Annotated in this window: 212 protein-coding genes, 1 tRNA gene and 6 pseudogenes (2 of these 219 cut by a window edge); 110 read left to right on the top strand and 109 right to left on the bottom strand. The window is 61.0% G+C overall.

The annotated features are described in order from the left end of the window. The 12 genes from LOY70_RS11635 to LOY70_RS11580 form a co-directional block, all read right to left on the bottom strand. A protein-coding gene (locus LOY70_RS11635) for an NAD-dependent succinate-semialdehyde dehydrogenase (RefSeq protein ID WP_265036749.1) crosses the window boundary here: on the bottom strand, window positions 1–978 show its 5' portion. The gene continues 480 nt to the left of window position 1, outside the view; only the first 978 of its 1,458 coding nucleotides appear in the window; it begins with the start codon at window positions 976–978; its stop codon lies off the left edge, out of view. Between the two features lie 265 nt (window positions 979–1,243). Continuing rightward, window positions 1,244–2,401, bottom strand: coding sequence for an acetylornithine deacetylase (gene argE / locus LOY70_RS11630; protein ID WP_265036747.1), 1,158 nt, complete (start codon window positions 2,399–2,401; stop codon window positions 1,244–1,246). Beyond that, on the bottom strand, window positions 2,398–3,552 hold the full coding sequence (locus LOY70_RS11625; protein WP_265036745.1) for an NAD(P)/FAD-dependent oxidoreductase: 1,155 nt from the start codon (window positions 3,550–3,552) through the stop codon (window positions 2,398–2,400). The genes argE and LOY70_RS11625 overlap by 4 nt, the downstream gene beginning before the upstream one ends. Continuing rightward, window positions 3,549–4,925, bottom strand: coding sequence for an NAD(P)/FAD-dependent oxidoreductase (locus LOY70_RS11620; RefSeq protein WP_265036744.1), 1,377 nt, complete (start codon window positions 4,923–4,925; stop codon window positions 3,549–3,551). The genes LOY70_RS11625 and LOY70_RS11620 overlap by 4 nt, the downstream gene beginning before the upstream one ends. Next, a complete protein-coding gene (locus LOY70_RS11615) occupies window positions 4,907–5,215 on the bottom strand; it encodes a (2Fe-2S)-binding protein (RefSeq protein ID WP_265036743.1) in 309 nt (102 codons plus the stop codon). Before LOY70_RS11615 ends, LOY70_RS11620 begins: the two co-directional genes overlap by 19 nt. After that, window positions 5,212–7,056, bottom strand: coding sequence for an ABC transporter ATP-binding protein (locus LOY70_RS11610; protein ID WP_265036741.1), 1,845 nt, complete (start codon window positions 7,054–7,056; stop codon window positions 5,212–5,214). The genes LOY70_RS11615 and LOY70_RS11610 overlap by 4 nt, the downstream gene beginning before the upstream one ends. Before the next feature lies 1 nt (window position 7,057). After that, on the bottom strand, window positions 7,058–7,933 hold the full coding sequence (locus LOY70_RS11605) for an ABC transporter permease (RefSeq protein ID WP_265036740.1): 876 nt from the start codon (window positions 7,931–7,933) through the stop codon (window positions 7,058–7,060). Continuing rightward, window positions 7,930–8,886 carry an ABC transporter permease gene (locus LOY70_RS11600; RefSeq protein ID WP_265036738.1) on the bottom strand — a complete coding sequence of 319 codons (957 nt, stop codon included), beginning with the start codon at window positions 8,884–8,886 and terminating at the stop codon, window positions 7,930–7,932. Before LOY70_RS11600 ends, LOY70_RS11605 begins: the two co-directional genes overlap by 4 nt. 45 nt (window positions 8,887–8,931) lie before the next feature. Next, window positions 8,932–10,575, bottom strand: a complete 1,644-nt coding sequence (locus LOY70_RS11595; RefSeq protein ID WP_265036736.1) for an ABC transporter substrate-binding protein — start codon at window positions 10,573–10,575, stop codon at window positions 8,932–8,934. A gap of 86 nt (window positions 10,576–10,661) precedes the next feature. Next, window positions 10,662–11,936, bottom strand: a complete 1,275-nt coding sequence (locus tag LOY70_RS11590; RefSeq protein ID WP_265036734.1) for an NAD(P)/FAD-dependent oxidoreductase — start codon at window positions 11,934–11,936, stop codon at window positions 10,662–10,664. 36 nt (window positions 11,937–11,972) lie between these two features. Then, window positions 11,973–12,641 carry a haloacid dehalogenase type II gene (locus tag LOY70_RS11585; RefSeq protein WP_265036733.1) on the bottom strand — a complete coding sequence of 223 codons (669 nt, stop codon included), beginning with the start codon at window positions 12,639–12,641 and terminating at the stop codon, window positions 11,973–11,975. A gap of 466 nt (window positions 12,642–13,107) precedes the next feature. Continuing rightward, a complete protein-coding gene (locus LOY70_RS11580) occupies window positions 13,108–13,992 on the bottom strand; it encodes a LysR family transcriptional regulator (protein ID WP_265036731.1) in 885 nt (294 codons plus the stop codon). A gap of 95 nt (window positions 13,993–14,087) precedes the next feature. Here LOY70_RS11580 and LOY70_RS11575 point away from each other — a divergent pair, with 95 nt between their 5' ends. The 3 genes from LOY70_RS11575 to LOY70_RS11565 all read left to right on the top strand — a co-directional run bounded on the left by LOY70_RS11575 (window position 14,088) and on the right by LOY70_RS11565 (window position 17,230). Further along, the gene (locus LOY70_RS11575) at window positions 14,088–15,224 is read left to right on the top strand and encodes a DSD1 family PLP-dependent enzyme (RefSeq protein ID WP_265036729.1); all 1,137 of its coding nucleotides are present in this window, start codon (window positions 14,088–14,090) and stop codon (window positions 15,222–15,224) included. After that, window positions 15,214–15,600, top strand: a complete 387-nt coding sequence (locus LOY70_RS11570) for a RidA family protein (protein ID WP_265036727.1) — start codon at window positions 15,214–15,216, stop codon at window positions 15,598–15,600. Before LOY70_RS11575 ends, LOY70_RS11570 begins: the two co-directional genes overlap by 11 nt. 169 nt (window positions 15,601–15,769) lie before the next feature. Further along, on the top strand, window positions 15,770–17,230 hold the full coding sequence (locus tag LOY70_RS11565; RefSeq protein ID WP_265036725.1) for an aldehyde dehydrogenase family protein: 1,461 nt from the start codon (window positions 15,770–15,772) through the stop codon (window positions 17,228–17,230). Here LOY70_RS11565 and LOY70_RS11560 read toward each other — a convergent pair. Together LOY70_RS11560 and LOY70_RS11555 are read right to left on the bottom strand one after the other, a co-directional pair. Further along, a complete protein-coding gene (locus LOY70_RS11560; protein ID WP_265036723.1) occupies window positions 17,205–17,627 on the bottom strand; it encodes a GFA family protein in 423 nt (140 codons plus the stop codon). The genes LOY70_RS11565 and LOY70_RS11560 overlap by 26 nt on opposite strands. Before the next feature lie 33 nt (window positions 17,628–17,660). Next, window positions 17,661–18,584, bottom strand: a complete 924-nt coding sequence (locus LOY70_RS11555) for a LysR family transcriptional regulator (RefSeq protein WP_265036721.1) — start codon at window positions 18,582–18,584, stop codon at window positions 17,661–17,663. A gap of 144 nt (window positions 18,585–18,728) precedes the next feature. On the opposite strand from LOY70_RS11555, the gene LOY70_RS11550 reads away from it, so the two are divergent. Beyond that, complete coding sequence (locus LOY70_RS11550; protein WP_025213045.1) at window positions 18,729–19,130, top strand: RidA family protein; 402 nt, start codon at window positions 18,729–18,731, stop codon at window positions 19,128–19,130. Window positions 19,131–19,324: 194 nt separating this feature from the next. Here the strand turns inward: LOY70_RS11550 and LOY70_RS11545 are convergent, their stop codons facing one another. Beyond that, a complete protein-coding gene (locus LOY70_RS11545; protein ID WP_265036719.1) occupies window positions 19,325–19,804 on the bottom strand; it encodes a VOC family protein in 480 nt (159 codons plus the stop codon). A 68-nt stretch (window positions 19,805–19,872) separates the two neighbouring features. Then, on the bottom strand, window positions 19,873–21,174 hold the full coding sequence (locus LOY70_RS11540) for an Nramp family divalent metal transporter (protein WP_265036718.1): 1,302 nt from the start codon (window positions 21,172–21,174) through the stop codon (window positions 19,873–19,875). A 228-nt stretch (window positions 21,175–21,402) separates the two neighbouring features. Here LOY70_RS11540 and LOY70_RS11535 point away from each other — a divergent pair, with 228 nt between their 5' ends. Then, window positions 21,403–22,356, top strand: a complete 954-nt coding sequence (locus LOY70_RS11535) for an endonuclease/exonuclease/phosphatase family protein (protein WP_265036716.1) — start codon at window positions 21,403–21,405, stop codon at window positions 22,354–22,356. 24 nt (window positions 22,357–22,380) lie between these two features. Here the strand turns inward: LOY70_RS11535 and LOY70_RS11530 are convergent, their stop codons facing one another. Beyond that, window positions 22,381–22,617, bottom strand: coding sequence for a hypothetical protein (locus LOY70_RS11530; RefSeq protein ID WP_265036714.1), 237 nt, complete (start codon window positions 22,615–22,617; stop codon window positions 22,381–22,383). Continuing rightward, complete coding sequence (locus LOY70_RS11525) at window positions 22,607–23,398, bottom strand: VacJ family lipoprotein (protein ID WP_265036712.1); 792 nt, start codon at window positions 23,396–23,398, stop codon at window positions 22,607–22,609. Before LOY70_RS11525 ends, LOY70_RS11530 begins: the two co-directional genes overlap by 11 nt. 243 nt (window positions 23,399–23,641) lie before the next feature. On the opposite strand from LOY70_RS11525, the gene LOY70_RS11520 reads away from it, so the two are divergent. The 4 genes from LOY70_RS11520 to kefC all read left to right on the top strand — a co-directional run bounded on the left by LOY70_RS11520 (window position 23,642) and on the right by kefC (window position 28,147). After that, the gene (locus LOY70_RS11520) at window positions 23,642–24,352 is read left to right on the top strand and encodes a response regulator (protein WP_265036710.1); all 711 of its coding nucleotides are present in this window, start codon (window positions 23,642–23,644) and stop codon (window positions 24,350–24,352) included. After that, complete coding sequence (locus tag LOY70_RS11515) at window positions 24,349–25,695, top strand: sensor histidine kinase (protein WP_265036708.1); 1,347 nt, start codon at window positions 24,349–24,351, stop codon at window positions 25,693–25,695. Before LOY70_RS11520 ends, LOY70_RS11515 begins: the two co-directional genes overlap by 4 nt. Before the next feature lie 102 nt (window positions 25,696–25,797). Continuing rightward, on the top strand, window positions 25,798–26,319 hold the full coding sequence (gene kefF / locus LOY70_RS11510; RefSeq protein WP_265036706.1) for a glutathione-regulated potassium-efflux system oxidoreductase KefF: 522 nt from the start codon (window positions 25,798–25,800) through the stop codon (window positions 26,317–26,319). A gap of 1 nt (window position 26,320) precedes the next feature. Beyond that, complete coding sequence (kefC, locus tag LOY70_RS11505) at window positions 26,321–28,147, top strand: glutathione-regulated potassium-efflux system protein KefC (RefSeq protein WP_265036704.1); 1,827 nt, start codon at window positions 26,321–26,323, stop codon at window positions 28,145–28,147. A 21-nt stretch (window positions 28,148–28,168) separates the two neighbouring features. On the opposite strand, the gene LOY70_RS11500 is transcribed toward kefC, so the two are convergent. Further along, on the bottom strand, window positions 28,169–29,032 hold the full coding sequence (locus LOY70_RS11500; RefSeq protein ID WP_265036702.1) for an aldo/keto reductase family oxidoreductase: 864 nt from the start codon (window positions 29,030–29,032) through the stop codon (window positions 28,169–28,171). Between the two features lie 100 nt (window positions 29,033–29,132). On the opposite strand from LOY70_RS11500, the gene LOY70_RS11495 reads away from it, so the two are divergent. The 5 genes from LOY70_RS11495 to LOY70_RS11475 all read left to right on the top strand — a co-directional run bounded on the left by LOY70_RS11495 (window position 29,133) and on the right by LOY70_RS11475 (window position 34,047). Beyond that, window positions 29,133–30,047, top strand: coding sequence for a LysR family transcriptional regulator (locus tag LOY70_RS11495; protein ID WP_265036700.1), 915 nt, complete (start codon window positions 29,133–29,135; stop codon window positions 30,045–30,047). 237 nt (window positions 30,048–30,284) lie between these two features. Then, on the top strand, window positions 30,285–30,947 hold the full coding sequence (locus tag LOY70_RS11490; RefSeq protein ID WP_265036698.1) for an SOS response-associated peptidase family protein: 663 nt from the start codon (window positions 30,285–30,287) through the stop codon (window positions 30,945–30,947). A gap of 118 nt (window positions 30,948–31,065) precedes the next feature. Further along, window positions 31,066–31,446, top strand: coding sequence for a RidA family protein (locus tag LOY70_RS11485; RefSeq protein ID WP_039592932.1), 381 nt, complete (start codon window positions 31,066–31,068; stop codon window positions 31,444–31,446). A 184-nt stretch (window positions 31,447–31,630) separates the two neighbouring features. After that, on the top strand, window positions 31,631–32,188 hold the full coding sequence (locus tag LOY70_RS11480) for a thioesterase family protein (protein ID WP_265036694.1): 558 nt from the start codon (window positions 31,631–31,633) through the stop codon (window positions 32,186–32,188). A 95-nt stretch (window positions 32,189–32,283) separates the two neighbouring features. Continuing rightward, a complete protein-coding gene (locus LOY70_RS11475; RefSeq protein WP_265036692.1) occupies window positions 32,284–34,047 on the top strand; it encodes an L-lactate permease in 1,764 nt (587 codons plus the stop codon). 49 nt (window positions 34,048–34,096) lie between these two features. Here LOY70_RS11475 and LOY70_RS11470 read toward each other — a convergent pair whose 3' ends face one another. The 4 genes from LOY70_RS11470 to LOY70_RS11455 form a co-directional block, all read right to left on the bottom strand. Beyond that, window positions 34,097–34,432, bottom strand: coding sequence for a hypothetical protein (locus LOY70_RS11470; protein ID WP_025213028.1), 336 nt, complete (start codon window positions 34,430–34,432; stop codon window positions 34,097–34,099). 248 nt (window positions 34,433–34,680) lie between these two features. After that, on the bottom strand, window positions 34,681–35,913 hold the full coding sequence (locus LOY70_RS11465) for a nucleoside permease (protein WP_265036689.1): 1,233 nt from the start codon (window positions 35,911–35,913) through the stop codon (window positions 34,681–34,683). Window positions 35,914–35,991: 78 nt separating this feature from the next. Then, window positions 35,992–37,089 carry a sugar phosphate isomerase/epimerase family protein gene (locus LOY70_RS11460; protein ID WP_413776644.1) on the bottom strand — a complete coding sequence of 366 codons (1,098 nt, stop codon included), beginning with the start codon at window positions 37,087–37,089 and terminating at the stop codon, window positions 35,992–35,994. Then, entirely contained in the window at window positions 37,086–38,252 is a 1,167-nt protein-coding gene (locus LOY70_RS11455; RefSeq protein WP_265036685.1) for a Gfo/Idh/MocA family protein, read from the bottom strand. Before LOY70_RS11455 ends, LOY70_RS11460 begins: the two co-directional genes overlap by 4 nt. 176 nt (window positions 38,253–38,428) lie before the next feature. Between LOY70_RS11455 and LOY70_RS11450 the strand changes: the two genes are divergently transcribed. Then, the gene (locus LOY70_RS11450) at window positions 38,429–39,445 is read left to right on the top strand and encodes a LacI family DNA-binding transcriptional regulator (protein ID WP_265036683.1); all 1,017 of its coding nucleotides are present in this window, start codon (window positions 38,429–38,431) and stop codon (window positions 39,443–39,445) included. Between the two features lie 67 nt (window positions 39,446–39,512). Here LOY70_RS11450 and LOY70_RS11445 read toward each other — a convergent pair whose 3' ends face one another. Together LOY70_RS11445 and LOY70_RS11440 are read right to left on the bottom strand one after the other, a co-directional pair. Continuing rightward, window positions 39,513–40,604 carry an SMP-30/gluconolactonase/LRE family protein gene (locus tag LOY70_RS11445; RefSeq protein ID WP_265036681.1) on the bottom strand — a complete coding sequence of 364 codons (1,092 nt, stop codon included), beginning with the start codon at window positions 40,602–40,604 and terminating at the stop codon, window positions 39,513–39,515. 95 nt (window positions 40,605–40,699) lie between these two features. Beyond that, window positions 40,700–41,830, bottom strand: coding sequence for a sensor histidine kinase (locus LOY70_RS11440; protein ID WP_265036679.1), 1,131 nt, complete (start codon window positions 41,828–41,830; stop codon window positions 40,700–40,702). Between the two features lie 218 nt (window positions 41,831–42,048). On the opposite strand from LOY70_RS11440, the gene LOY70_RS11435 reads away from it, so the two are divergent. Further along, entirely contained in the window at window positions 42,049–43,011 is a 963-nt protein-coding gene (locus LOY70_RS11435; RefSeq protein ID WP_265036678.1) for an EamA family transporter, read from the top strand. A 194-nt stretch (window positions 43,012–43,205) separates the two neighbouring features. Further along, complete coding sequence (locus tag LOY70_RS11430; protein ID WP_265036676.1) at window positions 43,206–44,066, top strand: CAP domain-containing protein; 861 nt, start codon at window positions 43,206–43,208, stop codon at window positions 44,064–44,066. A 192-nt stretch (window positions 44,067–44,258) separates the two neighbouring features. Here the strand turns inward: LOY70_RS11430 and LOY70_RS11425 are convergent, their stop codons facing one another. Together LOY70_RS11425 and ggt are read right to left on the bottom strand one after the other, a co-directional pair. After that, window positions 44,259–44,792 carry a cysteine hydrolase family protein gene (locus LOY70_RS11425; protein WP_265036674.1) on the bottom strand — a complete coding sequence of 178 codons (534 nt, stop codon included), beginning with the start codon at window positions 44,790–44,792 and terminating at the stop codon, window positions 44,259–44,261. 40 nt (window positions 44,793–44,832) lie between these two features. After that, entirely contained in the window at window positions 44,833–46,560 is a 1,728-nt protein-coding gene (ggt, locus tag LOY70_RS11420) for a gamma-glutamyltransferase (protein WP_265036672.1), read from the bottom strand. 159 nt (window positions 46,561–46,719) lie between these two features. Between ggt and LOY70_RS11415 the strand changes: the two genes are divergently transcribed. Beyond that, on the top strand, window positions 46,720–47,148 hold the full coding sequence (locus LOY70_RS11415; RefSeq protein ID WP_265036670.1) for a GNAT family N-acetyltransferase: 429 nt from the start codon (window positions 46,720–46,722) through the stop codon (window positions 47,146–47,148). 129 nt (window positions 47,149–47,277) lie between these two features. Here LOY70_RS11415 and LOY70_RS11410 read toward each other — a convergent pair whose 3' ends face one another. Further along, window positions 47,278–47,628 (bottom strand): hypothetical protein, encoded by a 351-nt coding sequence (locus tag LOY70_RS11410; RefSeq protein WP_265036668.1) that lies wholly within the window; start codon window positions 47,626–47,628, stop codon window positions 47,278–47,280. Window positions 47,629–47,770: 142 nt separating this feature from the next. On the opposite strand from LOY70_RS11410, the gene LOY70_RS11405 reads away from it, so the two are divergent. From LOY70_RS11405 to LOY70_RS11370, 8 genes are all read left to right on the top strand, one after another. After that, the gene (locus LOY70_RS11405; RefSeq protein WP_123414265.1) at window positions 47,771–48,025 is read left to right on the top strand and encodes a hypothetical protein; all 255 of its coding nucleotides are present in this window, start codon (window positions 47,771–47,773) and stop codon (window positions 48,023–48,025) included. A 2-nt stretch (window positions 48,026–48,027) separates the two neighbouring features. Then, window positions 48,028–48,357, top strand: a complete 330-nt coding sequence (locus LOY70_RS11400) for a DUF6388 family protein (RefSeq protein WP_265036666.1) — start codon at window positions 48,028–48,030, stop codon at window positions 48,355–48,357. Between the two features lie 273 nt (window positions 48,358–48,630). Continuing rightward, a complete protein-coding gene (gene tusD, locus LOY70_RS11395) occupies window positions 48,631–49,023 on the top strand; it encodes a sulfurtransferase complex subunit TusD (RefSeq protein WP_265038011.1) in 393 nt (130 codons plus the stop codon). Beyond that, window positions 49,023–49,385, top strand: coding sequence for a sulfurtransferase complex subunit TusC (tusC, locus tag LOY70_RS11390; RefSeq protein ID WP_265036664.1), 363 nt, complete (start codon window positions 49,023–49,025; stop codon window positions 49,383–49,385). The genes tusD and tusC overlap by 1 nt, the downstream gene beginning before the upstream one ends. Then, complete coding sequence (gene tusB, locus LOY70_RS11385) at window positions 49,385–49,678, top strand: sulfurtransferase complex subunit TusB (protein ID WP_265036663.1); 294 nt, start codon at window positions 49,385–49,387, stop codon at window positions 49,676–49,678. Before tusC ends, tusB begins: the two co-directional genes overlap by 1 nt. Then, on the top strand, window positions 49,675–50,010 hold the full coding sequence (locus LOY70_RS11380; RefSeq protein WP_265036661.1) for a TusE/DsrC/DsvC family sulfur relay protein: 336 nt from the start codon (window positions 49,675–49,677) through the stop codon (window positions 50,008–50,010). Before tusB ends, LOY70_RS11380 begins: the two co-directional genes overlap by 4 nt. Beyond that, window positions 50,007–51,008, top strand: a complete 1,002-nt coding sequence (locus LOY70_RS11375) for a glycosyl transferase family protein (protein WP_265036660.1) — start codon at window positions 50,007–50,009, stop codon at window positions 51,006–51,008. The genes LOY70_RS11380 and LOY70_RS11375 overlap by 4 nt, the downstream gene beginning before the upstream one ends. An 88-nt stretch (window positions 51,009–51,096) precedes the next feature. After that, on the top strand, window positions 51,097–52,101 hold the full coding sequence (locus LOY70_RS11370; protein WP_265036658.1) for a glutathione S-transferase family protein: 1,005 nt from the start codon (window positions 51,097–51,099) through the stop codon (window positions 52,099–52,101). A 129-nt stretch (window positions 52,102–52,230) separates the two neighbouring features. Here the strand turns inward: LOY70_RS11370 and cysG are convergent, their stop codons facing one another. From cysG to LOY70_RS11340, 6 genes are all read right to left on the bottom strand, one after another. After that, a complete protein-coding gene (gene cysG / locus LOY70_RS11365) occupies window positions 52,231–53,625 on the bottom strand; it encodes a siroheme synthase CysG (RefSeq protein WP_265036656.1) in 1,395 nt (464 codons plus the stop codon). Beyond that, entirely contained in the window at window positions 53,626–54,906 is a 1,281-nt protein-coding gene (gene serS, locus LOY70_RS11360) for a serine--tRNA ligase (RefSeq protein WP_025213005.1), read from the bottom strand. A gap of 12 nt (window positions 54,907–54,918) precedes the next feature. Beyond that, window positions 54,919–55,296, bottom strand: a complete 378-nt coding sequence (crcB, locus tag LOY70_RS11355; protein ID WP_063320494.1) for a fluoride efflux transporter CrcB — start codon at window positions 55,294–55,296, stop codon at window positions 54,919–54,921. Next, entirely contained in the window at window positions 55,293–56,618 is a 1,326-nt protein-coding gene (locus LOY70_RS11350; protein WP_123341669.1) for a replication-associated recombination protein A, read from the bottom strand. Before LOY70_RS11350 ends, crcB begins: the two co-directional genes overlap by 4 nt. A gap of 169 nt (window positions 56,619–56,787) precedes the next feature. Beyond that, window positions 56,788–57,411, bottom strand: coding sequence for an outer membrane lipoprotein chaperone LolA (gene lolA / locus LOY70_RS11345; RefSeq protein ID WP_265036653.1), 624 nt, complete (start codon window positions 57,409–57,411; stop codon window positions 56,788–56,790). 59 nt (window positions 57,412–57,470) lie between these two features. Then, a complete protein-coding gene (locus tag LOY70_RS11340) occupies window positions 57,471–59,876 on the bottom strand; it encodes a DNA translocase FtsK (protein ID WP_265036651.1) in 2,406 nt (801 codons plus the stop codon). A 434-nt stretch (window positions 59,877–60,310) separates the two neighbouring features. On the opposite strand from LOY70_RS11340, the gene aat reads away from it, so the two are divergent. The 3 genes from aat to infA all read left to right on the top strand — a co-directional run bounded on the left by aat (window position 60,311) and on the right by infA (window position 62,075). Beyond that, a complete protein-coding gene (aat, locus tag LOY70_RS11335) occupies window positions 60,311–60,991 on the top strand; it encodes a leucyl/phenylalanyl-tRNA--protein transferase (protein ID WP_265036649.1) in 681 nt (226 codons plus the stop codon). Window positions 60,992–61,048: 57 nt separating this feature from the next. Then, a complete protein-coding gene (locus LOY70_RS11330; protein WP_265036648.1) occupies window positions 61,049–61,756 on the top strand; it encodes an arginyltransferase in 708 nt (235 codons plus the stop codon). A gap of 100 nt (window positions 61,757–61,856) precedes the next feature. Beyond that, window positions 61,857–62,075 carry a translation initiation factor IF-1 gene (infA, locus tag LOY70_RS11325; protein WP_002553999.1) on the top strand — a complete coding sequence of 73 codons (219 nt, stop codon included), beginning with the start codon at window positions 61,857–61,859 and terminating at the stop codon, window positions 62,073–62,075. A 236-nt stretch (window positions 62,076–62,311) separates the two neighbouring features. On the opposite strand, the gene clpA is transcribed toward infA, so the two are convergent. Continuing rightward, window positions 62,312–64,582, bottom strand: coding sequence for an ATP-dependent Clp protease ATP-binding subunit ClpA (clpA, locus tag LOY70_RS11320; RefSeq protein WP_024616766.1), 2,271 nt, complete (start codon window positions 64,580–64,582; stop codon window positions 62,312–62,314). Between the two features lie 29 nt (window positions 64,583–64,611). Then, window positions 64,612–64,974 carry an ATP-dependent Clp protease adapter ClpS gene (gene clpS / locus LOY70_RS11315; RefSeq protein WP_015094394.1) on the bottom strand — a complete coding sequence of 121 codons (363 nt, stop codon included), beginning with the start codon at window positions 64,972–64,974 and terminating at the stop codon, window positions 64,612–64,614. A 241-nt stretch (window positions 64,975–65,215) separates the two neighbouring features. On the opposite strand from clpS, the gene LOY70_RS11310 reads away from it, so the two are divergent. After that, window positions 65,216–65,470 carry a cold shock domain-containing protein gene (locus tag LOY70_RS11310; RefSeq protein WP_265038009.1) on the top strand — a complete coding sequence of 85 codons (255 nt, stop codon included), beginning with the start codon at window positions 65,216–65,218 and terminating at the stop codon, window positions 65,468–65,470. A gap of 78 nt (window positions 65,471–65,548) precedes the next feature. Here the strand turns inward: LOY70_RS11310 and icd are convergent, their stop codons facing one another. Next, window positions 65,549–66,805 (bottom strand): NADP-dependent isocitrate dehydrogenase, encoded by a 1,257-nt coding sequence (gene icd, locus LOY70_RS11305; protein WP_265036640.1) that lies wholly within the window; start codon window positions 66,803–66,805, stop codon window positions 65,549–65,551. Window positions 66,806–67,286: 481 nt separating this feature from the next. Between icd and LOY70_RS11300 the strand changes: the two are divergent. From LOY70_RS11300 to aceA, 10 genes and pseudogenes are all read left to right on the top strand, one after another. Next, window positions 67,287–69,513, top strand: a pseudogene (locus tag LOY70_RS11300) (NADP-dependent isocitrate dehydrogenase). A gap of 559 nt (window positions 69,514–70,072) precedes the next feature. Next, window positions 70,073–70,951, top strand: coding sequence for a hypothetical protein (locus tag LOY70_RS11295; protein ID WP_265036639.1), 879 nt, complete (start codon window positions 70,073–70,075; stop codon window positions 70,949–70,951). A gap of 199 nt (window positions 70,952–71,150) precedes the next feature. Next, window positions 71,151–71,597, top strand: a complete 447-nt coding sequence (locus LOY70_RS11290) for an NUDIX hydrolase (protein WP_265036637.1) — start codon at window positions 71,151–71,153, stop codon at window positions 71,595–71,597. A 59-nt stretch (window positions 71,598–71,656) separates the two neighbouring features. Beyond that, on the top strand, window positions 71,657–72,781 hold the full coding sequence (gene mnmA / locus LOY70_RS11285; RefSeq protein ID WP_123341678.1) for a tRNA 2-thiouridine(34) synthase MnmA: 1,125 nt from the start codon (window positions 71,657–71,659) through the stop codon (window positions 72,779–72,781). Further along, window positions 72,778–73,401: a high frequency lysogenization protein HflD gene (gene hflD, locus LOY70_RS11280; protein ID WP_123341679.1), complete on the top strand. Its 624-nt coding sequence runs from the start codon at window positions 72,778–72,780 to the stop codon at window positions 73,399–73,401. Before mnmA ends, hflD begins: the two co-directional genes overlap by 4 nt. A gap of 124 nt (window positions 73,402–73,525) precedes the next feature. Further along, window positions 73,526–74,896, top strand: coding sequence for an adenylosuccinate lyase (purB, locus tag LOY70_RS11275; RefSeq protein WP_265036633.1), 1,371 nt, complete (start codon window positions 73,526–73,528; stop codon window positions 74,894–74,896). An 83-nt stretch (window positions 74,897–74,979) separates the two neighbouring features. Next, window positions 74,980–76,146, top strand: coding sequence for a cupin domain-containing protein (locus LOY70_RS11270; RefSeq protein ID WP_123341681.1), 1,167 nt, complete (start codon window positions 74,980–74,982; stop codon window positions 76,144–76,146). After that, the gene (locus tag LOY70_RS11265) at window positions 76,139–76,564 is read left to right on the top strand and encodes a GNAT family N-acetyltransferase (RefSeq protein WP_265036631.1); all 426 of its coding nucleotides are present in this window, start codon (window positions 76,139–76,141) and stop codon (window positions 76,562–76,564) included. The genes LOY70_RS11270 and LOY70_RS11265 overlap by 8 nt, the downstream gene beginning before the upstream one ends. Before the next feature lie 278 nt (window positions 76,565–76,842). Beyond that, the gene (locus LOY70_RS11260; protein ID WP_025212990.1) at window positions 76,843–77,604 is read left to right on the top strand and encodes a secretin N-terminal domain-containing protein; all 762 of its coding nucleotides are present in this window, start codon (window positions 76,843–76,845) and stop codon (window positions 77,602–77,604) included. Window positions 77,605–78,090: 486 nt separating this feature from the next. Continuing rightward, window positions 78,091–79,416, top strand: a complete 1,326-nt coding sequence (gene aceA, locus LOY70_RS11255; protein ID WP_123341683.1) for an isocitrate lyase — start codon at window positions 78,091–78,093, stop codon at window positions 79,414–79,416. Window positions 79,417–79,534: 118 nt separating this feature from the next. Here aceA and LOY70_RS30150 read toward each other — a convergent pair whose 3' ends face one another. Both LOY70_RS30150 and LOY70_RS30145 read right to left on the bottom strand, forming a co-directional pair. Further along, the gene (locus LOY70_RS30150) at window positions 79,535–80,239 is read right to left on the bottom strand and encodes a methyl-accepting chemotaxis protein (RefSeq protein WP_405045648.1); all 705 of its coding nucleotides are present in this window, start codon (window positions 80,237–80,239) and stop codon (window positions 79,535–79,537) included. Window positions 80,240–80,437: 198 nt separating this feature from the next. Then, window positions 80,438–81,322, bottom strand: a pseudogene (locus LOY70_RS30145) (methyl-accepting chemotaxis protein); the annotation flags it as partial. A gap of 973 nt (window positions 81,323–82,295) precedes the next feature. On the opposite strand from LOY70_RS30145, the gene LOY70_RS11245 reads away from it, so the two are divergent. The 14 genes and pseudogenes from LOY70_RS11245 to LOY70_RS11180 form a co-directional block, all read left to right on the top strand. After that, complete coding sequence (locus tag LOY70_RS11245; protein ID WP_003203367.1) at window positions 82,296–82,709, top strand: NADH-quinone oxidoreductase subunit A; 414 nt, start codon at window positions 82,296–82,298, stop codon at window positions 82,707–82,709. Between the two features lie 10 nt (window positions 82,710–82,719). Then, window positions 82,720–83,394 (top strand): NuoB/complex I 20 kDa subunit family protein, encoded by a 675-nt coding sequence (locus LOY70_RS11240; protein WP_025212987.1) that lies wholly within the window; start codon window positions 82,720–82,722, stop codon window positions 83,392–83,394. A 73-nt stretch (window positions 83,395–83,467) separates the two neighbouring features. Continuing rightward, on the top strand, window positions 83,468–85,252 hold the full coding sequence (gene nuoC, locus LOY70_RS11235; protein WP_123341686.1) for an NADH-quinone oxidoreductase subunit C/D: 1,785 nt from the start codon (window positions 83,468–83,470) through the stop codon (window positions 85,250–85,252). Between the two features lie 2 nt (window positions 85,253–85,254). Further along, a complete protein-coding gene (gene nuoE, locus LOY70_RS11230; RefSeq protein WP_092196990.1) occupies window positions 85,255–85,752 on the top strand; it encodes an NADH-quinone oxidoreductase subunit NuoE in 498 nt (165 codons plus the stop codon). Next, window positions 85,749–87,104 carry an NADH-quinone oxidoreductase subunit NuoF gene (gene nuoF, locus LOY70_RS11225; protein WP_060741547.1) on the top strand — a complete coding sequence of 452 codons (1,356 nt, stop codon included), beginning with the start codon at window positions 85,749–85,751 and terminating at the stop codon, window positions 87,102–87,104. Before nuoE ends, nuoF begins: the two co-directional genes overlap by 4 nt. A gap of 137 nt (window positions 87,105–87,241) precedes the next feature. Then, window positions 87,242–89,956, top strand: a complete 2,715-nt coding sequence (gene nuoG, locus LOY70_RS11220; RefSeq protein WP_265036621.1) for an NADH-quinone oxidoreductase subunit NuoG — start codon at window positions 87,242–87,244, stop codon at window positions 89,954–89,956. Continuing rightward, entirely contained in the window at window positions 89,953–90,960 is a 1,008-nt protein-coding gene (gene nuoH, locus LOY70_RS11215) for an NADH-quinone oxidoreductase subunit NuoH (RefSeq protein ID WP_025212983.1), read from the top strand. The genes nuoG and nuoH overlap by 4 nt, the downstream gene beginning before the upstream one ends. 11 nt (window positions 90,961–90,971) lie before the next feature. Next, on the top strand, window positions 90,972–91,520 hold the full coding sequence (gene nuoI, locus LOY70_RS11210) for an NADH-quinone oxidoreductase subunit NuoI (protein ID WP_003180051.1): 549 nt from the start codon (window positions 90,972–90,974) through the stop codon (window positions 91,518–91,520). Window positions 91,521–91,529: 9 nt separating this feature from the next. After that, window positions 91,530–92,030 carry an NADH-quinone oxidoreductase subunit J gene (gene nuoJ, locus LOY70_RS11205; RefSeq protein ID WP_025212982.1) on the top strand — a complete coding sequence of 167 codons (501 nt, stop codon included), beginning with the start codon at window positions 91,530–91,532 and terminating at the stop codon, window positions 92,028–92,030. Between the two features lie 4 nt (window positions 92,031–92,034). Further along, the gene (gene nuoK, locus LOY70_RS11200) at window positions 92,035–92,343 is read left to right on the top strand and encodes an NADH-quinone oxidoreductase subunit NuoK (protein WP_003180046.1); all 309 of its coding nucleotides are present in this window, start codon (window positions 92,035–92,037) and stop codon (window positions 92,341–92,343) included. Beyond that, window positions 92,340–94,193 carry an NADH-quinone oxidoreductase subunit L gene (gene nuoL / locus LOY70_RS11195; protein WP_265036611.1) on the top strand — a complete coding sequence of 618 codons (1,854 nt, stop codon included), beginning with the start codon at window positions 92,340–92,342 and terminating at the stop codon, window positions 94,191–94,193. Before nuoK ends, nuoL begins: the two co-directional genes overlap by 4 nt. A 39-nt stretch (window positions 94,194–94,232) precedes the next feature. Further along, window positions 94,233–95,765 (top strand): NADH-quinone oxidoreductase subunit M, encoded by a 1,533-nt coding sequence (gene nuoM / locus LOY70_RS11190; protein ID WP_265036608.1) that lies wholly within the window; start codon window positions 94,233–94,235, stop codon window positions 95,763–95,765. A gap of 7 nt (window positions 95,766–95,772) precedes the next feature. Next, window positions 95,773–97,236, top strand: a complete 1,464-nt coding sequence (gene nuoN / locus LOY70_RS11185) for an NADH-quinone oxidoreductase subunit NuoN (RefSeq protein WP_025212979.1) — start codon at window positions 95,773–95,775, stop codon at window positions 97,234–97,236. 109 nt (window positions 97,237–97,345) lie between these two features. Continuing rightward, window positions 97,346–97,435: pseudogene (locus LOY70_RS11180) on the top strand (type II toxin-antitoxin system RelE/ParE family toxin); the annotation flags it as partial. 98 nt (window positions 97,436–97,533) lie between these two features. Here the strand turns inward: LOY70_RS11180 and otnI are convergent. Beyond that, complete coding sequence (otnI, locus tag LOY70_RS11175) at window positions 97,534–98,316, bottom strand: 2-oxo-tetronate isomerase (RefSeq protein ID WP_265036606.1); 783 nt, start codon at window positions 98,314–98,316, stop codon at window positions 97,534–97,536. A 160-nt stretch (window positions 98,317–98,476) separates the two neighbouring features. On the opposite strand from otnI, the gene LOY70_RS11170 reads away from it, so the two are divergent. Further along, window positions 98,477–99,586 (top strand): NAD(P)/FAD-dependent oxidoreductase, encoded by a 1,110-nt coding sequence (locus tag LOY70_RS11170; RefSeq protein WP_265036604.1) that lies wholly within the window; start codon window positions 98,477–98,479, stop codon window positions 99,584–99,586. 196 nt (window positions 99,587–99,782) lie between these two features. Continuing rightward, window positions 99,783–100,259 (top strand): hemerythrin domain-containing protein, encoded by a 477-nt coding sequence (locus LOY70_RS11165; protein WP_265036602.1) that lies wholly within the window; start codon window positions 99,783–99,785, stop codon window positions 100,257–100,259. 54 nt (window positions 100,260–100,313) lie between these two features. On the opposite strand, the gene LOY70_RS11160 is transcribed toward LOY70_RS11165, so the two are convergent. The 7 genes from LOY70_RS11160 to LOY70_RS11130 all read right to left on the bottom strand — a co-directional run bounded on the left by LOY70_RS11160 (window position 100,314) and on the right by LOY70_RS11130 (window position 107,183). After that, window positions 100,314–101,192, bottom strand: coding sequence for a LysR family transcriptional regulator (locus LOY70_RS11160; RefSeq protein WP_265036600.1), 879 nt, complete (start codon window positions 101,190–101,192; stop codon window positions 100,314–100,316). Between the two features lie 263 nt (window positions 101,193–101,455). Further along, the gene (gene ycaC, locus LOY70_RS11155; protein ID WP_003203400.1) at window positions 101,456–102,085 is read right to left on the bottom strand and encodes an isochorismate family cysteine hydrolase YcaC; all 630 of its coding nucleotides are present in this window, start codon (window positions 102,083–102,085) and stop codon (window positions 101,456–101,458) included. Between the two features lie 147 nt (window positions 102,086–102,232). Next, window positions 102,233–104,071 (bottom strand): amidohydrolase, encoded by a 1,839-nt coding sequence (locus LOY70_RS11150; protein WP_003203401.1) that lies wholly within the window; start codon window positions 104,069–104,071, stop codon window positions 102,233–102,235. A 118-nt stretch (window positions 104,072–104,189) separates the two neighbouring features. Next, window positions 104,190–104,828, bottom strand: a complete 639-nt coding sequence (locus tag LOY70_RS11145; protein WP_092346140.1) for an antibiotic biosynthesis monooxygenase — start codon at window positions 104,826–104,828, stop codon at window positions 104,190–104,192. Further along, window positions 104,821–105,234, bottom strand: a complete 414-nt coding sequence (locus LOY70_RS11140; protein ID WP_123414289.1) for a DoxX family protein — start codon at window positions 105,232–105,234, stop codon at window positions 104,821–104,823. The genes LOY70_RS11145 and LOY70_RS11140 overlap by 8 nt, the downstream gene beginning before the upstream one ends. Continuing rightward, a complete protein-coding gene (locus LOY70_RS11135) occupies window positions 105,231–106,178 on the bottom strand; it encodes a LysR family transcriptional regulator (protein ID WP_123341698.1) in 948 nt (315 codons plus the stop codon). The genes LOY70_RS11140 and LOY70_RS11135 overlap by 4 nt, the downstream gene beginning before the upstream one ends. Window positions 106,179–106,361: 183 nt before the next feature. Next, window positions 106,362–107,183, bottom strand: coding sequence for an alpha/beta fold hydrolase (locus LOY70_RS11130; RefSeq protein WP_265036595.1), 822 nt, complete (start codon window positions 107,181–107,183; stop codon window positions 106,362–106,364). A gap of 255 nt (window positions 107,184–107,438) precedes the next feature. Between LOY70_RS11130 and LOY70_RS11125 the strand changes: the two genes are divergently transcribed. Then, window positions 107,439–110,243: an ATP-binding protein gene (locus LOY70_RS11125; RefSeq protein ID WP_265036593.1), complete on the top strand. Its 2,805-nt coding sequence runs from the start codon at window positions 107,439–107,441 to the stop codon at window positions 110,241–110,243. Here LOY70_RS11125 and LOY70_RS11120 read toward each other — a convergent pair. Next, window positions 110,190–111,677: an ATP-binding protein gene (locus LOY70_RS11120; RefSeq protein WP_265036591.1), complete on the bottom strand. Its 1,488-nt coding sequence runs from the start codon at window positions 111,675–111,677 to the stop codon at window positions 110,190–110,192. The genes LOY70_RS11125 and LOY70_RS11120 overlap by 54 nt on opposite strands. 182 nt (window positions 111,678–111,859) lie before the next feature. After that, entirely contained in the window at window positions 111,860–112,810 is a 951-nt protein-coding gene (locus LOY70_RS11115; protein ID WP_123341702.1) for a GlxA family transcriptional regulator, read from the bottom strand. A gap of 370 nt (window positions 112,811–113,180) precedes the next feature. Between LOY70_RS11115 and LOY70_RS11110 the strand changes: the two genes are divergently transcribed. Beyond that, window positions 113,181–113,903, top strand: a complete 723-nt coding sequence (locus LOY70_RS11110) for a pirin family protein (protein ID WP_265036588.1) — start codon at window positions 113,181–113,183, stop codon at window positions 113,901–113,903. Window positions 113,904–114,041: 138 nt separating this feature from the next. On the opposite strand, the gene LOY70_RS11105 is transcribed toward LOY70_RS11110, so the two are convergent. After that, window positions 114,042–115,085: a GlxA family transcriptional regulator gene (locus tag LOY70_RS11105; protein ID WP_265036586.1), complete on the bottom strand. Its 1,044-nt coding sequence runs from the start codon at window positions 115,083–115,085 to the stop codon at window positions 114,042–114,044. Window positions 115,086–115,373: 288 nt separating this feature from the next. On the opposite strand from LOY70_RS11105, the pseudogene LOY70_RS30140 reads away from it, so the two are divergent. Both LOY70_RS30140 and LOY70_RS30135 read left to right on the top strand, forming a co-directional pair. Next, window positions 115,374–116,456, top strand: a pseudogene (locus LOY70_RS30140) (cache domain-containing protein); the annotation flags it as partial. Window positions 116,457–116,462: 6 nt separating this feature from the next. Further along, entirely contained in the window at window positions 116,463–117,317 is an 855-nt protein-coding gene (locus tag LOY70_RS30135) for a methyl-accepting chemotaxis protein (protein WP_405045647.1), read from the top strand. Between the two features lie 58 nt (window positions 117,318–117,375). On the opposite strand, the gene LOY70_RS11095 is transcribed toward LOY70_RS30135, so the two are convergent. Both LOY70_RS11095 and LOY70_RS11090 read right to left on the bottom strand, forming a co-directional pair. Then, window positions 117,376–118,242: a DMT family transporter gene (locus tag LOY70_RS11095; protein WP_265036582.1), complete on the bottom strand. Its 867-nt coding sequence runs from the start codon at window positions 118,240–118,242 to the stop codon at window positions 117,376–117,378. A 63-nt stretch (window positions 118,243–118,305) separates the two neighbouring features. After that, window positions 118,306–118,953: a dimethylsulfoniopropionate lyase gene (locus LOY70_RS11090; protein WP_265036580.1), complete on the bottom strand. Its 648-nt coding sequence runs from the start codon at window positions 118,951–118,953 to the stop codon at window positions 118,306–118,308. A 37-nt stretch (window positions 118,954–118,990) separates the two neighbouring features. On the opposite strand from LOY70_RS11090, the pseudogene LOY70_RS11085 reads away from it, so the two are divergent. From LOY70_RS11085 to LOY70_RS11050, 8 genes and pseudogenes are all read left to right on the top strand, one after another. Beyond that, window positions 118,991–119,155, top strand: a pseudogene (locus tag LOY70_RS11085) (helix-turn-helix domain-containing protein); the annotation flags it as partial. Window positions 119,156–119,285: 130 nt separating this feature from the next. After that, a complete protein-coding gene (napE, locus tag LOY70_RS11080) occupies window positions 119,286–119,453 on the top strand; it encodes a periplasmic nitrate reductase, NapE protein (protein WP_265036578.1) in 168 nt (55 codons plus the stop codon). A gap of 36 nt (window positions 119,454–119,489) precedes the next feature. Further along, the gene (locus LOY70_RS11075; RefSeq protein WP_265036577.1) at window positions 119,490–119,750 is read left to right on the top strand and encodes a chaperone NapD; all 261 of its coding nucleotides are present in this window, start codon (window positions 119,490–119,492) and stop codon (window positions 119,748–119,750) included. Beyond that, window positions 119,747–122,251: a nitrate reductase catalytic subunit NapA gene (gene napA / locus LOY70_RS11070; RefSeq protein ID WP_265036575.1), complete on the top strand. Its 2,505-nt coding sequence runs from the start codon at window positions 119,747–119,749 to the stop codon at window positions 122,249–122,251. Before LOY70_RS11075 ends, napA begins: the two co-directional genes overlap by 4 nt. Before the next feature lie 11 nt (window positions 122,252–122,262). Next, the gene (locus LOY70_RS11065) at window positions 122,263–122,748 is read left to right on the top strand and encodes a nitrate reductase cytochrome c-type subunit (protein WP_265036573.1); all 486 of its coding nucleotides are present in this window, start codon (window positions 122,263–122,265) and stop codon (window positions 122,746–122,748) included. A gap of 9 nt (window positions 122,749–122,757) precedes the next feature. Beyond that, window positions 122,758–123,354 (top strand): cytochrome c3 family protein, encoded by a 597-nt coding sequence (locus LOY70_RS11060; RefSeq protein WP_265036571.1) that lies wholly within the window; start codon window positions 122,758–122,760, stop codon window positions 123,352–123,354. Window positions 123,355–123,423: 69 nt separating this feature from the next. Next, the gene (locus LOY70_RS11055; protein ID WP_265036569.1) at window positions 123,424–124,095 is read left to right on the top strand and encodes a class I SAM-dependent methyltransferase; all 672 of its coding nucleotides are present in this window, start codon (window positions 123,424–123,426) and stop codon (window positions 124,093–124,095) included. Window positions 124,096–124,243: 148 nt separating this feature from the next. Further along, window positions 124,244–124,507, top strand: a complete 264-nt coding sequence (locus tag LOY70_RS11050) for a hypothetical protein (protein ID WP_123341722.1) — start codon at window positions 124,244–124,246, stop codon at window positions 124,505–124,507. Between the two features lie 301 nt (window positions 124,508–124,808). Here LOY70_RS11050 and LOY70_RS11045 read toward each other — a convergent pair whose 3' ends face one another. Continuing rightward, window positions 124,809–125,138: a type II toxin-antitoxin system RelE/ParE family toxin gene (locus tag LOY70_RS11045; protein WP_265036567.1), complete on the bottom strand. Its 330-nt coding sequence runs from the start codon at window positions 125,136–125,138 to the stop codon at window positions 124,809–124,811. Between the two features lie 2 nt (window positions 125,139–125,140). Then, the gene (locus tag LOY70_RS11040) at window positions 125,141–125,371 is read right to left on the bottom strand and encodes a type II toxin-antitoxin system ParD family antitoxin (protein ID WP_265036566.1); all 231 of its coding nucleotides are present in this window, start codon (window positions 125,369–125,371) and stop codon (window positions 125,141–125,143) included. 176 nt (window positions 125,372–125,547) lie between these two features. On the opposite strand from LOY70_RS11040, the gene LOY70_RS11035 reads away from it, so the two are divergent. Continuing rightward, window positions 125,548–127,557 (top strand): DKNYY domain-containing protein, encoded by a 2,010-nt coding sequence (locus tag LOY70_RS11035; protein WP_265036564.1) that lies wholly within the window; start codon window positions 125,548–125,550, stop codon window positions 127,555–127,557. A gap of 126 nt (window positions 127,558–127,683) precedes the next feature. On the opposite strand, the gene LOY70_RS11030 is transcribed toward LOY70_RS11035, so the two are convergent. The 7 genes from LOY70_RS11030 to LOY70_RS11000 all read right to left on the bottom strand — a co-directional run bounded on the left by LOY70_RS11030 (window position 127,684) and on the right by LOY70_RS11000 (window position 134,915). After that, window positions 127,684–128,397: an SDR family NAD(P)-dependent oxidoreductase gene (locus LOY70_RS11030; RefSeq protein ID WP_265036562.1), complete on the bottom strand. Its 714-nt coding sequence runs from the start codon at window positions 128,395–128,397 to the stop codon at window positions 127,684–127,686. A gap of 44 nt (window positions 128,398–128,441) precedes the next feature. After that, entirely contained in the window at window positions 128,442–128,585 is a 144-nt protein-coding gene (locus LOY70_RS11025; RefSeq protein ID WP_413776630.1) for a hypothetical protein, read from the bottom strand. After that, complete coding sequence (locus tag LOY70_RS11020) at window positions 128,582–128,797, bottom strand: tautomerase family protein (protein ID WP_265036560.1); 216 nt, start codon at window positions 128,795–128,797, stop codon at window positions 128,582–128,584. The genes LOY70_RS11025 and LOY70_RS11020 overlap by 4 nt, the downstream gene beginning before the upstream one ends. A 204-nt stretch (window positions 128,798–129,001) precedes the next feature. Beyond that, a complete protein-coding gene (locus LOY70_RS11015; RefSeq protein WP_265036558.1) occupies window positions 129,002–130,624 on the bottom strand; it encodes an acyl-CoA synthetase in 1,623 nt (540 codons plus the stop codon). 134 nt (window positions 130,625–130,758) lie between these two features. Beyond that, the gene (gene gcvPB / locus LOY70_RS11010) at window positions 130,759–132,315 is read right to left on the bottom strand and encodes an aminomethyl-transferring glycine dehydrogenase subunit GcvPB (protein WP_265036556.1); all 1,557 of its coding nucleotides are present in this window, start codon (window positions 132,313–132,315) and stop codon (window positions 130,759–130,761) included. Continuing rightward, a complete protein-coding gene (gcvPA, locus tag LOY70_RS11005; RefSeq protein ID WP_265036554.1) occupies window positions 132,312–133,715 on the bottom strand; it encodes an aminomethyl-transferring glycine dehydrogenase subunit GcvPA in 1,404 nt (467 codons plus the stop codon). Before gcvPA ends, gcvPB begins: the two co-directional genes overlap by 4 nt. A gap of 33 nt (window positions 133,716–133,748) precedes the next feature. Continuing rightward, window positions 133,749–134,915, bottom strand: a complete 1,167-nt coding sequence (locus LOY70_RS11000; protein ID WP_265036552.1) for an ATP-NAD kinase family protein — start codon at window positions 134,913–134,915, stop codon at window positions 133,749–133,751. Between the two features lie 160 nt (window positions 134,916–135,075). Between LOY70_RS11000 and LOY70_RS10995 the strand changes: the two genes are divergently transcribed. After that, on the top strand, window positions 135,076–135,678 hold the full coding sequence (locus LOY70_RS10995) for a TetR/AcrR family transcriptional regulator (RefSeq protein ID WP_265036550.1): 603 nt from the start codon (window positions 135,076–135,078) through the stop codon (window positions 135,676–135,678). A gap of 196 nt (window positions 135,679–135,874) precedes the next feature. Next, complete coding sequence (locus LOY70_RS10990; RefSeq protein WP_265036548.1) at window positions 135,875–136,030, top strand: hypothetical protein; 156 nt, start codon at window positions 135,875–135,877, stop codon at window positions 136,028–136,030. Here LOY70_RS10990 and LOY70_RS10985 read toward each other — a convergent pair. Continuing rightward, a protein-coding gene (locus LOY70_RS10985) for an IS3 family transposase (RefSeq protein WP_265035029.1) occupies window positions 136,023–137,185 on the bottom strand; the annotation gives its coding sequence in 2 pieces (ribosomal slippage) (window positions 136,023–136,930 and window positions 136,930–137,185; 1,164 coding nt in all). The genes LOY70_RS10990 and LOY70_RS10985 overlap by 8 nt on opposite strands. A 595-nt stretch (window positions 137,186–137,780) precedes the next feature. On the opposite strand from LOY70_RS10985, the gene LOY70_RS10980 reads away from it, so the two are divergent. From LOY70_RS10980 to LOY70_RS10965, 4 genes are all read left to right on the top strand, one after another. Next, entirely contained in the window at window positions 137,781–138,887 is a 1,107-nt protein-coding gene (locus tag LOY70_RS10980) for a hypothetical protein (protein ID WP_265036546.1), read from the top strand. A 90-nt stretch (window positions 138,888–138,977) separates the two neighbouring features. Then, the gene (locus LOY70_RS10975; RefSeq protein ID WP_265036544.1) at window positions 138,978–140,669 is read left to right on the top strand and encodes an esterase/lipase family protein; all 1,692 of its coding nucleotides are present in this window, start codon (window positions 138,978–138,980) and stop codon (window positions 140,667–140,669) included. 122 nt (window positions 140,670–140,791) lie between these two features. Next, the gene (locus LOY70_RS10970; protein ID WP_265036542.1) at window positions 140,792–141,127 is read left to right on the top strand and encodes a hypothetical protein; all 336 of its coding nucleotides are present in this window, start codon (window positions 140,792–140,794) and stop codon (window positions 141,125–141,127) included. A gap of 45 nt (window positions 141,128–141,172) precedes the next feature. Further along, window positions 141,173–141,709, top strand: coding sequence for a hypothetical protein (locus LOY70_RS10965; RefSeq protein WP_265036541.1), 537 nt, complete (start codon window positions 141,173–141,175; stop codon window positions 141,707–141,709). A gap of 72 nt (window positions 141,710–141,781) precedes the next feature. Here LOY70_RS10965 and LOY70_RS10960 read toward each other — a convergent pair whose 3' ends face one another. Both LOY70_RS10960 and LOY70_RS10955 read right to left on the bottom strand, forming a co-directional pair. Beyond that, window positions 141,782–142,165: a methyl-accepting chemotaxis protein gene (locus tag LOY70_RS10960; protein WP_265036539.1), complete on the bottom strand. Its 384-nt coding sequence runs from the start codon at window positions 142,163–142,165 to the stop codon at window positions 141,782–141,784. A gap of 33 nt (window positions 142,166–142,198) precedes the next feature. Next, window positions 142,199–142,936 carry a substrate binding domain-containing protein gene (locus tag LOY70_RS10955; RefSeq protein ID WP_265036537.1) on the bottom strand — a complete coding sequence of 246 codons (738 nt, stop codon included), beginning with the start codon at window positions 142,934–142,936 and terminating at the stop codon, window positions 142,199–142,201. On the opposite strand from LOY70_RS10955, the gene LOY70_RS10950 reads away from it, so the two are divergent. Then, entirely contained in the window at window positions 142,914–143,144 is a 231-nt protein-coding gene (locus LOY70_RS10950; protein ID WP_265036535.1) for a zinc-binding dehydrogenase, read from the top strand. The genes LOY70_RS10955 and LOY70_RS10950 overlap by 23 nt on opposite strands. A 337-nt stretch (window positions 143,145–143,481) precedes the next feature. Here LOY70_RS10950 and LOY70_RS10945 read toward each other — a convergent pair. From LOY70_RS10945 to thrS, 9 genes are all read right to left on the bottom strand, one after another. Next, window positions 143,482–143,558, bottom strand: a tRNA-Pro gene (locus LOY70_RS10945). A 91-nt stretch (window positions 143,559–143,649) separates the two neighbouring features. Beyond that, the gene (locus tag LOY70_RS10940) at window positions 143,650–144,006 is read right to left on the bottom strand and encodes a MerR family transcriptional regulator (protein WP_003179985.1); all 357 of its coding nucleotides are present in this window, start codon (window positions 144,004–144,006) and stop codon (window positions 143,650–143,652) included. Next, the gene (gene ihfA / locus LOY70_RS10935) at window positions 143,987–144,289 is read right to left on the bottom strand and encodes an integration host factor subunit alpha (protein ID WP_002553164.1); all 303 of its coding nucleotides are present in this window, start codon (window positions 144,287–144,289) and stop codon (window positions 143,987–143,989) included. The genes LOY70_RS10940 and ihfA overlap by 20 nt, the downstream gene beginning before the upstream one ends. A 3-nt stretch (window positions 144,290–144,292) precedes the next feature. Continuing rightward, the gene (pheT, locus tag LOY70_RS10930; protein WP_265036533.1) at window positions 144,293–146,671 is read right to left on the bottom strand and encodes a phenylalanine--tRNA ligase subunit beta; all 2,379 of its coding nucleotides are present in this window, start codon (window positions 146,669–146,671) and stop codon (window positions 144,293–144,295) included. A gap of 35 nt (window positions 146,672–146,706) precedes the next feature. Further along, the gene (pheS, locus tag LOY70_RS10925; RefSeq protein WP_063320398.1) at window positions 146,707–147,723 is read right to left on the bottom strand and encodes a phenylalanine--tRNA ligase subunit alpha; all 1,017 of its coding nucleotides are present in this window, start codon (window positions 147,721–147,723) and stop codon (window positions 146,707–146,709) included. A 109-nt stretch (window positions 147,724–147,832) separates the two neighbouring features. Beyond that, entirely contained in the window at window positions 147,833–148,189 is a 357-nt protein-coding gene (gene rplT, locus LOY70_RS10920) for a 50S ribosomal protein L20 (protein WP_002553161.1), read from the bottom strand. Between the two features lie 30 nt (window positions 148,190–148,219). Further along, window positions 148,220–148,414, bottom strand: coding sequence for a 50S ribosomal protein L35 (gene rpmI, locus LOY70_RS10915; protein WP_002553160.1), 195 nt, complete (start codon window positions 148,412–148,414; stop codon window positions 148,220–148,222). Between the two features lie 60 nt (window positions 148,415–148,474). Then, window positions 148,475–149,026, bottom strand: a complete 552-nt coding sequence (gene infC, locus LOY70_RS10910; RefSeq protein ID WP_169432615.1) for a translation initiation factor IF-3 — start codon at window positions 149,024–149,026, stop codon at window positions 148,475–148,477. Then, on the bottom strand, window positions 149,026–150,948 hold the full coding sequence (gene thrS / locus LOY70_RS10905; RefSeq protein ID WP_003203626.1) for a threonine--tRNA ligase: 1,923 nt from the start codon (window positions 150,946–150,948) through the stop codon (window positions 149,026–149,028). The genes infC and thrS overlap by 1 nt, the downstream gene beginning before the upstream one ends. 374 nt (window positions 150,949–151,322) lie before the next feature. Here thrS and LOY70_RS10900 point away from each other — a divergent pair, with 374 nt between their 5' ends. Both LOY70_RS10900 and LOY70_RS10895 read left to right on the top strand, forming a co-directional pair. Next, window positions 151,323–151,625: a hypothetical protein gene (locus LOY70_RS10900; protein WP_265036204.1), complete on the top strand. Its 303-nt coding sequence runs from the start codon at window positions 151,323–151,325 to the stop codon at window positions 151,623–151,625. A gap of 289 nt (window positions 151,626–151,914) precedes the next feature. Next, window positions 151,915–152,127 carry a cold-shock protein gene (locus LOY70_RS10895; RefSeq protein ID WP_003179963.1) on the top strand — a complete coding sequence of 71 codons (213 nt, stop codon included), beginning with the start codon at window positions 151,915–151,917 and terminating at the stop codon, window positions 152,125–152,127. A gap of 69 nt (window positions 152,128–152,196) precedes the next feature. On the opposite strand, the gene LOY70_RS10890 is transcribed toward LOY70_RS10895, so the two are convergent. Together LOY70_RS10890 and LOY70_RS10885 are read right to left on the bottom strand one after the other, a co-directional pair. Then, on the bottom strand, window positions 152,197–152,514 hold the full coding sequence (locus LOY70_RS10890; RefSeq protein WP_123414338.1) for an I78 family peptidase inhibitor: 318 nt from the start codon (window positions 152,512–152,514) through the stop codon (window positions 152,197–152,199). A gap of 163 nt (window positions 152,515–152,677) precedes the next feature. Beyond that, window positions 152,678–152,983 carry a hypothetical protein gene (locus LOY70_RS10885; protein ID WP_265036201.1) on the bottom strand — a complete coding sequence of 102 codons (306 nt, stop codon included), beginning with the start codon at window positions 152,981–152,983 and terminating at the stop codon, window positions 152,678–152,680. 132 nt (window positions 152,984–153,115) lie between these two features. Between LOY70_RS10885 and LOY70_RS10880 the strand changes: the two genes are divergently transcribed. Next, window positions 153,116–153,313: a hypothetical protein gene (locus LOY70_RS10880; RefSeq protein WP_123341825.1), complete on the top strand. Its 198-nt coding sequence runs from the start codon at window positions 153,116–153,118 to the stop codon at window positions 153,311–153,313. A 45-nt stretch (window positions 153,314–153,358) separates the two neighbouring features. Here the strand turns inward: LOY70_RS10880 and LOY70_RS10875 are convergent, their stop codons facing one another. From LOY70_RS10875 to LOY70_RS10840, 8 genes are all read right to left on the bottom strand, one after another. Beyond that, window positions 153,359–154,387 (bottom strand): nucleoside hydrolase, encoded by a 1,029-nt coding sequence (locus LOY70_RS10875; RefSeq protein ID WP_123341826.1) that lies wholly within the window; start codon window positions 154,385–154,387, stop codon window positions 153,359–153,361. Between the two features lie 29 nt (window positions 154,388–154,416). Beyond that, window positions 154,417–154,821, bottom strand: coding sequence for a D-ribose pyranase (gene rbsD / locus LOY70_RS10870; protein WP_123414340.1), 405 nt, complete (start codon window positions 154,819–154,821; stop codon window positions 154,417–154,419). Then, entirely contained in the window at window positions 154,818–155,732 is a 915-nt protein-coding gene (gene rbsK, locus LOY70_RS10865) for a ribokinase (protein ID WP_265036196.1), read from the bottom strand. Before rbsK ends, rbsD begins: the two co-directional genes overlap by 4 nt. 23 nt (window positions 155,733–155,755) lie before the next feature. Then, entirely contained in the window at window positions 155,756–156,775 is a 1,020-nt protein-coding gene (locus LOY70_RS10860) for a LacI family DNA-binding transcriptional regulator (RefSeq protein WP_265036194.1), read from the bottom strand. A gap of 3 nt (window positions 156,776–156,778) precedes the next feature. Continuing rightward, a complete protein-coding gene (locus LOY70_RS10855) occupies window positions 156,779–157,756 on the bottom strand; it encodes an ABC transporter permease (RefSeq protein WP_025212914.1) in 978 nt (325 codons plus the stop codon). Continuing rightward, window positions 157,753–159,306 (bottom strand): sugar ABC transporter ATP-binding protein, encoded by a 1,554-nt coding sequence (locus LOY70_RS10850; protein WP_265036191.1) that lies wholly within the window; start codon window positions 159,304–159,306, stop codon window positions 157,753–157,755. The genes LOY70_RS10855 and LOY70_RS10850 overlap by 4 nt, the downstream gene beginning before the upstream one ends. Window positions 159,307–159,364: 58 nt before the next feature. After that, the gene (locus LOY70_RS10845; protein ID WP_025212912.1) at window positions 159,365–160,321 is read right to left on the bottom strand and encodes a sugar ABC transporter substrate-binding protein; all 957 of its coding nucleotides are present in this window, start codon (window positions 160,319–160,321) and stop codon (window positions 159,365–159,367) included. 135 nt (window positions 160,322–160,456) lie between these two features. Next, window positions 160,457–160,909 (bottom strand): hypothetical protein, encoded by a 453-nt coding sequence (locus tag LOY70_RS10840; protein ID WP_265036188.1) that lies wholly within the window; start codon window positions 160,907–160,909, stop codon window positions 160,457–160,459. 205 nt (window positions 160,910–161,114) lie between these two features. Between LOY70_RS10840 and LOY70_RS10835 the strand changes: the two genes are divergently transcribed. After that, window positions 161,115–161,414: a DUF1654 domain-containing protein gene (locus LOY70_RS10835; protein WP_053121397.1), complete on the top strand. Its 300-nt coding sequence runs from the start codon at window positions 161,115–161,117 to the stop codon at window positions 161,412–161,414. 5 nt (window positions 161,415–161,419) lie between these two features. Next, on the top strand, window positions 161,420–162,109 hold the full coding sequence (locus tag LOY70_RS10830) for an endonuclease (protein ID WP_123341833.1): 690 nt from the start codon (window positions 161,420–161,422) through the stop codon (window positions 162,107–162,109). Window positions 162,110–162,264: 155 nt separating this feature from the next. Here the strand turns inward: LOY70_RS10830 and LOY70_RS10825 are convergent, their stop codons facing one another. After that, a complete protein-coding gene (locus LOY70_RS10825) occupies window positions 162,265–162,630 on the bottom strand; it encodes an SPOR domain-containing protein (protein ID WP_265036182.1) in 366 nt (121 codons plus the stop codon). A gap of 248 nt (window positions 162,631–162,878) precedes the next feature. Between LOY70_RS10825 and csrA the strand changes: the two genes are divergently transcribed. Beyond that, window positions 162,879–163,073, top strand: coding sequence for a carbon storage regulator CsrA (gene csrA, locus LOY70_RS10820; RefSeq protein ID WP_003179932.1), 195 nt, complete (start codon window positions 162,879–162,881; stop codon window positions 163,071–163,073). 198 nt (window positions 163,074–163,271) lie between these two features. Here csrA and LOY70_RS10815 read toward each other — a convergent pair whose 3' ends face one another. From LOY70_RS10815 to LOY70_RS10805, 3 genes are all read right to left on the bottom strand, one after another. Continuing rightward, window positions 163,272–163,727, bottom strand: coding sequence for a DUF2214 family protein (locus LOY70_RS10815; protein WP_265036180.1), 456 nt, complete (start codon window positions 163,725–163,727; stop codon window positions 163,272–163,274). A 198-nt stretch (window positions 163,728–163,925) separates the two neighbouring features. Next, complete coding sequence (gene cysS, locus LOY70_RS10810; RefSeq protein WP_265036178.1) at window positions 163,926–165,308, bottom strand: cysteine--tRNA ligase; 1,383 nt, start codon at window positions 165,306–165,308, stop codon at window positions 163,926–163,928. Between the two features lie 20 nt (window positions 165,309–165,328). Continuing rightward, window positions 165,329–167,026: a glutamine--tRNA ligase/YqeY domain fusion protein gene (locus LOY70_RS10805; RefSeq protein WP_265036176.1), complete on the bottom strand. Its 1,698-nt coding sequence runs from the start codon at window positions 167,024–167,026 to the stop codon at window positions 165,329–165,331. Between the two features lie 249 nt (window positions 167,027–167,275). Here LOY70_RS10805 and LOY70_RS10800 point away from each other — a divergent pair, with 249 nt between their 5' ends. Together LOY70_RS10800 and LOY70_RS10795 are read left to right on the top strand one after the other, a co-directional pair. Further along, a complete protein-coding gene (locus LOY70_RS10800) occupies window positions 167,276–167,779 on the top strand; it encodes a peptidylprolyl isomerase (RefSeq protein WP_265038006.1) in 504 nt (167 codons plus the stop codon). Beyond that, the gene (locus tag LOY70_RS10795; protein ID WP_265036174.1) at window positions 167,776–168,546 is read left to right on the top strand and encodes a UDP-2,3-diacylglucosamine diphosphatase; all 771 of its coding nucleotides are present in this window, start codon (window positions 167,776–167,778) and stop codon (window positions 168,544–168,546) included. The genes LOY70_RS10800 and LOY70_RS10795 overlap by 4 nt, the downstream gene beginning before the upstream one ends. A gap of 119 nt (window positions 168,547–168,665) precedes the next feature. Here LOY70_RS10795 and LOY70_RS10790 read toward each other — a convergent pair whose 3' ends face one another. From LOY70_RS10790 to LOY70_RS10770, 4 genes are all read right to left on the bottom strand, one after another. Then, on the bottom strand, window positions 168,666–170,195 hold the full coding sequence (locus LOY70_RS10790) for a DHA2 family efflux MFS transporter permease subunit (RefSeq protein ID WP_265036172.1): 1,530 nt from the start codon (window positions 170,193–170,195) through the stop codon (window positions 168,666–168,668). Window positions 170,196–170,368: 173 nt separating this feature from the next. Further along, a complete protein-coding gene (locus LOY70_RS10780; RefSeq protein ID WP_265036170.1) occupies window positions 170,369–171,568 on the bottom strand; it encodes an efflux RND transporter periplasmic adaptor subunit in 1,200 nt (399 codons plus the stop codon). A 15-nt stretch (window positions 171,569–171,583) separates the two neighbouring features. After that, a complete protein-coding gene (locus tag LOY70_RS10775) occupies window positions 171,584–173,053 on the bottom strand; it encodes an efflux transporter outer membrane subunit (protein ID WP_265036168.1) in 1,470 nt (489 codons plus the stop codon). Further along, complete coding sequence (locus tag LOY70_RS10770) at window positions 173,050–173,523, bottom strand: MarR family winged helix-turn-helix transcriptional regulator (protein WP_123341842.1); 474 nt, start codon at window positions 173,521–173,523, stop codon at window positions 173,050–173,052. Before LOY70_RS10770 ends, LOY70_RS10775 begins: the two co-directional genes overlap by 4 nt. Before the next feature lie 91 nt (window positions 173,524–173,614). On the opposite strand from LOY70_RS10770, the pseudogene LOY70_RS30130 reads away from it, so the two are divergent. Further along, a pseudogene (locus LOY70_RS30130) lies at window positions 173,615–173,731 on the top strand (EamA/RhaT family transporter); the annotation flags it as partial. A gap of 16 nt (window positions 173,732–173,747) precedes the next feature. On the opposite strand, the gene LOY70_RS10765 reads toward LOY70_RS30130, so the two are convergent. The 3 genes from LOY70_RS10765 to LOY70_RS10755 all read right to left on the bottom strand — a co-directional run bounded on the left by LOY70_RS10765 (window position 173,748) and on the right by LOY70_RS10755 (window position 179,874). Beyond that, window positions 173,748–177,434 carry a translocation/assembly module TamB domain-containing protein gene (locus tag LOY70_RS10765; protein ID WP_265036166.1) on the bottom strand — a complete coding sequence of 1,229 codons (3,687 nt, stop codon included), beginning with the start codon at window positions 177,432–177,434 and terminating at the stop codon, window positions 173,748–173,750. Beyond that, window positions 177,431–179,158 (bottom strand): autotransporter assembly complex protein TamA, encoded by a 1,728-nt coding sequence (locus LOY70_RS10760; protein ID WP_265036165.1) that lies wholly within the window; start codon window positions 179,156–179,158, stop codon window positions 177,431–177,433. Before LOY70_RS10760 ends, LOY70_RS10765 begins: the two co-directional genes overlap by 4 nt. Window positions 179,159–179,223: 65 nt before the next feature. Beyond that, the gene (locus tag LOY70_RS10755) at window positions 179,224–179,874 is read right to left on the bottom strand and encodes a GNAT family N-acetyltransferase (protein ID WP_265036163.1); all 651 of its coding nucleotides are present in this window, start codon (window positions 179,872–179,874) and stop codon (window positions 179,224–179,226) included. Window positions 179,875–180,051: 177 nt separating this feature from the next. Here LOY70_RS10755 and xthA point away from each other — a divergent pair, with 177 nt between their 5' ends. The 4 genes from xthA (at window position 180,052) to LOY70_RS10735 (ending at window position 184,583) form a co-directional block, all read left to right on the top strand. Further along, window positions 180,052–180,864, top strand: coding sequence for an exodeoxyribonuclease III (xthA, locus tag LOY70_RS10750; RefSeq protein WP_265036161.1), 813 nt, complete (start codon window positions 180,052–180,054; stop codon window positions 180,862–180,864). A gap of 202 nt (window positions 180,865–181,066) precedes the next feature. Continuing rightward, the gene (locus tag LOY70_RS10745; protein ID WP_265036159.1) at window positions 181,067–182,401 is read left to right on the top strand and encodes a phosphate ABC transporter substrate-binding/OmpA family protein; all 1,335 of its coding nucleotides are present in this window, start codon (window positions 181,067–181,069) and stop codon (window positions 182,399–182,401) included. 514 nt (window positions 182,402–182,915) lie between these two features. Further along, window positions 182,916–183,269 (top strand): DUF6124 family protein, encoded by a 354-nt coding sequence (locus LOY70_RS10740; protein WP_265036157.1) that lies wholly within the window; start codon window positions 182,916–182,918, stop codon window positions 183,267–183,269. A gap of 372 nt (window positions 183,270–183,641) precedes the next feature. After that, the gene (locus LOY70_RS10735) at window positions 183,642–184,583 is read left to right on the top strand and encodes a YncE family protein (RefSeq protein WP_265036155.1); all 942 of its coding nucleotides are present in this window, start codon (window positions 183,642–183,644) and stop codon (window positions 184,581–184,583) included. An 18-nt stretch (window positions 184,584–184,601) separates the two neighbouring features. Here LOY70_RS10735 and LOY70_RS10730 read toward each other — a convergent pair whose 3' ends face one another. After that, entirely contained in the window at window positions 184,602–185,840 is a 1,239-nt protein-coding gene (locus LOY70_RS10730) for a M20/M25/M40 family metallo-hydrolase (RefSeq protein ID WP_265036153.1), read from the bottom strand. A 94-nt stretch (window positions 185,841–185,934) separates the two neighbouring features. After that, window positions 185,935–187,020, bottom strand: a complete 1,086-nt coding sequence (locus tag LOY70_RS10725) for a diguanylate cyclase (RefSeq protein WP_265036151.1) — start codon at window positions 187,018–187,020, stop codon at window positions 185,935–185,937. Window positions 187,021–187,200: 180 nt separating this feature from the next. Between LOY70_RS10725 and LOY70_RS10720 the strand changes: the two genes are divergently transcribed. From LOY70_RS10720 to LOY70_RS10705, 4 genes are all read left to right on the top strand, one after another. Then, window positions 187,201–188,652 carry a flavin-containing monooxygenase gene (locus LOY70_RS10720; RefSeq protein WP_265036149.1) on the top strand — a complete coding sequence of 484 codons (1,452 nt, stop codon included), beginning with the start codon at window positions 187,201–187,203 and terminating at the stop codon, window positions 188,650–188,652. Between the two features lie 17 nt (window positions 188,653–188,669). Beyond that, complete coding sequence (locus LOY70_RS10715; protein WP_265036147.1) at window positions 188,670–189,599, top strand: alpha/beta fold hydrolase; 930 nt, start codon at window positions 188,670–188,672, stop codon at window positions 189,597–189,599. A gap of 355 nt (window positions 189,600–189,954) precedes the next feature. Then, the gene (locus LOY70_RS10710) at window positions 189,955–191,331 is read left to right on the top strand and encodes a VOC family protein (protein ID WP_265036146.1); all 1,377 of its coding nucleotides are present in this window, start codon (window positions 189,955–189,957) and stop codon (window positions 191,329–191,331) included. A gap of 299 nt (window positions 191,332–191,630) precedes the next feature. Further along, entirely contained in the window at window positions 191,631–192,149 is a 519-nt protein-coding gene (locus tag LOY70_RS10705; protein WP_123414363.1) for an Hcp family type VI secretion system effector, read from the top strand. Window positions 192,150–192,346: 197 nt separating this feature from the next. Here LOY70_RS10705 and LOY70_RS10700 read toward each other — a convergent pair whose 3' ends face one another. From LOY70_RS10700 to LOY70_RS10675, 6 genes are all read right to left on the bottom strand, one after another. Further along, entirely contained in the window at window positions 192,347–192,547 is a 201-nt protein-coding gene (locus LOY70_RS10700; protein WP_265036143.1) for a hypothetical protein, read from the bottom strand. A gap of 31 nt (window positions 192,548–192,578) precedes the next feature. Further along, a complete protein-coding gene (locus LOY70_RS10695) occupies window positions 192,579–192,821 on the bottom strand; it encodes a hypothetical protein (RefSeq protein ID WP_123341856.1) in 243 nt (80 codons plus the stop codon). A gap of 65 nt (window positions 192,822–192,886) precedes the next feature. Continuing rightward, entirely contained in the window at window positions 192,887–193,957 is a 1,071-nt protein-coding gene (locus LOY70_RS10690) for a lipocalin-like domain-containing protein (protein WP_265036140.1), read from the bottom strand. Further along, on the bottom strand, window positions 193,947–196,418 hold the full coding sequence (locus LOY70_RS10685) for an ABC transporter permease (RefSeq protein WP_265036139.1): 2,472 nt from the start codon (window positions 196,416–196,418) through the stop codon (window positions 193,947–193,949). Before LOY70_RS10685 ends, LOY70_RS10690 begins: the two co-directional genes overlap by 11 nt. Then, window positions 196,415–197,083: an ABC transporter ATP-binding protein gene (locus tag LOY70_RS10680; protein WP_123341859.1), complete on the bottom strand. Its 669-nt coding sequence runs from the start codon at window positions 197,081–197,083 to the stop codon at window positions 196,415–196,417. Before LOY70_RS10680 ends, LOY70_RS10685 begins: the two co-directional genes overlap by 4 nt. 103 nt (window positions 197,084–197,186) lie before the next feature. Continuing rightward, window positions 197,187–198,884, bottom strand: a complete 1,698-nt coding sequence (locus LOY70_RS10675; protein ID WP_265036136.1) for a sulfatase-like hydrolase/transferase — start codon at window positions 198,882–198,884, stop codon at window positions 197,187–197,189. Between the two features lie 379 nt (window positions 198,885–199,263). On the opposite strand from LOY70_RS10675, the gene LOY70_RS10670 reads away from it, so the two are divergent. The 16 genes from LOY70_RS10670 (at window position 199,264) to LOY70_RS10595 (ending at window position 217,691) form a co-directional block, all read left to right on the top strand. Beyond that, on the top strand, window positions 199,264–200,628 hold the full coding sequence (locus LOY70_RS10670) for a UDP-glucose dehydrogenase family protein (protein ID WP_123341861.1): 1,365 nt from the start codon (window positions 199,264–199,266) through the stop codon (window positions 200,626–200,628). Next, complete coding sequence (locus LOY70_RS10665) at window positions 200,625–201,692, top strand: NAD-dependent epimerase (protein ID WP_265036133.1); 1,068 nt, start codon at window positions 200,625–200,627, stop codon at window positions 201,690–201,692. Before LOY70_RS10670 ends, LOY70_RS10665 begins: the two co-directional genes overlap by 4 nt. Continuing rightward, window positions 201,679–202,425, top strand: a complete 747-nt coding sequence (locus tag LOY70_RS10660; protein WP_265036131.1) for a sugar transferase — start codon at window positions 201,679–201,681, stop codon at window positions 202,423–202,425. Before LOY70_RS10665 ends, LOY70_RS10660 begins: the two co-directional genes overlap by 14 nt. After that, window positions 202,426–203,070 carry a CpsD/CapB family tyrosine-protein kinase gene (locus LOY70_RS10655; protein WP_123341864.1) on the top strand — a complete coding sequence of 215 codons (645 nt, stop codon included), beginning with the start codon at window positions 202,426–202,428 and terminating at the stop codon, window positions 203,068–203,070. Between the two features lie 20 nt (window positions 203,071–203,090). Then, window positions 203,091–204,113, top strand: coding sequence for a polysaccharide biosynthesis/export family protein (locus LOY70_RS10650; protein ID WP_265036129.1), 1,023 nt, complete (start codon window positions 203,091–203,093; stop codon window positions 204,111–204,113). A 15-nt stretch (window positions 204,114–204,128) separates the two neighbouring features. After that, on the top strand, window positions 204,129–205,721 hold the full coding sequence (locus LOY70_RS10645) for a GumC family protein (RefSeq protein ID WP_265036127.1): 1,593 nt from the start codon (window positions 204,129–204,131) through the stop codon (window positions 205,719–205,721). After that, window positions 205,718–206,821: a glycosyltransferase family 4 protein gene (locus LOY70_RS10640; protein ID WP_265036126.1), complete on the top strand. Its 1,104-nt coding sequence runs from the start codon at window positions 205,718–205,720 to the stop codon at window positions 206,819–206,821. Before LOY70_RS10645 ends, LOY70_RS10640 begins: the two co-directional genes overlap by 4 nt. After that, window positions 206,818–208,188 carry an O-antigen ligase family protein gene (locus LOY70_RS10635; RefSeq protein ID WP_265036125.1) on the top strand — a complete coding sequence of 457 codons (1,371 nt, stop codon included), beginning with the start codon at window positions 206,818–206,820 and terminating at the stop codon, window positions 208,186–208,188. Before LOY70_RS10640 ends, LOY70_RS10635 begins: the two co-directional genes overlap by 4 nt. Further along, on the top strand, window positions 208,185–209,153 hold the full coding sequence (locus tag LOY70_RS10630; RefSeq protein WP_265036123.1) for a glycosyltransferase: 969 nt from the start codon (window positions 208,185–208,187) through the stop codon (window positions 209,151–209,153). Before LOY70_RS10635 ends, LOY70_RS10630 begins: the two co-directional genes overlap by 4 nt. Further along, complete coding sequence (locus tag LOY70_RS10625; protein ID WP_265036121.1) at window positions 209,146–210,282, top strand: glycosyltransferase family 2 protein; 1,137 nt, start codon at window positions 209,146–209,148, stop codon at window positions 210,280–210,282. Before LOY70_RS10630 ends, LOY70_RS10625 begins: the two co-directional genes overlap by 8 nt. 9 nt (window positions 210,283–210,291) lie before the next feature. Beyond that, entirely contained in the window at window positions 210,292–211,308 is a 1,017-nt protein-coding gene (locus tag LOY70_RS10620) for a polysaccharide deacetylase family protein (protein WP_265036119.1), read from the top strand. Continuing rightward, on the top strand, window positions 211,305–212,609 hold the full coding sequence (locus tag LOY70_RS10615) for an oligosaccharide flippase family protein (protein WP_265036117.1): 1,305 nt from the start codon (window positions 211,305–211,307) through the stop codon (window positions 212,607–212,609). Before LOY70_RS10620 ends, LOY70_RS10615 begins: the two co-directional genes overlap by 4 nt. A 230-nt stretch (window positions 212,610–212,839) precedes the next feature. Then, window positions 212,840–214,789, top strand: a complete 1,950-nt coding sequence (locus tag LOY70_RS10610) for a hypothetical protein (protein WP_265036115.1) — start codon at window positions 212,840–212,842, stop codon at window positions 214,787–214,789. Further along, the gene (locus tag LOY70_RS10605; RefSeq protein WP_265036113.1) at window positions 214,786–215,475 is read left to right on the top strand and encodes an N-acetyltransferase; all 690 of its coding nucleotides are present in this window, start codon (window positions 214,786–214,788) and stop codon (window positions 215,473–215,475) included. The genes LOY70_RS10610 and LOY70_RS10605 overlap by 4 nt, the downstream gene beginning before the upstream one ends. Before the next feature lie 5 nt (window positions 215,476–215,480). Continuing rightward, on the top strand, window positions 215,481–216,614 hold the full coding sequence (locus LOY70_RS10600; protein ID WP_265036111.1) for a GNAT family N-acetyltransferase: 1,134 nt from the start codon (window positions 215,481–215,483) through the stop codon (window positions 216,612–216,614). Between the two features lie 135 nt (window positions 216,615–216,749). Then, window positions 216,750–217,691 (top strand): alpha/beta hydrolase, encoded by a 942-nt coding sequence (locus LOY70_RS10595; protein ID WP_265036109.1) that lies wholly within the window; start codon window positions 216,750–216,752, stop codon window positions 217,689–217,691. Between the two features lie 168 nt (window positions 217,692–217,859). On the opposite strand, the gene LOY70_RS10590 is transcribed toward LOY70_RS10595, so the two are convergent. Genes LOY70_RS10590 through LOY70_RS10565 form a run of 6 tightly spaced genes read right to left on the bottom strand, consistent with a single transcriptional unit; the run spans window position 217,860 to window position 223,811 of the window. Continuing rightward, window positions 217,860–219,602, bottom strand: a complete 1,743-nt coding sequence (locus LOY70_RS10590) for an extracellular solute-binding protein (RefSeq protein WP_265036107.1) — start codon at window positions 219,600–219,602, stop codon at window positions 217,860–217,862. A 48-nt stretch (window positions 219,603–219,650) separates the two neighbouring features. Further along, complete coding sequence (locus LOY70_RS10585; RefSeq protein ID WP_025212861.1) at window positions 219,651–219,923, bottom strand: DUF2160 domain-containing protein; 273 nt, start codon at window positions 219,921–219,923, stop codon at window positions 219,651–219,653. 10 nt (window positions 219,924–219,933) lie between these two features. Continuing rightward, entirely contained in the window at window positions 219,934–220,734 is an 801-nt protein-coding gene (locus tag LOY70_RS10580) for a carbohydrate ABC transporter permease (protein WP_025212860.1), read from the bottom strand. 10 nt (window positions 220,735–220,744) lie between these two features. Next, complete coding sequence (locus tag LOY70_RS10575) at window positions 220,745–221,611, bottom strand: carbohydrate ABC transporter permease (RefSeq protein WP_025212859.1); 867 nt, start codon at window positions 221,609–221,611, stop codon at window positions 220,745–220,747. Beyond that, on the bottom strand, window positions 221,608–222,717 hold the full coding sequence (locus LOY70_RS10570) for an ABC transporter ATP-binding protein (RefSeq protein WP_265036104.1): 1,110 nt from the start codon (window positions 222,715–222,717) through the stop codon (window positions 221,608–221,610). The genes LOY70_RS10575 and LOY70_RS10570 overlap by 4 nt, the downstream gene beginning before the upstream one ends. Continuing rightward, window positions 222,717–223,811, bottom strand: coding sequence for an ABC transporter ATP-binding protein (locus LOY70_RS10565; RefSeq protein WP_123341878.1), 1,095 nt, complete (start codon window positions 223,809–223,811; stop codon window positions 222,717–222,719). The genes LOY70_RS10570 and LOY70_RS10565 overlap by 1 nt, the downstream gene beginning before the upstream one ends. Window positions 223,812–224,208: 397 nt before the next feature. Here LOY70_RS10565 and LOY70_RS10560 point away from each other — a divergent pair, with 397 nt between their 5' ends. Continuing rightward, window positions 224,209–226,056 (top strand): sigma-54-dependent Fis family transcriptional regulator, encoded by a 1,848-nt coding sequence (locus LOY70_RS10560; RefSeq protein ID WP_265036102.1) that lies wholly within the window; start codon window positions 224,209–224,211, stop codon window positions 226,054–226,056. Between the two features lie 98 nt (window positions 226,057–226,154). Here LOY70_RS10560 and LOY70_RS10555 read toward each other — a convergent pair whose 3' ends face one another. After that, window positions 226,155–226,634 carry the 3' portion of an RcnB family protein gene (locus LOY70_RS10555; RefSeq protein ID WP_265036100.1) on the bottom strand. The gene runs 39 nt beyond the window's last position, so the window shows 480 of its 519 coding nt (coding positions 40–519); the start codon falls outside the window, past its right edge; the stop codon is at window positions 226,155–226,157.

Below are 226,634 nucleotides of genomic sequence, written 5' to 3'. Positions count from 1 at the left end.
CTCCAGGCCGTTGCCGACCTTGAGCTTGCCCACCTCCTCCACCAGACGCTCGGCGAAACGCTCGTAGATGCCGTCCTGCACCAGAATGCGATTGGCACAGACGCAGGTCTGGCCGGCGTTGCGAAACTTGCTGAGCATGATGCCGGTGACGGCCTGCTCCAGGTCCGCGTCGTCGAACACAATGAACGGCGCGTTGCCCCCCAGCTCCAGGCTCAAGCGCTTGATGTGTTCGGCGCTCTGGCGCATCAGCAACCGACCGACCGCCGTCGAACCGGTAAAGGAAATCTTGCGCACCGTCGGGTTACTGGTCAGCTCTTCACCGATAGCGGCAGGCAGACCGGTGACGACGTTGAACACCCCGGCCGGAATCCCCACCCGCTCGGCCAGCACTGCCAGCGCCAGGGCCGACAACGGGGTCAGGTCCGAAGGCTTGACGATGACCGGGCAACCCGCCGCCAAGGCCGGTGCGCATTTGCGAGTGATCATCGCATTGGGGAAATTCCACGGCGTGATCGCCGCACAGACGCCCACCGGTTGCTTGAGCGTCAGCAGGCGCCGGTCGCCGCTGGGGGCCGGGATGGTTTCGCCATAGACCCGGCGGGCTTCTTCGGCAAACCATTTGGCAAAGCCGGCCCCATAGCGGATTTCGCCTTTGGCTTCGTTCAGCGGCTTGCCCTGTTCACGGGTCATGATCAGCGCCAGGTCGTCGAGGTTATCGATCATGGCTTGATACCAACGCTCCAGCAGCGCCGCCCGCTCCGCCGCCGGACGCGCACGCCAGGCCGGCCAGGCGCTCTCGGCGGCTTCGATGGCACGGCGGGTTTCCACACCTTGCAGGGCCGGCACCCGGGCGAGGACCTGGCCGGTGGCGGGGTCGATGACGTCAAAGGTGGCCGCGTTGTCGGCACCGATCCACTGACCGTCGACGTAAGCGAGTTCTGCCAACAGGCTGGGGTCTTTCAATTGATTCTTGAGCATGGTCGCGTCCTGTTCCGAGGTGATTCCAGTCTAAGGAGATGCCACGGGGCAGGATGCTGAAAGCGCGGTTTGGGCAGTGTTGGATGCTGAAGTTTTGTGCTGGGACGGCAGGCTCTACCGAGAAGGATTCAGGCTAAACACAGCACCCTGTGGGAGCGAGCTTGCTCGCGATGGCGTCGGCCCATTCAACATGGATACAAGCTGATCCATCGCTATCGCGAGCAAGCTCGCTCCCACAGGGGAACTGTGTTGACAGGACGTCTGGCTACCGTTTCAACGACCCCAACAACCCTTCCAAAAACTGCTCCCCCGCATCCATCTGACTGATTTCGATGAACTCGTCAGGCTTGTGCGCCTGTTCGATGGAGCCCGGGCCGCAGACGACGACCGGTACATCCAGGCGCTGCTTGAACAAGCCGCCTTCGGTGCCGAACGACACTTTGGCGGTGCCCGTGTCCGGGGCGGCGAAGTTTTTCAGAAAGCGCACGGCCTCGACGCTCGGATGGGTATCCAGGCCGGGATAGACGTTCAGGGTTTCGATTTCGATGTCCGCCACGCTGGAGAGCTTCTTGGCTTCGCGCACGATCACCTCGGCCCGCTCGCGCAGTTGCCCGAGGAACTGATCCAGGTCATCGGCCGGCAGGTTGCGCACTTCGAAATCCAGGGTGCACAGGTTGGGCACGATGTTCAGCGCCTTGCCACCGACAATCTGCCCGACATGCACAGTGCTATAGGGCACGTCGTAGTCGGCATCCTGGGCGCCCTGCTCTTGCAGCTGCTGCTGGCTCTGGCGCAACGCCGCGATGAAATCACAGGCCACGTGAATCGCGTTGACCGAGCGCGGCGCCAGCGACGAATGCGCCTCCAGGCCACGGCAGTAAGTGCGGTAGGAGCCCTTGCCCTTGTGGCCGAGTACGAACTGCATGTTGGTCGGCTCGCCGATTACACAGAGGAACGGCCGCACTGGCGCCAGGTGCAGCACGTCGAGCAAACGGCGTACCCCCACGCAACCGATCTCTTCGTCATGGGACAGCGCCAGTTGCAATGGCCGGTTCAAGGCATGGTCGGCAGCCTCGAGCATGGCGCCGATGGCCAACGCGATGAAGCCTTTCATGTCACAACTGCCGCGCCCGTAGACCCGCCCATCCCGCAGCGTTGCCTGGAACGCCGGGACGGTCCAGGCCTGCCCCGCCGCCGGCACCACGTCGGTATGACCGGACAGCAGGATCCCCGGCAACTCACGCGGCCCGGTGCTGGCGAACAGGTTGGCTTTCTTGCCGCTTTCATCCTTGACGATCAGCGATTCGATGCCCTTGCTCAGCAACAACTCGCGCACGTACTCGATCAAGGCCATGTTCGATTCTGAAGAGACCGTTTCAAAGGCCAGCAGGCGTTCGAAAATAGCTAAAACCCGGGGTTTCATGAGGCCTTGCTCCGTTGCTCGGTTGAAGGAGTGAACCGGCGGATGGAGAACGGCTCGATCGAGGTACGGGTGCTGCCGGTGCTGATGAGTTCGGCCATGACGTCGCCGACGCCCGGGCCGAGCTGGAAGCCGTGACCGCAGAAACCGAACGCGTAGTACAAGCCATCGACGTTGCCGCTGGGCCCCATCACCGGCAGGGAGTCGGGTAGATACCCTTCGATGCCGCTCCACACGCGGATGATATTCAGGTTGCCGACGCCCGGCAGCAGCCGGCGCATCTGCTCCAACTGGTTGAGGATGCTGCGTGGCTCGACATGGGCCCGGCGGTTGAGCATGTCCGGCTTGCTGCGATAACCGCCGCCGATGATGATGTTGCCCCGGGGGATCTGGCGGAAGTAGATCACCTCTTCCGGGATCTTGGTGTACACCCCGATCACCGTCGGCAAGGCATAGGGCACCGGTTCGGTGACAGCCATCTGTGGGCCATTGGTGTCCAACGGTACCGGCTCACCGAACTGCGCCGAGAGCTTCTGGCCCCAGGCACCGGCGGTAATCAACAGCTGGGCGGAACTGAACTGGCGGCCATCGGTGGTGGTGATGCGGAACCCGTCACCGATCTTCTGCACCCCGGCCACTTCGGTGCGCTCCTCGATCTGCGCGCCGAGCCGCCGGGCGGCCCTGGCAAACGCCGGGGCCGCCAAGCGTGGATTGGCGTGACCATCGTGAGGGGCATAGGAGCCGCCTTTCACCTCTTTGCCAAGGAATGGAAAACGCGCGTGCAGTTCGCTGCCGCGATAGATCTGCAAGTCCAGCTGCGCCGCTTCCGGTGCTGCGGCGTAGGCCTCCAGCTCAGGGATTTCGTCTTCGCGATAGCACACGCGCATGTGCCCGCTGGCAATGAACTCCAAGTCGTCATCGATCAGTTCGGGCAAGCGCTTCCACAGCGCCCAGGAACGGTTCGCCAGTTCCAGTTGCCCGAGGTAACGTCCCTGGCGCCGCACGTTGCCGAAGTTCACGCCGCTGGCGTACTGACCGATCTGGTCACGCTCCAGCAGGATCACCGACTGCCCGCGCTGACGCAGGAAAAACGCCGTCGCCGAGCCCATCAGGCCGCCGCCGACGATCACTACATCGGCCTTGTGTACCGTCATGGCGCCACCTCCTGCGTGAGCATCGAAAGCGGCTTCACCGGCGCCTGGCCGCGTTGCCGGCCGACTTCCTGGACATTGACACCGGCCGCCGCGGCAATCACCTCGGCCCCGGCCTGGGAACAATAACGGCCCTGGCAGCGGCCCATGCCGACTCGGCTGAAGGCCTTGGCGCGATTGACTTCACAGGCGCCCTTTTCGCTGACGGTACGCCGCAGCTCGCCGGCGCTGATCATTTCGCAGCGGCAGACGATGGCTTCGTCCGGCAAGGCCTTGGCCTGCGCGGCGGGCCAGGGAAAAGCCTGGGCCAGGCCGAGACGAAAGGCATCCATCACCTTGAGCGCCTGGCGCTGCTCGGCGACCTGCGCAGCGTCCACCGGCTGTTGCAGATCACTCAACAACGCCATGGCGACCAGGCGCCCGGCGTGCTCGGCGGCATCGGCGCCACGGATTTTCGCACCGTCCCCGGCAGCATAGACGCCACTGACGCAGGTGCGACCTTCCTCATCGAGGTCCAGCAGCCATTGGCCGGACGCCTCGTCGAAACGCAGGCGACAACCCGCCAGGTCGGCCAGTTGGGTTTCCGGCCGCAAGTGATACCCCAGCGCCACGGCGTCACAATCCACGGTCAACGTCGCTCCACTGGCGCTACGAACCCGCACACCACTGACGCCACTGATCGGGTCACCGAGCACTTGCACAGGCGCGATGCCCAAGTGCACCGGGATTTTCGCCCGGTACAGCTGCGCCAACAATTTCAGGCCAGTGAACAATAAGCCCGGGCGTGCCATGAGTTTGGGCAAGGCCTTGATGCGCTTGCCCAAGGGCGAGGTGTCCAGCACCGCCGCCACGTTGGCGCCGGCCTTGAGGTATTGGCTGGCGACCAGATACAGCAACGGCCCGCTGCCCATGAACACCACGCGGTGGCCGATGGAAACCGCCTGGGCCTTGAGGGCAATCTGCGCGCCGCCGAGGCTGTAGGTACCGCCCAATTGCCAGCCTTCGATCGGCATCAGGCGGTCGGTGGCGCCGGTGCAGAGGATCAGCGCGTCGTAATCCACCGTCGTGTGCCGGCCCTGGCTGACGCAGCACAGCTGGCCTGGCGTGAGGTTCCACACCAAGGTATCGGGGCGGTAGTCGATCTGCGCACGCAAGCGGTCGAAGCTGTCGTGCAGGTCCTTGGCCTTGTCCGCCTCGGTGCCGTACAGCGTGGCGTAGGTGCGGGTGAACCCCTCGGGTTGGCGCCGGTAGATCTGCCCTCCATCGCGACGATTTTCGTCGATCAGGATCGGCTTGAAGCCCGCCGCCACCAAGGTCTGGGCACAACGAACGCCCGCCGGCCCAGCGCCTACAATAACTATCCGCGCAGCGGCCATATGGCCTCCGGTTGCTGAGTGATGATGTCCAACCCTTCACGCACTTCGTTGGAACAGGCACGCAGGCGTTCGCCGCTGCGGGTCCAGACCCAGCAATCCTGGCAAGCGCCCATCAGGCAAAAACCGGCACGGCTGCCCGGATCGAATTCCGACTGGCGCAACGTCGGGCCATTCGTCAGCAAGGCCACCATCAGAGTGTCACCCTGCAGCGCCTCGATAGGCACGCCGTCCACTATCAATTTGACGGTTGGCCGGCCCTGTTCGGCCAACCTCACGAAACGACCGCTCACGCGTAGGCTCCCACGATCATGCTGTTTGAATCCTGCTGGCGCTTGCGCAGCGCATCGCTGTCGTGATGACAGAGCACTTCACTGCCGCCGTCGATGACTCGCCGAGGCGGCGCGGTGCAGTTACACAGGCCATCGACCCGCACCGGGCAACGGTTGAGGAAGGTGCACAGGTCCGGCACATCGGCGCGAGCACCCAACGTCGGCAGGGTGCCACAGGTGGTGGCGCCGCAGCTTTCCAGCCAGCCCTGGCGCAACTCCGGCACCGAATGGATCAACAGGTCGGTGTAGGGATGGAATGGCGGCTGGGCGAACGCTTGCCGTGCACCCGCCTGGATCTTGTGCCCGCTGTACATCACCACGATGTCGTCGCACAGCGCCCGCACCGTGGAGATGTCGTGGCTGATGAACAGGTAGGAAACCCCCAGTTGCTGGCGCAGATCGCGCAGCAGTTCAAGGATCGCCGCGCCGACCACGGTATCCAGGGCCGAGGTGACTTCATCGCACAAAATCAGGTCCGGTTTCGCCGCCAACGCCCGGGCCAGGTTGACCCGCTGTTTTTGCCCGCCGGACAGTTCGCTCGGGCGGCGCTCGGCCAGCTCCCGTGGCAGGCGCACCAGGTCGAGCAATTCGCCGATGCGCTCGCGCAGCGCCGCGCCCTTGAGGCCGAAATACATCTTCAATGGCCGGCTCAAAATGGTGCTGATGCTGTGCATCGGGTTCAGCGCGGTGTCGGCGTTCTGGAACACCATCTGGATGCGCCGGAACTGTTCGTCCGTGCGCTCGGACAGGCTGCCGCCCAGTGGCTGGCCGTCAAACGTCAAGCCGCCGAGGGCCGGGGTCAACAGCCCCGCCACCACCCGCGCCAGGGTCGATTTGCCCGAGCCGGACTCGCCGATCACACCGATGGCCTGGCCCCGGCGCACCGTCAGGTCGATGTCTTCCAGCACCCGGATCGCCGGCATGCCGTGCTGATTCTTGTTACCGTAGCCGGCGGTCAAGCCCTGGATGGTCAGCAGTGGCGTGTCTTCGGCCACACCACAGGGTGGGCGAATGGTGGTGTCCGGCCGCGCCGCCGCCAGCAGGCTGCGGGTGTAGGCGTGAGCCGGGCCTTTGAGCAGCGGCGCGGTGGCGCTCTGTTCGAAGATCTGCCCGCCGTTGAGCACGACGATCTGGTCGGCCATCTGCGCCACGACCGCCAGGTCGTGGGACACATACACCGCCGTCGCGCCGCGTTCGCGTACGACACGCTTGAAGGCGCGCAGCACGTCAATCTGGGTAGTCACGTCCAGAGCCGTGGTCGGCTCATCGAGCACCACCAACAGCGGATCGCTGATCAGCGCCATGGCCGCCATCACCCGCTGCAACTGCCCGCCGGAGACCTGGTGGGGATAACGCCGGCCGATGCGCTCAGGGTCGGGCAGCGCCAGGTCGCGAAACAGTTCGATGGCCTTGGCTTCGAGCACGGCCCGGCTGCCGAGACCATGAATCAGCGCACCTTCCACCACCTGGTCGATGAGTTTTTTCGCCGGGTTGAACGCCGCGGCGGCGCTTTGGGCGATATACGATACCCGGTTGCCGCGCAGGCGTTGCAGCTCGCTTTCCTCCAGCGCGAGCATGTCATGCTCGCCGACCTGCACCACGCCACCGGCCAGGCGACAACCGCGCCGGGCGTAACCAAGCAGTGCCAGGGCGATGGTGGTCTTGCCGGAGCCGGACTCACCGATCAGCGCCAGCACTTCACCTTTCTCCAGGGAGAAACTCACGCCTTTGACGATTTCCACTTCGCTGTGCTCGCCACCGGCGACTACGCGCAGGTTCTCGACTCGGATCAATTCGCTCATATCAATGGCCTCCCGAACGTCGGTTACGCCGCGAAGACAGGCGGTCGATAAACAGATTGACGCCGATGGTCAGGGTGCCGATGGCCAGGGCAGGAATCACGATGGCCGGGGCGCCCTGATTCAGGCCGCCGATGTTTTCGCGCACCAGTGAACCCAGGTCGGCATCCGGCGGTTGCACGCCCAGGCCGAGAAAGCTCATGCCGCTGAGCAGCAGCACGATGAAGCCGAAGCGCAAGCCCAGGTCAGCCAACACTGTGTTGAGCATGTTGGGCAGGATTTCCACGCAAGCGACGTACAGGCGACGCTCGCCACGGGTACGGGCCACTTGCACGTACTCCAGGGCCTCGATGTTCACCGCCATGCTGCGGGCGATACGGAACGCACCCGGCGTGTAACTCAACACCGCCGTGCACACCAGCAACGTCACCGATGAACCGAACGCCGAGACCATGATCAGCGCCAGCATCTTGCTCGGGATCGAGATGAAGGCGTCCATCAGGCGGCTGATCAGCTCATCCAGCCACTTCGGTGACACCACCGACAGCAGTGCGCAACTGGTCCCCAAGCCACTGGCCAGGACTGCCGCCACCAACGCCAGACCCACGGTGAATTGTGCGCCGACCAGGATCCGACTGAGCATGTCACGGCCCAGGTAATCGGTGCCCAGCGGGTAAGCCGCGCTGAAACTGTCGAAGACATTGTCAGAGACCACTTCTCCCACGGGATGTGGCGCCAGCCATGGGCCGAAGATCGCCACCAGCAGCCAGATCAAACACATCGCGGCACCGACCAGGCCCAGCCAGGACGTTGCATGGTCGTCTTTGCCCAACGCCAAAGCGGCCGACGCAGGCGGGGATTTCACAATGAGATTGTTCATTGGTTTCTCAGCCTCGGATTGGAGAGGATCGCGCACAGGTCGGCAATCAGCACGAGTGTCAGGTACGCCGTACAAAACAACATGGTGCAGGCCTGGACCAATGCCATGTCGCGATTCGTCACGGCATCGACCATCAGGCTCGCGATGCCGGGATAGTTGAATATCGTCTCGACGATCACCACTCCGCCGAGCAAGTAGGACAGGCTCAGGGCGATGGCATTGGCGATGGGCCCGATAGCGTTGGGCAGTGCATGGCGCAGCACCACCCGCACCGGGCTCACACCTTTGAGACGGGCCATTTCCACATAGGGGCTGTCGAGTTGATCGATCACCGCCGCCCGGGTCATGCGGGCCATTTGCGCGATGATCACGCAACACAGCGTCATGACCGGCAAGGCGTAGGTGCGCATGAACTGCCACGGTGAAGTGATCTCGCTGGAATAGGACAACGCCGACAGCCAGCCCAGGTTCACGGCGAAAATCAACACCGCCAGGGTGGCGACCAGAAACTCCGGCACTGCCACCATCGTCAGGGTAAAGAAGCTGATAAAGCCGTCGATGCGACCACCGCGCCCCATCGCCGAACCGATGCCCATGATCAATGCCACCGGCACCGACACCAGCGCCGTGGCGGCCGCCAGCATCAGGGTGTTGGGGACTCGGCCGGCCATCAACTCGCTGACCGGCGTGGCATTGGAGATCGACACGCCCATGTCGCCGCTGAGCAGGCTCATCAGCCAGTGCAGATAACGCAACACACCCGGCTGATCCAGACCCATTTTCACGCGCAGGGCCGCCACCTGTTCAGGCGTGGCGAATTGCCCAAGGGCCTGTTGCGCCGCGTCTCCCGGCAAGACCGCCGTGATGGCGAACACCACCATCGACACGATCAACAGGGTTACGATCGCCGCGCCAAGGCGCCGGCCGATCAACCACAGTGTGTTGCTATTCATCACGCTACCCTCGTGTCCTATCACGCCGCCAAGACCCAACGTCCGTCAAGCGTCCAGCCAGACCTGCTCGGAGAACATGTAGCCCATGAAACCGCCCAGCGGGTTGGTGCCGTAGCCTTTGACGCGCTGGTCGACGCCATCGATGTTGCTGATGAACACGGGAACACCGATGCCGCTGTGGTCATGCACCAGGACCTGCATGTCGCCGTACATCTTGCCGCGCTTGACCTCATCGGTTTCACCCCGGGCCTGGATCAGCAGCTGGTCGAACTGCGGATTTTTCCAGCCGGATTCATTCCAGGGCGCGGTCGATTGGAAGAATTGCGAGAAGATCATGTCGGCGTTGGGCCGTGGGTTGATGTTGCCGAAGCTCAGCGGGTGCTTGGCCCAGTGATTGGACCAGTAGCCATCGCTTGGCAGGCGATTGACGTTGAGCTTGAGCCCGGCCTCCTTGGCCGATTGCTGCAACAGCACGGCGACGTCCACCGAGCCAGTGGCGGCCGGCGAGCACATCACCGGCATGCTGATGCTTTCCATCCCCGCTTTCTTTAGCAGGAAGCGCGCCTTTTCCGGATCGTAGGCCCGTTGTGGCAGGTCGGCGTTGTGGAACCGCGCGCCGGGGGCGATCGGGTGGTCGTTGCCGACCCTGGCGAAACCACGGAATATCGCCGACTTGACCTGTTCGCGGTCCAGCAGCAGTTTCATCGCCTCGGTGAACTCAGGGCTTTGGCCGGGCATCTGGTCCTGGCGAATGATCAGGTCGGTGTAGTTACCCGACGGCGAGTCCACGACGCGATGTTTGGCGCTGTCCTTGATGCGCGTGGTCGAGCGCGGGTTGACCTCGTTGATGATCTGCACATCGCCGGAGAGCAGTGCGTTGACCCGTGACGGCTCGTCGGCGATGCCGATGAATTCGATCTCGTCCAGGTACGGCAAACCCGGTTTCCAGTAGTTGGTATTGCGCGCGCCAATCGAACGCACCCCCGGCTTGAACTCCTTGACCTTGAAGGGGCCGGTACCGATGCCCTGGCTGAAGTCGCTGGTGCCTTCAGGAACGATCAGCATGTGGGAGATGGCCAGGATCGATGGCAGCTCGGCATTCGGCCCGCTCAGCGTTATCTGCACTTCATGGGTGCCGTTGGCCTTGACCTCGGCAAACTGCGACGCCAGCGGCAGGACCTTGGAGCCGGTAATCGGGTCCTTGTGGCGCAACAGGGAAAACACTACGTCGGCGGCGGTCAGGCCCTTGCCGTTGTGGAAGACCACCTCTTTGCGCAGGGTAATCACCCAAAGCGTCGCGTCGGTGGTGTCGATGCGCTCGGCCAGTTCCAGCTGCGGCACCATGTGGCTGTCGAAACGCGTCAGGCCGTTGTAGAACATGTAGTGACGCACATAGTCCGTGGACGACGAGCCTTTGGCCGGATCCAGGGTATCGGCGGTGGAACTGGTGATACCAGCGACCCGAATGCGCCCGCCGGGCTTGCCTTTGCCGGGGCTTGCCTGATCGTCGGCAAGCAATTTGCCGGCGGCACCGAACAGGCTGCCAGCGCCCGCCGCGGCCACACCCGCCACCCCCAGCATTTGCAGCGCATGGCGGCGTGACATGCCGCGATTGAGCCCTTCGAAAACACGCAGACTTTCTGTACCGGTGATCAACTGGTCTTTGATGCCGTTTTTATTGTCACTCATGTCAGTTCTACCTTTCGGAAAATGATAGGGCTCGATTACGTGCGATTAACGCATCGCGGTTGAAACACCAAACAACGCCATGTAATTCAGTGTAGGTAGTCCTGCAGCCGGTAATACGCACCGACCAGCGGCAGGAACCAGGGCTTGCCGAAGTGCCCGGGGATGGCCGGCCAGTCGAGTTCGCGCCAAGGGTTGGCCTCGACGTTACCGGCCATGACCTCGGCCATGACTTGCCCCATGTGCACCGACATCTGCACACCGTGGCCGCTGTAACCCATGGAGTGATAAACCCCTCCATGTTGGCCGGCCCGGGGCAGGCGATCGGACGTCATGTCCACCAGGCCGCCCCAGCAGTAGTCGATCTTGACGCTCGCCAACTGCGGGAACATCTGCACCATCGCCGCTTGCAACACCTTGCCGCTCTTGGCGTCGGAGACGCTGTCGGACATGGCAAACCGCGCACGTCCGCCAAACAGCAGGCGGTTGTCCGGGGTCAGGCGAAAGTAGTTACCGATCATGCGGCTGGTGACATAGGAGCGGCGTGCCGGCAGCAAGCTGTCGATCAACGCCTGGGGCAATACCTCGGTGGCGATCACAAAACTGCCCACCGGTACGATTCGCCGCCGATACCAGCCCAAGCCGCCCTGCTGAGAGGTGCCGGTCGCCAACAGGATCTGCGAAGCGTGCAGCGTGCCCTTGCCGGTGTTGACTTGATAGCCGCCCGCGCTGGCCTTCCAGTCCTGCACCGCCACCCCCTGGAAGATCAACGCACCGTGACGCGCGGCCGCCTCGGCCAGGCCGACACCGAAACGTCCGACATGCATCTGCACGCCGTTACGCTGTAGCAGGCCGCCGTGAAACTGCGCCGAATTGACTTCTTCCCGCGTCTCTTCGGCGGACAGCAACTCGACCTCGGCATCGACCTCCCTGCGAATCAATTCACAGGTGCGTGCCAAGCCTTCGTAATGCATCGGCTTGGCCGCCAACTTGAGCTTGCCATTGCGCTTGAGATCGCAGGCAATCTGCTCTTGCTCCACCAGCGTAACCACGCTCTGCACGGCGCTTTCATAAGCCTGGTAATAGGCGCGCGCCTTATCGGCGCCGAGGCTGGCGGTGAGAGCCGCGTAATCCTGGGCAACGCCGGTACTGCAATGCCCACCGTTACGCCCCGACGCCTCGCCAATCACCCTGCCCGCTTCCAGCACCGCGACACTCGCCCCCTTCAAGGCCAGGGCTCGCGCCGCGGCCAGGCCGGTGAAACCGCCACCGACGATGGCGACATCGACCTGCCCGGGCAACCCGCCGAGCTGGGCACCGGTGAAGGCCGGTGCGGTATCGAGCCAATAGGACTCACTGCCCATGTCTAACCCCTTTCACCTTGAAGAGCGCCTGGAAACTCAGAGCCCGACCAGACCGGCCAACCCGCCGATGTCCGGGATCTGGTGGTAGCCGTACACGGCGTTGGCCGGTTGTTCATGCCCCCGGGCGACGAAGGCCTTGTGCTTGATCTTCATGTCGTGGGCCGACATCAGGTCGTAACGAAAGCTGGAGGACACATGCAGGACGTCCTCCGGCCCGCAGCCGAGGTTATCGAGCATGAACTCGAACGCGGCCAGGCGCGGCTTGTAGGCCTGGGCCTGCTGGGCGGTGAAGACTTTATGGAAAGGCGCGCCGAGCTTGTCGACGTTGGACATGATCTGCTCGTCCATCGCATTGGAGAAAATCACCAAGGGGATCTTGTCGGCGATTTTCGACAGGCCCGCCGGCACATCGGCGTGCGGACCCCAGGTAGGAACGGCGTCGTAATAAAGCTGGCCTTCGTTCCGGTACTCGACGCCCCAGCGCTTGCACGTCCGCGCCAGGGAGGTCTTGAGAATCTCATCATAAGGCCGCCAGTCGCCCATCACCTGGTCCAGACGATAAGCGGCGAAATCCTTGACGAACTGGTCCATCTGCCCGGCATCGACACGGTCGGCGAACAGCTCGCGGGTCATGGTGCCCATTTGGAAATTGGTCAACGTGCCGTAGCAGTCGAAGGTGATGTACTTGGGTCGAAGAAAGCTCATGAGTGCGGTCCTGGATTGTTATTGAAAACCTGACGAGGCAAACATTGACGCCGTTCATGAAGCCTCGGTGCAACGCTGCATCACGTTTTCATTACAACACCATGAGACCGTGGATAAATCGTTAAAAATACCGGCCGCTTGGTACAAACCACCGTTTTGCGGGGCTCGCTCAGCAGACTTTGCGGGATGCTCCAGGCGCGGGCGTTGCGCCCGTGTTTCAATGGGTTTGCGGGCAGTTATGGTGCGTAAAACGGGCCTGCGGGGGCTGGTTTGCGGCAGAATCTGCGCCCGGAGTGGGCAGCGCCGGCATCTTTGTTGAATGGGCTGACGCCATCGCGAGCAAGCTCGCTCCCACAGGAGGATGCCGGTGGACTTCAGTCTCTCAGCTCCCCGAAATCCTTGTGGGAGCGAGCTTGCTCGCGATGGCGCTAGCTCTGTAGCAGAGCCAGCGCTGGCTCACCGCTGTTCAAGCCTTCAATTCGGCCTCGAGAAAGCTCACCAAAGCCTGGACCCGCGCGCTGCGCAGTTTGCGCGAGGGCACCAGCAGGTTGATCGGGGCGCTGTCGAATTGCCAATCCGCCAGTACCCGAACCAGGCGACCGTCAGCGATGGCCTTACTGACGTCCCACTGCGAACGCAGCACCAACCCCAGGCCTTGTTCGGCCCAGCGCCGGGCCACGCTGCCATCGTTGCTCAATAAAGCCGGCTTGATCCGCAGGGTCTTGCGCCCCTGCCCATTGCGCAGGTGCCACAGCGTGACGTCTTCATCGTTTTCACGAATACAAATGCAGCGATGCCCGGCGAGTTGCTCGGGCGAAGTCGGTGCGCCGTACAGCTCCAGATAGGCGGGACTCGCGCACAGCCAGCGGTCGTTTTGCGTGAGGGGCCGGGCCACCCACTGGCTGTCCCTGAGATTGCCGATGTGAATCACGGCGTCGCTGTCATGGCGATCGGGCCAGGGGGTTTCCCGTAGATCCAGATGCAGGCAGAGCTGCGGGTGCAACCGGGCAAACCGCGCCAGCAGCGGCGCGATGCGTTGGCGTCCATAACCAAACGGTGCCGCCAGCCTGAGGGTCCCGGCCAGTTGCTCGTCCTGTTGCTTGAACGATTGGGGCAGCGCCTCCAGCTGTTCCAATAGCACCGCACTCTGGCGGGAGAAACGCTCACCATCAGCGGTCAGGCTCAGGCGCCGGGCATCGCGATTGGCCAGGGTCAGGCCCAACAGCGTCTCCAGTTTGCGCAGGCGCATGGACAGCGCCGGTGGCGAGACATTGAGCGCCCTGGCAGCGGCGCTCAACGACTCGGAGCGTGCCAGGGTCACGACCATTCGCAAGTCTTCGAGAGTAATCATTCAGTTCAACTTAATGATTGATGACAGCCCATTGAACCACGGCTTTACGATGACTGCGTAGAGTCGAGTCTGTCTTCCACCACCGAGCCCTGTTCATGCCAGCCTCCATTGCCTCCCTCGACACTCCGGTCGCGCTCATCGATGTGCCTCGCATGCAGCGCAATATCCACCGCATGCAGCAACGCATGGACGCTTTGGGCGTACGTCTGCGTCCCCACATCAAGACCAGCAAATGCCTGCCGGTGGTCCAGGCGCAACTCGCCGCAGGCGCCAGCGGTGTCACGGTGTCCACCTTGAAGGAAGCCGAACATTGTTTCGCCGCCGGCATCCAGGACATTTTTTATGCCGTGGCCATGGCCCCCGGCAAACTGGCCCAAGCCTTGACGCTGCGGCGCAAAGGCTGCCGCTTGAGCCTCTTGACCGACAGCCTGGTGGCGGCCCAGGCGATCGTCGATTTCGGCAGGCAACACGGCGAACGTTTCGATGTCTGGATCGAGATCGATTGCGATGGCCATCGATCCGGTGTGCGCCTCGAAGACGATGCACTCGTCGGCATCGCGCGGCTGCTCAGCGAGGGCGACATACAGCTTTGCGGCGTCATGACCCACGCTGGCTCCAGTTACGAACTCAACGCTCCCCAGGCGCTGCAAGCCTTGGCCGAACAGGAGCGTCATACCTGCGTCAGCGCTGCCCAACGCATCCGCGAGGCCGGGCTGGCCTGCCTGCAGGTCAGCATCGGCTCGACGCCCACCGCGCTGTCGGCGCAGAGCCTGGAAGGCGTCACCGAAGTGCGCGCCGGAGTCTATGTGTTCTTCGACCTGGTGATGCACAACGTCGGCGTCTGCGCGGCCGACGAGTTAGCCCTGAGCGTGCTGACCACCGTCATCGGTCATCAGCCAGATAAAGGCTGGGTCATCACCGACGCCGGCTGGATGGCCATGAGTCGTGACCGAGGCACACAACGGCAACAACGGGACTTCGGCTATGGGCAGGTGTGCAACGAAGACGGTGATTGGATCGAAGGCGCACTGCTCTCCAGCGCCAATCAGGAACACGGCATCATCACCCTCTCAAGTACCGACAGCGTCGATATCGCCACGCGCTTTCCCATTGGCAGCCGCCTGCGCATCCTGCCCAACCACGCCTGCGCCACCGGCGCGCAATTCCCTCATTACAGCGCCTGTGACACGACGGGCGAAGTGCACAGTTGGAGTCGCCTACATGGCTGGTGAGATCGAGTGGGTTCACACCACCCAGGCGGCCGCTCCGGGCGGGCATTACACCCAGGCCGTGTCGCACCAGGGCATCTTGTACGTGTCCGGGCAGTTGCCGGTACGACCCGATGGCAACCACAGTGCCGACCAACCGTTCGAGGCGCAGGCCTGCCTCGCCCTGGAGAACCTGATGGCGATTCTTAGCGCGGCAGGCCGGGGGCCGAACGACCTGTTGAAGGTGACGGTGTATGTCGCCGGTATCGAGCACTGGCCGGCTTTCGACCGGATCTACGCCCGCTATTTGGGCGAGCACCGCCCTGCCCGCGCCGTGGTGCCCGTCCCGGCCTTGCACCACGGCTACTTGATCGAAATCGAAGCGCTGGCCCGGGGCTGACATCACTCATAAGGCAATGAGCTGACCTGTGGCCCTGAAACGGACGCCGCTACCTTTGCGAAGTTAGCCCGGCCGATACAGCAGATTATTCTTTGCCGGGCGCAACAACGGCACATGCCGGCAGGACGGCTTTGTTAGTTTATTGAGAACACTCCTGGGAGCCCGTCGGATGACTATCCACACCTCGAACCACTACAGCGTCGACCCGCAAATGTCCCGGCAGCTTTATATCAATGGCACCTGGTCGTCCCCGGCCCAACCGGCCACGCTGCCAGTGGTCAATCCAGCGACCGAGGAAGTGATCGCCGAGGTCGCCCAAGGCTCTGCCGCAGACGTCGACCGTGCGGTAGCGGCCGCGCGTGCCGCATTTCCCGGCTGGTCCGCGACTCCGGTAGAGGCCCGCGTATCGATCCTTGGCAAGATCCACGAACTGATCCTTGAGCGCCAGGAAGCGCTGGCCCAGGTGCTCTCGCTGGAAATGGGCGCGGCCATCGGTTTTGCCCGGGCCATGCAAGTGCCGTTGGCGGCCGAACATGTGCGAGTGGCCCGTGATGTGCTGGCCACTTACCGTTTCCAGAACGTCGAAAATGGCACCGCCATTCAACGCGAACCCATCGGTGTCTGCGGCCTCATCACGCCGTGGAACTGGCCGCTGTATCAAATCACCGCCAAAGTCGCCCCGGCGATTGCCGCCGGCTGCACGGTGGTGTTGAAACCGAGCGAACTGTCACCGTTGAGCGCACTGCTGTTCGCCCAATTGGTGCATGACGCGGGCCTTCCCGCCGGGGTCTTCAACCTGGTGAACGGCAGCGGTGCCGAGGTTGGCGCGGCCATGGCGGCGCACCCCGATATCGACATGATCTCCATCACCGGCTCGAACCGCGCCGGCGCACTGGTCGCCCAGGCCGCCGCTCCCACGGTGAAGCGCGTCACCCAGGAACTGGGCGGCAAGTCACCGAACGTGTTGTTGCCGGACGCTGACTTCACCAAGGCCGTGCCGCTGGGGGTGATGTCGGCGTTGCGCAATGTCGGCCAATCGTGCAGCGCGCCGACCCGAATGATCGTGCCAAGAAACCGCTTGGCGGAAGTCGAAGCGTTGGCTGCCGCGACCGCCAACGCGATCATCGTCGGCGACCCGCAATCGGAAGCAACGGTCCTCGGCCCCATCGCCAACGAGGCCCAATTCAATCGCGTGCAAACCCTGATCGAAGTGGGCCTGAGGGAAGGCGCCAAACTGGTGTGCGGCGGGCCAGGCCGAGTACCGGGCTTCGACAAAGGCTTCTACACCCGACCGACGGTTTTCTCGCAGGTGGACAGCGCCATGCGCATCGCCCAGGAAGAAATCTTCGGGCCTGTGCTGTGCATCATCCCCTATGACACGGTGGATGAAGCGGTCGCCATTGCCAACGACACGGTCTACGGGCTCGGCGCTCATGTCCAGGGACAAGACCTTGAACGGGTACGCAGCGTTGCCCTGCGTATCCGCTCCGGGCAAGTGCTGTTGAACTACCCGGCGTGGAATCCCATGGCGCCGTTCGGCGGCTACAAGCGCTCCGGAAATGGGCGTGAATACGGTATCCACGGCTTCGAGGAATACCTGGAGATCAAGGCGATTGTCGGGTTTGGTTGATCGCCTGGTCCTCGGATCGATCCTTGCCTTCACGGTCGCGTACGTAATGGTGCGCGAGCGCAAACACCGGTAGCCAGGCTTCGCGGCGCAGGGTCCAGCTTTCGTAGGTGGGCACCAATTGGTCGGGAGCATCGAGCGTGCCCAGGTGCACTTCGATTTCATCGCCGCTGCGGGCAAACACCGACGAGCCGCAGCGAGGGCAGAAATATCGCCCGGCGTAATCCCGTGTCTCGCCCTGGATCGTCACGGAGTCCTGGGGGAACACGGCGGCGGCGAAAAACAGCGCGCCATGGTGCTTGCGGCAATCCAGGCAGTGACAAAGGCCAACCCGATAGGGGCGCCCTGAGGCTTCGATGCGCACGTCGCCGCACAGACAGCCGCCGGTGAATCGGTCCATGGTTTGACTCCTCTGCAATCTGATCCTGGCTCACTACGCCTGGCGATCAATGATAGGCGCATGTTGCGCCATCAGCTCCACCACCCATGCAATGAACACCCGCAACTTGGCGCTGATGTGTCGGTTCGGCGGATAGGCCAGGTAGAGCGGCATCGGGTCGAGGCGCCAACCTTCGAACAGACGCACCAATTCGCCCTGTGCTTCGTGGTGCTGGGACATGTATTCAGGTAGCCAGAGCACACCCAGCCCCGCCAAACCGGCGGCAAGGTAGGCGTTGCCATCGTCGATGGCCAGCGCGTAGCGGCCTTTGATGTACAGGTGCTCGTTGTGATTGTGCATGGCGTAAGGCACGGCTTTGCCGGTGCGGGCCCACAAAAAGCCGACGATGCGCTGCGGCGAATCTTCCAGCTCGCGCGGATGCGCAGGCGTGCCGACCCGTGCCAGGTAACTCGGCGCGGCAAAGACGCCCAGGGCCAGGTCGCCGACATGCCGGGCGATCAGCGACTGATCCGTCAGCTCACCGCCACGCACCACGCAATCGACCTTCTCATCGATGATGTCGACGATACGATCGCTCACGCCCATGTCGATCTGGATGTCCGGGTAGCGCGCATAAAACCCTGGCAATGCCGGTATCAGGATCATCGCGGCCAACGGGCTCGGCACATCCACCCGCAGTCGGCCCCGGGGCAGCGCTTGCGCGCCGGACAGGCTGGTCTCGGCATCGTCCATGTCGGCCAGCAGACGGATCACCCGCTCGTAATAGGCGGCGCCGTCGGCCGTGATATTGACTTTGCGCGTTGTGCGGTTGAGCAGCTTGACCCGCAACCGCGCCTCCAACTGCTGGACCAGTTGGGTCACGGTGGTCTTGCTCATGTGCAGTGTCTCGGCCGCCTTGGTGAAGCTGCCCGTCTCCACCACGCGAGCGAAGGCTTGCATCGCATCGAAACGATCCATGTGTGCCTCGGTTAAATCGATCAGATTGTTTGGCTTTCACAAACAGTGATCGCCAAGGTTGCTCGTTTATCGCCCGGGCACAAGCCCCTAGAGTGAGTTCATCGTTGGTTTCGAATCAATCTTGATCCCTTGATGGAGGCACTTATGACACAGCGTGACGTTGTTTTCCCCGCCGGACGCCAGGCGCTTTATGAGCGCAATCGTTATTCACCCGCTATTCGCTCCAATGGCTTTTTATTCGTGTCGGGGCAAGTGGGCAGCACCGAGGACGGTTCACCGGAACCCGAACTGGAGACTCAGGTTCGGCAAGCGTTCAACAATCTGAAAGCGATACTCGCCGCCGCTGGTTGCAGCTTTGATGATGTGATTGATGTCACTGTATTCATCGTCGACCCCGAATCGACCTTCGAGAGGATCTGGAAAGTGGTGCCTGAATTCTGGGGTGACGCGCCGCATCCAACGCTGACTGGGGTGGGTGTGACCTGGCTGTATGGTTTCCAGTTCGAGATCAAGGTGATTGCCAAGTTGCCTGAAACGGTCGGGTGATCGAATGATTCGAGGGTGTTGAATGTTCCGGCGTCATCGCGAGCAAGCTCGCTCCCACAGGGGACCGGTGCCGAGCACGATATTTCTGTTCACTGAAGATCCAGTGTGGGAGCGAGCTTGCTCGCGAAGGCGGCGGCACATTCAATATCAATGCAAGAGGCTCGCCCCCACAGGAATCGTCGGTGAAGCACCGGCTAACCTTTCACCGCTGCCTCGATCGCTGCGATGTCGATCTTGGTCATTGTCATCATGGCGTCGAAGGCACGCTTGGCGACGGCCTTATCGGAACCGGTGACCGCATCCACCAGGACCCGCGGGGAGATCTGCCACGACAGCCCCCACTTGTCCTTGCACCAGCCGCAGGCACTGGCCTGGCCGCCGTTGTCGATGATCGCGTTCCACAGGCGGTCCGTTTCGGCCTGGTCGTCAGTGGCGACCTGGAACGAGAACGCTTCGCTGTGCTTGAACGCCGAGCCTCCGTTCAATCCGAGGCAAGGGATGCCCATCACCGTGAAATCGACCGTCAGCACATCGCCCTGCTTGCCCGACGGAAAGTCGCCGGGGGCGTGATAAATGGCCAGCACCGCGCTGTCCGGGAATGTCGCCGCATAAAACTGCGCGGCCTCCAATGCAGTGCCGTCGTACCAGAGACAAATCCTGTTCTTGTTGTTCATCCGGGTTCTCCAAGAGAGGGACTGGACGGTGAAGTCTAGCAGTCCCCCCAGTCGGATGAAGAACGCCCTCAGGTGAACAGATCGACACCCAGCTGGAACGCTACCCACAGCGCCAGGCCGGTGGCGAACATCAGGGCGATGTTCTCGAACAGGTTGTTGCGGTACTCCTTGCTGAGCAATTTTTTCTGGTTGGACATGATCAGCAGGCCCAGGGAAATGACCGGCAAGCCAATGATGTTCAGTGCGTTAACGCCAATGGTCAGTGTGACAAAGTCTGGCATTCCCGGCAGTGACCAGATCAACGGCGTCACGAGGATAAAAAGCATGAACCATTTGTGCATCGGGTCGCGGTGGAACTCTTTGCCATAGCGCTCCCGGCGCCCGGGCCGTACGTGCTGGAAGGCGTCGGTGATGAGCATCGGGAACGCCGTGGTCTTGCCGGAAATACTGGCGAACAGCGTGGCGAACACACCGATGAAGAACACGTACCAACCGATCGGGCCGAAGAATATTTCCAGGGCCTTGCCCAGGTCGCCCAAGGTGTTCACTTCAATGCCGTTGGGTCGCAGGATTTCCGCGCCGACGATCCAGATCGCCAGGTTGATGATGATCCCGACGAACACCGCAAACAGCAGGTCGTTGCGCTGGATACGCTTGTGCTCCGGCCCTACCCAACCCTTCTGGCGCATGACATAGGGGTGGACGAAGTTGGCAATGGACCCCGCCACCGCACCGATCACCGAGACCGCCACCAGCAGTGCACCGTGCACGCCTTCATCGGGCGGGATGCTGAAGCCGATGGTGCCTCTGACGATACCGGCGACATCCGGGCCGGACATCACGGCCAGGGCCAGGAATGCCAGCGTCATGATCGCCAGCAACGCCTTCATCACGCCTTCGATCATCGAATAGATATTGCGCCCGACCAGCAGCCAGACCGCCAGCACCACCGCCACCGAGCAGAGCAGCGGGTAGTCGGTCTTCAATAACATGGCCAGGGCTTCGCCGGCGCCCTTGATCATGTAGGCATTCATCAGATGCCCCATGAGCAGCGCATACACCAACAGGAACCAGGCGAAAAACGGGTTGAGCTGGGCATAGCCTTGCAGGATGGTCATGCCCTGGTTATTGCAGAGCTGGAAGCGCGCGATGATGTTGACGATCAGGTAGCGGAGCAGCAGCGACACCGCCAGCACCCACATCATGGCGTAGCCGTAGTTCGCGCCGGCCACGGATGAGGTGATGAGGTCGCCTGCGCCCAGCCAGGAAAGTACCGCGATGATGCCGGGGCCGAGAAGCTTCAGTAGGCGTACGAAGCGGCTTTTTGCGGGAGCCGCAGCCTGGCCTTCGACGGAGGGAATGCTCGTCATGGGTGGAGTCTCCGTTTATTTTTTTTGTGAGAAACGGCCACAGTCGAACATATTACATACGACATCGTACAACCATAATTAACCCGTAATTATGTGAAAATGTTTCAGAGCTTTCTGACCTCGGCGGTCGGCGTTTTATTTTGTGGAACATCCCCCGCCCGAGCGCGAAAAACAACATCGTTACCTTGTTCTATACTGCACCGGCGCAGCATTCAGGGAGCGGACGCCGTGGCCAAATGCAAGATCCTGATCTGGAATACCCAGCACCTGAACAATCAGGCCGGAGGCAAGATGAGCGATGCCTACCAGGAAAAACTGGCGACGCTCAACCTGGTCTTGCAACAGGACACCCCGGACATTGTCGCTCTGTTTGAAGTGGGCAGTACCGGCAATCCCAATGATCGGCTGGTCAATGACCTGAGCCAGCACTACACCCTCAAGGCCTCCCTCGACCAGGATGGCGGCCTGCGCAAAAGCACCACCCTGGGCTCGATGGTCTTCGTACGCACAGGCCGGGACACCGAGTTCAAGGAACGGTACATATGGCCGCTGGGCCCGGAAGCCAGGCGCGCCACCTTGCTGCTGACCGACGATGAGGGCAACACGTTCGCCTTCTGCCATGCCAATGCGTCAAGGAACGCCTGGCCGCAGATCCTCGGAGACATACAAGAACTCGGTTCAATTCACGAAGGCGACTTTCAGCGCCTGGTATTTTTCGGCGGCGACCTCAATACACCTTACAGCTCGGCACCCAAGACCCTCTCCACGCACCGTGGCGCAACCCGGATGAACGCCGTGTTCCCCGAAGGCAGCGGGTTCACGCACATCACCATCCGCTCCACCGAAACCCAGGCCAGGAAGGCGTACAAGAAACTGGACGAGGTGAGCCGCTTCTATACACCCATCGACCAATACGTCTCGAGTCTCCTGGGCGGCGACCTGGGCTACGGGGATTTCGCCATCCCCTCGCAGTTGGACTATGCCTATGTCCATGAACACGTGGAGGCGCGGGGATACTGCGACGCAGCGGTGCAGATCAAAAAATCCTGGGTGCATGATCGCCAGTTGATCCGCAGTGCCGATGAACTCAAGGTGCGGGGACACGATGAGGTGGTGCGCATCTTCCGCGGGCAGGCACTGCGCAGCGATCATTACCCAGTGCTGTACGAGCTGCAGTATTGAGTCGCCACGTTTCGTCGAACCCGACTAGGCACTCTCCTGCTCGCCGTTATTCACCATCCAGCGAATCATGCTCGCCAGCGGCACTCGATAGTGGTGGATGGCGCACTCGCCGACGTGCGCCTGGCTGTACAACTCCAGGTAGCGGCTGAGCAGGACATGGCGGCCATCCTCCGCCAGCCGCAGCTCGAGCTCCCGACAATGCAGCATCCCCCGGTCGAGCACTTTCACTCGCCGATGCAACACCAGCACCTCATGACTCATCAACGGATTCTCCATTCTGGCAGTGGGGGTTGTCCTGAGCCACAGAACCCAACTTCCCTTGGGCGACGAAATCGGCACGTCGCTGTGCCACTGCGTCCCGCAGCGCCGCGTAGTAATCCGGCCGGGTCTGCAATTCATCCGTCAGCGGCAACGCCTGTGCTCGACCATCGACGATGCCACCCACCGTGTTGACGGTGCCTAGCGTGTCCACGGTATCGCTATTGTCGCCAAACGGATCGACCAGGGTGCTCATCAACTTGCCCGTCGCATCCCGCAGGTTGGCGGTACCCAGCAGCGGCAGTTCCACGATCGGCCCTGGGGCGATGTTCCAGACGCCGAATGTCTGGCCGAAATCAGCCTTGTGGCGCTCGATACCGAGCTTGCCCGACACATCGATCAAACCGACGATGCCTGCGGTGGTGTTGATGACGAAACGCCCCAGGGTGTTGACCGAACGCTGGGCGTTGCCTTGCAGCAAGTCGTTGATGAACACCTTGGGCTCACCGAAGTTTCCCACGAAGTTGTGAACGCCCGTCTGCACGACATCTGGAAGCTTGAGATAGCCACGGGCAACGGGAGCCAGCGCATAGTCATCCACGGTACGGTTGAACGCAAAGAGGCCGCGATTGATGGGTTCTGCAGGATCGTGAACGGTGTAGGGGACACTTTCGCAACTGCCCGGCTTGGCAGCAGGTGTGCTGGTGCAGCCGCTGGCGAGTGCCGCCAGTACAACGACCAAGGAGGATCCAACACGTAGCGGCGCGGGTTTGATGATCGGCATACAAGGCTATCTCGGCGAGGAATGGGCGATACCGGTCAATTAGAAAAATGAGGCCGGCCACAAGTCCGGTGTTGGCTGGTTATTCAACTGACCGGCAACGGCGCAATCCTGCCGCTGTTTTTTTGCCTGAAGATTTCCAGAACATTACCCGCCGGCAACTATATTGCCGGATTGAAATATATGACGCAGGCCATGGATTGACCCTAGTATCGCCCTCTGTATTCATCACCCAGCGTACCCACCGTGAGCCATTTATTACTGGTGGACGATGACCTCGAAGTCCTCGCCCTCTTGCGCAAATTCCTCGAACAACACGGCTATAGCGTGGATGTGGCCGCCGACGGCGCTGCCCTGTGGCAAGCGGTGCAGCGGCGAGTGCCAGACCTCATCATCCTCGACGTCATGTTGCCGGGAGACAGCGGGCTGGTGCTCTGCCAGCGGCTGCGGGCCGAGCACACGGTCGGCATCATCATGCTCACGGCCATGGGCGAACTGAGTGACCGCGTCGTCGGCCTGGAGCTGGGGGCGGACGATTACCTGACCAAGCCTTTCGACGCACGAGAACTGTTGGCCCGGGTGCGCGCCGTCCTCAGGCGTACCGGCGAAGCCCGGGGCTCGTTGAACGACGCCTCCCGACCGATCCTGGAGTTCGAGAACTGGCAACTGGACGTCACCCGTCGCGAATTACGCTCACCGGAAAAAGTCATGATTCCTTTGTCCGCGGGCGAGTTCGAACTGTTGCTGGTATTCGCCGAGCACCCACGCCGGGTACTGAGCCGCCAACAGTTGCTGGACCTGGCGCGTGGCGAAACCTTCGATGCGTTCGACCGCAGCATTGATGTCCAGGTCAGCCGATTGCGCCGCAAGTTGGAGACCGATATCACCGGCGCAGCCATGATCCGTACCGTACGCAACAGCGGCTATCTCTTCAGCCCCCACGTGGTGAAACGATGAAGCCGTTGCGCTCGGTCACTCATCGACCACGGGATACCGTGGCGCGCTGGATCGCCCTGACCACCCTGGTCGCCATGCTGACGTTGCTGGCCTTGAACGAGCTGTTCAGCTTGCTGGCCGGGGTCTGGGCGCGCCCTCCCCTGATGGAAACCGGCCTGATCGAAAAAGTCTCCGCCATCGCTCGGATCATTGACGCGGCGGCGCCCGGACAACGGCCCGACATCGTCAGGGCGGCCAGCGATACCGAAATCAACGTGCAGTGGTTGCAGCGCCATGAGGATGCCCGGCTGCCGGTGATCGACGACCCGGAGTTCAGCGAAGGACTGGACTTCCTGCGCCAGCAACTGGGCAGGCCCGATGCCCGGGTGGAAGCCTACAGGCCAAGCGACTGGCCGAACGGTGACCCGGCCGCACGCTACGCCGTGATGATCGGGCTGGCCGACCAGACCTGGCTCATGCTTTCCGCGCCCTCTCGCAGCTGGGGGCTGGACGAATGGGAGCGCAACCTGATCATCATCGGCTTGATCCTGCTATCGACCTTCATCGTCGCGCTGGTGGCCACGCGGCACCTGGCCACGCCCCTGGAACGCTTCGCCGAAGGCGCCCGGCGCTTTGGGGTCGATCACCAGGCGCCCCCCATCCCGGTCGTCGGTCCCTATGAAATACGCCAGGCGATCAGCGCCTTCAACGCCATGCAGGCCCAACTCAAGCACTTTCTGCAGGACCGCACGCAAATGCTCGCCGCCATCTCCCATGACCTGCGCGCGCCACTGACCCGCATGCGCCTGCGCGGGGAATTTATCGAGGATGCCGAACAACAATCCAAACTGTTCAGGGACGTGGATGAAATGCAGTCGATGGTCAATTCGGCCCTGGAGTTTTTCCGCGACGATGCACGGCTGGAACATGCCACCGCGTTCGACCTGGCTGAACTGCTGCACACCCTCGTCGATGACCTGAAGGATGCCGGCACCGAGGTTTCCTTCGAAGGCGTCCATCGCGTCGTTTATGTCGGCCGACCCATTGGGATCAAGCGAGCGTTGATCAACCTGATCGACAACGCGATCAAATATGGCGGCGAACCGACGGTTCAACTCAAGGTCGGTGCCGATCAGGTTGAAATCCGCATCCTGGACCGAGGCCCGGGCATCGCCCCCGAATACCATGAGCAGGTATTCGCGCCATTCTTTCGCCTCGAAGGTTCACGCAACAAGAACACTGGCGGTGTCGGGCTGGGTCTGTCGGCGGCGCGGGCGACGGTGCTGGAGCATGGCGGGACGCTGAGCCTCAGGAATCGGCGTGATGGCGGGCTGGAGGTCAAGGTCTCGCTGCCATTGAATTGACCCACGCGAGGCCCCTTGACGAACAATGTTCTAAACAACGGGCGCCTTCCTCGGTAGGATGTCCGGCCTTTTGGCCTGGACCCAGCCCCTGGAATCGCTCCGATGATCCTGATCGTTTACGCCCACCCCTACCCCGACCAATCGCGGGTCAACCAGCAGATGCTCGAGCGGGTATCCAGCCATCCGGACGTGGTGGTACGTTCCCTCTATGATCTCTACCCGGACTTTGACATCGACGTCGAGGCCGAACAACGCGCCGTCGAACAGGCACAGTTGGTCGTCCTCCAGCACCCGATGTACTGGTACAGCATGCCGCCGCTGCTGAAATTGTGGATCGATAAAGTGTTCACCCACGGCTGGGCCTACGGCCGGGGCACCACGGCCCTCAAGGACAAGAGCCTGCTGTGGGCCGTGACCACGGGTGGCGAGCACGATCATTTCCAGATCGGCGCCCATCCGGGCTTTTCCGTGTTGGCCCAGCCGCTCCACGCGACGGCTATCTATTGCCACATGCGCTGGCTGGAGCCGGTCGTGGTGCACGGCGCGTATGCCGCTGATTCCGCAGCCCAACACGCACAAATCGAATACTACGGCGCCCGACTGGCCTCCTGGAAGGAAGATTGATATGGAGACGCACAGCCTGATTGAAATGCTCATCTACCTGGGCGCGGCGACGTTGATCGTGCCGATTGCCGTCCGGTTGGGGCTGGGCCCGGTATTGGGTTATCTCCTGGCCGGCTGCGTCATCGGTCCGTGGGGGCTGAAGCTCATTACTGACGTGAAGGCCATCCTGGAATTCGCCGAAATTGGCGTCGTGCTGATGCTGTTCATCATCGGCCTTGAACTAGACCCCAAGCGATTGTGGGCGTTGCGCAGGATGGTGTTCGGTGGAGGGGCCTTGCAGATGCTGGCCTGTGGCGCAGCGATCGCGGCTTTCTGCGCGGCCCTGGGCCTGAACTGGACGGCCGCGCTGCTGGTGGGCCTGACCCTGAGCCTTTCCTCCACGGCGATTGCCATGCAGGCAATGAATGAGCGCAACCTGACATCAACCGCCGTCGGGCGCAGCAGCTTTGCTGTCCTGCTGTTCCAGGACATCGCGGCCATTCCCCTGGTCGCCATGATCCCCTTGCTGTCAGCCCACGGCGAAACCCCGTCAGGCACCGCCCTGGTGCTGTCGATTGTCAAAATCGTTGCCGCGATCAGCGTCGTCGTGCTGTTGGGGCGCTACCTAACGAGGCCACTGCTGCGCTTCGCCGCACGCTCAGGCTTGCGCGAGATTTTCAGCGCCGTGGCACTGTTCCTGGTGTTCGGTTTCGGTTTTCTCCTGGAAGAGGCCGGCCTGTCGATGGCCATGGGCGCCTTCCTCGCCGGGGTGTTGCTGGCCAGTTCTGAATACCGGCATGCCTTGGAAAGCGACATTGAACCGTTCAAAGGCCTGCTGCTGGGCCTGTTCTTCATCGGCGTCGGCATGTCGATTGATTTCGGCACCCTGGTCAATGCGCCGTTGAAGGTCATGACCCTGACCCTGGGCTTCATCCTGATCAAGCTGCTGGTGATCAAGTCCGTCAGCCGCTTCCTGAACGTCCCCGCCGGGCAACGTTCCTGGCAGGCGGTATTGCTCGGCCAGGGCAGTGAGTTCGCCTTCGTCGTATTCGGTGCCGCGACGCTGGCCGGCATCCTGACCGACCAATGGGGCAAGAGCCTGACGCTGGCGGTGGCCCTGTCCATGTGCCTGACGCCCTTGCTGATCCTGCTGCTGGATCGACTGGAGTCGGCGACCAAGAAAGACCGCCAGGAATCCGACCTCGTCGAGCAGCAGAACCCGCGGATCATCATCGCCGGATTCGGCCGCTTCGGGCAGATCGCCGGCCGCCTGCTGATGTCCTGCGGCGTCGAGGTGGTGGTACTGGATCACGACCCCGATAACATCGAGACGCTGCGCAAATTCGGCGTGAAAGTGTTCTACGGGGACGCCACGCGCCTCGATTTGCTGCACGCTGCCGGCGCGGCCCAGGCCGTTGTACTGATCAATGCGATTGACGATCAGCAAGACAACTTGACGCTGACCCGGCTGGTCCAGGAACACTTCCCCGCGTTGAAGCTGATCGTGCGGGCGCGGGACATGGGGCACTTGATCGCCCTGCGGCAGATGGGCGTGGAGACCGCCGAGCGGGAAACCTTCGAGAGCGCGTTGTCGTTGGGCCGCCGTGCCCTGGTGCAGATGGGCGTCGGCGCTTACGAGGCGCGCGAGCGCGCGGATCAGTTCCGTCGCCTGAATCTGCAGATGCTGGAGGAAATCGTCGCCCAGCCGGAAGACGACCTCAAGTTCCGCCACGACGCCTACCGGCGCGCCAACGCGCTGCTTACGGAAATGTTCAACGAAGACCGGGCACGTCCTGCGGACAGGTGGCCCGAACACCATCGCAACGAGACGGATGGACAGCACAGCTAAGGGGCGTGTCCTTCGAGCTGTCTAGGCCAACCCTTCCAACTCGGCCAGCATCGGTGCCGGAATCTGCAGCTCACTCGCCGTGAGGTTCTCCCGCAGGTGCGCCACCGACGACGTACCGGGAATCAGCAGGATATTCGGCGCGCGTTGCAGCAGCCAGGCCAGTGCGACGCAGAGCGGCGACGCCTCCAGGCGCGCCGCTACGGCCGAAAGGGTTTCCGATTGCAGCGGTGTAAATCCACCCAGCGGGAAAAACGGTACGTAGGCAATACCCTGTTCGCCCAGGTCGGCAATGAGTTGCTCGTCACCTCGGCGGGTGAGGTTGTAGTGGTTCTGCACGCAGGCCACTTTGGCGATGCCTTGGGCCTGCTTGACCTGCGCAGCCGTGACGTTGCTCAACCCCAGGTGGCGGATCAGGCCCTGGCGCTGCAGTTCCGCCAGCGTCGTGAACGCTTCCTCGATGGAGCCCTCCGTGGGCGACTGCATGTCGCCCCAGGCCCGCAGGTTGACCACGTCCAATACGTCCACGCCCAGGTTACGCAGGTTGTCATGGACTGCCTGGGTCAACTCGGCGGGACTCAGGGCGGGGTTCCAGGACGCGTCGGCACCACGGACAGCACCGACCTTGGTCACGATCACCAGGTCCTGGGCGTAAGGGTGCAGCGCTTCGCGGATCAACTGGTTGGTGACATGGGGCCCGTAGAAGTCTGCGGTATCGATGTGGTTGACCCCTGACGCCAAGGCTTCGCGCAGCACGGCAATGGCCGCTGCCGGGTCTTTGAGAGGGCCGAACACATGAGGCCCCGCCAACTGCATCGCGCCATAGCCCATGCGTTTGACCGTACGGTCGCCCAGTAAGAAGCTGCCTGCCTTATCTGCAATGTTCATCTCGCGCCCCTCGAATCAATGTGAGTGCCCCCACTATAAGGATTGACCACTTCACTGATAATCAGGTGCAATCAGCACAGGCTGTACGGTGGAGAGAACAATGGCGACGGATATCCAAGACTTGCTGGCCTTTGTGGCCGTGGTCAACGCAGGAGGTTTTCGCGAAGGCGCGCGGATAAGTGGTAAATCCGCCTCGAGTCTCAGCGATGCGGTACGCCGGATGGAACGCCGCCTCGGCGTGCGCCTGCTCAACCGCACAACCCGCAGCGTGGTGCCGACCGAGGCCGGTGCCCGGCTGATGGAGCGTATCGTGCCGGCCCTGGGCGAAGTCGAAGCCGCCATGGACGTGGTCAACGATTTTCGCGACCGTCCTTCGGGCACGCTCAGGTTGAACGTACCGGTCAGCGCCGCCCGGCTGGTGTTGCCGTCGATCATTACGCCATTTCTCAAGAGCTATCCTGACATCCGCCTGGAGGTGATTGCCGAGGAAAGCTTCGTCGACATGCTGGCGGCCGGCTGTGACGCCGGCATTCGCTACGATGAGCGCCTTGAGCAGGACATGATCGCCCTCCCCATCGGCCCACGTTTCCAGCGCTTCGCGACCGCCGCCTCACCGGCGTACCTCGACACCAGGGGACGTCCCGAGCATCCACGGGATTTGCTCCAGCACGCCTGCCTGCGGGGCAAGTTCCCCAGCGGCGCCATGCCACTCTGGGAATTCGAGCGCGACGGCGAAACCGTGAGCGTCGACCCGAGCGGCCCGTTGATCGTGCGCATCGGCGGCGCGGTGGACCTGTCGGTGCAGGCCGCGGTGGATGGGCTGGGCATCGTCTACCTGTTCGAAGACTGGCTACGGCCCTACCTGGACAGCGGCGCCCTCGAACCGGTGCTCGAACCCTGGTGGCTGCGCTTTACCGGTCCGTTCCTCTACTACCCCGGCCGCCGCTACCTGCCGTCGCCGCTGCGGGCTTTTGTGGATTTCATCCAGGCACAGCGGGATTCGCTGCCTACATAGCCCTGGGAAAAATGTGGGAGCGAGCTTGCTCGCGATGACTGCCGTGAATCCAACACCCCTGCCCCTGGTCAGCCAGTCCTCCCGCTCGTCTCCTCGTCGGCAGGATTTTCGAACCAAGCCCACCGCCACGGCTCGGAGATACATGACACCGCTGAAAGCCTCGATGGCACGCTGATGCCGTGGCTTGGACGGCGGGCCCCAGCGAGGCTTTGCGCTCCACTGCCAGGAGTTTTTGCCATGTTCGAATGCCTTGTCCAACAGGTATCCTCAAAGGACTCCCTGGCGTTTTTCGCCCGGCGAGACGCCCATGGCGCCAGTGTCGGGTTGTATGTGACGGCAGACCTGAAACCACACGCCCAGCAACACGTGATCAAGCCCAACATGCAGGTCAGCGCCATTCGCCGACGCGGCGGACATCTGGAATGCATCAAGGTCCGCTGGGGCTGGTCGCCTGTCTGGTCCATGGGGACGATGGCGCCGCTGACTCACCTGCCCCTGCACCTGGTGATGCGCTCCAAGGTCTTTGATCGGATCAAACGTGAAGGACGGGTCCTGGTCGCGGTAGACGGTTGGTACGAATCGTCCGAGCAGACGATGGCGCCCCCGGCCCAGCGCTTGCGCTATACGACGACCCGACAGGCGACCCCGATCTTCCTCGCCGCCCTGGCCCAAGCCAGCGAAACCCCCAACGGCTGCGATGGACTGACGCTGGTGACCTATGGCGATATCGCCAGCAAACAGCAACGTCTCCTGGCGTTCACCGGTGAGGAGGCACTCCAGTGGTTGAAGCCCGACCTGGATTGGGAACAGGCGCAACACATCACCGGGTATGCCGCGATGGCTGAATCTCAATTCGCCCATGTGCCCGCCACCCCGCCGAGGGTTCAGGCCGGTCGCTGACCGGTGGCCCGCCACAAGGGCTCAAGGAATTCCCGAAGGCTCGATGATGAACGGTAAACTGGCGCACGGTCACCTTGATTTCGGCGACTCTTCCTCCTTTTTCGAACCAGGGATTTCCATGGCAAACCAAGACATCACGTTTACACCTGACCCGGACACTGACTCCATCTCCTCCGACGTTGCCGGCTTCGGTGGCCTGCTGGTATCGACCCAGATCCCGACCCGCGCTGACGGCAGCCTGGAACTGGGCGATATCACCCTGCAAAGCGAGTGCACGTTGCAGGCGCTCAAGACCGCGCTGGAACGCGCCGGCAGTTCCATGGACCGGGTCTTGCACCTGACCATCTACCTCACCGACATGGCCGATCGCGCGGCTTTCAATGAGGTTTACAAACGCTTCTTCGCCAAGCCCTGGCCGGTTCGTGCGGCGGTGGGCGTGGCGGCGCTGGCGGTCGAGGGGATGCGCGTGGAAGTGACGGCGATGGCGGCGAAGGGCTGAACGGCACAGCACCTTTGTGGATTTGCAAAGTGCTTTTGTGGCGAGGGGATTTATCCCCTCGCCACAAAAAGCATCCCGAACATGCCCCGAATGCGCGATTGCCACCGAAATCGTCATTTACGCACCTAGCCCGACCCACACGGCGAGGCTAAAGTGCGCTGCTTTCCCCTCTCACGGCGTACTTATGAATCTCTGGTTCCGACTGTTGCTGATGCTGTTTCGTCGTCCCTGGCGCAAGCCGGTGGATCCCCTGGGGACCACCGTGGTGCGCATGCGGGTGTGGCCACTGGACCTGGACCTCAACCGCCATGTCACCAACGGGCGTTATTTCACCCTGGCCGACGTGGGTCGCATGGATTACGTGTTGCGCAGCGGTGCCTACAAAGTGGCGCTGCGTAACCGGGCGGTGCCGATCGTGGGGGATGTCTGGGGCAAGTTTCGGCGGGAGTTGAACCTGTTCGAAGCCTTCGAAGTGCACACCCGGCTGCTCGGCTGGGACGACAAATGGACTTTCATGGAACACCGTTTCATGAGCCAGGGGCGCGTGGTCGGGGTCGTGATCATGCGTGGCCTGTTCCGCTCGGCCAAGGGCACGATTGCGCCGGGTGAGTTTATCCGGGCGTTGGGCTTGGCCGAACAATCACCGGCCATGCCCGATTGGCTTACCGACTGGTCGCAAAGCTGCGATGGCTTGAGCCTTGAGCTTCGCCAGGAGGAAGGTGGTCGCGCCGATCCGCGCTAGCCTGCGCACCACTTGCCCTGCCCAATCCCCGCCTATACTTCTCTGCCAATCCCCCCGGGGCCTGCACTTCCAACAATAAAAAGCAGAGGTGGAACATGGTCTGGCAACAAGTCTACGATCCCTTCGGTAATGCGGTGCTCTCGACACTCCTGGCAGCGGTGCCGGTGGTGGTGATGCTGGTGTCTCTGGCGTTCTTTCATGTCAAGGCGCACTTGGCCGCGTTACTGGCCTTGGCCTCGGCCTTGCTCATCGCGATCTTCGCCTTCGGCATGCCCGCCAACATGGCCGGTTCGGCGGCGCTGTATGGCGCGGCCAACGGGCTGCTGCCCATCGGCTGGATTGTGCTCAACATCATTTTCCTGCACCGCCTGACCACCGAGAACGGCTCGTTCAAGGTCCTGCAGGATTCTCTGGCGCGCATCACCGACGACCGGCGTCTGCAATTGCTGCTGATCGCCTTTTGCTTTGGCGCGTTCTTCGAAGGCGCGGCCGGCTTCGGTACGCCGGTGGCGGTGACCGGCGCAATCCTGATCGGGCTGGGCTTTTCACCCCTGGCCGCCTCGGGCCTGGCGCTGATCGCCAACACCGCGCCGGTGGCCTTCGGCGCCCTGGGCACGCCGATCATCACCCTGGCCAAGGTCACCGGGCTGGATGAAATGGAGCTGTCGATGATGGTCGGTCGGCAGTTGCCGTTTTTCTCGGTGATCGTGCCGTTCTGGTTAATCTGGGCCTTCGCCGGGTGGCGCAAGATGCTGGAGATTTGGCCGGCGATCCTGGTGGCCGGCGTCAGCTTCGCCATCCCGCAGTTCCTGGTGTCCAACTACCACGGGCCGATGCTGGTGGATGTGATTGCCGCGCTGATTTCCATGGCCTGCCTCACCGGTTTCCTCAAGGTCTGGAAACCGGCCACGGTGCACACCTCCGCGGCGCTGTCGGGGCGGGTCGACGATTCGAAAATCGATGCCAGCGAGGATGAAAAACCCGTCGCCAGCGCAGCGTTTGCCAGTGACACCCGTCCTGCCGTGCTAAGGGCCTGGATGCCGTGGATCATCCTCACGGTGTTCGTGTTCGCCTGGGGCACCCAGGGGTTCAAGAACCTGTTCGATACCCGCCCGGCGCTGGACCCGCAAACGCAATCGGCCAGGCTTGACCCGCAAGGCAAGCCGATGCGCGAGGCGAACCCGATCTTCTCGCCCCTGGTGACCTTCGGCACCATCCACCAGCAGATCGAAAAAGTCCCGCCCGTGGTGCCCCAGCCTAAAACCGAAGAAGCGGTCTACAAATTCAACTGGTTCACCGCCACGGGCAGCGGCATCTTCCTGGCGGCGATTCTCGGTGGTTTGCTGATGGGCTATTCCATTCCACAACTGGTGCACCACTATCTGCGAACGCTCTGGGTGGTGCGCTATTCGCTGATCACCATCGTGGCGATGCTGGCCCTGGGGTTTCTCACGCGTTACTCGGGGCTGGACGCCACCATGGGCCTGGCCTTCGCCGCCACGGGCATTTTCTATCCGATGTTCGGCACCCTGCTCGGCTGGCTCGGGGTGGCGTTGACGGGCTCGGACACCGCGTCCAACGTGCTATTCGGTGGTTTGCAACGAGTCACGGCGGAGCAGTTAGGGATCAGCCCGGTGCTGATGGCTGCGGCGAACAGTTCGGGTGGGGTCATGGGCAAGATGGTCGATGCCCAGTCGATCGTGGTCGCCTCTACCGCTACCCGCTGGTACGGCCATGAAGGGGAGATTTTGCGCTACGTGTTCTTCCACTCGGTGGTGCTGGCGATTCTGGTGGGCGGGCTGGTGACGTTGCAGGCGTATGTGGCGCCGTTCAGTCATATGGTGGTGGGGGCGCGTTAGCAGATCGATCGTTCCCACCGCGTGGGAACGATCAAACACCAGCGGTGTATTACTGAACGCTTTTCAGCTTGACCACATCACCGGACACCGAGGTGGTGTAGCCGGTCAGGACCCAAGCCCAGAACCAGTTTTCCTGGACTTGGGTGTTGATCATGGCGTCGCCGCCCTTGGCCTTGATCGCCTCGGTCTGAGCACGGACGAAACGGTTGTTCTGGCGGATCGGGATCACGCCGAACAGCAGCAGGCCGGTGGCCTTGGCTTCACTGTGACCGACGACGGTGTATTGGCTGCTGTCGTATTGCTGGGTCTTCATCGGGGTGCCGGTGCAACCCGCCAGGGCCAGGCCGAACAGTGCGCAGGCGACAACTTTACTGATGTGGTTCATTGAATACTCCATGAGAAAACGCCCGGGATCCATCTCTCGGGCGGCGCGTACTCTAACCGATCAGAAACAAATTGACATTACCTCGCTGCCCCTGAAAGCCTCAACGCAGAGCCATTCGTCACCTGTCTCTGCAGCGAAACGGGCCCTTGTCGATAACATGAGCACTGTGCGACAGAAGGCGGGAAAGTGACCTACACCCAACTGGACGTCAGCCATAAATGACGGGCGCCCAGCCCATCGCCCCTGCTTCAGGCCTTTGAAGACGCGGCGACTGCCTGGCGGCCGCTGAAGGTCAACAGGAAGCAGACAAACACCACCAACGCAAAACCGGCCGGGAACAGCCAGATGTTTTTCCAGTCATGGCCGCCGGCCACGGCAAAGTGATCGGTCACCTGCCCCGCCACCCAGAACCCGATCAGCATGCCCAGGCCATAGGTCGCCAGCGTGATCAGTCCCTGGGCCGAGCTGCGCAGATGCTTCGGCGCCTTGGCGTCGGTGTAGATCTGCCCCGAGACAAAAAAGAAGTCGTAGCAGATGCCGTGCAGGGCAATACCGGTGAACAACATGAACACCAGGTCGCCGTTATTGCCGTAGGCGAACAACAGGTAGCGCAACGCCCACGCCAGCATGCCCACCAACAGCGCCAGCTTGATGCCGAAGCGCTGGATGAACAGCGGCAACAGCAGCATGAACAGCACTTCGGAGACTTGCCCGATGGCCATCTTCGCCGTGGGGTTGGTCATGCCGGTCTCGGCCAGGAACGGGTTGGCATTCTGGTAGTAGAACGCCAAGGGAATGCAGATCAGGATCGAGGCGATGAAGAACACCAGGTAGCTACGGTCCTTCAACAAGCCCAAGGCATCCAGCCCCAGCAATTGCTTGATGCCGCTGTCGCTCGCCGGGTCTTTGAGCGGGGCGGTGTTGGGCAGCGTGAAGCTGTAGAGCCCCAGGACCAGCGACGCGATGGCAGCCATCAGGAAGGTATTGCGCAAACCACCGGCCGAGATCGCTTCGCGCGAATCCCAGGCAAACACAAAACTGATCACCACACCCGCAACGATCCAGCCGACGGTGCCCCACACCCGGATGCGGGAAAACTCCAGCGCCGGGTCGCGCATCTGCCGGAACGCCACGGAATTGACCAAGGCCAGGGTCGGCATGTAGACCACCATGTACGCCAGCACATACGGGTAGAACCCGCTGAAATCAGACGCCGAATACAGCTGGTACAGCAACACCGCGCCCAGCAGGTGCAAGACCGCCAGAATGCGCTCGGCATTGAAATAGCGGTCGGCGATCAGGCCGATCACGAATGGCGCGATGATCGCCCCCCACGACTGCGTGGAAAACGCCATGCCGACCTGCCCGCCACTGGCGCCCAAGGTGCTGGAGAGGAAGGTACCGAGGGTGACGAACCAGCCACCCCAGATAAAGAATTGCAGGAACATCATCACGCTCAAGCGTGCATTCATCGTGGTCATGACCGTCACCGTTTTATTTGTTGTTCTTGTGGGGCAGCTGAATATCTAAGGTCTTGCACAGTTTTTGTGTCGGACCGATTACCTCGACAAGCCCAACAACCGGCGATTGGACGCTTCATCAGCCGTCACCCCGGCAAAATCATCGAACGCCTTGCGGGTCTTGTTGATCATGTGCTGCCGGATGAACGCCGCGCCTTCCGCAGCGCCCTGTTGGGAATCCTTCAGGCAGCATTCCCATTCCAACACCGCCCAGCCGCTGAAATCGTATTGAGTCAGTTTGCTAAAGATCGATTTGAAATCGATCTGGCCATCGCCCAGCGAGCGGAACCGGCCGGGACGGTCCACCCAACCCTGGTAACCGCCGTACACCCCGGAACGGGCATCGGGACGGAATTCGGCGTCCTTGACGTGGAACATGCGGATACGCGCGTGGTAACGGTCGATGAAACCCAGGTAGTCCATCTGTTGCAGTAGCAGATGGCTGGGATCGTAAAGAATCGCTGCTCGCGGATGATGATCGACGGCCTCCAGGAAGCGCTCGAACGAAGCGCCGTCGTGCAGGTCTTCGCCGGGGTGGATCTCGTAGCACAGGTCCACGCCCGCCGCATCGAAGGCCTCCAGAATCGGCAACCAGCGCCGAGCCAGTTCGGCGAAACCTTGCTCCACCAGGCCGGCCGGGCGCTGTGGCCACGGGTACAGGTACGGCCACAACAGCGCACCGGAAAACGTCGCGTGCGCCTTGAGGCCCAAGCGCTGGCTGGCGCGGGCGGCGAGTTTCAATTGCTCGATCGCCCACTCGGTCCGCGCCTCGGGCTGGCCACGCAGATGGGCCGGGGCGAAGTCGTCGAACAGCGCGTCGAATGCCGGGTGCACCGCCACCAACTGGCCTTGCAGGTGCGTCGACAACTCGCTGATCTCGACGCCGAATTGCGCGCACGTGGCCTTGAGCTCGTCGCAATAGTCCTGGCTCTCGGCGGCCCGGGCGAGGTCGATGTACTGCGTGCCCGACGTTGGCAATTGCACCGCCTTGTAGCCTTGCGACGCGGCCCACTGGGCGATGTTGGCCAGGGTGTCGAACGGCGCTTCGGCGGACATGAATTGCGCCAGGAAAATACCCGGGCCGCGCAGGCCCGTGGGTGCTTCAAGAGTGGGCGTCATAGGGCTCTCCGGGTTCATAGGGCACAGGCCAGTGCGGTCCATTTGGCCTCGCCGCGATGATTGGCAATGGCCGCCTCGATGAACGCCATGCCGCGCAAACCGACTTCGATGCCCGGTACGCCGGGGGCTTCGTGGCCTTGGACATTGCCGCGAATGGCACGGGCGAAATCGCCATAGAGATTGGCCATGGCCTCCAGATACCCTTCGGGGTGTCCGGCTGGCAGGCGCATGCGCTGGGTCGCGGCCGCGCACAACCAGGGCTGGCCAACGCCGGACCGCAGGATGCTCAGGGGTTGGTCGAGGGCACGATGGATCAGGCTCGCCGGTTCTTCCTGGCGCCACTCCAGCGCGCCCTTGTCGCCATAGACGCGGATCTTCAGCGGGTTCTCTTCGCCGGCGCAGACCTGGCTGGCGATCAACACGCCACTGGCGCCAGCGTTCATTTGGAACAGCATCGATACATCATCGTCCAACCGGCGGCCCTGGATGTGGGTGCCCAACGTCGCGCAAATCCGCTCGACGGATTGGTCCGCAACGAACTCCGCCAGGGAAAACGCGTGGGTACCGATGTCGCCAATACAGCCGCCCAGCCCTGACTGTTGCGGGTCGTCGCGCCAGCCAGCCTGCTTGTTGCCCTGCCCGGCGACGTCCTGGCTGAGCCAGCCTTGAGGGTATTCCACCAGCACTTTGCGCACGGCACCGATCACGCCTGTACGCACCATGTCCCGGGCCTGCCAGACCATGGGATAACCCAGGTAGGTGTGGGCCAGGCCATAGAGTCGGTCGCTGTTTTCGAGTACGTCCTTGAGGGCGAGCAGTTCACGCAGGTTCAGCGCTGCGGGTTTTTCGCTGAACACATGGAAACCGGCCTTCAGTGCCTGGCTGGCGATGGGAGCGTGGAGGTGATTAGGGGTGACGATGACCAGCAGCTCCATGCGCTGGTCCGCTGGCAACGCCGCTTCGGTGTCCAGCATGTGCTGCCAGTCGCTGTAGCAACGGGATGCAGGCAGGCCCAGGGCCGCGCCGGTTTGCCGGTTGTTCTGGGCATCGCGGCTGAACGCGCCGCACACCAGCTCGAAACCGCCATCCAGGCCCGCCGCCTGGCGATGGGCCTGGCCGATGAAAGCGCCTTCTCCACCGCCGACAAAGCCGATTCTTATTTTGGGTGCTACAGGATTCATCGCGATTCTCTATTTGCGGCTGCTGACGATGTAACCGGTTACATCATGACGGAAATCTAGGCTCAGTTTTCCGCCGTGTCAAACCCCACCGGCCATGAATGACCGTTTGTACGGTACGCAACCTGCGGTAAGCTGCCCAACCGTGCCGACGTTCCTGGCGCCGAATCGAGGTGATCTTGTCCAATATCCGTGAAGTGGCCCGGTTGGCCGGTGTGTCGGTGGCCACGGTGTCCAGAACGCTGAAATCCCCCGAGCGGGTGCTTCCCGAAACGCGGGACAAGGTCAATGCGGCCGTGGAACAGGCCGGCTATCGACCGAACCTGATGGCCGTGCAATTTCGCTCCCGCCGCACCGGTAACCTGGTGATCCTGGTGCCGACCATCGCCAATACCTTTTTTGCCCGGGTCATCAGTGGTGCCCAACAGGCGGCCCAGGCGACGGGCTACCGATTGCTGTTGTGCGACACCCAGGGTCGGGCGCAAATCGAGCGGGAGTTCGCCGCCCTGGTCTACGCCCACCAAGCCGACGGGGTGATCCAGTTGCGGGCCAGCGACCCGTTCGAATCGCTCCCCCCGGGCGTCGATTCCCTGCCGCTGGTCAACGCTTGTGAAGTGGTCAAAGGCGCGCCCTACCCGACCATCAGCCTCGATAACCGGGCCGCGGCCCAGGCCATGACCGAACACCTGATTGGCCTTGGCCATCGCCGCATCGGCATCATCAAGGGCCCTCGCAGCAGCCCGCTGACCCTCGACCGTGTCGCCGGTTATCAGCAGGCCTTGGAGCGGGCCGGCATCGTGGTCGACCCGAGCCTGATCTGCCATGGCGACTTCACATTGAAGGCGGGTTATGAGGGTGCCGGGGCCATGCTGGAACAGGCCGACCGCCCCAGCGCGCTGTTCTGTGAAAACGACGAGATGGCCATCGGCGCGCTCAAGCGCATCAAGCAAATGGGCTTGCGAGTGCCCGAGGATATTTCCCTGGTGGGTTTTGACGACATTCCTTTCGCCGCCTACTGCGACCCGCCCCTGACCACCATTTCGCAACCTGCCGAAGCGTTTGGCCAAAAAGCGGTGGAGATGCTGATTGCGCTGATCGAGAAGCAGCCGATTGCCGAACGGCATGTGTTGCTACCGTTTGAGTTGACGGTGCGTGGCAGTACGGCGCCTTTGGCGGGGGTTGTTTCACCACAGTGATTTTGATCGTTCCCACGCTCCTGCGTGGGAACGATCGAACGCAGAGCGTGGGAACGATCGAATCCTGTCAGGCAAACGTCGCCCCCCGGGTATTCACGAACAGCGAATACAACGAGTGGCTGCCGGCCATGAACAGCCGGTTGCCTTCCCGGCCACCAAAGCAAACGTTAGGGCAGCGCTCCGGCAGCGAGATGTGCCCGATGGCCTTGCCTTCGGAGTTGAACACCCGTACGCCATCGAGTTTTTCCAGATCGGCCTTGGGGTCGCCGTTGCCGCCCCAGCCGCACCAGAGGTTGCCGCTCTCATCGCACTTGATCCCATCGATAGCCGCGTAATCCAGGCCTTCGATGTGCTTGCGCCGCTCGCCCAGTGTGCCGTCGTCCTTGACGCTGATCGCCCAGATCAAGCGGTTGGGCTTGGCCCGGCCTTCGACCACGTAGAGGGTTTTCTCGTCAGGGGAAAAGCACAGGCCGTTAGGCCCCGCCAGGTCGTCGATGACCCGGGTAACCTTGCCGGTCTCGCCGTCGACGCGATATACCGCGTGAGGTTGAGAGGGGGTGACTTTGTGTCCTTCGTAGTTGTTGCCGGTCTGGAACGGCGGGTCGGTGAACCAGACTGAACCGTCGCGCTTGCACACAATGTCATTGGGTGAGTTGAAAGGCTTGCCCTCGAAACTGTCCGCCAGCACGGTAATCGTGCCGTTGTGTTCAGTGCGAGTGACGCGCCGCCCTTCGCTGGACGTGGTGGAGCCTTCGCACACCAGCAGCCGCCCCTGGCGATCACGGCACATGCCGTTGGAAAAGTTGGCATTCTCGCGGTACACCGACAGGCCGCCGGTAACTTCGTCCCAGCGCACGATGCGGTTGTTGGGAATATCACTGACCAGCAGATAACGGCCGTCGCCAATCCACACCGGCCCTTCCGCCCAACGCAGGCCGGTGGCGAGCTTCTCCACACTGGCGTTGAAAATGCGCAAGTCCATGAAGCTGGGGTCAAGGATATTGATCAGCGGGTCCGGGTAACGCTGGCTCAAGGGCTCGGCCTGTGCGAGCCCCGGCAGATGGCCAAGGGTGGCGGCAGCCGCCGAGACCACCAGGGATTTTTTCAGGAATACCCGGCGGCCCTGATCAGCGGCGGGTGCAGATTGCGAAGCATCCATCGTGCGTCTCCGTTAATTATTATTGGACGGGACGACAGTTTTACTACGTGATAAGACATCGTACAAGTACGCGCCACTTGCACCTGGACAGACAATCAATCCGCGTGAAGGGGGATCCGAACGGTAAAGGTGGTGCCCGATCGCACCTTCGAATGTACCTCGATGGTGCCCTTGTGGGCCGCTACGATCGCTGAGGCGATGTACAGGCCAAGCCCCAGCCCGGCCGCAGAGCCATATTGCACTTCACCGCTGTGCAACTGCCGGACCATCGGGTTGAAGATGCTGCCGATGGCGTCTTCGGCAATGGGTTTGCCCTGGTTGTTGATCGCAACAACCGCCGTGTCGTCTTCGGCGCTCAATGAAACAGTAATCGGCGTGCCCTCGGTACCATGCTGGACGGCATTGCCGATCAGGTTAGAGAACACCTGCTCCATGCGTGCCTGGTCAAACAGTCCTTCCAGAGGACCGGTGGTTTCAAACAGGATTCTGTTTTCCGGGTGATAGGCCCGCGCCTCCTCCACCATGCCTTCGCAGGCCGCCACCAAGTCACCGTTGAAACGCTGCACTGGAATGCCCGACCCCAGTTGGGTGCGGGTGAAGTCCAGCAGGTCGCCGACAATCTTGGTGGCCCGCTTGACGCTGGTGTAGATCCGCGAAGAGATCTTGGTCGCTTTGGCGGGCAGGTCCCCCGCCCGCAGCAGCACTTCGGAACTCAGCAGGATGGCGCCCAAGGGGCTGCGCAGGTCATGCCCCAGGATCCCGAGGAAGATATTGCGCGCCGCATCGACCGCCGCCGAGTAACTGACCACCGATTCCGCCAAGGCCTGGTCCACGGCTTCGTTGAAGCGGATCAAGTCGTCCATGACCTGCTTGTGATCCAGCTGGGTCTGCGGCATCCAGAGCATCAGCACACTGGTGCGCAGCGCCCGGTACTCCGAGACCATCTGTTCCACCGTAAAACCCGAGGATTGACGAATGATCGCATGGGTTTCTGCAGGGGTTTCGGCATCCGTCGCCGGGGCGTCACCATGGGACTTGGCGATCCGTTCCTTGCGCGTTTGCGAGGTGCGCAGGTCCGCGGCGATGGTTCGCAGCATCTGTTCGGCGTGGTCGCGAAGAGCCACGGAATCCATGCCCTCGGAAGCCGGCGTGATAGTTTTGGCGAAGTCCTCCCACGCCTGGAGAATCGGCTCGATATTATCGAGGATGAAATCGGCCAGGCGCATGGATGGCTCCGCAAAAAGGGCGAGGATGTAAACGACACATTGGTCAGGTTGTTGTACAGCAAAGCGCAGGGCGGCGTACGAGGTCTTGCGAGGAGTCGCTGCGCCGCCGTAACAGGTCATCGGGATTCGAACCTTGTCTCTTACGATTCCATGGGGTACAAATCCATGTTGTACGACAACCTATAACTAAAAAATAATCGCCCCTTCGAGACACTGCCATGACTCGCGCCACCGCTGCACCCGACACCCCCGCTCCGTTACCGCGCCACCTCGCGGTGCTCGTTCTGCTGTGCATGGGCTGTGCCTTTGCCGGCAATCATGTCGCCGCGCGGGCGGCATTCGACGACGGGGCCGGTGTGCTGCTGGCGATCCTGCTGCGCTCGGGTGGAACGCTGCTGGTGTTGGCCGCGATGGTGCTGTGGCAACGCCAAAGCCTGCGCTTGCCGCCCGGTGCGTGGCGGTGGCAGTTGACCCTGGGGCTGTTAATCGGTGCCCAGAGCCTGTGCCTGTATTCCGCCGTGGCGCGGGTGCCGGTGGCGCTGGCCCTGTTGGTGGGCAATGTCTTTCCGATTCTGCTGGCGCTGCTGACCTGGGCACTGGGCGGGCCCCGACCGACCGCGCGCACCGCCGCATTGATGGGGATGATCCTGGTGGGGCTGGTGTTCGTGTTGGAAGTGCCGGCCCGGTTATCGTCTGAGCAGAGCGTCGGCCCGCAATGGCTGTTGGGGGTGGGCCTGGCCTTCTGTGCCGCGTGCGTCTTCGCCTGCGCGCTGTGGATCACCGATCACAAGCTGTCCCAGGTGCGCGGTTCGGTGCGCAGCCTGCTGACGATTTTCATTGTCTTCAGCAGCGTCAACCTCGCCGGCCTGACCGGTGCCCTCCCCGGCGGCTTCGACCTGCCGGCCACCAGCACTGGCTGGTTGGCCCTGGCGACGTTGGTGGTGCTCTACGGCACCGGGTTTATCGTGCTGTTCATTTCCGTGCCCCGCCTGGACATGCCGCGCAACGCCCCGGTGATGAACATCGAACCGCTGGCGACCCTGCTGATCGGCTGGCTGGTGCTGGACCAGATGCTCAATCCGGGCCAGGTGATCGGTGGAGCAATCGTGGTCGCCGGGATTGTGCTGCTGACCTATCGCAAGGTTGAGCGGGTCAAGGTGCCGGTGGCTGAGCCCAATTGAACTGACTGAACCCCATTGTGGCGAGGGGAGCTTGCGCAGGCCCGCAGATAAGTCTCCCCCCGCCTGAAACTTGTTTTCAAACCCACAGTCCTACCCCAGCCGTGAAAACCTCGCCGACCTCAGCGATGCGCTTAACGGCTGATCGGCGCCAAGCCTGGCGCTAAAGCAACTCCTCCTCCTGAGCCGTTCGTCCCATGCGCCACACTGTTCGCTCTTGCCGTCTCGCTTCGCTTTGCCTTGTCACCTTTCTTCCTGTATTCGCCAGCCCGGCCCATGCTCGGGGCGAAGGGCAATTGGTGGGCGCGATCAATGACTATCGCAGCCAACCCCAGCGCTGTGAATGGCGCACAGTGCGCGCCGCCCCGCCCTTGGTGCTGCGCTCGAGCCTGGCCTTGCCGATCGGCTTTCGTGGAGGATTGCGCGATAGCTTGAAGGACTCTGGCTATCAAGCCCAGACCGTACGCAGCATCCGCCTGACGGATGCGCGAGACGCCGACGAAGCCTTCGAGATGCTGGCAGACGAACACTGCTCGGCGCTGTTGGACAACCAGTACACCGATATTGGGGTCAATCGGGTCGGTAATGAATGGCGCGTGGTGCTGGCACAACCCATGGGCGGTGGCCGGGTCAACGATGCGGCCTCCGCAGACAAGCGCTTGCTGGCCGAGGTCAACGCCGCCCGAGCCCGCGCCAGGATGTGTGGCCGCCAGCGCTTTGCCGCTGCCCGGCCCCTGAGTTGGAACGCCGCCCTCGGGACAGCAGCCCAGGGACACAGCCGGGCGATGGCCCGAGGCAATTATTTCGCCCACCAGGACCCCGACGGCCGCTCCGTCGCCGACCGCGCCAAAAGCGCGGGTTTCCGTGGACGCAGGATCGGCGAAAACATCGCCGCCGGACAAGGCTCCCCGAACAAGGCCATGCAAGACTGGCTGGCCAGCCCCGGACACTGCGCCAATCTGATGAACCCGATGTTCACCCAAGTGGGCGCGGCGTACGCCACCGACTCGCGCAGTGATGCGGGGGTTTACTGGACGATGGTGTTTGGCGCGCCTTGAAGTGATGCGAACAGCTAAGCCGAACACAGTTGTGGCGAGGGGATTTATCCCCGCTGGGCTGCGAAGCAGCCCTATGCAGGCGCTTCGATAACCTGACACAGTGCATAGCCAGGTTTGGGGGCTGCTTCGCAGCCCCAACGGGGATAAATCCCCTCGCCACAGGTCCAGGCTCGACCAATCAATCTCTTCAAGTTAGAGGCGAACCGCCCCCGCCGGCACGATATCGATCCGCGACACCGCACTGCTCAAGCGCCCCAGCCGGTTGTTGTGGTTGGCGATGATCTGCTCGGCGGCCATGCTGCCGTTGGCCACCGTGGAGTGAGCGTCGGCAGCCAGGACCACGTCATAGCCCAGGGCATGGGCCTGGCGCACGGTGGCGTTGATGCAATAGTCGGTTTGCAGCCCGCAGATCACCAGGCGGTCGATGCCGCGGGCTTGCAACAGCGAGAGCAGATCGGTCTGGTAGAAGGCGTCCGGCGTGGTTTTGCGCACCCGCAGGTCATCCGCAGCGGTCAGCAGATCGTCGGCCAGTTGCCAGGCGGCAGAGCCATGGGTCAGCGAGCCTTCCAGCTCTTCGTGCTGGACCAGGATCACCGTCAAGCCCAGGGCCCTGACCTTGGTACTGAGGTCGTTGATGGTCCGGATGATGCGCTGGATGTCGAAGCATTCTTCTTCGCCGCTGCACAGTCCGTTCTGGACATCGATGATCAGCAATGCGGTGTTCATGACTTTCCCTCTTCAAGCGGTGTTGAATTCTCGCAGCCAATCAATAACCCAGCGACAATCCGGTGTTGCGACGGGGGTCGTTGGCGCCATAGAAGCGGTTCTTGCCCACGGGCTTGCCGCCCAATGATGGGGCGCCCACCAGGATCGCGGCAATGTGGTTGGGGTCCTGGGGGCCGGCAAACTTGTGACCCCAGCTCTCCAACAACTTCTGGGTATCCGGGCTGGCCGCGAAGGTTTCCAGGTTGGTTTCCTCGGGCATCCACTGCTGGTGGAAACGTGGCGCGTCGACGGCTTCCTGCAGGTTCATGCCGTAGTCGATCACGTTGAGGATCGTCAGCAAGGTCGCCGTGATGATGCGGCTGCCGCCCGGGGTTCCCACCACCATCACCGTCTTGCCGTCCTTGGTGACAATGGTCGGACTCATGGACGACAGCGGCGCCTTGCCCGGCGCGATGGCGTTGGCTTCACCCTGCACCAGGCCGTACATGTTGGGCACACCGATCTTGGCGGTGAAATCGTCCATTTCATCGTTGAGGATGACCCCGGTCTTGCTCGCCATGACGCCGGCACCGAACCAATCGTTGAGGGTGTAGGTCACGGAAACGGCGTTGCCCCATTGATCGACGATGGAGTAATGGGTGGTGTTGCTGCCCTCGTGGGGCGCCACGCCAGGTTTGATTTTCTGCGATTCACCGGCCTTTTGCGGCTCGATCGCGGCCCGCAGTTTGGCGGCGTAGTTTTTATCCAACAGATGGTCGATAGGGTTCTGCACAAAGTCCGGATCACCCAGGTAGCTATTGCGGTCCACGTAGGCGTGGCGCATGGCTTCGATCTGGTAGTGCATGCCCTGGGCCGAATGGAAGCCCAGGTCCTTCATTGGATAACCGTCAAGGATGTTCATGATCTGGCACAGCACCACTCCGCCGGAACTGGGTGGCGGTGCCGAAATGATGTGGTAGCCGCGATAGTCACATTCCACCGGGGCCAGTTCGCGGGTCTTGTATTTGTCCAGGTCGGCCTGGGTGATGATGCCTTTGTTGGCCTGGCTGGAGGTGACGAGAGCATCGGCCACCCAACCTTTATAGAAGCCATCGGCGCCCTTGGCGGAGATTTCCCGCAGGGTCTTGGCGAGGTCTTTTTGCACCAGCTTCTGGCCGACCTGCATCGGCTCGCCGTTGTGCAGGAAGATCGCGCCGGAATCGCGCATGTCCTTCTTGAACACATCGGTGGCGGTTTCCAGCAGATCGACATCGCCCTGCTCCAGGGTGAAGCCGTCCTCGGCGAACCGGATGGCCGGGGCGATCAGCTCGGCCCGGGGTTTGCTGCCGTACTTCTGCAACGCCAGCTCCATGCCAGAGACGGTACCGGGCACACCTACCGCCAGGTGCCCCCGTGTGCTGAGGTCGGGGACGACATTGCCGTCCTTGTCCAAGTACATGTCGGCCGTGGCGGCCAGGGGGGCCTTTTCACGAAAATCCAGGAAGGTCTTGCGGCCATCGGCCAGTTGCAGCGTCATGAAGCCACCGCCGCCCAGGTTCCCCGCCGCCGGGTACACCACCGCCAGTGCATACCCCACGGCCACCGCCGCATCCACGGCATTGCCGCCGTTCTTGAGCACGTCGACACCCACGTGGGTCGCCAGGTGCTGGGCAGTGACCACCATGCCGTTCTCGGCGGCGACCGGCGCCTGGGAGGCAGCCTGGGCAGATAAACAACCGAGGGTCAGGGAGGTGGCTACGAGGGCCCGGGCAAAGGATTCGAACTTCATGAGTCGGTCTCTTCTTGTTTTAAAGGGGATCGCATCAAGAGCATTAGGCAGTATGGCCCGGTTTGCGTAATGCGCCTGTTTCCTGACAGCCGGGTGACTTCAGGTTTCCCTTTGCGATAGGCTCGGCGGCTCATCCATACATGCATAAGGACATCGCCGATGACGCTGCGAATCGAACGCACGGACGCCCCGACCGACGAAGAGCGCCAAGCCATCCTCGCGCCGCTGCGCGCCTACAACACGGCCAAGACCGGCGGAACAACGCCTGAATTGGTCGCCTGGCTGGTGCGCGACGAACCCAGCAACGAGATCGTGGGCGGGCTCTACGGGCGGGTGTTTTTCCGTTGGTTCTATATCGAGTTGCTGGTGGTGCCGGAACAGGCCCGGGGCCAAGGCACGGGTTCGGCGTTGATACAGAAGGCCGAAGCGCTGGCCAGGGAGAAAAACTGCGTGGGCATCTGGCTGGACACCTTCGATTTCCAGGCACCGGCGTTCTACCGCAGACACGGCTTCACCGAGTGCGGCCTGATCGACGACTACCCGCCAGGCCACCAGCACTTCTTTTTCCAGAAGCGCCTGGACACCTGAAGCACACCCCCTGTGGGAGCGGGCTTGCTCGCGAAGACGGCTTAACATTCAACATCGATGTCGATTGACCCGCCGCTTTCGCGAGCAAGCCCGCTCCCACATAGGATCCGGGTGTCAGGTGCGATCCGTTTACAGACAAGTCGCCAACGCCGCCAACCGACGCTTGGCCACGAAGTCGTCATGCTTGGCGTAATAATTCAACGCGGTGCCCGTCGCACCGGCTTCCACATCGACAAAGGACTCAGCAGAGCGCGTGTAAACCGTCGATCCGCCCTTCTTGCCCGGTTGCAGGTAGGCGCCGGCATCGACACCGAACACCGCTTCGTCCTGCCAGGAAAACTGTATGCACTGGGCCACGACTTGTTCGGGCTTGTCCGAAGCCAGGGTCTTGTAAGGGGCTTGAGTCCGGGCCTGGTTCATCGCCGAACCCGCGCAGCCGGCCAACAAGGTGGCGGCCAGGGCCATCGTCAACATACGCATTGCGTTCACTCATTGAGAAAAAAACGGACTGTAGCACTGCGGCCCACGCCTTCGTGCTGCTTTACTGAAATTTACACGCGACATCGGCCAACGATTCCCGCACCCTGTCGCGCCATCGCCACCAGCCATCGCGGAACGCCCCATGACACCCAACGCCGAGTTCTACAAACCCACCGCCGAATATGCCGACAAACTGATCAGCCAGATCGGCCAGACGCCGGCCTGGATCGCCAAGCGAATCGGCGTCACCGACAAGCGGATTCGCTACATCCTCGACGGCGAACGCACCGTCAAGGGCGAAACCACGCCGATCCAGATGACCTACCCCGAACAATTCGCCCTCGAATGCCTGGCGGCTGCGGCCAAGGCCAGCAAAAAGCAGTCACCCAAGGAGTAACCATGGCGGCAACCGGACAGCAACACGAACAGGCCCTGGAAAAATTCCTCGATGAGCGCCCCGCGCTGCGCGTCGAGCTGGACAACCTCAATCCGCTGCTGGCCCAGGCCAAGGGCGAGACCGCGGCGCAGTACCGCGCCGAACGCTTGCATGAAGCCTTCGAAGCCGAGGCCGAGCGCCTGGGCCTGTTCGCCTGGGAACTGACCCTGCAACTGACCGCCGCCTCGCCCCAGGACTACCAGGCCCAGCGCCTGGAAGTGCACAAGGAAGTGGCGGAGATGGCGGGGATGGCGTGGGCGGAGTATTGCGAGTTGCATGGGCTCAAGCAGTAGCTCGAATGGATTGAATACCACCTGTGGCGAGGGGATTTATCCCCGCGGGGCTGCGAAGCGGCCCCTCTTTCGCCACCGAGGCCTGTCTGATACACCGCGTTGGCGGGTCAAGGGACTGCTTCGCAGCCCAACGGGGATAAATCCCCTCGCCACAAGATGAATCCCCTCGCCACAACGTATCCAAAGCATGCCCCTTTGTGTTGAATCTCCTGGCAATCGCCCCACCGCCCATAAAGCTTTATCATGGCCGCAGTTTTGCTGATCGGGTCTGTCATGAAGTTCGCCATCGTGCTGTTTTCCGCCGCCCATGCGCCCTCCTCGCGCCGTGCCTTGCTGTTTGCCCAGGCTGCGCTGGCGGGCGGGCATGAAATCGTGCGGCTGTTTTTCTATCAGGACGGCGTCTACAACGCCTGCGACAGCATCGTCACGCCCCAGGACGAACAGGATCTGCCCCAACAATGGCGCATGTTTGTCAGCGACAACCAGCTCGACGGCGTGGTCTGCATCGCGGCGGCGTTGCGCCGTGGCGTGTTGAACGACGAAGAAGCCCAGCGCTACCAGCGTTCGGCGGTCAGCGTCGACGCCCCTTGGGCCTTGTCCGGGCTGGGCCAGTTGCATGATGCGATCCAGGACGCCGACCGCTTGATCTGTTTTGGAGGCGCGTGATGGCCAAGTCTTTGTTGTTGATCAGCCGCCAGGCCCCCTGGTCCGGCCCCGGCGCCCGTGAAGCGCTGGACATCGTCCTGGCCGGCGGTGCGTTCGACCTGCCCATCGGTCTGCTATTTCTCGATGACGGCGTGTTCCAGCTCACCGCCGGCCAAAACGCCAAGGCGGTCCAGCAAAAAGACCTGAGCGCCAACCTGCAGGCGTTGCCGATGTTCGGCGTCGAAGACCTGTTCCTCTGCGCCGACAGCGCCGCCGAACGCGGTATCGCCCTCGACGCCCTGGCGCTGGCCGACATGAAAGCACTGAGCGCGCCGCAAATCGCCGCGCTCATCGACCGTTACGACCAGGTGATCACCCTCTGATGTCGACTTTGCATGTGTTGTCTCATTCGCCCTTCGGCGATAACCGCCTCGCCAGTTGCCTGCGGGTACTGGGCGATCAGGATGCGCTGCTGCTCTGCGGCGACGCGACGTACGCGTTGCAACCGGGCAGCTCACCGTTTGAACAGCTGCAGGCCGCCTGCCTGAATCTGTTCGTGCTGGCCGAAGATCTCCAGGCCCGCGCCCTGGACACGCCAGACTGGGCCGAAGCCATCAACTACCCGGGTTTCGTCGAGCTATCGATCGAGCACGACAAGGTCAACACCTGGCTATGAACACGCTGAACGTGGGCGACCGCGCCATCGCGCTGGACAAGGACGGCTACCTGGCCGACCTGGACGACTGGTCGGCCGACGTCGCCACGGCCCTGGCCACCGCCGAGGACATCGAGTTGAGTCCCGAACACTGGGAAATCCTCGAACTGCTGCGCGGTTTCTACGACGAATTCCAGCTCTCCCCCGCGACCCGGCCGCTGATCAAATACACGGCCCTGAAACTGGGCGCGGACAAAGGCAACAGCCTGCACCTGAACCGATTGTTCAAAGGCACTCCCGCCAAACTCGCCGCCAAGCTGGCGGGCCTGCCCAAACCGACGAATTGCTTATGACCGACTTCCCATCGCTGACCCTGGAAACCCCGGCCGAACATCCGTTCGCCCAATTCGTGCGCATCCTGGGCAAAGGCAAGCGCGGCGCCCGCAACCTGACCCGCGAAGAAGCCCGCGAGGCCATGGGCATGGTGCTGGACGAAAAGGTCGAGGAGACCCAGCTCGGCGCGTTCCTGATGCTGTTGCGGCACAAGGAAGAAAGCGCCGAGGAAATGGCCGGTTTCACCGAAGCCCTGCGTGAACGCCTGGTCGTCCCGGCGTTGACGGTGGACCTCGACTGGCCAACCTACGCCGGCAAGAAGCGCCATTTGCCGTGGTACCTGCTGGCGGCCAAGTGCCTGGGGCAGAACGGCGTGCGAATTTTCATGCACGGCGGCGGCGCACACACGGCCGGTCGCCTCTATACCGAACAATTGCTGGGCTTGCTGCAGATCCCGCTGTGCCGGGATTGGCAACAGGTCGGCAGCGCGCTGGACAACGGCGGCCTGGCCTTCATGCCGCTGGTGGACTGGGCGCCGCAAATGCAGCGGATGATCGACCTGCGCAACACCCTGGGCCTGCGCTCGCCGATCCACTCCCTGGCGCGGATTCTCAATCCGCTGGGCGCCCGCTGCGGGCTGCAGAGCATTTTTCATCCGGGCTACCAGGCCGTGCATCGTGATGCCAGCGGCTTGCTGGGCGACACCGCCATCGTGATCAAGGGTGACGGCGGCGAAATCGAGATCAACCCGGATGCCGACAGCCATCTGTACGGCACCACTGGCGGCGCCAGTTGGGACGAAGAATGGCCGCGCCTGGCCGAGCAGCGCCATGTCAAACCGGAGAGCCTCGATCCCGAGCATTTGAAGGCGATCTGGCGCGGTGACGTCGAGGACAGCTACCCGCAACTGGCACTGATTGCCACCATGGCCCTGGCCTTGCGCGGCCTGGGCCTGGCTCGCGAAGAAGCCTTCGATCGCGCCCGGCAGTATTGGGCGGCCCGGGACCGTTCGATTTAACCGATCATTAGCGCCTAACCTTTGCGCTTTTTGTTCGAACCTATCGGAATAGACTCGTCTCCAACGTTTATTGGCCGAGGAGATCGAGATGGGTTTGTTAGTCGAAGGCCGCTGGCAGGATCAGTGGTATGAAAGCAAGGACGGCACGTTCCAGCGCGAACAGGCGCAACGCCGTCACTGGGTCACCGCCGACGGCAGCGCCGGCCCCACGGGCGAGAGCGGGTTTACCGCCGAAGCCGGGCGCTACCATTTGTATGTGTCCCTGGCCTGCCCTTGGGCTCATCGCACGCTGATTTTCCGTAAGCTCAAAGGCCTGGAAGATCTGATCGATGTCTCGGTGGTCAGCTACCTGATGCTGGAAAACGGCTGGACCTTCGACAAGGCCCACGGTTCCACCGGCGACAAACTCGACAACCTGAGCTTCCTGCACCAGCGCTACACCGCCGACACCGCCTACTACACCGGCCGCGTCACCGTGCCAGCGCTGTGGGACAAACGCCAACAGCGCATCGTCAACAACGAATCGGCGGAAATCATCCGCATGTTCAACAGTGCCTTCGATGGTTTGACTGGTAACGACCTGGACCTGTATCCCGAGCACCTGCGCCGCGATATCGATGCCTTGAACGAGCGGATCTACCCGGCGGTCAACAACGGTGTGTATCGCGCCGGGTTCGCCACCACCCAAGCGGCCTACGAAGAAGCGTTCGACGGTTTATTCGCCGAACTGGACTGGCTGGAGGCCTTGCTTGCGACCAAACGCTACTTGGCTGGCGAATACCTGACCGAAGCTGATATCCGCCTGTTCACCACGATCATCCGTTTCGACGCGGTGTATTTCGGTCACTTCAAATGCAACCTGCGGCGCATCGCCGATTATCCGAACCTGTCGAACTGGCTGCGGGAGCTGTACCAGTGGCCGGGCATTGCCGAAACCGTGGACTTCACCCATATCCAGGGCCATTACTACGGCAGCCACAAGACCATCAACCCTAACGGGATCGTGCCCAAGGGGCCGAAGCAGGATTTCACGGTTGCCCATGATCGGGAAAGGTTGAGCGGGAAAGGAATTTGGCGTGGGGCTGGTGCTTGATTCTGGATTCTGGATTCTCGCTGTATTTGAGGGCCTCATCGCGAGCAAGCTCGCTCCCACAGTGAGCCATGTTTGAATACAGTCCAATGTGGGAGCGAGCTTGCTCGCGATCGGGGCGACTCGGTCTTCCTAGACCTGCCCCTGAGCCCCTTCAAACCAGGCCAGTTTCTCGCGCAACTGCACCACTTCCCCAACGATCACCAGCGTCGGCGCATGCACCTCATGCTCGGCCACCAGCCGTGGCAAGTCCGCCAAGGTGCCGGTGAAGACCCGCTGGTTCGACGTGGTGCCCTGCTGGATCAACGCCGCTGGCGTATCCGCCCCGCGACCGTGCCTGATCAGCTCGTCGCAGATAACTGGCAACCCCACCAATCCCATGTAGAACACCAGGGTCTGCGCCGGCGACACCAGGTCCGCCCACGGCAAGTCGCTGGTGCCGTCCTTGAGATGGCCGGTGATGAAACGCACCGACTGGGCATAATCGCGATGGGTCAACGGGATCCCGGCGTAAGCCGCGCAACCACTGGCCGCTGTGATACCCGGGACGACCTGGAACGGGATGCCATGGGCCGCCAGCTCTTCGATCTCTTCACCGCCGCGACCGAAGATGAACGGATCACCGCCTTTCAATCGCACCACACGCTTGCCTTGCCGGGCCAAGTCCACCAATTGCTGGTTGATCTGGTCCTGGGGCACGGCGTGTTCGGAACGGCGCTTGCCGACATAGATCCGTTCAGCGTCACGCCGGCACAGTTCCAGGATCGCCGGTGCCACCAGGCGGTCGTACAACACCACGTCGGCCTGCTGCATCAGGCGCAGGGCGCGGAAGGTCAGCAAATCCGGATCACCCGGCCCGGCGCCCACCAGGTAAACCTCGCCCGGCGCGTTCGGCGCCTGGCCGGCGATTTTCTCCTGCAACAGCCGCTCGGCCTCGGCACCCTGCCCGGCCAACTGGCGGTCGGCGATGGGCCCTTGGAACACCTCTTCCCAGAACGCGCGGCGTTGCTGCACATCCGGGAACAGGCCTTTGACCTGGCTGCGAAAGCGCGCCGCCAGCCCGGCCAGTTGCCCGTAGGTCGAAGGAATCCAGGTTTCCAGCTTGGCCCGGATCAGCCGCGCCAGCACCGGCGCGTCGCCGCCACTGGACACCGCGATCACCAGGGGCGAGCGGTCGACGATCGCCGGGAAGATCACGCTGCACAGGGCCGGCGCGTCCACCACGTTGACCGGCACGCAACGCTTATGGGCGTCAGCCGAGACCTGGGCATTGAGCGGTTCGTCGTCGGTGGCGGCAATGATCAGCCCGCAACCGTCCAGATCCGACTCAAGATAACCGCGCTGGACACACTCGCCGCCGCTGCCACTGACCAGATCCCGCAACTGTGGTTCGATGTCAGGTGCGACCACCCGCAGCAACGCGCCGGCATCGGCCAGCAGACGGGACTTGCGCAAGGCAATCTCCCCGCCGCCAACCACCAGCACGCGGCTGCCGCGCAGGTTGTGGAACAGTGGCAAGTAGTCCATTTAACCGATGACCTCAATGCCGCCCATGTACGGTTTCAACACCTCAGGCACACGGATCGAACCGTCGGCCTGCTGGTAGTTTTCCAACACCGCCACCAGCGTACGGCCCACCGCCAGGCCCGAGCCATTGAGGGTGTGGACCAGTTCCGGCTTGCCGGTTTCCGGGTTGCGGAAACGCGCCTGCATGCGGCGGGCCTGGAAATCACCGCAGTTGGAGCACGAAGAAATCTCGCGGTACTTGTCCTGGCTCGGAATCCAGACTTCCAGGTCGTAAGTCTTGACCGCGCTGAAGCCCATGTCGCCCGTGCACAGGGCCAGGGTGCGATACGGCAATTCCAGCAGTTGCAGGACCTTCTCGGCGTTGGCGGTCAGGCTCTCCAGCGCTTCCATGGATTTCGACGGCTCGACAATCTGGACCATCTCGACCTTGTCGAACTGGTGCTGGCGGATCATGCCGCGGGTATCACGGCCCGACGCCCCGGCTTCACTACGGAAGCACGGGGTGTGGGCGACGAACTTGATCGGCAACTGCTTGGCGTCGACGATCTCGCCGGCCACAATGTTGGTCAGCGACACTTCGGCGGTCGGGATCAGGTACAGGTCGGCCTCGCCGTCGCGGCTGATCTTGAACAGGTCTTCCTCGAACTTCGGCAACTGGCCGGTGCCTTGCAGCGCCGGGGCCTGGACCAGGTACGGGGTGTAGGCTTCTTCGTAGCCGTGTTCGGTGACGTGCAGGTTGATCATGAACTGCGCCAGGGCCCGATGCAGACGGGCAATCGGCCCGCGCAACAGGGCGAAACGGGCCCCCGACAGCTTGGCGGCGGTTTCAAAGTCCAGCCAGCCGAATTTCTCACCCAGGGCCACGTGGTCCTGAACCGGGAAATCGAAGGTTGTCGGCGTGCCCCAACGGCGCACTTCAACGTTGCCGTCTTCGTCTTCCCCGACCGGCACCGATTCGTGAGGCAGGTTCGGGATACCCAGCAGGATCGAATCCAACTCAGTCTGGATCGCGTCCAGCTCGACCTTGCCCGCGCTCAATTCGCCCGCCATGCGCTCGACATCGGCCATCAGCGGCGCGATGTCTTCACCGCGCTGCTTGGCCTGGCCGATGGACTTGGAGCGCGCGTTACGTTCAGCCTGCAGGGCTTCGGTGCGGGTCTGGACGGTCTTGCGCTGTTCTTCCAGCGCTTCGATGCGCGCGACGTCCAGGGCAAAGCCACGGGATGCCAGGCGGTCCGCTACGTCCTGAAGGTTGCTACGTAACAGTTTGGAATCGAGCATGTCGGTCTCTCGTTAGATAAGTTTGGTCAGGGACAGGCCGGCCCAAGTGGCGAGCAGCCCGCCGAATACGCTGATGGCCGCGTAGCCCAGGGCCAGCGGCACCTGCCCGCTTTCCAGCAGGCGCACCGTATCCAGTGAAAAGGATGAAAATGTCGTCAGGCCGCCAAGGAAGCCGACGATGAGCCCGGCACGCACTTCGACAGGCACTTCCGGGCGAATCAAAAACAGGCCGTACAGGACGCCGATCAGCAGACAGCCCACGATATTAACGGCCAGCGTCGCGGTATAGAAGTGCCGCGGCCAATTTGCGCTGACCCAATTGCTGGTGGCGAACCGTGCCAGGGTGCCGGCAACACCGCCAGCGGAGACTGCAAGGATCAAGGGAATCAAGGTTTTCTCCGCTGCCGTGGACTCAGGCGGTCCAGTTGTGCCAGGTGGTTGAGCTTCTCGCCAATCTTCAGCTCCAGGCCACGGGGCACCGGCTGATAGAACCTTTGGGGTTCGAGTTCGTCGGGAAAATAGTCTTCGCCGGCGGCATAGGCGTCCGGCTCGTCGTGGGCGTAACGGTATTCATCGCCATAGCCCAGCTGCTTCATGAGCTTGGTCGGCGCGTTGCGCAGGTGCAACGGCACTTCGAGGGAGCCGTGCTCGGTGGCACTGCGCATCGCCGCCTTGAAGCCCATGTACACGGCGTTGCTCTTCGGCGCGCAGGCCAGGTAGGTAATGGCCTGGGCCACGGCGAGTTCGCCTTCCGGGCTGCCGAGGCGCTCCTGCACATCCCAGGCCGCCAGGCACAGGCTCAAGGCCCGCGGGTCGGCGTTGCCGATGTCTTCGCTGGCCATGCGCACGACGCGCCGCGCCAGGTACAGCGGATCGCAACCGCCATCGATCATGCGCGCAAACCAGTACAAGGCAGCGTCGGGGTTGGAGCCACGGATGGATTTGTGCAGCGCCGAAATCTGGTCGTAGAACGCTTCGCCGCCCTTGTCGAAACGTCGACGGGTATCCCCCAGCAGGCTTTGCAACAGCTCGACATCGATCTCGCTGTTGTCTTCGGCCAGGTCCGAGGCGTTTTCCAGCAGGTTGAGCAAACGCCGGCCATCGCCATCGGCGGCCGAAAACAGAATCTGGAAGCCTTCATCGCTGAGGCTCAGATGACGCTTGCCCAGGCCGCGCTCCTCGGTCAGCGCCCGATGCACCAGCTTGCGCATCGCCGCCTCGTCGAGGCTCTTGAGCACATAGACCCGCGCCCGGGACAGCAAGGCGTTATTGAGTTCAAAGGAAGGGTTTTCCGTGGTCGCGCCGATGAAGATCAGCGTGCCGTCTTCGACGTAAGGCAGGAACGCGTCCTGCTGCGACTTGTTGAAGCGGTGCACTTCATCGACGAACAGGATGGTCCGCTTGCCGTACTGCCCGGCCTGTTGCTTGGCCACTTCCACCGCCTGGCGGATTTCCTTGACCCCGGCCAGCACCGCCGAAACCGTTTCGAAATGGGCGTCCGAGACTTCCGCCAGCAACCGCGCCAGGGTGGTCTTGCCCACGCCCGGCGGGCCCCAGAAAATCATCGAGTGCAAGGCACCCTGCTCCAAGGCTTCGCGCAGAGGCTTGCCGCGAGCGAGCACATGCTCCTGGCCGACGTACTCATCCAGGTTGGTCGCGCGCAGGCGGGCGGCCAATGGCTGGGCAATCGGGGCGCTTCGAAACAGGTCCATGATTACTTACAAAACCTCCGCGGGGTCCTGTTGCCGACTCTATTGAACACTACAGCACCCTGTGGGAGCGAGCTTGCTCGCGATGGCGTCGGATCAGTCGAAATAGATGTGACTGACCCATCGCTATCGCGAGCAAGCTCGCTCCCACATTAGGTTCTGAGATGCCCCATTATTCCTGGATCACATCGGCACCCTTGGGGATGTCGAACTTGAACTTGGACGCGGCGATCGGCTCGTTGGCCTTGACCCCGGTGAACAGGATGTTGGTGCGCTGGCCGACGCTGTCGATCAGTTGCATGTCGTTGACCAGGCCATTGCGGAAGGACAGGCGCAGGCTGTCGAACAGGCTGTCCTTGGTCTTGGGCTTGAGAGTGAAGTCAATCACGCCGCCCGCTTCCTTGGCGCTGATGTCGAAGCTCTGGCTGATCTTGGAAATGTCCCCGGACAGCAGCAACGCCGGGGTCTGGGTCAGGCGTTGGTCGAGGGTCTTGATGGTGACCTGCTCCAGGTCCGGGTCCCACAGGGAGACTTTCTTGCCATCGGACACCATCAGTTGTTCAGCCGGTGCATCGGTGTGCCAGTAGAACAGGCCCGGACGCTGCAGGGCCATGTCGCCGGCGGTTTCCTGCAACTGGGTGCCGCTGCCGTCGAGGGTCAGCTGGGAAAAGCGCGCGGTCAGCGTCTTGGATGTTTCCAACAGTTGGGTCAGGCGGGCCACGTCCTTTTCATCGGCGTGGGCCGACAAGGTAGACAAGGCCAGTACGGGCAACAGCAGCATGCGAATCAGGCGCATGGGAGTCCTCATGAAGTCGTGGGGGGGTCGAGCGACCTGTCGCCAGGCCGCCCGGGTCGTTAGTCGCGCATCGGGCCCGGCGCCAGTACTTCGCGCGAACCATTGGTGTTCATGGCCGTCACCACACCGGCCATTTCCATGGCCTCGATCATGCGGGCGGCGCGGTTGTAGCCGATCTTCAGCTTGCGCTGGACGGCAGAAATCGAAGCCCGGCGGCTTTCCAGGACGAACTGCACCGCTTCGTCATAGAGCGCATCGGTTTCAGCATCGTCGTCACCGCCGCCGCTGCTGCCCTCGAAACCGCTGCCGGCTTCTTCGACACCGGCGAGGATGTCGTCGTTGTACTCTGGGGCGCCGCGCAGCTTCCAGGCTTCCACCACGCGGTGCACTTCATCGTCGGAGACGAACGCGCCGTGCACACGAATCGGCAGGCTGGTGCCCGGCGGCATGTAGAGCATGTCACCGTGACCGAGCAACTGCTCGGCGCCACCCTGGTCGATGATCGTCCGCGAGTCGATCTTGCTCGACACCTGGAATGCCATGCGGGTCGGAATGTTGGCCTTGATCAGACCGGTGATCACGTCCACCGACGGCCGCTGCGTCGCGAGAATCAAGTGGATACCGGCCGCACGGGCCTTCTGGGCGATACGGGCGATCAGTTCCTCGACCTTCTTGCCGACGATCATCATCATGTCGGCGAATTCGTCCACCACCACCACGATGGTCGGCAGCTTGTGCAGCAGCGGCGCTTCGTCGTGGATGTTTTCGCGGTGATACAGCGGGTCGCTCAGCGGCGTACCGGCCTCTTCGGCTTCCTTGACCTTGGCGTTGAAGCCCGAAAGGTTACGCACGCCCATCTTCGCCATCAGCTTGTAGCGGCGCTCCATCTCGGCGACGCTCCAGCGCAGGGCGTTGGCGGCGTCCTTCATGTCGGTGACCACTGGGCACAGCAAGTGCGGGATGCCCTCGTAGATCGACAGCTCGAGCATTTTCGGGTCGATCATGATCAACTTGGCGTCTTCCGGGCCCGACTTGAACAGGATCGACAGGATCATCGCGTTCACACCCACCGACTTACCGGAGCCGGTGGTACCGGCCACCAGCAGGTGGGGCATCTTCGCCAGGTCGGTGATGACCGGCTTGCCGCCGATGTCGTGACCCAGGGCCAGGGTGACCGGCGACTTGTGGTTGTCATACTCCGGCGTCGACAGCACTTCGGAGAAGCGCACGATCTGCCGGTCTTCGTTGGGAATCTCGATACCCACGGTAGTCTTGCCGGGAATCACCTCCACCACCCGCACGCTGGTCACGGCCAGGGAGCGCGCCAGGTCCTTGGCGAGGTTGGAGATGCGGCTGACCTTCACGCCAGCGGCCGGCTGGATTTCGTAACGGGTGATGACCGGACCCGGGTGGATCGAATCCACCGAGACCTCGACACCGAACTCCTTGAGCTTGATCTCCAGCAAGTGGCCGACGGCCGCCAGGGATTCGGGGGAATAGTTGAGCTGTTTCTTTTCCGCCGGGTCCAGGATCGAGATCGGCGGCAAGGTGCCTTCCACCGCGCTGTCGACGAACAGCGGTGCCTGTTTCTCTTTCTGGACGCGCTTGCTTTGCTCCGGCGGCTTGGCCGGGGCCATGGTGATGACCGGCGGCACCTGTTTCTCGCGCTCGGACATGTGCTTGCTCAACGCCTGCTCACGCTCGATCAGGCGTTCCTTGACCTTGGCCTGCTCGCGTTTGTCCGGCGTCGTCGGGGCCACCACGTCGTGGACCCGGTCGTCGACTTCCCGCAGTTGCGCCACCAGTTGCTTGCGCTCGGTGCGCGCCGCCCACCAGCGGTTCATGGCGCCCTGGATCAATTCGATCAGGTCGAGGGTGATCTTGCCGGTGACGTCCATGACCTTGAACCACGACAGGTCGGTGAACACCGTCAGGCCGAACAGGAACAGGGCAATGAACAGCAGTGTGCTGCCCTGGATGTTCAGGGCGTTCCTGGCCAGGTCGCCGAGGCTTTCCCCCAGGGCACCGCCCGCCCCGGCCGGCAGGCCAGTGGGCGCGTGGAAATGGATATGGGCCAGCGCGGCCCCCGATAGCACCAGGAACACCAGGCCGATCAGGCGCCAGGAGAACAACCAGCCGCTCCACAGCCACGGCTCGTGGCGCTGACGGAAGATCTGGTAGGCCTTGATCGCCAGCAGCAGCGGGAAGATGTAGGCGAAATAGCCCAGCACCATGAACAGGATGTCGGCACTGTAGGAACCGGCCGGACCGCCGAAATTCTGTACGTCTTCGATCTTGCTGTTATGGCTCCAGCCCGGATCGTCCTTGCCGTAGGTCAGCAAGGCCATCATCAGGAACAGGCACAAGGCACCGATGGCGATCAATGCACCTTCCTTGAGCCGGTAGTGCAATTGCTGGCGCCAGAGCGGAACGACTGTTTTGGGTGCTGCGGTGGATTTCTTCAAAACGCTTCTTTTCCTGCGCCAATGGCGCGTCCATCTGTTGAATGACTATAAAAAACTGCCCATGACGAGCAGGTAAAAAAAGTGAATGTGCACAACCGGTACTACTTTTACCACTGTGACGTGCATCCAGAAAACCGCAGGTGCCGCCGAAGTTGTTGATCTTTAGCCCATCCCGCGTGCAAAACTCAAGCATTGTACGGGTTTGTCGGCCCCAAGGCATTGCCCGCACCGCAGGGTGACAGCATAGCCAAAACGGCGGGCACCCGCGCTAATTGGAGCATGCATTCTCTTTTGTGACAAAGGCTTATGAGGTGTTTTTTATGAGTGAAGTGAAGCAGTATCTCGATGACATCACCGCCGCTTGACGGGTAACCTCTAGTCGGGCTCTCGCTTGTGGGCGGGGCCCACCCTCCCCTACTGCAAGCCGAATAACGATGCTGACTTGGTTACAACGCAACACTTTCGATTTCCCGCCACTGGCAAAAGCCATGCGCGAACCCAACGGATTACTGGCCGCCGGTGGCGATCTGTCCGCCGATCGGTTGATCCAGGCCTATCGCCACGGCTGCTTCCCGTGGTTTTCCGAGGGCCAACCGATCCTCTGGTGGTCTCCGGACCCTCGCACGGTACTGTTTCCCGACGAACTGCATGTATCCCGTAGCCTCGGCAAGCTGTTGCGCAAGCGGCGCTATGAAGTGACCTTCGACAGGGATTTTGCGGCGGTGATCAAGGCCTGCGCGGAACCACGGGACTATGCCGATGGCACATGGATCACCGACGCCATGCAAACCGCCTATCTGGACCTGCATCGGCGCGGCTTCGCCCACAGCGTGGAGGTCTGGGACCAGGGCCAACTGGTAGGCGGCCTGTACGGCCTGGCCATGGGGCAGTTGTTTTTTGGCGAATCCATGTTCAGCCGAGCCGACAATGCGTCGAAATTCGGCTTCGCGACGCTGGTCCAACACCTCAAGGCGGCCGGTTTTGTACTGATCGACTGCCAGATGCCCACCGAACACCTGCATAGCCTGGGCGCGCGATCGATTCCCCGCACTGAATTCGCGGGCTATCTAAAGGCACATCTGGACCTGCCCAACCATGCGACATGGGTTTGCTGAGCGACATTCGCGCTCCTGGCTTACAATTAAATTCAAAGCTTATCCCGAGGGCCGATCATGACCGAGTTGGCGCGTTTGAAGTTCTATGCCACTCAGCCCCATTCCTGCAGTTACCTGCCCGAGGAGCAGGCCACGACGCTGTTCCTCGACCCTAGCCAGCCCATGGATGTGCATGTCTACGCAGACCTGTCGGAGATGGGCTTTCGGCGCAGCGGCGATCACCTCTACCGGCCCCATTGCCAGCATTGCAATGCGTGCGTTCCCGCGCGCATCCCCGTGGCCCAATTTGCCCCTAATCGACAGCAGAAACGCATTTTCAAACGCAATGCCGATCTTCAGGTCCGGCCGGCCAAGCCGCAGTTCAGCGAAGAATATTTCGACCTGTACCAACGCTACATCGAGCAACGCCACGCCGATGGCGACATGTATCCGCCCAGTCGTGATCAGTTTTCAACCTTCCTGGTGCGCGACCTGCCGTTTTCCCGCTTCTATGAATTCCGCCTCGAAGGACGACTGATGGCCATTGCCGTCACGGATTTGCTGCCCAACGGGCTTTCAGCGGTGTACACGTTCTATGAGCCGGACGAAGAACGGCGCAGCCTGGGGCGCTTTGCCATCCTTTGGCAAATCAACGAAGCCCAGCGCCTGGGACTCGAAGCGGTGTACCTGGGCTACTGGATCAAAAACTGCAAAAAAATGAATTACAAAACCCAATATCGCCCCATTGAACTGCTGATTAACCAGCGATGGGTTGTCCTGAGTTAGAACCCCTTGGCTTAAACCCCCTTTTTCGGGCACAATGCACGCCGCTTTTGCCTGGCGCAGTTGCACCGGGCCATTCACTGGATACCGAGGGCTTTACTGCATGTCGAAAGAAGACAGCTTCGAAATGGAAGGCACTGTCGTCGACACCCTGCCCAACACCATGTTTCGTGTGGAGTTGGAAAATGGGCACGTCGTAACCGCGCATATCTCCGGCAAGATGCGCAAGAACTACATTCGTATTCTTACCGGTGACAAAGTGCGCGTCGAGCTGACGCCCTATGACTTGAGCAAAGGGCGCATCACTTACCGCGCTCGCTAACAAGTCAATACAAAACGCCCGGTTCCTGCCGGGCGTTTTTGTTTGTCCGCGATTGATGATCACCCCCGCCCTCCTTGTGGGAGCGAGCTTGCTCGCGATAGCAGAGGATCAGCTTGCATTGATGCCAAATGTGCCGCTGCCATCGCGAGCAAGCTCGCTCCCACAGGGAGTGGCGGCGACACCAGTAACAGCAAAAAGGCGCCTTTCGGCGCCTTTTGCTTTGTTGCAGTTAACGATCAGGCCATTTCAGCCGTGGTTTCGAAGTCGAAGGTCAGTTCGCCGTCCTTGATGTCGATGTGGACCACACCGCCATGCTCGGCCAGTTCGCCAAAGAGGATTTCCTCGGCCAGCGGACGCTTGATCTTGTCCTGGATCAGGCGAGCCATTGGTCGGGCCCCCATCGTCACATCGTAACCACCCTCTGCCAGCCAGCTGCGGGCCGCGTCGGTAACCTCCAGCAGTACACGCTTGTCTTCGAGCTGCGCCTGAAGTTCGGTAAGGAACTTGTCCACCACGCTCTTGATGACCTCATGGCTGAGGCGACCAAACTGGATAATGGTGTCCAGGCGGTTGCGGAATTCAGGCGTGAAGCTCTTCTTGATCACTTCCATCGCATCGGACGAGTGGTCCTGATGGGTGAAACCGATCGAAGCGCGTGCCGCGGTTTCGGCACCGGCGTTCGTGGTCATGATGACGATCACGTTGCGGAAGTCCGCCTTGCGCCCGTTGTTGTCGGTCAGCGTACCGTGGTCCATGACCTGCAGCAGCAGGTTGAAGACTTCCGGATGCGCCTTCTCGATTTCATCGAGCAACAATACGCAGTGTGGCTGCTTGGTGATGGCTTCGGTCAACAGGCCGCCCTGGTCGAAACCGACATAGCCCGGAGGCGCACCGATCAGACGCGATACGGTGTGACGCTCCATGTACTCGGACATGTCGAAGCGCACCAGCTCGATCCCCATCGCCTTGGCCAGTTGCCGTGCCGCCTCGGTCTTGCCCACACCGGTAGGACCGGCGAACAGGAACGAACCGACTGGCTTGTCTGGCGACTTGAGACCGGCGCGAGACAGCTTGATCGCCGTCGACAGCGAGTCGATGGCCGCATCCTGGCCGAACACTGTCAGTTTCAGGTCACGCTCCAGGTTACGCAGCAGCTCTTTGTCGGAACTGGTGACGTGCTTAGGCGGAATCCGGGCGATTTTCGCCACGATGTCCTCGACCTGAGGCACTTCGATGCGCTTGACGCGCTTCTCCACGGGCTGCAGGCGCTGATAGGCACCCGCTTCGTCGATGACATCGATGGCCTTGTCCGGCATGTGCCGGTCATTGATGTAGCGCGAGGCCAACTCAGCCGCGGCGCGCAGGGCTTCATCGCTGTACTCGATGTTGTGGTGCAGCTCGAAACGCCCCTTCAGGCCGCGCAGGATGCCAATGGTGTCTTCCACCGAGGGCTCCGACACATCGACCTTCTGGAAGCGCCGGGCCAGGGCACGGTCTTTCTCGAAAATCCCGCGAAATTCCTGGAACGTGGTCGAACCGATGCAGCGGATATCACCCGAAGACAGCAGCGGCTTGAGCAGGTTCGAGGCATCCATGACGCCACCGGACGCAGCCCCGGCACCGATGATGGTGTGGATTTCATCGATGAACAGAATCGCCTGCGGACGTTTTTTCAGCTCGCCGAGCAACGCCTTGAAGCGCTTCTCGAAATCGCCGCGGTACTTGGTACCGGCCAGCAAGGCACCCAGGTCGAGGGAATACACCACGCTGTTGGCCAGCAGGTCCGGCACCTGATTGTCGACGATGCGCTTGGCCAGGCCTTCGGCAATCGCGGTCTTGCCCACGCCTGCCTCGCCCACCAGCAACGGGTTGTTCTTGCGGCGCCGGGCCAGGATCTGCGCAACGCGCTCGACCTCGGCCTCGCGTCCGACCAGCGGATCGATGCGTCCCTGGCGAGCCAGCTCGTTCAGATTGCTGGCGTAGGCGTCCAGTGGATTGCCCGAAGAAGAAGACTCACCGCCCTCGTCGTCCTGCATATCCTGCTCACCCTCGGAATGATCGCCATGCCCGGGCACCTTGGAGATGCCATGGGCGATGTAGTTGACGACATCGATGCGTGCAACGCTCTGCTGCTTGAGCAGGAAAACCGCCTGGCTTTCCTGCTCACTGAAGATCGCAACCAGCACGTTGGCGCCGGTGACTTCACGTTTACCCGAGCTCTGCACATGAAAGACAGCACGCTGCAGGACACGCTGGAAGCCCAGGGTTGGCTGGGTTTCCCGATCTTCGTCATGGACGGGGATCAGGGGCGTGGTGGAGTCGATGAACTCCTGCAGATCATGCTTGAGTTTATCGAGGTTTGCGCCGCAGGCACGCAAAACGGTGGCGGCAGCCTCGTTATCCAATAGGGCCAGCAACAGGTGCTCGACGGTCATGAATTCATGACGCTTCGAACGAGCCTCCTTGAAGGCAAGATTGAGGGTGACTTCGAGCTCGCGGTTTAACATAGCTTCACCTCATACCCAAGTGGTCGGCGTTAACCGTCCTTCTCGATTTCACAGAGTAGCGGATGCTGGCTTTCCCGGGCGTACTGGTTGACCTGCATTGCCTTCGTCTCGGCGATGTCGCGGGTAAACACTCCACATACTGCCCGTCCCTCTGTATGGACGGCCAGCATGACCTTGGTCGCCAGCTCGCGATTCAGGTTAAAAAACACCTCGAGCACTTCGACGACGAAATCCATCGGTGTGTAGTCATCGTTGAACAAAACCACCTTATACATCGGTGGCGCCTGTAATGCGGGCTTTGCTTCCTGAACAGCAATGCCTGCGGAATCGTCGTCATGTAGATCCGGGCGATCCTGATTGAATGTTAGTCGAATCTGGCTGATTGCATGCATGGAAAGAAAGGTTCGTTTAGTTGGCGAATACAGTGATGGGGGCGCTTGCAGGCGATTTCAACCGCGACCACCCGGTCACCTTGACTATCGGGAAAACGGTGTTACAACCAATAGAGCCCATCGTGGGTTAAAAAGGTCCGTGGAATCGATCCTGTCTTCAAGATTAGCCTGCGGATGAACTGGATGATACTCCAGTGATGGAGTGTGTTGCAGAGGGATGTGGGTTATGTCGGTCGTCAAGATGAGTGGCAAGGTGAAATGGTTCAACAATTCCAAGGGTTACGGTTTCATTCTCGCGGCCGGCAGGGACGATGAAGACCTTTTCGCCCATTACTCGGCAATCAACATGGATGGTTATAAAACCCTGAAGGCCGGACAGTCGGTGACATTCTGCATCATCCAGGGACCCAAGGGCCTGCATGCGGTCGACATCAGCGTGATCACCGCCGAAGAGGCACCCACTCCAGTCAATACCAGGGCCACCGAGACCCATTGACCGACGGTAGCCACCCACAGCAAAAAAATGCCCGACTCGATCACTCGAGCCGGGCATCGTTGCTGGGCGCCGATCCGCTTACATGTGCGAGATCAGTGCATCGCCGAAGCCCGAGGACGACATCAGCGTGGCGCCTTCCATCAGGCGTTCGAAGTCATAGGTCACGGTCTTGGCCGAAATCGCGCCGTTGGTGCCCTTGATGATCAGGTCGGCCGCCTCGGTCCACCCCATGTGGCGCAGCATCATTTCAGCCGACAGGATCAACGACCCCGGGTTGACCTGATCCTTGCCAGCGTACTTGGGCGCGGTCCCGTGGGTGGCTTCGAACATGGCCACGGTGTCGGACAGGTTGGCACCTGGCGCAATACCGATACCGCCCACTTCCGCCGCCAGGGCGTCGGAGAGGTAGTCGCCATTGAGGTTCAGCGTCGCGATCACGTCATATTCGGCCGGACGCAGCAGGATCTGCTGGAGCATGGCGTCGGCAATGGCGTCCTTGACGATGACATTCTTGCCGGTCCGCGGGTTCTTGAATTGCATCCAAGGTCCGCCGTCGAGCAAGGTCGCACCGAATTCCTCGGCCGCCACTTCGTAGGCCCATTCCTTGAAGGCACCTTCGGTGAACTTCATGATGTTGCCTTTGTGCACGATGGTCAGCGAATCACGATCGTTGTCGACAACGTATTGCAAAGCCTTGCGAGCCAGGCGCTTGGTGCCCTGCTTGGAGACCGGCTTGACGCCAATGCCGCAGTCCTGGTCGAAGCGGATCTTGGTCACACCCATTTCTTCTTTCAGAAACTTGATGACCTTGGTCGCTTCAGGCGAACCGGCCTTCCACTCGATACCGGCGTAGATGTCTTCGGAGTTCTCGCGGAAGATCGTCATGTCCACGTCGCCAGGCTTCTTGACCGGGCTCGGCACACCTTCGAACCAGCGTACCGGACGCAGGCATACATACAGGTCAAGCTGCTGACGCAGGGCCACGTTCAACGAACGGATACCGCCACCGACCGGCGTGGTCAGTGGGCCCTTGATGGAAACCACGTAGTCCTTGACCGCGTCCAGGGTTTCCTGGGGCAGCCAAGTGTCTTGGTCGTAGACCTGGGTCGCTTTCTCACCGGCATAGACCTCCATCCAGGAAATCTTGCGCTTGCCGCCATAGGCCTTCTGAACCGCAGCGTCCACAACCTTGATCATGACCGGACTGATATCGACGCCAATGCCGTCGCCTTCAATGAAGGGGATGATCGGGTTGTCGGGAACATTAAGAGAATGGTCTGCATTGACGGTGATTTTGTCACCGACGGCTGGAACCTGAATCTTTTGATACCCCATGCTGAACTCCGTTGCTTGGATTGAACATCTGGCTGCGTTCGAGCGTACCCCACTTGAATCGGCACGCAAACCCTACGTTCGGCTCATGCGGCATAAAGCGTAGCAGCAGGTGCCATACAAGGCCGAAGTTCAAGGGAAAAGCGCCAAACATGAGCATAGCCTGCCCTCCTGGCCCTGCGACGTTAAGACCAATGGACGTGTACGAAAGTCTATGAAGCATCGGCAGATTGCCAGCTACCTATGTATAATGCCGCCGCTGACCACAGGGTCACGCCGGTTGACGGCTCTATGACAGGGCTTTCGGCCAGTTAGAAGCCGGACCGTTACCGCGGCCCGACCGCTTGACGCTCGACTGATGCACCCAACATCACCGCGAAGAAACCTCGACATTCGGTTCACGGAAGACTTTGAACGAACGCGCTTACCCGGCGCCCCTCGAGTTTCTGCGCATGCTTTAGCAAAGAAGAGAGTTAATCCGAATATGCCCACCCGCTCGAAGATCATCTATACCTTCACCGACGAAGCGCCCGCCCTCGCCACCTATTCGCTGCTGCCGATCGTCGAAGCCTTTACCGCTTCGGCCGATATCGCCGTGGAAACCCGCGATATCTCCCTCGCAGGGCGCATCCTGGCCAGCTTCCCCGAGCAACTGGGTGACAAAGCCGTAGCCGACCACCTCGCCGAGCTGGGCGACCTGGCCGTTACGCCTGAAGCCAACATCATCAAGCTGCCGAACATCAGCGCCTCGGTGCCGCAACTGCAGGCCGCGGTCAAGGAATTGCAGGCCCAGGGCTACGCACTGCCGGACTACCCAGAAACCGTGACCACCGATGCCGAGAAAGACGCTCGCGCCCGTTACGACAAGGTCAAGGGCAGTGCCGTGAACCCGGTCCTGCGCGAAGGCAACTCCGACCGTCGCGCACCGCTGTCGGTCAAGAACTACGCGCGCAAGCACCCGCACAAAATGGGCGCCTGGGCCGCGGACTCCAAGTCCCACGTAGCCCACATGAGCACCGGCGATTTCTACGGCAGCGAAAAAGCCGCCCTGATCGACGCCGCCGGCAGTGTGAAAATCGAGCTGATCGCCCAGGACGGCACTGCCACTGTCCTGAAGGAAAAAAACCACCGTACAAGCCGGTGAGATCCTCGACTGCGCCGTGATGAGCAAAAATGCCCTGCGCGACTTCATCGCCGCTGAAATCGAAGATGCCAAGCAAAAAGGCGTGCTGCTGTCGGTTCACCTCAAGGCCACCATGATGAAGGTCTCCGACCCGATCATGTTCGGCCAGATCGTTGCCGAGTTCTATAAAGACGCCCTGGCCAAGCACGCACAAGTGCTGGAGCAGATCGGCTTCAACCTGAACAACGGCATCGGCGACCTGTACGCCCGCATCAAGGCCCTGCCGGCCGAGCAGCAGGCGCAGATCGAAGCCGACATCCAGGCGGTCTACGCGGCGCGCCCATCCCTGGCGATGGTCAACTCCGACAAAGGCATCACCAACCTGCACGTGCCGAGCGACGTGATCGTCGACGCCTCGATGCCAGCCATGATCCGTGACTCCGGCAAGATGTGGGGCACCGATGGCCAGTTGCACGACACCAAGGCCGTGATCCCGGATCGCTGCTACGCCACCATCTACCAGGCGGTGATCGAAGACTGCAAGCAACATGGCGCCTTCGATCCAACCACCATGGGCAGCGTGCCGAACGTCGGCCTGATGGCCAAGAAAGCCGAAGAATACGGCTCCCACGACAAGACCTTCCAGATCAAGGCCAACGGCGTGGTCCGCGTTTCGGACAACAGCGGTCGCACCTTGCTGGAGCAGAGCGTCGAGGCTGGCGACATCTTCCGCATGTGCCAGACCAAGGACGCGCCGATCCAGGATTGGGTCAAGCTGGCCGTCAACCGTGCCCGCGCCAGCAGCACCCCGGCGATCTTCTGGCTGGACCCGATGCGCGCCCATGACGGCGTGGTGATCGAGAAGGTCCAGACTTACCTGAAGGATTACGACACCGCCGGCCTGGACATCCGCATCATGTCGCCTGTCGACGCGATGAAGTTCACCCTGGCCCGCACCCGCGAAGGCAAGGACACCATTTCGGTGACCGGCAACGTGCTGCGCGACTACCTGACCGACCTGTTCCCGATCATGGAACTGGGCACCAGCGCCAAGATGCTGTCGATCGTGCCGCTGATGAACGGCGGCGGCCTGTTCGAAACCGGCGCGGGCGGTTCGGCCCCCAAGCACGTCCAGCAACTGCTGGAAGAGAACTTCCTGCGCTGGGATTCCCTGGGCGAGTTCCTGGCCCTGGCCGCTTCCCTGGAACACCTGGGCGTGACCTACAACAACCCGAAGGCGCTGGTACTGGCCAAGACCCTGGATCAAGCCACTGGCGAGTTCCTGGACCGTAACAAATCGCCTTCGCGCAAAGTCGGCGGCATCGACAACCGTGGCAGCCACTTCTACCTGACCCTGTTCTGGGCCCAGGCGCTGGCCGCTCAAAACGACGACGCAGCCCTCAAGGCTCAGTTCGCTTCCCTGGCCAAGACGCTGACCGACAACGAAGAAAAAATCGTTGCCGAGCTCAACGCCGTCCAGGGCAAGCCAGTGGACATCGGCGGTTACTACTTCGCCAATCCGGAGCTGACCAGCAAGGCCATGCGCCCGAGCAACACCTTCAACGCGGCGATTGCTGCGCTGGTGTAAGGTTGTAGGCAGTACCACGAACCCCGGCCTTGGTGCCGGGGTTTGTGTTTACAGGCATACCAGGCTCTCCTGTGGGAGCCGAGCTTGCTCGCGATGAAGGCTGCATGTTCAACCGCGATGCAAGCAGACCCACCGCTATCGCGAGCAAGCTCAGCTCCCACAGGAGCATAGGCGCTCCCCAACCTATCTCGCCCCACCCCATTGGCTGCCCAGGCTTGCCTTGACAGTACAATCAGACAGCCTAGCCTTAAAAGCATCGTTCTAAGTACGCCCTCTTCACTGAAGGCGCATGAAGTTAAGCATGAGCGTCGAAAGCCCGACTTGATCCAAGCACACCCTTTCAGCGTTTGTGGATGCGAGATGTCTCGGCAAGAGAACGAGAGAGCGTCAGATCAGGCGTCATTCTGATTGCCTGCAGGTGTATCGACCTCAAGTGAGCGAAACCGGACTGCTGAAATCGGCTACGTAGCGATAGCAGCCCTTTGGGATAGTTTGAGTTTTCAGCGAAAAATACGCACTTAAAACTCACTACCTGACGCATAGACTGAGGAAATACACCGTGAAAAAGACTGCGCAAGTCATTATGAACGCTCAAATACCCTTCACCATTGGGAATTTAGACTTCCAACAACTGCGAGGCTCTCCCATCCTATTTAGGAGAGAGGGCGGTGATGAGCCTTTTGAATACCCTAAAATAGAGGAATTTCCCGACCGTTACGCCATACGCTGCTCTACAGACATCCGCCCCAATCGCCATGGACAAATATATAACTACACCCCCACCACACAACAACTAACCTTCACAAGCCCAGATGCCACATACACATTCAATTTAAACAAATTCGGAAATCAAGTTACCTATTCAACCAACTCACCCGGCGCAAGCGTCAGGGCTCCCTCTATTGTCTTCGAGGACTTTCCAGGATTAATTCAGCTCGAAATGCACATACCCGGTAAGAAATTCGACCAAAAAACAGATAAGGCCGAAGGGCTCGAGGTGCAAATCAACAACCAGGTCGTCAAACATCCTTTAACCAGCCCCGTGCTTCCTGCCCCGAAAAAAAAGGCCTCACAAGTCGTTATCAACCCCACGGACAGATTTTCTTTTTTAGCTAACGTCACGCTCTATCTTTCAGGCTGCGATGTATACCAAGAGTACCCACCAGGAGAAATGCACAAATTTGAAAAACTCGTAGGGACGATGTCTACCGACCTCTACCTGACACCGGACAAAAGCTATCCGCCTGGCCTAACGACCCTGGCTATAGAGGACGGGTTTTCAGATTCAACTGCCGTCCTCGAATTTAACCACGACACTTCAAAAAAACAGGTCACCATTACAATCAAATCATTTACAGGCACAGGCAAACTTTGTGACCTACGAGATTTTCCTTACCTCGACAAATACTATCCGAATGCGATATGCATCGCTCTGTAAGCATGGCCATACCTTGCTTGGCGCCTTGAGGCAATCGAACTTTACATCCGTGTCACTGACAGGAGGACTCAATCACCTGCATGGGAGTTTGCTCGGGACGGCGATTGATCATTCATTTAATATCGACTGACCCACCGCTATCGCGAGCAAGCTCGCTCCCACAATGGCCATCTCCCAATCCGAGAAATAAAGGAACCCCATGAACTGGCAACCCCACATCACCGTCGCCACCATCGTCGAAGACAACGGCCGCTTCCTCATGGTGGAAGAGTCCAAGGGTGGACGCGCGGTGCTCAACCAGCCCGCCGGGCACCTGGACCCCGACGAAACGCTGATCGAAGCCGCCGTGCGCGAAACCCTGGAAGAAACCGGCTGGGACGTCGAGCCCACCGCCGTGGTAGGCATTTACCTGTACACCGCCCCCAGCAACGGTGTGACCTACCAACGCGTCTGTTTCGCCGCCAAAGCCTTGAAACACCACACCGAGTATCAACTGGACGATGGCATCCTCGGCGCCAAGTGGCTAAGCCGCGACGAACTGCTGGAACAGCGCGACCGCTGGCGCAGCGAGCTGATCATCCGCTGCATTGACGATTATCTGGCCGGCCATTGCCACAGTCTGACGCTGATCCGCCCTTCTCTTTAGCCTTGCGCGCCCGGGCCTGATAGAATCGCGTCCTTTTTCAAGACACTCATTGAATTCCTATGCGTGATCCAGCCCCTTCTGACACATCCAAGAAGCGCGTCATTGTCGGCATGTCCGGCGGCGTGGACTCTTCCGTTTCCGCCCTTCTGCTGATCGAGCAGGGTTATGAGGTGGAAGGCCTGTTCATGAAGAACTGGGAAGAAGACGACGGAACCGAATATTGCACCGCCATGGACGACCTCGCGGACGCCCAGGCCGTTTGCGACAAGATCGGCATCAAGCTGCACACCGCCAACTTTGCCGCCGAGTACTGGGACAACGTGTTCGAGCACTTCCTGGCCGAATACAAGGCCGGTCGCACGCCGAACCCGGACATCCTCTGCAACCGCGAAATCAAGTTCAAGGCATTCCTCGACTACGCCATGATGCTGGGCGCCGACCTGATCGCCACCGGCCACTACGTGCGCCGCCGCGACATCGATGGCCGCACCGAACTGCTCAAGGGCCTGGACCCGAACAAGGACCAGAGCTACTTCCTGCATGCCGTCGGCGGCGAGCAGATCGCCAAGACCCTGTTCCCGGTGGGCGAACTGGAAAAGCCCGAAGTGCGGGCGATTGCCGAGAAACACGCGCTTGCCACCGCCAAGAAGAAAGACTCCACCGGCATTTGCTTTATTGGCGAGCGCCGCTTCAGCGACTTCCTCAAGCAGTACCTGCCGGCCCAGCCGGGCGAGATCAAGACCACCGAAGGCGAGGTCATCGGCCGTCACCATGGCCTGATGTACCACACCATCGGCCAGCGCCAGGGCCTGGGCATTGGCGGGCTGAAAGACGCCGGTGAAGAGCCGTGGTACGTGCTGGTCAAGGACCTGGAGCACAACGAGCTGATCGTCGGCCAGGGCAACGACCATCCGTGGCTGTTTTCCCGCGCCCTGCTCGCTTCCGACATCTACTGGGTCAACCCGATCGACCTCAGCGAGCCACGCCGCCTGACGGCCAAGGTTCGCTACCGCCAGAGCGACCAGCCGTGCACCCTGGAAAAAACCGCCACGGGCTACCGAGCCATCTTCGATGATCCACAGCGAGCGGTCACACCTGGGCAGTCGGTGGTGTTCTATGACGGCGAAATCTGCCTGGGCGGCGGCGTGATCGAAGTCGCAGAACCCTGGAGCAGCAAGGCATGACCCCGACCCAGGAGCAACTGACGGCATTGGGCGGCGTGTTTCTTGCCGCCGTGCTGGTGGATCGGATCGCCAAGACCGGCCAGGCCACCGAGGCGGGCCTGGGCTGCATGCTGGGCAGCCTGCTGGTTCGCGACCCCAAGGACACCCTCGAAGTCTACGGTGGCGACGACCTGAACCTGCGCGAAGGCTACCGTGCGCTGGTCGGTGCCCTGGAGCGCGATCCCAGCGCCCTGCAACGCGAACCGCTGCGCTACGCCCTGTCGATGCTGGGCCTTGAGCGTCAGTTGGCCAAGCGTGACGACCTGCTGGAAACCATCGGCAAACGCCTGCCGCAGATCCAATCCCAGGTCGAACACTTCGGCCCGTCCCACGAAAACGTGATTGCCGCCTGCGGCGCGCTGTATCAGGACACCCTGAGCACCCTGCGCCAGCGCATCCAGGTGCATGGCGACATGCGCAACCTGCAGCAACCGAGCAACGCCTCGAAGATCCGCGCCCTGTTGCTGGCCGGTATCCGCTCGGCACGGCTATGGCGGCAACTGGGCGGCCATCGCTGGCAGCTGGTGGTCAGCCGGCGCAAATTGCTTAAAGAGCTTTACCCGTTGATGCGCAACGAATAAGTCGCATCAACCTGCTTCTGAACATCGTTACGCGTAATACGCCGGTCAGTTGGCGACGGACCGGCGATGATTTTCATGTATGATACGCGCCCCATTTCGTTGCCCGACTGTCCGAGAACACCCCATGCAGCTCTCTTCGCTCACTGCGGTTTCCCCTGTTGACGGCCGCTACGCCGGCAAAACCCAGGCCCTGCGCCCGATTTTCAGCGAGTACGGCCTGATCCGTGCCCGCGTCCTGGTTGAAGTGCGCTGGCTCCAGCGCCTGGCCGCCCACCCTGCCATCGGCGAAGTCCCGGCATTTTCCGCCGAAGCCAACGCGGTGCTGAACGCCCTGGCCGAAAATTTTGTGCTGGAGCACGCCGAGCGCGTCAAAGAAATCGAGCGCACCACCAACCACGACGTCAAGGCCATCGAATACCTGCTCAAGGAGCAGGCGGCCAAGCTGCCGGAACTGGCCAACGTCAGCGAGTTCATCCACTTCGCCTGCACCAGCGAGGACATCAACAACCTGTCCCACGCCCTGATGCTGCGCGAAGGCCGTGATGAGGTGATGCTGCCGCTGATGCGCCAGACCGCCCAAGCCATCCGCGAGCTGGCGATCCGCTTCGCCGACGTCCCGATGCTGTCGCGCACCCACGGTCAACCGGCTTCGCCGACCACCCTGGGCAAGGAACTGGCGAACGTGGTGTACCGCCTGGAGCGCCAGATCGCACAAGTCGCCGCCGTGCCGTTGCTGGGCAAGATCAACGGCGCCGTGGGCAACTACAACGCCCACCTGTCGGCCTATCCAGACATCGACTGGGAAGCCAATGCCCGCGCCTTCATCGAAGACGAGCTGGGCCTGAGCTTCAACCCGTACACCACCCAAATCGAACCGCATGACTACATCGCCGAACTGTTCGATGCGATCGCGCGCTTCAACACCATCCTGATCGACTTCGACCGTGACATCTGGGGCTACATCTCCCTGGGTTACTTCAAGCAGCGCACCATCGCTGGCGAAATCGGTTCCTCGACCATGCCGCACAAGGTCAACCCGATCGACTTCGAAAACTCCGAAGGCAACCTGGGCATCGCCAACGCGCTGTTCCAGCACCTGGCGAGCAAACTGCCGATCTCCCGCTGGCAGCGCGATCTGACCGACTCCACCGTGCTGCGCAACCTGGGCGTGGGTTTTGCCCACAGCGTCATCGCCTACGAAGCCAGCCTCAAGGGCATCAGCAAGCTGGAACTGAACGAGCAGAAAATCGCCGCCGACCTCGACGCTTGCTGGGAAGTCCTGGCCGAGCCGATCCAGACCGTGATGCGTCGCTACAACATCGAAAACCCGTACGAAAAGCTGAAAGAACTGACCCGTGGCAAGGGCATCAGCCCTGAAGCGTTGCAGACTTTCATCGATGGCCTGGACATGCCTGCCGAGGCCCGCGCCGAGCTGAAAAAGCTGACGCCGGCCAATTACATCGGCAACGCAGCGGCACAAGCCAAGCGCATCTGACACAAAGCTTTACCTTGAGACGCCCGGCCGCGCCGGGCGTTTTTATTCGCGTCTGAAAAGTAATTTTTTTCAATAGGTTACACATGAATCCTGATATTCCTCTGCAACTCTTGGGCGGCATCACGGCACGGGAGTTCCTGCGCGACTACTGGCAGAAAAAACCACTGCTGATCCGTCAGGCAATCCCTGACTTCGAAAGCCCTCTCGACGCCGACGAATTGGCCGGCCTGGCGCTGGAAGAAGAAGTCGAATCGCGACTGGTGATCGAGCACGGCGAGACCCCTTGGGAAATGCGTCGCGGCCCGTTCGCCGAAGACGAATTCAGCAAACTGCCGGAACGCGAATGGACCCTGCTGGTGCAGGCCGTCGACCAGTTCGTCCCCGAGGTTGGCGAGCTGCTGGAACACTTCCGCTTCCTGCCAAGCTGGCGCATCGACGATGTGATGATCAGCTTCGCCGCCCCGGGTGGCAGCGTCGGTCCGCATTTTGATAACTATGACGTATTCCTGCTGCAGGGCCATGGCAAGCGCAACTGGAAAATCGGCCAGATGTGCGACTCCCAGAGCCCGCTGCTGGAGCATGCCGACCTGCGCATCCTCGCCGACTTCGAAACCACCGACGAGTGGACCCTGGAACCGGGCGACATGCTTTACCTGCCGCCGCGCCTGGCGCACTGCGGCGTGGCCGTGGATGACTGCATGACTTACTCGGTGGGCTTCCGTGCGCCGAGCGCGGCCGAAGTGCTGACCCACTTCACCGACTTCCTCAGCCAGTTCCTGCCGGACGAAGAGCGCTACACCGACGCCGATGCGCGCCCTGTGGCCGACCCGCACCAGATCCAGCACGACGCCCTGGACCGTCTCAAGGGCCTGCTGGCCGAGCACATGAGCGACGAGCGCTTGCTGCTGACCTGGTTCGGCCAGTTCATGACCGAGCCGCGCTACCCGGAACTGGTGGTAGGTCCGGAAATGGAAGATGACGAACTGTTGGCCGGCCTGGAGCAAGGCGCGGTGATCATCCGCAACCCAAGCGCCCGCCTGGCCTGGTCGGAAGTCGACGACGACCTGTTGCTGTTCGCCAGCGGCCAGAGCCGTTATCTGCCGGGCAAGCTGCGCGAACTGCTGAAAATGATCTGCGCCGCCGACGCCCTGCACAGCGAAAACCTCGGCCCGTGGCTGGCCGACGAAGACGGTCGCAGCCTGATCTGCGAGCTGGTCAAGCAAGGCAGCCTGGGGTTCGCCGATGAATAAAATCCACGTTCGTGTCGCAGACTGGCAAAAGGATAACGCCGAGATCCGGCGCATTCGTGAGACCGTGTTCATTGCCGAACAATCTGTGCCGCCCGAGTTGGAATGGGACGCCGATGACCAAGGCGCCGTGCACTTCCTGGCGTTTGAAGGCGACTTCCCCATCGGCACCGCTCGCCTGCTCACCGACGGCCATGTCGGCCGTGTTTCGGTCCTCAAGGACTGGCGCGGCCTGAAGGTCGGCGATGCGCTGATGCAGGCGGTGATCGCCGAAGCCGAGAAGCGTGGGCTCAAGCAGCAGATGCTCAGCGCCCAGGTGCATGCCACCCCGTTCTACGAGCGGTTGGGGTTTGCAGTGGTCAGCGAGGAGTTCCTGGAAGCAGGGATTCCCCATGTGGACATGGTGCGGCACTCGGCCTGAACCAGATCCTGTGGCGAGGGGATTTATCCCCGCTGGGCTGCGCAGCAGCCCTCTAAATCAATCGCCGCGGTGTGTCAGGTCAATGTATTCAGCTCCATTGGGGCTGCTGCGCAGCCCAACGGGGATAAATCCCCTCGCCACAAAGCAATCATTCAGCTCACACCCAAACGCCCCGCCATCCCCCGATGCCGGGGCGTTTTGCTGTCTACCATTCAACTTACCCCACCCGGGGCCGACAAACTGGCAATATCAAGCCTTTGTCTCGCGGAGAAATGGACATGCCTCTACGCACCTTCCTGGCCACCCTGCTACTCGGCTGCAGCCTGTCGGTCATGGCCGCCACGGAGATTGTGCCGCTGAACTACCGTACCAGCGCCGACCTGCTGCCAGTGGCGCAGAATTTCATTGGCAAGGACGGCCAGGTCAGCGCCTATGGCAACCAACTGATCGTCAACGCCGAGCCCGGCAAGATCGAAGAACTCCGGCAATTCCTCGCCCAGTTGGACACCGCCCCCAAGCGCTTGCTGATCACCGTCGACACCAATGAAAACAACCTGCAGGGCGACCAGGGTTACTCGATCAACGGCGCCGCCCCCAGCCAGACCCGCATCATCAACCGCAGCACCGCCAGCCGTGAAGGTGGCGTGCAGCAGGTGCAAGCCAGCGAAGGCCAGCCGGCGTTGATCCAGGTGGGCCAGAGCGTGCCCTTCACCAGCAACCAGACCGACAGCTACGGCCGCATGCAGAGCCAGACCGAATACCGCAACGTCACCCAGGGCTTTTATGTCACGGCCAGCGTCACCGGCGAGACCGTTCATCTGAGTATCAGCACCAATCGTGACCGCATGAGCCAGGAACGTCCCGATGTAGTGAACGTTCAGAGTACCGACACAAGCGTCAGTGGCCGCCTGGGTGAATGGATCACCCTGGCCGGCGTGAATCGTCAGAATCAGGCCGACAAACAGGGCCTGACCCGCAGCTACTCGACCCAGGGCCGCGACGACATGATTTTGCGGGTCAAGGTCGACACCCTGAACTGAAGCACCAAAAACTGACTGATGAGTCGTATTAGACCAAAGATGTAGTGCTCAAAAAAAAGCACTACAAAACGTTTGACGAGCCAAAAAACCGAAGGCATGATGGCCTCGCTCCCGCTAATCAGGGGCCCTGGCAAGGGCCTTCGGGTCGACGCTTGCAACTACCCTGCGAGCCGATTCGTGTCTGTACCGCCCACAAGGTGTGTTTGACGAGGTTGCGACTGGAACGAAGTTGTCCCGAGGGACGGAAGCGTAACTAGGTAACCCGGCATCACTCTGAGTTCGTATAAAGGCCCACGACGCCCGAATGCGCCCGCAGTTCGCCTCTACCTGCTCACTTTCCCCTCGAGCCATCGTTCATCCCGTCGCCTCCCCGCCTGAACCGACTTGTGCGCCCGGCCCCCTGGCCAGCGAGCAGCCTTCTACGCCAAATTTGGTGCGGTCGGCAGGAATTTTCCACCCCAGACCTATGCGACGAGGTTTATCTCCATGGCACTGACACGCGAACAGCAAATTGCAGCCCTTGAAAAAGACTGGGCTGAGAACCCGCGCTGGAAAGGCGTGACGCGCAATTATTCCGCTGCTGACGTCGTCCGTCTGCGTGGCTCGGTTCAACCTGAGCACACCCTTGCGAAGATGGGCGCCGAGAAGCTCTGGAACCTGGTGACCCAGGGCGCCAAGCCAGCCTTCCGTCCCGAGAAAGATTTCGTCAACTGCATGGGCGCCCTGACCGGCGGCCAGGCTGTGCAGCAAGTCAAGGCGGGTATCCAGGCGATCTACCTGTCGGGCTGGCAAGTGGCTGCGGACAACAACTCCGCCGAGTCGATGTACCCTGACCAATCGCTGTACCCGGTGGATTCGGTTCCAACCGTGGTCAAGCGCATCAACAACTCGTTCCGTCGCGCCGACCAGATCCAATGGAAAGCCGGCAAGAATCCGGGCGACGAAGGCTACATCGACTACTTCGCCCCCATCGTGGCTGACGCTGAAGCCGGTTTCGGCGGCGTACTGAATGCCTACGAGCTGATGAAGAGCATGATCGAAGCAGGCGCCGCCGGCGTTCACTTCGAAGACCAATTGGCTTCGGTGAAGAAATGCGGCCACATGGGCGGCAAAGTATTGGTGCCGACCCAGGAAGCCGTACAGAAACTGACCGCCGCTCGCCTGGCCGCCGACGTTGCCGGTGTACCGACCATCATCCTGGCCCGTACCGACGCCAACGCCGCTGACCTGCTGACCTCCGACTGCGACCCGTACGACCAGCCGTTCGTGACCGGTACCCGCACCCAGGAAGGCTTCTACAAAGTGCGCGCCGGCCTCGACCAAGCCATCGCCCGCGGCCTGGCCTACGCGCCATACGCCGACCTGATCTGGTGCGAAACCGCCAAGCCGGACCTGGACGAAGCCCGCCGCTTCGCCGAAGCGATCAAAAAGGAATACCCGGACCAACTGCTGTCGTACAACTGCTCGCCTTCCTTCAACTGGAAGAAAAACCTGGACGACGCGACCATCGCCAAGTTCCAGCGCGAATTGTCCGCCATGGGCTACAAGCACCAGTTCATCACCCTGGCCGGCATCCACAACATGTGGCACAGCATGTTCAACCTGGCGCACGACTACGCCCGCAACGACATGACTGCCTACGTGAAGCTGCAAGAGCAAGAGTTCGCTGACGCCGCCAAGGGCTACACCTTCGTGGCTCACCAGCAAGAAGTGGGCACCGGCTACTTCGACGACATGACCACCGTGATCCAGGGCGGCACTTCGTCGGTGACCGCGCTGACCGGCTCCACCGAAGAAGAACAGTTCCACTGATTCACACGCTTGCCTCGAGTAAGCGGCCCTTGCGGACCGGATAAAAACTAACCGCAAAGCCGACGATCTGAAGCCCCGACTGGTTCGGGGCTTTTTTTTGCCGGTTTTCTTCGGTTTTTTACACCTTGAAGTGACTGACCAACTGCTGCAATTGGTTACCCAGGCGCGCCAGCTCGATACTGGAGGCTGCGGTTTCTTCGCTGGCTGAGGCGGTCTGTTCGGATACATCGCGCACGCTCAGAATACTGCGGCTGATTTCTTCGGCCACCGAGCTTTGTTGCACCGCAGCAGCGGCAATCTGCTGGTTCATGGCCTGAATGCCGGAAACCGCCTGGGTGATGTTGCCCAGGGAGATGCCGGCCTTACCGGCCAACTCCACACTGCTGTCGGTCAACTCGCGGCTATTGCGCATGATGCTCGACACCTGGCGCGTACCGTTCTGCAAGCCCGCCACCAGGCTTTCGATCTCTTCGGTGGAATGCTGGGTACGCTGGGCCAGCCCACGTACTTCGTCGGCAACCACGGCAAAACCGCGCCCGGCGTCACCCGCGCGAGCGGCCTCGATGGCGGCGTTAAGGGCCAGCAAGTTGGTCTGCTCAGCCACCGCCCTGATCACGTCCATGATCTTGCCGATGCGCGCGCTTTCTTGTTCCAACCCATCCATGGCGTCGACTGAGCGCCCGACTTCGCTGGCCAAGCGCTCAATCTGAACGATGGCTTGCGCGACCACCTGGTCGCCGATACGGGCCTGTGCATCGGCCTCTGATGCGACAGTGCAAGCCTGTTCGGCATTACGCGCGACTTCCTGCACGGTGGCCGACATTTCCTGCATGGCGGTGGCTACCTGGTCGGTCTCGGTCTTCTGACTATTGACCCCGGCACTGGTCTGCTCGGTGACGGCCGATAACTCTTCGGCGGCGCTGGCGATTTGGGTGACGCCATCGCGGATGCCACCGATCAGGTCGCGCAACGTGGTGCCCATGCGCTGAATACCTTGCTGCAAGACACCCAGCTCGTCACTCCGGGTCACGACCATGTCTTGCGTGAGGTCGCCTGCTGCAATGCGATCGACCACAGCCAATGTGTCCTGCAACGGCCGCGTAATCTGGCGAGTGATGATCATGGCCGCAAGAATCCCCAACAGCATCGCCAGGGCAGTACAGCTCAGTTGCAGGAGGCGGGCCTGGGCGCTGTCTTCGTCACGGGAAACCAGTTGGCTGGCATACATTTCGTCAGACAAACGGGTGATAGTGTCACCCAAATCGATGGTGTCCTGCACGGCCTTGCCAATGGCCTGGTTACTGGCGGTGAAGTCCTGCACCGAACGGCGGTATGCAATCAGTGCGGTTTCCAGTTGCTTGATAGTGTCGGCATAGGTCGGGCCGAAAGCGCTGTTGAGGGTTTCAATGCCCTTGAGCGCATTTTCGAGCTGGCGGTTGGCGGCTTGTTCGGTAGTGCTGTTGGGGTTGCCGGTGTAGCCACGCACTTCATAACGCACCAGCGCCACGTCCTCTTTGGCCTTGAGGATGATCCGGTACAACTCGAAACGGCGCTCATCCGAGGCAGGCATTGCTTCTACGTCACTGATGACCTTGGCGATCAGCGCGGCGCCCTTGACCGCATTGACGCCCATCTCCTTGCGCATGGCGGCATCATTGCGATAAGCCTCGCGCATCGTATTCAGTGCCACTTGATACTGCGTGCTGGCCTGCTCGATCAGCGCAAGTTTTTTCAGGTTTTCGGGTTTTTTCAACTCGTTTGCCAGGCTTTTCTGCTTGGCGACAAACTGTTCCAACGATTCCTGGATCAATGCCCCCTTTTGCTCATCGCCCTTGTCCAGCTGGTATTGCAAGCGAGCCCTGCGCAGGTGATCAAGACGGTTGCCGAGCTCGGTAATGCTGGTCATTCGATCAGTGCGCTCGATCATTTTTCCCAGGCTGAACCAGCCGGTCACGGCAAGGACAGCGGTCAGAAGCAGCACAACGGCAAAGCCCAAAGCCAACTTGAGCATAACGCTCATATTCGCGAACCAAGAATTCATGACATTCCTTTGGTAATCAGCCGCGAACGATGAGAACTGACGCAGCTATCTATGAAGGGAGCGATTGTCTAACCATATTGATATAGATGATTAGATGAGCGAGCGACAAAGATAGCTATTTGCCATCAATCCTTCAAGGCTCTAGGCCGAGCCTCATGCCGATTTTTTGCGGGCAAAGCGGTTTCGCTTAACGCTCCAATGCCCCGGGCGCGGTTTCTGGATTGGCTCGGCTGGGTGACCTCGATCTGATGACCGAGGTTTTTTTACCCGTTTTCTTTGAAGCCACCTACGCTGTAAGAGCAAGCCTGCACCTGTGGGAGCCAGGCTTGGCTGTGATGAGCGATAAGGCAGTCTGCCTCGGGACTGCGTTGCCGACATCGCGAGCAAGCCTGGCTTCCACGGGAGCAGCCCCCCATAAAACTTCGACGCAGCGCTAGAAAAATTGATCGAACGCAGTATTGGGCAGTCCGAAAAGGAGTAAAACGTCCGACGCTGACAATTGCAGTAGCGACGATTAAGACAGCCTTTCAGACACGATACTAAGTGCACTGTAGAAAAGGCCGGTATAGATAATAATAATTATCATTTGGAAGTCGTTATCATTGTTACATTCCGCACGAAATATTATTGATGAATAACCGGCCAACGCCCACGGGGCCGGGGCCGCAGGGTCCTGGAGGTGCGCTATGTCCTTATTCCAATAAATAATTTCGCCATAGGAATTTTACTTGCCCGGTGTTTAGCCATAAAATCACCGCGATTGATTGCTGCGACATATCGTCACTGCGTTATTTCATTCAAGCTCAGAGACCTTTGCTCTCTGTTAAGGATTTCCAGCATGTCCGAAGCGACAGGACTCATGGCCCACAACTGGGGCTTTGCCATTTTCCTTCTGGGCGTCGTTGGCCTGTGTGCCTTCATGCTCGGCGTGTCGAGTCTGCTTGGGTCAAAAGCCTGGGGCCGCAGCAAAAATGAACCGTTCGAGTCCGGCATGCTGCCTACCGGTGGCGCCCGCTTGCGGCTCTCAGCCAAATTCTATCTGGTCGCGATGCTGTTCGTGATCTTCGATATCGAAGCCCTCTTTCTCTTTGCATGGTCTGTGTCCGTCCGCGAAAGCGGCTGGACCGGATTCGTCGAAGCTCTCGTTTTCATAGCAATTCTGTTGGCAGGTCTTGTCTACCTTTACCGAGTGGGGGCGCTTGATTGGGCTCCGGAAGCTCGGCGCAAGCGGCAAGCGAAGCTGAAACAATGAGGCTTTGGCAATGCAATACAATCTCACCAGGATCGACCCCGATGCTCCTAACGAGCAGTACCCGATTGGCGCGCGGGAAACCGTCGCTGATCCGTTAGAGGATCAAGTCCACAAGAACATTTTCATGGGCAAGCTCGAAGACGTGCTGAACAGCACGGTCAACTGGGGTCGCAAGAACTCCCTGTGGCCGTACAACTTCGGCCTTTCGTGTTGCTACGTGGAAATGACCACCGCCTTCACGGCGCCCCACGACATCGCGCGCTTTGGCGCCGAGGTGATCCGGGCATCGCCACGCCAGGCGGATTTCATGGTTATCGCCGGAACCTGCTTCATCAAGATGGCGCCGATCATCCAGCGTCTCTACGAGCAAATGCTCGAACCGAAGTGGGTCATCTCCATGGGTTCGTGCGCCAACTCCGGTGGCATGTACGACATCTACTCTGTCGTTCAAGGGGTGGACAAGTTCCTGCCCGTGGACGTCTACGTGCCCGGCTGCCCGCCTCGCCCTGAAGCTTTCCTGCAAGGCTTGATGCTGTTGCAGGAGTCGATTGGCCAGGAGCGTCGCCCTCTGTCCTGGGTCGTTGGTGATCAAGGCGTCTATCGCGCCGAGATGCCGTCGCAAAAGGAACAGCGCCGCGAACAGCGTATCGCAGTCACCAACCTGCGCAGCCCCGACGAAGTCTGATCCAGCTCTGTTCCTGTACAAGAAACGAGAACCTGGCTTCATTCTTTACGTTGACCGAAAGCGATAAATAACCATGACTACAGGCAGTGCTCTGTACATCCCGCCTTATAAGGCAGACGACCAGGATGTGGTCGTCGAACTGAACAACCGTTTTGGCCCCGAGGCGTTCACCGCCCAGCCGACCCGTACCGGCATGCCGGTGCTTTGGGTTGCCCGTGCCAAACTCGTCGAAGTCCTGACCTTCCTGCGCAACCTGCCCAAGCCGTACGTCATGCTCTATGACCTGCACGGCGTGGACGAGCGCCTGCGCACCAAGCGTCAAGGGCTGCCCGACGGCGTCGACTTCACCGTGTTCTATCACCTGCTGTCGATCGAGCGTAATAGTGACGTAATGATCAAGGTCGCCTTGTCCGAAAGCGACCTTAGCGTGCCGACCGTGACCGGTATCTGGCCGAATGCCAACTGGTACGAACGTGAAGTGTGGGACATGTTCGGGATCGATTTCCCCGGCCATCCGCACTTGACGCGCATCATGATGCCGCCGACCTGGGAAGGTCACCCGCTGCGCAAGGACTTCCCGGCCCGCGCCACCGAATTCGACCCGTTCAGCCTGTCCCTGGCCAAGCAACAGCTCGAGGAAGAAGCCGCGCGCTTCAAGCCTGAAGACTGGGGCATGAAGCGTTCGGGCGCCAACGAGGACTACATGTTCCTCAACCTCGGCCCGAACCACCCTTCGGCCCACGGTGCATTCCGCATCATCCTGCAGCTCGACGGTGAAGAAATCGTCGATTGCGTCCCGGACATCGGTTACCACCACCGTGGCGCCGAGAAGATGGGCGAACGCCAGTCCTGGCACAGTTACATTCCCTACACGGACCGCATCGATTACCTCGGCGGGGTGATGAACAACCTGCCGTACGTGCTTTCGGTGGAGAAACTGGCCGGGATCAAGGTGCCGGAGAAGGTCGACGTCATCCGCATCATGATGGCCGAGTTCTTCCGTATCACCAGCCACCTGCTGTTCCTGGGCACCTATATCCAGGACGTGGGCGCCATGACCCCGGTGTTCTTCACCTTCACCGACCGCCAGAAGGCGTACACGGTGATCGAAGCCATCACCGGTTTCCGCCTGCACCCGGCCTGGTACCGCATCGGTGGCGTTGCCCACGATCTGCCACGGGGCTGGGAAAAGCTGGTCAAGGATTTCGTCGAGTGGATGCCCAAGCGCCTGGACGAATACACCAAGGCCGCCCTGCAGAACAGCATCCTCAAGGGCCGTACCGTCGGGGTCGCCGCCTACAACACCAAGGAGGCCCTGGAATGGGGCGTCACCGGTGCCGGCCTGCGCTCCACCGGTTGCGACTTCGACCTGCGCAAGGCACGCCCTTACTCCGGCTACGAAAACTTCGAATTCGAAGTCCCGCTGGCGGCCAACGGCGATGCCTACGACCGCTGCATGGTTCGCGTCGAGGAAATGCGCCAGAGCATCAAGATCATCGACCAGTGCATGCGCAACATGCCGGAAGGCCCGTACAAGGCGGATCACCCGCTGACCACGCCGCCGCCAAAAGAGCGCACGCTGCAACACATCGAGACCCTGATCACGCACTTCCTGCAGGTTTCGTGGGGCCCGGTCATGCCGGCCAACGAGTCCTTCCAGATGATCGAAGCGACCAAGGGCATCAACAGTTATTACCTGACGAGCGACGGCGGCACCATGAGCTACCGCACCCGGATTCGCACCCCAAGCTACCCGCACCTGCAGCAGATCCCCTCAGTGATCAAAGGCAGCATGGTCGCGGACTTGATCGCGTACCTGGGTAGTATCGATTTCGTTATGGCCGACGTGGACCGCTAAGCATGAACAGCACGCTTATCCAGACAGACCGTTTCGCCCTGAGCGAAACCGAGCGCTCGGCCATCGAGCACGAGCTGCATCACTACGAAGACCCGCGCGCGGCGTCGATCGAAGCCTTGAAGATCGTCCAGAAGGAACGTGGCTGGGTGCCCGATGGCGCGCTCTACGCCATCGGCGAGATCCTCGGTATCCCGGCCAGCGACGTCGAAGGCGTCGCCACTTTCTACAGCCAGATTTTCCGCCAGCCAGTCGGCCGCCACATCATTCGCGTCTGCGACAGCATGGTCTGCTACATCGGCGGCCACGAATCGGTGGTCGGCGAGCTCCAGAGCAAACTGGGCATCGGCCTGGGCCAGACCACCGCCGACGGCCGCTTCACCTTGCTGCCGGTGTGCTGCCTGGGTAACTGCGACAAGGCCCCGGCGCTGATGATCGATGACGACACCTTCGGTGACGTCAAGCCAGATGGCGTCGCCAAACTGCTGGAGGGCTACGTATGACCCTGACTTCCTTCGGGCCCGCCAACCGCATCCAGCGTTCGGCCGAAACCCATCCCCTGACCTGGCGTCTGCGTGACGACGGCGAAGCCGTGTGGCTGGACGAATACCAGGCCAAGAATGGCTATGCCGCTGCGCGCAAGGCATTCACCGACATGGCCCAGGACGACATCGTCCAGACCGTGAAGGATTCCGGCCTTAAAGGTCGTGGCGGCGCGGGCTTCCCCACTGGCGTGAAGTGGGGCCTGATGCCCAAGGACGAATCCATCAACATCCGCTACCTGCTGTGCAACGCGGATGAAATGGAACCCAACACCTGGAAGGACCGCATGTTGATGGAGCAACTGCCCCATCTGCTGATCGAAGGCATGCTGATCAGCGCCCGTGCGCTGAAGACCTACCGCGGCTATATCTTCCTGCGTGGCGAATACACCACCGCCGCCAAGCACCTGAACCGTGCCGTGGAAGAAGCCAAGGCCGCAGGCCTGCTGGGCAAGAATATCCTGGGCAGCGGCTTCGATTTCGAGCTGTTCGTCCACACCGGCGCCGGGCGCTATATTTGCGGTGAAGAAACCGCGCTGATCAACTCCCTGGAAGGCCGCCGCGCCAACCCACGCTCCAAGCCGCCCTTCCCTGCCGCCGTAGGCGTGTGGGGCAAACCGACCTGCGTGAACAACGTCGAGACCCTGTGCAACGTGCCGGCGATCATTGCCGACGGCGTGGACTGGTACAAATCCCTGGCCCGCGATGGCAGTGAAGACATGGGCACCAAGCTCATGGGCTTCTCCGGCAAGGTCAAGAACCCTGGTCTGTGGGAACTGCCGTTCGGCATCACCGGCCGCGAGCTGTTCGAAGACTACGCCGGCGGCATGCGCGACGGCTATACGCTCAAGTGCTGGCAGCCCGGCGGCGCCGGTACCGGTTTCCTGTTGCCGGAACACCTGGACGCACAAATGTACGCCGGCGGCATCGCCAAAGTGGGTACCCGCATGGGTACCGGCCTGGCGATGGCGGTGGACGACAGCGTCAACATGGTTTCCCTGCTGCGCAACATGGAAGAATTTTTCTCCCGTGAGTCGTGCGGTTTCTGCACCCCTTGCCGCGATGGCCTGCCCTGGAGCGTCAAGCTGCTGCGGGCCATTGAAAACGGCGAAGGCCAGGCCGGCGACATCGAGACCCTGCTGGGTCTGGTGGGCTTCCTCGGCCCAGGCAAGACCTTCTGTGCTCACGCACCGGGTGCCGTGGAGCCGTTGGGCAGCGCCATCAAATACTTCCGTCCAGAGTTCGAAGCCGGCATCGCGCCCACCAGCGCCGTCGTCCCGCCTCTGGCAAAGCCGATCGTAGTCGGCGCGTAAACGCTTAAAAAGACGAAGGGTCCGTGCCCTTCGTCTTCTCGTGTGATGACGCCGTAAACGGCTGTGTTGATTCACGCGAACGACAAGATTCCATTAGCCACGCCCGCTGACACCGGGCCAACGAAGAACTTTGAACCATGGCCACTATCCACGTAGACGGCAAAGAGCTCGAAGTCGATGGCGCAGACAACCTGTTACAGGCATGTCTGTCCCTGGGCCTCGACATTCCTTATTTCTGCTGGCACCCCGCCCTTGGCAGCGTTGGCGCTTGTCGCCAGTGCGCGGTCAAGCAGTACACCGACGAGAACGACAAGCGTGGTCGGATCGTCATGTCCTGCATGACCCCCGCCACCGACGGCAGCTGGATCTCCATCGACGACGAAGAGGCGAAAGTGTTTCGCGCCAGCGTCGTCGAATGGCTGATGACCAACCACCCTCACGACTGCCCGGTCTGCGAGGAAGGCGGTCACTGCCACCTGCAAGACATGACGGTGATGACCGGCCACAACGAGCGCCGCTATCGCTTCACCAAGCGCACCCACCAGAACCAGGACCTCGGCCCGTTCATCTCCCACGAGATGAACCGTTGCATCGCCTGCTACCGCTGCGTGCGTTTCTACAAGGACTACGCCGGCGGCACCGACCTGGGCGTATTCGGCGCCCACGACAACGTGTACTTCGGTCGCGTTGAAGACGGCACCCTGGAAAGCGAGTTCTCCGGCAACCTCACCGAGGTCTGCCCGACCGGTGTGTTCACCGACAAGACTCATTCCGAACGCTACAACCGCAAGTGGGACATGCAGTTCTCGCCGAGCATCTGCCATGGCTGCTCCAGCGGCTGCAACATCTCCCCGGGCGAACGCTACGGTGAACTGCGACGCATCGAAAACCGCTTCAACGGTTCGGTGAACCAGTATTTCCTGTGTGACCGTGGTCGTTTCGGCTATGGCTACGTCAACCGCAAGGATCGCCCACGCCAACCGCAGCTGGCGGGCGGCGCCAAGCTGAGCCTGGACGAAGCGCTGGACAAGGCCGCCGAGCTGCTGCGCGGTCGCAACATCGTCGGCATCGGCTCGCCACGGGCCAGCCTGGAAAGCAACTACGCCCTGCGTGAACTGGTCGGCGCCGAGCACTTCTACAGTGGCATCGAAGCCGGTGAACTGGAACGCATCCGCCTGGTGCTGCAAGTGCTCAAGGACAGTCCGCTACCGGTGCCGACGATGCGCGACATCGAAGACCACGACGCCGTGTTCGTCCTTGGCGAAGACCTGACCCAGACCGCCGCCCGCATGGCCCTGGCCCTGCGCCAATCGGTCAAGGGCAAGGCCGAGGACATGGCCGACGCCATGCGCGTGCAGCCATGGCTCGACGCCGCCGTGAAGAACATCGGCCAGCACGCGCTGAACCCGCTGTTCATCGCCAGCCTCGCTGAAACCAAGCTCGACGACGTCGCCGAAGAATGCGTCCACGCCGCTCCGGACGACCTGGCCCGCATCGGTTTTGCCGTGGCCCACGCCCTGGACGCCAGCGCCCCGGCCGTCGAAGGCCTGGACAGCGAAGCCGCCGCCCTGGCCCAACGCATCGCCGACGCCCTGCTGGCGGCCAAGCGCCCATTGATCATCGCCGGCACCTCCCTGGGTTCCAAGGCCTTGATCGAAGCCGCCGCCAACATCGCCAAGGCCTTGAAGCTGCGCGAGAAGAACGGTTCCATCAGCCTGATCGTGCCGGAGGCCAACAGCCTCGGCCTGGCCATGCTCGGTGGTGAATCGGTGGACGCGGCCCTGCAAGCGGTGATCGACGGCAGTGCCGACGCCATCGTCGTGCTGGAAAACGACCTGTATACCCGCACCGACAAAGCCCGCGTGGACGCCGCCCTGAGCGCCGCGAAAGTGGTGATCGTCGCCGACCACCAGAAAACCGCCACCACCGACCGTGCCCACCTGGTGCTGCCGGCGGCGAGCTTCGCCGAAGGCGACGGTACACTGGTCAGCCAGGAAGGTCGCGCCCAGCGCTTCTTCCAGGTGTTCGACCCGACTTACCTGGACGCCAGCATCCTGGTTCACGAAGGCTGGCGCTGGCTGCACGCCCTGCGCGCCACCCTGCTGGACCAGCCGATCGACTGGACGCAACTGGACCACGTCACCGCCGCCGTCGCTTCGAGCAGCCCGCAACTGGCTCGCATCGTCGATGCCGCGCCATCAGCCTCGTTCCGCATCAAGGGCCTGAAACTGGCGCGCGAACCGCTGCGCTACTCCGGTCGCACCGCCATGCGCGCCGACATCAGCGTCCACGAACCACGGACCTCCCAGGACAACGACACTGCGTTCTCGTTCTCCATGGAAGGTTACTCGGGCTCCACCGAACCGCGCTCGCAAGTGCCGTTCGCCTGGTCCCCGGGCTGGAACTCGCCGCAAGCCTGGAACAAGTTCCAGGACGAAGTCGGTGGTCACCTGCGTGCTGGCGACCCGGGCACCCGCCTGATCGAAAGCCAGGGCGATGGCCTCGGCTGGTTCGCCAGTGTGCCGCGCGCCTTCAACCCGGCGCCGGGCACCTGGCAGGTCGTGCCGTTCCATCACCTGTTCGGCAGCGAAGAGAACTCCTCCAAAGCCGCACCGGTGCAGGAACGCATCCCGGCCGCCTACGTGGCGCTGGCCAAGTCCGAAGCCGATCGCCTGGGCGTCAACGATGGCGCCCTGCTGAGCCTGAACGTTGCCGGCCAGACCCTGCGTCTGCCGCTGCGCATCAATGAAGAACTGGGCGCCGGCCTGGTGGCCTTGCCGGCCGGTTTGGCGGGCATTCCGCCGGCGATTTTCGGCAAAACCGTCGACGGTCTGCAGGAGGCAGCGCAATGAGCTGGTTCACCCCCGAAGTGATCGCCGTGATCCTGACGGTTCTCAAGGCTATCGTGATCCTGCTGGCCGTGGTGGTCTGCGGCGCGTTGCTGAGCTTCGTCGAACGTCGCCTGCTGGGCTGGTGGCAGGACCGCTACGGTCCGAACCGCGTCGGCCCGTTCGGCATGTTCCAGATCGCCGCCGACATGATCAAGATGTTCTTCAAGGAAGACTGGACGCCGCCGTTTGCCGACAAGGTGATCTTCACCCTGGCACCGGTCGTGGCCATGAGCGCCTTGCTGATCGCCTTCGCGATCATCCCGATCACCCCGACCTGGGGCGTGGCGGATCTGAACATCGGCCTGCTGTTCTTCTTCGCCATGGCCGGCCTGTCGGTGTATGCGGTGCTGTTCGCCGGTTGGTCGAGCAATAACAAGTTCGCCCTGCTGGGCAGCCTGCGGGCCTCGGCCCAGACCGTGTCCTACGAAGTGTTCATGGGCCTGGCGCTCATGGGCATCGTGATCCAGGCCGGCTCGTTCAACATGCGCGACATCGTCGAGTACCAGGCCCAGAACCTGTGGTTCATCATTCCGCAGTTCTTCGGCTTCTGTACCTTCTTCATCGCTGGCGTGGCCGTGACTCACCGTCACCCCTTCGACCAGCCGGAAGCGGAGCAGGAACTGGCCGACGGTTACCACATTGAATATGCCGGCATGAAATGGGGCATGTTCTTCGTCGGTGAGTACATCGGCATCATCCTGATCTCGGCGCTGCTGGTGACGCTGTTCTTCGGTGGCTGGCACGGTCCGTTCGGCATCCTGCCGCAACTGTCCTTCGTCTGGTTCGCCCTGAAGACCGCGTTCTTCATCATGCTGTTCGTCCTGCTGCGCGCCTCGATCCCGCGTCCACGCTACGACCAGGTGATGGACTTCAGTTGGAAATTCTGCCTGCCGCTGACCCTGATCAACATGCTGGTGACCGCTGCGATCGTTTTGATGAACGCGCCTGCGGCCGCGGTTCAGTGAGGATTTGACCCATGTTCAAATATATTGGCGACATCGTTAAGGGTACCGGTACCCAACTGCGAAGCCTGGTCATGATCTTCGGCCATGGCTTTCGCAAGCGCGACACCCTGCAATACCCGGAAGAGCCGGTCTACCTCGCGCCGCGCTATCGCGGCCGCATCGTCCTGACCCGCGACCCCGACGGCGAGGAACGCTGCGTGGCCTGCAACCTGTGCGCCGTGGCGTGCCCGGTGGGTTGCATCTCGCTGCAGAAAGCTGAAACCGAAGACGGTCGCTGGTACCCGGACTTCTTCCGCATCAACTTCTCGCGCTGCATTTTCTGCGGCCTCTGCGAGGAAGCGTGCCCGACCACCGCGATCCAGCTCACGCCGGATTTCGAAATGGCCGAGTTCAAACGTCAGGACCTGGTTTACGAGAAAGAAGATCTGCTGATTTCCGGTCCCGGTAAAAACCCTGATTACAACTTCTATCGTGTTGCAGGCATGGCCATTGCCGGTAAGCCGAAAGGCGCCGCGCAGAATGAAGCCGAACCGATCAACGTGAAGAGCTTGCTGCCTTAAGGAAGAAAGATGGAATTCGCTTTCTATTTCGCATCGGGTATCGCGGTGGTGTCCACGCTTCGTGTGGTCACCAACACCAATCCCATACATGCCCTGCTCTACCTGATCATTTCGCTGATCGCCGTGGCCATGACCTTCTTCGCCCTCGGCGCACCGTTCGCCGGTGCCCTGGAAGTGATTGCCTACGCTGGCGCCATCATGGTGCTGTTCGTGTTCGTGGTGATGATGCTGAACCTGGGCCCGGCCTCGGTCCAGCAGGAACGCTCCTGGCTCAAGCCCGGCATCTGGGCAGGGCCGGTGATTCTCGCCGCCTTGCTGCTGGGTGAACTGCTGTATGTGCTGTTCGCTCACCAGAGCGGCCAGGCCATCGGCCACACCACCGTAGGCGCCAAGGCCGTGGGCATCAGCCTGTTCGGCCCGTACCTGCTGGCTGTCGAACTCGCCTCGATGCTGCTGCTTGCCGCAGCCGTCACGGCGTTCCATTTGGGCCGTAACGAGGCGAAGGAGTAATCACATGCCTGCTATCCCTCTCGAGCATGGTCTGGCGGTTGCCGGCATCCTGTTCTGCCTCGGTCTGGTCGGCCTGATGGTCCGCCGTAACATTCTGTTCGTGCTGATGAGCCTGGAGGTCATGATGAATGCCTCCGCCCTGGCCTTCATCGTCGCGGGCGCTCGCTGGGCGCAGCCGGATGGACAGATCATGTTCATCCTGGTGATCAGCCTGGCAGCCGCCGAGGCCAGTATCGGCCTGGCGATTCTGTTGCAGCTGTACCGCCGCTTCCACACTCTCGATATCGACGCTGCCAGCGAGATGCGCGGATGAACCTAATCTTTTTGACTTTCGTATTCCCCCTCATCGGTTTCCTGCTGCTGTCGTTCTCCCGTGGACGCTGGTCGGAAAACCTTTCGGCGCTGGTCGGCGTGGGTTCCATTGGCCTGTCCGCCCTCGTCACGGCCTACGTGATCTGGCAGTTCAACGTCGCCCCGCCCGAAGGCGGTGTGTATGTGCAGGTGCTGTGGCGCTGGATGGCGGTGGAAGGCTTCACGCCGAACTTCGCCCTCTACCTGGACGGCCTGTCCATCACCATGCTGGGCGTGGTGGTTGGCGTGGGTTTCCTGATCCACCTGTTCGCGTCCTGGTACATGCGCGGTGAAGCCGGTTACTCGCGCTTCTTCGCCTACACCAACCTTTTTATCGCCAGCATGCTGTTCCTGGTGCTCGGCGATAACCTGTTGTTCCTGTACTTCGGCTGGGAAGGCGTGGGCCTGTGCTCGTACCTGTTGATCGGTTTCTACTACAGCAACCGCAACAACGGTAACGCGGCGCTCAAGGCGTTCATCGTCACCCGGATCGGCGACGTGTTCATGGCCATCGGCCTGTTCATCCTGTTCCAGCAACTGGGCACGCTGAACATTCAGGAACTGCTGGTCAAGGCACCCGAGCACTTCAAGGTCGGTGACTTCTGGATCGTCCTGGCGACCCTGATGCTGTTGGGCGGTGCCGTTGGTAAATCCGCGCAACTGCCACTGCAAACCTGGTTGGCGGACGCGATGGCCGGCCCTACCCCGGTCTCGGCACTGATCCACGCCGCGACCATGGTGACCGCGGGCGTCTACCTGATCGCCCGTACCCACGGCCTGTTTGCCCTGGCGCCGGACATCCTGCACCTGGTAGGCATCGTCGGCGGCGTGACCCTGGTGCTGGCCGGTTTTGCCGCCCTGGTACAGACCGACATCAAGCGCATCCTCGCCTATTCGACCATGAGCCAGATCGGCTACATGTTCCTGGCCCTGGGCGTCGGTGCCTGGGAAGGCGCGATCTTCCACCTGATGACCCACGCCTTCTTCAAGGCTCTGCTGTTCCTGGCCTCCGGGGCGGTGATCGTTGCCTGCCACCACGAGCAGAACATCTTCAAGATGGGCGGCCTGTGGAAGAAACTGCCGCTGGCCTACGCCAGCTTCATCGTCGGTGGCGCGGCCCTGGCGGCCCTGCCACTGGTCACCGCCGGTTTCTACTCCAAGGACGAGATCCTCTGGGAAGCGTTCGCCAGCGGTAACCAAGGCCTGCTCTATGCCGGCCTGGTGGGTGCGTTCATGACCTCGCTGTACACCTTCCGCCTGATCTTCATCGCGTTCCACGGTGAAGCCAAGACCGAAGCCCACGCTGGCCACGGCATTGCCCACTGGCTGCCACTGTCGGTGCTGATCGTGCTGTCGACCTTCGTCGGCGCGATGATCACCCCACCGCTGGCCGATGTGCTGCCGCAAAGCGTCGGCCATGCCGGCGGCGAAGCCAAGCACAGCCTGGAAATCGCCTCGGGCGCCATCGCCCTGGCGGGGATCCTGCTGGCCGCCCTGCTGTTCCTGGGCAAGCGTCGTTTCGTCACGGCGGTCGCCAACAGCGGCATCGGGCGATTCCTTTCGGCCTGGTGGTTCGCCGCCTGGGGCTTCGACTGGATCTACGACAAACTGTTCGTCAAGCCATACCTTGCGATCAGCCACATTCTGCGCAAAGACCCGCTCGACCAGACCATTGGCCTGATCCCGCGCATGGCCAAGGGCGGCCACACCGCCCTGAGCCGTACCGAGACCGGTCAACTGCGTTGGTATGCGGCTTCCATGGCGGCTGGCGCCGTGCTGGTTATCGGCGCCATCGTGCTGGTAGCGGTCTGATATGAACCTTGCGAACTTGCGAAAGGAAACGAGCCCGTCATGATTCTGCCCTGGCTAATCCTGATCCCCTTCATCGGCGGCCTGCTGTGCTGGATCGCGGAGCGCTCCAGCTCCACGCTCCCGCGCTGGATTGCGCTGCTGACCATGTCCCTGGAACTCGCGCTCGGCCTCTGGCTGTGGGCGACCGGCGACTATTCATTCGCTCCGGCCCCTGGCGCCGATCCGACCTGGGCGCTTGAATTCAAGCACGCCTGGATCGCGCGCTTCGGCATCAGCGTACACCTGGCCCTCGACGGCCTGTCGCTGTTGATGATCCTGCTGACCGGCCTGCTGGGTATCCTCTCGGTACTCTGCTCCTGGAAAGAGATCCAGCGTCACGTCGGCTTCTTCCACCTGAACCTGATGTGGATCCTGGGCGGTGTGATCGGCGTGTTCCTGGCGCTGGACCTGTTCATGTTCTTCTTCTTCTGGGAAATGATGCTGGTGCCGATGTACTTCCTCATCGCGCTCTGGGGTCACAGTTCTTCGGACGGCAAGAAAACCCGGATCTACGCGGCGACCAAGTTCTTCATCTTCACCCAGGCCTCCGGCCTGATCATGTTGGTGGCGATCCTTGGGCTGGTGCTGGTCAACTTCAACAACACCGGCGTGATCACCTTCAACTACGCCGACCTGTTGAAAGTGCAGATGTCCAAGACCACCGAGTACGTGCTGATGCTGGGCTTCTTCATCGCCTTCGCGGTGAAGCTGCCGGTGGTGCCGTTCCACTCCTGGCTGCCGGATGCCCACGCCCAGGCGCCGACCGCAGGTTCCGTGGACCTGGCGGGTATCTTGCTCAAGACCGCGGCCTATGGTCTGCTGCGCTTTGCCTTGCCGCTGTTCCCCAATGCCTCGGCGGAGTTCGCGCCGATTGCCATGACCCTGGGCCTGATCGGGATTTTCTACGGTGCGTTCCTGGCATTCGCCCAGACCGACATCAAGCGCCTGATCGCGTTCTCCAGCGTCTCGCACATGGGCTTCGTGCTGATCGGGATCTACTCCGGCAGCCAGCTGGCCCTGCAAGGCGCGGTGATCCAGATGCTGGCCCACGGCCTGTCGGCGGCGGCGCTGTTTATCCTCAGCGGCCAGTTGTACGAACGCCTGCACACCCGGGACATGCGTGAGATGGGCGGCATCTGGTCGCGCATCGCCTACCTGCCGGCCATCAGCCTGTTCTTCGCAGCCGCGTCCCTGGGCTTGCCGGGCACGGGTAACTTCGTCGGCGAGTTCCTGATCCTGATCGGCTCGTTCGTCAGTTCGCCTTGGATCACGGCGATTGCCACCTCTGGCCTGGTGTTCGGTTCGGTCTATTCGTTGATCATGATCCACCGCGCCTACTTCGGTCCGGCCAAGTCGGATGAAGTGCTGCGCGGCATGGACGGTCGCGAACTGATCATGGTGCTCGGCCTTGCGGTGCTGCTGGTTTACCTCGGCGTTTCCCCGCAACCGTTCCTCGACACCTCTGCCGCCACGATGCATGGCGTGCAGCAGTGGCTCGGCACCGCCTTCTCTCAACTCGCTTCGGCCCGGTAAGAGCGCTATGGAATTCACGATTCAACACTTTATCGCGCTTGCGCCGCTGTTGATCACCAGCGCCACGATCATCGTGGTGATGCTGGCGATCGCCTGGCGGCGCAATCACTCACAGACCTTCCTGCTGTCGGTGGCGGGGCTGAACCTGGCCTTGCTGTCGATTTTGCCGGCCCTGAAAGTCGCACCACTGGCGGTCACGCCGTTGCTGCAGATCGACAGCTTCGCCTGCCTGTACATGGCGTTGATCCTGGTCGCCACCCTGGCCTGCGTCACCCTCGCCCACGCCTACCTCGGCGATGGCGGTTCGGGTTACCCGGGCAACCGCGAAGAACTGTACCTGCTGATCCTGATGGCCGCCGCCGGTGGCCTGGTCCTGGTCAGCGCGCAGCACCTGGCCAGCCTGTTCATCGGCCTGGAACTGCTGTCGGTGCCGGTCTACGGCCTGGTGGCCTACGCCTTTTTCAACAAGCGCTCCCTGGAAGCCGGCATCAAATACATGGTGCTGTCGGCGGCCGGTTCCGCGTTCCTGTTGTTCGGCATGGCGCTGCTCTATGCCGAAGCCGGCACCCTGAGCTTCGTCGGCATCGGCCAGGCCCTGGCGGCCACCGGCCTGCCTAGCCCGATCGCGCAACTGGGCCTGGGCATGATGTTGATCGGCCTGGCGTTCAAGCTGTCGCTGGTGCCCTTCCACCTCTGGACCCCAGACGTCTACGAAGGCGCCCCGGCGCCAGTGGCGGCGTTCCTGGCCACTGCGTCGAAAGTGGCGGTGTTCGCGGTGATGGTGCGTCTGTTCCAGATCTCGCCAGTGGCCAGCAGCGGTGTGCTGAGCAACGTACTGACCATCATCGCCATCGCGTCGATCCTGTTCGGTAACCTGCTGGCGCTGACCCAGAGCAACCTCAAGCGTCTGCTGGGTTACTCGTCCATCGCCCACTTCGGTTACCTGCTGATCGCCCTGATCGCCAGCAAGGGCCTGGCCGTGGAAGCCATCGGCGTGTACCTGGTCACCTACGTGATCACCAGCCTCGGCGCCTTCGGCGTGATCACCCTGATGTCCTCGCCATACAACGGCCGCGACGCCGACGCCCTGTACGAATACCGCGGCCTGTTCTGGCGCCGTCCGTACCTGACCGCCGTGCTGACCGTGATGATGCTGTCCCTGGCCGGCATCCCGCTGACCGCCGGCTTCATCGGCAAGTTCTACATCATCGCCACCGGCGTCGAGGCCCACCAATGGTGGCTGGTCGGCTCCCTGGTGCTGGGCAGTGCCATCGGCGTGTTCTACTACCTGCGCGTGATGGTCACCCTGTACCTGATGGAACCGAACCTGCGTCGCCACGATGCCGAGCTGCACTGGGAACAGAAGGCAGGCGGCGTGATGCTGTTGGCCATCGCCGTGTTGGCGTTCTTCCTCGGTGTGTACCCGCAGCCGTTGCTGACTTTGGTTCAGCAGGCGGGCTTGACCGGTTGATCGTCTAAGCGTCGTAACCACTGAAAATGCCCGTATCGCTAGATACGGGCATTTTTTTTGGCTCTCGTTCGCCAAGAGTGATACGAGGTAAGACAAGAAGCGCGGACTGATTCAGGTCGGCCACTACGAGATGCGCTATGAAATAGTAGGTTCCACCCTGTACCTGCTACGCCTGTGGCACACACGTGAGGATCAATGACGTGGACTCGGCCAGCCTGGTCGCGATGACGGCGGCACCTTCAACATCGATGCAAGCTGACCCACCGCTTTCGCGAGCAAGCCCGCTCCCACAAAGACTCAGCGCGCCTGCCAATCCCGCAACCATTTCAGGCCAGACGAGGTATCACCACGAGGGCGGTACTCGCAACCGACCCAACCGTCATACCCCAACTCATCCATCAGCTCGAACAGAAAGGGATAATTGACCTCCCCCAGGTCCGGCTCATGGCGATCCGGCACCCCGGCAACCTGGATATGGCCGATGCCACTGAAGTCACGGCGCAGTTTGCTCGCCAGGTCACCCTCGACAATCTGACAGTGGTAGCAATCGAACTGAACCTTGAGGTTCGGCGCGCCCACCTCCCGGCAGATAGCATGGGCCTGATCCTGCCGATTGAGAAAAAAGCCCGGCATGTCCCGGGTATTGATCGGCTCCAGCAACACGGTGACGCCAACCTTCGCCGCCTGGGCGCAAGCGTAGGTGAGGTTTTCCAGGTACACGCCGTGGTGCCGGGCGCGCTCGGCTTCGGACGCCAGCAAGCCGGCCATCACGTGGATTTTCGAATTGCCGAGCACCGCGGCATAGTCCAGGGCGCGGTCAACCCCTTCGCGAAACTCCGACTGGCGACCCGGCAGCGTCGCAATGCCTCGCTCCCCCGCGGCCCAATCGCCGGGCGGCGCGTTGAACAAGGCCTGGACCAGGCCGTTGTCCTCCAGCCGCTGCTTGAGCACCTGGGGGCTGTATTCGTATGGGAACAAATATTCAACCGCGTCGAAACCATCGGCCGCTGCGGCCGCAAAACGCTCCAAGAAGCTGTGTTGCGGGTAAAGCATGCTGAGGTTGGCAGCGAAACGAGGCATATCAGTACGCTCCTTGGACGAAGGGTAGATCAACAGAGTGGTACCAAAGCCCAGCGTACCGAGCGGCGTGGATTCTATCCAGACGGCATAGCGTCTAAATGGCCCCAGCAGGGCTATCCTTGAGATCGGCCAACTTGCAGACCCTGGGGGAGAGACTAGGTTGAACGTCGACATTGAATGCGTGGTGGTGGGCGCTGGCCTCGTCGGGCTCGCCACAGCCCGGGAAATGGCCCGCACCGGTCACGACGTGCTGCTGATCGAAGCCGGCGAAGCCATCGGCATGGGCATCAGCTCGCGCAACTCGGAAGTCATCCACGCCGGTATCTATTACCCACCGGGCAGCCTCAAGGCGCAGTTGTGTGTCGAAGGCCGGCACAGGCTGTACGACTATTGTGAAAGCCACGGCGTTGCGACCCGCCGGCTCGGCAAGTTGATCGTCGCCAAGGACCAGGCCCAGGTGGCCGGGCTCGAAACCTTACTGACACGCGGTTTGACGAATGGCGTGGACGACCTGCGCCTGCTCGATCAACGACAGGCGCTGGACCTGGAGCCGGCCCTGGCTTGTGTCGCCGCGTTGTATTCACCGTCCACCGGTATCGTCGATTCCCACGCCTTGATGCTGGCGTTGCAGGGCGATGCCGAGGCCGCCGGCGCGACCGTCGCGTTCCATACGCCGCTGTTGAGCGCGCGTATCAGCAGCGATGGCTTTCTGTTGGAACTGGGCGGTACGGCGCAGATGAGCTTGTCCTGCCGCCAACTGATCAACGCCGCCGGCCTCCAGGCGCCCGCCCTCGCCCGCCGCATCGAGGGCTTGGCAGCGCAATCGGTACCTCCTGACTATTTGTGCAAGGGCAATTATTTCAGCCTGAGCGGACGCGCGCCCTTTCGGCATTTGGTCTACCCCGCGCCGCAAGCCGCCGGCCTGGGCATCCACATGACGTTGGACCTGGCAGGCCAGGCGCGTTTCGGTCCTGACATCGAATGGGTCGAGGGCGAAGACTATCAAGTCGATCCGGCACGGGCCGAAGCCTTCTACTCGGCAATTCGCAACTACTGGCCCAGCCTGCCGGAGCGAAGCCTGCAACCAGCCTACAGCGGCATCCGGCCAAAGATTTCCGCTCCCGGCGAGCCCGCCCGGGACTTCCTCATCAGCAGCGAAGCCGAGCATCAGGTGCCGGGGTTGGTCAATCTGTTCGGAATTGAGTCGCCTGGGCTGACGTCGTGCCTGGCGATTGCCACACGGGTCCGGCAACTGATCGAAAGCGTTTAGCCATCAACGCAAAGTGCAAGACATTTTTCCCGCCCTCTTGCAGCTTGCACGAACCTGAAAAACGCTCCTTACACAACATATTGTTTTAAAACGATTTTTCAAGTCGCTTCGGCTGGCACGGCTGATGCAATTCACCTCATACACGGCGTCGGCGCTTGAAGCCAACCCGTAAACCGTGAATTGCCTGGAGCTACTTATGAACGCCATCGATCTGTTGAAAGCCGACCATGAACGCGTGAAAGCCATTTTGACTCAGCTGAGCGAGTCCACCGATCGCGCCTTGAAGAAACGCACTGACCTGTTGGCGAAACTGGAAATGGAAATTTCCATCCACACCCGCCTGGAAGAAGAAATTCTGTATCCGGCGTTCAAGCAAGCGGGCGGCAAGGACGAAGCAGAAATGTATTACGAAGCCAAGGAAGAGCACCGCACCGTCGACTCGTTGGTGCTGCCGGACCTGAAAACCACCGACCCCTCGCAGCCAGAATTTGCCGGTCGCGTGAAAGTGGTCAAGGAACTGCTGGAGCACCACATCGAAGAAGAAGAAAAGGAAATGTTCCCTCACGCGAAAAAGCTGCTGGGCAAAGCCAAACTCGATGCCCTGGGTGAGGAAATGGAAACCATGAAAGCGCAGTACAAAAAAGAACTGAGCAGCGCCAACCTGGCCGCCTGATCACCTGCCGTGGATGCTTCAGCCGTCAATTGACGGCTGGATGCGTTCCGGCATTTATTGCATCTGTTCGCGCAAGAACTCCACCAACGCCTGCACCGGGCGTGAGCTTTGTCGATGTTGCGGGTACACCGCCGACAGCGCCAGCGGCTCGGTCTCGAACTCCTCCAATACCTTGATCAATCGCCCATCCCTCAAGGCATCGCCCAGGATAAATGTCGGCAGGTAGGTGATGCCCATCCCGGCGATGGCCGCGTCCCTGAGCAAATCACCGTTATTGGCGCGCATGCGACCCGCCACCTCCAAGGTCAAGGGTTTGCCGGCCCCACCGAATCGCCACTGGACCTGACGGCTGTGACCATAGGGCAGGCAATCATGATTGCGCAGGTCTTCAGGCCGCGTGGGCGTGCCTCTTTGCGCCAGGTAGGCGGGGCTGGCGCAGTACGCCCGTCCGATGGTCGCAATGCGCCGGGCGATCAGGGTCGAGTCCTCCAGCACGCCGATCCGTAGCGCCAGGTCATAGCCCTCCCCCAGAAGATCCACCGAGCGGTCGCTCAGGTCCACCTCCACGCTGACGCCCGGATAGCGCTGCAAGAAAACCGGCAAGAGACTGCCCAGGTGCGCCACCGCGAAGGACAGCGGCGCGCTAAGGCGAATGGTGCCGCGGGGCTCGTCGGTCTGGCCGCTGATGGCTTGCTCCACCTGCTCGACTTCGCTGAGCAGACGCAGCGCCGCCTCGTAGTAACGTTGCCCTAAAGGCGTAACATCCAGGCGCCGTGTCGAGCGGTTGAGCAGCCGCACCCCCAGGCGCTGCTCCAGTTCCATGAGCTTGCGACTGACGAACTGCTTGGACAGCCCCAGCTTGTCCGCCGCGGCGGTGAAACTGCCCGACTCCATGACCTGGGCAAAGATGCGCATTTCTTCGAAGGGGTTCATTGTCATTCCGGGGGTGGACAGTCAGGATGTTCTATGAGGCATTGTGGTCTGGGTGAGACAGATTGGGAAGGTGTCGCCTGTGCTGCCGTCATCGCGAGCAAGCTCGCTCCCACAAGGGTTTTGTGGTGGACATAGGTTCCGAGAACACTCGATAACACTGTGGGAGCGAGCTTGCTCGCGATGACGGCGGATCAGCTTGCCGAGAAATTGATACCAGGCACGAAAACGCCCGCACAAGGCGGGCGTCATTGAGCATGAATCGCTTACTTGGCCGTCAGCGCCGAGTAGCTGTTCATTAGGTTGCGGTAGTTCGGAATGCGCTGGGACAGCAGGTTGCCCAGGCCTTCGATGTCGTTGCGCCAGTCGCGGTGCAGCTCACAGGCCACCGAGAACCAGTTCATCATCTGTGCGCCGGCAGCGGTCATGCGTACCCAGGCTGCCTGTTGCACGGTTTCGTTGAAGGTACCCGAGGCATCGGTCACGACGAATACGTCGAAACCTTCCGCCAGTGCCGACAGGGTCGGGAACGCCACGCACACATCGGTCACCACGCCGGCAATGATCAGTTGCTTGCGGCCGGTGGCCTTGATCGCCTTGACGAAGTCTTCGTTGTCCCAGGCATTGATCTGGCCTGGACGTGGGATGTACGGCGCGTCCGGGAACATTTCCTTGAGCTCCGGCACGATCGGGCCGTTAGGGCCTTTTTCGAAGCTGGTGGTCAGGATGGTAGGCAGTTCGAAAAACTTCGCCAGGTCGGCCAGGGCCAACACGTTGTTCTTGAACTCGTTGGGCGAGAAGTCCTGGACCAGGGAAATCAGGCCAGTCTGGTGATCGACCAGCAGGACTACCGCGTCGTCTTTGTTCAGACGGTTGTAGGCGGGAACATTGCTCATGGGATGACTCCTTTGGGATGGATGTTACAAAACCCTGGTGGGAGCGGGCTTGCTCGCGAAAGCGGTGTGTCAGTCGACGAAAATGCTGAATGTCAGTCCGCATTCGCGAGCAAGCCCGCTCCCACAGGGGAGATCTGTGTGTATCAGTCAGAAGGCAAAGCAGGAGCAGCCAAACGCGCCCCAGAAGCCTTGGAAATCGCTGACCGGAACGTTCGACAGGCGCGCCCGTTCATGGCTATGGGAATGCACCGTGCAAGGACCGCTGCACTGGTGCACCTGCGCCTGCAGCGGTGAGGTCGGGCGCCAGTGGCCTGGGACCTTGACCACCGGCGACCAGTCCGGCAGCACCGGGACGCTGGCCGGCCCGAGCTTCTCGAAATCACCAGCGGCATACACCACTTTGCCGTCGACCACCGTCAGCACCGACTCGATCCACTTGATGGCTTCTTCCTCGACGCTGAAGAAATCCGCGCTCAGGGCTGCCAAATCCGCCAATTGGCCGACCTTGATCTGGCCTTTCTTGCCCTGCTCCGAGGAGAACCAGGCACTGCCATGGGTGAACAATTCCAGCGCGGTCAGGCGCGGCAGGCCTTCTTCGTGCAATGAGAGGCCGCCGACCGTACGGCCGCTGACCATCCAGTACAGCGAGGTCCAAGGGTTGTAGCTGGACACCCGCGTAGCGTCGGTACCGGCACCTACCGGCACCCCTTCGGCCAGCATGCGCTTGATCGGCGGCGTGGCTTCGGCGGCCTTGGCGCCGTAGCGGTCAACGAAGTATTCACCCTGGAAGGCCATGCGATCCTGGATCGCAATGCCGCCACCCAGCGCCCTGACCCGCTCGATGTTCTTCGGCGTGATGGTCTCGGCGTGGTCGAAAAACCACGGCAGGCCGTTGAACGGGATGTCACGGTTGACCTTCTCGAACACATCGAGCATGCGGCTAATGGACTCGTCATAGGTGGCGTGCAGGCGGAACGGCCAACGCTGTTCCACCAGGTGACGGACCACCGGCTCCAGGTCCTGCTCCATGCCAGGCGGCAGGTCCGGGCGTGGCTCGAGGAAGTCCTCGAAGTCCGCCGCCGAAAACACCAGCATTTCACCGGCGCCGTTGTGCCGCAGGAAGTCGTCGCCCTGGTGCAACTTGACGCTGCCGGTCCAGTTCTTGAAGTCGCTGAGTTCTTCCTTGGGCTTCTGGGTGAACAGGTTGTAGGCGATGCGCACCGTCAACTGCTGTTCCCGGGCCAGTTGCTCGATCACTGCGTAATCGTCTGGATAATTCTGGAAGCCGCCGCCGGCATCGATGGCGCTGGTCAGCCCCAGGCGATTGAGTTCACGCATGAACTGGCGCGTGGAGTTGACCTGGTATTCGAGCGGCAGCTTCGGCCCCTTGGCCAGCGTCGAATAAAGGATCATCGCGTTAGGCCGCGCCACCAGCATGCCGGTGGGTTCGCCCTTGCTGTCACGGACGATCTCGCCGCCCGGTGGGTTCGGTGTGTCACGGGTGTAGCCGGCCACCCGCAGCGCGGCGCGGTTGAGCAAGGCGCGGTCATACAGGTGCAACACGAACACCGGCGTATCGGGAGCGGCCTGGTTCAGTTCCTCCAGGGTCGGCATGCGTTTTTCGGCGAACTGGAATTCGTTCCAGCCGCCTACCACGCGCACCCATTGTGGCGTTGGCGTGCGGTCGGCCTGGTCCTTGAGCATGCGCAAGGCATCGGCCAGGGATGGCACGCCTTCCCAGCGCAGCTCCAGGTTGTAGTTCAGGCCACCACGGATCAGGTGCAAGTGCGAGTCGTTGAGCCCGGGGATGACGGTGCGGCCCTTGAGGTCGATGACCTGGGTGCCACTGCCGCGCAGGGCCATGGCTTCGGCATCGGTGCCCACGGCGACGAAGCGTCCCTGGCTGATGGCGACCGCACTGGCGCGGGGTTTCTCACGGTCGACGGTATGGAATTGACCATTGAATAGAATCAGATCGGCGTTCATCGGATTTCCTTCTGAATGAGTAGAGGCAAGGGACAGACGTGGCCAGAAAGCCGCCGCCGCGCTGAGCAAGGACCCGGCGGCCAAGAGTTGGCGGCGCAGCGGATCGGTTGGATCGTCGTTATTGGCCATGGCCGGGCTCCAGGTGTTCGTGGGCCTTCGAAGCTTCCATCCAGGGTGCGAACAATCGAGTCGCCAGCGGCATGAACACGTACACCACCGAAAGCACGATGGTCAGGGTGATCAGGAACGTCGCCACCACGTAGTTGGAAAGAAACGCATTGAGTTGCAGCAACGGCCCCCAGATCAGCGGCACCAGCAGGGTGTGCGGCAGGATCACCAGCAGCGTCACCACCGACTGCTTCCAGCGCGGCGGCGGTGTGGCGGCATCGGCCAGCGGGGCGAACCAGAATTCCTTGTGCGGCGCGACTTCGGTCTGGTCGCCGTCGGCCAGCAAGGGCGTGGCCTCCTCCACCAGTTCGCGGCGTTCGGGCGAGTCCAGCCAGCGTTGCATGGCCTCGGTGGAACAGAAGCGCAGCACGCAGGTGAACAGCGATAGTCCGCCCCGCTTGCCCCGGACCACGTCCACGCCCAGGTGCCCTGGCCACTGACCGGCCACGCTTACGATGCGCCGCAACCAGGCCTCGTAGGCCGCGTCCTGGCCGGCCTTGATCCGGTGCTTGACCACCAGGGTGACGATTTCGTCGAAGCCGGGTTTGGCCGGGCTCGCAGGGGAGCCGATGGTTTGAGATTCAGACATGGCGAAGCACTCCAACAAAACGCGTGTTCATGGCCAGGCGCCCGGGCCCGGCAATGAATACGCTGGTAAATATGATCAGCAGCAACCAACCGAACTGCCCTTCTTCCAGGCTCCACTGCGGGTGCACCACCAGCAGCGCCACGGCCAGCAGAAACAGGATGGGCAGACACGCCAGGCGCACCAGGACACCGGCCATGATCAGCAGCGGGCACAGCACCTCGGCGAAGATCGCCAGGACCAGGGTCGGCGCCGCCCCCAAGTGAAAGGGGTCTTCGATGCGCGTCAGCTCGACGCTGTAGTGCAACAGCTTCGGCAGCCCATGGACCCAAAGCAGAAACAGCGCGCCACTGAGGCGCAGGAACAACAAGCCCAGGTCCTGCAACGGACGTTCATCTGTCAGGTTCATCGGTGCGCTCCGTCGGGGTCCGTCGAGGCGGCCGCCGGCAACGGTTGGGACATGTGGGTGGCAATGCGCGAGCGCAGCCAGCGCTCGGCCGGGTCGTTGTCATGCACGCCGCTCCAGACCATCGACAACTCGGCGGCATTGATCTCGAACGGCGGATCCTCGGCACGCAGGGCGCAACCCTCCACCAGCGCGCAGGCGGCGTAGTCGGGCACGGTGGCGATCAGTTCGGTACCGGCCAGCAAGGCCCGCAGCCCGCTGAATTGCGGTACTGCCAGCACCACTTTGCGGGCCCGACCGATCCGCGCCAGGTCCAGGTCGATGTTGCCGCTCAAATCGCCCGAGAACGAGACCATGGCGTGGGGCCGCGCGCAGTATTCGTCCAGGGTCAGGGGGCCCGGGCGCTTGTCGCCGCGCAAGACCTTGCAGGGAATATCCCGCAGTTTCTTGCGCTTGGCATTGGCCGGCAGGTCGGTGGTGTAGCTGACCCCGACGCTGATTTCACCGCTGGCCAGCAGCGACGACATCAGCAGGAAATTGGCCCGGCGCACCACCACAATGATGCCCGGCGCTTCTTCGCGCAGTTGGCTCAGCAAGGGTGGAAACAGGCCGAACTCGGCATCGTCGGACAGGCCGATGCGGAACACGTCGCAACTGGTGGACGGATCAAAGGCCTTGGCCCGGCTGACCGCGCCGGAAATCGTGTCCATGGCCGGTTGCAGTTCCTGCAGAATCGCCAGGGCCCGGGGCGTCGGCTCCATGCTCCGACCGTTGCGTATCAGCAGCGGATCATCGAACAGATCCCGTAGCCGCCCGAGTGCCGCGCTCACCGCCGGCTGGCCCATGAACAGCTTTTCGGCGACACGGGTCAGGTTCTTTTCGAACATCAGTGCCTCGAAGATCACCAGCAGGTTCATGTCGAGGCGGCGTAAATCGTTGCGATTCATGGGTGTTGGTCCTGTCGAATACCAAGGATTGGTGGAGTCCCTGTGGGAGCGGGCTTGCTCGCGAAGGCGCACCGACATTCAACATCTTCGTCGACTGACACACCGCTTTCGCGAGCAAGCCCGCTCCCACATGAAATCTGTGCTTGCCTCATAGCATCAGGGCAAGCCCCCGCACCTCCCCCTTCAGCCCTGGATGAACGCCAACAGGTCGGCGTTCAAGCGGTCCTTGTGTGTGTCGGTCAGGCCGTGGGGCGCGCCCGGATACACCAGCAACTGCGAGTTCTTCAGCAATTTGGCGGCGGCGATGCCAGCGGCTTCGATGGGGACCACCTGGTCGTCATCGCCATGGACCACTAGGGTCGGCACGTCGATATTGCGCAGGTCTTCGGAAAGATCGGTCTGCGAGAATGCCTTGATGCAGTCGTAGGTGTTCTTGTGGCCGGCGAGCATGCCCTGCATCCAGAACCAGTCGATCATGCCCTGGGAGACCTTGGCCCCCGGCCGGTTGGCGCCGAAAAACGCGCTGGCCACATCTTTGTATAGCTGAGAACGGTCGGCCAGGGAGGCCTGGCGGAAACCGTCGAACACCTCGACGGGCAAGCCGCCCGGGTTGGCTGGAGTCTTGAGCATCAGTGGCGTGACCGCCGAGATCAGGCCGAGCTTGGCGACTCGAGCGGCGCCATGGCGGCCGATGTAGCGGGCCACTTCGCCACCGCCGGTGGAGAAGCCGAGCAACACCGCGTCCTTCAAGTCCAGCCGCTCGATCAGCTCGGCCAGGTCATCGGCGTAGGTGTCCATGTCGTTGCCGTCCCAGGGCTGGCTGGAACGCCCGTGTCCACGGCGATCATGGGCGATCACCCGGTAACCGTTGGATGCCAGGAACATCATCTGCGCCTCCCAACTGTCCGAGTTCAACGGCCAGCCGTGGCTGAAGACCACCGGTTGACCAGTGCCCCAATCCTTGTAGTAAATCTCGGTGCCGTCGCGGGTGATGAAGGTGCTCATGACATGACTCCTTGAGGTGGGTGGATCGTTTTATGGTCCGACCACGAGGGGTATTGGCGTGAGTTAAACGTTGTTAATTTTTTCGGGACGCACGTGTTAAAAACCTGCTTTTGTGGCGAAGGAGCTTGCTCTCTAGCCACAGGGCCCAGCGGCTGGAAGGCTCGGAGCAGAGCCTGCGCCGTTGCGCTTGAAGTCAAACCTGAGGAATATGCTCGGGTAAAGCCCAGGCATCTGGACCAGAACATTGAGAGCAACATGAGCCACTACCTCAACCTCCCCGTCGAACAGACCGTGCATTTCGGCCCTTACCAGGTTCATCCTCGCCAACGCCTGGTGCTGGAAGCCGGGCAACCGTTGCGCCTGGGGCGACGGGCGGTGGAGATTCTGCTGGTGTTGCTTGAACACGCTGGGCAGGTGGTGAGCAAACAGCAGCTGATTGCCCGGGTCTGGCCCAAGAGCGTCGTGGAAGATACCAATCTGCGGGTGCACGTCGCAGCATTGCGCAAGGCCCTGGGAGATGGTCAGGATGGCCAGCGCTACATCGTCACCGTGGCGCAACGCGGCTACAGTTTTGTCGCACCGGTGTCACTCGAACCCCTCGAAGAACTGGCGTGCATCCCTCATCCATCACTGGCCCACAACCTGCCGCTGCGACGCACGCGACTGATCGGCCGCCAGGCGCTGGTAGAAGCGTTGGTGGCCCAGCTGCCGCGAAAACGCTTTATCACGCTGGTGGGTACCGGTGGCATCGGCAAGACCACCGTCGCCCTGCGGGTCGCCGAACAGTTGATCGGCCATTACCGCGACGGCACTTATCTGCTGGATCTGGCCGCGCTCAATGATCCAGCCATGATTGCCCCCAACCTGTGTGCGCTGCTGGACCTGCCGTTGCATGACGGCGACTCACTGGACAGCATCGCCCGACAGCTCAAGGCGCGGCATCTGTTGCTGGTGATCGACAACTGCGAGCACCTGATCGATACCGTCGCCGTGCTCTGTGAAACCCTGCTGCGCGGTGCCCCTCACCTGCATGTCCTGGCCACCAGCCGCGAAGGCCTGCGTGCCGAGGGCGAGCATGTGCAGCGCTTGGACGCCCTGGCGTTCCCGCCGCGAGAGATGCCTATCGAGGGTTATCCCGCCGTGGAGTACCCGGCCTTGCAGTTGTTCGCCGAACGGGCGATGGCCAGCCATGACGACTTCGAGCTGACCGACCCGCTGGTGCCATTGGTGGTCGATATCTGCCAGCGACTGGACGGCATCCCCCTGGCCATCGAACTGGCCGCCGCCCAGGTCGGCCGATTCGGACTGGAGGAACTTCACCGCCAACTGAAAGGCAGTGTCACCCTGCTCCATAACGACAGCGACGCCGCTCCACGCCAGCAAACCCTGCGCGCCACGCTGGACTGGAGCTTCGCGCTGCTAACCCCTTGCGAACAGACCTGCCTGCGGCGATTGGCGGTGTTCATGGGCAGTTTCAACCTGGCATCGGCTGCGGCGGTGATCGTCGGCCAGCATGTCGAGCCCGACCAGGTGCTGGCGGCGGTCAGCCAATTGGTCGCCAAATCGTTGCTCAACGTCGAGATCGGCGATGAAGAGGTGCGCTACCGCCTGCTGGATACCACCCGCAGCCATGCCTTGGAAAAACTGGCCGAGGCCGGTGAGTTGGCGGCCAGCCAGGCGCGCCACGCCGAGCGTTGCCTGACGCTGATGGAGCAGGCCGAAAAAGACTGGGAAAACACCCCCACACGGCTGTGGATCTCCCGCTACGCGGCCTATCGCGATGACATCCGTGCGGCGCTCGACCGGGGGTTGGGTCCGCAGGGTTCCCACGCGGTAGCGATCCGCCTGACCGCCCGCACCCTGCCCCTCTGGCACGAACTGTCGCTGCTCAAGGAGCACGGGCTTTACGTCAGCAAAGCGCTGGAATTATTACAAGCCAGCCCCTCGCCCTGCCCAAGGTTGACCCTCGCCCTGGAGCTGGCCCATGCCAGTTTCAATTACCATACCGAGGGGGGTACGCCCGCCACCGTCCGTGCCTTCGTCAAGGCCCGGCATTTGGCGCAGCAATGCCAGGACCTGGCGGGCGAGTTGCGGGCTGTGTCGGGGCACATGACCGTCAACCTCAGTCGCGGCAGTTACCAGGAGGCACTGGATCAAAGCCAGGATTTCGACCGCTTGGGCCTGCATGGCGAGCCGAGCCTTTCCTTGAGTACCCAACGCCTGCGAGTCCTGGCGCTGCATTTCAGCGGCGATCAGCGTGCCGCGCGGCGCGATGCCGAACAGGTCATCCAGCGCCTGGCCCAGAGCGGTCATCTCAGCCGTTTCACCCATGGCTTCGGCGTGCAATACGATCAGAGCGTGGCCGCACTGACGATTCTGGCGCGCATCCTCTGGCTGCAAGGCTTTGCCGAGAAAGCCCGGCGCACCGCCAACCTGGCGCTGCAGATCGCCTTGCAGATCAACCACGGTATTTCGATCTGCTACACCCTGGCGGTCACCGGTTGCGTGATCGCCCTCTACAACGGCGACCACTCATCTGCCCGGGAAAGACTCGAACTGTTGAAGCAACAAGCCAGGAAGCATTCGGTGATGCTGTTCCATGATTGGGCCTGCCACTACGAGTGCGCACTCGATGGCACTCCCTTGGCGGCAAGCCGGACCAACGGACTGATTCAGGACATCGTTGTCACGCTACGGGCCGACTGTGTCAGCCCGGCGCAACTCGAGCGCGCCCACAGTGGCGCCGCGGGCTGGTGCACAGCGGAAGTCCTGCGGGCCAGCGCCGAAACCTTGCTGGCACAGAACGCCCCGTCCCTTGAGGGTCGCGCCGAAGAGCAGTTGCTGGACGCCCTGGCCGTGGCCCGGCACCACAATGCCCTGGCCTGGGAACTGCGCAGCGCCATGTCCCTGGCCCGGCTATGGCAACGCCGGGGTCGGGAGCATGCCGCGCGGGATCTGCTCGGGCCGGTCTATCGACGTTTCACCGAAGGGTTCGACACGCCCGACCTACAGCAAGCCAGCGCGCTGCTCCAGACCCTGGGTCATCGTCTCGGGCCTTGAGCGGCGTGGCGCCCAAGCCTCCTGCAACGCGTAATGCCGCTGGAACACCTGCCACTGACCGCTGCGCCGTAGTTTTTCCCGGGCATAGGCGCGGGTGGTGTGGAGCAAGTGGAAGTGAACCCCGTCGGCGCCCTGCTCGACCATTACCAGTGATTGGCTCACCAGCCGTGACAGCAACCAAGGCAATTGCCCAGCAGCCAATTCGGCACAATTGATCACCGCCATGGCCGCCTTGAGAGTAAAGGGTTCATCAAACACCGACAGGCGCTGGAACACCTTCTGTTCATCAGCACTCAAGCGCTCGAAACTCCAATCCAGCAAGGCCGCCAGGCTTCGGTGGCGGGCCACCGCCGTGCGTCGTCCATGGCTCAAGAGTGACAAACCATAATCCAGTTGTTCCAGCACCCCAGCCACGCCCAGGGCGTCGACCTGGGCTGCCGCCAGTTCCAATGCCAGCGGCAACCCGTCCAAGCGCTGGCAGATCTGCGCAAGGATGACCCAGTCGCGCTCCCCCGGCTTGAAGCCTTGCTGGCGGGCGCCAACCAGGTCGATCAATAACTGCACGGCCGGGCACGCCGCTATCTGATGCCCAGGCGCAAGGGCCGATGCCACTGCCAGGCCCTGCAACTGCACAACGCTTTCATCCGTGATGGCCAAGGGTTCGCGGCTGCTCACCAACAGCGACACCCCAGGTGCCGAGCGCAGTGCCTGAGCCAGCACTCGGCAGGCGTCGAGCACATGTTCGCAGCCATCGAGCACCAGCAACATTCGGCAGGGTGCCAGTTCCCGGTCCAAGTGCTCGCCTGGCAAGCCGAGTGTGCGGGCGACCTGCGCCGACACCTGCGAGGCGTCGCTGACGGCGGACAGGTCAACGAACCAGGCACCGTCGTCAAAATGCTCCAACAACAGCTCCGCCGCCCGCAGCACCACGGTGCTCTTGCCGACACCGCCCGGGCCAGCCACGGTGGTCAGGGACTGTTTGGGCACTTCAGCCAATAACCGCCCCAGCACTGGGTCGCGACCGATCACCGGACTCAATCGAGCGGGCAGGTTATGCCGATCGGATAATCGGGGGGTGTGCCGTTCGACACCTGCCTTCAAGGCCACGGAGGCCGCAAAGCAATAGCCTTGGCGGGGATGATTGAGGATGTAGTGACAGCCGTCCCGCCCATCACCGAAGGCCCGCCGCAACGCCGCGATGTGCACCCGCAGGTTGATGTCTTCCACGACGCTGTCAGGCCAGACGCGCGCGATCAACGCCTGCTTGCTGACGAAAGTGCCGGCGTGTTCAACCAGCACCTGGAGAATGTCCAGGGCACGCCCGCCCAATGCCAGCGGCTTGCCCCCACACGTGACCAGTCGCTGCTGTCGGTAAAAGGCAAACGGACCGAAGCCCACCGCCGGCTCGGAATCGGGTTTGACGAAACTGTTCATGGGCGATCCAGCGCCGGATAACCGATCCGGGCAGACACGTTCCCTATCACTGAACGCGTCTGCCCCGGCTCCTGCGCATCCTTTCCAGAGGGTTCGCCGTTATCTTGGCAGGCACTGCCAAGAGGACAATGCTGGCACAGGGAGCGTCACGGACATCGCGATGCCCTGGACGGACACAATGTTCAACTGAATTGCTGGCGATACTGTACCGGGGTCAGGCCGAGCTTTTCACTGAACAGAAAACGCATGTGGCGCACACTGCCGAAGCCACTGCGAAATGCCACGGTCTTGAGGGGCAGATCAGTGCTTTCCAGCAACTGGCGGGCCCGGTCGATGCGCGCGCCTTGCAGGAACTCCATGGGCGTCATCTTCACCTCACGGGCGAAGACCCGGGCAAAATGTCGCGAGCTCATGGCGGCCAGCGCCGCCATGCGTTCGATGGTGAAAGGTTCTTCCAGGTGCTCCATCACATGATTCTGCACCCGGGTAATGGCCGACTCCTGGGTCGCCACCGCCGCCACCGAGGGGCTGAACTGCGCCTGCCCGCCCTGGCGTTTCATCACCACCAGCAACACCTTGGCCACGTCCAGCGCCACTTTGCGGCCGTGGTCTTGCGCGACGATGGACAGCGCCAGGTCAATCCCGGCGGTGACACCGCCGGAGGTGATCAGGCGTCGGTCCTGGAGAAAGATCTTGTCGGTTTCCACCAGCGCCTTGGGGAAACGGCGGATCAAGCGTTCGGTGTAATGCCAGTGAGTGGTGACGCGGTAACCGTCAAGCAATCCAGCCTCGCCAAGCACAAAGGCCCCGGTGCAAATGGAGCCGTAGCGCGTGGCCCGCTGCGCCGCCGCGCGCAGCCAGGTATGCAGGCCCGGATGCTGATCGTCGTAGGCCCCAGGCCCACCCGGCACCAGCAACACGTCATAAGCCGCCCAGGCCTGGTCGATATGAATATCGGCCTGTACCGTCACGCCATTGGACGCCCGTAACCCGCCGCGCTCGGTGCCCAGGGTCAGCAGTTGATAACGATGGTCTGGTTCGAGATAGCGATTGGCGATGGAAAACACTTCAAGCGGCCCGGCCATGTCGAGCAGCAAGAAGTCCGGGAACAACACCATTGCAACGGTTTTCATTGGGACATACACCAAAAAATCCAGGTGAGCGCAGCGAAGCCTGATGCTCGCCAACCCAAACCCTGGAATGAAACCCCGTGGGAGCGAGCTTGCTCGCGATAGCGGAGTGTCAAACGACATTGAAGCAAGCTGAACGGACGCTATCGCGAGCAAGCTCGCTCCCACAGGAGTCGTCGTTTAATTGAGGGCATCAATCATCCCTTGCATTATGGCGAAACGAAGGGCCTGCTGGTCACATTTGAGCATTGTCCACTCAAAACGGACAGTCTTTCGTTTTTCACCTGCTTATTGAATATCTCGATAACCATTAACCTTCTTCTGAACCCGGCGAACGGCCACAGCCGTCACCCACTGAACCAGGAGAATTACCATGCTGACCCTTCGCAAAGCTTCGGACCGCGGCATCGCCCGCCACGGCTGGCTGACCTCGTTCCATACGTTTTCTTTCGCCAGCTACCGCAACGTCAATGAACAAGGCTTCTCCGACCTGCTGGTCATCAACGACGACCGGGTCGCGGCCGCCAAGGGCTTCGGCCAACACCCTCACCGGGACATGGAGATTTTCTCCTATGTGCTCGAAGGCGCGCTGGAGCATAAGGACACCCTGGGCACGGGTTCGGTCATTCGCCCGGGCGATGTGCAATTGATGAGTGCCGGCAGTGGCGTGGCCCACAGTGAGTTCAATCACAACGCCGACGAATTGGTGCACTTCCTGCAAATCTGGATCGTGCCCAACGTCAGTGGTGCCACGCCGCGCTATCAACAGGAGCACTTCAGCGCCGAACAAAAACGCGGGCGCCTGCAACTGATCATTTCCCCGGACGGCGCCGAAGGCTCGCTCCAGGTGCGCCAGGACGCGCGGGTATATGCCGGGCTGTTCGACGGCCAGGAAAGCGCCACCCTGAACCTGGCACCCAATCGTTATGCCTACGTGCATGTGGCCCGAGGCAGTGTCGAGCTTAATGGTGTGCCGCTACAGGAAGGTGACGGTGTGCGAGTGCGCGAGGAGCAGGCACTGACGTTGAGTAACGGCCAGGATGCCGAGGTACTGGTGTTTGATTTGCGGCCGCAGGAACTGCCGCAAATGCCATGAGGCGCAGATACTGTCCCCATAAAAAACCGATGCCCGCAGGGGCATCGGTTTTTTTTGATCTGGACTCGCTGGTTTCCAGCGCAAGCAGACAAGCCAGACCTCATAGGGCGACACACGCGTGCGCCCGTTACCGCCAGCTCAGCGCAACGCTTGCTTGCGCTCAAGCTTGGAACGATAGCTGCCCGGCGGAACGCCGAAGAAATCCCGGAAGCGACGCTGAAAGTGCGGCGAGCTGACGAAGCCCGTCGCCACGGCGATTTCCGTCACGGAACGATTGGTCTGCTGGATCAGCTGGCGCGCCCGCGTCAGGCGCAGTTCCAGGTAATAACGCGTCGGGGTCGCCCCGAGAAAACTGCAGAACCGCCGTTCCAACTGCCGCTTGGAAATCTTCACGCAGGCTGCCAGCTCATCGATGGTCAAGGGCTCCTCGACGTTTTGCCACATCAACTCCAGCGCCAGCTTGAGACTTTCCGGCAACGTCGGGTCCGTCTCGACGAACACTGGCGGCAAGTCCGTCGCATCATCGCCAGACTCATCACACCGGAGAATCTCCTCGATGGCCCCCACCAGCGCCTGCCCTCCCGTCTTGCTGATCAACTGGAGCATCATGCGCAGCGAACTGTTCGCGCCGGCGCAACTGACCCGCTCCCGGTCAACGATATAGGCCCGGCTGGACACCTTAACGAGGGGGAACATCTCCGTCATCATGGCGCGGCTTTCCGGATGAACGGCGCATTCGAAACCATCGAGCAGGTTGGCATCGGCGACAAAAAACACCCCGTTCCACAGCCCCCCCAATATCGCTCCGGACGTGGCATTGGCGCGCAGCTTGCGCCGCAGCAAAGGCAGGCCTTGCAACTTCACGCGAAAGCCCCCGGCGACGATCAGCACGTCCAGGTTTTCCGGTAACTGCGCCAGATCGACATCGGCGGAAATGACGATCCCCAGGTCACTCGTCACCTGACACCCCGACGCCCCCACCGTCAGCACCTCGTAAAGGGGCATGTCGCTCATCAGGTTGGCGGTGACCAGCGCGTCCACCGCGCCGGTAAAGGACATCATCGAAAAATTGTCCATCAATACAAACGCAACGCGGATGGGCGCCTGGTCGGCAGGTGGCGCCCCGAGTGGGCGATAAGCCATGTTCTTGTTTTTAAGTACGCTCTCGAATGCGCTTGGCATAGGGCCTCGTTGATACAGGGAGACGATCAGGGCTTGCCTGACTCTGACGCCTTGAAAAAAGGCAACGCGATGCAGGGCCGTCGCCGCTATCTTCCAGATTAGCGACGTTGTCTGCAATCGTCTCACCGCCGTTGATCAGCAATCCGCTAATAGCCGAACGACCTAAAGTACATAGGACCTTGGTCGATACGCTATAGGTAGGCATGGGCGCTTCACCTCCAGAATTCGCAACGCTCACCGCTAATGTTTCCGCCGTTCCAACACTTATAAATACCTGCGGGAGAAGTCATGAATATCAAACAGAAGCTGACATGGGCGTTCGCAACCATTGCCTGCCTCCCGGTCATCCTGGTGGCGGTGCTTGTCGTGTTGAACCTGCGCGACGCCGCCAAGGCCAACTTCCTGGACAGCAGCGGTCGTGAGATTCGCCAGATCGACAATGGCATGAAGCAATTCTTCGACGGGATCAGCCAGAACGTCGAGTTCTTTGCCAAGGACCCACGCATCGTCGCCGCCAAAGACCTGAAAAACTATTCCGGCGCCGATGCCGCACAGATTCCCCTGCCGGAAAACAACAAGCAGCTTCTGGAGATCTTTGACAGATTCGCCAAGAGCCATCCAACCACCGCCTATCTTTCCGTGGGGCTGGCCGATGGCGGCTACGCCAGTTGGCCTGACGACCCCAAGATCTCCAACTACGACCCACGCGTGCGTCCATGGTACAAGGCGGCCGTCGCCTCGCCCGGCAACACCGTGCGTACTGACGCCTACTACTGGGCACCGGACGACGTGTCGCTGATCGGGATCGTACACACGGTAGCCGACGCCAGCGGCAAGCTGGTGGGCGTCGTAGGCCTGGACGTGTCGCTCAAGCAACTCACCGAACTGGTCAAGAACATCAAGCTGGGTGAAAGCGGCTACCTGATGCTGGTGGAAGCCAACGGCAACGTCCTGGTGGACGCCGCCGATGCCAAGCACAACTTCAAGCCGCTGGCCGACCTGGGCCCCAACTATGCCGAGCTGGCCAAAAGCAGCGATGGCGTGACCCAGATCGAGATCGACGGCGTGCCTTACATGGCCAACGTGGTCAGCTCCAAAGGCCTGGGCTGGCGCTTCATCGGCCTGATCAAGCGTGACGAAGTGATGGCCGAAGCCTCGAACCTGACCTGGTTGATCGCCGCCATCGCGGCTGCGCTGGCCGTGGTCTTCGCCATCGTCGGCGCCAGTTTCGCCAGCATGATCGTGCGGCCGATCCGCGGGGTTGCCAATGGCCTGCAGGAAATCGCCGAAGGTGAAGGTGACCTCACCCGCAAACTCACGGTGCAGGGCAAGGATGAAACCGCCACCCTGGCCAGCTGGTTCAACCAGTTCCTGGGCATGATCGCGCAATTGGTGCAGCGCATCGGCAGCGCCTCTTCCGACCTGCAAAATGCGGCGGCCGACACCAGTGAAGTGGCCCAGAACATGAATGAAGCCGCCGGGCGCCAGCGTCAAGCGGTAGAGCTGGTGAGCACCGCCTTCAACGAGATGGTCGCCACCGCCAACGAAGTGGCCCGCTCGTGCAGCCAGGCCGCCACCAGTGCGGACGAGGGCTACCGCGATGTGCACGATGGGCAACAGCATATCGGCGAAGCCACCGGCAGCGTGCTGAGACTGAGCGAGGATCTGCAAAAGTCGACCCAGACCATGCAGGCGTTGGAGCAGGACAGCAAGAACATCAACACCATCCTGGACACCATTCGCTCGATTGCCGAACAGACCAACCTGCTGGCGCTCAACGCCGCCATCGAAGCGGCACGTGCCGGCGACCAGGGCCGTGGGTTTGCCGTGGTGGCCGACGAAGTCCGCGCCCTGGCACGACGCACGGCCGACTCCACGGGCGAGATCGACAGCCTGCTGGGCAACCTCGCGCGGCGTACCCAGGAAGTCACCCTGCAGATGCAAGGCAGCCTGCAAACGTCGCAAACCAGCGTCGAGCGCATCCAACAGGCCCGCGACAGTTTCGACAAGATCCGCAACTCGGTGGACTCGATCCGCGACCAGAACACCCAGATCGCTACGGCCGCTGAAGAACAGCATCAGGTGGCCGAAGACATCAACCGACACATCGCGCAGATCCATGCCGATGCGCAGTTGGTGGAAGAGTTTGCCCATTCGGCACAGACCGGCTCGGGGCGTTTGACCGATATTTCCGGGCAGCTCAAGGGGTTGGTGGGGCGGTTCAAGTTCTAAATTGTTGCACCTGAGAGAGCCAGGGACGGCTCTCTGCACGTAACATCAATAACACCCCCTACCCTTTCGCCTTAAGCGCAAACAGACCACCGATGACCACCAACCCCGCGCCCACGACTGTCCATATATCAGGCAATTCGCCGAATACAAACAGGCCGATGAACGTGGCAAACACCAACAGCGTGTAGTTGAAGGGTTGAAGCGCACCGGCCGTTGCATACTTGAGCGCCTGGAGGAATAAAAGCTGCGCCACCATGCCTATCGTGGAAAGCACAACGATCAGGCCCCACTGTTCCGGGCTCGGAGAAACCCATCCTGGCAGGCCTGACAGCGTGATGGCTATCGCCCCGAAGAATCCCATGTAGAGCATGTTCGTCGCGAAGGAATCATCCCGGCTGATTCGCCGGGTCAGCACGCTGAAGATCGCAAAACCCAAGGCCGACAGCAGGGGAATCAGCGCGGCAAGTTCGAAAACACCGCTCCCTGGACGCAGGATGACCAAGGTTCCCATGAAACCGAGGGCAGCGGCCATCCATCGACGAATCCCGATGGCCTCGCCCAGGAACGCGCCCGCCAACGCCAAGGTCATCAGGGGAAAGACCGCATACAAGGCATGCATCTCAGCCATTCCCAGGTAACGCAGCCCCAATCCGAACAAAGCGCTTTCACCGACCCCAATCAGCGCCCGGAGGATCTGGAGAACAGGATGCCGGCTTCGACAGGCAACCCGCAGGCGCCCTTGATAGACGCTATAGCCAATAGCAAACGCAAGGAATACCCAATAGCGCACCATGACGAGCTGCGCGACCGGGAGGTCCTTGACCAGCACCTTGGTGATGCCGTCCTGGCTTGCAAAGAGCAGCATTGAAAGCAGGCACAAGATAATGCCGAGTTGGGGCCGCGGGGCCTCATGCACAGTGCGCATCGTTATTGGCCTCCGCCATCGGGTGGCTACCGACATACTCAGCCTCTGAACGATGGCACGACGTCAATGAATCAACCCCCACAGCGCCAACAGTGGAACGTGCGTTGATCTCATTGCATGGATGCAGGAAGGAGGATTGACGACAACGCCCCCTGCTCCGGGACTCCACCAACCCACGTCCTCTCGATACCAGTCGCCTGGGGAAAGAACGAGATAGAACTCAGCCGGAGGATGTTGGTGGAAGGGATAGTCGGTATCAGGCGCCATGAGGGCCAATCCCAGGGTCATGGAGGAACATTCAAACAGTCCTCCCGGGCCGGCGATCATTCCATGTCGATGCCTTTGCACGAACCTGTCGTCCTGGCCTGCCTGAGCCTGGCGATGAGTCCAGGCGACATGAGGCAGCAGCGTGCTCAACGCCTCCAGCAGCGCCTCCAGATGTTCATCGGTTCTGGGCGCGGCGCCGAGTGCCTGGGACAAATAAGGCTCTAGGAACTCAGGTAATCCACGCCGCGTTTCCAACGGTGTCTTGATAACCCATTGGGCCGCGTCCAGAGCGCCCGCATGCGCCTGTATTGAATCCGGCGCGCCATGGCAAATGCTGTTTGACAGCACGTCATGAAGTGATCGTTGAAGCCGTTGTCCGCTGCTGCTGAGCCCCCGCGCCAACGATAAATGATCGCTACTGTTTATCATCGTCTTCGACGCCATTCCTGAGCCAGATGAAGGATATGACAGACTGCCCGACCGCAGCCGGGAACATGCCCATCGCTCGCTTACCGAGATCGCGTATGCCTGGGGCTATGGCAGCAGCTCGCACTTCAGCCGGCATTTCAAATCGACGTTCGGCATGTCACCTCGCCTGTTCCGGGATACCGCGAGCGACAGCAGGATGAAATCGACGGCCGCATAGCAGCAGACCTAAAAACCGCTTGGAATGAAACCGCCATTGCCTGGACAAGAAGATTGACCGTTGGTCGCTAGAGCGACCGGATACGACAGCATGACCTAGTATCAACGCAGGATCAGCTGGAGATGTCCCCATGTCATTGGCTGAAGAACGCAAACCTGATCGCCGCAAGGAAACCCGGCTTTTCCTCTTCCTTGTCGTCTGCCTCTTTCCGTTGTTGTCCGTCGCTATCGTCGGCGGCTACGGCTTCCTCGTCTGGTTCTTCCAGATGCTGTATGGCCCGCCAGGACCACCCAACTGACTGATCACCTTTCTTGAAGGTTATGGGAGCCAGCTCATGGACGAAGCCCTGCACATTGCCAGTCTCCTGGTACTTGCCCGACCTGAATTGCTCGATGCCGTTAAAGCCAATCTGCGTCTGCTGGAGGGCTTGGAACTGCATCAGGAAAGTGCGGCGGGAAAACTGGTGGTGGTCCTTGAAGCCGTCCATGAAAGCCAGATTCTTCAACGCATCGATCAGATCAACAACCTCCCGGGTGTGCTCAATGCTGCGTTGATCTATCACGAACTCCTCGAACCCGAAGGAGATATCGAATGAGCATGACCCGCCGATCCTTCGTCAAGACCCAGGCCGCCGCCATTGCCGCCGCCGCTGCCGGCCTGCCAATCGTGACGAGCGCCAGTAACCTGGTGACCGAAGCCGACATGGTCACCCTGGACTGGAACAAAGCGCCCTGCCGCTTCTGCGGCACCGGTTGCAGCGTGATGGTCGCGACCCGTGATAACCGAGTGGTCGCCACCCACGGCGACGTCAAGGCCGAAGTCAATCGTGGGCTGAACTGCGTGAAGGGCTATTTTCTTTCAAAGATCATGTATGGCGTCGATCGCCTGACCCAGCCGTTGTTGCGCATGAAAAATGGTCAATACGACAAACAGGGTGAGTTCCAGCCGATCAGCTGGGAGCAAGCCTTCGACATCATGGAACTGAAATTCAAGGAAGCCTTGAAAAGCAAAGGGCCTGGATCGGTCGGCATGTTCGGTTCCGGGCAATGGACGGTGTGGGAAGGTTATGCCGCCAACAAATTGATGAAGGGCGGCTTTCGCTCCAATAACATCGACCCCAACGCCCGCCATTGCATGGCCTCGGCGGTGATGGGATTCATGCGCACCTTTGGCATGGATGAACCGATGGGGTGCTACGACGACATCGAAGCCACCGACGCCTTCGTGCTCTGGGGCTCGAACATGGCCGAGATGCACCCGGTGCTCTGGAGCCGGGTCACCGACCGGCGCCTGAGCCAGCCCCATGTGAAAGTGGCGGTGCTGTCTACCTTCGAGCATCGCAGCTTCGAACTCGCCGACATCCCCATGGTGTTCAAGCCGCAAACAGACTTGATGATCCTTAACTACATCGCCAATCACATCATTGAAAGCGGCGCGGTGAACCAGGACTTCATCAGCAAGCACACTCGGTTTGCCAAAGGCGCCGACGACATCGGCTACGGCCTGCGCCCTGACGACCCACGGGAGAAAAAAGCCGCCAATGCCGCCAAGGCCAACACCTGGACGGACATTTCTTTCGAGCAGTACGCCGCCTTCGTCAAACCCTACACACTGGAACGAACCGCCAAGGAGACCGGGGTTCCCGCTGAGCGTCTCAAAAACCTGGCCGAGTTGTATGCCGACCCCAAGCGCAAGGTCGTCTCGTTCTGGACCATGGGGTTCAACCAGCACACCCGCGGTGTCTGGGCCAACAATCTGATCTACAACATCCATCTGCTCACGGGCAAGATCAGCGAGCCGGGCAACAGCCCCTTCTCGCTGACCGGCCAGCCGTCAGCCTGCGGCACGGCACGGGAAGTGGGGACTTTCTCCCATCGGTTGCCCGCCGACCTGGTGGTGACCAATCCCAAGCACCGCGCCATTGCTGAAAAAATCTGGAAACTCCCGGCGGGCACCATTCAGGAAAAACCCGGTTTTCACGCGGTCGAACAGAGCCGCATGCTCAAGGACGGCGTGCTAAACGTTTATTGGACCCAGGCCAGCAACAACATGCACGCCGGGCCGAACATCATGCAGGAAGTCCTGCCGGGGTGGCGTAACCCGGATAATTTCGTGATTGTCTCCGATGTCTACCCGACCGTTTCCGCCCAAGCCGCCGACCTGATTCTGCCCAGCGCCATGTGGGTGGAAAAGGAAGGCGCCTTCGGCAACGCCGAACGGCGGACGCAGTTCTGGCATCAGTTGGTCAGCGCGCCAGGTGACGCCAAGTCGGACCTGTGGCAGTTGCTGGAATTTTCCAAGCGCTTCACCACCGATGAAACCTGGCCCGCCGAATTGCTGGCCAAGGCACCTGAGCTCAAGGGCAAGACCCTGTTCGATGTGCTGTTCAAAAATGGCCAGGTCGACCAGTTCCCCGTCGATCAGATAGAAGCCGGGTACAAAAACGATGAAGCCAAGGCCTTCGGTTTCTATCTGCAAAAAGGCCTGTTTGAGGAATACGCCCAGTTCGGTCGTGGCCACGGGCATGACCTGGCCGCGTTCGACCGTTACCACAGCGAACGGGGCCTGCGTTGGCCGGTGGTCGAGGGCAAGGAAACCCGTTGGCGTTACCGCGAAGGACTGGACCCCTACGTGGAGAAAGGCAGCGAGGTGCAGTTCTACGGTTACCCCGACAAGAAGGCGATCATCTTCGCCCTCCCCTACGAGCCGCCCGCCGAAAGCCCCGACGCCGACTTTCCCTTCTGGCTGAGCACCGGACGCGTCCTGGAGCATTGGCATACCGGCACCATGACCCAACGCGTCGAAGAGTTATACAAGGCGGTACCGGACGCGCTGGTCTACATGCATCCCGAGGATGCCAAGGCCTTGAAGGCGCGGCGTGGCAGCGAAGTGAAGCTGATCAGCCGACGTGGCGAAATCCGTGCGCGCATCGAAACCCGTGGGCGCAACAAGCCTCCGCAAGGGCTGGTGTTCGTGCCGTTTTTCGACGCCAACAAACTGATCAACAAGGTCACGCTGGATGCCACCGACCCGATATCCAAGCAAACCGACTATAAAAAATGCGCGATACGCATCGAGTTGATCAGCGTGGCCTGAGGAGAACCGTCATGCTTTTGCGAACCCTGCCGTTGCTCCTGCTCGCGGCGATTGGCGTGGTCATCGCCGCCGAGATCGACTACCCACTCGATGCGCCTGCGCCGGACGGACGTCGGCCCGGCGGCACCTTGACCCAGAGCATGCCCGCGCCCCCCCTTGCCGACGAAGAAAACAAGGACCTCAAGCGCGAGCGCAATTACCCGGATCAGCCGCCGACCATTCCCCACACCATCCGTGGTTATCAGGTCGACACGAACGGCAACAAGTGCCTGTCCTGTCATAGCCGTGCCAACAGCGCGCGGACCCAGGCCACGATGATCAGCATCACCCACTACATGGACCGCGATGGCCAGGCGCTGGCAGCGGTGTCACCGCGTCGGTACTTTTGTAATCAATGCCACGTGCCACAAACAGAAACCAAACCCCTGGTGAACAACAGTTTCGAGACCATAGACAAAATTCTGCAAGACGACGCCAACGCCGGGCAGAAACCTTGAGGACGCAACATGAAAGCACTGTTCGCCCTGCTTAAGGACTACTGGGGTGTCCTGCGTCGTCCGAGCCTTTACTACAGCCTGGGGTTCCTGACGCTTGGGGGGTTTGTCGCCGGGATCATTTTCTGGGGCGGCTTCAACACCGCGCTGGAAGCCACCAACACCGAGACGTTCTGTGTCTCCTGTCATGAAATGCGCGACAACGTGTTCGTCGAACTCAAGGACACGATTCACTACACCAACCGCTCCGGCGTACGCGCCAGTTGCCCGGACTGCCATGTGCCGCACGAATGGACCCATAAAATCGCGCGCAAGATGCAAGCGTCGAAAGAGGTGTGGGGCAAGATTTTCGGCACCATCGATACCCGTGACAAATTCCTGGCCTTGCGACGCGAGCTGGCCGAGCACGAGTGGGCCAGGCTCAAGGCCAACGACTCGCGCGAATGCCGTAATTGCCACAACTTCGAGTTCATGGACTTTACCCGCCAGAGCAAGCGCGCCTCAGCCATGCACTCGACCTCATTGGCCAACGGTGAGGCCACTTGCATTGACTGCCACAAGGGCATCGCCCACAAACTGCCCGATATGAGCGGGGTAAAAGGCTGGTAGGGATAACCGTGCCCAGGCCAGCCGCATTTGTCCTATCCTTGTATCCAACCCAAGCATCAGGACATGGCGATGCCCACTCCCGAATCCGTCCTTCTGCAAAGCTGGCAGCACAATGCCCAATCCTGGATCGAAGCCGTGCGCAGCGGCGCCCTCGAAAGCCGCATCAAGGTCACCGACCAGGCCATCCTGCTGGCAGTGCTAGGCCGCCAACCCAAGCGTGTACTCGACCTGGGTTGCGGCGAGGGCTGGCTGTTGCGGGCCCTGGCTGAGCGGGCTATCGAAGCGGTCGGCGTGGACGGCGATGCAACGCTGGTCGACGCTGCGCGGGCGGCGGGCTCTTCCCAGGTGCATGTGGCGAACTACGAAGCGTTGGCCCAGGCCAAGGTGGACATCGGCCGCGACTACGACCTGATCTGCGCCAACTTCGCCTTGCTCCACCAGGACATCATCCCACTGCTCGCCGCCATGAACGCCCTGCTCGCCCCTGGCGGCGCATTGGTGATCCAGACCCTGCATCCGTGGAGCGTAGCGGCGGGAAACTATCAGGATGGGTGGCGAGAAGAAACCTTCGCCGGGTTCCAGGGCCAGTGGCAGCCTATGCCCTGGTACTTTCGCACCTTGTCCAGCTGGTTCAATGCCCTGGAGATGGCCGGCTTTCGACTGGCCGGCCTGCAGGAGCCGCAGCACCCGCAAAGCCCGGTGCCGCAGTCGTTGCTGATGGTGGCTGAACCGCGAGGTTGAGTGAGCCGACAGGCCGGATGCGGTGTGGCTGTCTATCTCCCGACGGTTTTCCACGCCATCATCAATAAATCTCAAAAACACAAAGCAGCTGCCGATACCCTGATAAGACCCCAGTGACTGGTTTTCAGGATTGAACGGTGGGACCGTAATGACTGACATTTATCTGCTGATAGCGCACGGCACGGATCAGGGCGACGCCTACGTCCTGGGTTGGTTCGATGACAGAGCCAAAGCCAGGGAAGTGGCCGAGCAAAAAGAATGGGAGGCCTACCGCGCCAGTTTGAAGGCCGAACATCCTTGGTCAACCCACAAACCCTTGGCGCCAGACCAGACTGAGTATCGCCGCTATTGGATCAAGACCATTTCAAAGTTCGAGCATGTTCCGGTGCCAAGGTCCTGGGCAGTGCATTGATTTGTCCGTGGGTGAATATCCAACGAAACGAGCGTTGTCGAGGGTGGTCTAGAAGATTAAGCCCACCTGATGAGAGCACTGTTATGTTGAAATTCCTTGGCGGTACCGTAGGCATCATTTTCATCATCGGCCTGATCGTGGTCATTGCGCTGTTCAAGTTCATCTTCTGATCACGGCAGCGTCGACCACTGGCCTGGTGCTTCATTGTCTCAGGCGTGAAAAAGCCCAATCTTTTTAGATTGGGCTACGTTATTTTGGCCGTTCGGCTCGCTGAATTCATGATGACACCCATTCCAACCTGTTAATGGAGGGAGCTTTCAACCAACCATTCAGGGATATCCCGCGTGCCATGTAAAACACGCCATACGTCAATGTGCTCATCACGCTCGACGTAGAACACTAGGTAGGGATAGCGTTTCAGTGGCCAGCAGAACAATCCAGGTAAATTCAGCTCATGGGCGTACCGGGACATACCCGATGCCGGATGGCGGCTGATATGGGTATAGGCGTTTTCCAGGGCATCAATGAAACTGAGTGCCGCCTGCTCGGCGTGCTCACCAAGGTAATAGCTGATGACGTCCTCTACATCCTGGTTAGCAAGGGCTCGCGCAATGACGGGTTTCTCCTTCATCCTTAGCCCTTGCGCACCTTGGCACGCAGGGACTCGAAGTAGTCGCCGTTCACAGGCGCAGCGGGAGCCGACTCAGCCCCAGCGAGTACCAGACCGCGCAGTTGCTGGCGATCCTGATCCTTGCGAATCAACTCGCGCACATATTCGCTACTGGTGCTGTAGCCTCGCTGGCTAACCTGATCATCTACAAAGGATTTAAGAGCGTCTGGCAGGGAGATATTCATAGTGCTCATGGCTTTGCCTGCTTTTGACAAAATTTGCCAAAGTATATACACGCTTACCCCTGCCTCGCCAGTGTCGAGCCCCGCAGCAAAAAATGTAGTCCAGTCTGCTGCAACGGCTGAAAAAAACAGCGCTGAGACGGGTGAGATGTCCTTGGCCAACCACCAGACGTTCAGGTCGCAATAACATGACAAGCATAGAAACGGCTATTGCTGACTGGGAACCGCTGAACCTTGAATGGCATCAAGGCTTCGCCTTCATGGACGGTGCGCTGCTGGGCGACGGGCAAGTGCCTGATGTGTACATGTTGCTCACCCCTGAAGGTATGCAACCCCGCGAGTTAGCTCGGTGCGCCAGCGATGGGCATTACCCGCCCTCCCCCTTGCGTGTCGGCCAACCGGTCTGGCGGCATCGACGCAATCCTCAGGTCCTGCGCGATGCGCTGCGGGATTACTACCTGCTTCCCGCTTACCTGGAGCGCCACGGTTACCACGTGCTTCATGCACTACCGTTTCGTTTCGACAAGGGCCTGGAAAGTCTGGGCTATCAATACTGGCGTGATAGAACCGGCGCCTATTGGTTGGGCGACTACTCGATCACAGAAATCCCACAGGCAAGACCCGACCGTCTTGCCCTGTTGGAATCATCGCCGGCATCGGTAACTGCCGCTTGCGCGCTGTTCAGTGATGGCGAGAATATCTTTCTGCATGGGCAATTTATCGCCAGCGCCACGGCCCGGGTTCGTTATTGCAATCACCCGTCCTATAGAGTGATCGACAATCAGGTCTACAAGGGCTTCAACCCTCTGCACCAGAAGGACGGCTCGCCGCTGCCGGTCGCCAAACCATACGACTTCCAGATGCTCGCCCGTCGCTGGGGAACGGATGGGCAGTCGATCATCGTGCAAGCGCAGCAAGGCTCGAGCGTTTCATACGAATACTTCTACCGCATCGACAAGGTCGACCCGGCAACCTTCAGCGTGCTTAACGAACGCTACGCCAAAGACCGCCAACGTGCCTATTACCTGACCGGAAAGACCATTCGCTACGTGGGCGACTTCCACCTGCTCAAGTGCTGGCAGCCGGCGTTCGATGCCTGCGGGCGCGTGGTCGGCGCCAGCGAACGCGAGGATGAGTATTTTGCCGTGGACGACAAGTACGTCTATGCAGCCGGAACCCGTCTGCGTGATGCCCATGGCCCGAGCTTTCGTCACCTGGGGTTCGATTATTACCGTGATCACCAGCACGTCTATCGGCGTCATAAACGCCTTGATGTCGACGTAGAGAGCTTCGTAGTGACCCAGCTCTATCAGAGTGATCAGGATTACTCGCCCGTGCTGGTCGGTGACAAGCATGGCCCGCTGGGCTCTGGCGGCGTCATCGATGCGGCCATGCAACAGGCATGGGCCCCTTACTTCGAAGCCCATCCGCAGCTGAAGGACTATTGGTGGCACCGCTTACAGACAGCGCCTGAAGCACCGCAAATGCCCACGAAAACAGAGCTCTTGCGTGACCTCGGTCGCGGCTTCGAACAGGGCCGCCAGGTGTATTTCCACGGTCGCGTCATCAATGGGCTGGACGCGGCGAGTTTCAGAGTGCTGGACACGCACCTGTGTGGCGACGCCAACGGCTTGTATCTGATCCCATACCATAACGCCGACACGGAAGTACCCGAACGGTTTTCCCAGGAGTCTGCGGAGCATTTCCGTTCACTGGGTGAGCCCTACCTGACTGACGGTAAACAAGTGTTCTGCCACAGGATTTTTTATCATCCTCCCGAGCTGATTCGTAAGGCACAAGCGGATACGTTCCAATCCTGTGGTCATGGTTGGGCCAAGGATCGAGCGGCCGTGTATTACTACGGCGAAGCGAAAAAACATTTACATCCCTCCACTACCCGCTTTCTCGGTATTTATGCGGTCAGTCCGACACTGATCCTCTGTGAAGGCAAGCCGTTGGATGTGAATTTCGATCCTGATGAAATCCGCGTACCGCATCCCGATTTTTTACAACTGGGCACGCGCAAGCTGTTCTGCCACCGGCGCCCGCTGAGTGCCAAGCGCATCGACCTGGCAACCCTCGAATTCCTGGATGACGGCTATGCCCGTGACAAACAGCGAATCTATCGTTATGACGGTTACGCAACCCTGGTCGAAGTTGACGAAGCACATGATCGAGCATCCCTCGATCATCGATGATCAGCGTCCCTTGGTTTTTTCGTAGGGGCTTCTTACGGTTGATGCAGGCGACCCTTGGCTGCCTCAGGTTTACCCTGAAACATGTCCAAGTGCCGCCAACCGGGTGGCGAAACGACTCTGCCGTGATCAATGACCGGCGCTTTGCCCACCGTCAACGTGGAGGATTTCCCCGGTGACGAAAGCCGCGCTGTCCAGGTACAGGACCGCACCCACGATGTCCTCGACTTCACCCATGTGGCCGACCGGGTGCAAACTGCCGAGCGCTGCGTGGGTTTCCTCGCTGTGCATCGGGGTCTTGATAATGCCGGGCGAAACGGCGTTGACCCGAATCCCACGCTTGGCGTACTCAATGGCCAGGGACTTGGTGGCAGCGTTCATGCCGCCCTTCGTCAGCGACGCCAGCACTGAGGGCACGCCTTGCACCGCGTGGTCGACCAGCGTGGTGGTGATGCTGACCACGTGACCGCCATCGCCTTGTTTTTCCATTTGCGCGATGGCCTGTTGCGACATGTGGAAGAAACTGCCCATGTTGGTGGCCACGACGTTCACATAGTCTTCGAGGGTGTAATCGGTGAAAGGCTTGGCAAGGAACACCCCGGCATTGTTGACCAGCGTATCGATGCGACCGAAGCGGGCCACGCCTTCGCGGATGATGCGCTCGGCAGTGGCAGGATCGGCGATGTCACCGGCCACGGTAAGGATGTCTGGATCGCTCGATGGCTTGATCGACCGGGAAGTCGCAACCACCTGATAGCCCAGGTTACGGAATCCCTCGACAATGCCAGCGCCGAGACCTTGGGAAGCGCCGGTAACCACAACGACTTTTTTTGCATGGCTCATGATGATTTCTCGCTAAGTAAAAAATGGATGGATAAGTTGTGCAATCAGGCTTCGGCGGGCTTGAACCTCAGCTCGACAGCAACCTGGCCGGCGGGATTGCCAATCGCCTGATCCAGCGCCGTTACCGACGGCGCGCACCCAGGGCACACCACGTCCGACACGCAATCGATACTGGCCGTACGCGTCATGATTTCGACTCCGCCAGCCCCTTGCGGTACTGCGTGGTGGTCATACCGGCATAACCCCAGTTATCGGTGTCGACCTCGTCAATGACGATGTGGGTCAGGTGCGGATCCTTGTTGAGCACCGTCTGCATGGTCTGAGTGATCTCAGCGATCACCTGGGCCTTCTGCTCCTGGGTAACGCCGTCACGGGTGATACGAACATTGATGAAAGGCATGGGACAGTCTCCAGTGAGCCCCCCACCGGAATGATGGGGCGGCGACATGGAGGGGATGGTAAAAAGTTACATGGCGGTGGATAAAGATGGGGCTGGGAACTTCATTTATGATGCGATGTAATGAATCCGTCCGTAGTTGAGTGGCGAGCCATGTGCGTATCCCGACTGCGAAAAGTACCGGTCATCGATCAAGCGGGTTCCTTTTCAGAGTGCCCTGGCCCAGCCACGCAGCACGTACTTCTGGATCTTGCCCGTCGAGGTTTTCGGTAACTCGCTGAACACCACGGTTTTCGGCAGCTTGAACCCTGCCAGATGCTCACGACAGAAGCGGATGATGTCGGCTTCCCGAATATCCTGGCAGTCGGCTTTGAGGGTGATGTAGGCGCACGGGGTTTCACCCCATTTTTCGTCCGGACGGGCGACCACCGCCGCTTCCAGTACCGCCGGGTGACGATACAGAACACCCTCAACCTCGATGGTGGAAATATTCTCTCCGCCCGAGATGATTATGTCCTTGAGACGATCCTTGATTTCGACATAGCCGTCCGGGTGACGAACCGCCAGGTCGCCGGTATGAAACCAGCCGCCCTGGAATGCCTCACGGGTGGCCTCGGGATTCTTCAAGTACCCCTTCATCACCGTGTTGCCGCGCATGAAGACTTCGCCGACGCTGATCCCATCGCAAGGCACCGACTCCAGGGTCTGCGGATCAGCGACCATCAGGCCTTCCAGCGTCGGATAGCGCACGCCTTGGCGTGACTTGATCTTCGCCCGCTCATCGAGCGGTTGCTCATCCCATTGCGCGTGCCAGGCACAAACGGTCACGGGACCGTAAACCTCGGTCAAACCATACACGTGGGTAATCTTGATGCCCATTTCCTCCACCGCACCGATGACCTTGGCCGGCGGCGCGGCGCCCGCCACCATGGCGTTGACCGGGTGATCGATAGTGACCCTGGCCGAGTCCGGCAGGTTGACCAGCGCGTTGAGCACAATGGGCGCGCCGCACAGATGGCTGACCTGGTGTTGATTGATCAGGGTAAGGATTTTCTCAGGCTCCACGCGGCGCAGAAACACATGGGTGCCGGCCAGTGCGGTGACGGTCCACGGGTAGCACCAGCCATTGCAATGGAACATTGGCAGCGTCCAGAGGTACACCGGATGATTGCCCATGGCCCAGGTCATCTGATTGCCCAGCGAATTGAGATAGGCGCCACGGTGGTGGTAAATCACGCCTTTCGGGTTGCCGGTGGTGCCGGACGTGTAGTTGAGGGCGATGGCTTGCCATTCGTCCTCAGGCCATTGCCAGGCGAATTGCGGGTCGCCCTCAGCGAGCAGGGCTTCATAGTCCAGATCGCTGAGCGCTTGGCCTGCGCCGTACTCCGGGTCGTCCACATCAACCACCAGGGGCGGACTGGATAGCAGGCTCAAGGCTTCACGGATCACCTCGTGAAATTCACGGTCGGTGATCAACACTTTGGCTTCACCGTGCTCCAGCATGAAGGCAATGGCGGGCGCATCCAACCGTACATTGAGGGTATTGAGGACGGCGCCAATCATTGGCACGGCGAAGTGCGCTTCAAGCATGGCCGGGATGTTGGGCAGCATCACCGCGACCGTATCACCCTTGCCGATACCCCGCCCGCCGAGCGCACTGGCCAGGCGTCGGCAGCGCTCATAAGTCTGTTGCCAGTTACGCCGTACTTCGCCGTGGATCACCGCCGGATATTCACCGTAGACCGAGGCCGTGCGCTCGATGAAGCTCAGGGGTGAGAGTGCGACATGATTGACTGGCGAGGGCGCCAGGCCCGTTTCGAAAATCGACATGAGGTTTTCCTGTGGGGAAGTCCCTAGCCGCGTAGCACGCCGGGGCACTTCCAATGGCTGATTGTTGGCTCTGAACAGGTGTGAATCACGACCCCGCCTGATCGACGGGGCGTTGCATCGATGCCATCGCTGGTTCAAGCCGTACGTTTATCGTTCTTGCGCACGTACGAGCGCCAGGTCATGGCCCAGTGTTGCGGGTCTTCCAGTGGCGCGCTCTTGAGCCGGTGGATCGCCTGGTTATGCGGCGAGGTTTTGACGATCTCGGGATTAGAGTAGGCCTCGTCAGAGATTCGCGCGAGCACCGCAATCCAGGTGTCCAGCGCTTCCTTGCCATACATTTCGCCCGGCTCCGGGGTGAACGGCTCGGGCACCAGCCATGGGTGGTGGCTGCTCCACATCGGATCAATCCCGAAATCGCTCATGCGGTTCTGCACGTCGTGGACATCCACCCCGGTGTCTTCCTTGAGTTGCTCAAGGCTGTAGCGCGTCATTTCCATCCGCGGACTCGTGGCCTCTGGATGGGAACGGGTGACGCCGCGAATGGCCAGCAGGCCTTTTTCCATGTAGTTGTTGGCCAGCACGGAAATATCCGAGGCCTCAGCCATACCCGCCGCCCCCATGGCGCGAGACCAGGCGTAGGCCTTGAGAATTACCGGGACATTGCCCCAGAACTCGCGGATCTTGCCGCAGCTTTGTGGACGGTCATGGTCGAGGCGATAGCGCTCACCGTCAAAGGCGACCACTGGCGCCGGCAAGAACGGTGCGAGTTCCGCCGAGCAGCCATAAGCCCCGACAGCGGGGCCGCCGACGCCACTCTTGGGCGCGCCGAAGGTCTTGTGCAGCATGAACATGCAGGCATCGAACCCGAGTTCGCGGGCGCGGATTTTGGTCATCGCGCCATTGAAGTTGGCGTGATCGTAGAAGCACAGGCCTCCGGCCTCATGCACCATGCGCACCCATTCGCGCATCTCGGGGTTGTAGACGCCCATGTCGTCGGGGTTGTTCACCATCAATGCGGCAGTACGGTTGGACACCGCAGCCTTCAGCGATTCGAGCGACGGATAGCCGTTTTCCTCGATCATCAGCGTGATGACCTTGAACCCCGCCGCCGCAGCCGTCGCGGCACTGCTGGGGTGTGTCTGGAGGGTGGTGATTATCTCGTCACGCTGGGCCAGTTCACCACGGGACGCATGGTAGGCGCGGGTCACGGCGCAACTGGTATAGGCCGCGTCGGCACCGCCGCCAGCCTGGAAGATGAACTGATCCATCCCGGACAACTCGCGCAGGATGGTGTCCATGCCATGCACCACTTCAAGCGCGCCTTGCAGGGTATCTTCGTCCTGATAGGGATGCATGTGGGTGATTTCCGGGCGCCAGGCCATGGCCTCGTTGATCTGCGCGTTGTACTTCATCGTGCAGGTGCCGAACAGGCTAATATTCATCATGCCCAGGGTCTGCTGCGACAGGCGCAAGTAGTGATACAGCACTTCGGGCTCGGACATTTCCGGCAACGCCGGTTTGCGCGAGCGGCGCATGGTCGCGGGAATCAAATCAGCGGCGCTGCCGACCATTGTTTGAACGTCGGCTTCGACCTCGGAAAAAATCACACCGCGGCGACCGGGATAGCCCATTTCCATAATGACCGGTTCGCTCCAGACGGGGGCGTGGTATTCCTTGAGTGTGGTGTTCATTGTGCGATTACCTTTTTGAGTGCAGCGCTCAGACGCTCGATATCTGCCTGGGTGTGAATCTCGGTGACGCAATACAGCGCACTGGCCCCCAGCTCCGGGAAATCCTGCGTCAGGTCTTTGCCGCCGAAGATCCCCAGTGCGAGCAGCTGCTTGTTGATGTCTTTCACACTGAGCCCGGTGGCCTCGAAATTGACCACGAACTCCTTGAAAAAACCGGACGTGAATGTCACGCCTACCCCTGGAATTTCAGCCAGCAACTTGGCGGCGTAGTGAGCCCGTTGCAGAATCACCTTGCCCACGTCTTCAAAGCCTTGCGGCCCCATCATGGCCATGTACACGGCGTTGGCGATGGCCCACATGTACACCGAGTGACCGGTCCAGTCGTTACCCTTGTCACGCAAGCCATAGGAGGATTGTTCGAACAGGCTCAGGCCAAAACCGTATTCGCCGGGCTGGGTGGTCTCGGCGATGCTGATAAACAGCGTCGGGTACTGATGCGCGTAGAGAGCTTCGTCGCGGGTTGCAATGAAGCCGCTGACGCCGCCGCCACAATTCATGTGCACGCCGAGCGGCTGCGTGGTACCGACCACGATGTCCGCGCCGAAATCGATGGGGGCTGCCAGCACGCCCAGGGAAATAGGGTCGACACCGACGATCACTTCGGCGCCCGCCGCATGGGCAATCGCCGCAATCTCGGCGCCTTGCTGTTCGATCACCCCGAAGTAGGACGGAGTTTCGAAATACACAGCGGCGGTTTGCGCGCCGATCGAGGCGCGCAGGTGATCGAGGTCGAGCAAACCGGTGTTCGGATCATAGTCGACGAGGCGTACGACGATGTGGCTCGGCATGTCGACCGGTTCGCAGTAGTTGCGAATGATCGACAGCCGCTCCGGGTCGATGGCACGGACCACCGCCACTTCGTTGCGCCCGGTGATGCGTGTGGCCATGCGGATGGCGTGGCCGGCGGCACAGCCCCAACTGCGCACGGGCAGACCGACCAGATCCATATTCAGTAACTCGCCGAGCTGGCTGCAGAACTCGAACCAGGCCTGGTTGCGCCCGTGGTCGGAACTCGGCTCGCCGAACACCGATGTCAGCCATTCGTTGCGCCGTACCACCTCGTCGCAGGCCGCCGGGACGTGATGCTGCCAACAGCCGGCGCCGAGGAAGTTGAGGTTCTGCTCGCAGGTCTTGTTCTTCGACAGCGTACTGACCAGGTGTCGGCGCAGCTCACTTTCGTTCAGGGCTGGCGGCAGGTTGATCGGCCGTTGCAGGCGATGTTGCTCGGGGATTTGCTGGAACAGTGCCTCGATGCTGTCAACACCAATGGAGTCCAGCATTTCCTGCTTGAGGGCGGGTACGGAGTTCGCCATGTAGGGGTGGGCGACATGATTGCTCATGGGGTTAACCTCGGTTTCGGATGGAACAAATGGTCAGGATCGAACCCTGAAAAAGACGGACCGGTCAGGTCCTGTGTGCACGCGTATATGGCCGCTGAGCGTGGTGTCGACTTGGGCATCGCCGGTGTCGACGCGCAAGCAACCGGCGTCGAGGGAGAGCAGCTTGTCCATCGAGGCGATCACGATGATGTGCTCGCGCCCTGCCCGGCGGATGACCTCGGCGCTGATCTGCTGATTGCCACGGCCGAACAAGCTGCCATGCCCGCCAAGGACGCCGACGATGATGCGGGTCTCGTAGCCCTCCATCAGCCGGATCAACTGGTGTTCGTTGAGGTCAGAGCCCACCAGCGTGCCGTTCAGTACGGCATCGACACCCAGCAACGTCGATGGCAGGCCGAGTTCGGTCATCACGCGCCGCGTGGTGGTGCCGGGACCCAACAGGTACAGGCAGCCCGGCCGCATCTCTCGAACGACCTGCCGACAGGCGGCGTCCAGCGCCAGGTTGTCACTGGCAATGGAGCCGGATTTGGCGTTTTGTACGAGGTGACGTTCATAAGGGCTGCGTGCGTAGCCATAGAGTTGCGCCGACACCTGGTCATTTCGCGTGGCCGCTTCATCGATGTCCATCACCTCGGCCTCGCGAAAGCGCACCGAAGGCTCGCCGGCAATAAAACGTGCGGCGAGGTTTCCGGCGTTTTCGGGATTGGTACCGAAAACGGCGGAATACATTTTCACGCCCGTCGGGATACCGAGGATCGGCACCCGGTCACCGACCATTCCCAGCACATCCCGCGCCGTGCCATCACCGCCGGCGAAAAGCAGTAGATCAACATTGGCGTAGGCCATGACAATCGCCGCGCTCCGCGTGTCATCGGCTTGGCTCGACTCGGAGGTTGAGCGGTAGATGACGATAGGGTCGAGACCAGCGGCGCGTGCAACGTCTTCGCCCAACGCGCCAGAGCCGGTGAGCAAGCGAAAAGGCATGGATGAGGCGGCCAGGCGCTTGAGCGCGAGCACGGCGCGCTCGCTGGAGACCGGCCGCGCACCACGGCGTCGCGCTTCTAGCAGGACGTCGGGGCCGTCGGTGCCCTTCAAACCCACCGGGCCGCCCATGCCCGCAACAGGATTGACGATCAGGCCGAGGGTTTTGCCTTGGCCGACGCTGGTGAATGAACTCTCGGGATCGCGCTGCTCACGCATTGCTCGGTATCCTGTGCTGAAAAGCGGCGTCACCGGACTGAAGAAGCAGATCTTCATGTCGATTGCATACGCCTCGTATGTGAGCAACAATACGACATACGCAGCGTATGTCAACTGACATACGCCGTGCATGTTAAATTTTTTATGAGGAAAACGCTCGATGGCGCAGAAGCGTGCGGACATGATTTCGGAGACCCGCGGCAAGCTGATCAAGGCAGCACGGGAGGCCTTCGCGACGAAAGGCTATGCAGACAGTTCGATGGACGATCTGACCGCCCAAGCGGGGCTCACCAGGGGCGCGCTATACCATCACTTCGGTGACAAGAAAGGCTTGCTGCAGGCCGTTATCACCCAGATCGACGAAGAAATGATGGCGCGCCTGTCGGTCATCATCGATGAGGCGGCCACGATCTGGGACGGCTTCATCGATGAATCCATCGCGTACATCAAGATGTCCCTGGAACCTGAAATTCAACGCATTGTGTTCCTCGATGGGCCGTCAGTGCTGGGCGATCCCTCGCAATGGCCCAGCCAGAACGCGTGCATCCGCAGCACCCAACACAGCATCCAACGGCTGATCGATGAGGGAACGATTCGCCCGGTCAACACTGAAGCGACGGCGCGCCTGATCATGGGCGCCCTGCTCGGCGCGTCCTTGTGGATCGCCAATGCCGATGATCCGCACAGGGCGTCCGAGCAGGTGGTGGAGAGCTTTGTCGCATTGGCGTCTGGGTTGCTGGTGCCTGAAGCCGTGAATCGGTAGCGGTCGGCTGTTGCAGGATGAGAGGCAACTGCAGGGCCGTCATGGAACGTTCTGCCAAGTGAGTCAGCTCGGTGTCGCCAGCGCGCTGCTCACCGACTGTACTGTCAAGAGACTGTGGCCCTAAAAGGGGAAAACCGCAGCAAACAAAAAAACACCTGCTATAGCTATATTTTCTGGAAAACGAGGAGAGTAAGTTATGAGCACTAATTTTGGTGTGAACGCATGGGGAATCAGCACGGTTGTACTTGCGATTGCGGCGCTCTTAGTTGTTGTGTTGGGCGGCGCTTTTCTAGGGCTTGACGGAAAGTTTGTGGAGGGAACACCTAGGTGGATAGCTGTAGTGGTCAACTGATCCCGGACACGACGTTAAGTCTTTTTTCGGCCTGAGCTGGTGTCAGCCCGCTATTGAACTGGTGTGGACGAATCCAGTTGTAGCGATGCATCAGATAATGACTGATGTCTCGCTGTGCCTCTTGAGCCGTCATGTAACCCACGGTCGGTATCCACTCAGTTTTCAAACTCCGGAACACGCGCTCCATCGGAGCATTATCCCAGCAGTTTCCACGACGGCTCATGCTTTGGCGCATACGGTATCGCCAGAGCCGTTGGCGGAACTGGCGGCTGCCGTATTGCGAGCCCTGATCCGAGTGAAACATCAGGCCCTGAGGCTTACCGCGTTGTTCATAGGCCATATCCAGCGCCTTGATCACCAGGTCCGTATCCGGCTTGTTCGACAGCGCCCAGCCCACCACTCGGCGCGCGTAAAGATCCATAACCACAGCCAGGTAATGCCATTTCCCTTGAGCCCAGATGTAGGTGATATCGCCGCACCAGACTTGATTAGGCGCTGGAACATCGAACTCTCGATTCAAAATGTTCGGAATGTCTGGTCGCTCAATCGTCGCTTTTTTATACGCATGCGAACCCGGTTGCTTGCTGATCAATCCCAGTTCCCGCATCAGGCCTCGCACCTTGAACCGGCCGATCTGCTCGCCGTCTTCCTGCATCATCGACACGATGCTGCGGCTACCGGCAGCGCTTCGACTTTGCGTAAACAGTTCGTTAACCCGGCTGCGCAACCGAAGCCGCTCAACGTCTGGAGTTCGGCGCCTGAGACGGTGGGCGTAGTAACACGAACGAGTGACATCAAAGACTGCGCAAAGCCAATCAACCGGCTCTTGGGGGCTCAGTTGATCAATCAGCGCGTGCGCTCGTGCTCTTCCGACATCAAGAGCGCGGTAGCCTTTTTTAAAATGGATTTCTCCCGCTCAAGACGGGCGATCCGGGCTTCCAGTTCCTGGATTTTCTGTTGCTCTGGCGTCAGCGCTTTACTCTGCGGAGTAACGCCGGTGCGCTCCTGCTGAAGCTGATTAACCCAGCGGCGCAACGCGGACTCGACCACCCCAAGCGAGCGGGAGGCTTCGATATGGCTATAGCCTTGATCGAGCACGAGGCCTGCGGCCTCACGTTTGAATTCAGCGGAAAAGGTACGGCGTTGTTTGGTCATCTGACACCTCTATCTGGCGAGCATTCTCGCCTAAATGAGTGTCCGGTTTCATTAGACCACTACATAGCTGGACCTTACTCGTCGCTCCAGCAGTGCGGAAATATAGTGGCGGGGATCTTAGGATTCAGTGGATTGGCGTGGTCGAATTTCTACAAGGCTTTGACCGGTGCTAAAAACTAGTCTGATCAAGGTCTGAATAGACCAGGCAACAAAAAAAGCCCGGCGCTAGACCGGGCTCTGTTCACTGCTACGTTAGCAACGTCTTCTTCTTTGCTCTGCCCATGACCTAATGCGGAAAGTTGACGTCAATAATAAATCGACACTTACACTGAACAAAACTTCCACCACTTGAGCTTGCTTATTTCTTTAGCTAGCTATGCAATTTAATGGCACTTATTGTTTCTGAGTTTTTTCTATAAAAAACTTGCGCTCAGGAAAAACCGAGCTAATTTCTACATCACTCTTCTAGCACTCCTTTGGCTGTCGGCATTCTTAGGTAACGAGTCTGCATCTCGTAAACAGATGAGCGCGTGTGTAACTGATTTTGGTCCACTTGTACCAATTGGTTCTCACCTGACTTCAGGAGATGCACATAATGTCCAACTGTTTTCATTACCTCGCGTCCGCGGCTTTTTGGACTATCCTGGCAGGCTGTTCGCAGAACCTTCAACACAACGAAGGTGCAGTTCAGATCGCTCACTCCACTGACGGCATCCACGTCGTAAGCGTATTCCTCCTTCCCTCGCAAAAAGCCCCCGCGCCGATCACAAAAGGCGAAGCGATCTCAGTGAAACTCACGGCTGCCTATATCTGCGATTTCCGCGAGCGCCTTACTCCTCGAGACTGGTTCTCCAGCAGCAATACCGGTGCCGTGCCCTGCAACGGAGGCGACGGGAATGCCAGTGGCTTGGGGTCGGCGCAGAACACCAGAGGTGAAATAGCCATTCTGGCGAATGTCGCAGAGCGCACCACGACCACGGGACTCACCTTTAATCCCGCCGATATCCAACGCAACGGCCGCGTTGTTTATTACAACGAAGACGTCCGCGAAAGCGGACAGTTGATCAATGCCCTGAATATCCCCCTCTATGGCCCCAAAACCTACGAGGGCGGCACGTTCTTCATGGATGTGGCAATCATGGAGCTCGACAACGACGAAAACGAACAAGGTCGCCATTTGCTTCAGGAACTTGCAAAAGTCGGCAGCGCCGCCTATGCGCCTGGCACCCCCGTACTTAACGTGCTCAATACCTTGGGCGGCGCACTGTTAGGCGCTAATGGCGACGACGTTGAGCTTCGCTATCAAATGGAGTTCGACCCCACCTACACCGGCAAGACCCTCGCCTCGTCCCAGACTGTACTAGCGCCACGAACCAGCCGCGCGCCCCTACAGGAAGGCTATTACGCAATCATCAGGATGGAGCGCCGAGACGAACTTCCCGACTTTGCGTCGATGAGAATCACCGAGGGCAGCCATAGCCCCTATATCAGCGATCCCACCGGTACCTTATTCAAAGGCGGCTCTTGGCTGCTGATCAGAGTCGCCCGAGAAGACCATACCCAAGCGGCGCCTCAAGACTTTGCCACCAAATTGACCGACGTCCTCAATCCATCGGGCAAGACCGAAGCCACTCGCATCGCGGAGTTAGAGGCCATCGTAAAGGCTGTCGAGGGTGTCCATAAAGCGCCGGCCAAAAAGTAGAAACTGGGAACGACTTCGTCGTCAAAGTCGAAATTACGCCGTTGCTAAGTGCACCTGTTGCCGTCGGACGTGAACAAAACGGAGCCCATCGTGAACAAACATCACCCTTACCACCCGATCATATACGTGCGCGGATTCGCTGCCACTAACGATGAAATAGAAGAAACCGTCGCCGATCCCTACATGGGTTTTAACATTGGCTCATCCAAGTCACGGCAGCTGTGGAACGGCAAGGTTCAGAAATTTTTCTTTGAGTCGCCCATGGTTCGCCTCAAAGATGAAATCGTCTGGCTCAACCAAGGCACACAACAAAGCGAACGCCGCTACGATGATATTTACGTCAACGGCCAAGACCTCACCGAGCCCGACCCGGAGAATCCGACCCAACCATTGCTGCGCGGTATCGCGCTGCCCTATCAATCGATCATTATCTTCCGTTACTACGACGAAGCCTCCGAGACTTTCGGGAGCGGCAACACTCCACCCATCCAGCATTTTGCCGAAGGCCTGAGCGATCTGATTCTCAGGGTACGTGCGCTCGTATGTCGCAAAGGTGATGACCCCATCACCGGCAAACCGTTAGATAATGGTGTTTCCAAAGAAGACTTTCGTTGCTATCTGGTCGCTCACTCCATGGGCGGCCTGGTTGCCCGAGCGTTTCTGCAAAATCCGAAGTTAGGGAGCCCCGAGGCCCGCCAGGCCGTCGATAAACTCTTCACCTATGCTACCCCTCACAACGGCATCGATCTGCGAATCGTACGCAATGTTCCAGCATGGGCCACTTTTGGAGACGCCAACAACTTCAATCGCCAGCGTATGGCTGACTACTTTGCCATTCCCCCGTCACAGTTAATCCCCTCCAGTGACCCAGACGTTTGTGTACTCACCAACTTCCCCGCCGAACGGGTGTTCAACCTCGTGGGCACCAACCCCAGCGACTACACCGTTATGAAGGGTATGAGTGCATGGGCCGTGGGCGATGCAAGTGACGGTTTGGTCAGAATCGACAACGCCACTACTTTCTCGCGCAACGCCAACCAGATCATTCGTTCACCTGCAGCCTTTGCCCATCGTAGTCATTCCGGACACTACGGCGTCGTCAACTCCGAAGAGGGATACCAGAACCTGACACGTTTCCTGTTCGGGAGTCTGCGCATTGACGGGATACTGGATATCCACAGTCTGACTTTACCCGCTGACATTCAAGATGAAAAAGACAAGGGCAAACAGATCCGCGCTTCATATCAATTCGAAATCGTCGCCAGCGTACGAGGTAGCCAATGGCAAATACATCGTCGGGTCGTGCGTGAAAACTCAGCAATCCATCGGATGTACGACGAACTCTTTCCACTTGTGGACGGCGCCCCCACTCCGGACAGGAGCGCCAGCCCTCAACTGTTCTCAGTGTTCCTTGATGAAACCAAAAGTGTCAGCCAAGCCAAGTCTGTCGCGTTCGCGTTCGATCTGGCGGTGTTGGTACCTGACTATATGGTTGAGAACACGTTCTGGCCAAACCAACATTACGAAGGCAGCTACATCTACAGAGAGCTGATTCTGGTGGAAGCCATTCCTGATGCCGCGGAGCCCATCGGGTACAAAATACTGCATGGCTACCAAAGCAAGACACCTAACCTGGCAACGACTCCGTGCGTAACGCAGGACCTGCCGGGTGGAGCGGGAGTGAGTTTCGATATCCCGGTAAAGACCGAAGACGGCATCCGGCCTGGCATTTCGGCGACCTTGCGTATAGAGGTTCGTCTATGGAACCGAGTCACTGTATAGAGGCCGCCTCATAGAGCGGGCAGTAACTTCATGCGCGGCCACTCCGACCTCATTTTCCCGCGCCCCGAATTTTTAGATCAGCACGCTGGACATTACACAGATCGCCACGAGGGAGTGTCACGATGAGCCTGCACAAAACCGCCGTCCTACTAGCCATGCTGCTTGCGTCCTTCGAGACGTATTCTGCAGAAATTACTGGTTTGGCAGTTTCGCCTACCGCCGACGTTAACAGCCCAATTGGCGTAGGACCCAAAAAGCCTCGTCGCTGCTGTATCACTTGGAAGCCAAGTGCAGATGAGAACCCTGAAGAGTACCGTTTGCGTCTAGAGGAACAGCGCAAGGGCGTCGAAATATTACGGCGCTCGGACGAACTGAAGCCTGGGAACGGGCAACCGTCCTACCAAGATTTAATCGAAGGGTATAAAGGCGGTATTGAATCGTACAAAGGGATGCAATAAGTGCAGCCCGCCGCGACACTCAACTGTCATTGATTGGAAAACTGCATGGAAAGCCTTAATCCACTGCTGCACTCCCTCACCTATATGGCAGGTCCGTCGCTTGCCGCCATAATATTGAATATCGCCATGTGCCTGGCGATATTAAAGCTATCCCGGCATAAGCTTGAGCCGGGACACACACCACTCATAATAGCGTTGTGCTTTCTCGGAACGATTTTGGGCGTGATCGCAGGTGGCAGTGCAACTCCGCTTGGACAGTCATTAGTCACAGGGGTCCTAGGCATCGTTGCCACCCTCCTCACTTACTTGCTCAGCAAGGAGTCAGCAGCCGAGTGGCGTAACCTGATGCCTTTCGCGATGATAGCCCTAATGGTCGCGGCATTCGCCGGCCTAATGATCGGCGGCAACTATAAAGCAGTACGGCAAAGTAACGAAGAGTCTATGGCGCAATGGCAAAAATACTACGAAGTCGTCATGCTACCCATTTGCACCAAGGAACTGGAGCTACTCCTTAATCACAAAGCGCTTCCCGAAAACTATATCAGCCAGTGCGATCAAGCGAAGTCAATCATTGAACAATAACCCCCAACAGTGCAGAGATGTGGCCAACATTTCACCAAGCGCGGCTCTTGAGGCGCTGTCTGTGCCTGAAGGCTAGTCGTGCCTGGCTACGAGAGAAACTGCCTTCTGGGTGGCAACACTAGTCAGAGTGGTCAACTTACGTACCTCGTCGGCTACCATCACAAAATCACGTCCGGCCTCCCCTGCACGCTCTGCCTCGATGGCGGCGTTTAGAGCCAGCAGATTGGTCTGATTGGCGATATTGCGAATGGTCGAAACAATGTCTGTGAACTCAGCCAGCGTGCCTTCTAACTCTTGCCATTGAGTCTCTTGAATGGCTCGCAAATTCTGCTGTTCATGTTGGATATGAATATCTTCAAGGGAGCCGGCACGTACTGGCCTATAACGACATGGGCGGTTGCAGCAGAAGTTAATCAACCTGTCCGTCAATAATTGCGCATCGGAGAGTCGTCTCATCGAGGCACAAATACCTTTATGCCTTGTGGCATTTCAATCGATGAGCTCCTGAGCCGTAGCGGCCAGCTGACTACCAACCCGATCTTTCAACGTGTCGATAAAGCGAGTGATTTTTGCGTCGACGAACTGTCGAGAGATATAGACGGCATACACGTTGCGCTCATACGTATGATAGTCAGGCAAAACCCGCACTAGCTTGCCGGAGCGCAAATCGTCGATGGCGGTAAATCCGGCCAGCAAACCAATCCCAGCGCCCTCCCGTATGGCAAGCGCCATCGCATCCATATCGTTGACGCTGAAACTTGGCCCTGTAGGGACAAATGCTACGTCCCCCGCCTTGCTCTTGAGCTGCCATTCATCCCGCACATAGTCCACGGTGCCCAACAGCAGACACTGGTGATCACGCAGGTCTTCAGGCGTCTCGGGCGGCGTACGCCGAGCCAAGTAGTCTGGCGACGCCACCAGAACACAATGGCTGACACCGATCTTTTGGCTGACATACGCCGAATCGGGTAGCGCTCGGGCGATCAGAATCGAGACATCCAGCTGGTCCTCCAACAAGTTAGGCATTCGTTGCGAGAGCAATAAATCCACAGTGACATCCGAAAATTGCTTGCGGTACTCCAGCACGGCACTGACCAGATGCCGGGCCAGTCCGGGAACGCAATGCACACGTAGTGTTCCCCTGGGCTGCAGGGCCGCATTGCTTGCTTCGGCTTCGGCACTCTCAAGATCAGCCAGAATTTTCGTGCAAATCATCGGCACGGTCATGAAGTCCCGCACCCAGCCGGAGAAGCACGACATGATCAAGCGCTTCCGCGAGCATTGGCTTGACCGCTTCGATGGCGCGGAAAGCCTCGAACCTGTCGTGGACAGCACTTTCCCGCTGTCACGGGCTGCCGATGCCCATCGCTGGCTGGAGTCTTCCAAGAACGCCGGAAAAATTATTTTGACGATGCAACCGGAAGACCTGTTTTAAGTGTGGTCGACTTATCGATAGACATGAAAACGATGGCCCTATGGGGCACCGTTTTCGAGTAGGAAACTGTCTTCCTTGGCCGTTGCTGGTCAGCGCTACCTACAGCCATCACCCCAAGCTTGCCTCGCGGAATGTCCAATCAGTAAGCCATTACAAACGTCTTCGCCTCTTCAGGTTCTTGCATTGGTAGGAGCTACTATCCAGAGACATGGCGGTCGAACGCTTCTCAGATGGTATAGCTACCGAGATCCAAGACATCCGTGAGCAAATGTGGGAATAATTTTTCAAGCATGAAAAAGCCCAACCTTTTCAGATTGGGCTAAGTCATTGAAAAATATGGTCGGGACGGAGTGATTCGAACACTCGACCCCTAGCACCCCATGCTAGTGCGCTACCGGACTGCGCTACGCCCCGACTAGGCGTGAATCTTGTTCCGCTTCTCAACGGAACGCTCAGGAATATATCGCAAGCTTTTGAAAACTGGAAGTATTTAAAAGCAGAAATTTTATTTCTTGAGCACCACCAGTACATCTTCGAGCTCGGCGATCATCTGGCGGATCATCTGTTTGTACTGGGTTGTGTCGTCTTTGGCTTCATCACCCGAGAGGCGCAGGCGCGCGCCGCCGATGGTGAATCCCTGATCATACAGCAGTGCGCGGATCTGCCGGATCATCAGCACGTCTTGTCGCTGATAATACCGGCGGTTTCCGCGGCGCTTGACCGGGTTGAGTTGAGGAAACTCCTGCTCCCAATAGCGCAGCACGTGCGGCTTTACCGCACACAGCTCGCTGACTTCACCAATGGTGAAGTAGCGTTTGCCCGGGATGACGGGTAGTTCATCGTTATGACTTGGTTCCAGCATAAGCCTCAACTCGGGCCTTCAACTTCTGCCCTGGACGAAAGGTGACCACACGGCGAGCCGTGATCGGGATTTCTTCTCCCGTTTTCGGATTGCGGCCAGGCCGCTGGCGTTTGTCCCGAAGGTCGAAATTGCCGAAACCAGACAACTTGACCTGTTCGTTGTCTTCCAGAGCGTGCCTGATTTCTTCAAAAAACAGTTCGACCAATTCTTTGGCCTCCCGTTTATTCAGGCCCAACTCCTCATACAGACGTTCCGCCATCTCAGCTTTCGTCAGAGCCCCCATACGTCACTTCCTTAACGTGGCGTTCAACCTGTTTTCGAGCGAGGTGAGGATGTTCTGCGTTGCGGTATTCACCTCATCGTCATTAAGAGTGCGCGATGGATGCTGCCAGGTCAAGCCGACTGCAAGGCTTTTTCTATGCGGATCAATGCCTTTACCCTGATACACGTCAAATAGCCTGAGGTCCGTGAGCCATTCGCCTGCATTTTCACGGATTACCTCCAGCACAGCGCTGGATGCAACGTCGAGATCAGCCAGCAACGCCAGGTCACGACGCACTTCAGGAAAGCGCGATAACTCCTGGAATTTCGGCATTTTCCCTAGGGCGACTTCAGCCAGAACCAGCTCGAAAACGAAGACCGGACGATCAAGGCCCAAGGTTTTCGACAGTTCAGGGTGAATAGCACCGACATAGCCGACTTCACGACCGTCTCGCTCGATGCGCGCGGTCTGTCCCGGGTGCAGCGCTGGATGCTTGCCCGGCACAAAAGTGAACGCGTCGAGCGCACCGGCGAAGCCGAGCACCGCTTCCACGTCAGCCTTGACGTCGAAGAAGTCGACGACATCGCGACCTTGCGCCCAGCCTTCCGGCAGGCGGCTGCCACAGACGACACCGGCCAGCATCGGCTCTTGCTTCAAGCCGTCCAGTTGACCGACGAAGCGCAGGCCGCTTTCGAACAGACGCACACGATCCTGCTGACGGTTCAGGTTGTGCTGCAGCGATTTGACCAAACCAGGCCACAGGGACGAGCGCATGGCCGCCATGTCGTTGGAGATCGGATTGGCCAGCAACAGCGGCTCGACACCCGGATTGAATAGCTCGAACTGGCGCGGATCGATGAAGCTGTAGGTGATCGCTTCCTGATACCCACGGGCCACCAGCAGGCGGCGCAGTTCCGGCAGATCGCTACGGGCTTCAGCCTTGGCCTGGGGGGCCAGGCGCGCTTGCGGGTAGCGAACCGGCAGGCGGTTGTAGCCGTACAGGCGGGCCAGTTCTTCGATCAGGTCGACTTCCAGGCTGATATCGAAGCGATGGCTTGGCACTTCGACGCGCCACTGCCCTGCCCCATCAGCACTGATGCCCAGGCCGAGGGCGCTGAGCAGGCGCTCGACTTCGACAGCGTCCATTTCCATGCCCAGCATCTGGGTGATGCGTTGGGCACGCAGGGTGATCGGAGCGATCTTCGGCAGGTGCTGTTCGCTGACGGTTTCGATGATCGGGCCGGCTTCGCCGCCCGTGATCTCCAGCAGCAGGCCTGTGGCGCGCTCCATGGCTTCACGGGCCAGTTGCCAGTCCACACCACGCTCGTAACGGTGCGAGGCATCGGTGTGCAGGCCATAGGAGCGCGCCTTGCCAGCCACTGCAATCTGGTCGAAGAACGCGCTTTCAAGGAATACGTCACGGGTTGTGGTGGACACACCGCTGTGCTCGCCGCCCATTACGCCGGCAATCGCCAAGGCGCGGGAATGGTCGGCAATCACCAATGTATCGCTGCGCAGGGTCACTTCCTGACCGTCGAGCAGGACCAGCTTCTCGCCCTCTTCGGCCATGCGCACGCGGATACCACCGTTGATTTCGGCGAGATCGAACGCGTGCAGCGGTTGACCCAGCTCCAGCATCACATAGTTGGTGATGTCCACAGCGGCGTCGATGCTGCGCACGTCGGCACGGCGCAGGCGCTCGACCATCCACAGCGGCGTCGGCTTCGACAAATCGACGTTACGGATCACGCGACCCAAATAACGCGGGCACGCCGCCGGAGCGAGGACTTCAACCGAACGCACTTCATCATGCACAGCCGGCACGGTCGCGACCACAGGACGCGTCACGGCAGCGGCATACAGCGCGCCGACTTCACGGGCCAGACCGGCCAGGGACAGGCAGTCGCCACGGTTCGGCGTCAGGTCGACTTCGATGCTCGCATCGTCCAGGCCCAGGTACTCACGGATGTCCTGGCCCACCGGCGCATCAGCCGGCAGCTCCATCAGACCATCGTTACCTTCGCCGATCTGTAGTTCGGCCTGGGAGCACAACATGCCGTTGGACTCGACGCCACGCAGCTTGGCTTTCTTGATCTTGAAGTCGCCTGGCAGCTCGGCACCGATCATGGCGAACGGGATCTTCAGGCCCGGCCGCACGTTGGGTGCGCCACAGACCACCTGAAAGGTCTCCGCGCCATTGCTGACCTGGCAAACCCGCAATTTGTCAGCGTCTGGGTGCTGCTCGGTGCTCAACACCTCGCCCACCACCACGCCGCTGAATTCACCGGCGGCCAGCGTGACGCTATCGACCTCAAGACCGGCCATCGACAGGCGAGCAACCAGCTCGTCCCGGCTTACCTGCGGGCTTACCCAGCCGCGCAGCCATTGTTCACTGAATTTCATCCTGCTCTCCTAATAGATTCGTTACCGACTGCGACCTAGCGAAACTGCGCAAGGAACCGCAAGTCGTTGTCGAAGAACAGGCGCAAGTCATTCACACCGTAACGCAGCATGGCCAGGCGCTCGGCGCCCATGCCGAAAGCAAAACCCGAGAATTCTTCCGGATCGATACCGGACATACGCAGCACGTTCGGGTGAACCATCCCGCAGCCCATCACTTCCAGCCAGCCAGTCTGCTTGCAGACACGGCAGCCTTTACCGCTGCACATCACACATTCCATGTCGACTTCAGCGGAGGGCTCGGTGAACGGGAAGTACGAAGGGCGGAAACGCACCGCCAGTTCTTTTTCGAAGAACACCCGCAGGAATTCTTCGATCGTGCCTTTCAGGTCGGCAAAATTGATGTCGCGATCAACCAGCAGGCCTTCGACCTGGTGGAACATCGGCGAGTGGGTGATATCGGAGTCGCTGCGATACACGCGGCCTGGGCAGACGATGCGGATCGGCGGCTGCTGCGATTCCATGGTGCGGACCTGTACCGGTGAGGTATGGGTGCGCAACAGCATGTTCGCATTGAAATAGAAGGTGTCATGCATCGACCGGGCCGGGTGATGGCCTGGGATGTTGAGCGCCTCGAAGTTGTGGTAGTCGTCTTCGACCTCAGGGCCTTCGGCAATGCCGTAGCCGATGTGGGTGAAGAACTGCTCGATGCGTTCCAGGGTCCGGGTCACCGGATGCAGGCCGCCGGAAGTCTGGCCACGGCCAGGCAGGGTCACGTCGATGGACTCGGCGGCGAGTTTGGCAGCCAGATCCGCCTCCTCGAACAACGCCTTGCGCGCGTTAAGGACCTCTGTGACACGTTCCTTGGCAACGTTGATCAGCGCACCGACCTGCGGACGCTCTTCGGCCGGCAGGTTCCCCAGGGTCTTCATCACCTGGGTCAACTCGCCCTTCTTGCCAAGGTACAGAACCCGGATTTGCTCCAGGGCATTGATATCTTCAGCGCTTTGCACAGCCTCTAGAGCTTGAGCGACCAGCGCATCCAGGTTTTCCATGTACAGACTCCAGATACAAAATAGGGGAAGAGCTTTAAGGCTCTTCCCCTATTTATGACGTTTAACACCCGAGCCCACAGAGGTGAGCCCTGGTGACTGTCGGGGGTACTTAAGCCAAGGTGGCTTTAGCTTTCTCGACAATCGCAGCAAACGCCGCTTTTTCGTTCACTGCCAGATCAGCCAGAACCTTACGGTCGATCTCGATGGACGCTTTTTTCAGGCCGGCAATGAAACGACTGTAGGACAGACCGTTAACACGAGCACCAGCGTTGATACGAGCGATCCACAGAGCGCGGAACTGACGTTTTTTCTGACGACGGTCACGGTAGGCGTATTGGCCTGCCTTGATTACCGCTTGCTTGGCAACACGGAATACGCGGGAACGCGCGCCGTAGTAGCCTTTAGCAAGTTTCAGAATTTTTTTGTGACGCTTACGGGCAATGACGCCACGCTTTACACGAGCCATGAGTTACTTCCTCTATTCTTGATCCAAAAATTAACGAAGGCGCAGCATGCGCTCGACTTTTGCCACGTCAGACGGATGCAGCAAGCTGCTACCGCGCAGTTGACGCTTACGCTTGGTCGACATTTTGGTCAGGATGTGGCTCTTGAAAGCGTGCTTGTGCTTGATACCGTTAGCAGTTTTCAGAAACCGCTTAGCAGCACCACTTTTGGTTTTCATCTTTGGCATGTTCGGATACTCCGCATTCAGTTGATAAACATAATCGCAAGGCCTGCCGTGCCCTGTTGATTACTTCTTCTTTTTCGGGGCGATGACCATGATCAGCTGGCGTCCTTCCATCTTAGGATGCTGTTCGACCGAACCGTACTCGAGCAGGTCTTGTTCAACCCGCTTGAGGAGTTCCATCCCCAGCTCCTGGTGGGCCATCTCACGGCCGCGGAATCGCAAGGATACCTTGGCCCTGTCCCCGTCACTCAGGAAACGTACCAGGTTGCGCAGTTTTACCTGGTAATCCCCTTCCTCCGTCCCTGGACGAAACTTGATTTCTTTTACCTGAATCTGCTTCTGGTTCTTCTTCGCCGCGGCAATCTGCTTCTTCTTTTCGAAGATCGACTTGCCGTAGTCCATCACCCGGCAAACCGGTGGGACTGCGTCTGCGGAAATTTCTACCAGATCAAGCTTGGCTTCTTCAGCAATACGAAGCGCTTCATCAATCGAGACGATGCCAATCTGCTCGCCGTCAGCGCCAATTAACCGAACCTCGCGTGCCGAGATATTCTCGTTGATCGGGGCTTTCGGTGCAGCTCGTTTATCTTGTCTCATTTCACGCTTAATAATAATTACTCCAAATCTGGGCGACCACGCCGGGAAACCGCTTGCGCGAGAAACTCAGCGAATTCGGCGACGGGCATCGAGCCCAGGTCAGCACCTTCACGAGTACGCACAGCGACAGTCTGCATCTCGACCTCCCGATCTCCAATAACCAAGAGAAAGGGAACCTTGAGCAAAGTATGCTCGCGGATTTTAAAGCCGATCTTTTCATTTCTCAAGTCGGACTTGGCACGAAATCCGCTTTGGTTGAGAGTTTTTTCGACTTCGGCGGCAAAATCTGCCTGTTTATCAGTGATATTCATGATCACTGCCTGGGTCGGCGCCAGCCACGCGGGGAACGCACCCTCGTAGTGTTCGATCAGGATCCCGACGAAACGCTCGAACGAACCGAGGATCGCGCGGTGAAGCATGACCGGGTGCTTGCGGCTGTTGTCTTCGGACACGTATTCGGCGCCCAGACGGATCGGCAGGTTGAAATCGAGCTGCAAGGTACCACACTGCCACACGCGACCGAGGCAATCTTTCAGCGAGAATTCAATTTTCGGACCGTAGAAGGCCCCCTCGCCCGGTTGCAGGTCATACGCAAGGCCCGCGCTATCGAGGGCGGCGGCCAGGGCCGCTTCGGCGCGATCCCACAGCTCGTCGGAGCCGACACGTTTTTCCGGACGAGTGGACAGCTTCATCTCGACTTCGGTGAAGCCGAAGTCCCGGTAGACGTCCATGGTCAGCTTGATGAAGGCGGCGGACTCGGCCTGCATCTGCTCTTCGGTGCAGAAAATGTGCGCATCGTCCTGGGTAAACGCACGCACCCGCATGATGCCGTGCAGCGCACCCGATGGCTCGTTACGGTGGCAGGCACCGAACTCGGCCAGGCGCATCGGCAGCTCGCGGTAGCTTTTCAGGCCCTGGTTGAACACCTGCACGTGGCAAGGGCAGTTCATCGGCTTGATGGCGTAGTCGCGGTTTTCCGACTGGGTGGTGAACATGTTGTCGGCGTAGTTGGCCCAGTGCCCGGATTTCTCCCACAGGCTGCGGTCCACCACCTGTGGCGTCTTGATCTCCAGGTAGCCGTTTTCACGCTGGACCTGGCGCATGTACTGCTCAAGCACCTGGTACAGGGTCCAGCCATTGGGGTGCCAGAACACCATGCCCGGAGACTCTTCCTGGGTGTGGAACAGGCCCAGGCGCTTGCCGATCTTGCGGTGATCGCGCTTCTCGGCTTCCTCGATGCGCTGGATGTAGGCCGCCAGTTGTTTCTTGTCGGCCCAGGCGGTGCCATAGACCCGCTGCAACTGCTCGTTCTTCGCATCGCCACGCCAGTAAGCGCCGGACAACTTGGTCAGCTTGAAGGATTTCAGGAAACGCGTGTTCGGCACGTGCGGGCCACGGCACATGTCGACGTATTCTTCATGGTAATACAGGCCCATGGCCTGTTCGTCTGGCATGTCTTCCACCAGACGCAGCTTGTAGTCCTCGCCACGGGCCTTGAACACTTCGATGACTTCGGCGCGCGGGGTGACTTTCTTGATGACGTCGTAATCCTTCTCGATCAGCTGCTGCATGCGCTGTTCGATGGCCGCCATGTCTTCCGGCGTGAAAGGACGCTCGAAGGCGATGTCGTAATAGAAGCCTTCATCGATGACCGGCCCGATGACCATCTTCGCGCTCGGGTACAACTGCTTGACCGCGTGGCCGACCAGGTGCGCGCAAGAGTGGCGAATGATCTCCAGCCCCTCTTCATCCTTTGGCGTGATGATTTGCAGCGTGGCGTCGCTGTCGATGACGTCACTGGCGTCAACCAGTTTGCCGTTGACCTTGCCGGCCAGGGTGGCCTTGGCCAGGCCCGCGCCGATGGATGCGGCGACCTCGGCTACGGAAACCGGGTGATCGAATGAACGTTGACTGCCGTCGGGAAGAGTAATAGTTGGCATGGCGCCTCCTCTCCTAGTGGTGACCCCTACCAAAGGTCACGTGGGTTGGGATGAGCCAGTACAAGATCCAGTCCAGGCCATTCAATGACGAACGCCTGCCTTACAGCGGCAGGAGCCTTGCGGCCAACCGGGAAACCGAACCAGAGTGACTGGGATTCAAATCAGGGTTATTCGAACATTTGCCGCTGCCGGGACCTGTCGTCCTCCGGAGCCTGAAAATACCCGAGCCCGGCATGCTAGCACAGATGAACGGTCATCGATGCACAAGCCTGTCACAGGAAGGCAAATCGTCCGCTTTTATGCCAGAGTGCTGAACTTGATCGGCCCTAGAGCCCTCGAATCACAGAACATCGACCCAGAAGGAGCATCCTCGCATGCGTCTCAATACCCTGTTCGCCTTAGTCGCCCCCCTTGTTCTGCTGCTGCCGTTGAGTGCCCACGCCGACTGGCCGAAGGGCGAGCGAGATAAATACATGGCCCAGTGCACCCAGGCCGCTACCCCACAGATTGGTGCGGCGAAGGCCAAATCCCACTGTGCCTGTGGCGCCGATGCAATCAAGTCCTACCCGGCAAGAGATATCCAGGCACTGATGGACAACAAGGCCACCCCCGAATTGCAGCAAAAAGCCCTTGGCGAGATCGCCAAATGCAAGGCTGATGTGCCCGCGAAAAAGTGAACAACCGGAGTCTTTAATGCCGCCCGGGGCTGAGTAAAAGGCCAAAAAAAGCGCTTTTTCGTACTATTTATGCAGGTTTTACAGCTTTTTTTATCGTCTTTACTTTACGCTGAAAGCCTTTAAAACCGGGCCTTTCAGCGGGTTCAGGCGGTAGAGAAAACACAACTGATTGGCAAACAGTGCGTCCGGGGGGCTCCCAAATCGAACATTTCGACTATGATACCCGGGTGTGCCCAGTTGGCCTGAGCAGCACAGTACACTGAAAATATATGTTTCTTGGAGATACACCATGTCTAATCGCCAAACCGGCACCGTTAAATGGTTCAACGATGAAAAAGGCTTCGGCTTCATCACTCCTCAAGGTGGCGGTGACGACCTGTTCGTACACTTCAAAGCTATCGAAAGCGACGGTTTCAAAAGCCTGAAAGAAGGCCAGACCGTTTCCTTCGTGGCTGAGAAAGGCCAAAAGGGTATGCAAGCTGCACAAGTTCGCCCTGAGTAATTTCTCGGCGCACTAAAAAAACCCCGTCCATGTGACGGGGTTTTTTATGGGAGATTGAAAAACCGACGATCAGCCGCAGTTCACGCGATTGACCACCAGGTTGGCATCGGTGCTGAGATTCAGGCGATCAGAGCGGTACTCAAGCGTCACCATGTCGTTGGGCTTGAGGATCCGGGCATTCTGCGCGCCGGCGCGGGCGCGGGCCTGTTCCAGCAATTGCGGCGAGGCCTGCTTGCCAATGGCGAACTCGGCGGCCTTTGCTTCGCAACGACCACTACCGGTCTCGGTTGCCACGGGGTCAGGGGTCGACTCAGAGGGGCTGCTGCTGCAACCGCTCAAGAACGCAGCGGCCAGCAAAGTACTCAATGACGCGAGCTTCCAAGGCATGAAGCCTCCTTTTTTGATAGATAAACAGAGAGCGTGCGACAGCCCAAACGGCGCTTTGGTTTCAACACCCTGGCCATCAGCCTGCCCTCAACCGGAAACCGGCAGTTTGCCTGAGCCCGCAAGCGGTGTTCAGACATGAATCGTGACTGAATATGAACGGCCGTTAATAAACGTCAATGTAATCATAGGGCGGATTCGGCCAGTTCTCTTTCAGCGCGTTATAGATCTGCGTGACCCAGACCTCGTCGCTGGCAGCGATCCGTCCGACATAACCCGAACCTTTGGCCCACGTTTCAAGCCGAAACAGCAAGCCGTCAATATCGGCGCCTCCTACTACCCCCGAAGACAAGTAGGCGATCCCTCCCTTGGTCACCCGCAATTGGGTGTGCTCGTCATCACTGGCCGACGCCAGCAACTGACGAACCGCTTCCAGGGTCAGCCCGTCAGGCGCGTTCAAATCGATCTGCACGGCAAGGGCTCCTTCAGAAATCCCAAAAAACAAAGTGTCGCACAGCCCTTCCCTGATGCCTAAGTCGCAGTGCCAAAACCTTGGCAAAAATGGTTAACTCAGCCTACAGACCTCCAACTCGCGAGCCCCACCATGAGCACCGTCAGCATCGAAGCCACCATCAATGCCAAATGGTCGGAGGGCCACAGTTCCTATAGCCCGGGCAGCCCGGAGGAACTGGCAATCATCGGTATAGAACTGTTGGTCAAGGAATTGGGGACGGAGGTCGCCCGCAACTTCATCCAGCAGGCATTCGAACGCTACCCGAGCATCATTGATGCCGCGGATTGAAACGCACGCGCCCGCAGATAGCCTGCGAGCGCGCGGCAAGGCCGATTACTTGAGACGCGCCAGACGCTCGGTCAGCAAGTCAAAGAAGCCTTGGGCATCACCGTTTTCCACCCAGAAGGCGTTCTTTGGCGCCTTCAGGCCATCGTACCAATCAACGATGGTCTGGCCGAAAGTCGGGCCCTCGCGACTGTCCACCACGACGTTGACCGAACGCCCGGTAAACAATTGCGGCTTGAGCAGGTAAGCGATCACCGTCGCGTCGTGCACCGGCCCGCCCGTCATGCCGTAGTGTTCCATATCGCCCTTGACGTACTCGTTGAGGATATCGCCCACCAGTTTGCTGGCATTGTTGTTCACCGCGGCGATCTGCTTCAGGCGCGCTTCGCTGGTGAGGACCTTGTGGGTCACATCCAAGGGCAGATACGTCAGCTTCAGGCCGCTTTTGGCGACGATCTCGGCCGCTTGCGGATCGGCAAACAGATTGAATTCCGCCACCGGCGTGATATTGCCACCGTTAAAGTGCGCGCCGCCCATGATCACCACTTCCTTGATGCCCTGGACAATCTCAGGCTCCTGGATCAAAGCCAGGGCCAGGTTGGTCTGCGGGCCGAGCATCGCAATGGTGATGCTGTGGGGCTTGGCGGCCTTGAGCGTTTCGATCAGGTAGTTGACGGCATTACCCTCGGCCAACCCCTTCTTCGGCTCGTGCACGGTGACACCCGACAGGCCTTCCTTGCCATGGATGTTCTCGGCGTAGATGGGTGTGCGCATCAGCGGTTTTGGCGCCCCGGCGTACACCGGCACCTCTTCGCGCCCTGCCCACTCCCGCGCCAGGCGAGCATTGCGGGAGGTCTTGTCCAGGCGCACATTCCCAGCGACGGTGGTCAGCGCACGGATATGCAGCTCTTCAGGGGACGCCAGGGCAAACAGCAAGGCAACCACGTCGTCGGCCCCTGGATCGGTGTCGATGATCAGGTCGATTTTTTCCGCCGCCTGGGCGCTCGTAGCGGTGATCAAGGACAAAAGCAGCAGACTCCGGACCAGTTGATGCATTTTCTGAGCATAGCGGTGCATGGCGCACTCCTTGTGCAAGGTTGACAGGTTTAGAACGTCACTCCAGCGATTAACACGATGTTGCAGTACGGCGAACACTCTCCCGTGCGAATAATCGCCCGGGCTTCACGGCTAAGCCTCTTGAATTGCTCGTGGCTGACCAACGCCCGCGTCCCCAGCGCACCGTCGGCATGCAGCGCCTCCAGTGTCGTCAGGGCCGACGGTTGTTTATCGAAGATTTCCTCAGCCAGCACATGGCTTTCCACCTGCATTTCGCTGAGTACCACCTTCAAGGTGCTGACAAAATCGGGAATGCCCTGGGTCAAGGCCAGGTCGATCAACTCGACCTGAGGTGGTACCGGCAGGCCCGCATCCCCGATGACCACTTTATCGCCATGCCCAAGCGAGGCGATCAGTCGTGACAGGGCCACGTTCAACAACGGCGTCTTTTTCATGATTTGAAAGCCTGTACTTCAAGCAAGGTGGGAATGGAGGGCTGCGCCCCCGCACGGGTAACCGATAACGCCGCGGCGACCTGTCCGAAACGAATCGCGTCGACCTCGTTTTGGCCACTGGCCAGGGCTGCCGCGAAGCCGCCGACAAAGGTGTCCCCGGCCGCCGTGGTGTCCACCGCCTTGACCCGGGGGGCCGGGAAGTGTTCGAAGCTCGATCCGTTGGCGAATATCAGCCCCTGGGCACCCAACGTCACGATCACCTTGCCGGCACCGGCGGCGATCAAGTGCGTCGCGGCGGCTTCGGCGGTTTCCAGGGAATCTACCGTCAACCCGCTGAGGACCGCCGCCTCGCTTTCATTGGGAATCAGGTAGTCGACGTAGGCGTACCAGTCGGCGGGCAACGCATGGGAGGCTGGCGCCGGGTTGAGGATGACGGTCTTGCCCAACTCACGGCCCCGCTTGAGGGCGTGACCAACGGTGGCGTCCGGCACTTCGAGCTGACAGATGATGACATCGGCGCCTTGCAGCACTTCATCGACACTGTCGAGGACATCAGGGGTCAGCGCGCCGTTGGCACCGGCGACGATAACGATCGCATTCTGGCTGTTGTCATCGACGACGATCAGCGCGACGCCACTGGAGCCGTCCACGATGCCGACCGCCTGGCAATCGATGCCCTCGGCCAGCAGCGCCCCACGCAATTCCTGGCCATAGGCATCACTGCCCACGCAACCCACCATGGACACCTGCGCGCCCAGGCGCGCAGCGGCCACGGCCTGGTTGGCGCCCTTGCCCCCAGGAATGGTCGAGAACGACTGGCCGATCAGCGTTTCACCGCCCCGGGGCAGACGCGGCGCCCGGGTCACCAGATCCATGTTCAAGCTGCCTACTACCACTACTTTTGCTGGCATACATCACTACTCTTCAATTCGGTTCAGCGGTATTGGGCGAATGCACCGGACAGCGGCGCAGTCGACTCTCGCAAGACAATGCTGGGCGTCACGATGCGCTGGTCGGTGGCAAGCCCCGGCGTAGCAATACGCCGCAGCAGCACTTGCGCCGCCATCTCGCCCAACTGCAGGATCGATTGCCCCACCGTGGTCAACGCCGGGTAGACATAGCGGCTCATTTGAATGTCATCGAAACCAATGACCGACAGTTCGCTGGGCACGCGCACGTTGCGCTCGGCGGCGGCCCGCAGCACACCGATGCCGATCATGTCGTTGGCGGCAAAAATGGCCGTGGGCGGCTGATGCTCAAGCAATTGGGCGGCTGCGCGGTAACCACCAGTACTGGTGAAATCGCTCTCGAGCATGCGCTCGACGGGCAGTTCGATCCCCGCTTCTTTCAAGGCGCGGCAATAACCGGCCAAGCGCATTTGCGCCACGCTGGTGTCGGCCGGACCACCGATAAAGGCGATATCGCGATGGCCCAGCTCCAGCAGGTGCCGGGTCGCCAGGTACGCGCCGTACTCATGGTCGATGCGCACCAGGTCCGCATCAACGCCGTCGAGCCCGCGGTCGACGATGACCATCGGCGTGCGCACATTGGCCAGCCCCTCGGCCAGGCCAACGTCGCCACCGGCAGACGCAACGATCAGGCCGTCGATGCGCTTTTCCAGCAGCACTCGCAGATAACTGCGCTGCTTGTCCGGGTTGTCGTCGGAGTTGCACAGGATCACGCAATAGCCATTGCGCTCACAGTGATCCTCGATCCCCCGGGCCAACTCGGCAAAGTAGGGGTTGAGGCTGTTGGGCACCAGCAGGCCGATGGTCGCCGTGGTCTTGGCCTTGAGCGAGCGGGCCACGGCGCTGGGCACGTAGTCCAGGCGTTCGATCGCGGCCTCGACCTTGAGCCGCACTTCTTCGCTCACCGGCCGCGTCTTGTTCACCACATGGGACACGGTCGTGTAGGAAATCCCCGCAAGCGCCGCCACATCCTTGATCGTCGCCATGGCTCAGGCCCGCCGACTGGCGCGCTGGCTGCGATAGGTATCGAGTACGACCGCCACCACGATCACCGCGCCGGTAATGATGCGCTTGGTCGGCTCGGTGGCGCCGATCTGCGCCAGGCCGGCCGCCAGCACGGAGATGATCAGCACGCCAAAGAAAGTGCTGATGACCGAACCGCGCCCACCCATCAGGCTGGTGCCGCCGATCACCACGGCCGCGATGACTTGCAGTTCGAGCCCCGAGCCGGCGTTCGGATCCGCCGCCTCCAGGCGGGAAATCTGAAACAGCGCCGCCACGCCCGCCAGCAAGCCCATCAGACTGAAGACCAGGATCTTGTAGGGCTTGGGGTTGATACCCGCCAGACGCACGGCCTCTTCGTTGGTGCCAATGCCGATCAAGTAGCGACCAAACACCGTACGGGTCAGCACCGCCTGGGCAATGAAGATCACCAGCAGGGCAATGATGAACGAAGGCGAAATGCCGAAGGCAATCGGATTGGACAGCCAGGCGAAGGAATCACCGATGTAGGCCGTGCGCGAGCCCGTCATCTGGTACGCCAGGCCCCGGGCCATTTCCAGCACGCCAAGGGAAACGATGAACGAGGGAATTCGCCACGCCACGGTAATCGAACCGGTGACGGTACCCGCCAGCGCCGCCACGGCCATGCCGAGCAACGCCGATGGCCAGACGCTCCAGCCCCAGCCGAGGATGGCAACACTGACGGTCGATGCCGCGAGCGCCAGCACCGACCCTACCGACAGGTCGATGCCGCCAATGATCAGGATGAAGGTCATGCCGACCGCCAGCACCATGAGGTCTGGAATCTGGTTGGCCAAGGTGCTGAAAGTATCGTAGGAAAGGAAATGGCTGCTCAGGACCGAGAACAGCGCAACCATCGCCAGCAGCGCGCCAGCCAGGCCCAGGTAAGTGCCCAGGCCATAGAAGTTGCCATTCGATTTAGCGACGGCAGATGCGGTTTTCATGGAAGATCCCTAGGCGCTGCTTCGTTGAGCAACGCATCACGTTTCTGGTAGCCGGCGAATGCGGCGGCAAGCAAGTCATCCTGGGTCCAGCTGTCGCGCTCGAAAGTGTCGATCAGGCGCCCGGCGGACAGCACGCCGATCCGGTCGCAGATCAGCATCAATTCCCGCAGGTCACTGGACACCACGACCAGCGCCTTGCCCTGGCGAGTCAACTCGCCGAGCAGCGCATAAATGTCGAATTTGGCGCCGACGTCGATGCCACGGGTCGGCTCGTCGAACAGCAGCACCGAGCAATCGCGTTCGAGCCAGCGACCGATCACGACTTTCTGCTGGTTGCCGCCCGACAACTCGGACACCAATTGGGTCGGGCTGGAACTGCGGATGCGCATGGCGTCGATCTGCCGCTGCGCCAATGCATGCTCTTGGCTGCCATTGACGAAACCGGCGTTGGAAATCTCCGGCATGTTGCCCAGGGCAATGTTGGCCGCGATGGATTGCGTCAGCAGCAGGCCTTCGCCCTTGCGGTCCTCGGTAATCAACGCGATACCGTGGGCCACCGCATCGGCCGGGGAGCGAATGCTCACGACATTGGCCGGCGAGCCCAGCGCCACGGTGCCACTGTCGGCCGCATCGGCGCCGAAGATCAGCCGCAGCAGTTCAGTGCGCCCTGCCCCGATCAGGCCGGAGATACCGAAGATCTCACCGCTGCGCACTTCGAAGGACACATCGCGGACCTTGTCAGAACGGCTCAGGCCTTTAACGGTCAGGGCCGGCGCGCCGATCTGGCGCGGGCCGAGATCGATGTGCTCGCCCAGCTCCCGGCCGACCATCAGCGTCACCAGTTGCTCGCTGTTGTAGTTGGCCATCGGCTCGACGCAGACCAGGTTGCCGTCGCGCAGTACCGCAATGCGCTGGGCCACCCGCGCCAATTCTTCGAGGCGATGGGAAATGTAGATGATCGACACGCCCCGGGCCTGCAGGCGGGTGATCTGCTCGAAGAGCATCTCGACTTCGCGGGCCGTGAGCATGGCGGTCGGCTCATCGAGAATCAGCACATGGCAATCGCCGATCAGGTTGCGGGCGATCTCGACCATCTGCTGATGACCGATACCCAGCTCACCCACCAGGGTGTCGGGATCGATCGCATCGAGCCCCACCTGGGCCATGGCCTCGATCGCCGCCCTGCGCAACTGCTTGCGGCTGATCCAACCGCCGCGGCTGGGCAGGTTGTCGAGAAACAGGTTCTCGGCCACGGAAAGGGTCGGCAACAGGTTGAGCTCTTGCATCACCATGCGCACGCCCAGTTCTTCAGCCTGGGTACGGCTGCCGGGACGATAATCCTGTCCTTGGAACTGCATCTGCCCGGTGGTCGGCGTCACCAACCCACCGATGATCTTGGACAAGGTGCTTTTACCAGCGCCATTTTCGCCGGTCAGCGCCAGCACTTCACCGCGCATCAACGTCAGGTCGATGCCGGTCAGTACCGGCTGGGCATAGGTCTTGCCGATGCCGCTGACAGACAGGACAGCGTTCGGGTCGAAAACGGACATAAAAAAACTCTCCATGCGCTCGCCCGAATGGGCGAGCACCGTTGTGTCGCCAGGATAACTACTTGGTCACCAGCTCGACCGGAGTTTCGATAACACCGTTGGCACCGTTGTCGACTTTTTCTTTCTTGAGGATTTTCAGCGCCGTCTCGATGCCAAATACCGCTTGCTTGGCAGCGAACTGGTCGGCGGTCGCCAGGACACGACCGTCCTTGAGCATGGGCTTGATCGCATTGATGTTGTCGTAGCCGACCACTTGCACCTTGCCCGCCTTGCCGGCAGCCCGTACGGCCGAGACCGCGCCAACCGCCATGCTGTCGTTGCCGGCCAGCAGAGCCTTGATGTTCGGGTATTCGCTGAGCATCGACGCGGCAACCTGGTTGCCCTTGTTGATTTCCCAGTCGCCGGATTGCAGGGAGACGACCTTGATTTGCGCCGCTTCCATCGCATCCTTGAAGCCGGCGGTCCGCGCCTGGGCGTTGGTGGTGGTAGACACGCCTTCGATGATGCCGACTTCGTCACCGGCCTTGAGCTGCTTGGCCAGGTATTCACCCACCAGTCGCGCGCCCTTGCGGTTGTCAGGGCCTACGAACGGAACGTTGATGTTCTTGCTCTTGACCACGGCCGGGTCGAGTTGGTTATCGATGTTGATCACGGTGATGCCGGCATCGACGGCTTTCTTGATCACCGGCACCATGGCCTTGGAATCGGCAGGCGCAATGATGAGGGCGTCAACCTTGGACACGATCATCTGCTCGACGATACGGATCTGGTTGGCGGTGTCGGTTTCATCCTTGATCCCGTTGGAGATCAGGTCGAAATCGGCGGAGTGTTCCTTCTGGTAAGCCTTGGCGCCGTCTTCCATGGTCAGGAAGAATTCGTTGGCCAGGGATTTCATGACCAGGGCGACCTTGGGTTTTTCAGCGGTCTGGGCGAATGCCGAGGAGATAGGCAGCGCAGCGGATGCGGCCGCGAGCATGGCGACAGCGAGAAGACGTCCAGCGAATGGCAACTTCATGGGTTCACTCCGATCTTATGATTATTGTGAGCAAATCAATGCACGGAACGCCGCGCAAACGTTTGCGTGAAGTGAACTATGGTAAGGCTTCGCGGATTTGTCAACGTTGCGGTTTCACCCGCAACGTTGAAGACGTCAGGCCGTCGTGTTGACCACCGAGCCGGAACTTGAGCCCTTCGCCAGCTCCGTGACCAAATGGCCGGTGACCTCCAGCAGCGCGCCGCTGGTGTCGGCAATCTGGCCTTGGACTGCCATGACTGCCGAGGTCTTGGCTTCCTCCGTTGGATAGTTACGCCCCTGGGCGGCGGCCAGTTGTTGTTGCTGCTCCCTGAGCTGCTGCTGAAGCTCTTGCATCCGCTTGAGCAGCACCTGGACCGCCACGCTCTGGGTGCTACCGCCCTCCTGCGCCTGGTCGGTTGCTTCAGCGCCAGCGCCCATGCCCGTGCGGACCTTGCCCGAGGCTTGCGTTGTACCCAGGGCCTCATCGGCGGCCTGGTCTTCTGCCTCGCTCAAAGCCTTCAGGGTGGCGGCGGATTTTCCGCCGATGGTCACCGCTGCCGCATTGGGAAAGCCGATGGAAAACGACATGTCAAAACTCCATGAAGGGGGATTCCTACGAAGGACATCGCCCGCCGAAGCACTTTCTTTAGCGCCCGATGAAATCAGTCAATAGCTTCGCCACCTTGAGCGGGTAACACCTGTTTACGCAAGCCGATAAAAAATTCCTTTCTCCTACACCAAAACGAAAAAAGTGCTGTCAGACGATCTTCTTGAATTTTAAGTAGTTGCGTAAATGCCTACGGTTAAATACTGTATGCCCGTACAGCTTAATAAGGATAATCCTGTGGCCACCCCCTCCGCTGCAACCACCCCCTTAGATTCCTATACGCGACTCGGCCTCCGGGTCTCGAAAATCATCAACGCCCCTACCGCGCAAAAAGCCAAGGCCGCCCTGATCTTCCGTCTGCCCGACGAACCGGTGGATGAGTGGGAGCGCCTCCTGGAAGAAATCGACGAGAACGACAACGTGACCCTCGCCTATCGCGACGATGGTGGTGTGCAGGTTTTCTGGGTTGTGCCGAAGGAAGATTGAGCCTGATGAGTGTTCGCTGTTTAGCTTTTTTGCTTGTGTTCATCGCCATGGGCGCACAGGCCGGTGCCCCGCGCACCTTCAACGAAGCCAAGAAAGTCGCCTGGAAACTCTATGCCCCGCAATCCACCGAGTTTTACTGTGGCTGCAAATACACCGGCAATCGCGTGAACCTGGCCGCCTGCGGTTACGTACCGCGCAAGAATGCCAGCCGTGCCGCGCGCATCGAGTGGGAGCATATCGTCCCGGCCTGGCAGATCGGTCATCAGCGTCAATGCTGGCAACAAGGCGGTCGCAAGAACTGCACCCGCTATGATCCAGTCTATCAACGAGCCGAGGCCGACCTGCACAACCTGGTGCCGAGCATCGGGGAAGTGAATGGTGATCGCAGCAATTTCAGTTTCGGCTGGCTGCCGGAGCAAAAGGGCCAATACGGCTCATGCCTGACCCAGGTGGATTTCAAGGCCAAGAAGGTCATGCCTCGCCCCTCCATCCGGGGGATGATCGCCCGGACCTATTTCTACATGAGCAAGCAATATGGCCTGCGCCTGTCGAAACAGGACCGACGCCTGTATGAAGCCTGGGACAAGACCTACCCGGTCGAAAGCTGGGAACGTCAGCGCAACCAGAGCGTGGCGTGCGTCATGGGACGTGGGAACGAGTTCGTCGGACCGGTGGACATGAAAGCCTGCGGTTGACCTCGCACTTGTGAACAGCACAGAACCAACTGTGGGAGCGAGCTTGCTCGCGATAGCGGTGGATCAGCCAGCATTGATGTGGACTGACATGCCCCTATCGCGAGCAAGCTCGCTCCCACAGGTTTTGTGCTCTGACTGACTTTTGGGCTGCCTGATTATCGGGCCGTCGGGTAATCCACCACCAACGTCTCGATGTTGCGTTTCTTCGCCCGGACCAGGGCGGCCGTGACCTGTTCCTGCTTGGCTTGGGCCTCGGCCTCGGAGCTGAAAGGACCGACCAGGACGCGCTCCTTGCCATTCTCCCGCACCACGTTCGACATGAAGCTGTGTTCGATGAGCCAACCGGTCAGGTCGCTGACAGCCTGCGGTGTCTCGCCACGAACCTCGACGGCCCACTGCGGCGCGGCAGCGACGGACGGGGCGGAGGTGGCGGCGGGTTTCGGCTTCGGTGCTTCGACATCACGTCCCTCACCACACCCCGCCAGTACCAATACCGCGATAACCCAAGCCAATTTGCGCACAACGTTTCCCCTGTGAAGACATGAGGCGCGGATTTTAACACTCACATCCACCAAGAACGCCGCAAACAGTGCTTAAAACAAGAGAATCCTGCCCGGCGTCTCTGTATAGTCGCACCCTGGGAATTAATGCTGCGTCTGCGCGTCAGAAAGAGGCACCCACATTGTGACACTTAGCACTAATCTATAAGCAGTACCGACATCTGCACTGTCTGAATCAGGTGCCCTATAAAGTAATCAAGGAGAACACCATGCTGATACTCACCCGCAAAGTCGGTGAAAGCATAAACATTGGTGACGACATCACGATCACCATTCTGGGCGTTAGCGGCCAACAAGTCCGGATCGGCATCAACGCCCCGAAAAACGTTGCGGTGCATCGTGAAGAGATTTATCAGCGTATTCAGGCAGGCCTTACCGCCCCTGACAAACCGCAAACTCCCTGAGCCTTGCTGCAGTCCGTAGCCAGCCCGTTTGCATCGCCGCAATGGCTGGCTAAAGATTCAGGTCGCCCGCACCTTACCCTGCTCCACCCTGCCGTTGATTCTTCGTCCAGCCCGTGAAACCGATACTAATGGCATGGCTAGTAGCATGGCTGTCAGACGTTTCGTTTTAATGGCAACGAAGCAGGCGTACGTGACCGGTCAGCCCAAGCTCACGCCACGGGCCATGCCCGTGGCGGCAATCATCATCAATACCAGCAGCAAAGCTTCGATGTGGCTGATCCGGGCAAACCGGCCGGCCCTTGAAGGATCAATCGACGCGCCCTTGCCCAACGCGATCCGCCATTTGATCAAGGTGATCATTGGCGCGATTTCAAGCAGCAGGATCAGCAGGAACAAGGTCATCTTCAGATGAAACAGGGGTTGGTGCAGGTAATAGTCCGAGCCCTTTTCGAACCCACCGAAAGCCCGAATCCCACCGGTCACCAGCAGCACCAGCGCCGACAGCCCCCACACATTGTCCGCCACCAACACGTTTCGAACCGCGTCCATCCCACCCGCCAGGCGCCCAAACGCCGTGCCGCGCGTGAGCACCGCCCAGAACCCGAGGGCGAACGCCAGAAGATGAATGGCCGCCAGAGACCAATGAGCCAACATGGAAGCACCCTGTCAGAGAACGTCGAATCGACCTGACAGTACTAGCTCATAAAAGAATGATTGCCAGGCTGAGCACAAAAAATTGTGGGAGCGAGCTTGCTCGCGATGGCGGTGTATCAGTCGACAAACATGTTGCCTGACACTCCGCTATCGCGAGCAAGCTCGCTCCCACAGGGGGATTGTGCGCGCTAAGAAATCTCAGTCCGCCAATCGCCAGGTCGTCCCGCCCTTCCCGTCTTCCAGCACCACGCCCATGGCGGTGAGCTGGTCGCGGATGCGGTCGGATTCGGCCCAGTCCTTGTTGGCCCGTGCGGTCAGGCGCGCCTGGATCAAGGCCTCGACCTCGGCGGCATCCACACGGCCTTCGGCACCGGCTTGCAGGAAGTCGTCAGCCTCGAGCTGCAAGACACCCAGTACGCTGGCCAATTCCTTCAGGCGCGCCGCCAGGCCTGCCGCGGCATTGAGATCGCTCTCACGCAGGCGGTTGATCTCGCGCACCATCTCGAACAGCACCGCGCACGCTTCCGGCGTGCCGAAGTCGTCGTTCATCACTTCGGTAAACCGTGCAACGAACGCTTCGCCGCCGGCAGGCGCTACGCTCGGCAGGCCTTTCAACGCGTGATAGAAACGCTCCAGGGCACCCTTGGCGTCCTTGAGGTTATCTTCCGAGTAGTTGATGGCGCTGCGGTAGTGGCTCGACACCAGCAGGTAACGCACGACTTCAGGGTGGTACTTGTCGAGCACGTCGCGGATGGTGAAGAAGTTGTTCAAGGACTTGGACATCTTCTCGCCGTTGATCCGGATCATGCCGCAGTGCATCCACGCATTGGCGTAGGTCTTGCCGGTGGCGGCTTCGCTCTGGGCGATTTCGTTTTCGTGGTGCGGGAATTCCAGGTCACTGCCGCCACCATGAATGTCGAAGGTCTCGCCCAGGCAGCAGGTGGACATCACCGAGCATTCGATGTGCCAGCCCGGACGCCCGGCGCCCCATGGCGATTCCCAGCTCGGCTCACCCGGCTTGGCGGCTTTCCATAGCACGAAGTCCAGCGGGTCCTGTTTCGACTCGTCGACTTCGATGCGTGCGCCGATGCGCAGGTCTTCGATCTTCTTGCGCGACAGCTTGCCGTAGCCCATGAACTTGGCGACGCGGTAGTACACGTCGCCATTGCCCGGCGCGTAGGCATAGCCCTTGTCAATCAAGGTCTGGATCATGCTCAGCATGCCAGGGATGTGGTCCGTGGCACGGGGCTCCAGGTCCGGCTTGAGGATATTGAGGCGCGCCTCATCCTCGTGCATGGCCTTGATCATGCGCTCGGTCAGCGCATCGTAAGGCTCGCCGTTTTCGCGGGCACGGTTGATGATTTTGTCTTCGATGTCGGTGATGTTGCGCACGTAGGTCAGGTCATAACCGCTGAACCGCAGCCAGCGGGTCACCAGGTCGAAGGCGACCATGCTGCGACCGTGACCAATGTGGCAGTAGTCGTACACGGTCATGCCGCAGACGTACATGCGCACCTTGTTGCCATCCAGCGGCTTGAAGACTTCTTTGCTCTTGGTGAGCGTGTTGTAGATCGTAAGCACGGTGTTTCCTTAAGACTTGATCACTGGCCCCACGAATCACGCAGGGTCACGGTACGGTTGAATACCGGCTGACCTGGTTTCGAGTCCTTGATATCCGCGACGAAGTAGCCTTCGCGCTCGAACTGGAAACGGTCTTCCGGCTGTGCATTGCCCAGCGAGGGTTCAGCACGACAACCGGTCAGCACTTGCAGTGAGTCAGGGTTGATGTTGTCCAGGAAACTCGCGCTGTCTTCGGCCTTCTCCGGGTTCGGAGAGCGGAACAGGCGATCGTACAGACGCACTTCGCACTCGACGCTGGCAGCGGCCGGCACCCAGTGGATCACGCCCTTGACCTTGCGACCTTCAGGGTTCTTGCCCAGGGTGTCGGGATCGTACGAGCAACGCAGCTCGACGATGTTGCCGTCGGCGTCCTTGATCGCTTCGTCGGCGCGGATCACGTAGCTGCCGCGCAGGCGCACTTCGCCAGTAGGCTCCAGGCGCTTGTAGCCTTTCGGCGGCTCTTCCATGAAGTCATCACGGTCGATATAGATTTCCCGGGCGAACGGCAGGACACGCACGCCCATGTCTTCTTTCGGGTGGCGCGGCAGTTCGAGATTCTCGAACTGGCCTTCCGGGTAGTTGGTGATGACGACTTTCAGCGGACGCAGCACGCACATGGCACGCGGGGCGCTGTGGTCGAGGTCGTCACGGATGCTGAATTCCAGCATGCCGAAGTCCACCACGCCATCGGAACGGTTGGTGCCGACCATCTCGCAGAAGTTACGGATCGATTTCGGCGTGTAGCCACGACGACGGAAGCCCGACAGCGTCGACATGCGCGGGTCGTCCCAGCCGTTGACGTGCTTCTCGTCCACCAGTTGCTTGAGCTTGCGCTTGCTGGTGATGGTGTAGTTCAGGTTCAGGCGGCTGAACTCGTACTGGCGCGGGTGAGCCGGCACGGGCAAGTGTTCGAGGAACCACTCGTATAGCGGACGGTGGCTTTCGAACTCCAGGGTGCAGATCGAGTGGGTGATGCCTTCGATGGCGTCCGACTGACCGTGGGTGAAGTCATAGTTCGGGTAGATGCACCACTTGTCACCGGTCTGGTGGTGATGGGCGTGGCGGATGCGGTACATGATCGGGTCGCGCAGGTTCATGTTCGGCGAGGCCATGTCGATCTTGGCCCGCAGCACCCGTGCGCCGTCGGGGAATTCGCCGGCACGCATGCGGGCGAACAGGTCCAGGTTCTCTTCGACGCTGCGATCCCGGAACGGGCTGTTCTTGCCCGGCTCGGTCAGGCTGCCACGGTATTCCTTGGCCTGCTCGGGGGTCAGGTCGCACACATAGGCGTTGCCGGCCTTGATCAGCTCCACGGCCCAGTCGTGCAACTGGTCGAAATATTGCGAGGCGTAGCGCACCTCACCGGACCATTGGAAACCCAGCCACTTGACGTCGCTTTCGATCGCGTCGATGTATTCCTGGTCTTCCTTGGCCGGGTTGGTGTCGTCGAAACGCAGGTGCGTGACGCCGCCGAACTCCTGGGCCAGGCCGAAATTCACGCAGATCGACTTGGCATGGCCGATGTGCAGGTAACCGTTGGGTTCCGGCGGGAAGCGAGTGACGATCTGTGTGTGCTTACCCGAATCCAGGTCCGCCTGGATGATCGGGCGCAGGAAGTTGACCGGCACGGCCGGGCCGGTCTTGGAATTCGAGGTAGGGTCGACAGTGGGCTTGCTCATAGGATCCTTGAACAGACAAGTGCGCGGCCGGGTGCGGCCTGATAAATCAAAGCCCCTATCATAGCCGATGCTGTCAAGCCGCTGACAGGCCAGGCCGGTAAACGATTGAATTTAATCGACGACCAGATGAAAAACAGCCTCGAAATTCGTGCCTGGCGCGCTAAACTGCCCAACCTGGCCGATTGCAGCCAGACCGGTTGCGGGCGTTCGCGCCCCGAAGCCCACGAATTTCTTGAAAGAGTAGTAATCATGACCCAAGTCAAACTGACCACCAACCACGGCGACATCGTCCTGGAACTGAACGCCGAGAAGGCACCCTTGACCGTTGCCAACTTCATCGAGTACGTCAAGACCGGCCACTACGAAAACACCGTTTTCCACCGTGTCATCGGTAACTTCATGATCCAGGGCGGCGGTTTCGAGCCAGGCATGAAAGAAAAGAAAGACAAGCGCCCAAGCATCCAGAACGAAGCCGACAACGGCCTGCCGAACGAAAAATACAGCGTCGCCATGGCCCGTACCATGGAACCGCATTCGGCCTCTGCGCAGTTTTTCATCAACGTGGCCGACAACAGCTTCCTGAACCACAGCGGCAAGACCACCCAGGGCTGGGGCTATGCGGTGTTCGGCAAAGTGGTTGAAGGCACCGACGTCGTCGACAAGATCAAAGGCGTTTCCACCACGTCCAAGGCCGGCCACCAGGACGTCCCGGCAGAAGACGTGATCATCGAGAAAGCCGAGATCATTGAGTGATACTGCTGATTTCAGACTTGCATCTGGAAGAGGAGCGCCCGGACATCACCCGGGCGTTTCTGGATTTACTCGCCACACGCGCCCGCTCGGCGCAAGCGTTGTACATTCTGGGCGACTTTTTCGAAGCCTGGATCGGCGACGATGCCATGACGCCGTTCCAGCGTTCCATCTGCCAGGCCCTGCGCGAATTGAGCGACAGCGGCACGGCCATTTTCCTGATGCACGGCAATCGCGACTTCATGCTGGGGCAGGCCTTCTGCAAAGCGGCCGGCTGCACCCTGCTCAAGGACCCGAGTGTCGTGCAGTTCAACGGCGAACCGGTCCTGTTGATGCACGGCGACAGCCTCTGCACCCGCGACGAAGGCTATATGAAGCTGCGGCGCTGGCTGCGCAACCCGGTCACACTGTTCATCCTGCGTCACCTGCCGCTGGGCAGTCGCCAGAAACTGGCGCGTAAACTGCGCAACGAAAGCCGTGCGCAGACGCGGATGAAAGCCAATGACATCGTCGACGTCACGCCCGAAGAGATCCCGCGGATCATGCAGCAATACGGCGTGAAGACCCTGGTCCACGGCCACACCCATCGTCCCGCCATCCATAAGCTGCAACTGGGCGACCATGCCGCACGCCGCATTGTGCTAGGGGATTGGGACAAGCAAGGATGGGCATTGCAGGTGGATGAACAGGGGTTTGCGTTGGCGCCGTTTGGGTTTGCCCCGCCGCCGCTGTTATCAGCGCCCGACACAATCTCCAGCAGCCCAACCTGAATCCCCCTGTGGGAGCGGGCTTGCTCGCGAAAGCGGTGTGTCAGTCACTATCAAAGTGACTGTCATGCCCTCTTCGCGAGCAAGCCCGCTCCCACATTGGATTGCATTTCACTTCTGGATCAGTGCCCCGCCGAAGCCGGCCCCGCCTTCGCCGCAAACGGCGGCTTCGCCAGCCACACCAACACGATCAACCCCATGAACGCCCAGCCCAACAGCGTGAAGTAATCCACGGTGGAGAGCATGTACGCCTGGCTGGTGAGGACCTGGTCGAGCTGGGCATAGGCCGGCGTGCTCGCGCCGCCGAGCTGGTTGAGCGCCTCGCGGGTGGCGGGCTCGAAGGTGCTGATGCTTTCGCTCAGGTAGGCATGGTGCTGGTCGGCCCGGCGGATCCAGATCCAAGTGGTCAGGGATGCGGCAAAGCTGCCGCCCAAGGTCCGCAGGAACGTCGCCAGCCCCGCGCCGTCGGCAATCTGATGGGGCGGCAGGTCCGACATCAGGATGCTCAAGGTCGGCATGAAGAACAGCGCCACACCGATACCCATGAACAACTGCACCAAGGCAATGTGCTGGAAATCCACCTCGTTGGTGAACCCGGCGCGCATGAAGCAGCTCAGGCCGATGGCCAGGAACGCCAGCCCGGCCAACAGGCGCAGGTCGAATTTGTGGGCGTACTTACCGACGAAGGGCGACATCAACACCGGCAGGATCCCGATCGGCGCCACCGCCAGTCCGGCCCAGGTGGCGGTATATCCCATCTGGGTCTGCAACCACTGCGGCAGGATCAGGTTGATGCCGAAGAACCCGGCATAGCCCCCCACCAGCACAATGGTGCCAATGCGAAAGTTGCGATAGGCGAACAACCGCAGATTGACCACCGGATGCCGGTCGGTCATTTCCCAGATCACGAACACCGCCAGGGCAATGACCGAAATCACGGCGCCCATGATGATGAAGTTCGACTCGAACCAGTCCAGGTCGTTGCCCTTGTCGAGGATTACCTGGAGCGCACCGACGCCGATGATCAGCGTGATCAAACCCACGTAATCCATCGGTTGGTAGCTGGTGACCACCGGCCGCGCCTTGAGCTGCTGGCGCACCACCATCACCGCGAAGACGCCGATGGGCACGTTGATGAAGAAGATCCACGGCCAGCTGTAACTGTCGGTGATCCAGCCACCGAGGATCGGTCCGGCAATCGGCGCCACCACCGTGACCATCGCCAGCAACGCCAGGGCCATGCCGCGCCTGGCTGGCGGATACACGGCAATCAGCAAGGTCTGGGTCATCGGGTACAACGGCCCGGCCACCAATCCTTGGATCACACGAAAACCAATCAGCTCCGGCATCGAGGTGGAGACACCACACAGAAACGAGGCGAGCACGAACAGCATGGTCGCCCACAAAAACAGTTTCACCTCGCCAAACCGCCGGGCCAGCCAGCCGGTCAACGGCAACGCGATGGCATTGCTCACCGCGAACGAGGTGATCACCCAGGTGCCCTGCTCGGAACTCACCCCCAGGTTGCCGGAAATGGTCGGCAAGGCGACGTTGGCAATGGTCGTGTCGAGCACTTGCATGAACGTCGCCAGCGACAGCCCGATGGTGCTGAGCAACAGGCTGGGCGGCGTGAAGGACGCGTTATTGCTCATTGCGAAATCCTATGAAGCGAAGGTGGCGAAATCGCGGGCAAGCCGCCAGTGACAACACAAGACCTGTGGGAGCGAGCTTGCTCGCGATAGCGGTGTATCAGTCACCACTGACGCAAGCTGACTCGACGCTATCGCGAGCAAGCTCGCTCCCACAGGTTCAGGGCCGTAACGGCCTAGCGCTGCACCGTCTTGCTGGCAGCCGCGCTGTTCTCATGGATCAGGCGCGTGATCATCGCGTCGGCGTCGGCCAGTTGCCGGTCGTAGATCTGCGTGCTGAATGAGGCCTTCTGCGGTGGCTGCTGGGCTAGTACCGGGCCACTCTGGTCGTGCAGGTTGACGTTGACCTGGGTCGACAGGCCCACCCGCAGCGGATGCTTGGCCAGCTCCTGGGCATTGACATGGACGCGCACCGGCACCCGCTGGACGATCTTGATCCAGTTACCCGTGGCGTTCTGCGCCGGCAGCAAGGCAAACGCGCTGCCGGTCCCGGCGCCGAGGCTGTCGATGGTGCCGCTGTACTTCACATCGCTGCCGTACAGGTCGGTTTCGATCTCCACCGGTTGCCCGATGCGCATGTCGCGCAGCTGGGTTTCCTTGAAGTTGGCGTCGATCCACAGCTGATCCAACGGAATCACCGCCATCAGCGCCGTGCCTGGCTGCACCCGCTGCCCCAGTTGCACAGTGCGTTTGGCGACATAACCGGTGACCGGTGCGATCAGGGTGCTACGGGCATTGGCCAGGTAGGCCTGGCGCAACTGCGCGGCGGCGGCCTGCACATCCGGATGGGACGACACCACGGTGTCATCCACCAGGGCGCTGGTGGTCTTGAGCTGTTGCCGGGCATTGGCCAGGGCATTCTGCGCCGAGGTCAGGTCGTCCCGGGCGTGGGACAGTTCTTCCTGGGAAATCGCCCCGCCGGCCGCCAGGTTCTTGCGTCGGTTGTAGTTTTCCTGGGCCTTCTGCACTTCGGCTTCTTGCACATTGACCTGCGCCCGCATGCCGTCGACGTTGCTGTACAAGCCACGCACCTGACGCACGGTCCGCGCCAGGTTGGCCTGGGCGCTTTGCAGCCCGACCTCGGCATCGCTTGGATCGAACTGCACCAGCACCTGGCCTTCTCGCACCAGGTCACCGTCATCGGCGCCAATGCTCACCACGGTACCGGTGACCAGCGGCGTGATCTGCACCACGTTGCCGTTCACATAAGCATCGTCGGTGCTTTCGTTCCAGCGGCCATACAGTTCATGCCAGCCCCAGACGCCTAGGCCGGCGAGGATGACGATCACCGCCAGGGCCACCAGCATCACCTTGCGCTTGCGCGGATTGCTGCTGTCTTGAGTGTTTTCGGATTGAGTCGTTTCGGCAGTGGCCATGACTAGTACCTCGAATCAGTTATTCGGCGTGGTGGGGGCCGGCGTGGCCGCAGCCAGGGCCTGGGGCTCGAAACCACCGCCCAGGGCCTGCATCAGCTGGATCGACAAATCGATCTGTTCGGCATTCAGGTTCGCCAGTTGGCGCTGGGCCTGGAGCAGTTGCTGCTCGATGCTCAACACGTCCAGGTAATTGCCGATGCCGGAGCCGTAGCGCTGGACCACGGTGTCGTAGGAGTTCTGTGCAATATCGGTGGCATGTTGCTGGGCACCGATCTGCCGCGCGATGTCGCGCAGTTGGTTGATGGTGTCGCTGACATCCCCAAGGGCCTTGACCAGGCTCTTGTTGTACTGCGCCACCGACATGTCGTAATCGGCATCCCGGGCATCCAGGTCGGCCCGCAAGCGGCCGCCATCGAAAATCGGCAACGACACGGTGGGCGCCACATTGAAGAAACGACTGGCCGAGCCGAACATCGCATCGCCCAGCAGCGACTGCACTCCCGCCGCCGCGCTCAGGTTGAGGTTGGGGTAGAAGTTGGTCTTGCCGGCCTCGATGTCCTTGCCTGCCGCCTCGACCCGCCAGCGCGCCGCGACCAGGTCCGGACGGCGGCCCAGCAGCTCGGCCGGCAGGTTCGACGGCAGGGCGACCGCGCTGGACTGCAACACATTGGGCCGGGCGATTTCGTTGCCACGGTCCGGGCCCTTGCCCAACAACACCGCCAGGGCGATTTTCGCGCTTTGCAGGCGTTTCTCCGCGTCGATGCGGGTCGCATCGGCGCTGGCTTCCAGGCTTTCGGTCTGCTGGAACTGGTACTCGCTGTCGATCCCGGCGTTGAGGCGGCGCTTGCTCAGGTCAAGCATTTGCCGGGTGCGCTTGAGGTCCTCGGACGCCAGGTCATAAATAATGTGGGCCTGGCCGAGGTCGCTGTAGGCCCGGGCCACGTCGGCGGCCAGGGTCAGTTGCGCGGCCTGGCGATCGATCTCGGCGGCGCGGGCCTGGCCCAGGGCGGCTTCCCAGGCGGCCCGCTGGCCGCCCCAGAGGTCGAAGTTGTAATTGAAATCGACACTCAGCGAACGCAGGGTGCTGTACGCCCCGCCCTGCCCCTGCGGGTCCTGGTCACGGGCCAGGCGCGAACGGCTGACACTGCCGCTGGCATCCAGGGTCGGCATACGGGCGGCGTTGGCGGCATAGGCGGCGGCACTGGCCTGATGCACCCGGGCACTGGCGATCTGCATGTCCGGGCTGTCACGCAGGGCTTCGCGAATCAGCCCGTCGAGTTGCGGATCGCCGAGGCTTTTCCACCAGTCGCTTTTCGGCCAGGAGGCCGGCGACAAGGTGACACCGTTCAGGGATTGCCCGGCCTTGAGACTCTGGGCTTCAAGGCTGACGCCTTCGGTCTTCAGGCCACTGTAGCTGGCACAACCGGCCAGGCTCATGGCCAACACCACCAAGCTCAGGCGAGTACGCAAGGTTTTACGTTTCATTTGTCCCCCAATCGCAACACGGTGATGGGGTCACCGGCGGCGAGCAGAATTTTCTTGAGGATCTGTTCGAGGGTTTGCAGCTCCTCGCGGCTGATGGCGCCAGCCAACTGGTTCATGGCGTCGGCGCCGATAACCGGCAGGCGATCCGCCAGGGCCTGGCCGGCTTCGGTCAGCACCAGCAGCACTTGCCGACGGTCATCCACCGAGCGCTGGCGGGCGAGGAAACCTTTCTGTTCCAGGCGATCGAGCATTCGCGTCATCGAGCCGCTGTCCAGGGAGAGGTAGCGGCACAGCTCGGCGGGCGTATCGATGCCGTGCTGGGCCATGATGATCAATACCTTGAACTGCGCGGCAGTGATGCCAACGGGTTCCATGTGGGTATCGATGATCCGGTCCTTGAGCAGCGCGGCGCGGCCGAGCAGCATGCCGAGATGGCAATTGTGGAAATCGTCTGGGGTGAAATGCTTCATCTGACCACCGTTTGCTGCCTAGGCAGTGAATGTATGTCGAGATATTACTGCTTAGGCAGCAAATGTCAAACAAATAGATAGGTTGCTATGCATGACCGGACGAACGCGGATAAAACATGTGGGAGCGGGCTTGCTCGCGAAGGCGTTGGATCAGCCAACTTATCTGTTGGATGACACACCGCATTCGCGAGCAAGCCCGCTCCCACAGGGGGTTTAGGGAAGCTTCAGAAATCGCGCTTGTAGAAGATATCCAGGGAGCTGGCGACGCCGCTGGCGGCTTCGAGGTAGACCTTCTTGCTCAGCTTGTAGCGCAGGGCAATGGTGTTGGCCGGTTCGAACACGCCGACGCCATAGCGCAGGCTGAGTTTTTCCGAGAGGTTGCCGCTGGCCACCACGCTGGTGGTATCGCCGCTGCCCTGGGTGTCGAGCTGGAAGTCCTCGATCCCCAGGTTGTTGGCCAGGCTGGTGGTCACGCCCGAGCTGCCCATCAACCCCAGGCCCAAGGCGGCTTGGGCGAGCATGTTATTGTCCTCGCCCGTGGTGCTCAGCGGCCGGCCCAGTACCAGGTAGGACAACGCCTGTTCCTGGCTCATGGCCGGTTCCGAGAAGATTTGCGTGGTCGGCTGTTCGGCGCTGCCACTCAAGCGGATGCCGGCGATCACGTCGTCGGTCTGGCGGATCGCTTCGATGTCCAGATAGGGCTGGTCGATGGGCCCGGCGAACAGCAGACGCGCCCGTCGCACCGTCAGCCGTTGCCCATAGGCCCGGTAGCGGCCGTCGTTGAGCCAGAGTTCGCCACGGGTGTCCATGTTGTCGCCGATGTGGACTTGCCCCTGCACGTTGGCCGTCAACCCAAACCCGGAAAACGCGAGCTTCTCCTGGCCGACGATCACGTCGATGTCCATCGCCATGGCCAGCGGCGTCTTGCCCTCTTCGGTCTGGTGGCCGACGATCACTGTGTCATCCGATACCTTGACGGTAGACGGCGGCAATTCCCGGACGGTGATTTCGCCCTTGGGCACCAGGACCTTGCCGGCAATGGAGAGCCGTTCGCCCTGCATCGTGATATGAAGATCCGGCGCCACGTCCAGCATCGCATAAGGTTCGACAGTGACCGGCAATTGCGTGCCCTTGAGGGCCAGGTCCATGGTCAGTGCCTCGTCCCAGGCGATGCGCCCGCTCAGGCTACCCTGCCCGCTCTTGCCACTTTTCCAGTCACCGTTGAGTTGCACCGCTTCGCCGGTAATCATTGCCCGCATCTGCAAGGCTTCAAGGCTGATGGGCAGTTCCGGGCCAGACACTTCGCCGTCGCTGAGCACCAGGTTGCCGTTGACCTGGGGCGCCAGCAAACCACCGGACAAGGTGCCGCTGCCGTTCAGATGGCCGGTGAGGGTTTCCACCATCGGCAGGAACGGCCGGGCCACCGACAGGTCCAGGCCCGTCAGGCGGAATGAACCGCTCAATGGCTTGCTGGCCGGCAGCGGGTTGATCTGCGCCTGAAGCATCAGCTCACCGAGCTTGGCGCCGACGAAATTCAGCTGGGTGTCGATGCGCTTGGGGGTCAGGCGGCTGTCGAGGGTCAAGGTCTGGTACGGAAAGTCCAGCCACTGCGCCTTGTCGCGATCCTTGTCGCGGATCCGCAAAGTACCGCCGCTGGCCTCCACCAGGATCCGGCCGTTCGGACCGCTGGCCGGCAGATCCAATTGCAGATCAGCGTTGAGCTGGCCCTGCCAGGCAAAATCCTTGGGCATCCATTGGGCCAGACTTTCGATGGGGAATTGCTTGAGGTGATAACGCAGCTTCGGCTCCGGCATCAGGCGTTGGTCTTCGCCACACAGGCTGGCCTGGCCGGATCGCCAGCAATGGGCACCGACGTTGAGCGTGCCATTGGCCAGGCGCTCCAGTTTCGCCGGGGCCTGCAAGCGCCAGGCTTGCCCACCGGCCTGCACCTCGCCGCTGGCCAGGCGCCCGCGCCAGTTGCCTTGGTCGAGTGCGCCATCGAGCGCCAGGGTCGTGTCGAGCTGCGGTCCTTGCAGGTCCAGGCTCAACTTTTGCTGCTTGATGTCGCCCTGGCCGCTGACCGTCAGGACGCCCAGTGAGGTTTCGCCGACGCGGATATCGCTGGCCTTGAGATCGACCTTGCCGCGTTGCGCGCTGTCGAGGGTCGCGTCCAGGTTCAGGCTTTGCAGACGATTGTCCTGGAACGCCAGTTGCGAGCCTTGCAGGCCGAGCTTGCCTTGGGGCGCCTTCAACGTCCCCGCCACATCGACACGGCCCATGACTTGGCCGCGCAATTGCGGCCAGAGCTGGGCCAGGCGCGCGAGCTTGATGTCGATCTGGCCGCTGAGTTTCTGTTGCAGGCTGCCGGCGCCGTTGATGCGGTTATCCCCCAGGCGGATATCCAGCGCACTGAGTTTCCACTGCTCACCGGCGCCGCTGGCCTTGGCCTGGAATAACGCCGGTTGGCCGCGCAGCTTACCCTTGAGGTCCAAGTCTGCATCAAGGGCAAGGCTGTCGTTTTTCATCGAGCCCTTGCTGCGCAATGGCCCGGCCAGGGTGCCGGGCAGCTCGCCAAGCCAGTACGCCGGATTGATCGCCGACAGTTGCAGCGCCGTGTCCCAGGCGATGCCGTCGGCGAACTGCAGGTTCAGGTGCCCTTCGGCCTTGCCCTGCCCCGCTGTGAGCTTGAGCTGTGGCAAGAAGATCTGCGTCAGGTCACCGCTGAACGGGCTGTCCAGGTTGAAAGCCCCGGCTGGGCCGTCCAACGCAGCCTGGAAATTGCCCAGGTATTTGCCGTCGGTATAGGACACCTCGCCGTTGAAGCTACGCAGCGTAACCTGCGGCTCGTCGATCAGCGGATAGAGGCGATGCCAGGGGAAATCCAGCCAGGCGATTTTCGCTTCGGCGCTCAGGCCCTCGCGCCAGTCCAACTGACCGGTGAGCTTCAGGCTTTGCTGGTCGCCGGCATTAAGATCCAGGCCGGCGATCTGGGCTCCGTTGGCATCCACCTTGCCTTGCAGCGACAACGCCACCGGGCCTTTCTCGGCGGGCAACGTGGCCTTGCCGAGCAGTTGATAGCCGCTTTTCAGATCGCCTTCGCCGGTCAGTTCCAACTGATTGAGCACCAGGGTGTCCGGCAGGTCGGCGCTGGCCTTGAAGCCGTCGGCGGTGATGCGCACCTTGGCCGGCAGGTTGTCCACCAAGGGTTGCAACTCGCCGACCAAACGACCTTGCAGGTAGCCTGTGCTGTCGGCGTCGAGATTGAGGGTCTTGAGCAGGTCACCGTCCACTTTCAGGTCCAGCCGCCAGGGCGTGGCGCCCGGTGCCGGCAAGGTGAGCTGGCCCTCGGCGTGCAAGGGCCAGTCACCGCCCGGTTTCAGCAACCCGGACAGCTTCAGGCTCAGCTCGTCGCGCTGCAATTGCACCGAGTCGATCTGCAAGCCCTGGGCGGTCCAATGAGCGGCCAGCTGGAGCCCCTTGAGCTGTTCGCTGCCGTTGAACAACAAGCTGCCAATCTGCACCTCGCCCAATTCAATGGCGACCGGCAAGTCCAGGTCCGGCAAGGTGATCGGCCCGCTGCTTGGCTCATCGGCAGACGGTGGTAATTGCAGGCTGACCTTGTCGGCCTTGAGCTGTTCGATGCACAGGGTCATGCGCGTCAGGCACAGCGGCGACCAGGCGAATATCAGCCGATCCAGCTCCACCCGGCTGCTGTCCTGCTGCCACAACACATGATCGGCGCTCCACTGCCCACCCAGCCGCCCCTGGAAATTCTCCACGCTCAACCCTGGCACCAGGCCGAGGGCCCAACGACTGCCAAAGGCTGTGCCCAGCACAACGCTCAAGGCCAGCACGAGCGCCACCAGCAACCCAGCGAGCGCCAGCAGCGTTATCTTCAAACCACGCGTCACAGCTCGGGCCCCATGGAAAAGTGCAATCGAATGCCGCCCTCGTCGTCCATCGCATGGGCCAGGTCGAGGCGGATCGGGCCCACCGGCGACACCCAGCGCACGCCGACGCCCACACCGGTCTTGAGACTCGGCAATTCAAGGCTATTGAAAGAGTTGCCCTGGTCGATAAAAGTCGCCACCCGCCACTTTTCCGCGACCGAATACTGGTATTCGAGGCTGCCGGCGACCATGTAGCGACCGCCGATGCGATCGCCTTCGGAGTTTTCCGGCGACAGGCTCTGATAGTCGTAACCGCGCACGCTCTGGTCGCCACCGGCAAAAAAGCGCAGGGACGGCGGAATGGATTTGTAGCCATTGGTGGCGCTGCCGCCGATCTGGGCCCGGGCCAGCAGACGATGCTTATCGAACACCGTGGTCAACCCCTTGACCATGGCGGTGCCATATAAAAGGTTGTTGTCCGACCCAAGCCCTTCCTTGGCCACCTTGGTATCGAATTGCAGACGGTAGCCGTTGTGGGGGTCGATGCGGTTGTCGCTGCGCAGGTAGGAATAACTGACACCGGGCATCAGCAGCGTACTCAGGCCCGCATCGTCGCCGAGGCGATATTCCTCGCGCTGCCACTTGAGCGACACCACCCGTTGCCAGCCGCTGGGCAACTTGCTGTGCCATTCCGGGCCCACGGTCAGCAGTTTGCTGAGACTATCGGTGTCGGCCAGCTCTTCATATTGATAACCGCCGGCGTAACGCAGCTTGTCGGTCAGCGGTGGGTCCAGGGGCACGTCGTACCACAGGCCGACGTTCTGTCGGGGCGCCGACACTTCCGTCTCCCAGCCGTAACTATGGCCCTGGGCATTGACCCAGTGGCGCGTCCAATTGGCCTTGGCCCGCGGGCCGACGTCGGTGGAGAACCCCAGGCCCAGGCCCATGGTGCGCGGCTTGCGGGTGTCGAGCTTGACCGCCACCGGAATCACGTTGTCGACGGCGGCGGTGGGCGCCGCATCCACCCGGACACCTTCGAAATAACCGCTCGATTGCAGGTCCTGGTTGAGCTCGGCAATCAGTTCGGAATCGTACGCGGTGCCCGCCTTGAACGGCACCATGCGCTGCAGCAGATCCTGGTCCAGCGGGGTGTCGCCTTCGAAGTGCACGGGGCCCAAGGTGTAGCGCGGGCCGCTGTCGTAGATCAACTCGATGTCGGCGATGCCCGCCTGGGGATCGACCCTTAACTGCTGGCTGACGAAGCGCCCGCTGAAAAAGCCGTAACGCGACGCCTGGTTCTGGATCAGTCGCTTGGCGTCTTCGTAACGGCCATGATTGAGCACCGCGCCAGGCTTGAGGGCAGCGTTATCAGGTACGCGAAAAGCCTTGAGGGAAGCCGCCGGGCCATCGATGCGCACGGTGACATTGCGCAAGTGCACAGGCTCGCCGGGGTCGATGGTCAGCACCAGGCGCGGGACCTTGCCGCCCTTGACCTCGCTGTCGATCTGCGGCTGGTAATAGCCCAGCGCCTGGGCGGCTTTGCGTGCCTGCTCCTCGGCGCCACGACTGAAGCGCAGCAAGGCCTCTTCGTCACGATCGCCCACGCCGCCAATGTAACCTTCTACGTTGGCCTTGAGTGCGTCGTTGGACGGCTTGACCCGTACATCCAATTCACTTTGTGCCAGCGCCACGCAGCTGAGGGACAGCAAGAGCGCGCCACTGGTCATTCGTCCTGGGAAATTCATGGCGCGGATGCTATCACGGGCTTGGAAGCCTGATAGAGCCGGACATTTCCCAAAAGTTCGCCCGATTACGCCGTTGCGCTTTGTAAGACCTGGGGGTTGGCGTGAAAGAACACATGTTCGCGGACGGGTCCTACCGCAATCTCACCGATTTCTTCGTAGCCCTGGCGTTTATAAAACTCCAGGTAACGTGGGTTGCCGGTGTCTAGCACCACGCCTTGGGAGTTTTCGTCCACCGCACACCAGTTGTGCACCGCCTCGAGCAGCTGTTCGCCAAAGTGTTGGCCCTGAAACTGGGGATGAACCCCCAGCAACGGCAACACATGGACCGCGTCCGACGGCAAGCAGGCCGCCACCGCCGCGTGGTAATCCAGGTAGCGCCGGGTACAGCGAAAACCGGTGCTCAACACCATGCGCAGGCGCCAGGTCCAGCTTTCGGTGATACCCAGTCGCCGTTGCGGTGGCGCGATCAGGGCGATGCCAATCAAACGGTCGTTGACCAGCAGGCCGATGGCCGGTAGATCCTGGAGAAAATGCTGCTTGACCAGCTCGCGCACCGTGGCCCGTACCCGATGTTCATAACCGGGCCGCTCGGACTCGAACAGGAAGCTGAAGGTCGGCTCATGGCGATAAGCCTGGTACAGCAATGAACGCGCTTCGCGGGAGTAACCGCTGTCGAGCATATGGATGTCGGCAATGGCGGTGGCGGTTTCAGGCATGACGGTAGATCTCCTGGGGCGAGGCTCGATGAGGCCCTGCTCTTATTGAGTACGAACCCGATTGGGTTGTGATCGTTCCTACAAGCAAAGGACATTAGCAGCGCATTTGTCCTACTGCCACGCTGGCTCAGTTCCGACATGTCAGCTAGCATCGCAGTTTTGCCAGGACTGCCGACCATGAAGATCGTCTCCTTCAACATCAATGGGCTGCGCGCCCGTCCCCATCAGCTGGCGGCGCTGATCGAGAAACATCAGCCGGACGTGATCGGCCTGCAGGAAACCAAGGTCCACGACGAACAATTCCCCCTGGCCGAGATCCAGGCCTTGGGCTACCACGTGCATTACCACGGGCAAAAAGGCCACTACGGCGTCGCCCTGCTCTCCCGCCAGGCGCCGCTGAGTCTGTATAAAGGCTTCGAAGGCGACGACGAAGACGCCCAGCGCCGCTTCATCTGGGGCACCTTCGCCGATGCCAACGGCGTGCCGGTGACCATCATGAACGGTTATTTCCCACAAGGTGAAAGCCGCGATCACCCGACCAAATTCCCGGCCAAGGAACGCTTCTACAGCGATCTGCAGCAACTGCTGGAAAGCCGCTTCAGCAACGACCAGCCCGTGGTGGTGATGGGCGACGTGAACATTTCCCCGGAAGATAGCGACATCGGCATCGGCCCGGACAACATGAAGCGCTGGCTGAAAACCGGCAAATGCAGCTTCCTGCCGGAAGAACGCGAGTGGATGGCCCGCCTGAAGAACTGGGGCCTGGTGGACAGCTTCCGCCACCTGAACCCGGACGTCACCGACCGTTTCAGCTGGTTCGATTATCGCAGCCGCGGTTTTGAAGACGAACCCAAGCGTGGCCTGCGCATCGACCTGATCCTCACCTCCCATGGCCTGCTGCCACGGGTCAAGGATGCCGGTGTGGACTATGAGCTGCGGGGTATGGAAAAACCGTCGGACCATGCGCCGATCTGGTTGCAATTGAGCTGATCGAGTCACACCAACCCTTGTGGGAGCGAGCTTGCTCGCGATAGCGATCCCAGCTGTCACATTTGTTCTTGAATGTGCCACCGCCATCGCGAGCAAGCTCGCTCCCACATTGGATTTCGGTGCTCCGTCGCACCCCTGTCACCTTTCAGTAACCTGACTGACTTAATCTTCCGGCACTTCCTCGGGTTCAGAAGGTGCCGGCATGCGGCTGTGTGTTGTGGTTTTCATGGGCCTCTGGCTACCGTTCGTTGCATGGGCCGGCCATTTGCCCATTCCCGAACAGGGCCCAGCCTTGCGCCTCCAGGGCTCCAATACCATCGGTGCGGCGCTGGGGCCGGCCCTGGTCAGAGGCTTGATGGAAGATCAGGGCCTGCTCAGGGTCAGCAGCGAAATCACCGGGCGCGACAACGAGCAGCGTATCGTTGGCCAGACCGCCGATGGCCGGCGGGTGGAAGTCGACATCGCGGCTCACGGCTCCAGCACCGGTTTCGCCGCCCTCAAGCAGGCCAGCGCCGACCTGGCGGCCTCTTCCCGGCCAATCAAGAACAGTGAACTGAAGGAATTGTCATCCCTGGGCGACCTGAAAAGTCCTGCCGCCGAGCAGGTCATCGCCATTGATGGCCTGGCGATCATCCTTCATTCCTCCAACCCGCTGCGCCAACTCGACACCGTGCAACTGGCGCGGCTATTCAGCGGCGAGGCGAAGACCTGGGAAGCGGTGGGCGGCGTTGGTGGGCCGATTCATCTGTATGCCCGGGATGAACAATCCGGCACCTACGATACCTTCAAGGAATTGGTACTTGGCCGACACGGCAAGCGGCTGGATCCCACAGCGCGGCGCTTCGAATCCAGCGAACAGTTGTCCGACGCGGTCAGCCAGGACCCACAAGGCATCGGTTTCATCGGTTTGCCCTACGTACGCCAGGCCAAGGCCCTGGCGATTGTCGACGGCGATTCGCAACCGATGTTGCCGCTGAACCACCTGATCGCCACCGAGGACTACCCCTTGTCCCGCCGGCTGTTCTTCTATTTACCTCCCCGGGAAACCAACCCGTGGGCCACGGCACTGGTCGAGTTCACCCAAAGTGACAAAGGCCAGGCCATCGTCGCGGCCAACGGGTTCATCGCCCAAACCGTCCAGGCCATGGCCGTCACACCCAATGCGTTGATGCCCGAGGGTTACCAGGCCCTGAGCCGCCATGCCCAGCGCCTGACGGTGAATTTCCGCTTCGAAGAAGGCAGCGCCAACCTCGACAACAAGGCTCTCCAGGACCTGGGCCGGGTGCTCGACTACATCCAGAAACACGGCAAGACCGAGCGCCGCGTGACGCTGGTGGGTTTCGGCGACGCCAAGGACGACCCGGCGCGGGCGGATCTTCTGTCCAAACTGCGGGCCATGGCGGTGCGACGTGAACTGGTCAAGTACGGCGTGACCTTGCGGGAAGTGCGCGGCTTCGGCGCGCTGATGCCCGTGGCGGCCAATAGTGCAGATGAAGGAAGGATCAGGAATCGGCGGGTGGAGGTTTGGGTTTACTAGGGTCCAAAGGCCGGACACATCCCTTGTGGCGAGAGGATTTATCCCCGCTGGGCTGCGTAGCAGCCCTAAAACCTGACAACGGGTATATCAGATAGATTGCGTAGCGCCTTTAGGGGCTGCTGCGCAGCCCAGCGGGGATAAATCCCCTCGCCACAAGAGCCTGGTGTTTATCCCGCTGATTTCGATGTAGGACCAAGCTCCGCCGCCTTGCGCCATTGCCTACAACTACGCCAGAATCCGCCGGCTTGTGCGCCTGGAGGCCCGGCTTTATCGTTTTCCGGTCGCTGACAAATCAGCGATCGGGTTTGGTAGCCCGGGTAAAACTAAGGCGCACAGCTCCGTCAAATACAGCCGTTGGCGATTTTCGTCGGCAGGTTTGTTATGGCGGCTGTGCGCGGGGCGCCCTTGTGGCGCGCTGGGTTTGCCTTGGTACCCGGTCTACCAACCTGCGTATAGCCGCCACCTAATGTTTGGTAGCAATAGGTGCGGCTCCATTTACCAAGGAGTTTCATCCATGTTCAAACCAACACCTAACCCGCCGGACACCGATCCGACTTCACCACGCAAAAAAACCAACACCCAAAAACTCGACGAAGCCGCCGAGCGCGCCCTCGACTATTACCTCAATCCCAAACCGTCCCAACCCGAAGCCGATCCCAACCAACTGTTCACGGTGGTCAACGGCATCGACACCGAGTCCCTGCTCGCCAACCTCAGCGAAACCCTGGCCTCGGCCAATGCCATGGTCAGCGACCTGGCGTTTGACCTGGAAGGCTCCAAGCGGCACGTGGCCCTGGGCATCCAGCAGCTGATCGAGCTGAGTGGATTGCTGGCAAACCGAGCGCTGGATAACGTCGATCCACGCTAACCGCGTTCGATCAGTTGATCGTTCCCACGCTCCGCGTGGGCATGCATCCCCGTGACGCTCTGCGTCACCGTGCAGAAGCGGAACGCGGAGCGTCCCTGGCGGCATGCCCACGCGGAGCGTGGGAATGATCCCGCCAGCCAGTTTGCGACTGCTTCGCAGCCGAACGGAGCAAGTTCCCTCGCCTCGTATGGCTCAGCCCCAAGCCCACCGCACGTCGTAAATCTCCTCGACCTGTCAGATCCTACAGTAGCCAGCTCAAACGCCTGCTGACAGTCTCTGTGCTTGCGACAGCGCATCGCTGGCTTGAAGCAATTAGCGGCCCGCTTCAAGCGTGATGCGAACCCAGCATCGCCCTGCTTGAGGACCATTGCCATGACGAACGCCATGAAATACTCAACCATTACCCTCCCAGACGGTGCCAGGCCTCGTGGCGTCGCGCTTAGCGCTGACGGCAGTCGAGCAGCTGTTTGCAATTTTGGTCTCGGTAGTGTGTCGATGATCGACACCGTGAATAACGTTGTCATCGCAAATATCCCGGCGGTGCCACGGCCTGCGTATACAGCGTTCGATGAGAGCAGAAACCGATGCTATGTGACCAGCCTCGACAGTCGTGCGGTTCTTGTCATTGATACCGACTTAAACGCAGTCATCCGCGAAATAGACATTAACGTTGCACTAAGGCAGATCACGACCGACCCGACCAACGGGCGAGCCTATGTGACGTGCCCCCGCGCTGGGCAGTTCGATATGGCCCAAATCGCGGTGATCGATACCAACCAGGACGTGCTGATCACGACCCTTGCAATCGAGGCAGGTAATCTACCGACAAACATTGCCATCGACCCGATCGGGCGCCGGGGCTTTTTCCCACTCGTACTCAACCAAAACCGCACTTTAATCGGGCGTATCGACACCCAAGCCAACCAAGTCATCGCGCCGATGGAATACCCCATTGAGAACCTCGCTCGGGATTCAACCGTATGGAAAAACGGTTTGCTTTACATCGCCGCCGCGACCAAAACGGCCGTGATAAACACGGCGACAGAAGAGACACACGCACTCAAGGCAGGAGGCAAGCACATCCATTTAAGCCCCCAAGGTGATCGTGCCTATTACTTACTCAGCCGCAGCGAGAGCGGGCAACAATGGAGCGCCCTGCAAACAGTGGACACCGGCACTTACGAGGTCGTTGACGTAAGCCTCATCGCCCCAATACAACCACACTCCATGGCCATCTCGGCGAATGGCAAACGCGTCTGTATTACCGAAGACGACAGACGGAGCGTGGTCGTGGCGGACATAGCCGGTGCCTAGGGTAGAACGCGCAATCGGCTATCGATTAGCCAACTCCATGATCATCCGCGACAGCAGATAAATCCTGGGCACCACGCTCTCAACCTCGGCATATTCCTCAGGCGTATGAATGTTGCCGCCGACGATGCCAAAGCCATCCAGCGTCGGCGTGCCAACCCCGGCCGACAGACTGGCGTCCGCCGCGCCGCCGCTGCCTTCTTCGGTGAGCTTGCGCCCCAGCTCGCCATAGATGCCTTGGGCCATGACCATCAAACGATCCGATTCAGCCGTTTGTGGCATCGGCGGTAGGCCGCGCTTGAGGCTGGTGGTGACTTCGGTGTCGGCGATCAGTTTGTCTTGCGACACGCGGGCCAGGTCTTTTTCGATGCGGTCGAATTCTTCCGGCACCGCCGCCCGCACATCGGCCTTGGCGCTGGCCTTGTCGGGGATCACGTTGGTTCGGTCGCCGGCCTGGAGCACGGTAAAGTTGATGGTGGTTTTCTTCTGCGCATCACCGAGCTTGCCCAGTTGCAGGATCTGGTGCGCGGCTTCCATCGCCGCATTGCGTCCCAGTTCCGGCGCGACACCGGCGTGCGCCGCCTTGCCCTTGACCTCCAGCAGCGCCGTGGCACTGCCCTTGCGCCAGACCACCAGACCGTCGGCCGGACGACCCGGTTCCAGGTTGAGTGTCACGTCATGGGCCTTGGCGGTTTTCTTGATCAGGTCAGTGGCGACATCCGTGCCGGTTTCTTCGCTGGCGTCGAGCAGGAAAGTAATCTGTGCGTAGTTCTTGAAGTCCAGGTTCTTGAGGATTTTCAAGGCGTAGATCCCGGCGACGATGCCGCCCTTGTCGTCCATCACCCCCGGCCCATAGGCCCGGCCATCCTTGATGTGGAAGGGACGCTCGGCGGCCGAGCCCTCCTTGAACACCGTGTCCATGTGCGCCATCAGCAGGATCTTCGCCTTACCGGTGCCCTTGAAGGTCGCCAGGATATGTTCGGTGCCGTCGGAATTAGGCACCTTCTCGAGGGTAGCGCCGAGCTTTTTCAATTCGTCGATGGCTATGTCGCCGACCTGGGTCAACCCCGGCACATACCCTGAGCCGGAGTCGATGTTCACCAGCCGCTCGAGCAGTTTCAGGGCCTCGCCCTTGTACTGTTCGGCGCCGCTCAGGACTTGTTGATGGGGCTGTGCGAAAGCAACGGGGGCGAAGACGCCGAGGGCCAGGCTCAGGCCGAGACTGACGGCCAGACGGGAGCGAAGCGGGGTAATCGTCATGGGTTCATCCTTGTTCCGTATCGGGAGAGAGTGCCTGGGCAACCCTACCCGACTATGACCCAAGGCTCTAGACCGCAGGCGCTCATTGATCGCCTCAAAGGGGAATGGCCGACGCCTCCAACACCGGTCGGGGCCGGTAGCAAGTGACCCGGTTGCGCCCCGTGGTCTTGGCTTCATAAAGCGCCAGGTCGGCATCATTGAGCCAGAGGGTCGCGTCGTCATAGTCCGGGTCGAAGGCCGCCAGGCCAATGCTCAGGCTCACCTTCAACGCCGGGTTCTGCTCGTAGCCGAGCATCGCGAAGCGCTCGCGCAAGCCGTCCATGGCCTGCACGGCGTTGGCCAGTGTCAGGTCCGGCAGAATCACGCAGAACTCATCACCGCCATACCGGCCAGCGACATCGGCGGCGCGCAGATTCTGCTTGAGCATTTTGCCGAGTCGACGCAGTACGATGTCGCCGGCCACATGGCCATAGGTGTCATTGATGGCTTTGAAATGATCGATGTCGATCAGCGCAATCGCGCCGCGCCCAGCCCCGTCTTTTGGGTGACGCCCGCAGCGTTCGAACTCCTCGTTGAGCCGATCTTTCCAGGCGCCATGATTGAGCAACCCGGTCAGGCTGTCGGTACGGCTCAGGGCCAGCAACTCGCGCTTTTGCCGGCCCAGGGCGTCGGCCTGTCGAAAGCAGAACCAACCCAGCACCATCGGATACAGGCACAACAGAGGCAAACAGGCGTAGATCTGCGCCGGGCTGGTCATGGGCACGCTGGCCAGGGGAAAAATCATCATGCCTACGCCAATGCCCGCCGCTTGGGCCACCGCCCCGACGAGCAGGAAACGCAAGCCGCCAATGGCGACGTTGTTCATGGCCATCATCGCCAACGTGACCGCCGCAGGCAGTGGGTTGAACTGCATCGCCGCGACCCAGAAGCCGCCAAGACACGCATCGATCAGTAAATTAAGGAGTTCTGCCTGGTACGGCACCGCGCGATGCCGGACCAATAAATAGGACACGTGTGGCCAAAGCAGACCATTGAACAGCATGAAAACCCAGACCCACCGCGGCGGATCGAGAGGATAAAGGGCAGCACTGACCAGCAGCATCCCCAGCGCCAAGCCCAGGATGCGAGATATATAGAGCCTCCTGGCGAGCGTGCGTCCCTTTTTTCCCGCTTTCTGCATAGGGGCCTCTGCACCGGAGTTTCCCAAGTTATCGGGATGGGGTTGCTTGGAGTCTATCAGGGCACCATCAAATAGCCACTACCGAATGAAGGGGTATTTATTCTCTTCCAAAACTGGGCTCCCCCTGGATTTTGGCTATACATGACAAGGGGTATCAGCAAACCACCCGAAAGGAGGTCCATGGGCAGTTATCAGGTGTTGATCATCGGCAGTGGGTTTGGAGGCCAGTGCGCGGCGGTCAATCTGCTCAAGGAGGGCATTGAGGATTTCCTGCTCCTGGAGCGCCGGGATTTCTTCGGCGGTACCTGGTGCCAGAATACCTACCCCGGCGCGGCGGTGGATGTACCGTCGCCCTTGTATTCATTGTCGTTCGCCGCTTACGCGTGGAGCCGGATGTTCGCCGGACAGGCGGAGCTGCACCGCTACACCCAACACGTGATCGAGCGCTTCAAGCTGCGGGACAAGGTACAGTTGGGGGAGAATGTCGAGGGGGTGGAATGGGACGATACCGCCAGGCAATGGAGCGTCCGTACCAGCAAAGGCATCTACCGGGCACAGTTCCTGATTAACGCCACGGGGCCCCTCAGCCAACCGGTGATCCCGCCGTTCGAAGGTCGGGAACGTTTCAAGGGCAAGACGTTTCACACCAATCACTGGGACCACGCCTACGACTACCGCCACAAACGCGTCGCCATTGTCGGCAGTGGCGCCAGCGCCGCCCAGGTGATTCCCGCCATTGCGCCAGAAGTCGAGCACCTGCACGTGTTCCAGCGCACACCCCACTGGGTGTTGTCGCGCCCCGATCACACCTTCAACCGCTTCGAACGCTGGCTGCTGCGCTTGGCACCGGTGCGCACGCTGTTGCGCTGGTCGATCTACTGGCAATTCGAAACCCGGGTGCTTGCCTTCAAGTACTCACGGCCGGCGGTGCGCATGGTCCAACGCCAGGCGCTGAAGCTGTTGGAACGCCAGGTCCCGGACGCTAATCTACGGCGCCGACTGACCCCGGATTACCTGATCGGCTGCAAGCGCGTCATTCTGTCCAATACGTTGTATCCAGCCCTGTGCCGGGCCAATGTCAGCGTGCATGGCCCAGAGCAAGGCATCGCCGCCCTCGACGAAACCGGGATCCTCACCCGGGACGGCCAACACATCGAGTTGGACCTGATCGTCTGGTCGACAGGCTTTGATGCCACCGACGGGGTGGTCCCCTATCCGGTGACCGGCAAAAACGGCAGGCGCCTTCGCGATGCCTGGGCTCAATACCCGCGCGCCTACCTGGGCACCAGCCTGCCGGACTTTCCCAACCTGTTTATCGTGACCGGGCCCAACACCGGCAGCGGCCACACCTCGGCGCTGTTCATCATCGAGTCACAGATGAACTACATCCTGGACTGTATTCGCACCCTGAACCGGCAAAACCTGCGTAGCATCGAGGTGCGGCCGGCGGCCGAACAGCGCTACACCGAGATGATCCACCGGGAGATGCAACGCACCGTGTGGAAATCCGGCGGGTGTCACAGCTGGTATCAAAGCAAAAGCGGCCACGTCATCGCGATGTTCCCCGGTTTCAGCTTCACTTATCACTGTCTGACCCGTCGACTCAGGCTGGCCGATCACATTCTTTCGTGACCCATGGAGGGCAAAATATGCTGGTGTTGTTGGTGGTTCTTGCTGTGTTCATCGCCTGGAGCTGGTTGACGTACCCAGGCATCGGCCATGTGCTGTACGACACGAGCATGGCCCTGGAGGCACGCCTCTACCGGCTGCGAAAAATCACCGTGCCCATCAGCGAGATGACTGTGTCGACCTGGCAAGGCGGGCCCTATGAGGCTCCCGGCAGTATCCTGATGCTGCACGGCTACAGCGGCGACAAGGAACTCTGGCTGCGCGTTGCCCGGCAGTTTGTCGGCGACTACCGGGTAGTGATCCCCGACCTGCCCGGCCACGGCGAAACCGGCTTCAAGGCCGGCGGCGGCTATGACATCCCGACCCAGGCCCGGCGGATGATCGAGTTACTCGACGCCTGTGGCCTGGACAAGGTCCATGTGATCGGTAACTCCATGGGCGGTCATCTCGCCGCTTGGCTGGCGGCCACTTCGCCTGAACGCGTGCTGACCCTGGCGCTGCTCAATCCGGCCGGCGTCACGTCACCCCAGCCCAGCGACATGGACCGCCAGCTCGCCGCCGGCCATAACCCGTCCCTTGTGCACTCACGGGAGGAATTCACGCCCTTCTACGCAATGACCATGGCCTCGCCGCCCTGGGTGCCGAGCATGGTGATGGCAGCATTGGCCGAGCGCTATATGCAGCGCCGGGAGGAACTGGCAGAGATCTACCGCGACTTTCGCGCCAGCCCGCCGATGGAACCCCACCTGGCTGACATCCGTGCCCCGTCGCTGTTGCTCTGGGGTCGTCAGGACCGGGTGATCGACGTCAGCAGCGTGCCCGTGTGGAGCAAGGGCATCGCCGATTTGCGGGTAGAAATCTGGGACGGGGTCGGCCACCTGCCCATGATTGAAAAACCGGGGAAAACCGCAGCGTTGTATCGCGAATTCCTCAAGGGGTTGGGGCAATGACCGGCTGCCTGACTCAGCATATGAATGGTGGCGAGAGGGCTTGCTCGCGCTGGGCGGTGCAGCAGCCTGAGGTGACCTCGCTCTGATCGTTCCCACGCTCCGCGTGGGTAATGCATCCCGTGACGCTCTGCGTCACCTCCCAGAAGCGGAACGCGGAGCGTCCCAGGCGGCATTCCCACGCGGAGCGTGGGGACGATCGATCCGCGCCAGCTGGACTACCACTCCCCCATGGCCAGAGAGTGGCTGGATCAGTCCCTGGCAGAATGAAGTCCTGAAGATTCTTCGTTTGTCGGCGTTGGCGAAGGCTGCGATCTTTCGCTCAACTTTCCCACCGCCCGAACCAGGAACCTTCACAATGAGCTTCGTCAGTCCCGACCTGATCCGCCAACGCTTCTCCAAAGCGATGTCCGGCATGTACCGCGACGAGGTGCCGCTGTACGGCGCATTGATGAAGCTGGTGGAGCAAACCAATGCCCAGGTGCTGGCAGACAGTCCGTCATTGGCCGAACACCTGCGCAGTACCGGCGAACTCCAGCGCCTGGACCTCGAACGCCACGGCGCGATCCGCGTCGGTACCGCCGCAGAGTTGGCCACCCTGGGTCGCCTGTTCGCGGTCATGGGCATGCAGCCGGTGGGCTACTACGACCTCACGCCGGCCGGGGTGCCGGTGCATTCCACGGCATTTCGCGCCGTGCATGAAACCGCCTTGCAGCTCAGCCCGTTCAGGGTGTTCACCTCGCTGCTGCGCCTGGAGCTGATCGAAAACACCGAGCTTCGGGCCTTCGCCGAATCGGTGCTGGATAAGCGGCAGATCTTTACCCCCGCCGCACTTGAACTCATCGGTCTCGCCGAACGCCAGGGCGGCCTGACGGCGCCACAAGCCGAGGACTTCGTCCTACAGGCGCTGGAAACGTTTCGCTGGCACCACAGCGCAACGGTCACGGCCGAGCAGTATCGGCAGTTGAGCAGCCAACACCGTTTGATCGCCGACGTGGTGGCCTTCAAGGGGCCGCACATCAATCACCTGACGCCACGTACCCTGGACATCGACATCGTCCAGGCCCAGATGCCCATGCACGGCATCACGCCCAAAGCCGTGATCGAAGGCCCGCCCCGTCGCCATTGCCCGATCCTGCTGCGCCAGACCAGTTTCAAGGCGCTCGATGAGTCCGTCAGTTTCATCGACCAACCACAATCCCAAGGCAGCCACAGCGCCCGCTTTGGCGAAATCGAGCAACGGGGCGCCGCCCTCACGCCCAAGGGGCGCGCGCTCTACGATCAATTGCTCAACGCTGCACGGGATGCGCTGGGGGATTTTCCCAACGAAGCCAACGCCGAACGCTACAACACGCTGATGGGTGAACACTTTGCCCAATTCCCCGACAACCACGATGAACTGCGTCGACAGACGCTGGCCTACTTCCGCTATTTCGTGACGCCAAAGGGCCTCGCCGCAAAAGGCACCGTCGAGCAAACAGCCTCGCTGGAACAGTTGCTGGAGCAGCAATACCTGCGCGCCGAACCCTTGGTATACGAAGACTTCCTGCCGGTCAGCGCCGCCGGTATCTTCCAGTCGAACCTCGGCGATGCCGCCCAGAATCGCTATACCGGACAGTCCAATCGCCAGGCTTTTGAAGAGGCGCTGGGGCGCGCGACCATTGATGAGTTGGGGCTGTATGCCGAGACGCAACAGCGCTCCATCGATGAATGCAGGGCTGCGTTGGGCCTGTAGGAACAGACTGAAGGTCGGTCGTGTAAGAAGTTGCGCTATAGATCTGCCGAGAAGCTCAACAATCGGGCCGTTGCGCCTGAAGGGCCGTAGCGCCAGTGCGGTGCGCAAGAGGGTGCACTGCACTGGGCGGCCCCTGGCGCGCATTTCTATCTGCCCGAGGTAATGACATACCCAGGGGAAGCCTAAGTCTTTGAACTGTATATTTTTTTCTTGGATGGCACGGCTCTTGATAACCGTCAGGCCACCTCGGGACGATTCCCCGTCCCAGGCCCTAAGTTATCCAGGAAGGAGAGCATCCATTGGCTACCCCCGCTTACATGTCCATCGAAGGCACCAAGCAAGGCCTGATCACTGCTGGCGCGTTTACAGCCGACTCAGTTGGTAATACTTACCAAGAGGGTCATGAAGACCAGGTCATGGTGCAAGGCTTCGAGCACCAGGTCATGATCCCGCGCGACCCTCAGTCGGGTCAGCCAACCGGTCAACGCATACACAAGCCGATGATCATCACCAAAGTGTTCGACAAGGCTTCACCACTGCTGCTGGCAGCCCTGACCAGCGGCGAACGCCTGACCAAAGTCGAGATCCAGTGGTACCGCACTTCGGCTGCCGGGACCCAGGAGCATTACTACACCACGACACTGGAGGACGCGCTCATCGTCGAGATCAAGGACTTCATGCTCAATTGCCAGGATCCCGCAAACGCGCACTTCACCCATCTGGAAGATGTGCACTTCACGTATCGCAAGATCACCTGGACCCACGAAGTCAGTGGCACCTCAGGTTCCGATGACTGGCGTTCGCCGGTCGTCAGTTAATTCGAGCGTCTCATCAATGCACCGGCCAGGTCTGCTGGCCGATGTGCATTGAAGTGAACGGGGATACTTGCCCCTGAGAGGTGTTCGCCCAGTGCGACGGCCTCGGCATTCCATGCACTGGTAAAGAGCCTGACACTGGGCGAACGGCACAATACTAGTGGAACTTGCAGGATATTTCCGCGAGCCCCGTTAAATAATTATTCATCTGGAGTCGAAATGATCGACGACTGATGCCGTCCGGCTTTTTGCGCATCGGTCTCTCCCGCCTCGGAGTCCCCGTGCTGCTGTTTGCGCTTGGCCGGATCGTTAGGGCGCAGGGCGTCGTTGTCGCGTTCCACTTCGCCAGGCATCGCCGGCTCGTCAGGGTTGTGCGGCGTTTGATCGGAACGGTGTTTCATGACGAACTCCTTGGATTTTCAAACCTGGCGATCAGGCGTCAGGGTCGGCGACTTCTTCAGCGACATTGGCATCCGGGGAACGCTGATGCAGTTGCTCGGCCTTGGCTTTTAAATCTTGCCACTGCGCCAAGTCGATGGCGCCCAGGCCGAACAGATCATCATTCACCCGCATCAGCTCACTGAAGTGTGCATCAGGGGACTGCTGCCAATAGGCCTTGTCGTCGAACAACCGCTGCCAATCGGCCAGCGACGGAGGTTTGAGGTCATCGCTCATGACGGGCTCCTGCGAGGCATTCATAAGGTATGAGGGCTTGGATTCGCGGGGAGTTCCGGCAATTCTCAGTAGCCGGTCATTTCCAGGTAGCCGTTGCCGACGTGACTACCGCTCAATCGCACCGGTCCTTCCCAATAGGGAATACGCAGGTTCATCCAGGCGTTGGGGTTCAAGGCCTGGGTGGTGACGTCGAGCTGCTTGGCGGGGATCTTGATCGACCAGCGCACCGGCATCGACCGCCCGGCGACCTTGGCGGTGTCCAGTGGCGCCAGGCTGATCTCCCCCGCGTGCAGGGTTTGCGCCTGGCCCCGGGTATCGATCCAAGTGCCCGTCAGGTACGGTTCACCCTCTTTGTGGCGCATGCGATAGAGCATCACATGTTCACCGCTGTCCAGGTGCAGGGAGAACCAATCCCACCCGGTCTGGTTTGCCGTCAGGGGCTGGCTGCTCCATTCGCGGTCAAGCCAGGCCGGGCCGCTGACCGTGTAGCGCTGGCCATCGATCTCCAGTTGGCCGCTGGCCTGGAAGAACGGCTGGCTGTAGTAGTACGACGCCTGGCCCTGTTCGGATTTCTGGCTGAAACCGTGATCGCCCTGCAACACCAGCGGGCGGGTCGACGTGAGCCGCAACGCATAGCTGAAGTGCGGATCCCGGGCCTGCAATTGCATATCCGCCAGCGGGTCGACGCCTGACGCTTGAGTGCCAAAACGCCAGTCATCGATCCAGGCTTCGAAGGGTGTCGCCTGCACCCCGGCCTGCCCCACGCCGCCCCGTGCGTAACGCTCGGCGGCATGGTGGACGGTGGCGGACGTGACGGCGGCGTGGCCGAGCCAGATCGTCTGGTTGCGCCAGCCGTTGGCCTGGGGAGCCGCGTTCAAGGCGCTGCGAAACAGCGTCCATTGCACACCGAACTCACGCCCTTCGGCATCCTTGAGGTTGGCGGTGACATACCACCACTCGATGCGAAAGCCCTCATGAAGCCCGTGGTCAGCAGGAAAGCTGAACACCCGGCCGGGCACCACCGGTGTGAATGCCACAGCCTGATCGCCGAGGCCGGCAAAGCCCTTTTGCGCCGGCGGCGAGTCATCACAACCGCTGAGCAACGCCAGCACCATCAGGCCGACTCTAATCTTCATGGGCAAAGCTCCTCAGCAGATCCGCCGGCTGCGTGCGGTACAACGCATACAGCGGCCAGGCCGATGCCAGGAGCGTGGCGAGCATCGCCAGGGCCAGCAATTGCGCCAGCTGCAACGGGAACACCCGCAACGGCAGCCGCCAGCCGAAAGCCTGCACGTTGATCACCGCGTCCAGGCACCAGGCCAGGGCGATGCCCAGCGGCAAGGCCAATACCAGGGTCAGCAGCGCCAACAGCCAGGTCTGGCCGAGGTTGAGCAACATCAGTTGCCGGCGCGTCACCCCCAGCGCCCACAGCGGCGCCAACTGCCCGAGGCGACTCTGGCTCTGGGTCAGCAGGCTGATGAACAACGCCACCCCGGCCACCGCCAGGGTCAAGCTGTTAAGGGCGGCGGTAGCGGCAAAGGTGCGTTCGAACACTTGGGTCGACCAGCCCTTGAGCCGGGCCTGATCGACGATGCGACTGTCGTCCAGGCTGAACCGGCTTTGCAACACCGTCAGTATCGAAGCCATCGCGGACGGCTCGATACGCAGGTTAAAGCGATTCGGCGTCAGGTCCGGCCAGTGCGCCCGCAAATGATCGGCATTGACCAGCACATGGCCCTTGGGATTGCCATAGTCGGCATAGATCCCGACGACCTGCGGCGTCCACGGCCCGGTGGGGGTCGGGATAGTCAACGGGTCGCCGATCCTCACCTTGAGGCGCCGAGCCAGCTGTTCGCTGAGCATCAGCGTGTCGGCGTGGGTGAGTTGTGTCCAAGGCTCGTCAATGGCCGACTCCAACAGCGGCCAATGCTGGCGATAGTGGGGATGATCGATGATGCCGTAGATATCCGTCGGCCAGCCTTGCAACGGGATCGATACCTGCCAGATGGGCACGACGGCAGTGATCGCCGGTTGCTGCTTGAGCCAGGCGTGCAACTCCACCGCCTGGGCCGGGGTTTGCGGATTGATATACAACTCGGCGCTCAGCCGTTGTTCGAGCCAGTTGCTGAAGGTCTGGCGGAAGCCTGCAGTCATGCTGCCGGCACCGATATTGGCCGCCAGCGCCAGCAACAAAGCCATCAGCGCCAGGCTCAACGTCGGCAGTTGCTGGCGGCAATCGGCGAGAAACCATTGCCCGAGCACCGAACGGCTGCGGCGCACCAGCAGGTTCAGCGTGCGATTGAGCAACACCGGCAAGGCCAGCGCCGCCCCCAGCAACAAGCTGGTCATCAAGACAAAACCGCTGGCCAGGCTGTCGCCCCAGATCAACGCCGACACGGCGATCAGCGCCGCCAATGTCGCCACCCAACCCTGGCGTCGCAACCAGCGCGCATGGGCCTCATGCCAGGCCTGGGGATTGGCCAACGCCAGCAAAGGCAGGCGCGCGGCCCGCAGCAAGCTGTCGGCCCCGGCCAACAACGCACCCAACAGGCTCAAGCCTACGCCACTGAGCCACCACCACGGGCTGAGGTTCAGGTGCCCGGCCACTTCGGCACCGTACAAGCCCCGCAGGCTCGCCGCGACATCGGGTAACAACAAGCTCGCCAGCCAATAACCGCTGAGCACCCCGGCGATCCCGCCCAACAAGGCCAGCGCGCCCAATTCAAGGGCCAGGCAGGTGATCAACACCCGCGCACTGATGCCACAGGCCCGCAGGGTTCGCAGCAGACTGCGACGCTGTTCCAGGGCCAGGCCGATAGCCGCGTGGACAATGAACAACCCCACTACGAAGGAGAGAAATCCCAAGGCGTCGAGGTTCAGGTGAAAGCTTTCGGTCAGGCGCGACAGGTTGTTTTCTTCATCGGCGCGCTTGAATTGCAGCCGGCCGTTGAACGCCTCCGGCAACGCCGCAGTGAACGTGGCGGGCAACAACAGTCGTGACAACTGGTCCGGCAGCCCGAGTACCTGTTGGGCAAAACCGATGTCCATCAACAACACGCCCGGCGCCATGTCCGCCTGGGCGTGCAGTGGCGGCAGGGATTGCCCTTCGACCGTTTGAGGCCGGTCGCCCTCGCCCATCCCCAAGGCTTGCAAGGTTTGTGGAGCAATCCAGGTGCGACCCGGATCGCTGAAGAACTCCACCACCTCGGTGATCTCCCGCGCCTGCCCCGCCAGCGCCGCACCGGGGGGCAGCGACACCGGGTCGATGCCCATCAGTTGCAGACGCTGGTCTTCGCGCCCCTTGAGCATCACCCGTGCTTGCACCACCGGCGACACCGGCCAGCCGTGGCGCCGCAGGTCGACAAACCATTGCTGAGGGAAGGTGCCGCTACCAGGCGCACTGAGGCTGGCCTGGGGTTCGCCGCCGATAAGCTGGCTGGCCCGGGCGTAGCTGTCCCGGGCCTGACTGTTCAGCGCCTGCACGCCGGTGAGCAGGCCGGTGGCGAGCCAGAGCCCGGTCAGTACGCTGAAGAACTGCACCGGGTGCTGGCGCCAATGGCTGAGCAGCGCCTTGAGGGTCTGGCGAAAGATCATCACCCCTGGGCCACCTGCGCCAGGCGCCCATGGTGCAACACCACGCGATGGGCCAGGCGCGCCGCCACCCGGGGACTGTGGGTGACCATCAGCAGGCTGGTGGGGCTGCCGTCCAGCAATTCCAACAACAGTTGCAACACCTCGTCGCTGGTGGCTTCGTCGAGGCTGCCGGTGGGTTCGTCAGCCAACAACAACGGCGGCCGTGAGGCCAGCGCCCGCCCCAGCGCCACCCGTTGCTGCTGTCCGCCGGAAAGCTGTTCGGGATAACGTCGCAGCAAGTCTTTCAGCCCGAGCCGCTGCACCAGATGAGCCTGCCAGGCAGGGTCATGGCGGCCGCACAGCCGCGCCTGGAACGCCAGGTTGTCCTCCACCGGCAAGCTGCTGATGAGGTTGAACTGCTGGAACACCAGGCCGATTTCCGTGCGTCGCCAGTTCGCCAATTGGCTTTCGCTCATGCCGTCGAGCCGATACTCGCCGCTGCGAATGCTGCCGCGATCCACCTTGTCCAGACCGGCGACCAGGTGCAACAACGTGCTCTTGCCACTGCCCGACTCCCCCATCAACGCCAGGCTGCTGCCCGGCTTCAGCGTGAGGTCGACGCCCTGCAGCACCGGCAACGGGCCTTGCGGCGTGGTGTAGCTTTTGAAGACGTCGTGGACCTCAAGCATGGTAAAGCTCGACAGATAAGCGAGGGAGTCAGGATAGCGGAGGTTGAAGCGCAGTGAGAGCCCTTGGGGGAAGTTACGCGTGAGCGCATCGCGCCCACGACGATCAATGCCCCGCCGCCATTTCAACCTGTCCGGTTGGCGGTGTCACGACGCTGCTCAGATCAATGTGTTTCCACGCCGGCTTGGCCCCCAGCCGTGCGTTGAAACGATAGTTGAAGGTGAAGTCGTCATTGGTCAGTTGGCTTAAGGACCTGCCATAGGTCGCTTCGACCCCGGCCGGGTCATACCCCATCAGCTGCAACAGTGTCGGGAAGATGTTGTAGTGGCTCGAGCGGTCCTTGTTTTGCGCCCAGGCATCGCGCCAATCGAGGGTGCGCAGTTGACTGCCCTGAATCACCACCAACGGCACCAATCCCTCTTCCGCCACCGGGTTACCGTCGCAGTGGGTGTTGAGCCCGGGGTTGCCGCGCTCGTGCAGGTCCTGGCCGTGGTCGGAGGTGTAGATCAGCACAGCGTTGCTCAGATTGGCCTGCTGAAAAATCCGCTTGAAGAACTCACCGATGTTCCACAGCAAGGTGTTCTGGTAGGCGTTGCGGTACAACAGCCAATCATCTTTCTGCCCATTGAAGCCGTCGCGGCTGCCGGTATCGGTCACTTCCTGGAACTGTCCGCGCGGCAAGGCCGGGCGGTAGTTCATGAAATCATCGGGGTATTTGTCGTGTACCGGGAAATGCGCCCCCACCTTGTTGATCAGCACCAGTTCGGCCTGGTGGTCGCCCAGCAGTTCGATCAACTTCGCCGCCACCGCCATGTCGCGGTCGCGCACGCTGACCTGGTCGAATTGGACGAATTCGTCGATGTCCTGTTTTTCCAGTTTGGTCATCAGGTTCTGCAGGTTGCCGCCGGTGCGCTGGGCGTCGATGTAGACGGTACGCAAGCCGGCCTTTTTGGCATACTGCCAGATCGAAGGCAAGGTACTGTTGATGCGCACGTAGTCGGCGCGAGTGCCACCGTAACGCAAGGTGACGTTGGTATCGGCGCTGCAGTTGGCGATCGAGGCCGCGTAGCCGAAATTAAAAATGTCCACGCCATCAGGCGGCGTCTTCAGCCCGCTGTACACGCCGGACGGCGTATTGATATCCAGATAATTGCCAGCGATGCTTTCATCGATGATCAGCACGATGTCATGCTCGATCGCCGACGTTCGCCTTGCCAGCCTGACCGGTTCCCGGGGGCCGATGGTATTGTGCAAGGACTCATAGGCAAAGAGATTCAAATAGGCCAACGGCGTGTACATCACCGGCAGGCCGCGCGCGCCCTCGCCCGCCCGCACGAACAACACAGCGCTGAGCAATAACACTCCCATCACGGGCGCAGCGATGGGCAGAAAACCGGGCAACGACACCGAGCGGCGAGGCTTCAGGCCAAGCCCCAACAACAGCAACAAGCCAGCGGCCGCGGCGCTGATGATCACCTCGCGATACTGATAGGCCGCCTCTTGGATGAAACCGCCGGAGTACACCAGTGACACGAACTGGCTGTAGGTCAGGTAGCTGTCGGTCACCCGGGTGTACACCTCGAAGAACACCGCCGAAGCAAACATCGCCAGCGCGAACAGATGCCGCAGCAAGGTCTGGCGGATGTAGGCGCTCATCCACAACGCCACCACCAAAGCGCCGAACATCGCAACGAACAACAGCGTGGCAAAACCAAAACCCAGCGCCCCCAGACGGTCAAGGTAATAGTCATACCCCCGCACCAGGTACAGCACCAACAGCAGTTCCTTGAGGTATCGGGCCATGTGTTTCTCGACGGTGTCGCGGCGTTGAGGAGAGGTTCTTTTCTGCACATTAGCAGTGAGTTTTCAAAGCGCAAGAAATGACGCCTATCAGCAGAGCGTCAAAAAATAGTTACCCCAAAAATGACACGAATCCACGTCACAAAATGTAAAAAACTATGGATAACTACCGTTCATCGCTTTGTTAAATCACCTGCATACCCCAGTAAAACCGCCACTTCTTTAAGTCAGTCAATGACTTGATATCAAAAGGCCCGACTTCACTTGAATTACCAACACTGACAACTGTCATTTTGCTGACACGCTTTTCTGAAGGCTGCGCTATACCCCTCTAAACAGTTTCATCCGAGTTACATCAATCGGTTTATGAGGCGCGCCAAGAATGGACGTGAGCGTATTTGGAACGGGGTATGTGGGATTGATCCAAGCCGCCGCGATGGCCGATGTCGGACACCGCGTCCTGTGCATCGACATCGACCCGAACAAGATCCGGCAGCTGCAGCAAGCGGTCCCGACCATCAGCGAACCGGGGCTGTCCGCGTTGCTCGAAGACACCATCAAGGCCGGGCGGTTGTTGTTCAGTTCCCAAGCCAGCGACGCGGTCAACCACGGTGAACTGATTTTCATCGCCGTCGGTACCCCCGCCGATGAAGACGGCTCGGCCGACCTGAGCCATGTGCTGGCAGTCACTCGGCAAATCGCCGACTTCATGGACAGCGATCGCACCCTGATCATCAAATCCACGGTGCCGGTGGGCACGGCCGACAAAGTCGCCGAGTGCGCGCGCCAGGTCCTTGAACGCCGAGGCTTGAAAAAGCTCGTCGTGCGCGTGGTGTCCAACCCCGAGTTTCTCAAGGAAGGCAGCGCCCTGGCCGATTGCATGCGCCCGGACCGGATCATCGTCGGCACCGCCGACCCGCTGGCCCGCGACCAGATGACGGAGCTCTACGCGCCCTTTTGCCGCAACCACGAAAAACTGATGTTCATGGACAACCGCAGCGCGGAACTGACCAAGTACGCCGCCAATGCGATGCTCGCCACCCGCATCAGCTTCATGAACGAGCTGGCCAACCTCACCGAACGCTTGGGTGCTGACATCGAAGCGGTGCGCAAGGGCATCGGCTCGGACCCGCGCATTGGCTATCACTTCATCTACCCCGGTTGCGGCTTCGGCGGTTCATGCTTTCCCAAGGACCTGCGCGCCCTGCTCCACACCGCCGAACAAAGCGGCATGCCACTGCGCTTGCTGCGCAGTGTCACCGACGTCAACGACAGCCAGCGACACATCCTGTTCGGAAAACTGGCGCTGCAATTCCCCGATGGCCTGGCCGGCAAGTCGATTGCCATCTGGGGCCTGGCCTTCAAGCCCAACACCGACGACATGCGCGAAGCGCCCAGCCGCTACCTGATGGAGGCGCTGTGGCGCGAAGGCGCCCGGGTCCAGGCCTATGACCCCGAAGCCATGTCCGAATGCCGCCGTCTCTACGGCTATCGCAAAGACCTGAACTTGTGCGCCACCCGCGACGACACCCTGGAAGATGCTGACGCGTTGGTGATCTGCACCGAATGGAAAAATTTCCGGGTGGTGGACTTCGACCTGCTGGCCAGCAAACTGCGTGCGCGGGTCATCATCGATGGCCGCAACCTGTACAACCCCGAACACCTGGCCGCCGCCGGGCTGCTGTATCGCGGCATCGGCCTGCGGCACACCGTGCCGAACCTGCCAACCCAAGGGCCACAAGCGTGAATATCCTGGTGACCGGCGCGGCCGGTTTCATCGGCGCCCATTGCGTGCTGCGACTGCTGCGCGACGGGCATCGGGTGTGCGGGCTGGACAATTTCAACGACTACTACGACCCGCAGCTCAAGCACGACCGAGTGGCCTGGGTGAAAGACCAGGCTGGCGAGTTCCCCCTGGCCCGGATCGACCTGGTCGACGCATCGGCCATCGATGATTTGTTCCAAACCCGCCGCCCAGAGGTGGTGATTCACCTCGCCGCCCAGGCCGGGGTGCGTTACTCCCTGGAAAACCCGCGGGCTTATGTCGACAGCAACCTCACCGGGTTCCTGAATATCCTGGAAAGCTGCCGCCGGCATCCGGTCAAGCATCTGATCTACGCCTCCTCCAGCTCCGTCTATGGCGCCAACCCGCGCATACCGTATTCGGTGCAGGACAACGTGGACCACCCCCTGTCGCTGTACGCGGCCAGCAAAAAAGCCAATGAACTGATGGCCCACAGTTACAGCCATCTGTTCGGTACTCCTTGCACCGGCCTGCGGTTCTTTACGGTGTACGGCCCTTGGGGGCGGCCAGACATGTCGCCCATCCAGTTTGCCCGCGCCATCGTCGAAGACCGTGTGCTGCAGTTGTTCAACCATGGCGAGCACCAGCGCGATTTCACCTACATCGACGACATCATCGAAAGCATCGCCCGGCTGATCGAACAACCGCCCCACGTCACGCCGCTGCGGGATCACGAACCACCGGACCCCGCCACCAGCCGTGCGCCCTGGCGGATCTACAACATCGGCGGCCAGCACCCGGTGGCACTGCGCACCTACGTGGCGCTGCTGGAAAAACACCTGGGCCGAACCGCCCGCATCGAGCTGCTGCCGCTGCAAGCGGGGGATGTGCTCAATACCTGCGCCGACGCCAGCGACCTGGCACGGGCCACCGGTTTCCGGCCCGGCATCACGCTGGACGACGGCCTGGGCCGCTTCGTCCAGTGGTTCCTCGATTACTACGCATTTCCCATCGCCCACGCGCCGTTCACGGCTGAACTTCAGCGGAGGACCTATGACCCATCATGAGCAAGACATTCCGATCGATACCCGCGGACGCGACAAACGTGTCGACCCCGATCACCGCAGGCGCCTGGACGCCGCCATCCACCGACAAGGTCGTGGCTGGCTGACCGGTCGCGACGGCGGTCGGCCCTGGACCGTCTCGCGCACCAACCGGGTGGTGGCCTGCCTCGGCGCACTGGCGATCCTGGTGATGCTCTGCCCGCTGCTGCTGGGCCTGGCCCTATTGGTCAAGTTCTCCAGCCCCGGCCCAGTGCTGTTCGTGCAGAAGCGCACCGGCTACCGGGGCCGGGTTTTCGGCATGTACAAGTTCCGCACCATGGTCGCCAACGCCGAAGCCCTCAAGGAGTCGCTGCGCCACCTCAACAAGCACGGTGCCGATGCCATCGACTTCAAGATCGACAACGACCCACGCATTACCCCCATCGGCCGATTCCTGCGACGCAGCAGCCTCGACGAACTGCCGAACCTGATCAATGTAGTGACTGGCGACATGCGCCTGGTGGGCCCGCGGCCGACCTCGTTCAACGCCTATCGCTACAAGGACAACCATCTTGTGCGCCTGAGCATTTACCCCGGCCTGACCGGCCTGTGGCAAATCTCCGGGCGCAGCAATATCGACTTCGACCAGCGCGTGGAATTGGACCTCAGCTACATCGCTGAACAAAGCCTGTTGTTGGATTTGAAGATCCTGATGATTACCCCCTTCAAAGTTTTCAGCGGCCACGGAGCGAGTTAAATGGACGGCTCAACGAATATCCTCACCATTGCAAGCCCGAGCGAGACCAATCTGACCTCGACCGTGCTCGACCCTTCCCTGCGGATTCTGCTTCTGACGGCCGCCAACACCGGGACCGGGACCAGCACCAGCGCCATGGCGCTGGCCGCTCAACTGGCGCAGATGAGCAGCGGTCGTGTGCTGCTGGTGGACGCCAGCCAGTCACCGCACAACCTCAGCCAACAACTGGCGTTGCACAAGGAGCGCGGCTTCAGCGACCTGTTGTTCAACAGCGTGTCGCCGCCCTTGTTGCAGGACTGCGTAGTGCAGACCTCCAGCCTGCCCTTCGACGTGCTGCCCCACGGCCGTCTCGGGCGCAATGCCGAACATTTGAGTCCCGAGCGTCTGCGCCCGTTGTTCAAGCAACTGGCGATGCAGTACCGCTTCGTGGTGATCGACGCCGACGCGGTGTACTCGGCCTTCGACACCCTGGTCATGAGTACCCAGGCGGACGGCGTGGTGCTGGTGGTGCGCGGTGAAGACACCCGCTGGGAAGTGGCCCAGGCCGCCCGCCAGCGCCTGTCCCAAGCGGGCGCGAAAGTGGTCGGCAGCGTGTTCAACCGCCGCAAGTACTACATGCCCAAGTGGCTCTACAACAACCTGTAAGCCTGCAAAAGGATGACGAGATGAACGCCAGAATGCTTGTCCTGCTGTTGCTGCCGCTTGCCGGTTGCTCCAGCACCACCGATACCCGCTCGATGCCGGTGCAGATCCTCACGGCCGCACCGGCCAACGCCCAGGCCACCGACATGCCCAAGGTCGAACAGACCCTGCGGCCCCAGGACGTGCTGGATGTGATTTTTCATATCGACACCACCTCTTCCCAGGCTTACCGCGTGCAGCCGGGCGACCAGGTGGCCCTGAACTTCACCGCCGCCAGCCAACTCAACGGCACGCAACAAGTGATGCCCGACGGCACTATAGAACTGCCGGGTGCCAACACCTCGGTAAAAGTCTCCGGCCTGACCACCGACGAGGCGCGCCTGGCTGTGCAGCGTGCCTACAACCAGAAGATGCTGTTCCAGCCCAATCGCAACCAATTGACCGTCATGGTGACCAGCCCACTGTCCGGCGAGACGAGCCTGCGCAACACCCTGACCCATCCGGCCACCGGCATGAGCCGGGAAATCATCGTGGGCCGGGATGGCTACGCCAGCTTCCCGGAAATCGGCGCCGTACCGTTGCAAGGCATGACCGTCACTCAGCTGGAAACCTTCCTCAACGAGCGCTATGCCCAACTGCCCGGCCACATGACGGTGGACGTGCTGCTCAAGTCCACCGGCGGCAACGAGATCTATGTCCTCGGTGAAGTGGCCCAACCCGGTTCCTACCCGATCCGCCGGCCGATCTCCGTTCTCGAGGCGCTGACCCTGGCCCGGGGCACGAACGTCAAGGCCAGGCTCGACTCGGTGGTGATCATGCGTCGCAACGGAAATCAGGTTGAAGCCCGCCACTACGACGTGGAGAAGGCCCTGAGCGGAGACGCCTCCCAGATCGCCTACCTGCAGCCGGAAGACATGCTTTTCGTGCCCAAGACCGGCCTGGCCAAAGCCGGTGAAATGGCCCGGCAATTGGCCGATGTGGTGCTGTTCCAGGGCGTTGGCGTCAGCTTCGGCTACGACCTCGACAAAAGCAGCGACAGCAACTGACCCAGGTGACCGATCATGAACCCCAAGGAAAACTATCTGCACGAGTTCTTCAGGATCTTCTTCGCCAACAAGCAGTGGGTGAAGCGCGTCTTCCTGATTTTTGCCGTGATCGCCCTGGTGCTGCCGTTGATGCTCAAGCAGAGCTTCGACATCACCGCCCAGGTGATCGTCCAGTCGAAAAAACTTTCCCAAGGCGACGCCACGACTTCACTGAACCAGGAAAACGCGACGTTCGTTCCACCGTCACTGGCGGACATGGAAACCGAGAGCAACATCCTGCGCTCGCCGGCGTTGATTCGCGAAACCATCAAGACGCTGCGCGACCAGGGCGAGTACACCCCAAGTCCGGGCATCCTCAACAAGTGGGTGAGCGAACCGCTCAAGCGCTACGTCACCCAGCCATTGCGTGAGTACGTCATCAATCCGTTGCGCGACGGCTTGGGACTCGAGGTCGATCCGGTACGCGACACCGTGCTCGATACGCTGACCGACGAGGCCATTGAAAACCTGAAGATCGAGACCTTGCCCGGCTCCAACGTCATCTCCATCGTCTACAGCTTCGGCGACCCGGCCCAGGGCACCCGTTTCGTGGCGCAACTGCTGGAAAACTACCTCACCGGTCGCCAGGACCTGCAATCGATAGAGTTGCCCCAGACGTTCTACGAGCAGAAAAAAGTCCAGTACCAGACCCGCCTTGACGGTTTGGAGGGCAACCGCCTGACGCTGCTTGAAGGCGTGGGTTCTTCCGATCCCAAGGAAGAAATCACTTTTCGCTTGAATGCGATCAACACCGAGGAGCAGGCCCTGAATCTGTTCCAGGACCGTCTGCTGCAAGGCCAACGCTGGCTGGATTACCTCAAGACCAGCCTGGCGGCGGCGAACAGCGCGCGATTCAACGACTACACCTTCCCCTTCACCTTCACCACCACCATGGACAACATTGCCTTCGAAGATCGGGAAATCAGGCAAATGAGCGAGCAATTGACCAGCCAGGTCAGCCGCTACCTCAACGATCTGGCGATCTTCCAGCCCAGCAGCGAACCCATGCTGCTGGCCCGGGAGCAGATCATGCGCACTCGCCAGCAATTCCTCAAAGTGGTGAACAACCGCATCCAGGAACGCACCACCGACCTGGCGGTGGTCAGTTCGGTGATCAACCAGAAGGTCGAACGTATCGCCGCCTTCAAGGAGCGCATCCACCAACTTCAGGAAACCCAGAGCAAGCTGCGGCAGATGGACACCGAGATCAACGCCCTGCATGCGGCGTTCTCCACCTATGCCCAACGGTTCGCCGAAGCCAGCTCCGCCCGTTCGCTGGACAACGACCTGTCCAACGCCCGGGTACTGAGCCCGCCATTCGAGCCCACCTCTGCGGCGTTTCCCAAGCCGATGCTGATCATCCCCTTCGGCTTGTTCAGCGGCCTGCTGTTGGCGATCGCCCTGGTCTATGTGCGTGAGTTCTTCGACCATCGCTTCAAGCATCCGGCGCAAATCGGCCACCAACTGGACCTACCGGTGCTGCTGGTGATCAACGAGCAGTCGCCCGAGCAGATCAACCCGCACCGCAACTGGAGCGTGCCCAGCCTTGTCCATTGGGTGAAAAATTGAACGCGCCGTTCAGCCCGTCCCACCGCAGCCGCCCCCTGTCGATCATTCATCTGCTCGGCAGCAGTGGCTTCTATGGGGCCGAGCGGATGCTGCTCGATCATTGCGTGGCGACACCCGGCCAGCATCAGGTGCTGTTCCTGGCGGCGCCGCCGACCTTGATCACGCGGTTCCGCCAGGCCGGGATCGACTGTCACCCCTGCGCCAGTTGGCCCGAACTGTTGCAGCATCTGCGGCAACGGCGCGCCGAGCGACCGCTGATCAATACGCACAACTTCAAGGGCCTGTTGTTCGGCTGGGCCGCGGCGACCCTGTTGCGCCTGCCGTTGGTGATCACGCAGCACGGCTTTACGCCGCGCAGCCCCAAGCAGCGGTTCTATACGTGGTTGAGTCTGCAACTGTGCCGTACCGCGCCGGTCAAGCGCGTGGTGTGCGTGGCCGAAAGCATCGCGGCGCTGCACCGCCAGGCCAGCGTGAACGCGGAAAAACTCGACGTGATCCCCAATGGTCTGCCGGCCGTCACGACGCCGCTGCCCCATCGCGACGACAGGCAACGCTGGCGGGTCGGCTACGTCGGCCGCTTGAGCAACGAGAAAGGCCCGGACCTGTTCCTCGACGCGATGATTCCGTTGTGCAAGCGCCATGCCTCGCTGCACGCGGTCATGCTCGGCGACGGGCCGGAACGCCAGCCCTTGCTCAAGCGCATCGTTGACGCCGGGCTGCCCATGCGCATCGAATTGCCCGGTTATCAGACGGACATGAACGACTGGTGGAGCCGTCTCGATGCGCTGGTGATCAGTTCACGCACCGAAGGCACGCCGATGATCCTGCTCGAAGCCATGCAGGCCGGCGTGCCCGTGGTGGCGTTCGGCGTCGGTGGCATTCCCGATATCCTGCAAGACCGCCACAACGGCCTGCTCGCCGCGCCGGCCGACAGCAAGGAGCTGGCCCGCCAGATCGAAACGCTGTTCAGCGAACCGCACTTGGCGCGGCTCCTCGCCGACAACGCGCGCCGCACCCAACGCGACCGCTACGACCTGCGCACGCTGACCGAACGCTGGTCGCAACTCTATATCCGCACGGCACGGGAGGCTCGGCCATGATCGTCCCGCTCTCGATCGTCGGTCTGCTGGGGCTGGTGTGCCTGGCATTGCTGGCCAGTCCTTATCCGTTTCTCGCACCGGGTGCAGTGCTTGGGCTGGTGGGTGTCGCTGTGCTGTACCGCAAGCCCGCCTGGGGTTTGCTGGGCATTGCCGCGCTGCTGCCGTTCGAAGGCCTGTTCAAGGACAACGCGTTTTCCGGCAGCAAATTTCTCGGCGTGGCGCTGATCCTGATCTTGATGCTGCAGTTGGCGTTGCACCAGATCCCTGCGACGCGCTTGCGTAGCAATATCTGGAAGCCATTGCTCGGCTTCATGGCGTTGTACGGCCTGAGCCTGTTGATCTCGGAAAACATGGACCTGTCCCTGACACAAATGCGTGAACTCGCAGTAGGGCCGATTTTGTTCATGATCACGTTGTTGATCAGTCGCGAGCTGAACCTGGAGATGTTCGCCCGGCTGATGACAGTGAGCGTCGCCGCGACCTGCGTGCTCGCGATGTTTTCAGCCAAATACCAGGAACAGGGCCGCGCCTTGGGTTTGCTGGAAGACCCGAACGCCTTTGCGTTGTTGATTGCGTTTACCGTACCGCTGGCATTGTTGTTGACAATACGCAGCCAGAACCTGCTGCACCGGTTGTTCTGGGGGGGCGGTGTCATCCTGTTGTTGGGTGGAATGACCAAGACCGAATCGCGTTCAGGACTGGTCGTGTTGTTGCTGACGCTGATGATCGGGTTGTATCACTATCGGGCGCAGCTACCGCGCGTGCGTCCTCGTCACCTGGGGTTCGCGATGCTCGGCCTGGCACTCATGGTCCCAGCGACTATCGCCTTGATGCCTGCTAGCTACGTGGCACGCATCCAGTCATTGAGCATCCTCAGCTCCGGCACCAACGACCACAAGGACGGATCCCTGGGGCGCCGCGCCTCCTACATTGTGGTGGGCAGCCAGATGATCCGCGAGAAACCAATACTCGGTTCTGGCCCCGGGACGTTTCCGCAGCACTACGCCCCCACCGGCTACGCCAAGGCGTTCTCGGCCAATCGCAAACTGGGGGATCTGTATCGTGAGGCCCATAACACCTACCTGCAAATCTTCAGCGAAATCGGCGTACCAGGCGGCTTGATGTTTGTCGGCATGATTGGGCTGGGCCTCTACAACCTGGTGCGCGCGCGCCAACTCTGGCTCCAGCGCCGGGACTGGGCCCAGGCGGACCTGTTGACGCACCTGGGCATGAGTTTCCTGTCGCTGGCGTTGTTCCTGATGTTCCTCAGCGCGCCGAACCACAAGTTACTGTGGATCATGCTCGCCTTGTCCAGCATATTGCGCTACGACGCCGAGCAGGCCGCGCCGCAGGAGGCCCGTTCATGAGCCGCGTCAGTATCGTCATCCCGATGTACAACGAGGCCCGGCACATCGGCCGCACGCTGCTGGCCGCACAACGGGCCGCCAATGCCGCCAGTCTTGCGTGTGAGTTGATCGTGGTCGACAACGGCTCGCAGGATCAGGGCCCGGAGATTGCCCGGCAGTTCGGTGCGCAGGTCCTGGTGATTCCAGGTGTGCTGATCGGCGCCCTGCGCAATCGCGGCGCGCAGGTTGCCAGCGGTGAATGGCTGGCCTTCATCGACGCCGACATCGAAATGCCCGAGGACTGGCTGACGCATTTGCTGGGGTTGGAGACCGCAGACGTCGCCGACGTATTCGGCCTGGACTTGTACACCCCCGCGCAAGCCCCCTGGTACGCCACGGCCTGGCATCGGCGGAGCTCGCTCCCCTTGCGACATACCATGCAGCGCGTGGATTGGCTGCCCACCTCCAACCTGCTGATGCGCCGCCAATGGTTCGACAGGGCCGGCGGGTTCAACGAGACGCTGCGCACCGGTGAGGACAAGGACTTAACCTTGCGCCTGACGGCCAAGGGCGCACGGTTATTGTCGGTCAATGAATACACCGCCCTGCACTGGGGCTACGAAATGAACTGGCGCGAGTGGATGGGCAAGGAGTTGTGGCGCCAGGGCAGTCTGGTGCAATTGCTGCGTACCAACGGCGTGAGCCTGCGCCTGTTGCGCTTCCCGATGTTGGCGATGCTTGTCTGGCTGCTGGACTTGCTGGCGATCTTCGCGCTGGTCGCTGGCGTTCCTCAACATGCACTCATGCTGGGGCTGTTGACGACCGTGCCGGGGTTGGTGCTGAGTTTGCACCAGAGCCACAAGCACCGTAACCCGCGCCTGACCCTGCAGCTCTGGGGCCTGCACTGGGTACGCCTGCACCTGGCCGGCGCCGCGCTCATCCTCAGCCTTTGTCATTGGAAAGCAAGGAGGCCTGCCCGTGGCTGAGTTCATTTTCTGGTTGTGCCTGTTACTACCGGTATACGCCTACCTGGGTTACCCATTGCTGCTGACGCTCGCCGGGCCATTTTTTCCCAGACTCAGGCCCGAGCCTCTGCCTGCGCAACGGGTCAGTGTGATCGTTGCCGCGCACAACGAACAACGCAATATCGAGAACAAACTGCGCAATCTGCTGGCCCAGGACTATCAGGCCACCAGCCTGCAGATCGTTGTCGCCAGCGACGGCTCCACCGACCAGACCGTGGCCCTGGCGCGCAGCTTCGAAGATCCGCGCATCGAGGTACTCGACTTGCCGCGCCAAGGCAAGAACAGCGTGCTCAACGCCGCGGTCAGTCGTTGCACCGGCGATATCCTGGTGTTTACCGACGCGGATGTTCACTGGCTCGACGGCACGTTGGAGCGCCTGCTGGCACCGTTTGCCGACCCTGGGGTCGGCGGTACTGTCGGTAATATGAACATTCCCGTCCCGGGCTCAGGCCTGAGCGTGGGCGAAAGCCTGTACCGCCACTACGAAGCCTGGCTGCGCCGGGTGGAAAGTCGCACCGGTTGCACGGTCTCGGCCGACGGTGCGCTGCAGGCGTTGCGCCGCGAGCTGTACCAACCGATTCCAGCCCTGGTCAACGACGATTTTTTTATCAATACCTGCGCACCGATCACGGGCAAACGCGTCGTCTACGTCGACGACGCCAAGGTGCTCGATCAAGGCGTGGACGAAGCCGGCCGACAGTTCAGCCGCCGCCAGCGCGTCACCGTCGGCGGCCTGATCAGTCTGGCGGCCCGGCGTGAGCTACTCAACCCGCTGTGCCATGGCCTGTACGCCATCGCGTTGATTAGCCACAAGCTGATCCGCCGGCTGGCGCCGGTACTGTTGCTGCCCCTGCTGGTGGCCAACCTCTGGCTGCTCGATGAGCATGGTTTCTATCGCCTGACCCTGTCTGCCCAGCTACTCGGCTACGCCTTCGCCGTGGCCGGCCTGCTGGACGTGCGTCACCGCTTGCCCAGACCGTTTCGCCTCGCCGCGTTCGTGCTGGTGACCCTGGCCGGCATGGTCGCCGGCCTGTGGCAGTTCCTGCGCGGGCACAGCTACAACCAATGGACCCCCGATCAGACTCGATGAGTGCCTGACATGCCGATCAATACCCACATCAAGACCACAATCAAGCGCACCGGCGGCTGGCTGTACCTGAACACCTCCCTGGGTCGCCATGCATTGCGCGGCGCCGGCGTCATTCTGATGTTGCACCGGGTACTGAACAACGATGGTGCCGCCGAACTGCCCCATCGCAACGAGCTGTGCGTAGGGCCCGAGGCGTTCGAACACTTGTTGATCTGGCTGCAACAGCATTTTGAATGCGTGCCGTTGATGACCTTGCTGCTGGCCGATCCTGAAAGCGTTCCAAACCGTCCCCGAGTGGCCCTGACCTTCGACGACGGCTGGCGCGACAACGCCATGAACGCCTTTCCCCTGTTGCGCCAATACCAGGTGCCGGCGAGCATTTTCCTGTCCACCGATTTCGTTGGCAGCCGGCAGCATTTCTGGTGGGAAAGCATCGGCGAAACCCTGTGGGGCAGCCATGGGCAGGTAGCGCGGCGCTCGCTGATCGAGCACTTGCAACACGTCGGTCGACCGTTGCCAGTGCTGCTTGATGACATCGACGACGAGCGTCGCAGTCTGGCACTGCTGCACTACCTGCAAAGCCTCAAGAGCCTCGATCCACGCACTTTGAGCGACCTCTCCGAAACCTGCCCGCACGGTTCCCAACCCCAAGCGCTGGACTGGCCCCAGGTGCGCATGCTCGAAGATTCCGGCCTGGTCCGCTTCGGCCCCCATGGCGCCAGCCACACGATCCTGACCGGGCTGGACGACCAGCGCCTGCATGAAGAACTGACCCGCAGTTGGACGGCCTTGGAAAATGGCTGTGCCCAACCCTTGCCGGTGTATTGCTACCCCAACGGTGACAATGACGCACGTGTGCGCGAGCAGGTAGCGGCCCACGGTTTTCCGTTCGCGCTGGGCACCGAGGCCGGACTGTATCGCCATGACGGCGACCCTCTGAACCTGCCACGTTTCGGCGTCAGCCAACGCAACGCCTGTCACCCTGAGTTATTGGCCTGGCGTATTCGCCGAGGAGCCCGTTCATGAACCGCGCACGTTACCTCAGGCTCTTGGTGATGAGCATGGGCACGAGCCTGGCGATGATCGGACTGCGCCTGTTGCGCAACGTGTTGCTGGCACGGATCCTGGGGCCCAGCGAACGCGGGCTGTTGGCGCTGCTCAGCACCCTGCCGGACCTGATCAGTGCCACCACCAGTGGGGGCCTGAATTCCGCCGTGGGTTATCAGGCGGCGCAGCATCGCTCGATGAGCCTGTTGCTCAGCCACGTGCTGGTCTTCGGTTGTCTGCTGGCGGGGTTGCTGACGCTGCTGGTGGTGGCGCTGGTACGTGAGTTCGGCGCCGAACTGGACGTCACTACACAACTGGGACTGCTGGCCTGGCTGCTGTTGCTGGCCGTGCCGCTGGCGGCGCTCAAGACCGGCCTGCTGACGCTGCACAATGCCTCCGGCGGCGTCGGCGTGTTCAACGCCTTGCGCCTGATGGAATCCCTGGTCCCACTGTTGCTGTTCGTGGCGCTGTTCTGGATGTGGAAAGACACGGCGCTGGAAGCGGCGCTGATCAGTTGGCTGGCGGGCCTGAGCCTGGTGGTGCTGGCGGGTTGGATGTGGTTACGTCGCGATCACGCGGTCACCCTGCGCTGGGATCGCACCGGCCAGACCGAACTGTTGCGTTACGGTGTCCGCAGTCATCCGGACCTGTTGTTCCAGCAACTGATGATGCGCTCGGATTACCTGTTCATCGGCGCGCTGTTGGGCAGCGCGGCGCTGGGGCACTACGCCATGGCCAGCGCGGCGGCCGAACTGCTGCATATCGTGCCGGAAGCGGTCACCACGCCACTGATGAAACGCCTGCTGCAGCAAGACTCAGACATGAAGCGCCTGACCCCGCTGGCCTTGCGCCTGACCGCCACGGCCATGCTGGGTGCCTGCCTGGGCATGGTACTGGTCGGCGAATGGCTGATCGTCACTATGTTCGGCATCGCCTATCAACCGGCGTACCCGGCCCTGCTGGCGCTGCTGCCAGGGGTGTTCGGGTTGTGCTACGCGAGCATCCTGCGCCTGGACCTGCTGGGCAAGAATCGCCCCGGTACCGTTTCGCTGCTGATGGGCGGGGGAGCGCTGTTGAACCTGATGCTGAACCTGATTTTGATCCCGCGCTACGGCATCGTCGGCGCTGCCGCCGCGTCCTCGATCGCCTACCTGGGTGTCACCCTGGCAATGCTTGTCATGTATTGCCGCCTCAGCGGCGTGGCGCCGTGGCAGACGCTGATCATCCTGCCCAGCGATTTGCTGCCAATGCGTCAAATGCTGTTGGGGAAATCGGCATGAGCATGGTTGCCCGCCAAGCCGCCATCGCGAGCAAGCTCGCTCCCACAGGGTGCGGGGTTGTTCTTGCGGAAGCGGTGGGTCAGCTTGCATCAATGGTGGATGTGCAGCCCTCTTCGCGAGCAAGCCCGCTCCCACAAAAGCCTGGTGCCGAACACACTGTCCGCGACCACCACAAATCAACTGTGGGAGCGAGCTTGCTCGCGATGGGGCCAGTACGGCATGGATGGAAAATGGCCGCAGGCCTGTGCCTCTGGAGCCTGGCCTTGTTGGCCCAAGGCGCGTCCCTGCAATGGACCGGCATCCGTGACGGCAGCCTGTACCTGCAAACCGACCGCCAGGACACAGTCACCGTGCGCTGGGTGCCCGCCTGGCAAGCCGAGGCCAATACCGAACACCTGTATCTGCTCGACGGCCAGGGACGATTGGCGGGTGAGCGCCTGGTCAAGGCGGATCAGCCCCGTGGCGAACAGCAGTGGCCGCTGCCGCCGGGTGCCGCCAATTATCGCCTGGAAATTCCCGGCTATAGCTTCCGTCGCTACACCGTTGAGCACGACGCGCGCACCCGCGCCCTGTTTGCCCCGGCAAAGGTGCATTTCAATGCCGAAACCCACGACGGCGACGAGCTGTATTTCAAGGTAGCGGCTGGCGAACAGGCGGTGCTGGCGGGCAAGTTTCACGGCGGCGTACGTGCGCTGCAAGCCCGGCGCGTCGGCGACGGCAAGCAGTTGCAACTGAACCTCAAGCCATACCGGGCTTACTGGCAGTTCGATCAGGTCGCCCTGCCGAAAGCTGACGTCGAACAAATCTGGCGCTTGCACCTGCAGGGCAACGGCAAGGCCGCGTTCTGGCTGGACGGCACCGCCAACCTGTTCGCCCAGGACCCGGCGCACCTGCTGCCACTGCGCCAGGATCCGGGTCAGACCCACCTAAAACTGTACGACGAGACGCTCGGCACGACCCCCAAGCTGGGCATAGCTCTGCCCTACGAATTATTGCCGCCGTCCAGCTACGCCGTGCTCGATGCGCTCAAACCCCAGGCGGCAACCCTTTACAGCTTCGTCGATATCACGGCGGCCAGGGGCACTTATGAAGATGCCTTCCGACGCTTGTACCAAGACCGGTTCGCCATCAGCCAAAACATCACCCTGTTGGCCGCCAGCCAGCGCCGGTCTGATCTAAAGCCCGATCGAACCAGTCACAGCGGCTTGCAAGCCTGGCTCACATCGACTCGCGCTTTAGGCGGCAAAGGCCTCCATTACCTCAGTTTTGCCGATGAGCCGAACCTCAATTACCCAGACTTCGCCAGTTTCCAGCAAATGTTCCAGAGCATGGCGGCCCAGGTCCGCGCCGATCCTGCCAACGCACGTGCCGGTGTCCGCATCGCCATGCCGGCCAGCTCCCAGTTCAGCAACGGGCCCTTAATCGAAAATGCCGCTGACAAGCGTGGGATCGACTGGGCACGGCGCCTGCTGGCGACGTCCGACGACCAGATCGACGCCCTGGCCTGGCATGAATGGATGATCCGCGACCTGCTGGCGACCCGGGTCTACCGCGACAGTGTCCGTCAGGCCGCCAATCTGGTGGGACTGGACAGCCAGGGTCGGCCGCGCAAGGCCTTGCTGTTGGACCAGACCAACATGTCCGGCGGCTCGGGTCTCAGCCCTTACGATCAGGAAACCCATTACGCCGCCCTGTGGTGGACGTCGGTGGCCATTAACGCCTCGGCCGACGGCTGGCTGGACATGCTCAACTGGTTCATGGCCGCCGACGAACCGGAGTACCCCAAAGGCATGGTGCGAGTGCTGGACGATCAGCGCTTCGAGCTCAAGCCCGTGGGCCTGGCCCAGCAGTTCATTCAACAGCATTGGCTCGATCAGGTGCTGCGCCTGGATAACGACGCTTTTGAAGTCGACGTATTGGCCATGGCCACCGGGAAGCAACGCAATCTGCTGGGCGTGAACAAAAGCACGCGAGCCCATCAAGTCAGCCTCGACGGCACGGCCTGCCCTCAGCCAGGCATGACCCTGCTGTATTTCGGCCCGGACAACCGCAGCCACCGCGCTCCGTTTGATTGCAAGGCTGGCCAGGTCGGGTTTCTCCTGCCAGGGGAAACCGTGTTCGCCCTCAGTTGGACAGCCCCTCTTCCCCCCAACCCTGCCACTCGTCAGGAGGCACCATGAACGCTCTGCAGACATTGCGTGATCGCATTCAGAAAAAAGGTCTACGCGCCGTTCTAAAGCAGCTATGCAGACGCTACATATTTTCCCACACCCGATTGGTGTGGCTGGAGCACGATATACGGACCCCGCTCCCCCCCCATAATCTCAAGCCCTACCCACCGATGCGCCTGGAGTTCATCACGGTCAGCAATGCCGATGCTTTTGCCCGGCACTTCGGCGACCGTGTCGAAACCATGCGCGAGTTGGCGGCCGAAGGCTACACAGGCTTGATGTACCTGGATGATCAGGGCGACACCGTGGGCTTCGCCTGGGCCAGTACACGGGACTATTTCGACCACCATTTCTATCGCTGCAACTTTCCGATCAAGCCTGGCGAGTACTTTCAGTTCGGTGGCGAGGCGATTCGTAGATACTGGGGTACCAGTATCTCGGCGGACATGCAGTTGGAGATATGGAAAGTCATGGCGGACCACGGTTGCAACACAATGGTCGATGTCTGCGATTTGCAAAACATCCAAGCGATCAAGATGCATATCCGCATGGGCTTCCAGGAGCGCGGGCAGATCACCCACTTGTACCGTTTGCTCGGTCATTGGCGGTTCCTGCGCAATACGTCTTACACCGGCACGGCACTGGACGCCTTTCGTAAACCGGCCCAGCCGGCTGCCTCGACTTCGGCGGCCTGATCCCCATGGCGATCCGGTTCCAATGGTGTCGCTCCCTGGGCGCGGCGGACTTTCCTGTATCAGCTTATGAACAGCTGCGAACCCAGGTGGCCGACGCAACACCGTTCAACACCCTGGCCTGGCTGCAAGCGTCGGAAATTGCCCTGTTGCCCGAGCAGCAACTGCATGTGCTGCTGGGCTGGCAGGACCAGACCTTGTGCGTGTGCCTGCCCTTGGTATCAGGACCTGAACATATCGGCGGGCTGCGGTTCCGGGTGTTGCATCATTTGGGTTTTCCAATGGCCGACCGTATCGCCCTGCTGGCGCGCCTGGACGCCGAAGACATGGGCCTGGCACTGATGCAGATCCGTCAGCACTTGCCTCACGCGTTGCTGCAATTGAATGAAGTGATCGAGCCGGTCGGTGAGCAAAGCGTCCTCAGCGCCTGGATGGCAATGAGCTCCACCGGAGAGCGGCGACTCAGTTGCCGGGTTCCGGTGCACCTGATCAGCGACAGCGACCATCAGGAAATCTCTGGCGACCCACGCTACAAGCTGCGTCGGGCGCGCAAGCGGATCGCCGCTTGCGGTGCCGAAATCCGTCGAGTGACGCCGGACGCCATTAGCATGGGACAGCTGTTGCGAGCCCTGGCCGACGTCGAGGCCGCCAGCTGGAAAGGCGAGGAAGGCGTCGGCATTTTCGCCGACCCCAGGCGCCGTCAATGGATGAATCACGCCTTCACCGCCCTCGCCGCCCAAGGCCTGGTGCGGGTGGTGCTACTGGAACTGAACGGCGAATGCATCAGCTATCGCCTCGGCCTGCTGGACCAAGGCCGATTGTATGACTACAACCTGGCGTTCCTGCCGCAACACGCCGACCTGGGCAGCGGCCGGGTATTGCTCGAAGAGTGGATTCGCTGGGGGCTGGACGAAAACTGGCGCTGGATCGATGCATCACGGGTCAGCCTGGAGAACTCCAGCCATCAGTTACACGAACGCATGACCGGCCAACTGGAACACTGGCGCTGGAGTTTTTATTCATGGCAGCCCGGTGGCTTGCTCCTGGGAACTGCCTTGCGGCTATGGAAAAGCTTGAAGCCGTGGCTTGGCAAGCGCCGGCCCAAAGCGACCGCGACGGCATCGTCCTCCTCAAAGCAATAGGGGGTAAGACACAGAGATAGGGAATTTTCCAACGTCGAAAAGCGCACTTCAGACGAATGACAGTCGCAAACCCCTGCGCCGTTTTCAGAGAATCTGCTACAAGGCATCTTCGGTTTCGACTAGCGAATGGCATCGATGTCTTCACTCTTACTTTCTGGCCTGAAACGCCGCGGGTTGGCCTGGCTGTGCATGGGCGCGTTAGTGGTCGGCCTGCCGCTGGGCTGCGCTGTTTTGCAGCACAAGGAACGGGAGTTGGTCTTTCGGATCGAGCCGGGCACGGCGACCTGGTTCAGTGGTTTACCCAGCGGTGTGCAGGAGTTCGATCTCAAGCCAAAAAGCTTCAAGGCCGGGGAAAATATCCACGGCTGGTGGTGGCCGGCCGAACAAAAAAACGCGCCGGCGATTCTGTATCTGCACGGTGTGCGCTGGAATTTGACCGGGCAGTTGTTTCGTATCCAGCAGTTGCGGGCCCTGGGTTTTTCGGTGCTGGCTATCGACTACCGTGGCTTCGGCAAAAGCCAGGGCAATCTACCGTCGGAAGCCAGCGTCTACGAAGACGCGCGTATCGCCTGGAAGCGTCTTGAAGTGCTGCAACCGGACCCGGCCCGGCGGCTGATCTACGGCCACTCCCTGGGCGGCGCCGTGGCCGTGGACCTCGCTGCGGAACTTGGCCAAAAGGCAGCCAAAGACGGCAGCATCGTCCCGGCCCGAGGCTTGGTCATTGAATCCACGTTCACGTCCCTGGGCGATGTGGCAACCGTCATGGCGAACACCACCCTGCCGGTGCGCTGGCTGCTGTCGCAGAAGTTCGACTCCATCGACAAAATCCATGAGATCAACATGCCGTTGCTGGTGGTGCATGGCTCCGCCGACCGCTACGTCCCACCGCGTTTCAGCGAGCAACTGTTCAACGCAGCCCAAGAGCCCAAGCGTCTGCTGTTGGTGCCCGGCGCGACGCACAACAACAGCATGAGCCTGGCGGGCCGATCCTACCGCCAGGCACTGGATGCCCTCATGAAACCGGCGCCATCGCCGGTGGCAGGAAGCACCCAGCCAGGCTCGGCCAAGGCTGGCTGATCCACAGATCCTGTGGGAGCTTTCTGCCCACACTGGTTTCGAGTCGTTCAATGACCTTGCGTACACCGATCCCACAGGTATGGAGCCACCATAAGAGGGCCGTAGAGTCCTTGTGTCGCAAACAAAAACGGCACCTTTCGGTGCCGTTCATTCATTGCAGATGCAGGTTTATTTGCGGGCCGCCTCCCACGATTTCAGCAGCTCGTTGTAGTTCACCGTTTCGCCTTTAGGCTTCTCGTTTGCCAGTTTCGGCTTCGGTGCGCCCGGCTGATCGAACCAGTATTGCGCGTCGCGCTCGGGATTCATTTTCGGGGCGCAGGTGGCCTGGGCCTTGGAGCGTTCCAGGCGGGTCATGATCGCGTCCTGATCCTTGGCCAAGCCGTCGAGGGCCTGTTGCGGGGTTTTCTCGCCGCTGGCAGCTTCGGCGATGTGGCTCCACCACAGTTGCGCAAGACGTGGATAGTCCGGCACGTTGGTCCCGGTCGGGGTCCACTGCACGCGGGCCGGGCTGCGGTAGAACTCCACCAGGCCACCGAGTTTCGGCGCCAGGTCGGTCAACGCCTGGGAGTTGATGTCCGACTCACGAATCGGCGTCAGGCCAACGATGGTTTTCTTCAGCGACACGGTTTTCGACGTCACGAACTGCGCGTAGAGCCAGGCCGCCAGTCTTTGTTTCTCAGGCGTGGACTTGAGGAAGGTCCAGGAGCCCACGTCCTGATAACCCAGCTTCATGCCCTCTTCCCAGTACGGACCACGCGGCGACGGCGCCATGCGCCATTTTGGCGTGCCATCGGCGTTCATCACCGGCAGGCCTGGTTTGGTCATGTCGGCGGTGAAGGCGGTGTACCAGAAAATCTGCTGGGCGATGTTGCCCTGGGACGGCACCGGACCCGACTCGGAGAAGGTCATGCCCGCCGCTTCCGGTGGCGCGTACTTCTTCATCCACTCCACGTACTTGGTGGTCGCGAACACGGCCGCCGGGCCGTTGGTGTCGCCGCCACGGGTCACGCTGGAACCGACCGGATGGCAGTCTTCGACGCGAATCCCCCACTCGTCCACCGGCAAGCCGTTGGGCAGCCCCTTGTCGCCGCCACCGGCCATGGAGAACCAGGCATCGGTGAAGCGCCAGCCCAGGGACGGGTCTTTCTTGCCGTAGTCCATGTGCCCGTAGACGCGCTTGCCGTCGATTTCCTTGACGTCCTCGGAGAAGAACTTGGCGATGTCTTCATAGGCCGACCAGTTCACCGGTACACCCAGCTCGTAGCCGTATTTTGCCTTGAACTTGGCCTTCAGGTCCGCACGCTCGAACCAGTCGGCGCGGAACCAGTACAGGTTGGCGAATTGCTGGTCGGGCAGTTGATAGAGCTTGCCGTCCGGCGCGGTGGTGAACGAGGTGCCGATGAAGTCCTTGAGGTCCAGGGTCGGCGAGGTGAAATCCTTGCCTTCGTTGGCCATCAGGTCAGTGATCGATTCAGTCTTGCCGTAGCGGAAGTGTGTACCGATCAGGTCCGAGTCGTTGACCCAGCCGTCATAGATATTCTTGTCCGACTGCATCTGGGTCTGCAGTTTCTCCACCACGTCGCCTTCCTGCAGCAGGTCGTGGGTCAGCTGGATCCCGGTGATTTCGCTGAAGGCCTTGGCCAGCACCTTGGATTCATACTCGTGGGTGGCGATGGTTTCCGACACCACGTTGATTTTCATCCCGCGAAACGGCTGGGCGGCCTTGATGAACCATTTGAGTTCTTCGAGCTGCTGCTCGGCTGTCAGGGTAGACGGCTTGAATTCACTGCCGATCCATTTTTTAGCAGCGTCTTCATAGGCGTCGGCCCAGGCCGAAGCACTCAACCCGCTGAGTGCCAGCATGGCTGCCAATGAAACGCTATGTCGCAGCTTATTGTTTTTATCGAACATAGAGACCTCCTGTTTGGGTTTAAGAGCCTGATCGGCGAACCTTCGCGACTAGCCCCACCGCATCACTGCCAACAGCCACACCAAAGACAACGCGAACGCTATCCAGATGCTCCAGTCGGTAACGCCGATCACCAGCAGATGCAGATAGGCGCTACCGAGAAGACCGATAAACAACCGATCGCCACGGGTGGTGGCAATCGGCAGGAAACCACGCCGAGGGATACTCGGCGAACGCAATTCCCACGTGGTCATGCCTGCCAGCAGCAAGGCGATGACCCCAAAGAATGCCGCCGTGGGGGCGGTCCAGTTCATCCATTCCATCATCGACTCCTCAGACCCGGCCCAGGGCAAAGCCCTTGGCCACGTGGTTGCGAACGAACCAGATCACCAGCATGCCCGGCAGGATGGTCAACACCCCCGCCGCCGCCAGCACGCCCCAATCGATACCGGATGCCGACACGGTGCGGGTCATGACCGCCGCGATCGGCTTGGCATTCACCGAAGTCAGCGTGCGTGCCAGCAGCAGTTCGACCCAGGAAAACATGAAGCAGAAGAACGCCGTGACACCGATGCCGGAACCGATCAACGGAATGAAGATCTTCGCGAAGAACTTGGGGAAACTGTAGCCGTCAATGTAGGCAGTCTCGTCAATTTCTTTCGGCACCCCGGACATGAAGCCTTCGAGGATCCACACCGCCAGTGGCACGTTGAACAGGCAATGGGCCAAGGCCACGGCAATATGGGTGTCAAACAGCCCGATGGACGAATACAGCTGGAAGAACGGCAACAGGAACACCGCCGGGGGTGCCATGCGGTTAGTGAGCAACCAGAAGAACAGGTGCTTGTCCCCCAGGAACCGATAGCGGGAAAACGCATAGGCCGCCGGCAGCGCCACGCTCAGGGAAATCACCGTGTTCAGGCTCACGTAGTACAGCGAGTTCAGGTAGCCGGTGTACCAGCTCGGGTCGGTGAAGATCACCTTGTAGTTATGGAAAGTGAAATCCTGGGGCCACAGGGTCAGGCTACCGAGGATCTCGGTGTTGCTCTTGAACGACATGTTCAGCAGCCAGTAGATGGGCACCAGCAGGAACAGGATGTAGATCAGCAGCGGAATCAGCTTTTTCTTGCTCATCGTGCGGCCCTCAACGGTTGGCGTCGGAGTGAGTCATGGCCGTGTAGAACAGCCACGACACCAACAGAATGATCAGGAAGTACACCAGGGAAAACGCCGCCGCCGGGCCCAGGTCGAATTGACCGATGGCCATCTGCGTCAGGGTCTGGCTCAGGAACGTCGTGGCGTTCCCCGGGCCGCCGCCGGTGAGCACGAAGGGCTCGGTGTAGATCATGAAACTGTCCATGAAGCGCAGCATCACGGCGATCAGCAGCACGCTCTTCATCTTCGGCAACTGGATGTGCCGGAACACGGCCCAGCTGGAGGCCCGGTCGATCCGCGCGGCCTGGTAATACACATCCGGAATCGCCCGCAGCCCGGAGTAGCACAGCAGCGCCACCAACGAAGTCCAGTGCCAGACGTCCATCACCAGCACGGTGACCCAGGCGTCCATGGTGTTGGCCGCATAGTTGTAGTTGATGCCCAGGCTGTTGAGGGTCGAGCCGAGCAAGCCAATGTCGGCGCGGCCGAAGATCTGCCAGATGGTGCCCACCACGTTCCATGGAATCAGCAACGGAATCGCCAGGATGATCAACACCAGGGACGACCACTTGCCCTTGGTCGGCATGGTCAGGGCGATGGCGATGCCCAGGGGGATCTCGATCAGCAGCACGCACGCCGAGTAGATGAACTGGCGCAACAGTGAATCGTGCAAGCGTGGATCGAGCAGCACCTGTTTGTACCAGTCGGCGCCGACGAAGTAGCGGCTGGACTGGTCGAAGATGTCCTGCACCGAATAGTTGACCACGGTCATCATCGGGATCACGGCGCTGAAGGCCACCAGCAGGAACACCGGCAACACCAGCCACCAGGCCTTGTTGTTCTGCACCTTATTCATGGCTGTACCTCGCTCAACGGCTCCAGCAAGTATTCATCGGCATAAACCATCAGCCATTGGGCCGGAAAACTGATGTACGCAGTGCCTTCCGGCACCGGTTTGTCTTCGGCCAGGCGCACCTTCAGCGGCGCGCCGTCGAGGTTGAGGGTCAGGATCTTGTAGGTGCCCAGGTCTTCGACGTGGACGACGTCGGCCCGCATCGCGTCGTCGTAAGGCCCGTCCCAGACATGCACGAATTCGGGGCGAATACCGACCTTCAGGTTTTTGCCCTCAGCCTCGGCGATGCGCTGTTGCAAGGTCGAGGACAGGGGCAAATGAGTCGAGCCGAAGCCGACGCCACCGGGTTGCGCCGTGACCTCGATCAGGTTCATGCCCGGGCTGCCGATGAAATAACCGACAAAGGTATGGCTCGGGCGCTCGAACAAGTCCCGAGGGGTGCCGAACTGCACGATCTGGCCGCCATACATCACCGCGATTTTGTCGGCGAAGGTGGACGCCTCCAACTGGTCGTGGGTGACGTAGACCATGGTGATGTTGAACTGCTCGTGGATCTGCTTGAGCTTGCGCCGCAGCTTCCACTTCAGGTGTGGGTCGATCACCGTCAGCGGTTCGTCGAACAGGATCGCCGACACGTCGTCGCGCACCAGGCCACGGCCCATGGAGACTTTCTGTTTTTCATCGGCGGTGAGGTTGCGGGCCTTTTTGTCCAGCAGGCTCTGCAGGTCCAGGACCTCGGCGATTTCCTGGACCTTGGTGTGAATCCTGGCCTCGGCCATGCCCTGGTTGCGCAGAGGGAACGCCAGGTTGTCGAACACCGTCATGGTGTCGTACACCACCGGGAACTGGAACACCTGGGCAATGTTGCGCCGCTCCGGGGTCAGGTCGTTGACGACTTTGCTGTCGAACATCACCTGCCCTTCGGAGGGGCTGAGCAGCCCGGAAATGATGTTGAGCAAGGTGGATTTGCCGCAGCCCGAAGGCCCGAGCAACGCGTAGGCGCCGCCCTGCTCCCAGATGTGGTTCATCTCACGGATCGCGTAGTCTTCTGGGCCCGCCGGGGTGCTGGTGTAGCTGTGGGCGAGGTTCTGCAAACGAATTTCAGCCATCAGGCAACCCTCGCAATACGCTGGCCGGGGGCTTGGACCAACTTGCCCTGGGCATCGAAGACAAACAGTTTGTGGGTCGGGATGTAGATTCGGATCGGCGCGTCCACGTCGTATTCGTGCACCCCGGGCAAGTGCAGCACCAACAGGAAGTGCTCGTTGCGCACGTGCAGGAACGTCTCCGAACCGCTGATCTCGGCCACCTCGACGGTCACCGCCAGTTCGAGGTCGTCGTCGTTGCTCGGCACCAGGGAGATATGGCTGGGGCGCACGCCGAAGCGGAACTCACCCTCGCCCACCGGACGCAGGTCGACGTTCAACGGGAAGTGCACGAAATTGGCGAAGCTCACCTCATTGCCAGCGATGCGTCCTGGCATGAGGTTGATGGGCGGCTCGGAGAACAGCTCGGCGGCCAGCACCGTCTGCGGCTGGTGATACACCGAAGACGACTTGCCGCTCTGGATGATCCGACCCTCGTGCAGAATCGTGGTCGTGCCACCCAAGGCCAACGCTTCGTTGGGCTCGGTGGTGGCGTAGACGGCGATGGTGTGGCGGGCCTGGAACAGTTCGCGCATTTCCTGGCGAAGTTCCTCACGCAGCTTGTAGTCCAGGTTCACCAGCGGCTCGTCGAACAGAATCAGTTCAGCGTCCTTGACCAGTGCCCGGGCCATGGCCGTGCGCTGCTGCTGGCCGCCGGACAACTCCAGCGGATGGCGCTGCAGGAATTTCTCGATCCGCAACATCCTGGCGGTTTCCAGCACCTTGCTCTGGATCACCTCGTCGGACACACCGGCCTGGCGTAATGGCGAGGCGATGTTTTCGAAAACGGTCATGGTCGGGTAGTTGATGAACTGCTGATAGACCATCGACACGTTGCGCAGGCGCACCGGGCGCTTGGTGACGTCGACGCCGTTCATCAGGATGCGACCGCTGTCGGGCTTGTCCAGTCCGGCCATCAGCCGCATGAGGCTGGTCTTGCCGGACAGCGTGCGGCCCAGCAGAACGTTGAAGGATCCGGGTTCGAAAATCAGATTGGCATCGTCGATCCAGGTCTGGCCTTCGACGGTGCGACAGATGTGCTCAAGCTGTAATGACATGGCTCGGCCTTTTTATTATTTGGAGTCAAGCGACCCGAACCTAAAAGCGAAAGCCGTGCCAGAAATTACAAGCCATTGATCCTATTAAGTTTTCGTCAGTTCCTTCAGAAAAATACATTCGTTGATGAACACAAGTGAACAACGAGAGCTGAACAACTGAACAATTATCGGGTTGACAATGAACAATTTTGAACAACACTGAATAGGACCCGTAGGAGCGAGCTTGCTCGCGATAGCGGTGGGTCAGCTGAATCAATGTGACTGATCCACCGCTATCGCGAGCAAGCTCGCTCCCACAGGGTCTGTGCATATTAAGTAGTGCCTGGATCTGCCCCAGCACAAGGAGTCTGTGCGAGACTGCCCACAACAATAAAAACAGCTCCTGCGAGAGTGCCCCATGGCCGCACCTGCCCCCGCCTTGTCCCACGACGCTATCATCCAGGCTTCCTGGTCCCGTTGCCGCGCCTTTGGCCTGAGCCATCAGAGCGTGCCCGCCTTCGATCAACTGCCCGCCGAAGGCATCGCCCAGCTGTTGGAGAGCCAGCATTCGCTGGTGCAGACCACGCACCAGGAAGTCCTGCCGTATTACGAGAACATCCTGAGCAATTCCAATTGCTTGATCATGCTGGCCGACAACCAGGGACAGGTGCTGACCTCCTGGGGCACCCAGCGCTTCATCGAGCCGAAACTGGCCCATGGCTTCAGCGCCGGGGCGAGCTGGATGGAGCGCTGCAGCGGCACCAACGCCATCGGCACCGCACTGGCCTGTGAACAAGCGGTGCACATCGAACACGATGAGCATTTTCTCAAGGCCAACCGCTTCATGACCGGCTCCGCCGCGCCGATCTTCGACGCCGAGCGCAAGGTCATCGCGGTGCTGGATGTTTCCAGCGACAGCTACCTGCCGCCCTCCCACACCCTGGGCATGGTCAAGATGATGAGCCAGACCGTGGAGAACCGGCTGATCCTCAACCTGTTTCGCGGTGAACACTTCCAGCTGACCTTCAACACCGGGTTGAACAACCTCGACAGCCAATGGGCCGGGCTGCTGATCTTCGATGAGAGCGGCCAGGTACTGTCCGCCAATCGCCGGGCCGACAACCTGCTGGGGCTGAGCCTGTCGCGGGTTAGCATCGAAAGCCTGTTCAAGGTTTCGCTGCTGGAATTGCTGAACCAACCCGACGGCCTGCCGTTCGCCCTGCAAGCGTCCGGCAGCAACCGTTTCCAGTGCTTGCTCCGGCGTCCGAACCAAGTGTCGATCAAGGCTCGCGTCTTCACCGAGCCCGCGCCGTCGCCGGTGCCCGGCAACGCCTCCACCATCAGTCTCAACACCCTGCACTTCGGTGACAGCCGGGTGGAAAAAGCCGTGCGCCAGGCCGAGCGTTTGCTGGAAAAGGACATTCCGCTGCTGATCCACGGCGAGACCGGTGTCGGCAAGGAAGTGTTCGTCAAAGCCCTGCACCAGGCCAGTTCCCGCTGCAAGCAGCCGTTCATTGCGGTCAACTGCGCGGCGATCCCCGCCGAGCTGGTGGAGTCGGAGTTGTTCGGTTACGAAAAAGGCGCCTTCACCGGCGCCAATCAGAAGGGCAGCATCGGCCTGATCCGCAAGGCCGACCGCGGCACGCTGTTCCTCGATGAGATCGGCGACATGCCCCTGCCGACCCAGGCCCGGCTGCTGCGGGTCTTGCAGGAGCGTTGCGTGCAACCGGTGGGCAGCGCCGAGCTGTTCCCGGTGGACATCCGCATCATTTCCGCCACTAACCGCTCGCTGCGCGAACAGGTGCAACTGGGGCGGTTTCGCGAAGACCTGTACTACCGCATCGGCGGCCTGACCCTGGAACTGCCACCGCTGCGCGAACGCAGCGACAAGCAGGCCCTGTTCAAACGCCTCTGGGAACACCATCGCGAACCGACCCAGTGGGCCGGCCTGAGCCGTGAGGTGCTGGACCTGTTCGAGCGCCATCCGTGGCCGGGCAACCTGCGGCAGGTCAGCAGCGTGCTGCAAGTGGCCCTGGCGATGGCCGAGGAACAGCCGATCCGCGCGGAGCACCTGCCCGATGATTTCTTTGTCGACCTGGAAATGGAACCGGTGGAGACACCCGAGCCGCTGACGGTGGACCTGAACGATATCGAGGATCTGAACCGCCAATTGCAGGCGGTGGGCGGCAACATATCGCACCTGGCGCGACGGCTGGGGGTCAGCCGCAATACCTTGTACAAACGCCTGCGGCAACTGGAAAACTGATATGAAACTGTGGGAGCGAGCTTGCTCGCTCCCACAGGCGTTTCGCTTAATTGACTGGCGTTACTCCGAAGAGGCCGCCATTTCGTTAGCACACAGGGTTAATCAAACGCACCGTTGAGCACTTCATAGATGATGCCACTGGCGATCGCCACCAGGATCAAATCGGTGCCAGCCTGGCGCCATTCATAGCCATCATAGTGCGGCAACTGCCCCAGCAGGCGACCGTCCAACTTTTTGGCAATGCCTGGTGGCAGCGGCTTGCCCCGGGCGAGGTTCTTCTGGATACCCGGTGGCAATGCCGGACCAGGGCTCCAATAATCACGATGGCCGCCAAGCAGACCGAGAATACCGCCACGATCGATGCTGGGGCCGTTATGCCAATCGCCGCCACCGCCGCCACCGGAAGGGTTGCCCTTGCCGCCTTGATTACCCTTATTGCCGGGATTGCCTTGACCACCGCCCTTGTTGCCCTGCCCGCCTTTTCCTCCTCCCTGACCCGGACCTTGATCGAATTGAGCATTGCCCTTGCCGTTGCCCGGGTCCGCGACAACAATGCCAGGGCCCGCCGCCAGGGCGAA

The sequence above is a fragment of the Pseudomonas sp. B21-054 genome, assembly GCF_026016345.1.
Classification (GTDB): Bacteria; Pseudomonadota; Gammaproteobacteria; order Pseudomonadales; family Pseudomonadaceae; genus Aquipseudomonas.
Note: the sequence above shows the minus strand (reverse complement) of the source record. Positions and strands in the feature narration are given on the sequence as shown.

What these genes read in the sequence shown, in the direction of transcription:
- icd (WP_265036640.1), bottom strand. Translation starts at nt 66,805, where the DNA reads ATGGGGTATCAAAAGATTCAGGTTCCAGCCGTCGGTGACAAAATCACC.
- LOY70_RS10585 (WP_025212861.1), bottom strand. Translation starts at nt 219,923, where the DNA reads ATGGAATGGATGAACTGGACCGCCCCCACGGCGGCATTCTTTGGGGTC.
- LOY70_RS30150 (WP_405045648.1), bottom strand. Translation starts at nt 80,239, where the DNA reads ATGTCGGCCACCGTGCAGGAAGTCGCGCGTAATGCCGAACAGGCTTGC.
- LOY70_RS10805 (WP_265036176.1), bottom strand. Translation starts at nt 167,026, where the DNA reads ATGAGCAAGCCCACTGTCGACCCTACCTCGAATTCCAAGACCGGCCCG.
- purB (WP_265036633.1), top strand. Translation starts at nt 73,526, where the DNA reads ATGCAGCTCTCTTCGCTCACTGCGGTTTCCCCTGTTGACGGCCGCTAC.
- cysG (WP_265036656.1), bottom strand. Translation starts at nt 53,625, where the DNA reads ATGGACTACTTGCCACTGTTCCACAACCTGCGCGGCAGCCGCGTGCTG.
- LOY70_RS11025 (WP_413776630.1), bottom strand. Translation starts at nt 128,585, where the DNA reads ATGACGCGTACGGCCAGTATCGATTGCGTGTCGGACGTGGTGTGCCCT.
- LOY70_RS11550 (WP_025213045.1), top strand. Translation starts at nt 18,729, where the DNA reads ATGACACAGCGTGACGTTGTTTTCCCCGCCGGACGCCAGGCGCTTTAT.
- LOY70_RS10955 (WP_265036537.1), bottom strand. Translation starts at nt 142,936, where the DNA reads ATGACCGTGCCGATGATTTGCACGAAAATTCTGGCTGATCTTGAGAGT.
- LOY70_RS11290 (WP_265036637.1), top strand. Translation starts at nt 71,151, where the DNA reads ATGAACTGGCAACCCCACATCACCGTCGCCACCATCGTCGAAGACAAC.
- LOY70_RS10675 (WP_265036136.1), bottom strand. Translation starts at nt 198,884, where the DNA reads ATGGCCCGATACCTCAAGGAACTGCTGTTGGTGCTGTACCTGGTGCGG.
- LOY70_RS11460 (WP_413776644.1), bottom strand. Translation starts at nt 37,089, where the DNA reads ATGAACCCGGAGAGCCCTATGACGCCCACTCTTGAAGCACCCACGGGC.
- LOY70_RS10680 (WP_123341859.1), bottom strand. Translation starts at nt 197,083, where the DNA reads ATGCTTGAGGTCCACGACGTCTTCAAAAGCTACACCACGCCGCAAGGC.
- LOY70_RS11015 (WP_265036558.1), bottom strand. Translation starts at nt 130,624, where the DNA reads ATGTCGATTTTCGAAACGGGCCTGGCGCCCTCGCCAGTCAATCATGTC.
- LOY70_RS11525 (WP_265036712.1), bottom strand. Translation starts at nt 23,398, where the DNA reads ATGCCGATCATCAAACCCGCGCCGCTACGTGTTGGATCCTCCTTGGTC.
- LOY70_RS10570 (WP_265036104.1), bottom strand. Translation starts at nt 222,717, where the DNA reads ATGGCTGAAATTCGTTTGCAGAACCTCGCCCACAGCTACACCAGCACC.
- LOY70_RS11495 (WP_265036700.1), top strand. Translation starts at nt 29,133, where the DNA reads ATGGCGACGGATATCCAAGACTTGCTGGCCTTTGTGGCCGTGGTCAAC.
- nuoK (WP_003180046.1), top strand. Translation starts at nt 92,035, where the DNA reads ATGCCTGCTATCCCTCTCGAGCATGGTCTGGCGGTTGCCGGCATCCTG.
- LOY70_RS10775 (WP_265036168.1), bottom strand. Translation starts at nt 173,053, where the DNA reads ATGAAACGTAAAACCTTGCGTACTCGCCTGAGCTTGGTGGTGTTGGCC.
- LOY70_RS10835 (WP_053121397.1), top strand. Translation starts at nt 161,115, where the DNA reads ATGCCTACGGTTAAATACTGTATGCCCGTACAGCTTAATAAGGATAAT.
- infA (WP_002553999.1), top strand. Translation starts at nt 61,857, where the DNA reads ATGTCGAAAGAAGACAGCTTCGAAATGGAAGGCACTGTCGTCGACACC.
- LOY70_RS11585 (WP_265036733.1), bottom strand. Translation starts at nt 12,641, where the DNA reads ATGAGCTTTCTTCGACCCAAGTACATCACCTTCGACTGCTACGGCACG.
- LOY70_RS10710 (WP_265036146.1), top strand. Translation starts at nt 189,955, where the DNA reads ATGAGCTTCGTCAGTCCCGACCTGATCCGCCAACGCTTCTCCAAAGCG.
- LOY70_RS11480 (WP_265036694.1), top strand. Translation starts at nt 31,631, where the DNA reads ATGAATCTCTGGTTCCGACTGTTGCTGATGCTGTTTCGTCGTCCCTGG.
- LOY70_RS11330 (WP_265036648.1), top strand. Translation starts at nt 61,049, where the DNA reads ATGACCGAGTTGGCGCGTTTGAAGTTCTATGCCACTCAGCCCCATTCC.
- LOY70_RS11455 (WP_265036685.1), bottom strand. Translation starts at nt 38,252, where the DNA reads ATGAATCCTGTAGCACCCAAAATAAGAATCGGCTTTGTCGGCGGTGGA.
- LOY70_RS11580 (WP_265036731.1), bottom strand. Translation starts at nt 13,992, where the DNA reads ATGATTACTCTCGAAGACTTGCGAATGGTCGTGACCCTGGCACGCTCC.
- LOY70_RS10875 (WP_123341826.1), bottom strand. Translation starts at nt 154,387, where the DNA reads ATGCACCGCTATGCTCAGAAAATGCATCAACTGGTCCGGAGTCTGCTG.
- LOY70_RS10650 (WP_265036129.1), top strand. Translation starts at nt 203,091, where the DNA reads ATGAACGCCAGAATGCTTGTCCTGCTGTTGCTGCCGCTTGCCGGTTGC.
- LOY70_RS10560 (WP_265036102.1), top strand. Translation starts at nt 224,209, where the DNA reads ATGGCCGCACCTGCCCCCGCCTTGTCCCACGACGCTATCATCCAGGCT.
- LOY70_RS11530 (WP_265036714.1), bottom strand. Translation starts at nt 22,617, where the DNA reads ATGAGTCATGAGGTGCTGGTGTTGCATCGGCGAGTGAAAGTGCTCGAC.
- clpS (WP_015094394.1), bottom strand. Translation starts at nt 64,974, where the DNA reads ATGCATGCAATCAGCCAGATTCGACTAACATTCAATCAGGATCGCCCG.
- LOY70_RS11040 (WP_265036566.1), bottom strand. Translation starts at nt 125,371, where the DNA reads ATGAGCACTATGAATATCTCCCTGCCAGACGCTCTTAAATCCTTTGTA.
- serS (WP_025213005.1), bottom strand. Translation starts at nt 54,906, where the DNA reads ATGCTCGATTCCAAACTGTTACGTAGCAACCTTCAGGACGTAGCGGAC.
- nuoL (WP_265036611.1), top strand. Translation starts at nt 92,340, where the DNA reads ATGAACCTAATCTTTTTGACTTTCGTATTCCCCCTCATCGGTTTCCTG.
- LOY70_RS10745 (WP_265036159.1), top strand. Translation starts at nt 181,067, where the DNA reads ATGCGGCTGTGTGTTGTGGTTTTCATGGGCCTCTGGCTACCGTTCGTT.
- LOY70_RS11065 (WP_265036573.1), top strand. Translation starts at nt 122,263, where the DNA reads ATGCTTTTGCGAACCCTGCCGTTGCTCCTGCTCGCGGCGATTGGCGTG.
- LOY70_RS10855 (WP_025212914.1), bottom strand. Translation starts at nt 157,756, where the DNA reads ATGAAAACCGCATCTGCCGTCGCTAAATCGAATGGCAACTTCTATGGC.
- LOY70_RS11545 (WP_265036719.1), bottom strand. Translation starts at nt 19,804, where the DNA reads ATGAACAACAAGAACAGGATTTGTCTCTGGTACGACGGCACTGCATTG.
- LOY70_RS11465 (WP_265036689.1), bottom strand. Translation starts at nt 35,913, where the DNA reads ATGACCACGATGAATGCACGCTTGAGCGTGATGATGTTCCTGCAATTC.
- LOY70_RS10615 (WP_265036117.1), top strand. Translation starts at nt 211,305, where the DNA reads ATGAACCGCGCACGTTACCTCAGGCTCTTGGTGATGAGCATGGGCACG.
- LOY70_RS10580 (WP_025212860.1), bottom strand. Translation starts at nt 220,734, where the DNA reads ATGAGCAAGAAAAAGCTGATTCCGCTGCTGATCTACATCCTGTTCCTG.
- LOY70_RS11470 (WP_025213028.1), bottom strand. Translation starts at nt 34,432, where the DNA reads ATGAACCACATCAGTAAAGTTGTCGCCTGCGCACTGTTCGGCCTGGCC.
- LOY70_RS11150 (WP_003203401.1), bottom strand. Translation starts at nt 104,071, where the DNA reads ATGAACGCCGATCTGATTCTATTCAATGGTCAATTCCATACCGTCGAC.
- csrA (WP_003179932.1), top strand. Translation starts at nt 162,879, where the DNA reads ATGCTGATACTCACCCGCAAAGTCGGTGAAAGCATAAACATTGGTGAC.
- LOY70_RS10620 (WP_265036119.1), top strand. Translation starts at nt 210,292, where the DNA reads ATGCCGATCAATACCCACATCAAGACCACAATCAAGCGCACCGGCGGC.
- LOY70_RS10700 (WP_265036143.1), bottom strand. Translation starts at nt 192,547, where the DNA reads ATGAAACACCGTTCCGATCAAACGCCGCACAACCCTGACGAGCCGGCG.
- LOY70_RS11090 (WP_265036580.1), bottom strand. Translation starts at nt 118,953, where the DNA reads ATGGCGTCGAAGACGATGATAAACAGTAGCGATCATTTATCGTTGGCG.
- LOY70_RS10730 (WP_265036153.1), bottom strand. Translation starts at nt 185,840, where the DNA reads ATGACGATTACCCCGCTTCGCTCCCGTCTGGCCGTCAGTCTCGGCCTG.
- LOY70_RS11115 (WP_123341702.1), bottom strand. Translation starts at nt 112,810, where the DNA reads ATGAAAACCGTTGCAATGGTGTTGTTCCCGGACTTCTTGCTGCTCGAC.
- LOY70_RS11400 (WP_265036666.1), top strand. Translation starts at nt 48,028, where the DNA reads ATGGCGGCAACCGGACAGCAACACGAACAGGCCCTGGAAAAATTCCTC.
- LOY70_RS10960 (WP_265036539.1), bottom strand. Translation starts at nt 142,165, where the DNA reads ATGAGACGACTCTCCGATGCGCAATTATTGACGGACAGGTTGATTAAC.
- LOY70_RS11245 (WP_003203367.1), top strand. Translation starts at nt 82,296, where the DNA reads ATGTCCGAAGCGACAGGACTCATGGCCCACAACTGGGGCTTTGCCATT.
- LOY70_RS10800 (WP_265038006.1), top strand. Translation starts at nt 167,276, where the DNA reads ATGACCCAAGTCAAACTGACCACCAACCACGGCGACATCGTCCTGGAA.
- pheS (WP_063320398.1), bottom strand. Translation starts at nt 147,723, where the DNA reads ATGGAAAACCTGGATGCGCTGGTCGCTCAAGCTCTAGAGGCTGTGCAA.
- LOY70_RS10595 (WP_265036109.1), top strand. Translation starts at nt 216,750, where the DNA reads ATGTCTTCACTCTTACTTTCTGGCCTGAAACGCCGCGGGTTGGCCTGG.
- LOY70_RS11110 (WP_265036588.1), top strand. Translation starts at nt 113,181, where the DNA reads ATGCTGACCCTTCGCAAAGCTTCGGACCGCGGCATCGCCCGCCACGGC.
- LOY70_RS10980 (WP_265036546.1), top strand. Translation starts at nt 137,781, where the DNA reads ATGTCCAACTGTTTTCATTACCTCGCGTCCGCGGCTTTTTGGACTATC.
- LOY70_RS11380 (WP_265036661.1), top strand. Translation starts at nt 49,675, where the DNA reads ATGAACACGCTGAACGTGGGCGACCGCGCCATCGCGCTGGACAAGGAC.
- LOY70_RS11310 (WP_265038009.1), top strand. Translation starts at nt 65,216, where the DNA reads ATGAGTGGCAAGGTGAAATGGTTCAACAATTCCAAGGGTTACGGTTTC.
- LOY70_RS11000 (WP_265036552.1), bottom strand. Translation starts at nt 134,915, where the DNA reads ATGCGTGAGCAGCGCGATCCCGAGAGTTCATTCACCAGCGTCGGCCAA.
- LOY70_RS10565 (WP_123341878.1), bottom strand. Translation starts at nt 223,811, where the DNA reads ATGTCATTACAGCTTGAGCACATCTGTCGCACCGTCGAAGGCCAGACC.
- LOY70_RS10995 (WP_265036550.1), top strand. Translation starts at nt 135,076, where the DNA reads ATGGCGCAGAAGCGTGCGGACATGATTTCGGAGACCCGCGGCAAGCTG.
- ycaC (WP_003203400.1), bottom strand. Translation starts at nt 102,085, where the DNA reads ATGAGCAATGTTCCCGCCTACAACCGTCTGAACAAAGACGACGCGGTA.
- LOY70_RS11565 (WP_265036725.1), top strand. Translation starts at nt 15,770, where the DNA reads ATGACTATCCACACCTCGAACCACTACAGCGTCGACCCGCAAATGTCC.
- LOY70_RS10690 (WP_265036140.1), bottom strand. Translation starts at nt 193,957, where the DNA reads ATGAAGATTAGAGTCGGCCTGATGGTGCTGGCGTTGCTCAGCGGTTGT.
- LOY70_RS10890 (WP_123414338.1), bottom strand. Translation starts at nt 152,514, where the DNA reads ATGCCTTGGAAGCTCGCGTCATTGAGTACTTTGCTGGCCGCTGCGTTC.
- LOY70_RS10725 (WP_265036151.1), bottom strand. Translation starts at nt 187,020, where the DNA reads ATGCAGAAAGCGGGAAAAAAGGGACGCACGCTCGCCAGGAGGCTCTAT.
- LOY70_RS11490 (WP_265036698.1), top strand. Translation starts at nt 30,285, where the DNA reads ATGTTCGAATGCCTTGTCCAACAGGTATCCTCAAAGGACTCCCTGGCG.
- gcvPB (WP_265036556.1), bottom strand. Translation starts at nt 132,315, where the DNA reads ATGAACACCACACTCAAGGAATACCACGCCCCCGTCTGGAGCGAACCG.
- LOY70_RS11140 (WP_123414289.1), bottom strand. Translation starts at nt 105,234, where the DNA reads ATGAACCTGACAGATGAACGTCCGTTGCAGGACCTGGGCTTGTTGTTC.
- LOY70_RS10645 (WP_265036127.1), top strand. Translation starts at nt 204,129, where the DNA reads ATGAACCCCAAGGAAAACTATCTGCACGAGTTCTTCAGGATCTTCTTC.
- LOY70_RS11500 (WP_265036702.1), bottom strand. Translation starts at nt 29,032, where the DNA reads ATGAACATTGCAGATAAGGCAGGCAGCTTCTTACTGGGCGACCGTACG.
- LOY70_RS30135 (WP_405045647.1), top strand. Translation starts at nt 116,463, where the DNA reads ATGATCGCGCAATTGGTGCAGCGCATCGGCAGCGCCTCTTCCGACCTG.
- LOY70_RS11260 (WP_025212990.1), top strand. Translation starts at nt 76,843, where the DNA reads ATGCCTCTACGCACCTTCCTGGCCACCCTGCTACTCGGCTGCAGCCTG.
- mnmA (WP_123341678.1), top strand. Translation starts at nt 71,657, where the DNA reads ATGCGTGATCCAGCCCCTTCTGACACATCCAAGAAGCGCGTCATTGTC.
- LOY70_RS11105 (WP_265036586.1), bottom strand. Translation starts at nt 115,085, where the DNA reads ATGCCAAGCGCATTCGAGAGCGTACTTAAAAACAAGAACATGGCTTAT.
- LOY70_RS10990 (WP_265036548.1), top strand. Translation starts at nt 135,875, where the DNA reads ATGAGCACTAATTTTGGTGTGAACGCATGGGGAATCAGCACGGTTGTA.
- LOY70_RS10755 (WP_265036163.1), bottom strand. Translation starts at nt 179,874, where the DNA reads ATGCCTGAAACCGCCACCGCCATTGCCGACATCCATATGCTCGACAGC.
- LOY70_RS11095 (WP_265036582.1), bottom strand. Translation starts at nt 118,242, where the DNA reads ATGCGCACTGTGCATGAGGCCCCGCGGCCCCAACTCGGCATTATCTTG.
- thrS (WP_003203626.1), bottom strand. Translation starts at nt 150,948, where the DNA reads ATGCCAACTATTACTCTTCCCGACGGCAGTCAACGTTCATTCGATCAC.
- LOY70_RS11350 (WP_123341669.1), bottom strand. Translation starts at nt 56,618, where the DNA reads ATGGACCTGTTTCGAAGCGCCCCGATTGCCCAGCCATTGGCCGCCCGC.
- LOY70_RS10860 (WP_265036194.1), bottom strand. Translation starts at nt 156,775, where the DNA reads ATGGCGACGATCAAGGATGTGGCGGCGCTTGCGGGGATTTCCTACACG.
- clpA (WP_024616766.1), bottom strand. Translation starts at nt 64,582, where the DNA reads ATGTTAAACCGCGAGCTCGAAGTCACCCTCAATCTTGCCTTCAAGGAG.
- ihfA (WP_002553164.1), bottom strand. Translation starts at nt 144,289, where the DNA reads ATGGGGGCTCTGACGAAAGCTGAGATGGCGGAACGTCTGTATGAGGAG.
- nuoF (WP_060741547.1), top strand. Translation starts at nt 85,749, where the DNA reads ATGACCCTGACTTCCTTCGGGCCCGCCAACCGCATCCAGCGTTCGGCC.
- nuoC (WP_123341686.1), top strand. Translation starts at nt 83,468, where the DNA reads ATGACTACAGGCAGTGCTCTGTACATCCCGCCTTATAAGGCAGACGAC.
- LOY70_RS11030 (WP_265036562.1), bottom strand. Translation starts at nt 128,397, where the DNA reads ATGAGCCATGCAAAAAAAGTCGTTGTGGTTACCGGCGCTTCCCAAGGT.
- LOY70_RS11540 (WP_265036718.1), bottom strand. Translation starts at nt 21,174, where the DNA reads ATGACGAGCATTCCCTCCGTCGAAGGCCAGGCTGCGGCTCCCGCAAAA.
- tusC (WP_265036664.1), top strand. Translation starts at nt 49,023, where the DNA reads ATGGCCAAGTCTTTGTTGTTGATCAGCCGCCAGGCCCCCTGGTCCGGC.
- LOY70_RS11240 (WP_025212987.1), top strand. Translation starts at nt 82,720, where the DNA reads ATGCAATACAATCTCACCAGGATCGACCCCGATGCTCCTAACGAGCAG.
- ggt (WP_265036672.1), bottom strand. Translation starts at nt 46,560, where the DNA reads ATGAAGTTCGAATCCTTTGCCCGGGCCCTCGTAGCCACCTCCCTGACC.
- tusD (WP_265038011.1), top strand. Translation starts at nt 48,631, where the DNA reads ATGAAGTTCGCCATCGTGCTGTTTTCCGCCGCCCATGCGCCCTCCTCG.
- LOY70_RS10600 (WP_265036111.1), top strand. Translation starts at nt 215,481, where the DNA reads ATGGCGATCCGGTTCCAATGGTGTCGCTCCCTGGGCGCGGCGGACTTT.
- kefC (WP_265036704.1), top strand. Translation starts at nt 26,321, where the DNA reads ATGGAGACGCACAGCCTGATTGAAATGCTCATCTACCTGGGCGCGGCG.
- LOY70_RS10660 (WP_265036131.1), top strand. Translation starts at nt 201,679, where the DNA reads ATGACCCATCATGAGCAAGACATTCCGATCGATACCCGCGGACGCGAC.
- nuoM (WP_265036608.1), top strand. Translation starts at nt 94,233, where the DNA reads ATGATTCTGCCCTGGCTAATCCTGATCCCCTTCATCGGCGGCCTGCTG.
- LOY70_RS10770 (WP_123341842.1), bottom strand. Translation starts at nt 173,523, where the DNA reads ATGAAGCATTTCACCCCAGACGATTTCCACAATTGCCATCTCGGCATG.
- LOY70_RS11270 (WP_123341681.1), top strand. Translation starts at nt 74,980, where the DNA reads ATGAATCCTGATATTCCTCTGCAACTCTTGGGCGGCATCACGGCACGG.
- LOY70_RS10965 (WP_265036541.1), top strand. Translation starts at nt 141,173, where the DNA reads ATGGAAAGCCTTAATCCACTGCTGCACTCCCTCACCTATATGGCAGGT.
- rplT (WP_002553161.1), bottom strand. Translation starts at nt 148,189, where the DNA reads ATGGCTCGTGTAAAGCGTGGCGTCATTGCCCGTAAGCGTCACAAAAAA.
- LOY70_RS11620 (WP_265036744.1), bottom strand. Translation starts at nt 4,925, where the DNA reads ATGGCCGCTGCGCGGATAGTTATTGTAGGCGCTGGGCCGGCGGGCGTT.
- rpmI (WP_002553160.1), bottom strand. Translation starts at nt 148,414, where the DNA reads ATGCCAAAGATGAAAACCAAAAGTGGTGCTGCTAAGCGGTTTCTGAAA.
- LOY70_RS11605 (WP_265036740.1), bottom strand. Translation starts at nt 7,933, where the DNA reads ATGAACAATCTCATTGTGAAATCCCCGCCTGCGTCGGCCGCTTTGGCG.
- LOY70_RS11430 (WP_265036676.1), top strand. Translation starts at nt 43,206, where the DNA reads ATGCGCCACACTGTTCGCTCTTGCCGTCTCGCTTCGCTTTGCCTTGTC.
- LOY70_RS11405 (WP_123414265.1), top strand. Translation starts at nt 47,771, where the DNA reads ATGACACCCAACGCCGAGTTCTACAAACCCACCGCCGAATATGCCGAC.
- nuoN (WP_025212979.1), top strand. Translation starts at nt 95,773, where the DNA reads ATGGAATTCACGATTCAACACTTTATCGCGCTTGCGCCGCTGTTGATC.
- LOY70_RS11135 (WP_123341698.1), bottom strand. Translation starts at nt 106,178, where the DNA reads ATGAATCGCAACGATTTACGCCGCCTCGACATGAACCTGCTGGTGATC.
- LOY70_RS10790 (WP_265036172.1), bottom strand. Translation starts at nt 170,195, where the DNA reads ATGAGCAATAACGCGTCCTTCACGCCGCCCAGCCTGTTGCTCAGCACC.
- napE (WP_265036578.1), top strand. Translation starts at nt 119,286, where the DNA reads ATGTCATTGGCTGAAGAACGCAAACCTGATCGCCGCAAGGAAACCCGG.
- LOY70_RS10830 (WP_123341833.1), top strand. Translation starts at nt 161,420, where the DNA reads ATGAGTGTTCGCTGTTTAGCTTTTTTGCTTGTGTTCATCGCCATGGGC.
- LOY70_RS11600 (WP_265036738.1), bottom strand. Translation starts at nt 8,886, where the DNA reads ATGAATAGCAACACACTGTGGTTGATCGGCCGGCGCCTTGGCGCGGCG.
- gcvPA (WP_265036554.1), bottom strand. Translation starts at nt 133,715, where the DNA reads ATGAGCAATCATGTCGCCCACCCCTACATGGCGAACTCCGTACCCGCC.
- LOY70_RS10575 (WP_025212859.1), bottom strand. Translation starts at nt 221,611, where the DNA reads ATGAATAAGGTGCAGAACAACAAGGCCTGGTGGCTGGTGTTGCCGGTG.
- LOY70_RS10970 (WP_265036542.1), top strand. Translation starts at nt 140,792, where the DNA reads ATGAGCCTGCACAAAACCGCCGTCCTACTAGCCATGCTGCTTGCGTCC.
- LOY70_RS10670 (WP_123341861.1), top strand. Translation starts at nt 199,264, where the DNA reads ATGGACGTGAGCGTATTTGGAACGGGGTATGTGGGATTGATCCAAGCC.
- LOY70_RS11145 (WP_092346140.1), bottom strand. Translation starts at nt 104,828, where the DNA reads ATGTCTGAATCTCAAACCATCGGCTCCCCTGCGAGCCCGGCCAAACCC.
- LOY70_RS10740 (WP_265036157.1), top strand. Translation starts at nt 182,916, where the DNA reads ATGTTCAAACCAACACCTAACCCGCCGGACACCGATCCGACTTCACCA.
- LOY70_RS11410 (WP_265036668.1), bottom strand. Translation starts at nt 47,628, where the DNA reads ATGCGTATGTTGACGATGGCCCTGGCCGCCACCTTGTTGGCCGGCTGC.
- LOY70_RS11485 (WP_039592932.1), top strand. Translation starts at nt 31,066, where the DNA reads ATGGCAAACCAAGACATCACGTTTACACCTGACCCGGACACTGACTCC.
- LOY70_RS10610 (WP_265036115.1), top strand. Translation starts at nt 212,840, where the DNA reads ATGGCCGCAGGCCTGTGCCTCTGGAGCCTGGCCTTGTTGGCCCAAGGC.
- aat (WP_265036649.1), top strand. Translation starts at nt 60,311, where the DNA reads ATGCTGACTTGGTTACAACGCAACACTTTCGATTTCCCGCCACTGGCA.
- LOY70_RS11590 (WP_265036734.1), bottom strand. Translation starts at nt 11,936, where the DNA reads ATGGGCAGTGAGTCCTATTGGCTCGATACCGCACCGGCCTTCACCGGT.
- LOY70_RS11435 (WP_265036678.1), top strand. Translation starts at nt 42,049, where the DNA reads ATGACTCGCGCCACCGCTGCACCCGACACCCCCGCTCCGTTACCGCGC.
- LOY70_RS11370 (WP_265036658.1), top strand. Translation starts at nt 51,097, where the DNA reads ATGGGTTTGTTAGTCGAAGGCCGCTGGCAGGATCAGTGGTATGAAAGC.
- xthA (WP_265036161.1), top strand. Translation starts at nt 180,052, where the DNA reads ATGAAGATCGTCTCCTTCAACATCAATGGGCTGCGCGCCCGTCCCCAT.
- LOY70_RS11265 (WP_265036631.1), top strand. Translation starts at nt 76,139, where the DNA reads ATGAATAAAATCCACGTTCGTGTCGCAGACTGGCAAAAGGATAACGCC.
- LOY70_RS11160 (WP_265036600.1), bottom strand. Translation starts at nt 101,192, where the DNA reads ATGAACCCCTTCGAAGAAATGCGCATCTTTGCCCAGGTCATGGAGTCG.
- LOY70_RS11050 (WP_123341722.1), top strand. Translation starts at nt 124,244, where the DNA reads ATGACTGACATTTATCTGCTGATAGCGCACGGCACGGATCAGGGCGAC.
- LOY70_RS11375 (WP_265036660.1), top strand. Translation starts at nt 50,007, where the DNA reads ATGACCGACTTCCCATCGCTGACCCTGGAAACCCCGGCCGAACATCCG.
- LOY70_RS10735 (WP_265036155.1), top strand. Translation starts at nt 183,642, where the DNA reads ATGACGAACGCCATGAAATACTCAACCATTACCCTCCCAGACGGTGCC.
- LOY70_RS10715 (WP_265036147.1), top strand. Translation starts at nt 188,670, where the DNA reads ATGCTGGTGTTGTTGGTGGTTCTTGCTGTGTTCATCGCCTGGAGCTGG.
- kefF (WP_265036706.1), top strand. Translation starts at nt 25,798, where the DNA reads ATGATCCTGATCGTTTACGCCCACCCCTACCCCGACCAATCGCGGGTC.
- LOY70_RS10900 (WP_265036204.1), top strand. Translation starts at nt 151,323, where the DNA reads ATGCGTCTCAATACCCTGTTCGCCTTAGTCGCCCCCCTTGTTCTGCTG.
- LOY70_RS11060 (WP_265036571.1), top strand. Translation starts at nt 122,758, where the DNA reads ATGAAAGCACTGTTCGCCCTGCTTAAGGACTACTGGGGTGTCCTGCGT.
- nuoI (WP_003180051.1), top strand. Translation starts at nt 90,972, where the DNA reads ATGTTCAAATATATTGGCGACATCGTTAAGGGTACCGGTACCCAACTG.
- LOY70_RS10760 (WP_265036165.1), bottom strand. Translation starts at nt 179,158, where the DNA reads ATGAATTTCCCAGGACGAATGACCAGTGGCGCGCTCTTGCTGTCCCTC.
- aceA (WP_123341683.1), top strand. Translation starts at nt 78,091, where the DNA reads ATGGCACTGACACGCGAACAGCAAATTGCAGCCCTTGAAAAAGACTGG.
- LOY70_RS10720 (WP_265036149.1), top strand. Translation starts at nt 187,201, where the DNA reads ATGGGCAGTTATCAGGTGTTGATCATCGGCAGTGGGTTTGGAGGCCAG.
- LOY70_RS11055 (WP_265036569.1), top strand. Translation starts at nt 123,424, where the DNA reads ATGCCCACTCCCGAATCCGTCCTTCTGCAAAGCTGGCAGCACAATGCC.
- LOY70_RS10780 (WP_265036170.1), bottom strand. Translation starts at nt 171,568, where the DNA reads ATGGCCACTGCCGAAACGACTCAATCCGAAAACACTCAAGACAGCAGC.
- LOY70_RS11610 (WP_265036741.1), bottom strand. Translation starts at nt 7,056, where the DNA reads ATGAGCGAATTGATCCGAGTCGAGAACCTGCGCGTAGTCGCCGGTGGC.
- LOY70_RS10815 (WP_265036180.1), bottom strand. Translation starts at nt 163,727, where the DNA reads ATGTTGGCTCATTGGTCTCTGGCGGCCATTCATCTTCTGGCGTTCGCC.
- LOY70_RS10590 (WP_265036107.1), bottom strand. Translation starts at nt 219,602, where the DNA reads ATGTTCGATAAAAACAATAAGCTGCGACATAGCGTTTCATTGGCAGCC.
- LOY70_RS10940 (WP_003179985.1), bottom strand. Translation starts at nt 144,006, where the DNA reads ATGCTGGAACCAAGTCATAACGATGAACTACCCGTCATCCCGGGCAAA.
- LOY70_RS10895 (WP_003179963.1), top strand. Translation starts at nt 151,915, where the DNA reads ATGTCTAATCGCCAAACCGGCACCGTTAAATGGTTCAACGATGAAAAA.
- LOY70_RS11475 (WP_265036692.1), top strand. Translation starts at nt 32,284, where the DNA reads ATGGTCTGGCAACAAGTCTACGATCCCTTCGGTAATGCGGTGCTCTCG.
- LOY70_RS10605 (WP_265036113.1), top strand. Translation starts at nt 214,786, where the DNA reads ATGAACGCTCTGCAGACATTGCGTGATCGCATTCAGAAAAAAGGTCTA.
- LOY70_RS11555 (WP_265036721.1), bottom strand. Translation starts at nt 18,584, where the DNA reads ATGGATCGTTTCGATGCGATGCAAGCCTTCGCTCGCGTGGTGGAGACG.
- tusB (WP_265036663.1), top strand. Translation starts at nt 49,385, where the DNA reads ATGTCGACTTTGCATGTGTTGTCTCATTCGCCCTTCGGCGATAACCGC.
- otnI (WP_265036606.1), bottom strand. Translation starts at nt 98,316, where the DNA reads ATGCCTCGTTTCGCTGCCAACCTCAGCATGCTTTACCCGCAACACAGC.
- napA (WP_265036575.1), top strand. Translation starts at nt 119,747, where the DNA reads ATGAGCATGACCCGCCGATCCTTCGTCAAGACCCAGGCCGCCGCCATT.
- LOY70_RS11045 (WP_265036567.1), bottom strand. Translation starts at nt 125,138, where the DNA reads ATGAAGGAGAAACCCGTCATTGCGCGAGCCCTTGCTAACCAGGATGTA.
- LOY70_RS11575 (WP_265036729.1), top strand. Translation starts at nt 14,088, where the DNA reads ATGCCAGCCTCCATTGCCTCCCTCGACACTCCGGTCGCGCTCATCGAT.
- nuoE (WP_092196990.1), top strand. Translation starts at nt 85,255, where the DNA reads ATGAACAGCACGCTTATCCAGACAGACCGTTTCGCCCTGAGCGAAACC.
- LOY70_RS11625 (WP_265036745.1), bottom strand. Translation starts at nt 3,552, where the DNA reads ATGACGGTACACAAGGCCGATGTAGTGATCGTCGGCGGCGGCCTGATG.
- LOY70_RS10630 (WP_265036123.1), top strand. Translation starts at nt 208,185, where the DNA reads ATGAGCCGCGTCAGTATCGTCATCCCGATGTACAACGAGGCCCGGCAC.
- LOY70_RS11560 (WP_265036723.1), bottom strand. Translation starts at nt 17,627, where the DNA reads ATGGACCGATTCACCGGCGGCTGTCTGTGCGGCGACGTGCGCATCGAA.
- LOY70_RS11075 (WP_265036577.1), top strand. Translation starts at nt 119,490, where the DNA reads ATGGACGAAGCCCTGCACATTGCCAGTCTCCTGGTACTTGCCCGACCT.
- rbsK (WP_265036196.1), bottom strand. Translation starts at nt 155,732, where the DNA reads ATGCCAGCAAAAGTAGTGGTAGTAGGCAGCTTGAACATGGATCTGGTG.
- LOY70_RS11130 (WP_265036595.1), bottom strand. Translation starts at nt 107,183, where the DNA reads ATGAGCACCTTCATCACCCGCGACGGCACCGAGATTTACTACAAGGAT.
- nuoG (WP_265036621.1), top strand. Translation starts at nt 87,242, where the DNA reads ATGGCCACTATCCACGTAGACGGCAAAGAGCTCGAAGTCGATGGCGCA.
- LOY70_RS10880 (WP_123341825.1), top strand. Translation starts at nt 153,116, where the DNA reads ATGAGCACCGTCAGCATCGAAGCCACCATCAATGCCAAATGGTCGGAG.
- nuoJ (WP_025212982.1), top strand. Translation starts at nt 91,530, where the DNA reads ATGGAATTCGCTTTCTATTTCGCATCGGGTATCGCGGTGGTGTCCACG.
- nuoH (WP_025212983.1), top strand. Translation starts at nt 89,953, where the DNA reads ATGAGCTGGTTCACCCCCGAAGTGATCGCCGTGATCCTGACGGTTCTC.
- LOY70_RS10840 (WP_265036188.1), bottom strand. Translation starts at nt 160,909, where the DNA reads ATGTCGTTTTCCATCGGCTTTCCCAATGCGGCAGCGGTGACCATCGGC.
- LOY70_RS11595 (WP_265036736.1), bottom strand. Translation starts at nt 10,575, where the DNA reads ATGAGTGACAATAAAAACGGCATCAAAGACCAGTTGATCACCGGTACA.
- LOY70_RS10845 (WP_025212912.1), bottom strand. Translation starts at nt 160,321, where the DNA reads ATGAAGTTGCCATTCGCTGGACGTCTTCTCGCTGTCGCCATGCTCGCG.
- LOY70_RS11035 (WP_265036564.1), top strand. Translation starts at nt 125,548, where the DNA reads ATGACAAGCATAGAAACGGCTATTGCTGACTGGGAACCGCTGAACCTT.
- LOY70_RS11445 (WP_265036681.1), bottom strand. Translation starts at nt 40,604, where the DNA reads ATGGATGCTTCGCAATCTGCACCCGCCGCTGATCAGGGCCGCCGGGTA.
- rbsD (WP_123414340.1), bottom strand. Translation starts at nt 154,821, where the DNA reads ATGAAAAAGACGCCGTTGTTGAACGTGGCCCTGTCACGACTGATCGCC.
- LOY70_RS10850 (WP_265036191.1), bottom strand. Translation starts at nt 159,306, where the DNA reads ATGTCCGTTTTCGACCCGAACGCTGTCCTGTCTGTCAGCGGCATCGGC.
- pheT (WP_265036533.1), bottom strand. Translation starts at nt 146,671, where the DNA reads ATGAAATTCAGTGAACAATGGCTGCGCGGCTGGGTAAGCCCGCAGGTA.
- LOY70_RS11440 (WP_265036679.1), bottom strand. Translation starts at nt 41,830, where the DNA reads ATGCGCCTGGCCGATTTCATCCTCGATAATATCGAGCCGATTCTCCAG.
- argE (WP_265036747.1), bottom strand. Translation starts at nt 2,401, where the DNA reads ATGAAACCCCGGGTTTTAGCTATTTTCGAACGCCTGCTGGCCTTTGAA.
- LOY70_RS11120 (WP_265036591.1), bottom strand. Translation starts at nt 111,677, where the DNA reads ATGAACAGTTTCGTCAAACCCGATTCCGAGCCGGCGGTGGGCTTCGGT.
- LOY70_RS11570 (WP_265036727.1), top strand. Translation starts at nt 15,214, where the DNA reads ATGGCTGGTGAGATCGAGTGGGTTCACACCACCCAGGCGGCCGCTCCG.
- LOY70_RS11020 (WP_265036560.1), bottom strand. Translation starts at nt 128,797, where the DNA reads ATGCCTTTCATCAATGTTCGTATCACCCGTGACGGCGTTACCCAGGAG.
- LOY70_RS10695 (WP_123341856.1), bottom strand. Translation starts at nt 192,821, where the DNA reads ATGAGCGATGACCTCAAACCTCCGTCGCTGGCCGATTGGCAGCGGTTG.
- lolA (WP_265036653.1), bottom strand. Translation starts at nt 57,411, where the DNA reads ATGCGCCTGATTCGCATGCTGCTGTTGCCCGTACTGGCCTTGTCTACC.
- hflD (WP_123341679.1), top strand. Translation starts at nt 72,778, where the DNA reads ATGACCCCGACCCAGGAGCAACTGACGGCATTGGGCGGCGTGTTTCTT.
- LOY70_RS11165 (WP_265036602.1), top strand. Translation starts at nt 99,783, where the DNA reads ATGAACGCCATCGATCTGTTGAAAGCCGACCATGAACGCGTGAAAGCC.
- LOY70_RS11125 (WP_265036593.1), top strand. Translation starts at nt 107,439, where the DNA reads ATGAGCCACTACCTCAACCTCCCCGTCGAACAGACCGTGCATTTCGGC.
- LOY70_RS11515 (WP_265036708.1), top strand. Translation starts at nt 24,349, where the DNA reads ATGAAGCCGTTGCGCTCGGTCACTCATCGACCACGGGATACCGTGGCG.
- LOY70_RS11415 (WP_265036670.1), top strand. Translation starts at nt 46,720, where the DNA reads ATGACGCTGCGAATCGAACGCACGGACGCCCCGACCGACGAAGAGCGC.
- LOY70_RS10635 (WP_265036125.1), top strand. Translation starts at nt 206,818, where the DNA reads ATGATCGTCCCGCTCTCGATCGTCGGTCTGCTGGGGCTGGTGTGCCTG.
- LOY70_RS11425 (WP_265036674.1), bottom strand. Translation starts at nt 44,792, where the DNA reads ATGAACACCGCATTGCTGATCATCGATGTCCAGAACGGACTGTGCAGC.
- LOY70_RS10655 (WP_123341864.1), top strand. Translation starts at nt 202,426, where the DNA reads ATGGACGGCTCAACGAATATCCTCACCATTGCAAGCCCGAGCGAGACC.